Genomic DNA, 165,454 nt, shown 5'->3' on the forward strand with positions numbered 1-165,454 from the left:
GTGCCGGGGGCCGCTTCCACGTCCGCCGCCGGGGAGGGGCGCCGATGCGGGAGGGTTTCGCGTGGATGCGGGGCGGGGCGGGGCCTTGCCGGGGCCGGGTGGCTGGCGTGGCGGATGGCTGGCGTGCCGGGCCTCGTGGCGGTCGCCCGGGGCGGGCAGGGCCTGTCGGCGGATGCCGGGGTGAGGGCTCAGTCCAGGCCCCGGACCAGGCGGAACGCCGAGTCGGACCGGTAGAGGCGGCTGTTCTCGAACGGGTCCAGGTGGAGCTGGAAGTCCCGGTGGCGCAGGAAGCGGCCGCGGTAGTTGACCGACTCCAGCACGACCGCGCCGGAGAACGCCGACGGCCGGGGGCAGAACGTGGCGTCCTGCTCGAAGAGCGCGGAGCCGTTGTCGCGGTCCGCGCGCAGCCGGAACTGCGAGTGGCGCAGATAGCGGCCCCCGCCGAGGGAGAACGAGTAGCAGTCGGAGTCGGCGAGGCCGGGGACGAGCGTGAAGGTGGTCTCCCCCCGGTCGCGGGAGTGGTGGTTCCCGGAACCCACCCGGTCGAGCCGGACGCCGTCGCGGCCGAGGCTCCAGAAGCGGTCGGGATAGTTGACCGACTGGACGGACCTGCGCTGCGCGGCGGGCTTCCCGGCGGGGGGCGGGCCGGAGGCGGCGGGCTTCGACGGCCGCGGGTCCGCGCCGCCGCCCGTCCCGGCCGCGGGAGCGGACGATCCGGCCGACGAGGCGTCGCCGGACGTCTCGCCGGCCCCCGAGGGTCCGGGGGCGGCGGCCAGACCGCTCTTGCCGGTGGGCGCGGCGCTCGGAGGCGTACCGGGCACGACCGGCTCGTCCTCGGCCGCCGCCGTGGTGCGCTTGTCGCGGTTGCCCGGCGACGGGTCCGCACTGTCGTCCGGAAGGCCGGCCACCGTCACCGCCGAGGCGAGGACCGCCAGCAGGAGGGCGCCGGCCAGCCAGAGCCTGCGCGTGCCGGGTATGCGGGACTCGTCCAGGGTCTCGCCGGTCTCCCACACCTTCGGCGGCTGGGCGGACTGGGCGGGAGCGGGCCCGGGTCTTCTTTCAGGCATGCGTGATTCCTCCAGCGTCGCCTGGGCGGACGCGGATTGGTCATGTGCGTGGCACAGGAAGAGGCGGAGGCCGCGGACACGCGGGACGGCTGTGGCCGGGGGATCCGCGTGTGCGACGAGGGAATGCTAGTGGAAGTCCCGGCCCGCGAGTAGGCGTTTCTGAGAGCGTTCTCTGACCGAACTCCGGCTGAATAGAGGTCGGTTGGCGGCGATTCTGGAATTCCGCCACCGGGGTGGTGAGTTCACGCTTTAAGAAATCGAGCCCGGGACTCTCCGGGGTGCATTTCCGGAACTCGGGGGGTGCGGGAGTGCGGGGGGTGCGGCTCGGCGGCGTCGTACGGCCGGGCCCGGACGCGGGGGCGCGGTTGCGGGCGTCCGGGGTGGTGAGCGGTGGGTGCCGGGTGACGGGTGGGCGGACGTCCCGCCGTGGGTGGAGGGTGACTGCCGTCCGGGCGTGAGCGGAGGGTGGCGGGCGGGCGGCGCCGGTGGCGGGCGCCCAGTGGCAGGTGTCGGGCGCTCGGGGGAGACTGCGACGCATGGCCCTCTCCTGGTACCAGCTCGTCGTGGACGCCCGGGACCTGCCGTCGCTGGCCCGCTTCTGGTGCCAAGTCCTGGACTGGCAGGTGCTGTTCGAGACCGAGGACGAGATCGTCGTCGGGGCCGCGCCGGACGCCCTGCCCGGAATCTGCTTCGTGCCCGTCGGCGGGCGCAAGACCTCCAAGAACCGGCTGCACATCGACCTCACCCCCGACGACCAGGCGGCCGAGGTCGAACGGCTGCTGGCCCTGGGCGCGCGGCGCGTGGACGTCGGCCAGGGCCAGGACGTCACCTGGGTCGTGCTGGCGGACCCGGAGGGGAACGAGTTCTGCGTGCTGCGGCCGAAGCGGACGCTGCTCGACTGAGGCGGACCGATGGCCGGTGGCCCGGTGGCCCGGTGGCGCGGTGGCGCGGTGGCGCGGTGGTCACAGGTCACAGGTCGCGGATCGCCCGCTGTCGGCCGCCGCTGCGGGCCGCGAGCCCCCGGTCGCGCCGACTCCCCCCGGAGAGCCGGTCGCGCGGTTGTGTACGGGTGTACGTATCGATGCGTACCCTCGTACACATGGGATACGCGCTGCTCGCCGGAGCCATCGCCGCGGAGGTGGCCGCCACGACCGCCATGAAGTACAGCGAGGGGTTCACCAGGCTCTGGCCCTCGCTGGTGACCGCGGTCGGCTACCTCGTGGCCTTCCTGCTGCTCGCGCAGACGCTGAGGACCGTGTCGGTCGGCACGGCGTACGCGATCTGGTCCGGGCTCGGCACGGCCGCCGTCGTGGCGATCGGGGCGGTGTTCCTGGGGGAGGGGCTGACCGTCGCGAAGGTCGCCGGGACCGGGCTCATCATCGGCGGGGTCGTGGTGCTGAACATGGGCGGGGCGCACTGATGCCCCGGGGCGGCGGGCGCTGATGGCCAGGCGCCACGATCCGCAGCGGCGGCAGCGGATCATCGACGCGGCGATCCGGGTCGTGGCCGCCAGGGGGCTCGGAGGGCTCAGCCACCGCACGGTCGCGGCCGAGGCGGACGTGCCGCTCGGCTCGACGACGTACCACTTCGCGACCCTCGACGAGCTGATGGTGGCCGCGCTGCGGCAGGCCGGCGAGGGGTTCGCCAAGGTGCTCGCGTCGCGCGGTGCCGTCGAGGACCCGCGGACCGACCTGGCCGGTGAACTCGCCGCGCTGACCGGCGAATGGCTCGCGGGCGACCGTACGGGGGTGGAGCTGGAGTACGAGCTGTACCTCGCGGCCCTGCGTCGCCCCGCCCTGCGACCCGTCGCCGCCGAGTGGTGCGAGGACCTCGCCGAGCGCATCGGGCGCCGTACGGACCCCGTCACCGCGAGGGCCCTGGTCGCGCTGATCGACGGGATCTGCCTCCAGGTGCTGCTGACGGGGGCGGAGTACGACGAGGGGTACGCCCGGGAGGTCCTGGCACGCGTGATCCCCTGACCGCGCCCCGCTCCCGCCCACGCGTCCGACCGTTCTCCGAGACGCCCCGAGCACGAGTTCGCCCGGACGCCCCCCGGCCGGTTAGGTTGCCGTCATGACCGACACGACTGCTACTCGCACCACCGGCGCCGTCGCCGCCGGGCTCGCCACGTTCGCCGCCGACGGCACTGTTCTCGACACGTGGTTCCCGGCGCCCGAACTCTCCGCCGATCCGGGCCCCTCCGGCACCGAACGGCTGTCCCCCGAGCGTGCCGCCGAACTGCTCGGCGAAGGTGCCGTCAAGGCCGTCGGACCGGACGCCCGGCGCGGCGTCGAGGTGGTCGCGGTGCGCACGGTCGTCGCCTCGCTCGACGAGAAGCCGCTGGACGCGCACGACGCGTACCTGCGCCTGCACCTGCTCTCGCACCGCCTGGTCGCGCCGCACGGCCAGAGCCTGGACGGCGTCTTCGGCCTGCTCGCCAATGTCGCCTGGACCTCGCTCGGCCCGGTCGCCGTGGACGACGTGGAGAAGGTCCGGCTGAACGCCCGCGCCGAGGGCCTCCACCTCGCCGTGACGTCCATCGACAAGTTCCCGCGCATGACGGACTACGTCACGCCGAAGGGCGTCCGCATCGCCGACGCCGACCGCGTACGCCTCGGCGCGCACCTCGCCGCGGGCACCACGGTCATGCACGAGGGCTTCGTGAACTTCAACGCCGGCACGCTCGGCACCTCCATGGTCGAGGGCCGCATCTCCGCGGGTGTCGTCGTCGGCGACGGCTCGGACATCGGCGGCGGCGCCTCCACGATGGGCACCCTCTCCGGCGGCGGCAACGTCCGCATCACCATCGGCGAGCGCTGCCTGGTCGGTGCCGAGGCGGGCGTGGGCATCGCCCTCGGCGACGAGTGCGTGGTCGAGGCGGGCCTGTACGTCACCGCCGGTACGCGCGTCACGCTGCCCGACGGCCAGGTCGTCAAGGCCCGTGAGCTCTCCGGCGCCTCGAACATCCTCTTCCGCCGCAACTCCGTCACGGGCACGGTCGAGGCCCGCCCGAACAACGCCGTGTGGGGCGGGCTGAACGAGGTCCTGCACAGCCACAACTGACCTTCGGCGGCCGCGGTGCGCGGCCGCCTCCGGGGTGCCGCTCCGAACCTCCGCCCGCCCGGCGGCGGTTTGCCGGCGGTGGTCACCCGACGAGCGCCCTTCCACGGCCGGCAGCGGCTGGGGAGGGCGCTCCTGCTTGGGCGCGGCATCAAGGGTTCGGCCGGAGTCGGCCGAGCATCATGGCGTGCCCGGCCGCGGCTGCCGTCCAAGGCTCTGCCGGACCCTCCCATGTGCGTCGCCGTGGATGTCGGCAGGGGTGGTCAGCCCACCGGTTCGGCACCCTGGTCGTCGGCTGCCGTGCGAGGTCGAGCCACGGCCGCAGCGGCGCGCTTGTCGGCCGCGTGCTTCTGCTCCATTGAGGCCCGCAGCTCCCCAGGAGTCGGCCAGGGTGCTCTCCGGTGGATCATGCGGTGGCAGTTGGCGCGGATGAGCGCAAGATCGTTCTTGAAGCCCCCAGGCCGGCCGCCTGCCGGGGCTGCCCAGCCGTTGGGCCGTGCCGGGCAATGGGGGGCCGTGGTGTCGTACGGGTCTTCGCCAGGTGTCTTCGCGCCCGGGCCCGGTGCTTCGCGTCACCGGTCCTGGGCAGCGCGCAGGCGTTCGGCCTGGTCGATGATCGGCTCGGTCGGGAAGGTCGCGACGCGGCCGACTTCGAGGCTGTTGTAGGTCGCGATCGTACTGCCGGTCCGTACGACGATGAACAGCTCGTCCCGCTTGCCCAGTTCGACGGTGGAGTACTCGCGGAACTGCACAGCCTCGTCGCCGGCGTTCGGCGCCTTCTGCGTCTTCATCGTGGAGGTGTAGGCGCCGGTCCGTCCGTCGCCGCGGTAGGTGTTGCACGAGCCTGCGGCGCGCTCGAGTTCCGCGAAGAGCCGCTCGGCCACACCGCCGCGGTAGGAGGCGAGAGTGACCTGGCCGGGGAAGATGCCGTCCTTCCAGGTCATGACCTGGCGGACGACAGTGGGGGCCGCCCTCGCGTAGCGGATGTCGTGCACGGTCTGGCAGTCGGGATCGGAGGCGGGCTTGAACGAGGGGGCGTCCGACGTGTCGCTGCGGTCCTCGAAGGCGATCCGGCCCGGCTCGACCTCGGGCAGGTCCGCCTCCCGGAGGCTCAGTGACCTGAGTTCCGCCTCCGTCAACGGCCGGGCCCGTGTCGTGGGCGACGCGGAGGGGCCCTTGCCTTCGGCAGCCGTCGGTGAGCCGTCCGCTGTCGAGCAACCGGTCAGGGCCGCTGCGGTGAGCAGCGACAAGGCGGCACGTGCCGACAACGGCATTCGGGCAAGCATGAGTCCCCCAAGCCTGGTGAAGAGGCTTGATCATAGAGGGGCGCCGACCGAATCGCCGGGTCATTTCCCGCGCGTAGTAAGGGAGTTCACCTCCCGACCGCGATCGGGAGGCCTGTCCGGGATGCTCTGTACGGCTGCTTCGCACGACGAGCCCGGCGTGACGGCTGTCCTTGCCCTTCCTCACGGCGTGGACGGTCGCCCGGGCCCGGGCGGCTTCCGTGGGTGCCGGAGGGTGTGACGCGGGTCAGTCCCTCACCACGTTGACGGTGGGGTAGAGCCTCGGGGTCAGTTGCGGCATGCCGACCTCCTGGCTGAGCGGGACCATGACGTTCGCGAAGCGGGTCCACGCCTGCTCGGACTCCCAGACGTCCACCACGCACCAGCCGCTCTCCGTGGGCCCGGAGGCGTGCGACACGAGGCCGGGCACGGGCCAGTCCGAGCTCTTGCGGAGTCCCCGCCCGTTGCTCAGCTTGAGGGAGATCTGCTCGTACTGGGCCTGTGTGCCTCCGGGGATGTCCAGCACCATCATGATCGCCACAGCAGCTCCTCCGGTCGTCCTGTCATGCCTGGACCGAGTCGAACAGTGCGAGGGGGCCGTCGCACACCCTGTTCGGCCGAGCGGGTGAAGAGTGGCGGGAGCGCCGGGCGGGCCTGCCGCATCCGTGCACGGGGGCCGCGGCGCGGGCCGCGTACCGCCGTGAACATTTCCGGGGCGGGGGCATAGCGGGGGACCGGCGGAGGCGTCGGTAGGGGTGGCAGAGCGGGGGAGAGCGCCCGCGCGAAAGAGAAGGTGACGATGGATGCCCAAGGGCAGGAGCAGTTCAGGGAGTTCGTGGAGAACCGCACGTCGGCGCTGCTGAGGACGGCCGTGCTGCTCAGCGGGGGCGACCGGCACGCCGCCGAGGACCTCCTGCAGAACGCGCTGATCAAGGCCGCCGGAAAGTGGCAGCGCATCGACGAGCCCGAGGCGTACGTACGCCAGATCCTGTACCGGCAGCAGGTGAGCCGGTGGCGGCTGAAGTGGCGGCGGCGCGAACTGACCGTCGCCGATCCGCCGGAGGGGAGCGGGGGATCGGACCCCTCCGCCGCGGCCGAGCTGCGGATCGTCATGCGCGGGGCGCTGGCGCGGCTCACCGCCCGGCAGCGGACCGTGCTCGTGCTGCGCTACTTCGAGGACCTGCCGGAGGCCGACGTGGCCCGCATCCTCGGCTGCTCGGTCGGGACCGTGCGGTCCACCACCCACCGTTCGCTCGCCCGGCTGCGTGTCCTCGCGCCGGAACTCGCCGCGACGGCCCCCGCGGACGCGGAGCGGACCCCGTCCCGAGACTTCGCCCCCGTGGAGGTACGCCCGTGAACATGGACCAGCTCGTGCGCGACACCCTGATCGAACAGGGCGCGCAGCCCCAGACACCGCCCCCCGACCTCGCGGGCCGGGTGCTCGCCGTCCGGCGCCGCCGCCGCACCCGCCGCATCTCCGGTGTCGCGGTGGCCGCCGTGCTCGCCGTCGCCGCCGCCGTCGCGGTGCCCGTGCTGGACCGCGGCGGTGACGAGCCGCGGCTCGCGAGCGGGATGAACCGGAGCGACATCATCGCCCACCCGGACCAGTCGCCGCCGCGCGACCTGATCGCCGCCGGGGACACGGCGCTCGCCGCGTACTACGTCATGGACATGGTCCGCAAGACGGACGACCGGGCCGTCGCCGTGCGCGACTACCACCTCCTCGACCAGCGGACCGGCAAGTACGTCAGGACCACCGACTGGTCGGTCGTCGACGTCGCTCCGGGGATGCGCACGGCCGCCGTCCTGGAGCGCGAACTGCCTGCCCGGCGGATCGGCCTGCTCGACCTGCTCAGCGGGAAGGTCGAGCACTGGATCCCCGTGGACCGCGGGGTCGCGGGCGTCGCGTTCTCGCCGGACGGCGACAAGCTCGTCGCGACGACGTACGACGAGAACCCCGACCTGCGCCTCAGGGCCGACTACGACAACGACGGCGACGGCCGGAAGAACGACTGGATGCCGCAGTTCGGCGGGAGCAGCCGGACCGGGTTCTACGTACTGGACGTCGACACCGGCGACGGCTCCTGGGCCAGGGTCGCGGGCGGCGACCAGGAACATCTGAACGCCCGGCAGGACTTCGCCTTCAGCGGCGACGGCGGACTCGTCTACAGCGGGCTCACGACAGCACCCCACCAGCGGTACTACGACTTCGAGGGCAAGGAGGCCGACACCCCCGCCAAGGAGCGGCACCTGCACTGGTTCGTCGACGCGAGGCTGTCGCCTGACGGCTCACTCGCGGCGGGCGAGTTCGCGGGCGGCTCCAGGGCGACCGCCTCCGAGATCCTGGACCCCCTGACCGGCAAGCGGCTCCACAAGGTCCCCGGACAGCAGCTGCTCGCCTGGGCGGACGACGACCGCCTGGTCGCCTGGGACATCGAGCCGGGCGCGAACGAGTTCCACAACCGGCTCGTACTCGTCACGATCGGCAGCGACAAGGTCGTGCCGCTGAGCGGGTTCCGCAAGGGGAACGACGGCGCGGGGGGACGCTGGACGCCGCTCTTCGCCCGACGCTGAGCCCGAGCCGCAGGCGTCGTCCGGGAACGGGCCGGAGCCGCAGGCGTCGTCCGGGAGCGGGCCGGAGGCGCGGGGGCCGGGGTGAGGAGCCCGGTCAGCCGCCGGCGTCCCGTGCGACCAGCTCCCCGTACACCGCGAGCAGCCCGTCGGCCGCCTCCCGGCCGGCGGGCCGCAGCGGTGCGCGGACCGGTCCCGAGGGCAGGCCCCGCGCGGTGAGGACCGCCTTCACGGTGACCGCCCCGGGCAGGCCGGAGGCCATCATCGCCTCGATCAGCCCCGTGAGTTCCCGCTGGATCCGGGCGGCCCCCGCGGTGTCCCCGGCGTCGAACGCGTCCAGCATCGAACGGAACCGGCGCGGCACCGCGTTGGCGACCGTGCTGACGCATCCGGCCCCGCCGAGCGCGTACAGCGCGAGTACGTACTCGTCGCAGCCCGCGTAGTACGCGAGATCCGTACGGGCCAGCACTTTCTGCGTGCCCAGCAGGTCGTACGCGCAGTCCTTCACCGCGACGATCCGGGGATGCTCCGCGAGCCGGAGCATCGTCTCCGGCTCGATGCGGGTGCCCGTGCGGCCGGGGATGTCGTACAGCGCGATCGGCAGCCCGCAGGAGTCCGCGACGGTCCGGAAGTGCTCCTCGACGGCGTCCTGCGGGGGCCGGCTGTAGTACGGCGTCACGACCAGCAGGCCGTCCGCGCCCGCCTTCTCGGCGGCGCGGGCGAGTTCCGCCGTGTGGCGGGTGTCGGCGGTGCCGACGCCCGCCACGATCGCGGCACGGCCCCCGACGGCGTCCGCCACCGCCCGTACGAGCGCGGACTTCTCGTCGTCCGTCGTGGTGGGCGACTCGCCGGTCGTCCCGGACAGCACCAGCCCTTCGCAGCCCTCGGCGACCAGATGCTCGGCGAGCCGCTGCGCGCCCTCCAGGTCGAGGAGCCCCTCGTCGGTGAAGGGGGTGACCATGGCGCAGAGGACACGGCCGAAGGGACGGGTGCGGGGCGATGACGTCATGGGACTCAGTGTCGGCATTCCGACAGTGAAGCTCCACTTAAATCTCCTACCCGGTACGCGTCAGTGTTGCTACGAGATCCCGGAGTGCGGTGTGTCGCCTGCGGCCCGCGCCTTCGGGCCGGCTCGGCACGGCGGCCGCGCGGCAGGGGTAGTGGCGGCGCGATCGGGTACCCGGGCGGCCGGGACGAAAGGAGGCGGGGCGCCGTGACCGGGACCGTTGGACGGCCGCAGGACGAGAGTCGCTCGGTGAGTGAACTCGTCGGGCAGGCCACCGAACAGCTCTCCGACCTCGTACGTCAGGAAATGCGCCTGGCCAAGGAGGAGTTGGCGGAGAAGGGGCGGCGCGCGGGACGGGGCGGCGGGCTGCTGGCCGCGGCCGGTGCCGTCGCGTACGTGGGGCTGATGGCCCTCTCCGTGACCGCCGCGGCCGTGCTGGCGCTGGTGCTGCCCTGGTGGGCCGCCGCGCTGGTCGTCACGCTCGCGCTCCTCGCGGCCGCGGGCGTTCTGGCGGCGGCCGGACGTTCCCGACTCGGCCGCGCCACCCCGCCGTTGCCCGAGGAGACGCTCGACAGCGTCAGGGCCGACGTCGACGAGATCAAGGAAAGGGCTCATCGATGATGGACAAGGACACTTCCGTGGGGGCCGACGGCCTCTCCGACAAGCCGGTGGGCGGAGCCGAGAGCCCCGCCGAACTGCGGCGCAGGATCGAGGAGACCCGGGAGCGGCTCGGCGGCACCGTCGAGGAACTGGCCGCGAAGGCCGATGTGAAGGCCCGCGCGCGGGCCCGGGGCGCCGAGCTGAAGGGCAGGGCCGGCGAAGCGGGCCAGGCGGCGCAGGACAAGGCCGCGGAGGCCGGACGCGCGGCTCAGGACAAGGCCGTCAAGGCCGGACGCGCGGCGCAGGAGAAGGCGGCCGAGGCCGGGCACGCGGTGCAGGGCAAGGCCGTCGAGGCCGGGCATGTCGTGCAGGCGAAGGCCGCGGAGGCCGGGCACGCGGTGCAGGAGAAGGCCGTCGAGGCCGGGCACGCGGTGCAGGGCAAGGCCGTTGAGGCCGGGCACGCGGTGCAGGAGAAGGCCGTCGAGGCCGGGCACGTCGTGCAGGGCAAGGCGGTGGAGGCCGGGCACGTCGTGCAGGAGCGCGTTCCCGAGCGGGTTCGCCTCACCGCGCTCTCGGTCGTCCAGGCGGCGAAGCGGCATCCCGGCCCCGTACTCATAGGGGCCGGCGCCGGCGCGGTCGTCGCGGCGGGGCTGCTGCGGCGGCGGAGCAACGCCCGCGGCTGACGCGGAGGTTGTGCGGAACGGCGGGGCCGGTCGACGGCCCCGCCGTTCGTCGTCTCCGGCCGCGCGCGACGAACCGGACGCCGCACGGGATGAACGGCCTCACGCGGAGAACGCCGTACGCCGGGAGGGCCGCTCGGGTGGACTGCCGTACGCCGCGGACGGTCGCACGGGGTGAGCGGCCTCGCGCGGTTACGTCGTAAACCGTGTACGGATCACACGCGGCGAACGCTCGCTCGCCGGGGAGGGCCGCTCGGGGGGAACTGCCGTAGGCCGCGAGCGGCCCCTCGCGATGAACGGCCGAGCGCGAGGGGCCGCCACACGCCGGGAACGGCCTCACGCGGCGAACGCCTCTCGCCCCGGGCGACCGGCCTCGCGAGCCCGGTCCGCCCACCGCCTCCCGTCGCTGTCTCCCGCCGCCGGGTCCGCGCCTCGCGGCCCACCGGCCCACCGACTCACCGACAACTCTGATTGCCTGGACAAAAAAAGTTTTCGGTGAGACCGTGGAGTCATGTTGGACGTGACCGTGATCGAGGACCCGGCGGCGGCAGCCGTCTCGCTGGACCCCATGAGGGGCCGGCTGCTGGCCGAGCTGGCGGCCGGACCCGCGTCCGCCGCGATGCTGGCGGGCAGGGTCGGGCTGCCCCGGCAGAAGGTGAACTACCACCTCAGGGCACTGGAGCGGCACGGCCTGGTGGAGCTCGCGGGAGAGCGCCGCAAGGGCAACGTGACGGAGCGCCTGATGCGGGCGACGGCCGCCTCGTACGTCATCTCGCCGCTCGCGCTCGCCGCCGTGCAGCCCGATCCGGACCGGTTCCGCGACCAGCTCTCGGCCCGCTGGCTGCTGGCGCTCGGGGCCCGGCTGGTGCGGGACGTGGGTTCGCTGATCACCGGCGCCACCAGGGCCCGCAAGCGCCTGGCCACGTTCGCGCTCGACGGCGAGGTGCGCTTCGCGTCCGCCGCCGACCGGGCCGCGTTCGTCCAGGAGCTGACCGCGGGTGTCGGGGCGCTGATCCGCAAGTACGACGCTCCCGGCGCCGACGGCGGCCGCGACCACCGGATCGTCGTCGCCGTCCATCCCACGGTCCGGCCCGGGAGCGACGCCCCCGGGAACGACGGGTCCCCCGACGGCGGGAACCCTTCCGGCGACAACCCCGACAAGAACCCCGACGAGGACCGTGTCGACGGGAAGCGCCGTGGCGAGATCCGGGCCGAGGCGCCCGGGGCCGCCGAAACCACCGACTGACCAGCCCATTCCACGCGCAGGAGCCACCATGTCCAAGGAATTCGAGATCGCCCGCGAGTTCGAGGTCGACGCCACACCCGAGCAGGTCTGGCAGGCCGTGACCGAGGGCACCGGCGGCTGGCTGTGGCCGATGGAGGCCCCCGAGCCGCGCGAGGGCGGCACGGGTCCCTTCGGGTCCACGGTCGCCGCCTGGGACCCGCCGCACCGGTACACCAACCGTCTCGAGAACGTCGACGGGACCTCCCGGCAGACCCTCAACCAGCTCGACTACACCGTGGAGCCGCGTGACGAGGGCCGGCGCGCCTGGGTGCGGTACGTCCACAGCGGCATCTTCGTCGACGACTGGGACAACCAGTACGACGGCGCGAGCAGGCACACCGACTTCTACCTGCACACCCTGCGCCAGTACCTGACGCACTTCGCCGCCCGCCCGGTCGCCTTCACGACGTTCGACGGACCCGGGGCGTCCAGCGCCGCCGGCTCGTTCGAAGCCGTCGCGGCGGCGCTCGGCCTGGCGGACGGCGCCGCAGAGGGCGACCGCGTGCAGGCCCGGGGCCCCGGCGGCCGGGTCGTGGACGCCGTGCTCGACTACCGCAACCCGTACTTCGTGGGGCTGCGCACCGACGACGCGCTGATCCGGATCTTCGGCCGCGACCACTGGGCCGCGCCGGTCGGCGTGAGCGTCCACGACTTCGCGCCGGACGCCGACGCCGCGCGGACCGAACAGGACTGGCGCGGCTGGCTGGACGCCGTCTTCGCCTGACCTGACCGGACGGAGTACGGCACCGGACTCCGGCACGGCGATTCGCACCCGGTGCGGACAGCGGTGGGCCCGGCCCCCTGGCAGGGGGCCGGGCCCACCGGCGTGCGGCGACGGCTACGGGCGGAACCGCAGTACCTGCGGGTCGTGGTCGCTGATCTGGTCGGAGAACTCCGAGTTGATGTGCACGCTGTCGTAGCTGAAGTCGCAGTCCTTGCGGATCGACGGGCTGATCAGGATCTGGTCGAGGACCTGGCTGTTGCCCTGGTAGTCGTAGCTGTAACGCTCGCTGCGCGGGAGGGACTTGACGGCCGACCAGAGGGCGCCGTCGGCCTCGAGGAGCTTGGTCGTGCCGGAGAACTCGAAGTCGTTGATGTCGCCGAGGGTGACGACGTCCGCGTTCTTCTGCACGGCGAGGATGTCCTTGACGAAGGCGTTCACCGCCGTCGCCTGGAGGTGGCGCTGCGTCTCCGAGCTGCGCGCCGGCGGCTGGAACTGCGAGTGCAGCGACTGGTCGCCGCCCTTCGACGCGAAGTGGTTCGCGATCACGAAGACCGTCCTGCCGCGGAACGAGAACTCGCCGGCCAGCGGCTTGCGGCTGTTGTTCCAGGCCGCGTCGGCCGGGGAGACACGGCCCGGGGACACCGTGAGCCGCGCCTTGCCGCGTTCCTTCGTGACCCCGACGGCGGTCGTGGCGTCGCCGCCCGGCCGGTCGACGAACGAGACCCGCGCCGGGTTGTAGAGGAACGCCTGGCGGATGTTGCCGCCCGGCTCCCCGCCGTCCGCGAGGTTCACGGGGTCGACGGAGCGCCACTCGTAGGTCGGGCCGCCCGCCGCGACGATGGCGTCGACCAGCTTCCGCATGGTCACGTCGGCGGCGACCGTACCGTCGTTCGTCGCCCCGTTGTTGTCCTGGATCTCCTCCAGGGACACGATGTCGGGCGCCTGGAGGTGGTCCACGATCGCTGCCGCGTGTGCGTCGAACGTGCTGTCGCCCGGGTCGAGGTTCTCGACGTTGTACGTCGCCACCGCCAGCTCCGACCGGGACTGCTTGCGGGTGGTCTCGCGCTCCAGGCCGCCCGCCTCGACCGTGCCCAGCGTGCGGGCGGTCAGCGTGTAGCCGCCGAACTGGTTGTAGTCGAGGGGGCCTTCGGTGGTGCCCGCGAGGGTGTCGCCGACGTTCGCGGCGGGGAACGGCTGCGTGGCGGTCGGGATCAGCGACTGGATCTGGAGCCGGCCGGTGTTCTGCGAGGTGTAGGCGCCGTAGACCGTGCCGCCGCGCCGGTTCGCGTGCTCGTGCGGCTTGACCGTCACCCAGAGTTCGGAGAACGGGTCGGTCGCGGTGACCACGCGCGACGAGCCGATCGCGACGTTCATGCCCTCCAGTGACTCGTAGCGGTCCAGGGCGTACTTCGTCGGCCGCAGCGTCAGACCGTTGACCGATCCGCCCGCGGCGGTGTCGCCCTCGGGCGCGTAGGCGGCCGGCACGGAACGGCCGTCGATTACCTCGGGCGCCGGAACCGGGTTGCCGCTGGACAGGACCGTCACGGTGGGCCGGGTGATCTCGGTGACCGACTGGTTGCCGGTCGAGGCGCCGCCGGGCACGAACTCGGTGACCGTGCCCGAGACGGTGACCGAGTCGCCGACGGCGACCTTCGGCGTGGAGCTGGTGAAGACGAACACGCCCTCACTGGTGGCCGGGTCGTCGTCCTGGGTCAGGCCCTGGAGCCAGAAGCCGCGGGACGACCCGTAGGTCCGTACTCCCGTCACGACACCGGCCACGTCCGTGACCTGTTGCCCAGCGAGAGGGGAGGTCCGGGTGGAGCCCTGGATGTCGTGGACGGCCGTGGCGTCGGCGTGGGCGGGTGTGGTGAGGACCACCGCGGAGACCGTGGAACAGACGGCGGCGACGGTGAGCGCGGCGATGCGCGCGGAAGACTTGCTCGGCAACGGGATCCCTCCGGGGACATGCGTGGGCGCCGGGACGAAGTGGGACTGCGACGGACGAGGGTGGGACAGCGGGCGGACGAGGGTGGGGCAGTCGCGACCGGCGGGGCGGATGATGACGCGCGTAGAAGCCGCTACGGGCGATTACCCGTGAGTTTCTACGCGCGTCAATCTCGTGTCTGTCCACGGGAGTTGTCAAGGTTTTCCGGGTCGATACTTCTGACAGGTTCATGAACCGGGCGGCATGGGGCCAAATCCGTCTAGGCTGAGGCTGCATCTCCGGGGCGGCCGGCGAGTGTCCTCCCGGGCGGCCCGCGGAACTCCACGGGCGTCACGCGTGCCGTGGGCGTCCCGTACGTCCGGCACGGCCGTCCGGGGCACGCCCCCGGAACCCGTGCCGGACGCCCGGCGGGGCGGCGCCGGAACGCCGGCCCGGATGCATGTCCGAATGCTCGTCCTAGGAGAACCAGCCGATGTCAGACAGTTCGCCCCTGCCGCCGGTGCGCCTGCACTCCGAAGCGGAACTCGCGCGGGACGCGCTCGCCACGCCGCTCCTCTCGCGCGCCGTGCGACTCGCCCGCTGGGCCGGTCCGGACACCCGGGTCGGAGCCGGTGGTGAACTCGTCGACGGGCAACTCCCGGCCGCCGCCGCGGAACTCGGACTCGACGGCGACGACGCCGCGGCCTGCGCGAGCGAGGCGTGGCGGGTCGCCGTGGACACCGGGCTCGTCGAGGTGGCCGACGAGGAGGAGGGCACGGTCGTCGCGGGCGCCGACCTCGCACTCGTGCTGTCCGGGGCGCCGAAGGACGTACTCGGGCTCTGGCGCGGCGCGTTGGAGACGGTGCTCGCCGACGCGAGCGTGCCCGACCTCGACGACCTCGTGGACGCCATGGACGACGGGGGCGACATCGACTTCTCCACCCTGGACTGGGACCCCGAGGCCGAGGCTGACTTCCTCGACGGGGTGCTCGGCAACCTGTACCTGCTGACCGCGGACGAGAGCGCCCCCGGCGACGGGGCGGTGCCGCTGCCCGCGCTCGCCGCGTCCATGATCGTGCCGGACGACATGGGGGAGCCCACCAACGACATCCTGGAGCAGGTGTCGGACGCCATGATGCGCCTCGACGACCAGTTCCGGGTCCTGGAGCCGGTCGGGCTCGTGGACTTCCAGCCCGTCGACGAGGCGCTGATGGCCGAGGCCGACGAGGAGGCCGAGGCCGATGTCGACGACGCCGACGTCTCGCGGTACGGGATGGTGCGCCTCACCCCGCTCGGGACGTACGGCATCCGGGCCAGGCTCCTGGAGGCCGGGTTCACCGCGCCCGCCGTGGGCGACCTCGCGGACAAGGGCGCCGACGTGCTGCTCGACCGCACGGCGGCGTTCCCCCCTGCCGCCGCGCAGGCCGAGACCGAGCTGTGGCTGGCCCGGCGTGAACCCCTCGACGCCGCACGGGAGTTGCTCGCGGCGGCCCGGGGTGCGGACGCGGGGGCCCCGCTGCGGCGGCTGTGCTGCCAGCAGGCCCTCTCGCTGGTCGGGCCGGAGGCCTCGCAGGCCGTCCGGGACGTGCTGGACGACCCCGAGCTGGGCGGGCTCGCACGGGTGTGGCTGACCGAGCGCGGTGCTCCCGACGTGCCCCCGCCGTCCGAGGACATGGTCTTCTGGCTGACCGTCGACACGATCGCGGCCCAGCTCTCCGCGGAGGGGAACTCGGAGGAGTTGCAGGCGCTGGTCGAGGGACTGGCGGCACAGCACGGCAGCTTCTTCGCCGCCGCGTGGCGGGTCGACCACCCCGCGACGCCGGACGTGCTGGAGGCGATGGGGCGGCTGCACCCCGACAAGAGGGTGGCCAAGGAGGCCCGCAAGGCGGCGTTCAAGGCGCGTTCGCAGCAAGGGGGCTGAGTCCGCGGGCGGGGCCCGGCTCAGGCCGTGCCGGTCTCCGGCTCCGGCTCCGACCCGGACCCGGACCCGGGCTCGTCGTCGTCGCCGTCGTCGGCCATCGCGAGAACCCGTACGGACAGGCCCTCGACCTCGGACGGGACCACGTCCTCGGGGCGGAGCCGGTCCAGCGGCACCTTGTGGGTGACGAAGACGACGATCACGTCCTCGCCCGAGTCCTCGTCCCGGCCGGTGCCGACCCCGGTCACATGGGGCAGTGCCATCAGCCGGTCCTCATGGAGGTGGCTTGCTCGATGTGCGTCCACGTCCGCTCGCCTCCCACGGGTCGCCGGGTCGTTGATATGGAGATTATTCCGATCGGCCGCCAGGACGCGAGGACTGCTGAGCCGTACGGGTTGCCTGTGGGCCGCGTGGTCGTCCGGGGGCGCGTGGGACGCCGCGGGCGCGGGTCGGGCGGAGCGTTCCTCACCGGGGTGCCCGGGTGACGGGCCCCGGCGGGCAGCCAGGCACGCAGGACAGAGGGCCGGCGGGCAGCCGGGCACGCAGGACAGGGGGCCGGCGGCCCGGAGGCCGGGCGGGGAGGTGCGCGCCCGCGGCCCGGGGCGGCCGCGGCGGGGAGCGGGTTCACGGAAGCGGGTCCCGGCAGGACGTCCCGTGTTCAGCCGGCGTTCAGCCGCGGGCGGGACCGTGTGGCCGACGGCCGGGCCCGCCACCGCCACCCGCCACGGTCACACTCCACCGTCACAGGAGACACCATGCCGCTCACCCGCAGGGACTTCGCAGGACGCTCCGCGATCACCGTCGCAGGTGTCGCCCTGACCGGCAGCGTCGGCACCCTCGCCACCGCGCCCGGCGCCCTCGCGTCGCAGGAGACCGAGGCCACGGGAGAGGACGCCGGCCGGCACGGCGGAGCCGTCGGCTACGGGCCGCTGCTCCCCGACCCCGCGGGCCTGCTGGCGCTGCCCGCCGGATTCTCGTACCGCGTCATCACCCGCAGCGGCACGACCAGGCTCGACTCGGGTGAGTACACCCCCTCGAACCACGACGGCACGGCCGCCTTCGAGGGCCCGCGCGGCAGCACCCTGCTCGTCAACAACCACGAGCTCAAGGGGCCCCGCGCCAACTGGCCCCACCCGGTGCCGCAGGCCGAGGGGCTCGTCTACGACCCGGCCGCGGCCGGCGGCTGCACGGTCGTCGAGGTGCGCCCGGGCGGCGGGGTCGCCGAATGGGTCGGCATCGCCGGGACCTCCACCAACTGCGCGGGCGGCAGCACCCCTTGGGGCACCTGGCTGACCTGCGAGGAGAACTCCGACCGGGCCGGCGAGAACGGCATGACCAAGGACCACGGGTACGTCTTCGAGGTCGACCCCCGCGACCGCCGGGCCAACCGCGACCCCAAGCCGCTGAAGTTCTTCGGCCGTTACGACCACGAGGCCGTCGTCGTCGACCCGAAGCGCGGCCACGCCTACCTCACCGAGGACGCGGCGGGCCCCAACGGCCTCTTCTTCCGCTGGACCCCGCCCAAGGGCTTCCGGCACGGCCACGGAGCCCTCCGCGCCCTCGCCGACGACGCCGGCGCGCTCCAGGCGCCCACGTGCTACGACTCGGGCGGCGTGTTCGTCGACGACCTCTCCCGCGCCACCAGGATCGGCACGGTCTACGGCGTGGACTGGGTGGACGTCCCCGACCGCGACGCCCGGACCACGCCCGTGCGCAAGCAGTTCGGGGCCGGCCAGGTCACCCGTGCCCGCAAGCTGGAAGGCATGTGGTGGGGCGACGGCGGCGCGTACATCGTCTCCTCCTACGCCCGTACGGAGAGCCCCGGACGGCACGACGGCCAGGTCTGGTTCTACGACCCCGGGCGCCGCACCCTGACGCTGAAGGTCCTGCTCGGGGTCAACCCCGACCCGGCGGTCGACGGCGCGTTCGACGGCCCCGACAACATCACGGTCTCCCCCTACGGCGGTCTCGTCATCGCCGAGGACGGCGAGGGCGTCTCGCACCTCTTCGGCGCGACGGACAGCGGCCGCACGTACCCGATCGCCCGCAACGAACTGAACATCGGCACGGAGGACGAACCGGAGTTCAGCGAGTTCACCGGCGTGACCTTCTCGCCCGACGGGCGCACCCTGTACGCCAACATCCAGGACCCGGGCATCATGCTGGCGGTCAAGGGCCCCTGGAAACGGCAGAATCGCGGCTGAGTTCCCTTTCCCGCGGCGGAGAAGAATTCATTCGCCCGCACCGCGGCACCCCTCCTAGAGTGATGCACGTCCAGGTGCGAAGGCAGGACCTACTTCCACTGATAATGGGGCGGCCGCGGGTTCGAGTCCCGCCACCGGTACCACGTGCCGGTGTAGCTCAGGGGTCAGAGCACCTTCGTCGGTTCCGCCGGCCTCGAACTCTGGACACCACGACTTCCGGCACCTCCCGGTGCGCGGACGGCGCTCCTTCCCTCCGGGGAACGCGGGCCGCCGGTTCGAACCCGGGAGGCGCGGCGGACGGTGTGTGCGCGGTGCGCAGGCAGCGGTTACTTCTGGGAACGACGGGTCGCGGGTTCGAATCCCGTCAACGCCACGGGCGTTGTAGCTCAGCGGTAGAGCAGTGGTTTGTTCCGCAGCCGACTCCCGAACTCGGGCACACTCCATTTGCCGCGCCTCCCGGAAGGAATGCAGTGACGACCGGAGGGTCGTCCTCGAATTCGGGGGAGTTCACCATGGCGCGATTCAACACCAGGGCGGCAAAGGCGCAGGGCACTTCGCGGGTCACCTCGACCGGACGCGTGCTGCGCACCTACGAGGGCGGCCGGGGCCGCGAGCGCGACGCGCGCTCCGAGCTCTTCCTGCTGGCCGTCGCGAACCTCGTCTCCCAGCGGACCCACTACGAGACCGGCGCCGAGCGGGACGACCGGTTCGCCGCGCTCGTGCGCGAGCTGGCGGTCCGCGACCCGTCGTGGACCGCCAGCATGCTCGAATGGCTGCGCGGCGAGGGCGGCATGCGGACCGCGTCGATCGTCGGCGCCGCCGAGTACGTCAAGGCGCGCCTCGACGCGGGTGCCACGGACGGCCCCGCCAACCGCGGCGTCGTGGCCTGCGTGCTGCGGCGCCCGGACGAGCCCGGCGAGCTGCTCGCGTACTGGACCGCGCGGTACGGCCGCAACCTGCCCAAGCCGGTGAAGCGGGGCGTCGCCGACGCCGTGCGCCGGCTGTTCAGCGGCACGTCGCTGCTCAAGTACGACACCGCGTCCAAGGGCTACCGCTTCGGCGACATCCTCAACCTCGTGCACGCGGCGCCCGACCCGGACAAGCCGTGGCAGGGGGAGCTGTTCCAGTACGCCCTCGACCGCCGGCACAACCCGGACACCGCCGTGCCGCCCGCGTCGAACCGGGTGCTCACCGCGCACCGGGAGCTGATGGCGCTCCCGGTGGCGGAGCGACGCGCCGTCGTGACCGCGCCCGACGGCGCCGAGCGGCTCGCCGCGGCCGGGATCACCTGGGAGGCGCTCGCCGGCTGGCTCCAGGGCCCGATGGACAGCGCGGCCTGGGAGGCCGTGATCCCGTCCATGGGCGCCATGGCGCTGGTGCGGAACCTGCGCAACTTCGACCGGGCGGGCGTCTCGGACGCGGTCGCGGAGCGGGTCGCCGCGCGGATCAGCGATCCGGCGGAGGTCGCGCGCTCGCGCCAGTTCCCGTTCCGCTACCTCGCCGCGTACCGGCACGCGCCGTCGCTGCGCTGGTCGTACCCGCTGGAGAGGGCCCTCGGCCACTCCCTCGCCAACGTGCCCGCGCTGCCCGGCCGCACGCTGGTGCTCGTGGACCGCTCGGGCTCGATGTTCTTCTCGCGGCTCTCCGACCGCTCGGAGCTCAACCGGGCCGACGCGGCGGCCGTCTTCGGCACGGCTCTCGCACTGCGGGCGGCGGACGCGGACCTCGTCGAGTTCGGCACCACGAGCAGGCGCGTCGGGTTCAGCCGGGGCGAGTCGGTGCTCAAGGTGCTGGAGCGCTTCGGCGACCTCGGCGGCACCGACACGAGCGAGGCGGTGCGCAAGCACTACAGGAAGCACGACCGCGTCCTGATCGTCACGGACGAGCAGGCCGCGTACAGCCGTCACGGCGGACCGACCGAGCAGGTCCCGGCGCACGTCCCGGTCTACACCTGGAACCTGGCCGGACACCGGGTGGGCCACGGCCCGTCCGGCACGGGGAACCGCCATGTGTTCGGAGGCCTCTCCGACGCGGCCTTCCGGATGGTCCCGCTGCTGGAGGGGGCCAGGGACGCCGACTGGCCCTGGGCGGCCTGAGCCCGAGCGCCCGGCAGGTCCGCACCTTCGTGCGGGCCTGCCGGGCGCTCTTGTGCGCCCCGTCGACCGACTCCAACATTTCAGTCGTGGAGGCGATACGACCCGTCCGCCGGACCCTGCTCAGGGACCGGGCGTACGAAGCGATCAGGGACACCATCGTGTCCGGTGGGATCGAACCGGGCCGCCCCGCGGCCGACGGCGACCCGCACGACGTCCTCGTGCGGGTGAGCGGGAACCGCGCCGCCGCCACCATCGCCCGCTGCACCCCGCTCGTCCGCCGCCTGGAGCGGCGCCGCTTCGGCGGGGGCGGGAACTGCCGCTCCGCAGGTCTGCACGGGCGGCTCATCGAGGCCTGCGCGGACGGTGACGTGGCCGGGATGGTCGACCTGGTGGGGCGCGGGGAGATCGGGCGGGACTCGACCGTGCTCCACGCCCACCTGGGCGGGCAGCCCGCGCTCAACGCCTACAGCGCGCTGTTCTGAGCGTCGCCGCAGCCCGCTCCGGCCCGGGGAGGTCCCGCGGGCCGGAGCGGGCGGGTGCCGCTACAGCGTCTGGGCGGCCGGCTTCACCATGCCGCGGACCGTGCGGGACTTCACGAAGTCGCCGATGGCGGTCATCTCCCACTCGCCGGAGAACTGCCTGATCAGCTTGGCCATCATGACGCCGGTCTGGGCCTCGGCGTTGGTCAGGTCGAAGCGGACCAGCTCCTCGCCGCTGGCCGCGTCGATGAGCCGGCAGTAGGCCTTGGCGACCTCGGTGAACTTCTGGCCGGAGAACGAGTTGACCGTGAAGACCAGGCCGGAGACCTCCTGGGGGAGGCGGCCGAGGTCCACGACGATCACCTCGTCGTCACCGCCGCCCTCACCCGTGAGGTTGTCGCCGGAGTGCTTGATCGCGCCGTTCACGATGGAGAGCTTGCCGAAGTAGCAGCTGTCGATGTGGTTGCGCTGCGGGCCGTAGGCGATGACCGACGCGTCCAGGTCGATGTCCTTGCCGCGGTACGCGGGCTCCCAGCCCAGACCCATCTTCACCTGGGACAGCAGCGGCCGGCCGCCCTTGACCAGGGAGACGGTCTGGTTCTTCTGGAGGCTGACGCGGCCCTTGTCGAGGTTGATCTTCCCGGTGCCCGGGGCGGGCGCGGGAGGGGCCGGGGCGGCCGGCGGCGCGGCCGGCACCGGGGGCATGGCGACGGGCGGGGGCGGGGCCGCCACCGGGGTCTGCGCGGCGGGGGCCGGCGGCGCGGCCGGTTCCTCGACGCTCACGCCGAAGTCCGTGGCGATGCCCGCCAGGCCGTTCGCGTATCCCTGGCCGACCGCGCGGGCCTTCCACGCGCCGTTGCGCAGATAGACCTCCACGATCACCAGGGCCGTCTCCGAGCCGAGCTGCGGGGGCGTGAAGCTGGCGAGGACCGTGCTGTCGTCCGCGTTGCGGATCGTCGCCGTCGGTTCGACGCCCTGGAACGTCCGGCCCGCGGCGTCCGGGCTGGCCGTGACGACGATCTTCTCGATGCCCGGGGGCACGGCGCTCGTGTCGATCGTGATCGCGTCGGGGGCCGTGCGGCCGCCCGAGCGGTACGTCACGCCGGGACCCGAGGGCTGGTTGTAGAAGATGAAGTCGTCGTCGGAGCGCACCTTGCCGTCGGCGGTGAGCAGCAGGCCCGAGACGTCGAGCCGAACCGGGGCGGCGACGTCCACCGTCACCCGGGTGACGGGGAGCGGGATGTTCGAGCCGGGGGTCATAGCGGTCATGCCCGGTTGAACGAGCGGGGCGGCTTTGCCGTTCCCTTACCCTTCGGCCAATCGGGTCGTCCGCTCAGCGGGCGTTGCGCGGGTGGGCGCGGGCCGTGCGCTCGTTGCCCCGCTTGTAGTTCCCCGTCCAGCGTGCCATCACCAGCTGAGGGTCGTCGGAGTCGACCTCGGTGAGGAACCGGGCGGCCCGGGAGCCCCGGAGCGTGGTGGCGTGCCGGGAGCCGTGGGTGATGGTCACGGTGCCGTCGCGCTGCTGCGCGTAGGTGAAGCCCTGTGGTCGTGGCATGGGGGGATGGTAGGCGGCGGGCACCGGGGCGGCCCAGGGGTTTTCGGCCCGGTGCCCGCCGCACGGTCCTCAGGGAACCACGACGATCTTGCGGCCCACGCCCGCCGCGAACTGCTCCAGGGCCTCCGGGTAGCTCGTCAGCGGCAGGCGGTCGCTGATGAAGAGGTCCGGGTCGAGGACACCGGTGGCGAAGAGGTCCGCGGCACGCTCGAAGCTGTGCAGGACGGCCATCGAACCGGTGATGGTGATCTCCTGGTTGTAGATGCGGTAGGGGTCGATGGAGACCCGTGTCGCGTAGTCGGCCACCCCGAACTGGAGGAACGTGCCGGCCTTGGCCACCCGGTCCAGCCCGTCCTGGATGGCCGCCGCGTTGCCCGTCGCGTCGACGACCAGGTCCCAGCCCTGCGGGCGGTCCAGCTCGTCGGCGTTCTCCGCGCACGCCGACACGCCGAGCCGCCGGGCCGAGGCCAGCCGCTGCGGGTTCACGTCCACCACGTCCACACTGGCCGCGCCGGTGCGCTTCGCCAGCTCCAGCATCATCAGGCCCATGGTCCCCGAGCCGTAGATCAGGACGCGGGCACCCAGGCGGGACCGGAGGACGTCGTACCCGCGGACCGCGCAGGACAGCGGCTCGATCAGGGCCGCGTCCTGGGTGCGAACGTGGTCGGGCAGCCTGACGCAGTTGGCGACCGGGGCGACCGCGTACTGTGCCGCGCCGCCCGCCGTGGTCACGCCGATGGCCGCCCAGCGCTCGCACAGGTTGTTGCGGCCGGTACGGCAGTACCTGCACTCGTGGCAGTACAGGGAAGGGTCGACGGCCACCCGGTCCCCGACGGCCAGTTCCGTGACCTCGGAGCCCAGACCGACCACCTCGCCCGCGAACTCGTGCCCCGGGACGATCGGCAGGCTGGGCGCGAACTCGCCCTGGAGGATGTGCAGATCGGTTCCGCAGAGCCCGCACGCGGCGACCTCCACGACGACCTGCCGGGGCCCTGGCGCCGGGTCCGGGACCTCGGCGACGACCGCCCTGCCCACGGACTCGATGACGGCGGCCTTCATTTCACGGCTCCCAGCGACAGGCCCTGGACCAGTTTGTCCTGGGCGGCGAACCCCGCGGCGAGCACCGGCAGGGAGATGACGAGCGACGCGGCGCACACCTTGGCCAGGAACAGGCCCTGGCTGGTGATGAACCCGGTGAGGAAGACGGGCGCGGTCTCCGCGACGACCCCCGTCAGCACCCGGGCGAACAGCAGCTCGTTCCAGCTGAAGATGAAGCAGATGAGGGCGGTGGCGGCGATGCCGGGCAGGGCGATGGGGGCCACCACGCGCGCCAGGATCGTGGGCAGCTTCGCACCGTCGATCTGGGCCGCCTCGATGACGGCGACCGGGACCTCGGAGAGGAAGGACTGCATCATCCAGACCGCGATCGGCAGGTTCATCGAGGTGTAGAGGACGACCAGCAGCCAGATGTTGTCCAGCGTCCCGGTGTTCTTGGCGAACAGGTAGATGGGCAGCAGGCCCGCCACCACGGGCAGCATCTTCGTCGACAGGAAGAAGAACAGGACGTCCGTCCACTTCCTCACCGGTCGGATCGACAGCGCGTACGCGGCCGGCAGGGCCAGCAGCAGCACCAGCAGCGTGGACGCCAGCGACGCCACGGTCGAGTTGGCCAGCGCGGGCCACGGGCTCGCGCCGCCGCCCGTGCCGAAGAACTCCCGGTAGCCGTCGAGGGTGAGCGCGGCGGAGAAGGACGGCGGGTTGGTGGCCGCGTCCTCCTCCGAGTGGAAGGACGTCAGGGCCATCCAGGCGATCGGCAGGAAGAACACGATGCCGGCCAGCCAGGCGACCAGGCCCAGGCCGGCTCCCTTGGCGCGGCGGGGACGTACGGGAAGCGCGGTGCCGCTCATGCGCGGGACACCTCCTCGCGGAACAGGGACGAGACCACGCGCAGCGCGAAGGTCGCGATGATGATCGAGCCGATGACGACGAGGACGCCCGCCGCGGAGGCGAGGCCGTTCTCGTGGGCCTGGTAGAAGCTCTGGTAGACGGTGTACGGCAGGTTCGCGGTGCCCAGGCCGCCCGACGTGATGGTGAAGACGGCGTCGAAGTTCTGGACGATGTAGATCGAGCCGAGCAGGGCGCCGAGTTCCAGGTAGCGGCGCAGGTGCGGCAGCGTGAGGTGGCGGAAGATCTGCCATTCGCTCGCGCCGTCCACCTTGGCCGCCTCGATCTGCTGGTGGTCGCGGCTCTGCAGGCCGGCCAGCAGGATCAGCATCATGAACGGCGTCCACTGCCACACCAGTGAGGCCTCGACCGCCAGCAGCGGGGTGCTGGATATCCAGTCGGGCTGCGGGCCGCCCACGTAGTGCAGGAGGCCGTTCAGGAGCCCGTACTCCGGGTTGTAGAGGACGTGCTTCCAGAGCAGGGCCGCGGCCACCGGCACCACCAGGAACGGGGCGATCAGCAGGGTGCGGACCAGGCCGCGGCCCTTGAACCGCCGGTCGAGCAGGAGCGCCAGCAGCAGCCCGAGGACCAGGCTGGCCAGCACCACGGCCACGGTGAGCAGGATCGTCGTCCACACCGACTTGCGCAGGTCCGCGTCGGTCAGGACCTCCGAGTAGTTGCCGAGGCCCGTGAAGCTGCGGGCGTCCGGATACAGGGAGTTCCAGTCGAAGAACGAGATGACCAGCGTGGCCACGAAGGGGAGTTGGGTCACGGCGACCATGAAGACCAGGGCGGGCAGGAGCGGGGCACGGGTGGCCCAGGAGCGCAGCCGTCCCGAGGGGGGTTTGCGGGTGGGCACGGTCGCCGTGCCGAGCGGGGCTGTCGTGGTCGCGGTCATCGTCCCTCGTACTCCTCGGAGATCTCCTCGGCCAGCTTCTGGGACTTCCTCAGGGCCGACTCGACGGACTGGCGTCCGGCGATGGCCGCGCTGATCTCCTGGGACACCTTGGTGCCGAGATCGGTGAACTCCGGGATGCCGACGAACTGGATGCCGGGCGCGGGCCGCGGCTGCACCCCGGGGTCGGTGGGTCGGGCGCCCTCGATGGCGTCCTTGGTCATGTCCTGGAACGCGGCGGCCTCCTCGCGGTAGGCGGCGTTCGCGTAGGTCGAGGCACGCTTGCCGGCGGGCACGTCGGACCAGCCGACCTCTTCGCCGACCAGTTCCTCGTACCCCTTGCCGGAGGCCCAGGACACGAACTTCCAGGCCTTGTCGGGGTTGCGGGACGCGTCCTGGATGCCCCAGGCCCAGGTGTAGAGCCAGCCGGAGGACTCCGTCTCCTCGACCGGCGCGGGTACGTAGCCGATCCTGCCCTTGACGGGGGAGTTGGCCGATTCCAGGGAGCCGGCCGCGGACGTGGCGTCGTACCACATGGCGACCTTGCCCTGGGTCATGTTGTTGAGGCACTCGGCGAAGCCTGACTGGGCGGCACCGGACTCGCCGTGCTCGCGGACGAGGTCCACGTAGAACCTGGTCGCCCTCTCGAACTCGGGGGAGTCCAGCCGCGCCTTCCAGTCCTTGTCGAACCAGGTGCCGCCGAAGGTGTTCACGACCGTGGTGAGCGGGGCCATGACCTCGCCCCAACCGGGCAGCCCGCGCAGGCAGATGCCCTTCATGCCCGACTCGGCGCCGTCCGCCCGCGCGGCGAGGTCCGCGACCTGGGTCCAGGTCGGGCGGTCGGGCATCGTGAGGCCCTTCTCCTCGAACACGTCCTTGCGGTACATGAGGAAGGACGACTCGCCGTAGAACGGCTGCCCGTAGAGCTTTCCGTCGTCCCCGGTCAGGGACTGGCGCATCGGCTTGAGGATGTCCTGCTCGTCGTAGGCGTCGTCGCCGGCGACGTACGAGTCCATCTCGCGCAGCCAGCCGTTCCTGGCGTAGATCGGTATCTCGTAGTTGCTCAGGGTGGCCACGTCGTACTGGCCCGCCTGGTTGGCGAAGTCCTGGCTGATCTTGTCGCGCACGTCGTTCTCCGGCAGCACGGTGAAGTTCACCTCGATGCCGGTCTCCTTGGTGAAGTGGGCGGCGGTGAGCTTCTGGAGTTCCGTCATCTGCGGGTTGTTGACCATGAGGACGTTGATGGAGTTGCCACCGGAGCCCGTCCCGCCCGCTCCGGTCCAGCAACCGGAGAGCAGCGGGGCGAGCAGCGTCCCCGCGGCGGCCGCGGCGAGCATCGCGCGCGGCCTCCGTCGGCTCTGGGTTCGCATGGATCGCTCCTGGATCTATCGGTGGATAAGGGATGTGTCGCGGCATCGCGGTGCCGTGGTGCGGGTGTTGAGGGTGCTGAGGGCAGGTCCCGTGGTGCGGGGGCGAGGGAGGAGGGGAGAGGGGCGGAGACGGGAGGGGCGGAGACGGGAGGGACGGCGAGGGGAGGGGGAGGGGGAGGGGGTCGCCGGGGCCGGTGTCAGACCCGGATCACCTGGGGGCCCTGCATCGCGTAGCGGTGGGCCTCGGACGTGGGCAGGAGCGTGCTGGTGACGATCGCCTCCAGGACGCCGACCTCGGCGAACCGGCAGAAGCTGACGGCGCCGAACTTGGTGTGCACGCCCGCGAAGACCCTGCGCCGCGCGGCCCGGATCGCCTGGGCCTTCACTTCGCTGACCGCCGGGTCGGGCGTGGTGAGTCCGTGTTCGCGGGAGATGCCGTTGGCACCGATGAACGCCAGGTCGACGACGAAGCCCGCGAGCATCTTCGTCGTCCAGTGGTCGACGGTGGCCAGGGTGCCGGGCCTGACCCGGCCGCCGAGCAGCAGCACCGTGGTGTTGTCGGCCTCGGCGAGCGCGCCCGCGGTCGCCAGGGAGGCGGTGACGACGGTCAGCGGCCGGTCCCGGGGCAGCGACTCGGCGATGAGCTGCGGCGTGAACCCCTCGTCGACGAAGACCGTCTCGGCGTCCCCGAGGAGTTCGGCCGCGGCGGCCGCGATGCGGCGCTTCTCGGGTACGTGGCTGGTGGCGCGGAACGCGAGGGTCGTCTCGAAGCCCGCGCTCTCCACCGGGTAGGCGCCGCCGTGCGTGCGGCGGACGAGCCCGTGGTCCTCCAGGGCGCGCAGGTCGCGGCGCACGGTCTCCTTGGCGACGCCCAGTTCGGCCGCCAGGTCGTTCACGTCGACCGCGCCGGTGCGGCGGGCGGCCTTCACGATCTCCCGCTGGCGTTCTTCCGCGCTCATGGCCGACACCCGCTTCCTGTGCTGCGACTTCGTCGTCCGCCACCGGGCTCGGTGCCCGTTCGGGCCCGGTGCGGCCCATGGGGGAAGTTCTACAGCGGGTGTGCTCGACCGGCCAAGCCTGTCGCGGGCCCGATGGCGCCCGTATGTGCCCGTTTTCCGCGGCGTGCGCCCGGGCCGACCTGGGGCCCGGCGTAATTCGGGCAGAGCGCGTGCCCGAACCGCCGGGCGGACGCGCCCGTTCGGTGCCCGTCCGCCCCACGAGGGCGTCCTCGCGGGGCCGTTGGCCGCTGCCTGCGGCCGACAGGGGGCACCCGCGGTGCCGTCGGGTGCGGTCGGCCGTCGTCGGGCGTCAGTACGGCCAGATCGGCGGGTGGCTCACGAAGTGGCCGCCCAGGCACGCGTGGTCGGGGTTCTCGGGGTCCAACTCCCCCTGCTCGGCGATCAGTTTTCCGGCGTACTGCTCGGAGTCGTCCTGCGGCGTGTAGCCGAGGGCCCGGGCACTCGAAAGGTCCCACCACAGGCGGGTGTTGGCGGACGAGCCGTACACGACGGTGTGCCCGACGTCCTCGGCGGTCAGGGCCGCGTGGAAGAGCCGGGCGCCGTCGCCCGGGCTCATCCAGACCGACAGCATGCGCACGGTCGTCGGCTCCGGGAAGCAGGAGCCGATCCGGACCGAGACGGTCTCCAGGCCGTGCTTGTCCCAGTAGAGCTGCGCCAGGTCCTCGCCGAACGACTTCGACAGGCCGTAGAAGGTGTCGGGCCGGCGCGGGGTGTCGACCGGGATCAGCGTGTCCGGGGCGTGCGGCGCGTCGCCCGCGGGGCGCGGGGTGAAGCCGACGGCGTGGTTGGAGGAGGCGAGGACGACACGTCCCACGCCCTCCTCGCGGGCCGCCTCGTACAGGTTGTACGTGCCCTCGATGTTCGCCTTGAGGATCTTGTCGAAGGTGGACTCCAGGGAGATTCCCGCGAGATGGATGATCGCGTCCACGCCCCGCACGGCCTCGCGCAGGGCCTTCCGGTCGCCCAGGTCCGCCACGACGGCGTCCGGCTCGCCCTCGACGGGGAGCAGGTCGAGGAGGCGCAGTTCGTACCCGTGGGCGGGCAGCAGTCCGCGCATCAGGGTGCCGAGGCCGCCGGCGGCGCCGGTGAGCAGAATGGTGCGGGGAGCGGGCATCCTCGGGTCTCCTTGAATCGGCAGCCGTATGCGTGTACGGCATTCACATCCGTGGACACGCTAGGGAGGGTCGACCGGCTCCGTCAAGTGTTGCGCGGAGTGGCGGGATCCGCTGCGCTTCCGGCCACTTCCCGCTCCCGGAATGCGGGTTTGCCCGCTTGACCGGCGCCGACGGGGCGGCTTAGCGTGGACGCGTTCAGGGATATGGACATGGATCAGAAACGTGCACGGGTGGCGTGTGCGTGCATGCTCTAGGGAGAGCCCGTGACGTCAGCCCCCCTTGCCGCTCGACTCAGTATCCCGAGCGGGCCGCTGTTCTTCCCCGTCACCGCGTACGGCCGCGACGGCGCCGTCGACCTCGGCGCGTACCGCGAGCACGTCCGGCGGGGTGTCGAGGCCGGGGCCGCGGCCGTCTTCGCGTGCTGCGGCACCGGTGAGTTCCACGCGCTCACCCCCGAGGAGTTCCAGGCCTGCGTACGGGCGGCCGTCGAGGAGACGGCGGGCCGCGTCCCGGTCGTCGCGGGGGCCGGGTACGGGACCGCGCTGGCCGTGCGCTACGCCCGGCTCGCCGAGGAGGCGGGCGCGGACGGCCTCCTCGCGATGCCGCCCTACCTCGTCGTCGCCCCGCAGGAGGGCCTCCTGCGGCACTACACGGAGCTGGCCGCCGCCACCTCCCTGGACGTCGTCGTCTACCAGCGGGACAACGCCGTGTTCACGCCCGAGACGGTGGTCGCGCTGGCCCGCGCCGAGGGCGTGATCGGCTTCAAGGACGGCGTCGGGGACCTCGACCTGATGCAGCGCATCGTGAGCGCCGTACGGTCCGAGGTCCCGGGAGACTTCCTGTACTTCAACGGGCTGCCGACCGCCGAACTCACCGGCCTCGCGTACCGGGGCATCGGCATCACGCTGTACTCCTCCGCGGTCTTCTGCTTCGCGCCCGCCGTCGCCCTCGCCTTCCACGGGGCGCTCGCCTCCGGGGACGACCGCACCGTCAACCGGCTGCTCGACGGCTTCTACCGCCCGTTCGTCGACCTGCGCGCCCAGGGCCGCGGATACGCCGTCTCCCTGGTCAAGGCGGGCGTACGCCTGAGCGGGCTCGACGTGGGCGAGGTGCGGCCGCCGCTGCACGAGCCGTCCGAGGAGCACGTCAAGCAGCTCGCCCGGCTCGTCGAGCGTGGCCACGCGCTGATCGGGGAGGGCCTGTGAGGGCCTCCGCCTTCGTCTACCCGTGGGACGTCGTCGGCGACCCCGACGCGGCGGCGCGCCTCGCCGCCCTCGGGGTGCGGCAGGCGACGCTCGCCTCCGCGTACCACTCCACGCGCGCGCTGACCCCCCGGCACCCGCGCCACCGCGTCGTCACCGCCCGGCACGCGGCAGTGCTCTACCCCGTGGACCCGGCGCGGTGGCGGGGCCGCCGCCTGCGGCCGTACGCCGCCGGGGACTGGGCGCCCTCGGACGCGTACGGGGAGGCCGCCCACGCCCTCGCGGGCGCCGGGCTCGACGTGCACACCTGGGTGGTACTCGCCCACAACTCCCGGCTGGGCGAGGAGTTCCCGGACACCTCCGTGACCAACGCCTACGGGGACCGCTACCCGTGGGCCCCCTGCATCGCCCAGCCCGGGACGCGCGAGTACCTGGTCGACCTGGCGGTCGAGGCGGCGGTGCGGCCCGGCGCGGCCGGCACGGAACTGGAGTCCCTCGGCTGGTACGGGTTCGCCCACCTGCACGCCCACGACAAGACGGCGGGTGTGCCCCTGACGGACGCCGGTCAGTACCTCATGTCCCTGTGCTTCTGCCCCTCCTGCCGCGACGGCTACGCGCACCACGGCCTCGACCCGGACGGGGCCGCGGCGGCCGTACGGCGTGCCCTGGAACCCGTATGGCGGGGCGAGGCCCCCACCGGCGGCTGGGAGACCGTCGAGAGGCTGCTGGGCGCCGAACAGGCGGCCGCCACGCGTGCGTGGCGCGACTCCGTCGCCCGCTCGCTCCAGTCCGAGGCCGTGGAGGCCGTGCGCGCGGCGGCTCCCGAGGGGTTCCGTGTCCTGCTGCACGCCGATCCGGTGCCGTACCACGCGGGCGCCAACGCCGGTGTGGACCCCGGGCACGTCCTGGGCGTCGCGGACGGGGTGGTCGTGCCGTGCGCGGCCGGACCCGGACTGCTGGCCCCCTTCGCAGCGCAGGCTTCGGCGACGAGTGTCCTGGCGGCCAACTTCACGGTGGTGCGCGGGATGGGCGGCAGCCCCGCGACCCTCGGCGAGGACATGGCGCGGGCCGCCGGGGCGGGGGCCACCGAAGCGCGGCTCTACCACGCGGGGCTGGCGTCGGACGAGGACCTGTCGCTCGTGACGAAGGCGCTCGCGGGCCGGGGTTGAGCCCCGGCCGGGCCGCGTGGTCCGGGGCGGCCGCCGTGATCCGACCGGGCTGTCGGGTCGCACCGTCCGCCTGTCCGCCCGCACCGGCCGTCCGCCTGTCCGCCCGCACCGGCCGTCCGCCTGTCCGCCCGCACCGGCCGTCCGCCTGTCCGCCCGCACCGGCCGTCCGGATGACGCCGTCCGCACCGGCCGTCCGGATGACGCCGACCAGCCACGCCGTCCTCCCGGATGACGGCGTGGCGCCGGAAGATGCGGACCTCCCGGATGACGCCGTCCGGCCGGAGCGCGGCCGCCGACCCGATCGCGCCGTGGCAGGGGCAGAGGCCGTGCGCGGCCGTCGTACGGAGCCCTTCGTGCCGTACCGGGCACGGGCGCACTGCGGGGGTGCCGTCGCGCGGCCGTGCGCGGACCGGTGGCGGCGGCGGGCGCGCACCGTCCCGCGGTTGGGCGGCCGGGAGGCCGGCATGCCTGGGCGGTCCGGGGCCGTGCGGTCCGGACGGCCGGCTCAGACGGTCAGGACGATCTTGCCGTGCGGGTGCCCCTCCTCCAGGTGGCGGACCGCGGCGGCGGCCTCGGCGAGCGGGTACGCGCGGTCGACGGCCGGGACGACGCTTCCCCGCCCGGCGAGTTCCGCGAGGGCCACCAGATCGGCGCGGCGGGGCAGTGCGACGAGGTTGCGGAGGTGCTGCCCGACGAAGGGCGAGAGCATGACGGCCCTCAACTCCCTTCCCATACCGCCGAAGAGGGCGCCGCCGCCCTCGCCGCCGACGACGACCAGGGTGCCGCGCGGGGCGAGCGCGCGACGCAGGACGGGCAGCGGGCGCAGCCCCGCGTTGTCGACGACGACGTCGAAGCGGTCCGGGCCGTCGGTGATCTCCCCGCGGGTGTGGTCGATGACGTGCGAGGCACCCAGGGACCGGACGAAGTCCAGGCCGGTGGGTCCGCAGACCCCGGTCACCTCGGCGCCGTACAGCACGGCGAGCTGGACGGCGAAGGACCCGACACCGCCGGACGCCCCGATGACGAGGACCTTCTGCCCCTGCCGCGGGCGGGCCCGGCCGCTCAGCGCCTGAAGGGCGGTCACACCGGAGACCGGCAGGGCGGCGGCCTGCTCGAACGAGAGGTTCGCGGGCTTGGGCGCCAGCCGGTCGGCCCGGGCGCGCGTGTACTCGGCGAACGAGCCCTCGCACATGCCGAACACCTCGTCGCCCGGCTCGAACCCGGTCACCGCGGACCCGACCGCCGCGACGCGCCCCGCACCCTCCCAGCCGCGCACGGGGTTCCTCGGCCTGCGCAGGCCGAAGACGGCACGGGCCACGTGCGGCCGTCCCGTCATGAGGTGCCACACGCCCCGGTCGACACCGGCCGCGCGCACCTCGACGAGCACCTCGCGGTCGCGCGGCACGGGGCGCTCGACCTCGCGCAGCCGCAGGACGTCGGCGGATCCGTAGGCGTCCTGGACGATCGCCTTCATGGCAGTGGCTCTCCTCTCGTGGTCCCCGGACCGAGCATCGCGACCGTTGCGGCGGCTGACCAGACCCCCGGGCCGCGTTCGCGGGGGCGGCGGCGATGAGTTTCCCTACGACCGGCGGTCCATACCTGGAGGACTCCGACGGGCCCGAGGGCCGCGGAGGCCGCCCGGGGCCCCGGACTCCCGGAGCCCCACCGACGAGAGGAGCCGCCCGATGGGCGCCGACGACACCGTGCCGACCGCACTCGACCTGGGGCCGCAGGCCCTGGTCGTGGCCCGCCTGGCCGAAGGCGTGCGCGACGACCAGCTGGACGCCCCGACCCCCTGCCCGGAGTACGCCGTGCGCCACCTGCTGGGGCATCTGCTGGGACTGTCCGGCGCCTTCCGGGACGCGGGGCGCAAGGACCTCGGACCCGCGACGGACACCGCCCCCGACGCCCGGCTGCCCGATGTGGCTCCCGACTGGCGCGACCGGCTTCCCGAAGCGCTCGGCGAGCTGGCCGAGACCTGGCGCGACCCGTCCGCCTGGACCGGCGAGACCCGGGCGGGCGGCGTGGACCTGCCCGGCGCCGTGGCGGGCATGGTCGCAGCCGACGAGCTGGTGGTCCACGGCTGGGACCTGGCCCGCGCCACGGGCCTGCCCTACGCCCCCGACGAGGCTGCTCTCCGGGTGGCCCACGGGATGCTCGCGCCGTCCGTCGGCGATCCGTCCCGGGACGCCATCTTCGGGCCCGTCGTGGCCGTCCCCGAGGACGCGCCCCTGCTGGACCGGGTGATCGGGCTGAGCGGACGGAATCCGGGGTGGACCGCCGGGAGCTGAGCGGACGCGACCCCGGGCGCGCTGCCGGGGGCCGGAGGCCATGGGCATGAGTGGGGCCGGGGGCCGGGGTCGGCAGGAGTGGGACCGGAGTGGGACCGGAGGCCGGGAGTGGGCCGGGGCCGGGGTGACGGACTCCGGCCCCGGCGGGCTTGTGCCGAACGGGGGCCGGGAGTGGCGCTCCGGCGACCTCTTTCGACGAAGTCGCCCGGTGAAAGCGCGAGTTGGCGCGCATTCCCGGCCAGGTGCCCGCGGCACGGGGAACGGCGTGCGCGCCCGATGGCGACCCGGTGACGCATGTGCATTACAAGTACCTGGAAGTCAACCCTTGATCGCCGTAGCGGGCCCTGATATCCATGTGCACATCCTCCTCACATGATCTTCACATGTGGGTGGCTTCTCAGGTCGGTCCCCACCCGCGTCGGCAACCCGCCGGCGTGCGCGATTCGAGATGCCGCAAGGCCACGCCTTGAGGCAGCCCTTCGCGTCCGGCCGCCCGGCACACCAGCCGGTCCACTCCTGAGAGAACCCTTGACGACCTGCACTGTCCGCGCGACAACGTTATCGACGGCCGCGCTCCCCGCCCCGCCCGAGGGCGCCGGGCGGGCGTGACGCGCCCGGCACCCGCGGCCGCCGCCTGGGGCGCCACGGTCCGTCCCCGCGTCCCCGGCGCCGCCCGCCGTTGAGCGGCGCCCGCTTTCCCGCACGTCACTCCACGTACGTCCGCGCGTACGTCGATTCCACATGTCACGAGTGCTTCCCGGACGCGCCGAATTCCCCTTTCTCCACCCCCTTCTTCTCCACCCGGCGCCGCTTCGGGCTGCCATTCGGCCTCCGCCTTCCGCCCGTCCGGCGGGAGGTCGTACGCACCTCCTTTCCACCGAGGGAATCCATGCCTGCCTTCTGCGCCCACTGCGGCGGCCGACTGCCCGGCGAGGCGCGCTTCTGCGCCTCGTGCGGCCAGGCCGTCGTCGCCACGCCCCCGGGTCCGCCCCCGGTGGCGCCCCCGCCCCTGCCCGCCTCGCCGCCCGCGGCCACGGGCGCGCCGGAGGCGACGGGGCACGTCCACGCGGCTGCCGGCCTCCCGCCCGTGCCCGCTCAGGGCCCCGCCCCCGGCCCGCCCGCGCCGTTGACGGGCCACCTGGTGCGCGAGGCGCTCGCGCGAACGCTGAGCGGCGACTGGGTCACGCCCGCCCGTGTCGCCGCCCCGCCGACCGCCCTCCTGCTCCTGCTGGCGCTTCTCGTCGCCGGGTCCGCGGAGGGACTGGGCGGCGGTTTCGCCGACAGGTTCACCGCAGGACTCGTCCTCGTCCTGTCCGCGGTCGGCGCGAGTCCGGGTCTCGCGGTCACGGATCAGGACAGCCTGACCCCGATGGTGTCGGCCGAACTCTCCCTGCTGCCGCTCGGGGCGACGCTGCTGTGGGCCGGTGCCCTGTGGTGCGGCGCCCTGCGGGAGCGCGTCCGCCGCGCGGCCGGCGCCGGGCGGGCGTCCGCCGACGGAGCCGTCCCGCTCGCCGTGCGCACGGTCCTGCTGACCGTGCTCGGGGTCGTACTCCTGGCGGCGACGGCCGGCGGGTCCGTCCTCCAGCCGACCGGGGGCCTCTCGCGCCACGTGACGCTGACCCTGACGTGCTCCGTGTGGAGCGCGGCCTGCTGGAGCCTGCTGCTGGCCTCCGGGGTGCTCCTGCCCACGTTGTGCGGTTCGCCCGCCCCCGAGTCCGCGCTCCGTCGGCCGGAAGTGCGCGGCTGGCTCCGGGCGGCCCGGCACGCGGCCGTCTCCCTCGCCGTGCCCGTCGCTCTGGCCGGCGTCGTGGTCGTGGTCCTGCTGGTCTCGCGGAACGGCGCCCAGGCGCTCGTACCGGCGCTGCTCCTCGCCCCCAACCTCGGCGTGACCGCGCTCGGAGTCGGCTGGGGAGCCCCTGCCGAGCTGACCGCCGGGGGTGCCTTCCCCGGGTTCCGGTCGTCGGGCGGCGAGGTTCCCGGCGGCACGGTGGCCCTCTCCCTGTTCGAGCCGCATGGCCTCGGCGCGGGGCTCTGGGCGTCCCTGCTGCTCGGTGTGGCGGCCGTCCTGCTGCTCGGCCTTCGCGTCCTGGGCGAGGGGGGCCGGGCAGCCGCCGTGCGCGCCGCGGTGTGTTTCGTCGCCGGCTTCCTGCTGTCGGTGCTCGCGGCGGGAGCCGCGGCCGAGATGTCCCTCGGCGCCGACGGCGCGGGGTTCCTGTCCTGGGAACTGGACCTCCACGGCCTGCGATCCGACGCCGGTACGGCCGAGGCCGGACTCGCCTTCCCCGCCGCGCTGTTCGCGGCCGCGGTGTGGGCTGCCGTCGGCGCCTTCGGGGTGCCCGCGGCGGCCCGGAGGCTCGGGTGGACGGGCGCCGGCGGACTGCCGGTACGCGCGGCGGTCCTCCGTCGCTTCCTCACGCGGCTCGTGTCCGCACCGGCCGGTCCGGCTTTCGTCCCGGCTGCCGTTCCGGTCGACGCGCGGCCGGCGGGGCCGGGCGTCGACGCCGTGGCCGGCGACGGGTCGCCGGGGGCGCTCACCGTGCCGGACCTGCCGGACCTGCCGGACCTGCCGGTCCATGCGGTGCCCGCGGTCCCTGTGGCTCCTGCGGTCCCTGTGGCTCTTGCGGTCCTGGAGGCTCCTGCGGTCCCGCCGGTCCCGCCGGTCCCGCCGGTCGCGGGAGCCGGGGCCGACGCCCCTGCCGATGCGGTGTTCGGCACCGGTTCGGTGTCCGGGGCCGATTCAGACGTCGATCCCGATGCGGAGCCCGGGTCCCGGTCTGGCGCCGAGGGCGGGTCCGGGTCCGAGCCCGAGCCCGGGTCCGAGCCCGGGTCCGGGGCGGAGGCCGACACGGAGTCCGTGTCCGGTGCAGGGGCTGACGCGGAGTCCGACTCCGGGTCCGGGGCTGACGGTGACGGCGATGCCGAGTCCGGGGCCGGGTCCGTGGCTGTTCCCGAGTCCGGGTCCGTGGCCGTCCCCGGGTCCGAGGTCGGGGCCGAGTCCGGGGCTGACGCCGAGTCCGAGTCCGAGTCGGACTCCGGGTCCGGCGCCGACGGGTCCGCCGTCACCGGGCTTGAGCACGGCGAGTCGTCCGCGCAGGGGACTCCCGCCGCCTCCGAGCCGGCTTCCGCCGCCGAGCCGCGTACGGGTGTCCCCGCGGACCGGACCGCCCCGGTGCCGCCCGCGCCGGGCCCGGCCGGGGCCGTGCGTGCGGCGGGGGCCGACCGGCTCGACACCGTCACGGCCCCGGCCCGCCCGGCCGCCGTGCCGCCGCAGGACGGTCCCGTGCTCCTCGCGGCGCCCCCGACCGAGCCCCGGCCGGGGCGCCGTACCCCCCACTGGGGTGCCGTCATCGCGACCGTCGTGGCCAGCGCGGTCGTCGCCGGAGGCGTCACCGCGGGCGCGATGTGGCTGACCTCCGACCGGTCGGGGTCGAAGCCGCACGCGGCCCGGACGGCGCCCGCCGCCCCCGCGGGCTCCGGAACCCCCGCGCCGGCCCCCTCCGCCCCCTCCGGGAGCCCCGACGTGCCGTCGACCGGTCCGTCCGGCCCCGGGGCGTCGCCCACCGGGACGGGGGTGGCGCCGGAGGACGTTCCCGCCGAGGTGGAGCGCCTGCTGGGGGAGAACAGCCCCATGCGCGGCCGGGTGCAGAAGGCCGTCACCGCGGCCAAGCACTGCTGGAACGGCGTGGGCTCGGTCCGGGACGCCCGTGACGACCTGCTGGTCGTGGCGACCCGCCGCGACGATCTCGTACGGCGTCTCGACCTGCTCGTTCCGCAGGCGGAGAGCGACCTGCTCCCGGCGCTGGAGGCGCTGTCGCGGGCCTGGACGGCCTCGGCGGACGCCGACCGGGACTATGCCGAGTGGGCGTCCCGGATCGTCGACGACATGACGCCCGACCCGCTGAACGGATGCCCGAACCACGGCGCGGTCGGCGAGTCCCAGTACGCGGGTGCGCACGACGAGGCGGCGGGGGAGGCGAAGGAGGAGTTCGCCGGTCTGTGGAACGACCTCGCGCCGCGGTACGGCCTGACACCCGTGGAGGTCGCGAACCTCTGACGCGCCGTACGAAGCGCGCCGTACGAAGCGCGCCGTACGAAGCGCGCCGCGGGCCGACCGTGCTCCTGGGAGGGCGCGGTGGCCCGCGGCCGTCGGCGGCCCCGGCCGGGTCAGGACGGCCGGGGCCGCCCCCTCACCCACCGGCCCCGCCCCTCCCCACCCATCGGGGCCGCTCCCAACCCCTCGGCCCCGCACGCCGCTTGCCGTTCCCGCCCGGGTCCCGCCCGGGGCCGGATCCGCCCCCGTAGGCTCCCCGCATGCCCCTGACCCTCACCACGCTCGGCACGGCCTCCCCGCACCCCCGGCCCGGGCGTCCCTGTTCCGGGTACCTGGTGAGCGGCGGCGGCGCCGAGGTGTGGGTGGACGCGGGGCCCGGCACGTTCGCCGAGTTGCAGCGGCACACGGACCCGGCGCGGCTGACCGCGATCTGGATCTCGCATCTGCACGCCGACCACTGCGCGGACCTCCTGGCCGCCGTGTACGGCCTCGCGTACGGCGGACTCACCCCGGCCGAACCCGTCGCGGTGTACGCGCCCGCCGGCTGCGGGCGGCGGATCGCGGGGTTCCTCGGGCGGTCGGACACCGGATTCCTCGACCCGTTCGTCGAGTTCAGGACCCTGGAGGACGGGCACGAGGCACGGCTCGGCGGGCTCGTGCTGACCAGCCGCGCCGTCGTCCACGACACCGAGGCGTACGGCCTGCGTGCCGAGTGCGGAGGCAAGGTCCTCGCGTACTCGGGGGACACCGGACCGTGCGAGCCGCTCGCCGAACTCGCCCGGGACGCCGACCTGTTCCTCTGCGAGGCGGACATCGACCGGCATCGCGAAGGCGAACAGGTCCATCTGACCCCGGAGGACGCCGGGGCGTACGCCCGCGAGGCCCGGGCAGGGGAACTGCTCGTCACACACGTCGGCCCCACCCTCACGCCCGAGGCGGCCACGGACCGTGCCGCCGCGGCCTTTGGGGGCCGCGCGTCCACGGCGCGCGAGGGCGACGTACGGACCGTCTGAGACGGGTCCGCCGCACGGACGGGTCCGCCGGACGTCGGCCGACTTCTTTTGTGAGAAGCGTTGACGAAACACAGGCGCGCTCCTACCTTCGTCGCGTCGTACTTCGTACGTCATATATGAGACGCGATATGTGAGATCCGAGAGGCGCGCATGACCTCTGTGCCCATCCCGATCCCGTCCCGCACGCAGTTCGTGCTGGAAGGGATCAAGAACCGCATCCTCACCGGGCAGTTGACCCCGGGACAGGCTCTGGTCGAGACCGAACTCGCCGCGCAGTTCGGGGTGTCCAAGACGCCCGTGCGCGAGGCGTTGAAGACCCTGGCCGGCACCGGGCTCGTCGTGATGAACCAGTACAAGGGCGTCACGGTGCGCATGGTGGACGCGGACATGGCGCGCGAGGTGTACGACGTGCGGCTGCTCCTGGAGCCGGAGGCGCTGCGGCGCTCCGTGACCCGCGGCGCCTCCCTCGACACGGCGCGCGTGGCCCTCGAACGGGCGGACGGCGCCACCGACACCGCCCAACGCTCCCTCGCCAACCGGGAGTTCCACCGCTCGCTGTACGTCTCCTGCGGCAACCCGCTGCTGGGCCGGATGCTCGACGAGGTCCGCGACCAGGCGGCCCTGGTCTCCGCCGTCGCCTGGGCCGCCGACCCGTCCTGGGAGCGCGAGGCCACCGAGCACCGGGAGATCCTCCGGCTCGCCCTCGACGGGGACGCGGACGGCGCGGCGCGGGCCCTGCACTCGCACATCGCCTCGTTCGTGCAACGGGCCTTCCCCGAGGCCCAGGGAAAGGGTGAACCGGAATGACCACGACCACGTTCGAGGCCCAGCGGGCCGCCCTCGCCGACGTGGTGGCGATCCCCGTGACCCCGTTCGCCGAGGACGGCACCATCGACCGGGACGTCCACCGCTCGCTGCTGCGCCGGGTGCTCGACGGCGGCGTACGCATCCTCACGCCCAACGGGAACACCGGTGAGTTCTACGCGCTGAGCCCCGAAGAGCGGCGCACGGTCACCGAGTTGACGATCGAGGAGACGGGCGGCCGGGCGACCGTCCTGGTCGGGGTCGGGCACGACGTGCCGACCGCCGTCGCCTCCGCGCGCCACGCCCGCGAGCAGGGCGCGCAGATGGTGATGGTCCACCAGCCCGTCCACCCGTACGTGTCGGAGGGCGGCTGGGTCGACTACCACCGCGCGATCGCCCGGGCGGTGCCCGAACTCGGCGTCGTCCCGTACATCCGCAACCCGTCGCTCGCAGGCGCCCGGCTGGCCGAACTCGCGGACGACTGCCCCAATGTCATCGGTGTGAAGTACGCCGTGCCGGACGCGGCCCGCTTCGCCGCGTTCGCCCGTGACGCGGGGCTCGAACGCTTCGTGTGGGTGGCCGGACTCGCGGAGCCTTACGCGCCCTCGTACTTCTCCGCGGGGGCGACCGGGTTCACCTCGGGCCTGGTGAACGTCGCCCCCGCCGTCTCGCTGAACATGATCGAGGCACTCCGGTCGGGCGACTACGCGGGAGCCATGAAGGTCTGGGAGCAGATCCGCCGCTTCGAGGAACTGCGCGGAGCCAACTCCTCGGCCAACAACGTGACCGTCGTCAAGGAGGCGCTGGCCTCACTCGGCCTGTGCCGTCGCGACGTACGCCCGCCGAGCAGGCAGCTTCCCGAGGCCGAGCGCGCCGAGATCGCCGCGATAGCCGGGGGGTGGTCGACATGACCGGCACCGCACCGGCCGAACAGGGCGGCGCCGCCGGGACACCGGCCGGGCCCCGGCGGCTGCGCAGCCACCAGTGGTACGGCACCGAGGGGCTGCGCTCGTTCAGTCACCGCGCCCGCACCCGGCAGCTCGGCTACCTGCCCGAGGAGCACCTCGGCAAGCCCGTCATCGCCATCCTCAACACCTGGTCCGACATCAACCCCTGCCATGTCCATCTCCGGGACCGCGCGCAGGCAGTGAAGCGGGGCGTGTGGCAGGCCGGCGGCTTCCCGCTGGAGTTCCCCGTCTCCACCCTCAGCGAGACCTTCCAGAAGCCGACCCCCATGCTCTACCGTAACATGCTCGCGATGGAGACCGAGGAACTGCTGAGGTCGTACCCGGTGGACGGGGCCGTGCTGATGGGTGGTTGCGACAAGTCCACGCCCGCGCTGCTCATGGGCGCCGCGTCCGTCGACCTGCCGGCCGTGTTCGTGCCCGCGGGGCCGATGCTGCCGGGCCACTGGCGCAACGAGGTGCTCGGCTCGGGCACCGACATGTGGAAGTACTGGGACGACAAGCGCGCCGGGCTCATCGGGGACTGCGAGATGGCCGAGCTGGAGAGCGGGCTGGCGCGTTCCCCCGGGCACTGCATGACCATGGGCACGGCGTCCACGCTGACCGCGGCGGCCGAGGCGCTGGGCGTCACGGTGCCCGGTGCGTCCAGCATCCCGGCCGTCGACTCGGGGCACGACAGGATGGCCGCCGCCTCCGGCCTGCGGATCGTCGAACTCGTGCGCAGGGACCGGAAGCTGTCCGACATCCTCACGGCGGACGCCTTCGAGGACGCGGTGACGACGGTCCTCGGCCTCGGCGGCTCCACCAACGCGGTGATCCACCTGATCGCCATGGCGGGACGCGCCGGGGTCCGGCTCACCCTCGACGACTTCGACCGTGTCGCCCGCAAGGTGCCGGTCCTCGCGAACGTGCGCCCCGGCGGCCGGAGGTACCTCATGGAGGACTTCCACTTCGCCGGCGGGCTGCCAGGGTTCCTGTCGCGGATCACCGATCTGCTGCACCTGGACCGGCCCACGGTCTCGTACGACACGCTGCGCGAGCAGCTCGACGGGGTGCTCGTGCACGACGACGACGTGATCCGGCCGCGCCACCACCCCGTCGCGGACGAGGGCGGGGTCGCGGTACTGCGGGGCAACCTCTGCCCCGACGGAGCGGTGATCAAGCACATCGCGGCCGAGCCGCACCTGCTCCGGCACACCGGTCCCGCTGTCGTGTTCGACGACTACCGGGTCATGCAGCGCACCATCAACGACCCGGAGCTGGGCATCACCGCGGACACCGTGCTGGTGCTGCGCAACGCCGGCCCCAAGGGCGGACCGGGCATGCCGGAGTACGGGATGCTGCCGATCCCCGACCATCTGCTCAAGCAGGGCGTCCGGGACATGGTGCGGATCTCCGACGCCCGGATGAGCGGCACGAGTTACGGCGCGTGCGTCCTGCACGTCGCCCCCGAGTCGTACGTCGGCGGACCCCTCGCCCTGGTGCGCACCGGCGACACGATCACCCTCGACGTCGAGGCGCGCTCGCTCCGGCTCGATGTGGACGACGCGGAACTGGAGCGGCGCCGGGCGGAGTGGACCGCGCCTCCCGAACGCTACGAACGCGGCTACGGCGCGCTCTACAACGACCAGATCACCCAGGCCGACACCGGCTGCGACTTCGCCTTCCTGGCACGGCCGGGCAAGGTGCAGGACCCCTACGCGGGCTGAGCACGAGCACGTCCGGCGCTCCTGGGCCGGAACCCGAACGGCAAAGCCCACTGGGCCCCGTACGCGCACGAAGCAAGCGCTTCCTGCACCGGGCGCGTTCCGCACGACGGAACGACGGCAGCACGGCACGACGGCACCACGGCGACCCCGCCGAGGGCCCGGAGCCCGGCACGGCAGCACGGCACCGCACCACCGAACGGACCAGCGCACGGCACCACCCGCACCCCGAGAACGGAGAACAGTCATGGCCCAAGCCGCAGCCGTGGCGAAACAGCCCGCGCCACCCCGGCGGCGCCGTGGCTCGGCAACGCCCCGCAGGCTCCCGTATCTGCTGATCGCCCCGGCGGGACTGCTGATGCTGGGCTTCATCGCCTACCCGGTACTCAGCGTCTTCTACTACAGCCTCCAGGACTACAACCCCACCAAGCCGTGGCGGAACGGCTTCGCGGGCTTCGGCAACTTCACCCACGCCTTCACCGAGGACCCGCAGTTCTGGGACACGCTGGTCTTCAGCGGCAAGTGGGTCGTCGTCGAGGTCGGACTCCAGCTGATGTTCGGCCTGGCGCTCGCACTGATCGTCAACCAGACCTTCGTGGGCCGCTCGATCGGCCGCGCCCTGGTCTTCTCGCCCTGGGCCGTGTCCGGCGTGCTGACCTCCGCGATCTGGGTCCTGCTCTACAACTCCCAGACGGGCATCAGCCGTTACCTCGCCGACATGGGCATCGGGGAGTACGGGACGAGCTGGCTCTCCGACACCTCGACCGTCTTCCCGGCGGCCGTGGTCGCCGACCTGTGGCGCGGAGTGCCGTTCTTCGCGATCCTCATCCTCGCCGACCTCCAGTCCGTCTCGAAGGACCTGTACGAGGCCGCCGAGGTCGACGGGGCGAGCCGCTTCCGGCAGTTCGTGCACATCACGCTGCCGCACCTCAAGGACGCGATCATCCTGTCCACCTTGCTGCGCGCCGTGTGGGAGTTCAACAACGTCGACCTGCTCTACACCCTCACCGGCGGCGGACCCGCGGGGGAGACGACGACACTGCCGCTCTACATCGCCAACACCAGCGTCGACGCGCACAACTTCGGCTACGCGTCGGCCCTGACCACCGTGGCGTTCGTGATTCTGCTCTTCTGCTCGATCGTCTATCTGCGGCTGAGCAAGTTCGGAGGTGGGGACAAGTGATCACCAAGGACGTCGAGACCGTCGCTCCGCCGCCGCCCGCGCCGGTGGCCGACGAGCCACCGCAGCGGCCCGGCAGGCGCCGCCGCGCCTGGGACGAGGCCCCGCGCTGGCAGATCTACCTCCCGCTCGGCATCTACCTGCTGTTCACGCTCGTCCCCTTCTACTGGATCCTGCTCTTCGCCCTGCGCAAGCCCGGTTCCACCTCGCTCGTGCCGTGGCCGATGACCTTCGAGCACTTCGAGAAGGTCTGGAACGAGCGGAGCTTCGGCACCTACTTCGAGAACAGCGTCCTCGTCGGACTCGCCACGCTCCTGATGACGACGGTCGTGGCACTCGCCGGCGGCTACGCGCTCGCCCGCTTCGACTTCCGGATCAAGCGCGCCTTCATGCTGGCGCTGCTCTGCTCCCAGTTCGTACCGGGGGCGCTGCTGCTGGTCCCGCTGTTCCAGATCTTCGCCGAACTCCGGATGATCAACTCGCTGGGCAGCGTCATCATCGCCGAGACGGTGTTCCAGCTGCCGCTGTCGATGATCCTGATCAGCGGGTTCATCCGGAACGTCCCGTACTCCCTGGAGGAGGCCGCCTGGGTCGACGGCTGCAACCGGTTCAGCGGCTTCCGCGTCGTGGTGCTGCCCCTGCTGCGGCCCGGCCTGATCGCGGTCGGCTCCTTCGCCTTCGTGCACTCCTGGAACCACTTCCTGTTCGCGCTCATGTTCCTCAGCAACCAGGACAAGCAGACGATCCCCGTCGGCCTCAACAGCCTGATGAGCGCCGACAGCGTCGACCTCGGCGCGCTCGCCGCGGGAGGCATCATCGCGGCCGTTCCCGTCGTGATCGTCTTCGCCTTCATCCAGAAGTGGCTGATCACGGGCTTCAGCGCCGGGGCGGTGAAGGGATGACCCCACGCGCCCCTCTGCCCGTCGTGCTCGCCGGCGCCCGCGGCCACGGCCGCTGGCACCTGGAGAACATCCGCCGGCTCCAGGACGGGGGAGTCGTCCGCCTGGCGGGCGTCTGCGAACTCACCCCGCTCACCGCCCGGGAACTGCACGCCTTTCCGGCGCCCTCCGAACTCCCCGAGCAGTCCGCCGACTTCGCGGCCCTGCTGCGCTCCACCGGAGCGGCGGTCGCCGTGATCTGCACACCGATACCCACCCACACGGACCTGGCGCTGACGGCCGCGGCGCAGGGAGTCCACCTGCTGCTGGAGAAACCGCCCGCGCCGTCGTACGCCGAGTTCCGCCGCATGGCGGACGGCGTCGCCGCGGCCGGGGTGGCCTGCCAGGTCGGCTTCCAGTCGCTGGGCTCCCACGCCGTGCCCGCCATCCGCGAGCTGGTCGCGCGGGGTGCGATCGGCGAGGTGTCCGGGATCGGCGGCGCCGGGGCGTGGGCACGCGCCGAGGAGTACTACCGCCGCGCCCCCTGGGCCGGACGCCGCCGCCTGGACGGGGCCGACGTGGTCGACGGCGCGCTGACCAACCCCCTGGCGCACGCGGTGGCCACGGCCCTCGCGCTCGACGGCGCCACCCGCGCCGAGGACGTGGCCGGCATCGAGACCGAACTGCTGCGCGCCAACGACATCGAGTCCGACGACACCTCCTGCGTCCGCGTCACCACGGCGTCCGGCGGACGCGTCACGGTCGCGGCGACCCTGTGCGCCGAGGACCCCGGCGAGCCGTACGTCCTGGTGCACGGCACCAGCGGCCGGATCACCTTCTGGTACAAGCAGGACCGCGTGCTCGTCCAGCGCTCGGGACACGGCCCCGAGGAGCTGAGCTTCGGCCGGACCGATCTGCTGGAGAACCTGGTCGAGCACCTCGCGGGCCGCGCCGAGCTGCTCGTCACGCCGGACGGGACGGGTGCGTTCATGCGGGTCGTCGAGGCCGTCCGGCAGGCCCCCGACCCGGTGGCCCTGCCCCGGGACGCCTGGTACCGGGTGCCCGGCGAGCACCGCAGGGCCGTGCGCGGTGTCGACGGGCTCGTCGCTGCCGCAGCCGACACCCTCGCCCTCTACTCCGAGCTGGGCGCCGCATGGGCGCTCCCGAAGGAGGTGACCAGCCGGTGAACGCCGAGTCGCTGGTGCTGCGTGTCGCGGGCCGTCCGGTCGGCCGCTACACGGTCCGTCCCGAGCTGGCGCCGAACCTGGCGCCCCGCCCCTACCTCCACCCCGTCACCACCCTGGCCGGCGCGGCCGTCACCGAACTGAGCCCCGCCGACCACCTCCACCACCTCGGCGTCGGTGTCGCCGTTCCCGACGTCGAGGGGCACAACTTCTGGGGCGGCCGCACCTATGTGCGCGACCGGGGCCCGACCGAGCTGGCCAACCACGGTGCCCAGCGGCACGCCGCGTTCCAACTGCGGGACCCCGACGGCTTCGTGGAGGAGCTGCGCTGGGTGGCCGCGGGCCGCGAACTGCTGAGGGAGCGGCGGACCGTGTCCGCGACCGGACTCGGCGACACCGCGTGGGCGCTGGACTTCACCTTCTCGCTCACCAACACCACCCCGGAGGAGCTGTCCATCGGCAGCCCCGCGACGAACGGGCGCCCCGGCGCGGCCTACGGAGGGTTCTTCTGGCGGGCCCGCAAGGAGGCCGGGGCCCCCGAGGTGTTCACCGCCGGCAGCGAGGGCGAGGACGCGGTGCACGGCACGCGCGCCGACTGGGTCGCGCTCGCGGGCGCCGACTGGACGCTGGTGTTCGCCGGGGCCACCGAAGCCACGCGCCGCGACCCGTGGTTCGTGCGCACCGCCGAGTACCCGGGCGTCGGCTCCTCCCTCGCCCACACCGAGCGGCTGCCGATCCCGTCCGGCGGGACCACGGTCCGCCGGGTGGTCACCGTGGTCGCCGACGGCCGTCTCGGCCGTGACGAGGCGGCGGCCCTGGTCCGCAAGGCGGTGAGCCCGTGAGCACGCCCCTGCGCACCGGTCCCGCGGGCTCCCCGGACCGCCTCCCGTTCGGCGCCGACCTCGGCGACGGCACGTACCGCAATCCGGTCCTGAACGCGGACTGGTCCGACCCCGACCTCGTCCGCGTCGGCGACGACTTCTACCTGACCGCGTCCAGTTTCGGCCGTGTCCCCGGCCTGCCCCTGCTGCACTCGCGCGACCTGGTCAACTGGACGCTCGTCGGCCACGCGCTGCAACGCCTGGAGCCCGCCGCCGAGTTCGCGGTCCCCCGGCACGACTGCGGGGTCTGGGCGCCCTCGCTGCGCCGGCACGACGAACGCTTCTGGATCTTCTGGGGCGACCCGGACCACGGCGTCTTCCAGGTCAACGCCCCCGAGATCCGGGGCCCCTGGACCCGCCCGCTCCTCATCAAGGCGGGCAAGGGGCTCATCGACGCCTGTCCGCTGTGGGACGAGGAGACCGGCGAGGCGTACCTCGTGCACGCCTGGGCGCGGTCGCGCTCCGGGGTCAAGAACCGGCTCACCGGCCACCGGATGCGCCCCGACGCCACGGGCCTGCTCGACGAGGGCGAGGTGATCGTCGACGGCGACCGCATCCCGGGCTGGTTCACACTCGAAGGGCCGAAGCTGTACCGGCACGGCGGCTGGTTCTGGATCTTCGCCCCGGCCGGCGGCGTCGCGACCGGCTGGCAGGGCGCCTTCCGCTCGCGCGACTTCTTCGGTCCGTACGAGGAGCGGGTCGTCCTGGAGCAGGGCGACACGGAGGTCAACGGGCCCCACCAGGGCGGCTGGGTGAGCACGCCGTCCGGCGAGCACTGGTTCGCGCACTTCCAGGAGCGGGGCGCGTACGGGCGGGTCGTCCACCTCCAGCCGATGAGCTGGGCCGCGGACGGCTGGCCCGTGCTGGGCGACCGGGGCACGCCCGTCGCCGTGCACGCGAAACCCGAGCTGCCGCGGCAGCCGGCGTCCGTGCCCGCCACCGACGACGACTTCCCCGGCGGACGGTTCGGCCGGCAGTGGCAGTGGACCGCCAACCCCCGTGACGGGTGGGCGACCCAGCACTCCGGCGACGGGCTGCGGCTGGCCTGTGTCCGCAGCGCCGTCGCGCACGACCTGCGCAAGGTGCCGCACGTGCTGACCCAGCGGCTGCCGGGCAGCCCCTGCGTGGTCGAGGTCGAACTGCGGCTGGACGCCGAGGAGCCGGGGGCGCGGGCCGGGCTCGCGGTCCTGGGTGACGCGTTCTGCTGGATCGGACTCGAACGCGGCGCGGACGGGACGGTCCACCTCGTGCACCGGTTCGCCGAGCCCGTGGCGGACCGGGAGCGGGACGCGGCGCATCCGCGGACGGTCCCCGACGGGCGGGTGCGGCTGCGGGTCGAGATCGGGTCCGGGGCGCGCTGCCGCTTCTCGTACGAGGTGCCGGCCGGCCCGCGGGCGCCCGGTTCCGCGGCCGGCAGCGGCCCGCGGCCCTCCGGCCGGGAGTTCACGGCCACCCCGTGGCGCTGGGTCGGTGCTCTGCTCGGCCTCTTCGCCCTCGCGCCGGGCGGCGCGGGCCACGCGGGGTCGGCCACGTTCACGCAGTTCCGCATCACCGAGCCCGGCGACTGAAGCCACCCCACTCGTACGCCTGTTGGGAGCCGCAATGACGCACCTCCGTAGCAAGCGCTTGCCGACCGGTGGCCCGCCGGCGCCGGCACCCGGGCTCCGCACGCCCGCCCCAGACCCCCACAACTCCACAGCGGCACAACCCTCGTTGAATCCAGAAGAAGAGAGCCGACCAATGAAGATCAGCATTCACCGGAGCAGCAGAGGCGGGCGTCGCCCGGCCGCCGTCGTCGCCCTGAGCGCCGTGCTCGCGCTGACCGCCACCGCCTGCGGTGACGACGGCAGCGGAGCAGCGGGTGACAAGGGGGCCGACGGCAGCGGCAAGGGCAAGATCGTCTTCTGGGACAACAACGGCGGTGTCCGCACCGACATCTGGAAGGAGATCATCGCCGACTTCGAGAAGGCCAACCCCGACATCGACGTGCAGTACGTCGGGATCGCCGCCACGGAGTACCAGTCGAAGGTCGACACCGCCCTCCAGGGCGGCGGCCTGCCGGACGTCGGCGGGGTCGGCGCGGCCATGCTCGCCGGGTTCGCCGCGCAGAACGCGCTGGAGCCGCTCGACGACCGCCTCGGCAAGTCCTCGCTGAACGACAGGCTCAACAAGGACATGGTGGCCTCGCTGCGGGCCGCGGGCGGCGGTGACGAGAAGCTCTACTCGATCCCCACCTCGGCCAACAACGGTGTCCTCTACTACCGGACCGACCTGTTCAAGAAGGCCGGCCTGGCCGAGCCGACGACCTGGGACGCGTTCTACAAGGCCGCGGACAAGCTCACCGACAAGGACAAGAACGCGTTCGGGTACACCATCCGCGGCGGAGCCGGCTCCATCGCCCAGGCCCTGGACGCCATGTACGGGCAGTCCGGCATCACCTCCTTCTGGGACGCCTCCGGCGAGCGGACCACGGTCGACGACCCGAAGAACGTGGCGGCCCTGGAGAAGTACGTGGGCCTCTACAAGAAGGTCACCCCGGCAGCCGACCTCAACAACGACTTCACCAAGATGGTCGCCCAGTGGGACTCCGGCACCATCGGCATGCTCAACCACAACCTGGGCTCCTACCAGGACCACGTGAAGGCGTTCGGCACCGACAAGTTCCGCGGCATCCCGCAGCCCGCCGGTCCCGGGGGCAAGCGGGTGCAGGTCTCCAACCCCGTCGACGGCCTGGGCCTGTTCAAGAGCTCCAAGAACAAGGCCGCCGCCTGGAAGTTCATCGAGTTCGCCACCTCCAAGGAGCAGAACTCGAAGTTCAACCGGTCCGCGGGCCAGGTCCCGTCGAACACGGACGCGGCGGGCGACTCCTGGGTGTCCGAGGCCGAGCCGACGAAGCTCGCCGCCCAGGCGCTCACCGACGGCTCCACCACCATCGTGCAGCTGCCGTACTACCTGCCCGACTGGAACACCATCTCCAAGACGGACAACGAGCCCGCGTTCCAGAAGGTCATGAACGGCTCGATGAGCGCGAAGGACTTCCTGGGCACCCTGGCCGAGCAGCTCGACACCGCCCAGAAGGAGTGGAACGAGCAGAAGGGCTGACACCCGGCCGGACGTCCCGTCCGGCGCACCCGGTGCTCCACCCGGTCCGCCCGGCCCTCCGTCGGAGGCGCGGGCGGACCGCGGGGCCGGTCCGGTGACCCCTCACGAGGTCCGCCGCCCCGCGACGCACGGTACGGACTCCGCGGCCCCGTCCGGCACCCGCACGGACGGGCCCGGGGGCACCCCATTCCCCGCACGGAAAGGCACCGCCGTGTCACTCACCCGCAGACAGGCCACCACCGCGGCCCTGGCGGCCGTACCGCTCGCCGTCGCGGCGACGGGGCCCGCGTCGGCCGCGCCGCGCACGCGCCCGCGAAGACGCACCCTGTACATCGCCGGAGACTCCACCGCCGCCCGGAAGTACGCCGACGCCGCACCCGAGACCGGCTGGGGGACGGCCCTGCCGTTCTTCGTCCACGAACGTCTCGACGTCGTCAACCACGCTGTGAACGGCCGGAGTTCGAAGAGCTTCGTGGACGAGGGGCGCCTCGACGCGATCCTCGCCGTGATCCGGCCGGGCGACCTCCTGCTCGTCCAGTTCGGGCACAACGACTCCAAGTCCGCGGACCCCACGCGCCACACCGAACCGTGGACGACGTACCAGGACCACCTCCGCCAGTACGTCGACGGCGCCCGCGGCCACGGTGCGCGGCCCGTGCTCGCGACCCCCGTGGAACGCCGCAGGTTCGACGCCGACGGAGTCGCCGTGGCCACCCACGGCGAGTACCCGGCGGCGATGCGGGCCCTCGCCGCGGAGGAGGGGGTCGCGCTGCTCGACGTCCAGGCGCTGTCGATCGCGCTCTGGCAGCGGCTCGGCGCCGAGGAGACCAAGAAGTACTTCAACTGGACCCCGGCCGAGCAGGACAACACCCACTTCAACCCGCCGGGCGCCGTCGCCGTGGCCCGGCTGGTGGCGCGGGAGTCGCGGCGCCGCCGGGTGCTGGCCCCGCGTGACGTGCGGCGCCTGGACGACCCGGTGCCGGAGTCCTGGATCACCTGGCCGCCCGCGTAGCCGCCCCGGCCCGCGCCCCGGCCGGCCCGCGGCCGCCGGGTCCCGCCGCCGTCCGCGCAGTTCCCCGCGCCCACGAGGGCGCGCCACCCGTCCCGTCCGAAAGGAACCCGCACACCATGCGTACGCATACCTGGCATGCACATGCCCTCACTGCCACGTCCCTGGCCGGCTGCACGGCCCTCGTCCTGTGCTCCGCCGTCACCGCGGCCCAGGCCCACGGCCGCGACCCCGGGCGCCAGACCCTCGCCGCGCACGACGGCTGGGCCTCGCAGGGCACCGGCACCACGGGCGGCGCCGCCGCCGACGCCGCGCACGTCACCACCGTCACCACCTGGGCCGGGTTCAAGGCCGCGCTCCGGGCGGGCGGCGACGCGCCGAAGATCGTCAAGGTCAAGGGCGTCATCGACCCGGTCGCCGAGGGCTGCGCCGCCTTCGCCGCGGACGGCTACGACTTCGGCGCCTACCTGGAGAAGTACGCGCCGGAGAACTGGGGCCTCGACACCGACCTCTCCACCGAGCCCGCCGACAGCCCGGAGGGACTGCGCGCGGCCTCCGCCGCCCGCCAGAACGAGGCCATCAAGGTCGACGTGCCCGCCAACACCACCGTCATCGGTGTCGGCCGCGGCGCCGCGATCAGGGGCGGCAGCCTCCAGATCAAGGGCGTCGACAACGTCATCCTGCGCAACCTCACCATCGAGGCCCCGCTCGACTGCTACCCGCAGTGGGACCCGACGGACGGCGCCACCGGAGCCTGGAACTCCGAGTACGACGCGGTGGTCGTGTACGGCTCGACGCACGTGTGGGTGGACCACAACACCCTGACCGACGGGCGCCACCCGGACAGCACGCTGCCGACGTACTTCGGCGAGAAGTACCAGCAGCACGACGGACTGCTCGACATCGTGCGCGGCGCGGACCACGTCACCGCGTCCTGGAACTCGTTCGAGAACCACGACAAGACGATCCTGATCGGCAACAGCGACAGCGCGGGCGCCACCGACGCGGGCAGGCTCAAGGTGACCCTGCACCACAACCGCTTCGAGAGCGTGGTGGAGCGCGCCCCGCGCGTCCGCTTCGGCCAGGTCGACGCGTACAACAACCACTACGTGGTCACCGAGGGGGAGCCGTACGGCTACTCCTTCGGCGTCGGCGCCTCCTCGCAGCTCCACGCGGAGAAGAACGCCTTCTCCCTGCCGGACACGGTCAGCCCGGCGAAGATCCTCAAGAAGTGGAGCGAGGCACCGCTCACCGCCGAGCACAACTACGTCAACGGCCGGGCGACCGACCTGATCGCCGTCCACAACGCGGAGATCCCGGCCGAGACCCTTCAGCGGGGCGCCGGCTGGACGCCGTCCCTGCGCACCCGGGTCGACCCGCCGCGGGCCGTCCCCGGCATCGTCGCCCGCGGCGCCGGCGCCGGAAAGGTCCGCTGACGATGCCCGCGTCCGCCGGGAGGCGGTCCTTCGTCGTCGCGAGCCTCGGGGCCGCGCTCGCGCTCGGCGACTCCCCGCAGGCCGGCGCCCGCAGCAGGCGCCCCTTCGGCCGGTACGGCTCCCCGTCCGCGCGGCTGACCGGGCGGACCCTGTACGTCCACCCCGGCGGCCTCGGCGACCACACCACCGTCCAGGCCGCCGTGGACGCCGCGAGCGGCAGCGGGAGCACCCTGGTCATCGCCCCGGGCACGTACCGCGAGACGGTCGTGCTCGACGCGTCCCGTACGGAGACGACCTGGCTCGGGGCGTCGGAGGACCCGCACGACGTCGTCATCGTGTACGATAACGCCAACGGCACCCCGAAGCCGGGCGGCGGCACCCACGGCACGTCGGGCTCGGCCACCACGACCCTGCAGGCCGACGGGTTCACCGCCCGGCACCTCACGTTCGCCAACGACTGGCTGCGCGCCGACCACCCCGGGACCACCGGCACCCAGGCCGTCGCCGTCAAGGTGCAGGGCGACCGGTCGGCCTTCCACCACTGCCGGTTCCTCGGGCACCAGGACACGCTGTACGCCGACTCGGCGGCCCTCGGCACCTTCGCCCGGCAGTACTACGCGCACTGCCATGTCGAGGGCGACGTCGACTTCGTGTTCGGCCGGGCCACCGCCGTCTACGAGCACTGCCACTTCCGCACGCTGCCGCGCACGGACCTGGCCGGGGCGCCCTACGGCTTCGTCTTCGCGCCCTCCACGGCCGTCGCCAACCCGCGCGGCTACCTCGTCACCCGCAGCCGCGTGACCAGCGGGGCGCCCGACGCCCACTACAAGCTGGCCCGTCCCTGGGTGCCCGGTTCGGACCCCACCGCCCGCCCGATGCTGACCGTGCGGGAGACCCGCCTCGGTGCCGGCATCGACGCGGTCGCGCCGTACACCGACATGGCCTCCGGCCACCCCTGGCGGGACCAGCGCTTCGCCGAGTACCGCAACACCGGCCCGGGAGCCCTCGTCACGGTCCCGGACAACCGGCCGCAGCTCACCCGCGAGCAGGCGGGCTACCACACCCGGCGGACGTACCTCGGGGACTGGAGGCCCGAGTGCCGGACCTGAGGGGCCGGCCCGGGCGGGCGCCCGCGACGGGAGCGGGGCGCGGCACGCACCACGCTCCGCGCGCCGACGGGGTGCCGTTCGGCGCGCCCTAGGGGGTGAAGTCCCCCGCCACGCCGAGCTGTTCGCCGCCCGCCCGGGCCCCGGCCCAGTACCGGTCGCCCCCGGCGTCACGGCCGCCGCGGTCGTGGTCGTACTGGCCCGCGAACACCCACTCGCCCGGCCGCACCGTGCGGCCCGGCCTGAGGACCCAGGTGTAGACGAGGAAGCCGTCCCGCTCGGCGACGTCGAGCGTGAAGTCCTCCTCGGGCGCCGAGCGCCAGGCGCCCGCCGGGGTCACACCGCCGGTCTGCCCGACCCTGAGCACGACGGTGAGCGCGGTGAGCCGCTCCTCCGTGCGCAGGGTCACCTCGCTCTGCGCCCAGTAGTCGTTGCTGTGCGGATCGACCGAGCCGTCCGACCGCAGCGGGCCGTCCTCGCTGCCCGTGCCGGCCGCGGGGGGAGTGGCGGCGGGCCCCACGGGACCGGTGGCGGCGGAGGAGGGCGGGTTCGAACGCGCCGCCGGGTGGGAGGACTTGGCCGGGTCCGGCGATCCGGGCGCGCCGCCCCGCGCCGTGCCCCGCGCGGGCAGGTCCGGCGCGGGTGGGGCGGCGACCGTCCCGTCCGCGCCGCCGTCGCCCCGCACCGCGGACGCGACCGCGTAGCCGCCCAGCGCGAGCACACCCGCGACCGCGGCCGTCGCCGCGACCACCCGGAACCAGCCGGCGGCCGGCCGCCGCGCGCCGGACCGGCCGACGTCGTGCGGCCCGGCCCTACCGCGTTCGAGGCGGGCCAGTATGCGCGCGCGGTCGGGGTCGTACGAAGCGGCGGCGTCCCGCAGCCGGGCCCGCAGCTCCCCGTGCCCGTCGGTCATCGTCGTGCCCCTCCGTCCCCGCCGGCGGGCAGCGCCGCCGTGCTCATCCGCCGCGGCGCCTCCAGAGGGCCGAGCAGCCGCTGGAGTTCGGCCATCCCCTTCGACGTCTGGCTCTTCACCGTGCCCACCGAGACGCCCAGGGCGAGCGCCGTCTCCTTCTCCGAGAGGTCGAACGCGTGCCGCAGCACCACGCACGCCCGCTTGCGGAACGGCAGCCGCCGCAGGGCCTCCTGGACGTCCACCACACCGGGCACGTCCGGGTTCTCGGCCCGGTCCTCGCGCTGCGACCAGAACAGGGTCGTCCGGCGGCGCTCGCGCACCGCGCTGCGAATCCTGCTGCGGGCCAGATTGGCGACCACGCCCCGGGCGTACGCCACCGGGTGGTCGGCCGCGCGCACCCGGTCCCAGCGGTGCCAGAGCGCGAGCAGGGCGTCCGCCGCCAGATCGTCGGCGGCGTCCGGCTCACCCGTCAGCAGGTGCGCCAGGCGGGCGAGTTCGGCGTGGTGCCGCTCGAAGAACTCGTGGAACTCCGAGGCGTCGTCGTCGTCGACGGCAGTGCCCACGGGCGGCCTCTCCCTGTCGGATTCCTGCGTGGTGCGCCTGACGGTCCGTGCGGTGTGCGCTCCCCCGTGGGTCCGCCCCCGCGATCGGCCCGCGGGGGACCGGAGTTGCCGCGGCGGGACCCGGAGAGTACCAGCCGCCCGTACAGCACCTCGAACATCGTGTGGCGGGCCGAACCCGATTCCGTAACACGGGGAAAACCTGAACCCCGTTCCACGGGGGAACAATCCAGCCAGCATCCGCACACCGAACACGCAGGCAGCGAGGAGCGGCCCCATGCCCGAAACATCAGGTACGCCGGAAACACGAGACGTGGCAGACCGGCGCAACACCGAACCGCCCCCGGCGAACGCCGTCGACCGGTTCTTCAGGATCTCGGACAGGGGCTCCACCTTCGGCCGCGAAGTACGCGGCGGCTTCGCCACGTTCTTCACGATGGCCTACATCCTCGTCCTGAACCCCATCATCCTGGGCAGCGCCAAGGACAAGTTCGGCGAGCAGCTCGACCCCGCCCAACTGGTCACCGCCACCGCCCTGGTGGCGGCCGTCATGACGGTGATCATGGGTATCGGCGGCAATCTGCCGCTCGCCCTCGCCGCCGGACTCGGGCTCAACGCCGTCGTCGCCTTCCAGATCGCCCCGCTGATGAGCTGGGACGACGCGATGGGCCTGATCGTCCTCGAAGGGCTGCTGATCTGCGTCCTCGTGGTGACGGGCCTGCGCGAGGCCGTCATGCACGCGATACCCCAGCCGCTCAAGCAGGCGATCAGCGTCGGCATCGGCCTGTTCATCGCCTTCATCGGCTTCGTCGACGCCGGCTTCGTCACCCGGACACCCGACGCGGCCAACACGACCGTTCCGGTGCAGCTCGGCGGCTCCGGAACGCTGGCCGGCTGGCCCGTGCTCGTGTTCTGCCTCGGCGTCCTGCTGACCGTCGGCCTGCTCGCGCGCAAGGTCAAGGGCGCGATCCTGATCAGCATCGTGACCATGACCGTCGTCGCGATCGCCGTCGACGGGCTCGCGGACGTCAAGAGCTGGGGGCTGACGACGCCGAAGGTGCCCGACGACATCGTGGCCTCGCCGGACTTCGGACTGCTCGGCGGATTCAGCCTGTTCGGCGCGTTCGGCCAGGCCGGTGCCGTCACCGTCGTCCTGCTCGTCTTCACGCTCGTGCTGTCGGACTTCTTCGACACCATGGGCACGGTCGTCGGCATCAGCGCCGAGGCCGGACTGCTCGACGAGGAGGGCAGGGTCCCCAACCTCGGCCGGGTGCTGCTCATCGACGGCGCCGCGGCGGTCGCCGGCGGTGCCGCCTCCGCCTCGTCCTCGACCTCGTACATCGAGTCGGCCGCCGGTGTCGGCGAGGGCGCGCGCACGGGCTTCGCGAACCTGGTGACCGGCGGGCTCTTCGCGCTGGCCCTCTTCCTCACCCCCCTGCTGACCATCGTCCCGCTCCAGGCGGCGGCGCCCGCGCTCGTCGCCGTCGGCTTCCTGATGATGACCCAGGTCAAGAACATCGACTGGGACAAGTACGAGATCGCGATCCCGGCCTTCCTGACGATCGCCGTGATGCCGTTCACCTACTCGATCACCAACGGCATCGGCGCCGGCTTCGTCGCCCACGTCCTGATCAAGACCGTTCTCGGCCGGGCCAAGGAGGTCCACTGGCTGCTCTGGGGCGCGTCGGCCCTGTTCCTCGTCTACTTCGCGATCGACCCGATCGAGCAGATCCTCGGCGTGAAGTGAGCGAAGGGTCCCCGCGCCCGGCCGGGCGCGGGGACCCCCGTCGGCCCTCGGCCGGCCTCAGTCGCGGAGAGCGGCCCGCATCATCGCCTTGGCGACCGGCGCGGCCAGTCCGTTGCCGCTGACCTCGGAGCGCGCCGCGTTCGACTGCTCCACCAGCACGGCGACCGCCACCTCCTTGCCGGTGGAGTCGTCCTTCGCGTACGAGGTGAACCAGGCGTACGGCGTCCTGCTGTTGTTCTTGCCGTGCTGGGCCGTACCGGTCTTGCCGCCCACGGTCGCTCCCGCGATCCGCGCGTTCGTGCCCGTGCCGTCCTCGACGACCGTCTCCATCGCCGACCGGAGCTGCTCCGCCGTGGACGAGCCGATGATCTGCCGGGACTCCGCCCGGTCGTCGTAGTCCTCCAGCACGCTGCCGTCGGCGTCGCTGATCCGGGACACCATGTGCGGCGACACGAGCTTCCCGTCGTTGGCGATGGCGGCGGACACCATGGCCATCTGGAGCGGCGTCGCGGTCACGTCGAACTGGCCGATGCCGGTCAGCGCCGTGGACGACTTCTCCATGCCCGACGGGTACACGCTCGTGTAGGCCCGCACCGGCACGTCCTGGGACCCGTCGTTGAAGCCGAACTTCTCGGCCATCGCCCGCACCTTGTCCTCGCCCAGGTCGACGGCCATCTTCGCGAAGACGTTGTTGCACGAGTACTGGAGCGCGACCCGGATCGAGGCGTCCTCGCAGGGCGCCGAGGCGTTCTCGTTCGCCAGGACCCGGTCCGTGCCCGGCAGCGTGTAGGGGTTCTGGCTCCTCGTCCGCACGTCCACGGAGGAGTACAGCCCGTCCTCCAGCGCGGCGGCCGCGACGACCAGCTTGAACGTGGACCCCGGCGGCAGCGGCTGCCGCAGTGCCCGGTTCGTCAGCGGCTTGTCGGGGTCACCGGTCAGCCTGCTCCAGGCCTTCGCGCCCGACGAGCCGGTGAGCACGGACGGGTCGTACGACGGCGTGGAGACGACCCCGAGGATCCTGCCGGTCCCCGGGTCGATGGCGACGGCCGCGCCCAGCTTGTCGCCGAGCGCCTCGAAGGCGGCCTTCTGCACGGCCGGGTCGATCGTCGTGACCACGTCACCCGGATCGGCGCGCTTGCCCGTCACCGTGTCGAGCGGGCCCTTGAGCCGGGGGTCCGAGCCGTCGAGGAGGTCGGTGTAGATGCCCTCCAGCTGCGTCGGCGCGTAGGTCTGCGAGGCATAGCCCGTGACCGCCGCGTAGAGGCTGCCGTCGGTGTACGTGCGCCGGTACTGGAGGTCGCTGCCCTTCGTCCGTGCGGAGCCGGTGATCGCCTCACCGCCCACGACGATGTTCCCGAGCGGCTGCGCGTACCGCTCCATCACGTTCCGTCGGTTCTTGGTGTCGTCCGCGAGCGCCTGGCCGTCGTAGAACTGCACCCAGGTCGCCCTGACGAGCAGGGCGAGCACGAGCAGCAGGGTGAAGACGGCGGCGTGCCTGATCGTTTTGTTCATCCCGCTGATGAGGACGAGCGGGACGGACCCGATCGTTCCCTCCCGCCCCGTATTCTCATCGGCCCTTCATGAAGCCGGCCCCGTACCGGACGGTCACGCTCCGTGGCCGGGGAGGCGCAGGACGACCTCCTCGATCTCCTCGCCGCGCGCGTGCGCGAAGCCGGTGGCCCGCGCCTCCGCACGGAAGCCGCACTTCTCCAGCACGCGCAGCGACGCCGTGTTGTCCGCCGCCGCACGGGCGTACAGCGGACGCTCGGTGACCGTGTCCAGCAGCGCCCGCAGGGCGGCCGTGGCGATCCCGCGGCCCCAGTGGGGCCGGTCGATCCAGTACGTCACCTCGCGCTCGCCGGGTTCGCCGTACACGGCCGCGCTGCCGACGACGTCACCGTCCGCGAGCACCGTGCGGGTGACGGCGGTCGAGGCGCGGATCCGCTCCCAGTGCGCGTCGAAGGCGTCCCGGTCCGCGGGGTCCTCGGGGGTGAACGCGGCCATCCGGGCGGCCACGGGGTCGTTCAGGTGCCGGAAGAACACCGGCAGGTCGCTGGAGTGGACCTCGCGCAGGGCGATCTCCATGTCAGAGCCTCCGGGTGGCGAGGGTCAGCCGGTCCCGCGCGTCGAACAGCGCGTCCTTCACCATCTGCTCGTGCGCGGGCGTCAGCCGGGCAACCGGGACCGAGCAGCTGATCGCGTCCCGGGCGGGCGTGCGGTAGGGGATCGCCACGCCGAAGCAGCGCAGCCCCAGCGTGTTCTCCTCGCGGTCCACCGCGAAGCCCTGCTCGCGCACCTGGCGCAGCTCCTCGATGAGCCTCTCCCGGTCGGTGATCGTGTGCTCGGTCAGCGCGGGCAGCGTCTCCGGCAGCAGCTTCCGCACCTGCTCGTCGGTGTGCGTCGCGAGCAGGGCCTTGCCGAGCGACGTGGAGTGCGCGGGGAGCCGGCGGCCCACCCGGGTGAAGGGGCGCAGGTAGTGCTGGGACTGCCGGGTCGCGAGGTACACGACGTTCGTGCCGTCCAGCCGGGCCAGGTGGATGGTCTCCGTCGTGTCGTCGGACAGCCGGTCGAGGGTCGGCCGGGCCGCCGCCACCACCTCGTCGCCGTCGATGTACGACGTGCCGACGAGCAGCGCCCGGACGCCGATGCCGTACCGCGTGCCCGTCGCGTCCGTCTCGACCCAGCCGAGTTCCACGAGGGTCCGCAGCAGCATGTAGAGGCTGGACTTGGGATATCCGACGGCCTCCTGCACCGCGGCCAGGGAGTGCATACCGGGACGTCCGGCGAAGTATTCGAGCAATTCAACCGTCCGCACCGCGGACTTCACCTGAGCCCCGCCGCCCGTCTCGCCTGCCGACATCGCCCTTGACCCCCTAGTTCGCCGGGAAATAGTCTCCAGCATATTCATCATCGGAGACGGCGTTCAGCATATCGAACGTCCCCGATGGGTGGCACAGGTACAGCGGCATTACATCTGGAGGGACCCGCGGTGGCAGCAGCACCAGTCTGGAGTGTCGACCCCCGAACCGGGAAGCAGCGCGAGCAGGTTGCGGTCGAAGCCACGGCGCAGGAGGTGGACGCGGCCGTCCGCGCGGCGCACGCCGCACGGGGAGCGCTGGCGGACCGCACGGTCCGCGCGGCCTTCCTGCGGAGCGCGGCCGACGAGCTGGAGGGCGCCCGGGAGCACCTGGTCGAGGTGGCCGACGCGGAGACCGCGCTCGGTCCCGTCCGGCTCAACGGCGAACTCGCCCGCACCTGCTACCAGCTCCGGGCCTTCGCGGACATCGTCGACGAGGGCGCCTTCCTCGACGTGGTGGTCAACCACCCCGACGACACCGCGACCCCGCCGGTGCCCGACCTGCGCCGGTACAAGGTGCCGCTGGGCGTCGTCGCCGTCTACTCGGCCTCGAACTTCCCCTTCGCCTTCTCGGTGCCCGGCGGCGACACCGCGAGCGCGCTCGCCGCGGGCTGCCCGGTCGTCGTCAAGGCGCACCCGGACCACCCGGGCCTGTCCGAGCTGGTCGCCTCGGTCCTGCGCCGGGCCGCGGCCCGCCACGGCATCCCCGACGGCGTCCTCGGCCTCGTCCACGGCTTCCGGGCGGGCGTCGACCTGGTCGAGCACCCGCTGGTCACGGCGGCCGGCTTCACCGGCTCGGTCCGCGGCGGACGGGCCCTCTTCGACGCGGCGGCCGCCCGGCCCGCGCCGATCCCCTTCCACGGCGAGCTGGGCTCGCTGAACCCCGTCGTGATCACCGAGGCCGCGGCCGCCGAGCGCGCCGAGGCGATCGGCGCGGGCCTGGCCGGCTCCATGACGCTGGGCGTCGGCCAGTTCTGCGTGAAGCCCGGCCTGGTCCTCGCCCCCACGGGCGCGGCGGGCGACCGCCTGGTGAAGTCCCTGACGGACGCGGTGAGCGACACCGCCGCGGGTGTGCTCCTCGACCACCGCATGCGCGACAACTTCGTCGCGGGCGTCGCCGAGCGCGCCGCACTCCCGGAGGTGGCCGCACCGGTGACCCCGGGCGCCGGAAGCGAGCACACGGTCAGCCCCGGCTTCCTGACGGTCCCCGCGCAGAGGCTCGCCGCCGAGAGCGAGTACGACCTCCTCCTGGAGGAGTGCTTCGGCCCGGTCACGGTCGTCGCCCGGTACGAGGACGAGGCCGAGGCGACCGCGGTGCTCTCCCGGCTGCCCGGCAACCTCACGGCGACCGTCCACCTCTCCGAGGAGGAGACGGCGGGCGAGGGACGGGGCGCGGAGATCCTCGCCGAGCTGACCCCGCTCGCCGGCCGCGTCCTGGTCAACGGCTGGCCGACCGGCGTCGCCGTCGCACCGGCCCAGCACCACGGCGGCCCGTACCCGGCGACCACCTCCACCTCCACCTCCGTGGGCGGTACGGCCATCGAGCGGTGGCTGCGTCCGGTCGCGTACCAGAACGCGCCCGAGGCACTGCTCCCGCCGGAGCTGCGCGACGACAACCCCCTGGGAGTTCCGCGCCGCTACGACGGCCGCCTGGAGAGGTAGCCCCGCACGTCCGACCGGGCGCGCCCGCGGCCCTCGTACGGCCGCGGGCGCGCGCCGCTCGTCCCGCCGTCCCGCGCACCGGCGGCGGCCGGGGGGTGGGAGACTCCTCCCATGGACCTGGACATCCCCGAACTGCCCTTCTCCCTGCGCACCTACGGCCCCGACGGGCACTGGTCCTACGAGGACGGCATCCTCACCGGCTGGGCCGGCCCGCGCCAGGACCGGTTCGTGCCGCCCACCGACGAGGGCCTGTACCCCGCGTCCGACGCGCCCCGTCTGCTGGGGGCCCCGGAGGGCGACTTCCAGCTCGTCGCCCGTGTCACGGTCGGCTTCGGCGCCGCCTTCGACGCGGGTGTCCTCTACGCGCACGTGGGCGAGCGGGCCTGGGCCAAGCTCTGCCTGGAGTTCTCGCCCGACGTGGCCACCGTCTGCACGGTCGTCACCCGGGGCCACTCGGACGACGCGAACTCCTTCACCGTGGACGGCAGTTCCGTCTGGCTCCGGATCAGCCGCACCGGCCGGGCCTTCGCCTTCCACGCCTCCCGCGACGGCAGGCGCTGGACCTTCGTCCGGCTGTTCACCCTGGGCGCGGAGCAGGAGACGGGCGCCGCCCTGGTCGGCTTCATGACCCAGTCGCCGATGGGCGAGGGCTGTGTCGTCACCTACGACCACATCGAGTACCGCCCGGAGTGGCCGAAGGACCTCCGCGACGGCAGTTGAGCCGCGCGACCGCCACGGAGGCCCCGGGCACGCCGGCCGCGGCGCCCCCGCCGGGCGCCGCCGGTGCGGGGGTGCCCGCGCCTCCCGATTCCGCAATTCGGTTCCGCGCTATTCGGTACAGCTAATTCAAGCTCCTTTTGGCATTTAGTCTCCCATGATCTTCTGCCCGCTTTTGCGGGGCTTAAACGCCAAGATTTCGCGAACACGAAACGTGTAATTCGGTCGTATCCCGTGAGTGCGGTTCTGCTGTGACGCAACACACGCGGCGACCTATTTGTGCCGGTTTTTTTCGGACAAAGCATCGGCTATCGGCGGTCGGATTCAGGGCCCGCCCGCGTGATAACACAACAGGCGCTTTCGCGTAACCCCGTGCGGCGATGCAATTTCAACTTCGGCTGGGTAAATTCGGTTCGCATGACCGCCGCACAAGCAGACCTGCAAGCGGAATTCCTGGAAATGCCGGAAGGGCTGCGGATCGACCGTCCGAACCTGGTGGACGGCGCCGCTCTCTGGCGTATCGCCAAGGACTCCGGAACGCTCGACCTGAACTCCTCCTACAGCTACCTGCTGTGGTGCCGTGACTTCGCCGGCACCTCGGCGGTGGCGCGCGCGGCCGACGGCCGCCCGGTCGCCTTCGTGACCGGCTACCGCCGGCCCGACCGCCCCCGCACCCTCCTCGTGTGGCAGGTGGCCGTCGACGAGGCGCACCGCGGACGCGGTCTCGCCGGCGCGCTCCTCGACGGGCTCACCCGGCGGATCGCCGGTTCGGACGGCCTGACCGCCGTCGAGACCACCATCACCCCGGGCAACACGGCCTCCGAGCGGCTGTTCACCTCGTACGCCGCCCGCCACGGGGCCCGGGTCGAGCGGGACGTCCTGTTCGACGCGGCGCACTTCCCCGACGGTGCCCCGCACGACCCCGAGGTGCTGTACCGCATCGGCCCCCTGTCGCTCTGACCCCCCACGCCCTGAGGAGTACCGCCGTGACCATCACCCAGCCCGACCTGAGCGTCTTCGAGACCCTGGAGTCGGAGGTGCGCAGCTACTGCCGCGCCTGGCCCACCGTCTTCGACCGCGCGCAGGGCAGCCGCATGTTCGACGAGGACGGCCACGAGTACCTCGACTTCTTCGCGGGCGCCGGATCACTCAACTACGGCCACAACAACCCCGTACTCAAACGGGCCCTCATCGACTACCTGGAGCGTGACGGGGTCACCCACGGCCTCGACATGTCGACGACGGCGAAACGCGCCTTCCTCGAATCGTTCCAGAACATGGTGCTGCGCCCGCGCGACCTGCCCTACAAGGTCATGTTCCCCGGCCCGACGGGCACCAACGCCGTCGAGTCAGCGCTGAAACTGGCCCGGAAGGTCAAGGGCAGGGAGGCGATCGTCTCCTTCACCAACGCTTTCCACGGCATGTCGCTGGGCTCGCTCGCCGTGACCGGCAACGCCTTCAAGCGGGCCGGCGCCGGCATACCGCTCGTCCACGGCACGCCGATGCCCTTCGACAACTACTTCGATGGCCAGGTCCCCGACTTCCTCTGGTTCGAGCGGCTCCTGGGGGACCAGGGCTCCGGACTCAACAAGCCCGCCGCCGTGATCGTCGAGACGGTGCAGGGCGAGGGCGGCATCAACGTCGCCCGCCCCGAGTGGCTGCGCGCGCTCGCCGAGCTGTGCGAGCGCCAGGACATGCTGCTCATCGTCGACGACATCCAGATGGGCTGCGGCCGCACGGGCGCCTTCTTCTCCTTCGAGGAGGCGGGGATCGTGCCCGACATCGTGACCGTCTCCAAGTCCATCAGCGGCTACGGACTGCCCATGTCCCTGTGCCTGTTCAAGCCCGAACTGGACGTCTGGGAGCCGGGCGAGCACAACGGCACGTTCCGCGGCAACAACCCGGCCTTCGTGACGGCCGCCGCCGCGCTGGAGACGTACTGGTCCGACGGCTCGGCCATGGAGAAGCAGACCCGCGCCCGGGGCGAGCAGATCGAGCAGGCGCTCATCTCCATCACCGAGGAGAACCTCGCGGACGTCCGCGAGTACCGGGGCCGCGGCCTCGTCTGGGGCCTGGAGTTCCACGAGAAGGAGCGCGCGGGCCGCATCGCCCGGCGCGCCTTCGAACTGGGCCTGCTCATCGAGACGTCGGGCCCGGAGAGCGAGGTCGTGAAGCTCCTCCCCGCCCTCACCGTCACGCCCGAGGAACTGGACGAGGGGCTGCGCACGCTCGCCCGAGCCGTCCGCGAGACCGTCTGAGCCGTACCGGGCCGCGTCCGGGGCCGTCCACGGCGGACGGCCGCACCCCATCAGCCGAAGGAGGCTTCGCACCACCGTGATAGTCCGTTCGTTCAAGGAGCTCGAAGGCACCGACCGACACGTGAAATCGGCGTCGGGCACCTGGGAGAGCAAGCGCATCGTCCTCGCCAAGGAGAGGGTCGGCTTCTCCGTGCACGAGACGATCCTGTACGCGGGCACGGAGACGTCGATGTGGTACGCGAACCACGTCGAGGCCGTCGTCTGCGTCGAGGGCGAGGCCGAACTCACCGACGACGAGACCGGCCTGAAGTACACGATCACGCCGGGAACCATGTACCTCCTCGACGGACACGAGAGGCACACCATGCGGATCAAGGAGGACTTCCGCTGCGTGTGCGTGTTCAACCCGCCCGTGACCGGACGGGAGGACCACGACGAGAACGGCGTCTACCCCCTGCTGACCGAGCCCGAGGAGGCCTGAGCACGATGACCACCATCACCGACCTGTATCCGAGCCGAGGCGCCGTCGAGGTGTCCCTGCCCCGGCAGGACCCGGTCGTGTGGGGCGCGCCCGGCGCGCCGGGCCCGATCCCGGCCGCGGACCTCGGGTCGTACGAGCGCGACGGCTTCCTCGCCGTCGAGCAGCTCATCGACGACGAGGACGTCGCGCTCTACCGCGCCGAGCTGGAGCGCCTGGTGACCGACCCCGCGATCCGCGCCGACGAGCGCTCGATCGTGGAGCCCTCGTCGCAGGAGATCCGCTCGGTCTTCGAGGTGCACAGGATCAGCGAGGTCTTCGCCCGGCTGGTCCACGACGAGCGCCTGGTGGACCGCGCCCGGCAGATCCTCGGCTCGGACGTCTACGTCCACCAGTCGCGGATCAACGTCAAGCCCGGCTTCGGCGCGAGCGGCTTCTACTGGCACTCGGACTTCGAGACCTGGCACGCCGAGGACGGCCTGCCGAACATGCGCACGGTGTCCGTGTCGATCGCGCTGACCGAGAACCACGACACCAACGGCGGCCTCATGATCATGCCGGGGTCGCACCGGACGTTCCTCGGCTGCTCCGGCGCCACGCCCGAGGACAACTACAAGAAGTCGCTCCAGATGCAGGACGCGGGCACGCCCTCGGACGAGGCGCTCACCGCGTTCGCCTCCGAGCACGGCATCAAGCTCTTCACGGGCCGTGCCGGATCGGCGACCTGGTTCGACTGCAACTGCATGCACGGCTCGGGGGACAACATCACCCCGTTCCCGCGCTCGAACGTCTTCATCGTGTTCAACAGCGTCGAGAACACGGCGGTGGAGCCGTTCGCGGCCCCCGTGCGGCGCCCCGAGTTCATCGGCGCGCGCGACTTCACGCCGGTGGGCCGGTAGCCGGCCGGCGGTGCGGTTTCCCGGGGCGCCGACGTGGGACGCGGCGTCCCGGGTCCCCGGCACTCCTACGGGGTGCCGGTCCGGGCCCGGTCTCCCCGTACGGCGGAGCCCGGGCCCGGACGCGTCACAGCGCGGGGTAGTCGGTGTAGCCCTTCGCGTCGCCGCCGAAGAACGTCGACGGGTCGGGCTCGTTGAACGGGCCCCCCGCCCGCAGGCGCGCGGGCAGGTCGGGGTTGGCCAGGAACAGCTGGCCGAACGCGACGAGGTCGGCGACACCGTCCTCGACGAGGGTCAGCTCCCCGGGCCCGGTCGGGCCCTCGGTCCCCGGGTTCAGGATGAACGTGCCGCTGAACGACTTGCGCAGCGCGAGGGTCAGCTCACGGACCTCGCCCACCTCGGTGACGTGCAGATAGGCCAGGCCCAGCGGCTCCAGCTCGGCGACCAGCGCGGTGTACGCCGGACCCGGCTCCGGCTCGTGGATGTCGTTGTACGGGTTCCCGGGCGAGATGCGGATCGCGGTGCGTCCCGCGCCGATCTCGGCGGCGACCGCCTTGACGGCCTCCACGGCGAACCGGATGCGGTTCTCGGCGGGGCCGCCCCACTCGTCGGTGCGGTGGTTGGAGCCGGGGGCGAGGAACTGGTGGATCAGGTAGCCGTTGGCTCCGTGCAGCTCGACCCCGTCGAAGCCGGCCTCGACCGCGTTGCGCGCGGCGGCCGCGAACTCCCCGACGGTGGCCCGGATCTCGGCGTCGGTGAGTTCGCGAGGGGTGACGAAGTCCAGCGGTCCCTCGTGCGTGTAGACCTGCCCCTTCGCAGGGACGGGCGAGGCGCCGACGTTGACGAGGTCGCCGGGCAGCAGGGTCGGGTGCCCGATGCGGCCCGCGTGCATGAGCTGGGCGAAGATCCGGCCGCTCGCCCGGTGCACGGCGTCCGTCACCTCGCGCCACGCCGCCACCTGCTCGGCGCTGTGCAGGCCCGGCGTGTCCGGGTACCCCTGGCCCACGGCGGACGGCTGGATGCCCTCGGTGATGATCAGACCGGCGGAGGCGCGCTGAGCGTAGTACTCGGCGGTGAGGGCGTCGGGGAGTCCGCCGCCCGCCCGGCTTCGGGTCATCGGCGCCATGGCGATGCGGTTGGCGAGCGCGGTGCCGGACAGGTCGATCGGATCGTATGCGGTGGTCACGACAGCTCCTGGGAACGATTTATGTGGTCGGCCAATTAACTGAACAGGGGACCACCGTAAACCATTCCTTGGTCGGCCAAGTTATTCTGGGTGGAAAGCTGGGGGGAAGCACGTCCGCCGAACGGGAGTCGAGATGAGTGCCACCCAGGAGGTCGGGGCCCCGCAGGCCGACCCCGTCTGTACCGACGGGCTGCCCGCCGCCGCGCGCGGCGGTCCGGTCAGCCACGCCATCTCGCGGGTCGCCCGCCTGCACCGCACCGCCGCCGGCAGGCTGCTGCGGGGGGCCGGGCTCTACCCCGGCCAGGAATTCGTGATGATGCAGCTGTGGGACCGGGGCCCGGTGCGCCAGTCCGAGCTGATCAAGGCCGTCGACCTCGATCCGTCCACGGTCACGAAGATGCTCCAGCGACTGGAGCAGGCCGGGCACGTCCGGCGGCGGCCCGACCCGTCGGACGGCCGCGCCGTGCTCGTCGAGGCGACGGAGGAGGCCTGCGGACTGCTCGGGGCCGTCACCGGCGCCTGGGCGGAGCTGGAGGAGCACACCCTCGCCGGACTGGGCCCCGCCGAGCGGTCCCAGCTCGCCGAGCTCCTGGCCCGCGTCGAGGCGAACCTCTGCACGGACGCCGGGGCCTGCGCGCGGCCCACGGAGGCGTAGGCCGGGGCTCCCCGGCGTGGGGGTCGCGGGGTCTACAGCCAGGCCAGCGACGCCGCCCGTTCCAGCACGGCGCGGACGGCCGCCTCGTCGCCCGTCGAGCGCCTCGGCACCTCGTCGGGCGCGCGGCGCCCTCCCACGAGCCGGCAGAAGTCCACCGCGTCCACGGCGAGTTCGCCCCGGACCGGGTCGTCCTCCGAGCCGAGGACCCACCGGGCGTCCTCCCCGCCGACCGTCACCGCGAACAGCACCGGCGGTGCCGACGGCCCGAGGGCCGCACCGAGCACGCGGACGGCCAGCCGCACCAGCCGCCGGAGATGGCCGTCGGGCGGCGGCGGCACCGCGAGGCCCAGCGCCCGGCCGATGTCGTCCGCGTGGATCCACGCCTCGAAGGCGCGGGTCAGGAAGTGGTCGGCGACCGGCAGCCGCGTCCCCATCAACGTCGCGGCGCGCGAGGCGAGTTCGGGGTCCCTCGCCTCCGCCGTGGCGAGCAGGGCCGAGGACTGCGCGGCCCACTCGGCCACCGTCTCCGAGGGCTCGCGCGTGCGCTCGTAGGCGATCACGTCCGCGGTCCGGGTCTCCCAGTCCGCCTCCCACGGAGTCGCCTCCCGGCCCCGGGGCGGCGGCACACGGACCTCCAGGCCGAGGTGCCGCGCCAACTCCTGGTCCGCCGCGATCAGATGGCCGACCGTGTCGCGGACGTCCCAGTCGTGCACGACCGGAGTGCTCCACGACCGCCTGCCACCGAGCTCGCGCAGCAGTGCCCCCAGGCCCGCGACGGCCGCCGCGTACGGCACCGCGTGGTCCGCCACGCGCGGCAGGGCGGGGCGGGCGCGCAGGGCCGGACCCAGCACTCCGTCGATCCCCGTCGCGCCGTTGCCGGAGGGGGCCGACGCGGGATCGCCGCCGTCCAGCAGCCGTACCGTCTCCCTGAGCCGCACCGCCTCCGCGGAACAGGTCTCGCAACCGGCCAGATGCGTCGGCACGGCCCGTCCGCCTCCCGGCGGCAGGGCGCCGAGGGCCCAGGCCGCCAGCAGTTCGGGCACGCCGTCGTGGTCGTCGGTCACCGGACGCCTCCTTCCCCTGTCGCCATCATGCGCCCCTCTCCCACAGCGGATCGGGCGGGTCCGCCGTGTCCGACAGGGCCTGCGCCAGCTTGCGCAGCGCCGACCGCAACCGGGTCTTGGCCGTACCCTCCGGGATGCCCAGCTCCACCGCGGCCTGCCGGTAGGTGCGGCCGGCGAAGTAGGCGAGGTGCACCACCTCCCGCTGCGGCTGCGGGAGTTCGGCGAGGGCCGAGTGCAGCAGGAGCGAGCGCTCGCGGTCGACGACCGCCTCGTCCGGACCGGGCCCCGTGTCCGGGATCGCGTGCAGGGCGGAGTCGTCCGCGGCGGCGTCCTTGCGGTGCCTGGCCTCGCTGCGCACCCAGTCCACGGCCCGCCGGTGGGCGAGCATGGACAGCCAGGTGCGCAGCGATCCGCGGCTCGCGTCGAACGCGTACGGCCGGCTCCACAACTGGGCGAAGACCTCCTGCGCCACGTCCTCGGCGGCGGCCGGGCTGCGCGTCACCCGTACGGCGACCCGCCGCACGAGCCCGGCGTACGCGGTGTACGCCTCGGCCAGCGCCGACTCGTCCCCGTACACCAGTCGTCGGTGCAACTCCGCGTCCAAGGGCGCCCGTTCGGACTTGTGGAGAGTCGGCTCCACCGGCATCACCACCTCGTGGTGCCTTCCTAGCGCCCCGCGGGGTGCTCGCGCCAGTGGGCCGGCCGGACTCGCGGGCCCGGTTCCGGGCGGCGGGCCGGGCCGGGGCCCGGAACCGGCTCATCCGGACAGGACGTCCAGCAGCCGGTCGACGTCGTCGGCGGTGTTGTAGAGGTGGAAGGCGGCCCGCAGATTGCCCGCGCGGTCGGAGACCTCCACACCCGCGCGGCTGAGCGCCGGCTGACGGTGGCCGAGCCCGGGCACCGACACGATCGGCGAGCCGGGGGCGGGCACCGGCGGTGCGCCGAGCGAGGCGAGACCCGCCCGGAACCGCTCGGCCAGCGCCAGGTCGTGGTCGCGCACGGCCTCGATGCCCAACTGCTCCAGGAGTTCGAGGGAGCGCCGGGCGCCCGCGTACGAGAAGAGGCCGGGACTCTCGTCGAACCGCCTCGCGGAGCGGGCGAGTTCCTCGACCGGGCCGTAGCAGGAGTCCCAGGGGTGCTCGCCCGCGACCCAGCCGGCGAACACCGGGGTGAGCCCGCCGAGGTCCTCCGGGACGACGAGGAAGGCCACCCCGCGCGGGCAGACGAGCCACTTGAAGGCGACGGAGACCAGGTAGTCGTACGCGTCCGCGTCCAGCGGGAGCCAGCCGGCCGCCTGGGAGGCGTCGACGTACGTACGCGCGCCGTGCGCGGCAGCGGCCGCGCGGATCGCGGGGAGGTCGGCGACCCGGCCGTCGGCGGACTGCGCGGCGCTCACCGCGACGAGCGCGGTGCCGGGACGCACCGACTCGGCCAGCCGCTCCAGCGGCACGGCCCGCACCTTGAGGTCCGTACGGACGTGGAACGGTGTCACGAGTGAGCTGAACTCGCCCTCCGCCGTGAGGACTTCGGCGCCCTCGGGCAGGGAGGCGGCGATCAGGCCGGTGTACACCGCGACCGAGGCCCCGGCCGCGACACGGCGGTCCGTGACCCCCGTCAGCCGGGCGAAGGAGGCGCGGGCCGCCTCCACGTCGGCGAACATGTCCTGCGGCTTCCCGGCGGCCACGGACTCGACGCCGGCCCGTACGGCCGCCACCGCGCGCGCCGGGAGCAGCCCGGTGCTGGCGGTGTTCAGGTAGGTGCTCCTCGGGGCGAACTCGGCGCGGACCAGGGTCTCGAAGGTCTCCATGGGAACCACTCTGCGGCCCCGGGGGGCCCTCGTCCATCGCGTATTCGTACGCGGATCCCCCAAGCGGTCCTTATGCATGGCCGCTGAGCTGGGGCGACGGCCGGGCGGGCCCGGACGCCGCCCGGCAGGTCAGTTCCGCGGCACCGCGCAGCCGTCCGGTCCGCAGGCCTCGGCGTCGTCCTGCTGGATCAGCTCGATCGGCGAGCGGTTGCCCCACGCCTGCTCCAGCGCCCGGGTGAAGACCTCGGCGGGCTGGGCGCCGGAGACGCCGTACGCGCGGTCGAGGACGAAGAACGGCACGCCGTTCGCGCCCAGCTCGGCGGCCTCGCGCTCGTCGGCGCGGACCTCGTCCGCGTAGGCGTCGGGGTCCGCGAGGACCTCGCGGACCCGCCCCGCGTCCAGGCCCGCCGCGACGGCCAGCTCCACGAGCCGCTCGTCGTCGCCGAACACGGACCGCTCCTCGGCGAAGTTGGCCCGGTACAGGAGCTGGATCAGCTCGTCCTGGCGGCCCCGCTCCTTGGCGAGGTGGAGCAGCCGGTGCATGTCGAAGGTGCTGCCGTGGTCGCGGTCGCGGGTGCGGTACTCCAGTCCCTCGGCCGCCGCCTGCGTGCCCAGGTTGTCCTCGCCGGCCTGCGCCTGCGCCTCGCTCATGCCGTACTTCTTGGTCAGCATCCGCAGGACGGGCTGGATGTCGCCCTTGGCCCGGCCGGGGTCGAGCTCGAAGGAGCGGTGCACGACCTCGACGGCTTCGCGGTGCGGGAAGGCTTCGAGCGCCTTCTCGAAGCGGGCCTTGCCCACGTAGCACCAGGGGCAGGCGATGTCGCTCCAGATCTCGACGCGCATTTCTTGGCTTTCTCCGGCTCGTACGGGCACGAGGACGTTCCCCGCGGGTACGTGAACGTTCAAGCGCCGGTGTTCATTCCCCCGCCACGGCGTACACGAGGGCGAGGTGGTGGTCGCCCGGGGCGGGCGGCTGCTCCGGGTCCGGGACCCAGCCCCGGGCCGCGTAGAAGGCCCGGGCGCGCAGGTTGTCCACGTGCACGCCGAGCGTGGCCGTGCGCTTGCCGTCGACCCGCCACTGCTCGGCGCAGGCCGCGTGCAGGGCGGAGCCGACGCCCGCCCGCCAGTGGTCCGGGTCGACGTGGAACTGGAACAGGTGGACGGAGTCGGCGGGCGCGCCCTCGGCGGTGCGGAAGGAGGCGACGCCGAGGATCCCGCCGTGCTCCACGAGGCACAGCACATGGCTGTCGGGCCGCTCGATGGCCACCCGCCACGAGGCGCTCCAGTCGGCGCCGGGGTCGGGGAGTCCGTCCGGGTAGTACGTCGCCCGCGCGCGGGCGTGCAGCGCGGCGACCGCCTGCGCCTCCGCGGCGAGCACGGTCCTGATCACACGCCGTCCGGTCACCCGGTCCCCGATCATGCCGGTCATGATCCGGAAGACGCGGTTCGGGCGCCGGCGGTTCCGGGCGCCGCCCCGCGGCGAGGGAGCGCCCGCCGGGCGGGCTCAGGCCAGGAGGTCCGCCGCCGCGCGCCGGGCCGCGGCCGCGTCCGCCGGCCGGCCCGACTCCGTCAGGGCCGCGGCCAGGGCGGACAGGCAGGCGAGGACGGTGTCCCCGGTCGCGGCGGGGCCGTAGTGGTTGACCCGGACCATCTCGCCCGCCAGGGCTCCGCCGCCCGCGGCCAGCGGAAGCGCAGGGTCGGCGGCGAGGGCCCGCGCGACCAGTTCCGACGCGTCCAGTCCGGGCGCGGTGCGCAGAGTGGTGGCGACCGGGGCCGCGTCCGCCGCCTCGTACACGTACGGCTCCAGTCCGTCGAGCGCCGAGGCGCCCGCGCGGGTGGCGGCGGCCGCCGCCGCGTGCCGGGACATCACCGTGTCGAGGCCCTCCGCCTCGATACGGGCCACGCACGCCTCCAGCGCGAGCATCTCCAACTGGGCCGGAGCGTGCGGCAGCGCGCGGCGGCCTGCGTCGGTCCAGCGCTCCTTCCAGTCCAGCAGCGAGAGGTAGGAGCGGCGCGGCGCGTGCGGGTTGGCCGCCATCCGGTCCCAGGCGCGGCGGCTCACGGACACCGCGGAGACCCCGGCGGGACCGCCCATCGCCTTCTGCGCCCCGATCACGCACAGGTCCACGCCCCACGCGTCCGGCAGCACCGGCTCGGCGCCGACGGAGGCGACGGCGTCCAGGTAGAGGAGGGCGCCGTGCTCGCGTACGACCTCGCCGATCTCCGCCACCGGGTTCGTGTTGCCGGTGGCGGCCTCCGCGTGCACCAGGGACACGAAGCCGATCTCCGGGTGCTCGGCGAAGGCCGCGCGGACCTGCTCGGCCGTGACCGCCGTGTGGAAGGGCACCGCCAGGTCGTGCACGGTGGCCCCGCAGTCCCGCAGCCAGTCGCCGAAGGTGCGGCCGTAGGGACCGGTGACCACGTTGAGGGCCGTCGTGCCGGGACCGGCGGCGGACCTGATGGCCCCCTCCAGCGGCAGCAGGGCCTCACCCTGTGTGATCACGACGTCCTGCCGGGTGGACAGCAGCCGCGCCACGCGGTCCTCGATCGACGCGAAGTGCGCCGCACTCATCGGGGCGAGGTCCAGGAAAGGGTGCGTCACGGCGGTGCTCTCTTCACTCACGGGGTAAACAGCAACGAGCGTAACCGGCACCCCGTGCGTCGCCCCACCGGCGACATCCGAGGCCGGACGGCGCAACAGCCATGGGATTGGTTTGAGGAACCCAAACCTCTCCTTATAATCGGAACGCATAGTTCCCCCACAGGAGGTCAACCCCGTGAAGATGGTCCCCGGCCGCCGGGCCCGCATGCTCGCCGCCACCACCGCGACGGTCGGCCTGGTGCTCGTCGCCGGCTGCTCCTCGGACGACGACGGCGGCAAGAAGACCACCGCGAACGGGGTCGAGCTGGTGAAGGGCGGCCAGCTCACCACCTGCACGCACCTGCCGTACCCGCCGTTCCAGTCGGAGATCGACGGCAAGGTGCAGGGCTTCGACGTCGCGCTGATCGACCTGGTCGCCGAGGACCTGGGCGTCAAGCAGGTGGTCCTCGACCAGCCGTTCGAGAACTTCAAGACCGGCGGCTCCCTCAACGCCGGCCAGTGCGACCTCGCCGCGGCCGGCATGACGATCACCGACGAGCGCAAGAAGAACGTCGACTTCTCCGACCCGTACTTCGAGGCCACCCAGGCGGTCCTGGCCGACAGGAAGAGCGGCATCACCTCCTTCGCGGACCTCAAGGGCAAGAAGGTCGGCGCCCAGGCCCAGACCACCGGCGAGGAGTACGCGAAGAGCAAGGGCCTCGACCCGGTCTCCTTCGAGTCCTCCGACGCGCTCCTCAACGGCCTGCGCACGGGCCAGGTCCAGGCCGTCGTCATCGACTACCCGGTCGTCCAGGGCTGGCTGAAGGACAAGGCCAACGCGGACGCCTTCAAGGTCGCCGACAACATCAACACCGGTGAGGAGTACGGCTTCACGGTGAAGAAGGGCAACACCGCGCTCGCCGACGCCATCAACAAGGCACTGGCCGACGCCAAGTCGGACGGCACCTACAAGAAGCTGTACGAGAAGTGGATCGGCCCGTACGACGAGAGCGCCTCCGCCTCCCCGTCCGCCGCCTCATGAGTGGGACGGACACCGGGGTCCAGCCCCGCAGGAGCGGTCTGACCAGACGTCAGAAGCGGGCCGTCTCACGCGGTGTCCAGTACGCGGTGTTCGTCGCGGCCGTGATCGCCGTCGGCGTCACGGCCGACTGGGGGCGGCTGCAGAACCAGTTCGCGCAGCCCGACCTGGCCGAGCGGATGTTCCCGGACATCATCACGCTGGCCCTGAAGAACACCGTCCTCTACACGGTCTCCGGGTTCGTCTTCGGCCTCGCCCTCGGCGTGGTCGTCGCGCTGATGCGGCTCTCCTCCGTGGGGCCGTACCGCTGGCTGGCCGGCATCTACATCGAGATCTTCCGCGGCCTGCCCGCCCTGCTGATCTTCATCTTCGTGGGCGTCGCCGTCCCGCTGGCGTTCCCCGGCACGGAGATCCCCGGCGGGACGTACGGGAAGGTCGCCCTCGCCCTCGGCCTGGTCGCCGCCGCGTACATGGCCGAGACGATCCGCGCGGGCATCCAGGCCGTCCCCAAGGGCCAGATGGAGGCGGCCCGTTCACTGGGCTTCTCGCACGCCCGGGCCATGGTCTCGATCGTCATCCCGCAGGCCTTCCGGATCGTGATCCCGCCGCTCACCAACGAGTTGGTGCTCCTGTTCAAGGACTCCTCGCTGGTGCTGTTCCTGGGTGTCACGCTGGAGGAGCGCGAACTCTCCAAGTTCGGCCGCGACCTGGCCAGCGAGACCGCCAACTCGACACCGATCCTGGTGGCGGGCCTCTGCTACCTGCTGGTCACGATCCCGCTCGGGTTCGTCGTACGCCGCCTGGAGCGGAAGGCCGGGGAGGCCACCAAGTGAGCAGCACTCCGCAGAACCCGCCGCCGACCCGGGAGATCGAGGTCCGCGGTCTGCACAAGTCCTTCGGCGACAACGAGGTGCTGCGCGGCATCGACCTGGAGGTCGGCTCCGGCGAGGTCGTCTGCGTCATCGGCCCCTCGGGCTCCGGCAAGTCGACCCTGCTCCGCTGCGTCAACCTCCTGGAGGAGCCCACCCGGGGGCAGGTGTTCGTCGGCGGTACCGAGGTCACCCACCCGGACGTGGACATCGACGCCGTCCGCCGCCGCATCGGCATGGTCTTCCAGCAGTTCAACCTCTTCCCCCACCTGTCGGTGACCGACAACCTGACGCTGCCGCAGCGCCGGGTCCTCGGCCGCGACAAGGCGGCCGCCGCGAAGGCCGCCGCGGAGAACCTCCGCCGCGTGGGGCTCTCCGAGAAGGCGGACGCCTACCCGGCGTCGCTCTCCGGCGGGCAGCAGCAGCGGGTCGCCATCGCCCGGGCACTCGCCATGGGCCCGCAGGTGATGCTCTTCGACGAGCCCACCTCGGCGCTCGACCCGGAACTCGTCGGCGACGTCCTCGCCGTGATGCGCATGCTCGCGGACGAGGGAATGACCATGATGGTCGTCACCCACGAGATGTCGTTCGCGCGCGAGGTGGCCGACCGGGTGGTCTTCATGGACGGCGGGGTCGTCGTGGAGCAGGGCGATCCCGCGCGGGTCATCGGCAATCCGGCCCATGAACGAACCCGCCACTTCCTCTCCCGCCTCCTGGACCCGGCGATGGCGGACGTGGAGAACGTGGAGGACGCGCAGAACGCGGACGACGCTGCACGGAAGTCGCCGTAGGAACGGGGGCCGCATCGACCTGCGGGTCCGGTGGGGGCCCGCGCGGTTCCCCGCGCCCCTCGGGAGGGGCTGCGCCCCATCAGGGGCGCGGGGAACAGCGCGAAGGCCCCCACCGGGGCCGCGGACGACGTGCACCGCCGAAGAACTAGGCTGCCGCCCATGAGCGATCAGCCGCCGGTACTGCACGTGAGGGGCCGTGTACTCGTCGCCCCCGACGACGCCCGGGACGAACTCTGGGTCGTCGACGGCAAGGTCACCTACGACCGTCCCCGGGGCGACGCCGCGAAGGACGTCCGCACGATCGACGGCTGGGTGCTGCCCGGCCTCGTCGACGCGCACTGTCACGTCGGGCTCGGCCCGCACGGCGGGGTTCCGCGGGACGTCGCGGAGAAGCAGGCGCTCACCGACCGCGGGGCCGGCACCCTGCTCGTCCGGGACGCGGGCTCGCCGTCCGACACCCGCTGGGTCGACGACCGCGACGACCTCCCGAAGATCATCAGGGCGGGCCGGCACATCGCCCGCACCCGCCGCTACATCCGGGGCTACGCCCACGAGATCGAGCCCGAGGACCTCGTCGCGTACGTCGCCCGGGAGGCCCGGCGCGGCGACGGCTGGGTGAAGCTCGTGGGCGACTGGATCGACCGGGGGACGGGCGACCTGAGCGCCTGCTGGCCGCGTGACGCCGTCGAGGCCGCCATCGCCGAGGCGCACCGCCTGGGCGCCCGGGTCACCGCGCACTGCTTCGCCGAGGACTCGCTGCGGGACCTGGTAGAGGCGGGCATCGACTGCGTCGAGCACGCCACCGGGCTGACCGAGGACACCGTCCCGCTCTTCGCCGAGCACGGCGTCGCGATCGTGCCGACCCTCGTCAACATCGCGACCTTCCCGGACCTCGCGGCCGGCGGCGAGGCGAAGTTCCCCCGCTGGTCCGCCCACATGCGGCGACTCCACGCGCGCCGGTACGACACCGTGCGCGCCGCGTACGACGCGGGAATCCAGGTGTACGTCGGCACCGACGCGGGCGGCACGCTCGCGCACGGCCTGGTGGCCGACGAGGTCGCCGAGCTGGTGAGCGCCGGGATTCCCCCCGTCGAGGCGCTGTCGGCCACGGCGTGGGGCGCCCGGCGGTGGCTCGGGCGGCCCGGCCTGGACGAGGGCGCGCCGGCCGACCTGGTCGTGTACGAGAAGGACCCCAGGGCGGACGTACGGGTACTGGCGGCGCCGCGGCGGATCGTGCTGAACGGCAGGGTCGTGGGTTAGCGGTCGGCGGGTCGGCGGGTTAGCGGTCGGCGGGTCGGCGGGTCGGCGGGTCGTCGGGGCTGGTGGGGCCGTCGGCCGGTTGTCGGGGCGCCGGTGGCCGGGGCGGTCCGGGGGCGTCGGCGGGGGCGAGCCGGCGGGGCCTGCCGGGGTGCCGGCAGACCGGTGCCTGCCCGGGTGTCCGCGCGGGTGCCGTGCGGAGGGCGCGGGGTTGACCGGGCGTTACGTGTCCCCGGTGCGGCTCGTTGCGCACTCCCGCGCCCGCTCCGGCGCTTCGACCGGCGTGTTCGAGCCGTGTGGCCGATTCGGGTGAGGCGGAGGAACGCGCGTGCCGGGAGATTCGAAGAGGCGCGCGGAAACTCCACGTACGAGTGAACTACCGTCACCTCGCTGACTGTTCACCCTCCGCGCGTAAGTATTTCCCGCATCGACGCCGTCGGCGCTCCCCGCAGGTCCCCGTGGCCGGAGCGTGCGGCGGCGTCGCGTCTCCAGTTCTGTCTCCCGTGGGGGTCCCACCACCTTGAACAGCAACGCTTTCCGCATGCCCGCACGCCGGTTGGCCGTCACCGCGGTGGCCACCGCCCTGGCCGCAGGTCCCACGGTCCTGGCCGGGGCGGGCACGGCCCACGCGACCGGCGACCACGGCCGTGCCGGCGCCGCGGTGCTCCGGACCGGGCTCGACGTCTCACTGCTCGACAAGACCGTGGACGTCCCGCTGACGGTCTCGCTCAACGAGGTCGAGGCGCCGCGGAGCGCCGAGAAGACCGCGCTCACCGTGAAGCTGGACGGGGTCGACGGGGGGAAGCCGTTCACCGTGCTCGGCGCGGAGGTCGCCCGCGCCGACGCGACGGTCTCGGCCTCGAAGTCGGAGGGGTCCGTGCAGCTCGCGCACGCCAAGGTGCACGTCCCGGGGCTGCCGCTGCTGTCGCTCATCGAGATCGAGAAGGTCACCGCGTCGGCGGTCTGCGAGGCGGGTGAGAAGCCCGTGGCCAAGGCGAACCCGGTGGGCGCGGTGACGGTGCTCGGCAAGAGGACCACGCTGACGGCCGGCGGCCCCACCGTGGTGAAGGTGCCCGGGGTGGGCGAGGTCCGCCTCGACCTGTCGTCGACCCGCACCACCTCGCGCACGGCCGCCGCCACCGCGCTGCGGCTCAAGGTGTCGATCAACCCGCTGAAGCTGAACGTCGCCGAGGTCGACGGCACCGTCACCCTGGCGGAAGCCACGTGCGAGGCGCCGGACGTGCCCGCTCAGGAGGCACCGGCCCGGGAACCGGCCGAGGCGGCGCCGGCGGACCCGGTCGAGCCGGCGGCCGGGGAGGCACCGCAGGGCGCTCCCGTCGAGGAGGCCAACCTCGCGGCGACCGGCGGCAGTTCGTCGACGCCGTACGTCGCCGCCGGGGCGGTCGCGCTGCTCCTCGCGGGCGGCGGAGCCGTCGCGCTGGCCCGCCGCCGGAGGAGCTGACCCGGTCCGGTCAGGGCCTGTTGAGGGAGGGGGCTCCCGCAACAGGCCCGGGCGTCCGGACGCGGGCGCGGTGGGTGGTCGTGACGGGTCACCGGGTCACCGGGTCGGCCCTGGGGAGGGGGGCCGGACGGGTGCGTGGGCCCGGTCCGTGGACCCGTGGCGGAGTTCCCCCGCTCGGCCCGAGGGGGTGGGCGCCGGGAGTCCGGCGCGGAGGGGGGCTTCCGCGCCGACCGGGGAGGGCGCGCCCGGCCGACGCGGGTGGGGGCCCGCGTCGGCCGCACGGGAGGGGGCTCCGGCACCGGCTCCCGACGGGGAGGGGCGGGGCGGGGCGAGGTCGGGAGGTCGGGAGGTCGGGCGCGGAGGGGGGCTTCCGCGGCCGACCAGGTCGGAGGGGGGCTTCCGTGCCCGGTCCGGTCGCCTCGGGGAGCGCGTTCGACCCGTGCGGGGGCCTCGCAACGGTTCCTCGGCGACGCACGCGCGGTGGGTGAGGCGCGGAGGGGGCTTCCGCGACTGGCCCGTGCAGGAAGGCGGTGTGCCCGGGCCCGGGTGCGGGAGGGACCCGGGAGGGGCCGCGACAGGCCCGGGCGGGAGGGACCCGTACGGCCTGGGCGGGGAGGAGCGTCCGGGCCGTACCGGCCGGTGCCGCGGGCCCGGGCGGGAGGGACCCGCACGGTCCGGGCGGGGCGGGGTGTTCGTCCCGGGCGGGGCGGGGCGCGCATGGCCCGGTGGGACGGGCCCGGGCAGGGCGGGGGTGCGCGGGGCCCGGGCGGAGAAGGTGCCCGGGCCCCGCGCACGCGCCGGGCCCGGCGGCCGGGGAGGCGGGGCCGGGCGGAGCCCGCCGGGGCCGTGCTCAGCCGGTCCCGGTTCGCGTGCCCCCGGGGTCCAGCGCCCTGTCCAGGGCCCGGAGGAACCGGTCGGCCGTGACGCGGTCGCGCACCGCGAGCCGCAGCCACGTCCCGTCGAGCCCCGGGAACGTGTCCCCGCGCCGCACCGCGAAGCCCAGCCCGCGCAGCCGCATGCGTACGGACGCCGCCTCCGGGAGCCGTACGAGGACGAACGGCCCCTCGGCGGGCTCGACGACCCGGAGGCCCTGACCGGCGAACTCCTTGAGCGTGCCCACGAGATGGGCCCGGTCCGCGGCGACCCGGCCGGCCGCCGCGGCCTGCTCCGCCAGCGCCCGGGGGCTCATGCAGGCCTCCGCCGCGGCGAGCGCCGGCGTGGAGACGGGCCAGAGCGGCTGGGCCCGTTCGAGGTCGGCGATCGTCCCGGGCGCCGCGAGCACGTACCCGATCCGCAGCCCCGCCAGCCCCCACGTCTTGGTGAGGCTGCGCAGCACGACGAGGCCCGGCACGTCGGTCCGTCCCGCGAGGGCCTCCCGTTCGTCCGGCACGGCGTCCATGAACGCCTCGTCCACCACCACCGTGCGGCCGGGCCGGGCCAGTTCGGCGATCAGACCGGACGGGTGGAGCACGGACGTGGGGTTCGTCGGATTGCCGATCACCACCAGGTCGGCCTCCTCGGGAACGGCCGAGACGTCGAGCCGGAAGCCGTCCTCCGCCCGCAGCAGCACCCGCCCCACGGAGTGCCCCGCGTCCAGCAGGGCCGCCTCCGGCTCGGTGAACTGCGGATGCACCACCACGGGCCGGCGTACCTTCAGGGCCCGCGCGAGCAGGACGAACGCCTCGGCCGCGCCCGCCGTGAGCAGCACCCGGTCCACCGGCAGGCCGTGCCGCGCCGCCACCGCGGCCCGGGCGGTCCGCCCGTCCGGGTAGGCGGCCAGTCCGGTCAGCGACTCGGCGACACGGTCGCGCAGCCACGCCGGGGGAGTGCCCGTACGGACGTTCACGGCGAGGTCCACCAGGTCCGCGCCGTCGCCGCGCACCTCGGCGTCGCCGTGGTGCCGCAGATCGTGTGCGGACCCGTGCCCGCCGGCGAGGCCGGCGCCGTCGTCAGCGGACATGGGAGTGCGTGTGGCCGCCGTGGTGGTGGCCGTGCCCGTCGTGGTGGTGGCCGTCGTCGTCCGGATGGAAGTGGGGCTGCTGGGGGAGGCCCACCTTGTCCTCGAAGCCGGGCAGCGCGATGCGGTACACGCAGGAGTCGCAGTTCATCCGCAGATCGCCGGCGACGGCCTCCCGGTAGCGCTCCATCACGAGGTCGAGCAGTTCGGGCTCGGGGCCGATGACGTCGGCGGAGAAGACCTCGACGTCCGGACGGGCCGCGGCCCACCCCTCGGTCTGGTGCCGCACCCGCTCCGGCAGGATCCCGGTGAACAGGAAGTACGGGAGCACGACGATCCGTCGCGCGCCGAGTTTCACGCAGCGGTCCAGGCCCGACGGCACGTCCGGCGCGGCCAGCGACACGAACGCCGTCTCCACGCCCGCGTAGCCGCGCCCCTCCCAGAGCAGCCGCGCCGCCTTCAGCACCTCCGCGTTGGCGTCCGGGTCCGTCGAACCGCGCCCGACGAGCAGCACGGTCACATCGGCCCGGTCCTCGGGCGAGCGCGCGGCACCGCCGAGCGCCTCGTCGAGCCGCCGCTCCAGCACGGCCAGCAGCGCCGGATGCGGTCCGAGGGGACGGCCGTACGTGTACGAGATGCCGGGGTGCCGCTCCTTCTCCCGGGTCAGCGCGGCCGGGATGTCGCCCTTGGCGTGCCCGGCGGACACCAGCATCAGCGGCACCGCGGCGAACCGCCGCACGCCCCGCTCGACGAGTTCGGCCACGGCCTCGCCGAGCGGCGGCGGGGACAGCTCGATGAAGCCGCCCGCGACGGGCAGTCCGGGGTTGCGGCGGCCCAGTTCCCGGACGAAGGAACGGAAGGCCTCGGCACCCGCGTCGTCCCGGGTGCCGTGGCCGGCGATGAGCAGGGCGGGGGCGGGGGTGGTCACGATGTCTCCTCGGACGGGAACGGGGGTACGGGACTGCGGTGCGGTCCGCCGACGGGGGCGGCGGGGAGGACGGCGGCGGGCGCGAGGAGCGTGCCGGGCACGGAAACGGATACGGCCGCGGCGGCGGATGAGGCCGAGGCGACGGAGGTCGCCGAGTCGGGCGCGGTCGTCCTGGGCCGGGGCCGCGGGGGGCCGACGCGGCTCACTCGGGCTCCTCCTGCCAGCGGTAGCCGCGTGGCGTCACCATCCGGCCGGCGATCTCGCGGGTCGCCGTGTTGCCGACGGTCACCACCGTCATCATGTCCACCGTCGCCGGGTCGAGCCCGGCCAGGGTGGTGACCCGGCTGGACTCGTCCGGGCGCGAGGCGTTGCGTACGACCCCGACGGGCGTCGCCGGTTCCCGGTGCTCCGCGAGCAGGGCGAGCGCCTTGGGGAGCTGCCAGTCCCGGCCCCGGCTGCGCGGGTTGTAGAAGGTGACCACCAGATCGGCGCCGGCCGCCGCGCGGACCCGGCGCTCGATGACCTCCCACGGCGTGTGCAGGTCGGAGAGGCTGATCGACACGTGGTCGTGGCCGAGCGGCGCCCCGAGGATCGCCCCGGCGGCGAGGGCGGCGGTCACTCCCGGCACACCGACGACGTCGATGTCGTCGGACGCCTCCGCGAGCGCGGGGGACGCCATCGCGTACACGCCCGCGTCCCCGCTGCCGATCAGCGCGACCGCGTGCCCGAGCCGGGCCTCGGCCACGGCCGTGCGGGCCCGCTCCTCCTCGGCCCCGAGACCCGACTCCAGGACGCGGGTGCCCGGCCGCAGCAGGTCGCGGATCTGGTCCACGTACTGGTCGAGCCCGACGAGCACGGAGGCGCGCCGCAGTTCGTCCCTCGCGCGCGGCGTCAGCAGGTCCCGGGCACCGGGTCCGAGACCCACCACGGCGAGCCGCCCGCGGGCCGGACGGCGCACGACCGCACAGGTGGCCATGGCGGGTCGGACGGCCGACTTCCGCTTGGGGACGAGGAGTTCACCGCCCCGTACCAGCGCGGCGGCCTCCGCCACCGACGGGGTGCCGACGGCGGCGAGCGGCGCGGCCGAGGGGTTCGGCACCTCCACGGCCGCCAGCGCCGAGGCGCTGTGGGCGACCACCGGAACCCCGAGCCGGGCGGCCGCCTCGACGATGCCGGGCTCGTCGCGCTTGGCGTCGACGGTCGCGAACTCGGCGACGGACCGTACCGAGAGGCCGGCCCCGCGCAGGGAGTCCTCCACGAGTGCCAGCACCTCGTCGGCCGGAGCGCCCTTCGACGCGCCGACCCCGACGACCAGGGACGGCGGCCGCAGGAGGACCTCGCGCTCGGCGGGCCGCACGGCCCGGTCGGTGACGCGGACGGTGTGCTCGCCGCCCGACGCGACCACGCGCAGCGGCGGCAGGGGCCAGTTCAGCTCGGCCGCCAGCACGACCGGGGCCCCGTCCAGCATGGCCCGGGACACTCCGGCCACGTCCCCCTCGACCGGGTACCCGAGCGTGTCGAGCCCGGGAAGGCCGACGGAGTCGGTCGCCGTCGTCACGACCGGTTCGGCGCCGAGCAGGTCGCCCACCTCGCGGGCGAGCTCGTTGGCGCCGCCCGCGTGCCCCCCGACCAGGGACACGGCGAACCGCCCGCCCTCGTCGACGCACACCACCCCGGGATCGGACGTCTTGTCGGTCAGCAGGGGGGCCACCAGCCGCACCACGGCCCCCGTGGCCAGGAAGCACACGAGCTGCTCGCACTCCGCGAACGCCCGCCGCACGGCGTCGCCCACGGGCCCCTCGTACACACGGGTACGGCCGGGCCAGGCCGAGGCCACCCGACGGCAGCCGGCCGAGCCGGCGGCCGTCGCGGAAATCAGGCCGATCACTGAGCAGCTCCTTCACTACGTGCCGGAGGCCGGACGCCCCACAGCAGGAAGACGGGGTTGGCCGCGGCGAGCCGGGTGACGTCACCCGGCAGCGGCGCCAGGCGGGACGACTGCAGCAGTACGCCCTCGCAGTCGAGCCCCGCGGCGGTGAGCGCCTCACGTACCGAGGGCACCCGGTCGAGGGCGGCCAGCGCCACGACGACCGAGCGCCGGGCCCGGCGGGCGCAGGCCGCCACGATCGCGGGCAGCTCCCGCCCGCCGCCCCCGACGAACACCGCGTCGGGGTCGGGCAGGTCGCCCAGCACGGTCGGCGCGGCACCGTGCACGACGCGGACGTCGACACCGTGCGCCGCGGCGTTGGCGCGCACGCGCCGCACACCGTCGGGCGTCCTCTCCACGGCGGTCACGGCGGCTCCGAACCGGGCGCACTCCACGGCCACCGAACCCGAGCCCGCGCCGATGTCCCAGACGTGGTCGCCGAGCCCCGGCCCGAGCCGGGCCAGCGCGAGGGCACGTACCTCGAACTTGGTGATCATCGAGTCGCGGTGGGTGAACTCGTCCTCGTCCAGGGCCCAGCGGGCCGGCCCGGGCGGCGGTCCGGCGATCGTGCGGGCCGGGGACAGGACGCGTGACTCGTCCAGGGACAGCACGACGTTGACCTCCGCACCCCAGTCACGGGACGCGGCCTCGGCGGGCGTGACCCGCTCCAGCCGCTCACCCGTGCCCCGGCCGGAACCCGGGGAACCCAGCGCGGTCGCGACGACCAGGACGCGCCCGCTCGACCGGAGCGCCGCGCCCAGCTCGGCCGGCCCGGCGCCGGGGCCGGTCAGCACGGCCACCTTGGGATGCGCGCGGCAGACGTTCGCGGCCGTCCGCGGATCGCGCCCGTGGGCGCTCACCACGACCGCGTCGTCCCAGGCGAGACCGGCCCGGGCGAAGGCGGCCGCGACGGACGACACTCCGGGACGGACCTCGAGCGACCCGGCTCCGAAGCGCTCCGCGAGCGCCCGGACGATCCCGAAGAACCCGGGGTCCCCGGAGGCCAGCACGACCACCGGGCGCGGCTCGGAGGCCCCCTCCCGCTTCGCGAGGTACCGTGCGACCCTGTCGAGCGCGGGCGCCAGCGGACCGAGCACCACCTGCTCCGCCGTGTCGGGCGGCCCCGCGGCGAGCAGATGCCGCCGCGCCCCCACCACGAGCCCGGCCCCGGCCAGCGCGGCCCGGGCGTCCGGGGCGAGGGGTGCCCCCGTGCCCGTACCGACGACGGTGATCACGGTGTCGCGCCCCGGGTGCGCAGCGCCCTGCGGGCCTCGGGGTCCGCCTTGCGGAAGCCGTGGAAGTGCCCGGGGTGGTACAGGTGCGAGCGCGTGCCGTGCGCGTCGAGGGCCGGGCCGACCAGGAACAGCGTGTGCTTCCACAGCTTGTGCTCCTTGACGGTCTCCTCCAGCGTGCCGATCGTGCACTTCACGATCAGCTCCTCGGGCCAGGTCGCCTGGTACGCGACCACCACGGGCGTCGAGGTGGGGTAGCCGCCCTCCAGCAGCTCCCGGACGAGCTGGCCGCTGCGGGCCGCCGACAGGAAGAGCGCCATCGTGGTCCCGTGCCGGGCGAACTCGCGCACCTCCTCGCCCGGCGGCATCGGCGTCTTGCCGCCGCCCAGCCGGGTGAGGATCACGGACTGCGCGACCTCGGGGATGGTCAGCTCGCGTCCGGCGAGCGCGGCGACGGCCGAGAAGGAGGAGACGCCGGGCACGATCTCGGTCTCGATGCCGATCACCGCGCACCGGTCGACCTGCTCCTGCGTACCGCCCCACAGGGCGGGGTCGCCCGAGTGGATGCGGGCCACCCTGAGCCCTTCGGCGGCGGCCCGCTCGTACACCGCGACGACGTCCTCCAGCGACATCGCCGCCGAGTCCAGGATCTCCGCGCCCTCGCCCGCGTGGTCGAGGACGTCCTCCTGCACGAGGCTGGCCGCCCAGATCACGACGTCGGCCTCGGCGATGGCGCGCGCGGCCCGGAACGTCAGCAGGTCGGCGGCGCCGGGTCCGGCCCCGACGAAGGTCACCTTGCCTGCGGGGGCATCGGCCATGGGATGGGTTCCTCTCCTACGAGTTCTGCGTGTACGGCTCTGCCCGGGAGCGGGGGAGCCGGGGGTCCCGGCCGGCGCCGGCGCGGGATTTCCGGAAGCCGTGCGGCCGAGGCCGTGCGGCGGACGTGCGCGAGGACGGGTCGATCGGATAGCAAGGGCGCATGGCGGTGTTCGTCGCGCTCGGCGCGTTCCTCATGACGCTGGTCGGCGGCTGGACGGCGCGACGCGTCACCGACCGCCGCCACCTCGTACTGGGCCTGGCGGGCGGCCTGATGCTCGGCGTCGTCGGCCTGGACCTGCTGCCCGAGGCGATCGAGGCGGCGGGCGGCAAGGTCTTCGGCGTACCGGCCGCGCTGCTGCTGTTCGTGGCCGGCTTCCTGCTGGCCCATCTGGTGGAACGGCTCCTGGCCGTGCGCCAGGCGGCCCACGGGGCCGTGGGACACGAGGGCCGGACGCCCCAGGTGGGCCTGACGGCCGCCGCCGCGATGGTCGGCCACAGCGCCATGGACGGCGTGGCCATCGGCGCGGCCTTCCAGGTGGGCGGCGGAATGGGGGCCGCCGTGGCGCTCGCCGTGATCGCCCACGACTTCGCGGACGGCTTCAACACGTACACGATCACGACCCTGTACGGGAACGACCGCCGCAAGGCCGTCGTGATGCTGTTCGCCGACGCGGCCGCCCCGGTGGTCGGCGCGGCCTCGACGCTGCTGTTCACCATCCCCGAGCCCCTGCTCGGCGGCTATCTCGGCTTCTTCGGCGGCGCGTTGCTCTACCTCGCCGCCGCCGAGATCCTGCCCGAGGCCCACCACGAGCACCCCGCCCGCTCCACCCTGCTGTGCACGGTCGCGGGGGCGGCCTTCATCTGGCTGGTGGTGGGCATCGCCGAGTGAGGCGCGGGCGCGCGCCCCGCCCGGCGTCACAGCTTCCCGCCCCGCCCGCCGTCGCGGCGGGCGGGCGCGATCAGCGTCGACAGGTACGGCAGCGGGGCGTCGTCCAGCTCCGCCGCGGGCCGGATCGACTCCTCGGGGAGCCCGAGCGCGGCTCCCCACACGGCGTCGTCGAGCCGCCCGGTCTCCCGGAGCGCCGCGGCCACCTCCCGGGCGAGCCGCCCGAACTTGTACGCGACGACCGTGCCCGGGCCGTTCAGCGCGTCCTTCAGGACGCCCGCCCCGGCCGTGACGGGCACGAGCGTGAGCGGTTCGGTGCCCTCCGTCAGCACGGCACCCGACCGGGCGGCGAGGTCCTGCATGGCGGTGATGCCCGGCACCGTCTCGACGACGGTGCCGGGCACCAGGCGCCCGACGGTGTGCGCCAGATAGGTGAACGTGGAGTACACGTTCGGGTCACCGATCGTCGCGAACGCCACCGTGCCCCGGGTGCGCAGCAGTTCGGCCACCCGCTCGCCCGCGGCGTCCCAGGCGGTCTCGCGGCGCCCCCGGTCGGAGCGCTCGTTGAGCGCGAACACGACCCGGACGACCTTCTCCCGGCCCACGTAGTGCAGCACGGTGGCCTCGGCGCGCCCCGGCTCCCCGCCGTCCGTGCCGTCGGGCGCGGCCATCACGGGTACGACGACGACGTCGGCCTCCCGCAGGCGGTTGACCCCCTTGACGGTCACGAGCTCGGGATCCCCGGGCCCGACCCCGACCCCGACCAGCCTGCTGTCGCTCATGACCCGACACACCTCTCCACGAACCGGCGGGCGACACCGGGCGCGGATGCCCAGTGCGTGTGCAGATAGCTCGCGTGCACGCCCCGTTGCACGAAGCCCTCGACCCGGCGCACCGGGGAGCGAACCCCCCAGGCGGGATCGGCTCCCGCGCCGGGCTCGATCACCGTCCGGTGGAACTCGTGGCCGCGCATCCGGGTCCCGGCGACGGCCAGCACGCTGTCGGACACCGCGACGGCGTCCCGGTAGCCGAGCGTGAGCCGCTCGTCCATCCGCGCCTTCGCGTCGAGGACCCCGCACATGGGCCGCCCGTCCAGCTCCCGGGCGAGGTAGAGCAGCCCGGCGCATTCGGCGGCGACGGGAGCCCCGCCCTCCGCGAGCGCGGCCACGGCGGCGCGCAGCGGCTCGTTGGCGGACAGTTCCGGCGCGTACACCTCGGGGAACCCGCCGCCGACGACCAGCCCCCGTGTCCCGTCCGGCAGTCGCTCGTCCCGCAGCGGATCGAAGGTGACGACCTCGGCTCCGGCCGCGGCGAGCAGTTCGGCGTGCTCCGCGTAGGAGAACGTGAAGGCCGGGCCACCGGCCACGGCGACGACGGGCCGCCCCGCGGCGGCCGTGACTCCGGAGGCTCCGCCGACCCCTGCGACCCCGGCGAGGGCCGCCGGCTCCGACGCTGCGCCGGCTCCGGCCGCCCGCCGGGTTCCGGCCGCGGCGACCGGCCCGGGTCCCGCCCGTGTTCCGGCGACGGACCCGGTGACCGACCCGGCTCCGGCTCCGCTCGGCGTGACGGCTCCGGCTCCCGTTGCCGTGACGGCTCCGGCGGGGGACCCGGTGACCGCCCCGGCGACCGCCGCGGCCGCGTCCCAGGCGGCGCCCGGCAGCGATCCGGCGCCGCGTGCCAGCGCGAGCAGCGCCTCCAGGTCGCAGCCCGTCCGCACCTGTTCCGCCATCGCCGCGACGGCCGCGACGGCCTCGGACCGGCGCTCGGCGACGGGCACCAGCCCGAGGTGCCGTGACGGCGTGTCCACCTGGGGGGCCCGCCGCAGGACACCGAGCACCGGCACCCCCGACTGGTCCAGCGCCTCGCGCAGCATCGACTCGTGCCGTTCCGAGCCGACCTTGTTGAGGATCACCCCGCCGACGCGCACCGCGGGGTCCCAGGACGCGAACCCGTGCACGAGCGCGGCCACCGACCGGGACTGCGACGAGGCGTCCACGACCAGCACCACCGGCGCCCGCAGCAGCTTCGCCACCTGGGCCGTCGACGCCAGCTCGCCCTCACCGGCCGCCCCGTCGAACAGACCCATGACGCCCTCGACCACGGCCAGGTCGCAGCCGAGCGCCCCGTGCGCGAACAGCGGCCCGACCAGCTCCGACCCGCACAGGTAGGAGTCGAGGTTCCGGCCCACCCGCCCGGTGGCGAGCGCGTGGTACCCGGGATCGATGTAGTCCGGGCCCACCTTGTGCGGGGAGACGGCGAGACCGCGCCCGGCGAACGCGGCCATCAGCCCCGTGGCGACGGTGGTCTTGCCGCTCCCCGAGGAGGGGGCGGCTACCACCAGCCGGGGGACGGCGGACATCACCACTCGATGCCCCTCTGGCCCTTCTGGCCGGCGTCCATCGGATGCTTGACCTTGGACATGTCGGTCACCAGGTCGGCGAAGTCGACCAGCTTCTCGGGGGCGTTGCGGCCGGTGATCACCACGTGCTGGTTCCCGGGCCGCTCCCGCAGCACGGCCACCACCTCGTCGACGTCCACCCAGCCCCAGTGCAGGGGATAGGCGAACTCGTCGAGCACGTACAGCCGGTACGTCTCGGCGGCGAGGTCGCGCTTGACCTGCTCCCAGCCCTCGCGGGCCTTCTCCTCGTTGGTCGAGTTGTCGCCCTGGAGGCCGCGCTGCACCCACGACCAGCCCTCGCCCATCTTGTGCCAGTCGACGGAGCCGCCCTCGCCGCTGGCGCCCAGCACGCGCAGCGCGTTCTCCTCGCCGACCTTCCACTTCGCCGACTTGACGAACTGGAACACCCCGATCGGCCACCCCTGGTTCCAGGCCCTGAGCGCGAGCCCGAACGCGGCGGTCGACTTGCCCTTTCCGATCCCGGTGTGGACCACCACGAGCGGACGGTTGCGCCGCTGGCGCGTCGTCAGTCCGTCGTCCGGCACGACACTCGGCTGCCCCTGAGGCATTACGCGGCCCTCCTGCCGTCACCCTGAACATCCCTGACCAGTCCGGCGATCGAGTCCGCCCGCAGCTCGTCCAGCGTCACCGCCGTACCGCCGAGTTCACCGGCGAGCCGCCCGGCGAGCCCGAGCCTCACCGGCCCCGACTCGCAGTCGACGACCACCGACGCGATCCGACCGGCCGCGAACAGCCGTGCCGCGCGACCGGCCAGCACGACCGGCTCGGGCCCGCCCGTGGCCCGTCCGTCGGTGACCACCACCACCAGGGCCCGCCGCGCGGGATCGCGCAGCCGCTCCACGCGCAGCACCTCGTGCGCCCTCAGCAGTCCGGCCGCCAGGGGCGTGCGCCCGCCGGTCGGCAGCGACTCCAGCCGGACGGCCGCCGCGTCCACGGACGAGGTCGGCGGCAGCGCCACCTCGGCGGCCGACCCGCGGAAGGTCACGAGCCCCACCTTGTCCCGCCGCTGGTAGGCGTCGAGGAGCAGCGACAGCACGGCCCCCTTCACGGCACTCATCCGCTGCCGCGCGGCCATCGATCCCGAGGCGTCCACCACGAAGAGCACGAGGTTGCCCTCGCGCCCCTCCCGGGTCGCCTGCCGCAGGTCGTCCCGGCGGACGACGAGGCCGGGCCCGGACCGTCCGCGCGCCCGCTGGTGGGGCGCGGCGGCCCGCACGGTGGCGGCCAGATGCAGCTTGGTGAGCGCTCCCCGCGGCCGGCGGGACCCGGTGGTGCGCCCGTGCTCGGTCCGCGCGCGCGAACGCCGTCCGGCGGCGCCCTCGCCCAGACCGGGCACGCTCAGCACCTTGGTGCGGAAGGGCTCGGCAGCCCGGGCCGGGGCGCGCTCGCCCGCTCCCGCGCCGGGCGCCCGCCCGCCCTCGGCGGGTTCTCCCTGCGCCGGCACCTCGCCGGAGTCCTGCCCGCCGTCGCCCTCGCCGCTGTCCGGGCTCTCGCCGCCCTCGGGACCCTCGGGGCCGTCGGCGGGGGGCCGACCGCCGCCGGGCCCGTCCGGATCGGGGTCCGTGTCGTCGTCCGGGGTGTCCGGAGCGTCGGGGGTGTCCTGCCCGCCCGAGCCGTCGCCGAACTCCTCCAGGGTCTCGTCGAGCCTGTCCTCGTCGAGCCCCGGCGCGTCGAAGGGATTGCGTCGCCGCCGGTGCGGCAGCGCGAGCAGCGCGGCCTGCCGCACGTCCTCGGCCAGCACCTCCGTACGCCCGGCCCACGCGGCCAGCGCCGTCGCCGTCCGAGCCATCACGATGTCGGCCCGCATCCCGTCGACCTCGAAGGCCGCGCAGGTCGCCGCGATCTGCCGCAGCGGCCCGTCGCCGAGCCGCACGGACGGCAGCAGCTCCCGCGCCGCCGCGATCCGGGCCCGCACGGCGGACTCCTCGCCCGACCAGCGCGCCGCGAACCCGTCCGGGTCGTCGTCGTACGCCAGCCTCCGGCGCACCACCTCCACCCGCTGGTCGGGCTCCCGGGAGGCCGCGACCTCCACCGTCAGCCCGAACCGGTCGAGCAACTGCGGCCGCAGCTCGCCCTCCTCGGGGTTCATCGTCCCGACGAGCAGGAACCGCGCCGCGTGCCGGACGGACACGCCCTCGCGCTCGACGTAGGAGGCGCCCATGGCCGCCGCGTCCAGCAGCAGGTCGACCAGGTGGTCGTGGAGGAGGTTGACCTCGTCGACGTACAGGATTCCTCGGTGCGCGTCGGCCAGCAGGCCCGGCTCGAAGGCCTTCACGCCCTCCGCGAGGGCCCGTTCGATGTCGAGGGCGCCGACCAGGCGGTCCTCCGAGGCCCCGACGGGCAGTTCGACCATCCGCGCGGGCCGCCGCGTGCCGGTACCGGCCTCGTGCGGGCCGTCCGGGCACGCCGGATCGGGCGCGCCCGGGGCGCACGAGAACCGGCAGCCCGCGACGACGTCCACCTCGGGCACGAGGGCCGAAAGGGCGCGTACGGCCGTGGACTTGGCCGTGCCCTTCTCGCCGCGCACCAGGACGCCGCCCACCGCGGGGGACACGGCGTTCAGGAGCAGCGCGAGGCGCAGGTCGTCCTGGCCGACGACGGCCGTGAACGGAAACGGGGTGGTCACTTGTCCTCGCCCTCCAGATCGCCTTCGAGTTCCAGATAGGTGGCGCGCAGCCGCTCCAGGGTCTGCGGGTCGGGTTCGGCCCACAGTCCGCGCTCCGCGGCCTCCAGGAGCCGTTCCGTGATGCCGCGCAGCGCCCAGGGGTTCGACTTCTTCATGAAGTCCCGGTTCTCCGGGTCGAAGACGTACTCGGCGCCGAGCCTCTCGTACATCCAGTCGTCCACGACCCCGGCCGTCGCGTCGTACCCGAAGAGGTAGTCCACGGTCGCCGCCATCTCGAAGGCGCCCTTGTAGCCGTGGCGCCGCATCGCGGCCATCCAGCGGGGGTTGACCACCCTGGCCCGGAAGACGCGGTGCGTCTCCTCGCCGAGCGTGCGGGTCCTCACCTGGTCGGGCACGGCGGAGTCGCCGACGTACGCCTCGGGGCTCGCGCCCGTCAGGTGCCGCACCATGGCGACCATGCCGCCGTGGTACTGGAAGTAGTCGTCCGCGTCCACGAGGTCGTGCTCGCGGGTGTCGACGTTCTTCGCGGCCACCGCGATGCGCCTGAACGCGGTCTCCATGTCGCCGCGCGCCGCACGTCCGTCCAGCCCGCGCCCGTACGCGTAACCGCCCCACACCGCGTACACCTCGGCGAGGTCGGCGTCCGAACGCCAGTTGCGGGCGTCGATCAGCGGCAGCAGTCCGGCCCCGTACGCGCCGGGCTTCGAACCGAAGATCCGGGCCGTCGCGCGCCGCCGGTCGCCGTGCTCGGCGGTGTCCTCGTCGGCGTGCGCCCGGACGTAGTTGACGTCCGCGGGCTCGTCGAGGTCCGCGACCGTCCGGACCGCGTCGTCGATCAGGGCGACCACGTGGGGGAACGCGTCCCGGAAGAAGCCGGAGATCCGGACCGTGACGTCGATGCGGGGACGGCCCAGCTCCGCCGGGTCCACGACCTCGAAGCCGGTCACCCGGCGCGAGGCGTCGTCCCACACCGGGCGGCAGCCGAGCAGCGCCAGGATCTCCGCGATGTCGTCGCCCTGGGTACGCATCGCCGAGGTGCCCCATACCGTCAGCCCGACGGACTTCGGGTACTCCCCGGTGTCCTGGAGGTACCGCTGCACGAGCGAGTCCGCCAGCGACTGGCCGACCTCCCAACTCAGCCTGGACGGGATCGCCTTGGGGTCGACCGAGTAGAAGTTCCGCCCGGTCGGCAGCACATTGACGAGTCCGCGGGTCGGCGAGCCCGACGGTCCCGCCGGAACGTAGCCGCCGTCCAGGGCGTGCAGGATGTGGTCGATCTCGTCCGTCGTCCGGGCGAGGCGCGGCACCACCTCGCGGCAGGCGAACTCCAGCACCGCGACCGCGTCCGGGAGTTCGGCGCCCATGACCTCGCGCACCAGCGCGGGGACGGCGGCGGTGTCCCAGGCCCGCTCCTCCAGCCCCTCCGCGAGCCGGCGGCACAGCTTCTCCAGCAGGTCGATCGCGTCGGAGCCCGTCCGGGCCGGGCCGTCCACCAGGGCGGTCAGCTCGGCCGGGACCTTCACCGGGGCGCCGGGCGCGCCCAGCAACTCCTTCTCGACCAGGCCGACATGCTCGGCCAGGCAGGCCCGCAGGCCCGGCAGCGCGTTCGCCGTGCCGCCCCACACCTGGGACGCCCTCAGCACGGCCAGCACCAGGTTGACGCGCGGCTCGGCCTCCGGGCCGCCGCCCAGGACGTGCAGACCGTCGCGGATCTGCACGTCCTTGATCTCGCACAGGTAGCCGTCGATGTGCATGACGAACTCGTCGAAGGCCTCGTCGTCCGGCTGGTCGTCCACGTGCAGGTCGTGGTGGAGCTCGGCCGCCTTGACGAGGGTCCAGATCTGGGCCCGCACCGCCGGCGCCTTCGTCGGGTCGAGGTCGGACACGAGCGCGTACTCGTCGAGGAGCTGCTCCAGCTTCGCGAGGTCGCCGTAGGTGTCCGCGCGGGCCATCGGCGGCACCAGGTGGTCGACGACCGTGGCGTGGCCCCGCCGCTTGGCCTGGGTGCCCTCGCCCGGGTCGTTGACGATGAACGGGTAGACCAGCGGGAGTTCGCCGAGGACCGCGTCCGGCGCGCAGCCGCCGCTGAGCCCGAGCCCCTTGCCCGGCAGCCACTCCATCGTGCCGTGCTTGCCCATGTGCACGACCGCGTCGGCACCGAAGCCGCCCTCGGACTCCGGGGCCTCCAGCCAGCGGTAGGCGGCCATGTAGTGGTGCGACGGCGGCATGTCCGGGTCGTGGTAGATGGCGATCGGGTTCTCGCCGAAGCCGCGCGGCGGCTGGATCATCACGACGACGTTCCCGAACCGCAGGGAGGCCAGCACGATGTCGTCGCCGTCCACGTACAGCGAGCCCGGCGGCTCGCCCCAGGCCTCCAGCATCCCGTCGCGCAGCCCGGGGTCGAGCCGGTCGAACCACGTCCGGTAGTCGGCGAGCGGCACCCGCGCGGGCGCGGCGGCGAGCTGCTCCTCCGTGAGCCACTCCACGTCGTGGCCGCCGGCGTCGATCAGCCGGTGGATCAGCTCGTCGCCGTTGTCGGGGTGCCCCTCGACGGCGTACCCGGCGTCCCGCAGCGCGTCCAGCACGCGGATCGCCGAGGCCGGCGTGTCGAGTCCGACCGCGTTCCCGACCCGCGAGTGCTTGGTCGGATAGGCGGTGAAGACGAGCGCGAGCCTCTTGTCCGCGTTGGGCCGGTGCCTCAACCGGGCGTGCCGTACGGCGATTCCGGCGACCCGCGCGGCCCGCTCGGGGTCGGCGACGTACACCGGGACGTCGTCGGGCCCCTGCTCCTTGAAGGAGAACGGCACCGTGACGAGCCGCCCGTCGAACTCCGGGATCGCGACCTGCATCGCGGCGTCCATCGGCGAGAGCGCGGCGTCCGAGGCCTCCCAGGCGGCCTGCGAGGAGGTGAGGCAGAGTCCCTGGAGGACAGGGATGTCCAGCTCGGCGAGCGCGCCCACGTCCCACGCGTCCTCGGCACCGCCCGCGGACGCCTCGGAGGCGTGCGCGCCGCCCGCCGCGAGGACGGTGGCGACCAGCGCGTCGGCCGTGCCGAGGAGTTCGTACACGCCCGGGTCGGCGCCGCGCAGCGAACCGCAGTACACCGGCAGGGCGTTGCAGCCCCGCGCCTCGATCGCCTCGCACAGGGTGTCCACGAAGGCCGTGTTGCCCGAGAGCTCGTGCGCCCGGTAGAAGAGCACGCCCACGGTCGGGCGGCCCGCCACGTGCGCCGGGACGCCGTGCACCCCGAACTCCGGCATCCCCCGCGGGGCCTCGAAGCCCTCACCCGTGAGCAGCACGGTGTCGGAGAGGAACCTGGCGAGTTCGGTCAGGTTCTCCGGTCCGCCCTCCACGAGGTACCGCAGCGCCTCCGCCACGACACCCGCGGGTACCGACGACTCGGCCATCAGCTCCGCGTCCGGTACGGACTCCCCGCCGAGCAGCACCGTGGGCACGCCCGACGCGCGGAGCGCGGCGAGTCCGTCCTCCCAGGCGCGCTTCCCGCCGAGGAGCCGTACGACGGCGACGTCGGCGCCGTCGAGGAGCGCGGGCAGCTCCGCGGCGGGGTCCACCCGGGTCGGATTCCCGATCCGGTACCCGGCGCCGGAGGCGCGGGCCGCCAGCAGGTCCGTGTCGGCGGTCGACAACAACAGCACTGTGCTCATGCGGGCGCTCCCGGTGGAATGAAGGGCAGTCCTTGCGGAGCGCCCGACTCGATGAGCCGCCACAGCGCGTCCGTGTCCGCGTGTTCCTCGATCAGATCGCCGAGGAGGTCCAGCTGCTCCTCGCGCAGCGCCTCGAACGACGTGCCGGCGGCGGGTACGAAGCGGCGGCCCGCGGCGGCCGCCACCTCGCGGAGGAAGGCGCGCCGGAAGCCGTCGGACTCCAGCGAGCCGTGCCAGTGGGTGCCCCAGACGGCGCCGACGCGGCAGCCGTCCAGGAAGGCCTCGCCGCCGGTGACCTCGGCGACGCCGTGATGGATCTCGTATCCCGCGACGGTCTCGCCGAGGGCCTCCCCGACGGGCCGGGCGAGCGTCTTCTCGCGCGCGAACCGCACCCGCACGGGCAGCAGTCCGAGCCCGTCCACGTGTCCCGCGCGCGACTCGACGTCGTCCTCGATGTGCTCGCCGAGCACCTGGAAGCCGCCGCAGATGCCCAGAACGGGCCTTCCCCCGGCGGCCCTTCGGGCCAGCGCGTCCGCGAGGCCGCGCTCCCGCAGCCACTGGAGGGCCCGGACCGTCCCGCGGGTGCCGGGCACCACGACGAGGTCCGCGTCCACCAGTTCCTCGGCGCGGTCCACGAACCGCACCACCACGCCCGGTTCGGCCGCCAGCGCGTCCACGTCCGTGAAGTTGGACATCAGCGGGAGCGCGCAGACGGCGACCCTGAGGATGTCCTCGCCGACGGGCGCCGAGACGGCCGACTCGCGGACGGAGCCCCGCAGCGAGACCCGCAGCCCGTCCTCCTCGTCGATGCCGAGGCCGTGCCGGAACGGCAGCACACCGTACGTGGCCCGCCCGGTGAGCTTCCGCAGCATGTCGATGCCCGGCGTCAGCAGGGACTCGTCCCCGCGGAACTTGTTGACCAGGAACCCGGCGACGAGTTCCTGGTCGGCGGCGTCGAGCAGCGCCACGGTCCCGAAGAAGGAGGCGAAGACGCCCCCGCGGTCGATGTCCCCGACGACGAGCACGGGCAGTCGCGCGTTGCGCGCGATCCCCATGTTCACGATGTCGGTCCGCCGCAGATTGATCTCGGCGGGACTGCCCGCCCCCTCACATATCACCGCGTCATACGTGCCCCGCAACTCGGCCAGGCAGTCCAGCACGGTCCCGAGCAGTGCCGCCTGGCGCCCCCCGTGGTAGCCGCGGGCGGTCATCTCGCCCACCGGCTTCCCCATCAGGACGACCTGGCTGCTGCGGTCGCTGCCCGGCTTGAGCAGCACGGGGTTCATCAGCGCGGTCGGCTCGACGCGCGCGGCCTGCGCCTGCATGGCCTGCGCGCGACCGATCTCCGCGCCCTCCCGGGTGACGAACGAGTTGAGCGACATGTTCTGCGCCTTGAACGGCGCGACCTTCACACCCCGACGCACCAGCCACCGGCAGATCCCGGCGGTCACCACACTCTTGCCCGCGTCGGACGTGGTGCCGGCGACGAGCAGCCCCCCGCTCATGACGTACGTCCCTTCGTGAGGAGCCGCGCGGCCACGCTCGCGCCGAGTGCCAGCAGGCCCACCCGTCGCGAGAGCCGTACGGCCCGTTCGATGTCCCCGATCCCGACGGCCCGCCCGGAGCCGTTGAGCACGGGCCGGTGCTCGACCCTGCCCGCGTACGAGAGCGTCCCGCCGAGCCGTACTCCGAGCGCGCCCGCGAACGAGGCCTCCACGGGCCCGGCGTTGGGGCTCGGATGACGTGCGGCGTCGGCGCGCCAGGCGCGCACCGCGCCGCGCGGGTCGTCCCCCGCCACGGCGGCGAGCACGGCGGTCAGTCGGGCGCCCGGCCAGCCCACGACGTCGTCGAGCCGGGCCGAGGCCCACCCGAACCGCCGGTGGCGGGCCGACTTGTGACCCACCATCGCGTCCAGGGTGTTCACGGCCCGGAACCCGACCAGGCCCGGCACTCCGGCGGCGGCGCCCCACACGAGCGCGCCCACGACGGCGTCGGAGGTGTTCTCGGCGACGGACTCGACCACCGCGCGCGCGATCCCGTCGGCGTCCAGCGCCTGCGGGTCGCGCCCGCACAGGTGCGGCAGCCGTTCGCGGGCCGCCCCGACGTCCCCGGCCGCGAGGGCCGCGCCGACGGCCCGGGCCTCGCGGCCCAGTGTCGTACCGCCCACGACGGCCCAGGTGGTGGCGGCGGTCAGGGCGAAGGACGCGGCGGGCCTGCCGCGCACGGCACGGTCCGCGAGCACGGCGAGGGCGACGGCACCGCCGGCGCACACGGCGGTGTGCAGGGCGCCCCGGCCCCGGTCGTCCCGCCACAGTGTCCGCTCCACGGCTTCCGCGGCACGCCCGAACGCGGCGACCGGGTGTCCCCGGCGGGGATCGCCGAGCACGTGGTCACCGAGGAGGCCTGCGGCGGCGCCGTACGCGTAGACGCGATCGGCACGCACGGGTTCAACCGACCGTCAGGTCGGACACATCCGTCGTTCGAAAGGCATTTGGGCAGCCGCGCATGGCGATATGTCCTCACTCAGGGTGTCCGCGCCCTGGTTCGACGAGACCGACGGCGAGAGTTCCTGGCTCCCGGGGGATGGACTCCCCGGTAACAGTGGCGGGACCGCGCCGGATTCGCACCGGCTTCCTCTTCTGCCGTCGTACTTGGCTCCGGCAGTCCACCACGCTCCGAGAACACCCGTCAACTTGCTGTTGACCTGCGGCGGGAGAGTGTGCCGAGGCCCACACGGACACGACGGCGCCCCGCCGACCCTCAGGGTCGGCGGGGCGCCGTCGGACGAAACGAGGTGCGCGGGTGTCAGGCGACGATCAGATAGATCCCGTACGCCACAGCCGCCGCGCAGGCCGCGAAGCAGGCGTAGGCGCCGGTGGCCGCGAGGGTCGCGGAACCGCCCTGCGCGGACGCCGACTCCCGCTTGGAGAGGCCGACGATGCCGAGGGTGAAGAGGCCCACGAGGGCGACGGTGACGATGAGGCTGACTCCGAACACGGAGCCGAGGGCTGCCCAGTCGATCTTCATGCTGTGGGTTCCTTACACCGTGGCCGGACGGGCGGGCTCGGCGTCCGGGCCCGGGATGGTGGTCTTGAGGTCGTCGGCCGCGGCGAGCGGGCCCGCCGGCGGCGGGGCCACCGAGGCCATCGCGGTGGTCACGACACCCGCGGGTTCGGCGGTGGCGCCGTCCACGTCGTTCACGTTGTCGAAGGTGACGGGCTGGCGGCGGGACAGGATCCAGATCACGGCGGAGCCGGCGATCAGCAGCGCGCCGGTGAGGACGATGCCCCAGGTGCCCTGCTTGGTGAGGAACTCGGCACCCGCGCCGACCAGGCCGGCGGCCGGCAGCGTGAGGCCCCAGGCGACGAACATCCGGGTCGCGGTCGACCAGCGGACGACGCCGCCCTTGCGGCCGAGGCCCGAGCCCATGACGGCGCCGGAGCAGGACTGGGTGGTGGAGAGGGAGAAGCCGAGGTGCGAGGAGGCCAGGATGACCGTCGCGGCGCTCGTCTGGGCGGCGAAGCCCTGCGGCGGCGCGAGGTCGGTGAGGCCCTTGCCCATGGTCCGGATGATGCGCCAGCCGCCGAGGTAGGTGCCCAGGGCGATGGCGAAGCCGGCCGAGACGATGACCCACAGCGGGGGGTTCGAACCGGGTGCGATGACGCCGCCGGTCACCAGGGCCAGGGTGATGATGCCCATGGTCTTCTGCGCGTCGTTCGTGCCGTGGGCCAGCGAGACCAGGCCGGCGGAGGTGATCTGGCCGGCGCGGTAGCCCTTGGCGGTGGCCTTGACGTCGACCCGGTTGCTCAGCCTGTAGGTCAGGCGGGTGGCGAGCATCGCGGCGAGTCCGGCCACCAGGGGCGCGGCGACCGCGGGGATCAGGATTTTGGTGATCACGGTCGAACCGTTCACCGACGACCAGCCCGCCGACATCACCGCGGCGCCGATCAGGCCGCCGAACAGTGCGTGGGAGGAGCTGGACGGCAGACCCAGGAGCCAGGTCAGCAGATTCCACAGAATGGCGCCCACCAGCGCCGCGAAGATCACTTCGGTGCGAATGCCCTCTTCGTTGATCAGACCGCCGGAGATCGTCTTGGCGACCTCCACGGAGAGGAACGCACCGACGAGGTTCAGCACGGCGGACATGGCCACCGCCGTCTTGGGCTTCAGAGCGCCGGTCGAGATGGTGGTCGCCATCGCGTTGGCAGTGTCGTGGAAACCGTTCGTGAAATCGAACACGAGAGCGGTAACGATCACGATTCCGAGGAGGAGCGTGATGTGTTCCATTTACCCAGGCTTCTGTTGGACGTCAGTGGCATGGGGAACGTAGGCAACCTGGGTGAACGGAAGGTGAACTGGGGCGGACTGTGGGGTGTCCCGAATGGAGTATTGCCCTTCCGCTTGTGTCGGAGGGGCGACCGGGATCGTCGAACACAGCCGGAATCAGGGGGTCCACTACCCCCTCGCGAACTTTCTGAGCGCGCTCATGGACCCGTTGAAGAGATTCTGGTCACCCGGCAGGTCGCCGCCGTTGTCGTACTGCCAGATCGTCCAGAAGTCCCAGCCCGCCGGCAGCGGTCCCGCCGAGGGGCCGTAGCGGGCCAGCCACAGCGGATGGTCCGCGCCGAAGGCGGCGCTGTCGCCCGTGCACGTCTTCCACCAGTGGTACGTCGTGTAGATCACCGGGCGGCGGCCGGTCCGCCGCCGCACCTCGTCGCTGAACGCGCGGATCCAATCCACCATGGCGGTCCGGTCCAGCCCGTAGCACTTCTTCCTGCCGTACGGGTTGTACTCGATGTCCAGCGCCGGCGGGAGCGTCCAGCCGTCCGCGCTCCAGTCGCCGCCGTTGCGCACGAAGTGGGCCGCCTGGGCCCTGCCCGAGGACAGGTGCGGCACCGCGAAGTGGTACGCCCCGCGGACGATGCCCTCCTCGCGCGCTCCGTCGTACTGCCGGTCGAAGTAGGGATTCCGGTACCTCGTGGCCTCGGTCGCCTTCACGTACACGAACCGGGCGCCCCGGCTCCTCGCCTCCGGCCAGTCGACGTTGCGCTGGTGCGAGGAGACGTCGTGCCCCCGGGGCTGCTCCGCGGCCGTGACGGGGACCTCGGCGAGCGCCGTCGCGCCGAACGCCAGCGCCGCCACGGAAGCCGTGAGGAGTCGGGAGCGGCGGCGGAACCGTCGCTGGTCACGGGCCATGTTTCCCCCGGTATGGCATCGGACAGGAAAAATCTCCCAGAGAGTACTGGAAGATCACCGTGGATCAGGTGGATGTCGGTCATGCGTGTCGGAGCGGCGTTCCCTGCCCGAATGTCCCTGTTCGGACAGGCGGATTCCGGCCTGTCGCCGACTCGGCGGGCCCGCGGAACCGTCCGGCCGCTGCTGGCAGGATCACGGCATGGCTGAGCAGCGACGGCAGACGGGGACCGCGCAGGGCACGGGCGGTGCGGAGTGCGCGGGCAGCGCGGAGGGCACGGACAGCGCGCAGGGCACGGGCGGTGCGGAGTGCGCGGGCAGCGCGGAGGGCACGGACAGCGCGCAGGGCACGGGCGGTGCGGAGGGCGCGCGGGGCGAGGGCGACCGGGGCGGGCGGGGTGGCGACGGGCCGGACGGACAGGGCGCCGTGGGGCGGTGGGCCTCGGGGGAGCCCGGCGGGCTGCCGGCCCCCGAGGAGCTGGAGCGCGCGTGGGGCGAACTCGTGGCCACCGCCCGCCGGACGGTGGCCGACGGGCTGGTCGTCGGCACCTCGGGCAACGTGTCCGTCCGGGTCGGCGACACCGTCCTGGTCACGCCCACCGGGGTCCCCTACGACCGGCTGGCGCCCGCCGACGCCTGCGGGGTCGATCTCGACGGCAGGCAGGTGCTCGGTTCGCTCGTGCCGACCAGCGAACTGCCCATGCACCTCGCCGTCTACCGCGCCACCGGCGCGCGAGCCGTCGTGCACACGCACGCCGTGCACACCACGGCCGTCTCGACCCTCGTCACCGAACTGCCGCTGATCCACTACATGGCCGCCGCGCTGGGCGGCCCCGTCAGAGTGGCCCCCTACGCCACGTACGGCACGGAGGAGTTGGCCGAGAACATGCTGTCGGCCCTGCGCGACCGCACGGCCTGCCTCCTCCAGAACCACGGCACCCTCGCCCACGGCTCCACCCTCGACCAGGCCTACGACCGCACGGCCCAGCTGGAGTGGATGTGCCGCGTCTGGCTGACCGCGTCGGCGCTCCCCGGACGCACCCCCACCCTGCTGACCGAGGAGCAGGTCGCGGAGGTCGGCCGGCGACTCCGGGGCTACGGCCAACCATGACCCCGAGAACGCCCCACCCCCCCGCCTACGCGGGAGCCCGCAGGCAGGCCGCCTCCGCAGGCAGGCCGACCCGCCGGGCCGCCGACCCCGCAGCCGGAGCAGCCGGTTGCCGCTCCCGCAGGCCGACTCGCCCCGTTCCCGACCCCGCAGGCAGGCTGACGCGTCGGGCCTCCGCCCGCCTGGCCGCCCACCCCGCGGATCGACTCGCCCGTTGCCGACCCCGCAGGGAGGGAGGCAGGCCGCCTCCGCCCGCCGGCCGATCCGCAGCCCTCCGCTCCCGCAGGCCGACCCGCCGGGGCCCACCCCGCGGGTCGACTCGCCCGTTCCCGACCCCGCAGGGAGGCAGGCAGGCCGCCTCCGCCCGCCGACCGATCCGCAGCCCTCCGCTCCCGCAGGCCGACCCGCCGGGCCGCCGACCCCGCCACCGTCGCCCGCCCGCCCGCCACGGCCCCGCCGCCGTCGCCCACGTCACCGGTCCGGGCCCGGGGCCCCGAGAGGCCATGGGCCCCGCCCGTCGACGGCGGGGCCCGGCGCGGCGCGAGGTCACACCCCTGCCGCGTTCCGCTGGCCGACCGCGGATTCCCTCCGGAGACTGGATTCGTGCGCACCCCGAATCCGACAGCCGCAGCCGTCACCGCCGCCATAGCGGGCGCCGCCACCGTCGCGGCCACCGTGGCGGCGGGCCGCATCGCCAGCGACGCCGCCCTCAAGGCACCACCGGGCAGGCCGCTGCCCACCGAGCCGTCCCTCACCGTGCACGCCACGGAACCGGGCCGGGTCACCCTGACCCGCGCCCTGGCGTCCCGCCGCCCCGGCGTGTACGGACTGAGCGGCGACGGCAGCCACGCGGTCGTCGGCCGGGTCGTGAGCGCCGGCGAGCAGAGCGCCGACACGGTCGTACGCCACCTGGAACGCGTCACCCACGGCACGCTGGACCCCGGCGACAAGGTCTGGCTGACGCCCGGACTGCACATCGGCGACCCCGGCTCCGCCCTCGGCCTCGACCACGCCGACGTGGACGTCCCGGGCGAACTCGGCGCGCTGCCCGCCTGGTTCGTCCCCGCCGCCCGCGACACCTGGGTGATCACCGTGCACGGTCTCGGCGGCACCCGCGAACACCCCATGAACGTCATGGAGTTCCTGCACCGCCGGCAGTTCCCCGTCCTCGACCTCGCCTACCGCGGGGACCTCGGCGCGCCCCGCCCGCCGGACGGCCTCAGCCACCTCGGCGAGACGGAGTGGCGCGACCTGGACGCCGCCATCCGCTACGCCGTGCGCTACGGCGCCGAACGAGTCGTCCTGCACGGCTGGTCCACCGGCGCCACCATGGCGCTGCGCGCCGCCGAGCGCTCCGCGCTGCGCGACCGGATCTCGGGGCTCGTCCTGGACTCGCCCGTCCTCGACTGGGAGACCACGCTGCGCGCCCTCGCCACCGCCCGCCGTACCCCGGGCGTACTGCTGCCGCTCGCCGTACGCGCCGCCCAGGGGCGTACCGGCCTGGTGCAGGGCTCCGGTGACGGGCGGGCCGTCGACGCCGACGCGGACCGCCTCACCGTGCCCGTCCTCCTCGTGCACGGCCCCGGCGACACGGTCGCCCCCTGGGGCCCCTCGCAACGCCTCGCCCGCCGTCGCCCCGACCTCGTCACGCTGCACACCGTCGACGACGCACCGCACGGCGCCATGTGGAACGCGGACCCCGCGGCCTATGAGGAGGCACTCCGCCGCTTCCTCACCCCCCTGATGTGACCCCCCTCGATCCCGGTCGCCGATCTTCCCTCCGACCCCCTGTGAACTGGCCTTTCACACCATTTGAGGGCCCGCGGTACCCGGCGCTCCGGCCCTCTCCGTAGCCGCCCGTGACATTCCGTTTGGGTTTTCGGACCGTCAACCGGAAGACTGCCCCCGTGACGTCCCGTATCCCGCGCGACTCCAGGCTCCGACTCGTCCGCCCGCGAACCCTGGCCGCCGCCCCCACAGCGATGAACCAGAGGCCAGTGCGCCGACCTGCACCCCGTCCGCCCGAAGGCACACCGGCACCCGCGGAACTCGCCCGCGTGGCGCGCTCCGTGCTCGCCGGCGCGGCCCGTGTCGCCCGCTGGGCCGACGCCGCCCTCAGCCCCGGCCGGGACGACGACGCCTCCTCCGACGGCACGCCCGGGGCCACGGGCACGCTCTCCGACGCGACCGCCCGACGGGCCGCCGCGGACCTCGGCCTGCCCGCGGCGCACGTGAGGGCCGACTGGGACACGGCACGTCTCGCGGGCCTCGTCGAGGTGCACGGCAACACCGCGCGCCCGGGTTGGCGGCTGCGCGCGTGGGACCGTGACGACAGCGCCGTGCTGCGCGGCTGGGTCGCGCTGTTCGACGCGTGGTCCCTCGCCCACCCCGGCCCCGAGGGGCACGAGCCCGCCGCCGTCGCCGAGGTCGTCTCCGCGATGCCGCAGGTCCTCTCCTTCCTCCAGCTCTCGGCCGGGCCCGTCCCCGTGCCGCAACTCCTCGACCTGCTGGAGCAGCGGGTCACGGAACTGCGCACCGAACGCTGCGAGATCCCCTACGGCCCGCAGCCCGAGCCTCCGGAGAGCCCGGCCGAGGACACCCCGCCGGCCCCGCTCCTCGACTGGGCGCTGCACGCCCTCGCCGCCGTGGGAGCGCTCACCTGCGCCGACGGCCAGGCCACGCTCACCCCCCTCGGAAGCTGGGCCGTCTGGGTCAAGCTGGAGCAGATCTGCGTCGCCGCCCAGAGCCCCGCCGGGAACATCGAGCAGGGCGCCGAGGACATGCTCCGCGGCTGTGCCCGGCTGCGGCCCAACGCGGCCCGCGCCGAGTACCGGGCCTGGCTCGCCGCCCGGCCCGTCGGGAGCGCCGTCACCGAACTCCTCGCAGCCGCCCGGGGCGACGACGCGCTGCTGCGCGGACTCGCCTTCGAGGCCCTGCGTGTCGTCGGTGCCCCCGCCGAGCCCGACGTCCGCGCCGTGGCCGACGAGACGCATCTGCGCCCGTACGCCCTGCTCTGGCTCGCCGAGCACGACGGCTACGACCCCGAGGACGCCCACGAGGTGCTCACCAGGGTCGAGGCCACCTGGCTCTGGGTGGACACCGCCGCGGCCGTGGCGGACCACGGCGAGGCCCCGCTCCTCGTGCGGCACCTGGAGTCCGCCGTGCAGCCGACCGTCCCCGCGCTGCTCGACGAGGTGCGCGCGGTCGGCCACCCGCGCACCGTGCAGGTGCTGGTCGCCCTCGCCGCCGCCCACCCGGACCCGGCGCTCGCCAAGGCCGTCCGCCGGGCCGCCTTCCAGGTGCACACCGGCGGCAGCTGAGCGCGCACGGGCCGCGTCCCGGGCGGGAGGGGCTCAGGCTCTCGTCTCGGGGGCGTACGTCCCGAAGCTCCAGATGTTGCCCCCGACGTCACGGGCCATGTAGTCCCGCGAGCCGTAGTCCTGGTCCGTCGGGGGCATCAGGATCTCCGCCCCGTGGTCGACGGCCCGCTGATGGTGGGCGTCGATGTCGTCCACGACGACATACACACCGGTGTGCCCGGAGTCCTTCATCGCCTCGTCGAACCGGCCGCCGGTGCCCCGCGAGCCGAGCATCACCGCGCCGTTGCCCTGCACCAGTTCGGCGTGCAGCACCTTGCCGTCCTCCCCCTCGTACACCGACGCCTCGGTGAAGCCGAAGGCCTCCGTCAGCTGCTTGATCGCGGCCTTCGCGTCCGCGTACAGCAGCGTCGGGTAGATGCTCGGGCGCCCGCCGTCCGTGCCTGCCATGCCGATCACTCCCTCTGATTGCCCGCCGGGAACGTCCCGAATGTGACCTGTTCCACAGTCTCGCACCCGCCACTGACAACGCCCCGGCCCCGCGGCGCCCCCATCACCGGAACGTGTCGTACCGGGCCATGCCACCGGTGCGGTGGCCCCGCTCGAACCACTGCCGCCGCCGCGCCGCCGAACCGTGCGACCAGGACTCCGGCCGTCCCCCGGCCCTGGAAGTGCTCCCGGATCCGGTCGTCCCGGACGACCGCCGCCGCGTCCGGGGAACTGTCCAGCTCGGCGGCGTCGTCGAACTGCGTCCGCGCACCACTCCCTGCGCATCACTCCCTGCGCAGGTCGTCCCCCTGGCGCGGTCCTCGCCCGCCGCCGGCGGGTGCGCGGCGCCGGACGCCGGTCCGAGCGGCGGGCCGTCCGGCGGCATCCGCCGTGACCTGGGCCGACCCGCGCGGCAGGGGAGGGGGAGGGGCCCCGCGCCGGCGATCCGCGGACGGGCGGGGCCCGCCGGTCGCCGCGCCGCGCACCGGCCCGGCTGGCCCGCACCGGCAGCCCGCCGGGCAACGAGCGTCACAGCCCCGAACCCCCGCGCACAGGAAAAGTGGTTGCATCGCCCCGTTAGACTTGGCCCATGGCCATACTCCTCGCGCATTAGACGGCGTGAACGACCTCAGCCGCCCACCCCGTCATCGCCCCGCGAGCCGTCGTTTCCGCTCGGACCGGGGCCGCCCCCATCGCCCAGGAGTCCGTCCGTGATTTCCGCCTCCGGTATCGAGCTGCGCGCCGGCGCCCGTGTCCTCATCGAGTCCGCCACCTTCCGCATCACCAAGGGCGACCGCATCGGCCTGGTCGGCCGCAACGGTGCCGGCAAGACCACGCTGACCAAGGTCCTCGCGGGCGAGGGCGTGCCCGCCGCCGGCACGGTGACCCGCTCCGGAGAGGTCGGCTACCTGCCGCAGGACCCGCGCACGGGCGACCTCGACATGCTCGCCCGCGACCGCGTCCTGTCGGCCCGCGGACTGGACGTGCTGATCCGCAAGATGCGCGAGAACGAACAGCGCATCGCCAACGGCTCGGGCGCCACCCGCGAGAAGGCCATGCGGCAGTACGAGCGCCAGGAGACCGAGTTCCTCACCAAGGGCGGGTACTCCGCGGAGGCCGAGGCAGCCACGATCGCGGCCGCGCTCAACCTCCCGGACCGTGTGCTCGGCCAGCCCCTGCACACCCTCTCCGGTGGTCAGCGCCGCCGTATCGAGCTGGCCCGCATCCTCTTCTCGGACGCGGACACCCTGCTCCTCGACGAGCCCACCAACCACCTGGACGCCGACTCGATCGTCTGGCTGCGCGACTACCTGAAGACCTACCGCGGCGGCTTCATCGTGATCTCCCACGACGTCGACCTCGTGGAGACGGTCGTCAACAAGGTGTTCTACCTGGACGCCAACCGGGCCCAGATCGACGTCTACAACATGGGCTGGAAGCTGTACCAGCAGCAGCGCGAGGCCGACGAGAAGCGCCGCAAGCGCGAGCGGCAGAACGCCGAGAAGAAGGCCGCGGCCCTGCACTCGCAGGCCGACAAGATGCGCGCCAAGGCCACCAAGACGGTCGCCGCCCAGAACATGGCCAAGCGCGCGGACAAGCTCCTCGCCGGTCTGGAGGCCGAGCGGAGGTCCGACAAGGTCGCCAAGCTGCGCTTCCCCGACCCGTCGCCCTGCGGCAAGACCCCGCTGATGGCCGAGGGCCTGTCCAAGTCGTACGGCTCGCTGGAGATCTTCACCGATGTCGACCTCGCCATCGACAAGGGCTCCCGGGTCGTCATCCTCGGTCTGAACGGTGCCGGCAAGACGACGCTGCTCCGTCTGCTCGGCGGCGCCGAGAAGCCCGACACCGGCGAGGTCGTCGAGGGCCACGGACTCAAGCTCGGCTACTACGCCCAGGAGCACGAGACCCTCGACCCCGAGCGCACGGTCCTGGAGAACATGCGCTCGGCCGCGCCCGACCTGGACCTCGTCGAGGTCCGCAAGACCCTCGGCTCGTTCCTGTTCTCCGGCGACGACGTCGACAAGCCCGCCCGGGTGCTCTCCGGCGGCGAGAAGACCCGACTCGCGCTCGCCACCCTCGTGGTGTCGTCCGCGAACGTCCTCCTCCTCGACGAGCCGACGAACAACCTCGACCCCGCCAGCCGCGAGGAGATCCTCGGCGCCCTGCGCACGTACAAGGGTGCCGTCGTCCTCGTGACGCACGACGAGGGCGCCGTGGAGGCGCTCCAGCCGGAGCGGATCATCCTGCTTCCCGACGGCGTCGAGGACCTCTGGGGCGCCGACTACGCGGACCTGGTGGCCCTCGCCTGAGCCGCCGCCCGCACCGGGCGGCGGTCCGCGGCACTTGATCCAATGACTGATCCACTGCGTATGGATCATTCGGCCGATCCGTGATCCACCATCTGTGTGAGATCTCCTCGTACCGAGGTGTGTCCTACACCGATTTTCCGGGCGAGTCCCTGGTTCCCGGGGGCTCGCCCGTCGTGCGTCGCTGACCTGGACCTTCGCCGGCGAACCCGTTCGGGCGTACGGACGGGCACGTACGGAATCTTGGATTCCACTCGTGGTGACGGGACACCGGGGCCCAAAGCTTGTCCTACGGACCTTGCCGAATGGGTGGCCAGGTGGCTCTTGAGGGGTGATCATGGGAAGTCCAGAGCGCACTTCCCATGAGGAGGCACGGGTGGCCGAGACTCTGAAGAAGGGCAGCCGGGTGACCGGCGCCGCGCGCGACAAGCTCGCGGCAGACCTGAAGAAGAAGTACGACTCCGGTGCGAGCATTCGGGCACTGGCCGAGGAGACCGGCCGCTCGTATGGCTTCGTGCACCGGATGCTCAGTGAGTCGGGCGTCACGCTCCGTGGGCGTGGCGGGGCGACGCGGGGCAAGAAGGCCGCGTCGGCCTGACGCCGGGCGGCTCCTCGTTCTCCGATGGTGACCACCCGGTCGGTCGACAGACCGCTCGGGTGGTTACTGTGCAGTCACTTAAGGATGTGCTCCCAGGGCACTCCCGCTGACCGCACTCATCGGAGGCTCCCCATGGCTTCGCTCGACCCGCTGCTCGACAAGGACGGCGTACGGCTCGTCGTGGACGAGGCGATCGCCACGGTGACGCTGACCAACCCGGCCAAGCGCAACGCGCAGAGCCCCGCTCTGTGGCGCGCACTGGCCGAGGCGGGCAAGGCGCTGCCGGGGACCGTACGTGTCGTCGTGCTGCGCGCCGAAGGCAAGTCCTTCTCCGCGGGGCTCGACCGGCAGGCGTTCACGCCGGAGGGGTTCGACGGAGAGCCGTCGTTCATCGATCTCGCGCGCGGTTCCGACGCCGAACTCGACGCGGCCATCGCCGAGTACCAGGAGGGTTTCACCTGGTGGCGGCGGAGCGACATCGTCTCGATCGCGGCCGTGCAGGGACACGCCATCGGTGCCGGCTTCCAGCTCGCGCTCGCGTGCGACCTGAGGGTCGTCGCGGACGACGTGCAGTTCGCCATGCGCGAGACCGGACTGGGCCTCGTGCCCGACCTCACCGGTACCCACCCCCTGGTGGGACTCGTGGGGTACGCCCGCGCGCTGGAGATCTGCGCGACGGGGCGGTTCGTGGCGGCCGAGGAGGCCGAGCGGACCGGGCTCGCGAACCTCGCCGTGCCCGCCGACCAGCTCGACGACGCCGTCCGTGACCTGGCGGCGGCCCTCGTCGGAGCCCCGCGGGACGCCCTCATCGAGACCAAGACCCTGCTCCAGGGCGCCGTCGACCGTACCTACGAGGACCAGCGGGTCGCCGAGCGGGCCGCGCAGGGACGACGGCTGCGGGACCTCGCCGGCCTCGGCGACTGAGCACCGCGCGAGCCGCCCGCCCACGGTCGCGTCGCGCACCGGCACGGCGCGTCCGTGCGGGTCCCGCGCGACCGTGCCGCGGCCCCGCACCCGGGTCCCGACCCGGCGGCGCGTGCCCCCGGGCCCCGTCACCCGTGGCGGCCCCGGCGCACCGCGGCCGGCCCGGGGCACCGGCTCCAGCAGCCCGTGGCTCCCGCAACCCCGCCTTCGGGATCAGCGGCTCACCGCGGTGACCAGCACGGCCACGGACGGGTGACCCGTGAGCGCGCCGGCGACCGCGCCGCGTACCGCCCGGGCCACGTCCACGGCGCGTTCGTCCGCGTGCGCCTCGATCTCGACGCGTACGTGACGGCGTGCCAGGGCCGTGTCGCCCGGCCGCTCCTCGATGTGCACCGTTCGGCCCAGACCGCCCGACGTGCCGCCCAGCCGGACCACGCCCGGCACGGAGCGCGCGGCGGCCGCGGCGCGCGACTCGTCGTCCGAGGGCGCCGTGCCCCGCGCCGACGGCCGCTCCTGAGCGGGGCCCACGCGCGGGCCCTCGCCCGCGGGCTCCCCGGCGGACCCCGCGCGAGGCTCGTCCGGACGCCACCCGTCCGGACGGGTGGCGGACCCCGCCCCGCGCTCGCCGGCCCAGGCAGCCCCGGCAGTCCCGGAGGCATCGGCGGTCGAGGCGGTCGCGGCCTCCCCGGCGGGGGCGGTGGCCGCGGCGGACCCGTCGGTCCGGTCCAGGAGTCCGGTCACCCGCAGGTCCACCTCCGCCACGACCAGGCCGAGCCGGCGCGCCGACGCGGCGTGGAGCGCGGCGCGCAGCCGGGACGCCGTCGTGGGGAGGGGCTCCGTGCCCGGAGCCGCGGGGTCGGCGGAGACCGCGAACTCCGCGGTGATCCGCAGCGGCCCCGGCGGCAGGGCGCTCGGCGGCGGCGGTACGGCCGCGTCGTGCGGCACGGGCGGGTCGGCGAGCGCCAGCCGCAGCCGCCCGAGCCGTACGCCCGGTACCTCGAGGGCCGCCGCGCGCAGGACCGCGTCCGCCGCCCGTTCCGTGATCCACGCTCCGTCGCGCGGGCCGCCGAGGGGCAGCAGTCGGCCGAGGCCGAGCTGGTGCCGTACGGCCTGGGTCCACCGGTCCGCCGTCATTCCTCCACCCTGCCGTATCCCCAGCGCGCGTCCGGGCAACCCCGCTTAATGTGGCAAAGAGGCAACCGAAAGGGATGCACGGCCATGAGCGATTCGACTCAGCGGCAGCGCCCGGAGACCCCCGAGGGCGAGCAGCCGGACCCCCAGCAGTTCAGGAAGAGCGTGACCAGGCGCGGCGGCGGTGATCCGGCGAGCCGCGGGCGCACCACCATCTCCGACGGCGTCGTCGAGAAGATCGCCGGGCTCGCGGCCCGGGACGTACCCGGCGTGCACGCGATGGGCAGCGGCATCTCGCGGACCTTCGGCGCGATGCGCGACCGGGTGCCCGGCACGGCCTCCAAGTCCGTCACCCGCGGGGTGAAGGCCGAGGTCGGCGAGGTGCAGACCGCGCTCGACCTGGAGATCGTCGTCAACTACGGCGTCTCGATCTCGGACGTCGCCCGGGGCGTCCGGGAGAACGTCGTCGCAGCCGTCGAACGCATGACGGGCCTGGAGGTCGTCGAGGTCAACATCGTGGTCAGCGACGTCAAGCTGCCCGACGAGGAGGACGAGGAACCGGAGAGCCGGCTCCAGTGACCCCGCCCCGGTGACCCCGTCCGTGTCGCGGCCGGGCCGTGTTCCGAGCCCCCCGCCGCTCCGCACCCCGGCGGCCCGCACCCCGGCTCGGCCGCGAAACCCGGCCCGCGGTCCGGCCCGGCACCCGATCCGCCGTCCGGCCCGCCCCCGCACCCCCGGCGGCACGCGCCGTACCGCGTCGTTCCGGACCACGCGGGTAGATGCCGTACGGGGGAGATCCCCCGTACGCGACACACCGCACCGCGCGCCGCCCGCAGACCGGGGCCGAGCCGTCGGACCCTGTCCGGGACGTCCGGTCCGGATCGGCCCGGGCCGGCCGCACATCCCTAGTGACCCGCTGAGGAGCGCACCATGAACATGGCCGTGATCGGCATGATCGCCGGAATGGCACTGGCCTTCGCCGGGTATTTCGGCGGGTTCGGCGCCTTCCTCCTGGTGGCCGCGCTGGGCGCCGTCGGCTTCGTCGTGGGCCGGTTCCTGGAAGGGGACCTGGACATCGGTGACATCTTCCGCGCCCGCGACGACCGGCGGCGGTGACCCGAGTGTCCGCTGAGGCCACGGCACCCGGTGGAACCGGCCGCCCCCTCCGCCCCGGCAGCCCGGGCCGGGCGGTCGCGGCGGCCGAGCGCGGCGCGACCCATGTCGCCGACCGCGTCGTCGCGAAGATCGCGACACAGGCGGCGCTGGAGGCACTGCGCGTGCTGCCGCCCGGGGCCTCGCCCCCGCACGCCTCGGTCGTCGTGCACCACCTGATGGCCCGGGTCCGGGTCAGCCTCGAACTCGACTACCCCTCCGACATCGGCGGCCAGTGCGCCGAGGTGCGTCACCACGTCGCCGAGCGGGTACACGCGTTGGCGGGAATGGAAGTGCCCGAGGTGGCCGTCCAGGTGGAGCGGCTGCATTCGGCGCAGACACGCGGCGCGGCACAGGGGAGGACGCAGTGAGCGAGCCCCGCGGATCCGAGACCACCCAGCACCTGCCCGTCATCGAGAAGGAGGCCGGCGGCGAACTCGACCAGTCGGCCTCCGCCGCGGACTGGACACCCCTGCCCACCCTCGACGGCGGCGAGGGCGGCAACGGCCGCTTCTGGTCGGCGCGCCGGGTCCCCGCGGGGATTCTCGCGGTGCTGGTCCTGGCGGGCGCGGGCCTGCTGCTCTACGACGTCGTCGCCGTCCGCGCCGGCCGTACCGCCCTCGGGTGGCGCGACTCCCTGGCCCGCGAGCTGGCCGAACGGCCCCTGGACGACACCTGGGTGCTGGTCGGCGCGGGGATCGCGGCCGCCCTCGGCCTCTGGCTGCTCGTCCTCGCCACGACGCCGGGGCTGCGCGGCCTCCTGCCGATGCGGCGCGCGCACGCCGACGTACGGGCCGGGCTGGACCGGGACGCGGCCGCCATGGTGCTCCGCGACCGGGCCATGGAGGTGTCCGGGGTGCAGGCGGCGCGGGTCCGGATGAAGCGCCGGAAGGTCGACGTCCGCGCGCTGTCGCACTTCCGCGAACTCGACGACGTACGCGCCGACCTGGACCTCGCGCTGGCCGACGGCATCAGGGGGCTCGGGCTCACCCGGCGTCCCTCTCTGTCGGTCCGTGTCGCCCGGCCGGGCAGGAAGGGGTGAACCCGTGCTCAGGATCGTGAACCGGGTCCTGCTGGGCCTCGCGGGTCTCGTACTGGTCGTGATCGGCGGGTCCGTGCTCGCCGTCGGCCTCGGCGCGCGGCCGCCCTCGTGGTGGGTCCACGACGGGCGCCACGACGTGCTGCTGAGCGAGGCGCGGCGGACGCGCTGGCGGGACGAGGGCTGGTGGTGGCCGACGGTCATCGCCGTCCTGGCCGTCGTGGTGCTCCTCTCGCTCTGGTGGCTCGCCGCGGTGCTGCGGCGGCGCCGGCTCGCCGAGGTGCTCGTCAGCACGGGCGACGGCGAGGGCGCGCTGCTGAGGGGCCGCGCGCTGGAGGGCGTACTCACCGCGGACGCCGCCGCGCTGGACGGGGTGGGCCGCGCGCAGGCCTCGCTGACGGGCCGGCGGGACGCCCCCGAGGCGCGGGTCAAGCTGATGCTGGAGCCGCACGCCGATCCGGGGGAGGCCCTGCACCGGCTGACCGCGGAGTCGCTCGCCCACGCGCGGGACTCGGCGGGGCTGGCGTCGCTCCCCGCCCACGTACGCCTGCGGGCCGTCAAGCACCGCGCCGAACGCGTCAATTGAGCGCGCACCGGGCAACGCGCCCCGGCTCGCCCCGCACGGGGGAGGACCGGGGCGCGTTCACGCCGTAGCGCGGTGGGCGGTTCGCGGCGGGCGGTCCGCGGTGGGCCCGCCGCCCGTCGCGTACGGCTCAGAAGCCGTGCCGTGCCCCGCCGTCCACCGGCACCATGATCCCCGTGAGGTACGACGCCGCCGGTGACAGGAGGAAGGCGGCCGTGCGGCCGAACTCCTCCGGCCGGCCGTATCGGCGCAGCGGGATGCGGGCCTCGTTGGCCGCCCGGGTGGCCTCCGGGTCCGGGGAGTAGCCGTCGAGTTCGCGCACGCGGTCCGTGTCGATGCGGGCCGGCAGCACGCCGACGACGCGGATGCCGCGCGGGCCGAGTTCGTCGGACAGCGACTTGGCGAAGCCCGCGAGGCCGGGACGCAGACCGTTCGAGACCGTCAGGCCGGGGATCGGCTCGTGCACCGAACCGGAGAGCACGAAGCCGATGACCCCGCCCTCGCCGAGTTCGGCGGCCGCCGCGCGCGCCAGCCGGACCGCGCCCAGGAACACCGACTCGAACGCGGTCCGCCACTGCTCGTCGCTGTTGTCGGCGACGAAGCCGGGGGCCGGTCCGCCGACGCTGATCAGGATGCCGTCGAAGCGTCCGAAGCGCTCGTGCGCGGCGGCGACGAGCCGCTCGGGCGCCGACGGGTCGGAGTTGTCCACGGCCACGCCGTGCGCGTCGGGGCCGAGCGCCGCCGCGGCCTCGGCGACCGTCCTCTCGTCGCGCCCCGTGACGATCACCTTCGCGCCGTCCGCGACCAGTTCACGCGCGGAGGCGTGGCCCAGGCCGCGGGTTGCCCCGGTGACGACGTAGACGCGGTCCTTCAGTCCAAGATCCATGGCTCCTATCCTGCCTCCTGCGTGTCGGGCACCCCGTCCCGCCCCTCACCGTCGAACAGGGCGAGCGCCGTGCCCACCAGACCGATGTGGCTGAACGCCTGGGGGAAGTTGCCGAGCTGGTGCCCGGCCACCGGGTCGTACTCCTCGGCCAGCAGCCCCACGTCGTTGGCGAGCCCGACCAGGTGCTCGAACAGCTCGTGCGCCTCCGCCGTACGGCCCGTCATGTACAGCGCGTCCGCGAGCCAGAACGAGCAGACGAGGAAGGAGCCCTCGTCGCCGGGCAGCCCGTCGACCGCCTTCGCGTCGGAGTCGTAGCGGCGCACCAGGCCGTCCCGGGTCAGTTCGGCGCGCACCGCGTCCACCGTGCCCACCACGCGCGGGTCGTCCGGCGGCAGGAAGCCGAGGCGGGGGATGAGGAGCAGCGCGGCGTCCAGCTCGCGGGAGCCGTACGACTGCGTGAACGTGTTGCGCCGCGGGTCGTAGCCGCGTTCGCAGACCTCGCGGTGCACCTCGTCGCGCAGCGCGCGCCAGCGGTCCACGTCGCCCCGCAGCTCGGGGTGCTCCTCCATGGTGGTGACCGTGCGGTCGGCCGCCACCCAGGTCATCACCTTGGAGTGCACGAAGTGCCTGCGGGGCCCCCGCACCTCCCACAGCCCCTCGTCCGGCCGGCGCCACGCCGACTCCAGGAACTCCATCAGCGCCTGGTGCAGACGCCATATGTGCGGCTTGGGACGCAGACCCGACCGGTGCGCGAGGGTGAGGGAGTCGATGACCTCGCCGTAGACGTCCAGCTGCAGCTGGCGTACGGCGTCGTTGCCCGTCCTGACGGGCGCCGACCCGCGGAACCCGGGCAGCCACTCCAGCTCGGACTCGGGAATCCGCCGCTCGCCCGCCAGGCCGTACATGATCTGGAGGTCCGCGGGGTCGCCGGCGACCGCGCGCAGCAGCCAGTCGCGCCAGGCCTCCGCCTCCTCCTGGTAGCCGCAGGCGAGCAGCGCGCCCAGCGTGAGGGTGGAGTCGCGCAGCCAGCAGAAGCGGTAGTCCCAGTTGCGCACGCCGCCGATCTCCTCGGGGAGCGAGGTGGTGGGGGCCGCGACGATCCCGCCGGTCGGCGCGTAGGTGAGGGCCTTGAGGGTGATCAGGGAGCGCACGACCGCGTCCCGGTGCGGTCCCCGGTAGCGGCAGCGCGCCGCCCAGGCCCGCCAGTCGGCGACGCTGTGCTCCAGCGCCTCGTAGGGGTCGAGCCGAGCGGGGCGCGGCTCGTGGGAGGGGTGCCAGGTCATCACGAACGCCACCCGTTCGCCCTCGGCCACCGTGAACTCCGAATGCGTGCCGAAGTCCTCGCCCCAGGTGCGCACGGCCGGTTCGCTGCGCAGCCACACCGAGTCGGGGCCCGCGACGGCCACCCGGTGGCCGTCCACCCGGCGCATCCAGGGGACGACCCGGCCGTGGTCGAAGCGCAGCCGCAGTGTGCTGCGCACGGTCACCCGGCCCGAGAGCCCTTCGACGATCCGTACGACGTCCGGGGCACGGTCGCGCTGCGGCATCAGGTCGGTGACGCGCACCGAGCCGTCCTCGGTCTCCCACTCGGTGTCGAGGACCAGCGAGTCGGTCCGGTACGCGCGCCTCGCGCAGGTGCCGGCGCCCTTCGGCGCGATCCGCCAGTGCCCGTTCTCTTCGTCCCCGAGCAGCCTGGCGAAGCAGGCGGCCGAGTCGAAGCGCGGCAGGCAGAGCCAGTCGATCGACCCGTCCCGTCCGACCAGGGCGGCGGTCTGGTGGTCGCCGATGAGGGCGTAGTCCTCGATGTGGGCGGCGGGGGCGGCGGACGGCGCGGTGGCGGGGTCGGGCCCGTGGGATGAGTGCACGTGTCCCGCGTTCCCGCGTCCTCCGGCGATCAACCCGGCCGGTGGCGGCGGGTCGGCGACGGCCGGCCGCCGCGGGTCGGACGGCGGCGGTCAGACGGCGGCGGGTTCCGACTCCGGAGCGGTCGCGGTGGCGGTGGCGGCGGCCTCCGCCCGGTCCCGCAGTTCGCGGCGGACCAGGATCACCCAGCCCACGGGCACCCCCGCGGCGAACAGCCACCACTGGACCGCGTACGCCATGTGGGGACCGATGCCGTTGTGGTCGGGCGCACCGAGGAGTTCGGGGGTGTCGCCCTTCGGCTCGGGCGAGGTCAACTCGACGTAGCCGCCGAGGACCTCCCGGTCGAGCGCCTTGGCCCGCTCCGCGCTGTTGATCAGCATGACCTGGCGGTCGGGGAGGCCGCTCACGTCCTTGATGCCGCTCCCGGCGGTCGTCTCGTCGGCCTTCAGCCGGCCGGTGACGGTGGTCTCGCCCCGGGCGGGGGCCGGAATCCTCGGGAACTCCGTCTGCGCGCCCTCCGCCGGGATCCAGCCGCGGTTGACCATGAGGACACGGCCGTCGTCGAGGACGAACGGGGTCAGGACGTGGAAGCCCACCTCGTCGTCGGAGCTGGTGCGGCGGCGTACGACGACCTCGTGCGCGGTGTCGAAGACGCCCTTCGCGGTCACCCTGCGGTACAGCTCGGCGCGCTCGACCGGGCGGCCGGGCGCGGTGAGCGACTCGGCCGGCACGGGCTTCGCGGCCAGCGACTCGGAGATCACCTTGTTCAGCGCCACCTTGTGCTCGTGGCGGTGCAGCTGCCAGAAACCCAGCTCGATCATCGTCGGGACGAGTGCCAGCGTGATGAGGGTGAGGATCACCCACTGCCGGGACAACAGGAAGCGGTACACCCCACGACCGTACAACTCGGTCATGGGGTGCGGGCGGGAGGGGGGTGCTTGGGACGGACGGCCGGACGACCGGGGCCGCCGGACGGCCGGGCGGGTGGTGCCGCGCGGGCCGGCTCAGACTTTGTCGACGATGCCCACCCGCCCCTCGGCGCGGGCGCAGTGCGCCCCGCAGAACCAGTGGCCCTCGACCTCGACGCCCTGGCCGATGATCTGGACGCGACAGTGCTCGCAGATGGGCGCCATGCGGTGAATGGCGCAGGAGAAGCAGTCGAAGACGTGCACCGCGCCCTGCGCGTGCACCTCGAACGACATGCCGTAGTCGTTTCCGCAGACCTCGCAACGTGCCATGCGCCACAGAGTGGGCCGCCGGGGGCCACGTGGGCGAGCGGCCGCCGGGCGAGTCGCCCGCCAATCACCCGTACGACCGGACGGGCCCGGTCACCCGTGCGACCGCCGGGAGCCCGGGGCCGCGGTGGACCGGTACCGGGAGCGGCGCGACGGCCGACCGGGGCGGCGGGCTCCCCGCTACTTCGGGGACGCCTGCTCCACGTCCCGCAGCAACTGGCCGAACGCCGCCTCGTCGACGACGGGGGTGCCGAACTGGCGGGCCTTGAGCACCTTGGAGGTGCCGGAGTCCGGATCGTTGGTCACGAGGAGGCTGGTGAGCCGGGACAGGCTGGTCGCGATGTGCAGACCGGCCTCGACCGCACGGTCCTCCAGCAGCTCGCGGTCGACCGAGGTGTCCCCCGAGAACGCGATCCGCATGCCCTGTTTGAGCTGCTTGCCCGGTACGTACCGGCCGGGGTTCGGGTACGGGCAGGCGGGCCGCTTGCGCGAGGGCCGCCAACTTCCCGACAGGTGGCCGCCCGAGCCGCCGCTCTGCTGCCGCCCGATCCGCGGCGCCGACCGGTCCGTCCACTCCGTCAGCGGGCGGCACTCCAGCAGCGGCAGCCGCACGCCGTCGCGCGCGGCGGCCCGCAGGCTGGGCCGGAACGCCTCGGCCAGCACCCGCGCGTCGTCCAGGGCGTGGTGCGCGCGCTGCTGCACCACGCCGAAGTGCGCCGCGAGCGACTCCAGCTTGTGGTTGGCCAGGGGCAGGCGCAGCTCCTTGGACAGCGCGATGGTGCACAGCCGCTGACGGACCGGCGCCTCCCGCTCGGCGCGCGCGTACTCCCGGGCGATCATCGACCAGTCGAAGACGGCGTTGTGCGCGACGAGCACCCGGCCGTCGAGCCGGGCCGCGAACTCCTCGGCGATCTCGGTGAAGAGGGGCGCCCCTTCGAGCACGTCGCTCGTCAGGCCGTGGATCCACACCGGGCCGGGGTCCCGCTCCGGGTTGACCAGCGTGTACCAGTGGTCCTCGACCTCGCCGCGCGCGTCCAGCCGGTAGACCGCGGCCGACACTATGCGGTCGTCGCGGGCCAGTCCGGTGGTCTCCACGTCGACGACCGCGTATCCCCGGGGATACGCGGCCGGCCACGGGGCTGCGGACGCTGCGGTCTGACGGTCTTCGAGCATGGTCAATGAGAATAAGGGGCGCGACTGACACCGTTCGCCCCGGACTCCCGCCCCGGGCCCGAGGGGCGGCCCCGGCCCTCCCCCGCGGGCTCCGCCAACAGCCCGGCCACCAGTGCCTTCACGGACAGGGCGAACAGCCGCTCGGGTGCGACGGGACGAGCGAGGGCGCGCGCGAGCGCCGGGTCCTCGCGCGCCGTACGCGCCCCCCACGGCTCCTCCTCGACGGGGTGCCGGGCCGGCGCGCGCTCCCGGTCGCGCTCGACCAGGACGTGGCCGGCGACCTGGAACTGCACGGCCCGGACCACGTCGGCGGCCCGCGTGCCGCGCAGCCCCGCCGCGCGCACCTCGTGGACCAGGGCCCGCCGAGCGGGCAGGAACATCCTTTCCGTCAGGCCGCGTTCGTGCACCATCGCGACGAGGTGCGGATGGTCGAGCAGCCGCCGGCGCAGGGTCACGGCCACCGACACGATGCGCGCCGCGGGAGTGCGGCCGGCCGGGCGGATCGCCCCGAGCTCGGCGACGGTGCGCTCGACGAGCGCGTCCAGCAGTGACTCGCGGTTGCCCACGTGCCAGTAGATCGAGGTGACGGCCGTGCCGAGCTCGGCCGCGAGCCCCCGCATCGTCAGCGACTGGGGGCCGTCGCGCCTCACCAGGTCCGCCGCGGCCGCCAGCACTTCCTCGCGGGTCAGAGCCGCTCTCGCCATGCCACCCCCAAGTCCGCCCGGCGCACGCGTATTTACCCTTCGCGGCGTCTGCTGTAACTCTGTTACAGCTGACGGCCCATCAGAGAAGGGCGGTACGACATGGCACGCGTACGGTACGGGGCGCGGACCGGGGCGGAGATCGCCGCCGCACGCGCCGCGCAGTCCCGGCTCCCCGACATCTGGTCCACCGGCGTGGTGGCCGTCTGGGAGAGCGACCCCGACGCGGTCGCGGCGGTCCTGCCGCCCCCGCTCAAGCCCACCGGGCGGCCCCTGGTGCGGGTGAACATCAGCAGGGTCGAACTGCCCGGATACCCGTTGGGCGCGGGCTCGTTCGCGGTCGCCGCGGCGCACGGCGGCGTCGAGGGCTGGTATCCGCTCGTCATGCCGATGACCCACGAGCGCGCCCTCGTCGGCGGCCGCGAGGTCTTCGGGGAGCCCAAGAAGCTCGGCGAGGTCACGGTGGAGCGCGACGGGCTCGTGGTGCGCGCCTCGCTTGCCCGGCACGGCATCGCGTTCGTGGAGGTGCGCGGGGCCGTGAGCGGCGCGCTGCCCCTGCCCGAGCCCTCGCAGCGGACCGACTTCTACTTCAAGTTCCTTCCCGCGGTGGACGGTTCGGGCTTCGACCTGGATCCCGTCCTGGTGCACTGCGTGCGTGACGAGAGGGTCCGGGGACTGGAGCGGGTCACCGGTGACGTCGTCCTGCGCGAGTCCGTGTACGACCCGGTCGCCGACCTCCCCGTACGCCGACTCGTCTCCCTCACCGTCGGCGAGAAGACCACCGCCCAGCGGGGCAGTGTCGTCGAACGCGTCGACGCGGCGGCCCTGCTGCCCTTCGTCCACCAGCGCTACGACGACCCGCGCCAGATCCTCGACGGGCCGCCCGAGGGGAGCGTGTGATGGAGCTCGGGGAGGGGCAGGTCGCCGTCGTCACCGGCGCGGCGAGCGGCGTCGGGCTGGCCATGGCGCGCAGGTTCGCGGCCGAGGGGCTGACGGTCGTCCTCGCGGACGTCGAGGCCGACGCGCTGGAGAAGGCCGCCGAGGGGCTGCGCGAGGAGGGGGCCGCGGCGCACGCGCACGTGGTCGACGTGGGGGAGCGCGAGCAGGTCCTCGCGCTGGCGGAGGAGACCTACGCGCGGTTCGGCGCCGTCCATGTGCTGTGCAACAACGCGGGCGTGGGGTCGGGGGCCGAGGGCCGGATGTGGGAGCACGACCCCAACGACTGGCGGTGGGCGTTCGCGGTCAACGTGTGGGGCGTCTTCCACGGCGTCCAGGCCTTCGTGCCGCGGATGCTGGCGGGCGGCGAGCCCGGGCACGTCGTCAACACCTCCTCCGGCGACGGCGGCATCGCACCCCTGCCCACCGCCTCCGTGTACGCCGTGACCAAGGCGGCCGTCGTGACGCTCACCGAGTCCCTGTACGCCCATCTGCGGGCGGAGCACGCGCGCGTGGGGGCCTCCGTGCTCTTCCCCGGCCCCCACATGCTGCGTACGGGCCTGTGGGAGTCGCACCGCAACCGGCCGGAGCGCTACGCGAAGAGCACCCCCCGAAGGACCCCGTACCGCAGCCTGGGCCAGTGGGAGGCCGCGATGCGGGAGGCGGGGCGCGAGGTGCGGTTCACCCCCGTGGAGGAGGTGGCCGACCTGGTGGTGGACGGCGTGCGCGCGGGCCGCTTCTGGCTGCTGCCCGAGAGCGAGCGCAGCGACGCGCAGATCAGGGCGAGGTCACGGTCGATGCTCGACCGGGCGGAGCCGTCGTACCTCGAAGACTTCATCCTCGACTGAGGGGGCCGCCGTGACGGCACAGGACCCGTATCTGATCATCTCCTCCGACTGCCACGCCGGTCTGCCCACCGAGGAGTACCGGCCCTACCTGGACGCCCGGTTCCACCGGGACTTCGACGGGTTCCTCGCGGGGCGCGACCGCCGCCGCGAGGAGATGACCCGGCTCGGCGTCCGCAACGAGGCGTTCGCCGACAAGTGGTTCCACGACAACGAGGAGGGGCTGCGCGGCGGTTGGGACCCGGCGCAGCGGCTCAAGGAACTGGACGGCGACGGCGTCGCCGCCGAGGTCGTCTTCCCCGACGCCGACGCGGTGGACAGCCGGACGGCCGCCCCCTTCGGCGTGGGCCTCGGGCTCTCCGGCGACCACGACCCCGACCTGGGCATGGCGGGCGCGCAGGCCCACAACCGGTGGCTCGCGGAGTTCGTCGGCGAACACCCCGAACGGCACTGCGGAGTCGCCCTGCTGCCCGTCACGGCCCCCGTCGAACGGGTCGTCGCCGAGGTGCACCGGGCCCGGGAGTCGGGCCTGCGCGCGCTGATGATCCCCTCCATGTGGGTCGACAAGGAGCCCTACCACGACCGGCGTTACGACCCCGTGTGGGCCGCCGCCGCCGAGTGCGGGATGCCCGTGCTCACCCACTCCGGAGCCGCGCCCCGCCACGAGTACGGCGACCATCTCGGCATCTACGTCAGCGAGGTGACCTGGTGGCCCGCGAGGCCGCTGTGGTTCCTGCTCTGGTCGGGCGTCTTCGAGCGGCACCCGGGGCTCCGGTTCGGGGTCGCGGAGTCGGGGTGCTGGTGGCTGCCGAACCTGCTGTGGTTCATGGACCGGCTCTACCTGGGCGCGCACGGCGGCAAGAAGCTGTCGCCCTTCTCGGAGCTGCGGCGCCCGCCGCACGAGTACCTGGACCGCCAGGTGTTCGTCTGCGCGACCAACACCAAGCGGCGCGAACTCGCCCAGCGGTACGAGATCGGCGTCGACAACATCCTCTGGGGCAGCGACTTCCCGCACCCCGAGGGCACCTGGCCCGACACGCGCGGATGGCTGGCGCGCACCTTCCACGACATCCCGGTCGACGAGACGCGCCGCATGCTCGGCCTCGCGGCGGCGGAGGTGTTCGGCTTCGACACGGCCGCGCTGGCACCGCTGGCCCGCCGCATCGGCCCGACCCCCGCCGAACTCGGCCAGGACGAGGACCAGTCGGCGGTCGAGGCGTCCTGGGCGCGCTCGCGCGAGGTCGGCCGCCACTGGCTGACGGACCACGACTTCCCGGCCCTGGGGGTGACCCCGTGAGCGGCCCCGCGAGCGCCGCCGGGGGTGCCCCGAGGGGTTCCGGGGGCGATCCGGCCGGCGCCGACCGCTACACCGTCGTCTCGGCCGACTGCCACGCGGGCGCCGAACTCCTGGACTACCGGCCCTACCTGGCCGCGGCCCACCACGAGGAGTTCGACGCCTGGGCCGCCTCGTACGTCAATCCGTACGAGGACCTGGTGGCCGACACCGCCGACCGGAACTGGAACTCGGCGCGCCGGCTGGCGGAGCTGGAGCGGGACGGGATCGTCGCCGAGGTGGTCTTCCCGAACACCATCCCGCCGTTCTTCCCGTCCGCCTCGCTGATGGCGCCGGCGCCGTCACCCGGGGAGTTCCGGCGCCGCTGGGCCGGGCTGCGGGCGCACAACCGGTGGCTGGCGGACTTCTGCGCGGCCGCCCCGGGCCGTCGCGCGGGCGTCTTCCAGATCCTCCTCAACGACGTCGAGGAGGCGGTCGGGGAGATCCGGTGGGCGGTCGCTGCCGGCCTCACCGGCGGTGTGCTGCTGCCCGGCACGCCACCGGGCTCGGGACTCCCCGAGCTGCACTCGCCGGTCTACGACCCGATCTGGGCGGCCTGCGCGGACCTCGGCGTCCCGGTCAACCACCACGCGGGCTCGGCCTCGCCGCCGCTGGGCGACGAACCCGCCGCCCGGGCGGTCTTCATGGTGGAGACCACGTGGTTCTCGCACCGGGCGCTCTGGCACCTCGTCTTCGGCGGCGCCTTCCACCGCCATCCCGGGCTGCGGCTGGTACTGACCGAGCAGGGCTCGGGATGGATACCCGGGGTGCTCGACATGCTCGACTACTACCACGGCCGCCTCGTCGCGGCGGCCACGAGGAGCGCCACCGCCGAGGCCAGGTTCGGCGCGGGACTGGCCGACTCGATGGGGGCCCGCCCCTCGCGGGTGTGGCGGGACAACTGCTTCGTCGGGGCGAGCTTCATGCGCCCCCACGAGGTGCCGCTGCGGGAGCGCATCGGCCTGGACAAGATCATGTGGGGCAGCGACTACCCGCACGACGAGGGCACGTACCCGTACTCCCGGGAGGGCCTGCGGATCGCGTACGCGGGGCTGCCCCGCGAGGAGGTCGCGGCCATGGCGGGCGGCAACGCGGCCCGTGTGTACGGCTTCGACCTGGACCTGCTGGACGCGATCGCGGCGAAGGTGGGGCCGACGGTGGAGGAGATCGCCGAACCGCTGGGGACGCCTCCCGCGGACGCGACCAGTCCGGCGTTCGCGCGCGGGGGTTCGGTCCGCGTCTGGTGACGGCGGGGTCCCGGGGGCCGGGGTCCACGGCGGCCCCCGGGACCCCGGACCGCGCGGCGCGGGGCCCCGACACGAGGTGCGGGGCCCCGACGAGGTGCGGTCCGGGGCCGGGACGGGCCGGCGCCTCGGGACGCGGCGCGGGGAGGGGACCCGCGCCCCCCTTGGCGGAGATCACCAAGAAGCAAGCGCGTACCCCCGGTAATACTTGTCGGTAACAACCCCTAGCCGTGGCGTACGCGCCGTCCTACGGTGCATGTCATGCCGAACCTGCCCGATGTCGTGCTGTGGTCGATACCCGCGTTCGTCCTGCTCACCGTGGTCGAGATGGTGAGCGTCCGGATCCATCCGGACGAGGACGCCGCGGGGTACGAGACGAAGGACGCCGCCACGAGTGTCGGCATGGGCCTCGGAAGTCTGGCCTTCGACTTCCTGTGGAAGATCCCCATCCTCGCCGTCTACACCGCGGTCTACGAGCTGACCCCCCTGCGCGTTCCGGTCCTGTGGTGGACCGTGCCGCTGATGCTGCTGGCGCAGGACTTCTTCTACTACTGGTCGCACCGCGGGCACCACGTGATCCGGATCCTCTGGGCCTGCCACGTGGTGCACCACTCCAGCGAGCGGTTCAACCTCACCACCGCTCTCCGGCAGCCGTGGACGACCTGGACGGTCTGGCCGTTCTACGTGCCGCTCATCGCGCTCGGCGTCCACCCGGCGGCCCTCGCGTTCTGCTCGTCGGCGAACCTCGTCTACCAGTTCTGGATCCACACCGAGCGCATCGACAAGCTGCCCCGCGCCTTCGAGTTCGTCTTCAACACGCCCTCGCACCACCGCGTCCACCACGCCTCGCAGGGCGGCTACCTGGACCGCAACTTCGGCGGCATCCTCATCGTCTGGGACAGGCTCTTCGGCTCGTTCGTGCCGGAGACCGAGCGGCCCGTGTTCGGACTGACCAAGAACATCAACACGTACAACCCGCTGCGGGTCGCCACCCACGAGTACGCCGCCATCGCCAGGGACCTGCGGGCGGCCACCAGTTGGCGCGAACGGGCCGGCCGGGTGTTCGGGGGACCGGGCTGGCAGCCCGCGCCCGCCGCCGCGTCCCCCGACGGCCGGGCCGGGTCCGCCGCCCCGGACCGGACGGGCACGGACGCGCCCGTCTCGGAGCCCGCCGCGTGAGCCCACGGCACGCGCGCGTGCTGCTCGTCTGCTTCGGGGCCGCCGCCGCTGCCGACCTCGTCTCGCTGGCCGTCGGCAGCGAGAGCGGCCACACCGTCGCCAAGCCCCTGCTCATGCCCCTGCTCGCCGCGTACGTCCGGGCGAGCGGCGGACCCCGGCTGCTCGTCGCCGCGCTGCTGTTCGGCTGGGGCGGCGACGTCCTGCTCCTGCTGGACGCCGAACCGGCCTTCCTCGCCGGGATGGCCTCCTTCGCGGCGGGCCACGTCTGCTACCTGCTCCTGTTCAGGAGGGGCGCCCCGCGCACCCGGTCCGCCCGGCTCGTGGCCGGCGCGTACGCCCTCGCCCTCGTCGCGACCGTCGCCCTCCTGTGGCCCGGGCTCCCGGCGGACCTCCGCGTGCCGGTCGCCGGGTACAGCCTGCTGCTGACCGCGATGGCGTTCGGCGCCACGCGGCTCGGCCCCGTCGCCGGAGCGGGCGGCGCCCTGTTCATGCTTTCGGACACGCTCATCGCGACCGGAGTGGCCGAGTGGCCGCAGCTTCCGCGCCCGGACCTGTGGATCATGGCGACCTATCTCGCGGCGCAGTACCTGCTGGCCAGAGGGGTGACCGGGGCCCTCGGCGCGCGCCCGGCGCTTCCGGCCACGTACCGTGAGAGCCGCCCCGTCAGCACCTGAGCAGGAAGCAGGATCCAGCCATGCGCGCCACCACCATCCACGCCCCCTTCGACATGCGTGTCGAGGACGTGCCCGACCCGGCGGTGCGCCGGCCGGGCGACGCCGTGGTGCGGGTGCTGCGTTCCTGCATCTGCGGCAGCGACCTGTGGGCCTACCGGGGCGAGGCGGCACGGCAGCCCGGACAGCGCATCGGGCACGAGTTCCTCGGCATCGTCGAGGACATCGGCGCGGACGTCGTCGGTGTCCGGCGCGGCGACCTCGTCGTCGCGCCCTTCATGTGGTCCGACGGCGTGTGCGACTACTGCCGGGAGGGGCTCACCACGTCCTGCGAGCACGGCGGCTTCTGGGGCTCGGTCGGCTCCGACGGCGGTCAGGGCGAGGCCGTGCGGGTGCCGTTCGCCGACGCCACGCTCGTCGGACTGCCCGCCGAGGCGGCCTCCGACGACCGGCTGCTGGCCGCTCTGCTGACCCTCTCCGACGTCATGGGCACCGGTCACCACGCGGCCCTCGGCGCGGGGGCCCGGCCCGGCGCCACGGTCGCCGTGGTGGGCGACGGCGCCGTCGGCCTGTGCGCCGTGCTGGCCGCCAAGCGGCTCGGCGCGGAGCGGATCGTCGCGCTGGGCCGCCACGAGGCGCGGACGGACCTCGCCCGCCGCTTCGGGGCCACCGACGTCGTCGCCGAGCGCGGGGAGGCGGCCGTCGAGGCGGTGCGCGAACTCACCCGCGGGCAGGGCGCGCACGCGGTCGTGGAGGCCGTGGGCACCGAGCAGTCGATGCGGACGGCCGTGAACATCACCCGCGACGGCGGCGCGATCGGATTCGTCGGGGTACCGCACGGCAGCGGAACGGGCCTCGACCTCAGTGTCATGTTCGACCGCAACATCGCCCTGCGCGGCGGGGTCGCGCCGGTCCGCGCCTACATCCCCGAGCTGCTGCCCGACATCCTGGACGGGACCGTCGACCCCTCGCCCGTGTTCGACCTGACCGTCACCCTGGACGGCGTACCGGACGGCTACAGGGCGATGGACGAGCGCACCGCGCTCAAGGTCATGGTCACCGGCTGACGTGCCGCCCGGCGGACGGGCGGGCCCGCCGTCGTACGGGTCGGCCGGCGATCCGGCGGCGTACGGGTCCGGGGGCGCACGGGCAACCGGTACCGGTCACCGGTCACCGGCCGTCCTGCCCCGGCGGCCCCCGTTCACCAGCGGATGGGCACCGGGAGCGCGGTGAGCACGGCCGAGACCGCGACGACCGCGCCCAGGACCACGACCTCGGCGCGCGCGGGGGAGTGCGCGGAGAGCGGGTCGGCCGCCCGGCGCAGCCGCCCGCGGGCCCACAGGGCGAGCGCGGCGACGACGGCGACGAGCAGCACCTTGGCGAGCAGGACGCGTCCGTACGCCGTCGCCGTGAGCTGCTCCAGCACCGTGCCGGGCGGCATCCTGCGCAATGTGCTGCACACCCCCGTCGCCGTGATCACGGCGAGCAGGACCGCCGCCACGCGCGCGTAGAGGCCCAGCAGCGCGACGCCCGCCCCGGGCGCGGCGCTCCGCCACCGGTGCAGGGTGCGCAGGACGTGCAGCAGCCCGCCCGCCCACAGGGCGGCGCACGTCACATGGACGAGTGTGAGACCGGAGCCGACCAGCGGACTCTGCTCGGTCGCGGGATGGGCCCGCAGCGCCTCCGCGACGGCCACCGCGGCGAGCGGCCAGACCTGGGTCGCGGGGCGGCTCGACAGGGCGCACAGGCCCGCCACCACGAAGGCGTTGACCTCCAGCAGAGCGAGCGCCCCGTCCCTGGTCTGGTAGAGGCCGCCGAGGTCCAGGTCGCCCGGGCCGCGCGGCACCAGGTTCCCGTTGGCCACCACGGAGGCGAGGCAGAGCGCGGCGGCGAAACCCGCCGCGGCGGCCGCCGGGGCCCAGCTGCGCGGGGCGTCCCGCAGCGGCGCGTCCGGCACCCGGCGGGCCAGCCGGGCGGCGAACAGTTCGCCCGCCGGGACGCACAGCGCCGCGAACAGGACCGCCCGCAGCAACGCGATCCCGCCCACCCCGGGCGCGGCCGCCTCGCCCGTGCCCCGCAGCGCGACGGACGGGCCGAGCAGGGGGACCAGCGCGGCCAGTGCCACCAGCGCGAGGATCGCGACGGATCGCAGCGCTCCGGGCGCGCCTGCCCCGGGCGCTCCCACTCCGGGCGTGCCCATCCCGCGCGCGCCCGGCTCGGGCGTGCCCGCCTCGCCGCCCGTGTCGGCAGTCGGTCTCATCGAACTCACCCCAAGATCTTCACCAGACGCGCCGGAACGGGGCAAGTCCTGGAAAACAACTGGTGGAACGCCATTCCGCGCGTCCGCCGGGCCCCCGCCCCCGGGCACACCGCCGGACCCCGCGCCCCGCCCCGTCCGCGACCCGCCCCGGTGCATTCCGTACCTTCCCCCGATATTCCGTTCCTGCATACGTGACCGGCGGGGCCCGCGACTCAGGTCCAGCGCGGGGAATCGGCTCCCCACGCTCCCGGCGGCCGTGCCCAGTCCGCCGGTCCGCCCCCGAAGGACACCGGCGACCTGGCGTACCGCAGCCGCCCCTGCCCGCCGTCCGTCTCCGCGAGCCAGGGCCCGGGACCGGCGTACGGGTCCCCGTACGAGACCGTGCCGCGGGCGCGCGGGCCGTCCCGCCCGTCAGGCGCGGCGGAGCCGGTCCGGCCGTCGGAGCCGCCGGAGCCGTTCGAGCCGTTCAAGCCATTCAAGCCGTCCCGGGTGCCGGGGCAGGCGTGCGGGGCCGCCCCGTCCAGCAGCCAGCGCGCGGTCCGCGCCAGGGCCGCCCGCACACACCGTGACCCGCCCGCGTCCAGTTGGTCGGTGACCGCTCGCAGCACCCCGGCGGCGAGCAGGTACCCCGTGCCGTGGTCGAGGGCCTGCGCGGGCAGCGCGCCCGGCTCGCCCCGCCCGTGCCCCGCGCCCTCCAGCGCGGCGATGCCGGTCGCCACCTGCACCAGGCTGTCGAAGCCGCGCCGTCCGCCCCACGGCCCGTACGCCCCCCACGCCGAGAGCTGCCCCACCACGATGCCGGGGCGCCGCTCGGCGAGCGCCGCGGGGGAGAGGCCGAACCGGTCCAGGGTGCCGGGCCGGTAGCCCGTCACGACGACGTCCGCCGAGGCGAGCAGCTCCTCGAACGTCCGCCGGTCGGCGGACAGGTCCAGGCGGGCCGACCGCTTCCCGAACCCCGTGTCCAGGTGCTGGTCGGCGAGTTCGGGCAGCCCCGGCGGGTCGATCCGCAGCACGTCGGCGCCGAGCAGCGCGAGCGTGCGGGTCGCGACGGGTCCGGCGATGACGCGGGTCAGGTCGAGCACCCGCAGTCCGGCGGCGGGCAGCAGCGGGTCGTGGCCCGCCGCCGTGCGCGTCCGGACACCCGCCCGGTCCAGCCGTTCGCGCTCGACGAGGGGCCGGTCCGCCACGGCCGCCCCCTGCGGGTGCCGTGCCCACTCCCGCGGTGTGCGCAGGGCGACGGCGAGGCCCCCGGCGGCCGTCACGGTCTCCTCGACCTCGGCGGCGGACCGCTCGGCGAGCACGGCGGCGAGCGACCCGGTGTCGTCGGGCAGCTCCAGCGCGGCCGACAACCGCGCCCGGTGGTGCGGGTAGTTTGCATGGGTGCGCACCCAGCCGTCCCGTGTCCGCCAGAACCGCGACAGGGGCGCGAAGGAGACCGGCGCCCGCCCCGCGACCCGCAGATGCCGCTCGCTCACGAACGCCGCGGCGACCGCTCCGTCGTCGACCCGCACCCCGGGCACGTCGTCGCCCGGCGCCCCGGCCGCGCCCCCGGCCGGCGCCCGGGGCGGGACCGCCCGCCCGGACCGGCGCGCGCCCAGTTCGGCGGCGGCCAGCGCGCACGCCCCGACGCACGCCCGCGCCATCTCCCGTACGGGCAGCCGGGCTTCGAGCGCCCCGGCCCTTACCACCGTCGAGACCCGTGCGAGCAGCGCGGGGTCGCCGCCGAGCGCCGCCCAGGCGGACTCCGCGTACTCCCTGTCCACAGCGGTCATGGGGACACTGTGCAGCGTGTACCGGATCAACATGCCCACCCGGGAGGCCGGGGTGCGCCGCGGGCACGACGCGAAGGGCCGGGCGGAGATCCGCCCGGCCCTTCGTCTCGGCGCCCCCGGCCGGTCGTGCCGGTCGGGGGACGCCGGTCTCACGCGTGCTACCTGGTGACCGCGTCCAGCGCGTCCGCGGTGCCCCAGCCGTAGAAGCCGTTGTGGTTCTTCGGGCCCTCGCAGACCGCGTCGGCCTTGCCGTCGCCGTCGATGTCGTACGGGTCGGTGCACGGGGTGGCGTCGGCCTGGGCGTACAGCAGTGCCTTGACCAGGGCCGCCGGAGCGTGCGGGTGCCTCGACTTGATGAGCGCGGCGACACCCGCGACGTGCGGCGACGCCATCGACGTTCCGGCCATGTAGCCCCAGTTGCCGCCGGGCAGCGGGCCGAGGATCAGGCCGCTGGTGGCCGGCGGGGCCGGGGTCTGGAAGCGGGTCGAGTCGCCGCCGGGGGCCGCGATGTCGATGACGCCCAGGCCGTGGTTGGAGAACGACGACTTGAGGCCCTTGGCGCCCGTGGCCGCGACCGTGACGACACCCGGCAGCTGGGTCGGGATGTCGAGGCACTCGGACGGGTCGATGACACGCTCGCCCGGAGTCGTGTCGTTGGGCGAGGTCGGGTCGGTGATCTCGTCCGCGGACAGGTCGTAGTTCTCGTTGCCCGCCGCCGCGACGTTGACCGTCCCCTTCTTCTCCGCGTACCGCGACGCCCGGGTGATGGCCTCGACGAGCGCCTTCTGGTCCGGGTCGTTCTTGCAGTTGAAGTACCAGGGGTCGGTGTAATAGCTGTTGTTCGTGACGTCCACGCCGTGCTCGGCCGCCCACATGAAGCCGCACACGACGGCCTCGGTGTAGAAGAAGCCGGCCGTCGTCGAGACCTTGATGCCCGACACCTTCACACCGGGCGCCACGCCCGTGATGCCGACCCCGTTCTTCGCCGCGGCTATCTCGCCCGCGACATGCGTGCCGTGCGGGCTCTCGGCGGCGCTCGGCCGCCAGGCCCCGTCGGTCGTGTCCGGCTTGCCCGAGACGCAGTTGACCGAGGCCTCGCGGTCGAAGTTCGGCGCTATGTCGGGGTGCGTGTCGTCGACGCCGGTGTCGATCACGGCGACCGTGACCTTGCGGCTGCCCAGCGACTTCTCGTGCGCCTTGTCCGCCTTGATGGCGGGCAGGTCCCACTGGAGCGGCTGCAGCGGGTCCTGGCCCGCGGCGGCCTCGACGTCGGCGATCTCCTCCGCGGTGAGCACCTTGGGCGTGCCCACGTCGGTCGTGGACTGGGCGGGCAGCGGCGCGGTGCGCGTCGCGCCGGCCGACTCCACGCCGCGCACCTTGCGCACGGTCTTCGCGAAGTCGGCGTTCGACGAGTGGACGACGACGACGCCTATTCGGTCGTACGAGGTCACGACGGTGCCGCCGGCCCGCGCGATGGCCTTCTTGACCTGGGCCGAAGGCCCGTGTCCGGGGCGGACGTTGACGACGTAGCTGAGCGGGGTGGCCTCCGCCGACACCTGCGCGGCGAGGCCGGCCGGGTCGTCCGCGGGGGCGGCCGACGCGTTGACGTTCGGAAGGAAGGCGAGAGCCGTCGCCATGGCCGTTCCCAGCGGGATGGCGATGTAGCGGCGGGAGCGCGTACGAGGCGCTGTCATGCTGTCTCCAGTTCGTTCGCTTGACGAGCGGTACGGGCCGTGCGGGTCCGAGTCCGTGTGCGGTCGGGGGAGCGGTCCCGGGGACGGCGCGCGTCCGGGGCGGCGGGGTGCCGCACTCCCCGAGTGGCGGACCGTGCCGCCTACTTGACCGCCTTGAGTGCGTTGACGATGCCGAAGCCGTAGAAGCCGTTCACGCGCGGGCCGCCCTCGCAGGTGGCGTCCTGCGTGCCGTCGCCGTTCTGGTCGTACGAGTCCGGGCAGCCGGGGTTGCCCGCCTGCGCCTTCAGCAGCGCCTGGAGCTGGGCCGGAGTGGCCCGCGGGTGCTCCGACTTGAGGAGCGCGGCGACACCGGCGGCGTGCGGCGACGCCATCGAGGTGCCCTGAAGGAAGCCGTACTGGTTGTTCGGCATCGTGGAGAGGATGCGGCCGTTCTTCGACGGGGTGTCCGGGATCTGGTAGAGCCGGTCACCGCCCGGCGCGGCGACGTCGATGACACCCTTGCCGTACGTGGAGTAGTACGACTTGAGGTTCTGCACGCCCGTCGCGCTGACCGTGACGACGCCGGGCAGCTGCGTCGGTACGTCGAAGCACTCGCTCGGGTCGATGGTGCGGGTGACCGGGGTCGAGTCGTCCGGGCTCGACTCGTCGACGATCGCGTCCGAGGCGAGGTCGTGGTTCGAGTTGCCCGCCGACGCGAGGTGCAGGGTGCCCTTCTTCGTGGCGTACCGCTGGGCCCTGTTCACCGCGTCGACGATCGCGCGCTGGTCCGGGTCGTCCATGCAGTTGTAGAGCCACGGGTCCACGTAGTAGCTGTTGTTCGTGATCTCCACGCCGTGGTCGGCGGCGAACACGAAGGCGCAGACGACGCTCTCCGGGTAGAACAGGCCGTTGTCCGGGTCGCTGACCTTGATGCCGGAGACCTTCACGCCGGGCGCGACACCGGCGACGCCGACGCCGTTGCGGGCGGCGGCTATCTCACCGGCGACATGCGTGCCGTGGTAGTCGTCGGCGGTGTACGGACGCCAGGCGCCCTCGCTCGTGTCGGCCACCCCGCCCACGCAGTTGGCGGACTGCGACGCGGAGAAGTTCGGCGCCAGATCGGGGTGGGTGTCGTCGACACCCGTGTCTATCACCCCGACCGTGACCTTCCGGCTGCCCGGGTTGATCGCCGCGGCCTTGTCGGCGCCTATCGCGCGCAGGTCCCACTGGTCGGCCTCGAGGGGCTCGCTCCCGGGGGCCGCGGCGGCCTCGACCTTCGCGGCCTCGGCGGCCGACAGGTAGTCGGCGGCGCCCTCGTCCGTCGTTCCCGCCGCGGTGAGCGGTGTCGTGCGCGTGGCACCGGCGGACTGCACACCGCGCACGGCGCGCATCCGCGGGCCGAAGTCGGGGTCGGCCGAGTGGGCGACGATCACGCCGATCCTGTCGTACGTGACGACGACGGTCCCGCCGGCCCCGGCTATCGCCCTGCGCACCGACGCGAGCGTCCGGTGGTCGGTTCTCGTGTTGACCACGTACGCCAGATCGGGTCCGTCCGCCGCGGTGGCGGCGGGCGCGGACCGCGGGGCGGCGGCCGAGGCGGAGCCCGGCAGGAAGCCCAGCGAGGCGGTCAGGGACAGCACGACCGGCACGGCGAGGGCGAGACGGCGTCCGGAGCGCAGATGAGCCATGGGATCTCCACATCATCCTGAAACGGAACCGGCCCGAACACAGGTGGTGATCGGGCAGGTACATGACGGAGTGGTGCAGGGCGAAGCTATCTCCCGCCCTCCCTGGCCAGCAATGAGTTCAGGGGATGTCGTGCGAAATGCAGGTCGTGATCAGGCGGGTGACTTCGGAAAGAAGCAACGCGTGTTGAACCGCTCCCCGTGCGGCTCCGTGACGTTGAGCAGGGAGCACGAGCACCATCCAGCCCCCTGCGGGACCACGCCCGGGAGGTCCGAGCACGGCCGCCCGGTCCACGTGATCCACATCACCGTGAGGTCAGAAACCAGCCATGTCCGTACCCGGCACGTCCCCCCAGTCCCCCGACCCCCGGACATCCCCGTCCGACTCCGGGTCGCCCCCGTCCGCATCCCAGGCACCCCCGTCCACCGTCGCAACCGCACCCGCAACGCGAGGAGACTCCGTGGCCACCGACGCACCGCCTCCGGCGAAAGCCGAACCTCATCTGCCCACCACCGAGGAGTTCGTCGCGGTGCAGGAGAGCGACGAGTTCGGTGAACTGCGCCGCTCGCACCGCTCGTTCGCCTTCCCGCTGACCGTCGGCTTCATCGTCTGGTACCTGCTGTACGTCCTGCTCTCGAACTACGCGGGCGACTTCATGGGCACCAAGCTGTTCGGCAACATCAACGTCGCCTTCGTGCTGGGAATCGCCCAGTTCGTCACCACGTTCCTCATCGCCTGGTGGTACTCGCGGCACGCCGCCGCGCAGCTCGACCCCAAGGCCGATGCCATCAAGTCCCGGATGGAGGGCGGCGCATGAGCCCCGCGATCACCCAGGTCCAGCTCGCGGCGGGCGAGGCGAGCGAGCACCGGCCGCTGATCGTCTCGCTCTTCGCCGTCTTCGTCGTCGCCACCCTCGTCATCACCGTCTGGGCGGGCCGGCAGACCAAGGACGCCGCGGACTTCTACGCGGGCGGACGCCAGTTCAGCGCCTTCCAGAACGGTCTCGCCGTCTCCGGCGACTACATGTCCGCCGCGTCGTTCCTCGGCATCGCGGGCGCCATCGCCCTCTTCGGGTACGACGGCTTCCTGTACTCCATCGGCTTCCTCGTCGCCTGGCTGGTGGCGCTGCTCCTGGTCGCCGAACCGCTGCGCAACTCCGGCCGGTACACGATGGGCGACGTCCTCGCGTACCGCATGCGCCAGCGCCCCGTGCGCACCGCCGCCGGCACCTCCACGATCGTCGTCTCGATCTTCTACCTGCTGGCGCAGATGGCGGGCGCGGGCGTCCTCGTCTCGCTGCTGCTCGGCATCACCAGTGACGCCGGGAAGATCGGCATCGTCGCCCTGGTCGGCATCCTGATGATCGTCTACGTCACCATCGGCGGGATGAAGGGCACCACCTGGGTGCAGATGGTGAAGGCCGTGCTGCTCATCGGCGGCACCCTGCTCATCACCTTCCTGGTGCTGCTCAAGTTCAACTTCAACATCTCCGACCTGCTCGGCTCGGCCGCCGACAACAGCGGCAAGGGCGCGGCCTTCCTGGAGCCGGGCCTCAAGTACGGCCTCACGACCACGTCGAAGATCGACTTCATCTCGCTGGGCATCGCGCTGGTCCTGGGCACGGCCGGCCTGCCGCACATCCTGATCCGCTTCTACACGGTCCCGAACGCCAAGGCCGCGCGGAAGTCCGTGAACTGGGCCATCGGCATCATCGGCGGCTTCTACCTGATGACGATCGCCCTCGGCTTCGGAGCGGCGGCCCTCATCTCGCAGGACGAGATCGTCGCGTCCAACAAGGCGGGCAACACCGCGGCACCCCTGCTGGCCCTGCATCTGGGCGGCGTGGACTCCGCATGGGGCGCGATCCTCCTCGCCACCATCTCGGCCGTCGCCTTCGCCACGATCCTCGCGGTCGTCGCGGGACTGACGCTCGCCTCGTCCTCGTCGTTCGCGCACGACATCTACGCGAACGTCATCAGGAAGGGCCAGGCGACCGACAAGGAGGAGGTCAACGCGGCCCGCTACGCGACGGTCGCCATCGGCGTCGTCTCGATCGGCCTCGGCGCCCTCGCCCGCGACCTCAACGTGGCCGGCCTGGTCGCCCTCGCCTTCGCGGTCGCCGCGTCCGCGAACCTGCCGACCATCCTCTACAGCCTGTTCTGGAAGCGGTTCACCACCCAGGGCGCGCTGTGGTCGATCTACGGCGGCCTCACCACGGCGGTCGGCCTGGTGCTGTTCTCGCCGGTGGTCTCCGGCAAGGCCACCTCGATGTTCCCGGACGTCGACTTCCACTGGTTCCCGCTGGAGAACCCGGGGATCATCTCGATCCCGGTCGGCTTCCTGCTCGGCTGGCTCGGCACGATCCTGTCGAAGGAGGCGCCCGACACCGGCAAGTACGCCGAGCTGGAGGTCCGCTCCCTCACCGGCACCGGAGCGCACTGACCGTCCCACCGCGCGGCCGCGTCGTAGGGACCTACGACGCGGCCGCGGCGCGTCTCGTCGGATCGGGCAGGTCGCTTTGTCGGTCCCGTCACGTAGGCTCGCAGGTATCGGTCGGACTGATCGCTCCGGACCAGTCCGGACCGTGTCCAGGTCCACAACGAGGGAGGGGGCCCCACGTGCTCATCGACACCTACGGCCGGGTGGCCACCGACCTGCGCGTCTCGCTGACCGACCGGTGCAACCTCCGGTGCACGTACTGCATGCCCGAGGAGGGCCTGCAGTGGCTGGCCAAGCCCGACCTCCTCTCGGACGACGAGATCGTCCGCCTCGTCGGCATCGCCGTGGGCCGCCTCGGAGTCACCGAGGTCCGCTTCACCGGCGGCGAGCCCCTGCTGCGCCCCGGCCTCGTCGGCATCGTGGAGCGGGTGGCCGCGCTGGAGCCGCGCCCCCGGATGTCCCTGACGACGAACGGCATCGGCCTCAGGCGCACCGCGGCCGCGCTGAAGGCCGCCGGCCTCGACCGGGTCAATGTCTCGCTCGACACGCTGCGCCCCGACGTCTTCAGGACGCTCACCCGCCGCGACCGCCACAAGGACGTCGTCGAGGGCCTCGAAGCGGCCCGCGACGCGGGTCTGACCCCCGTCAAGGTCAACACCGTCCTGATGCCGGGCCTCAACGACGACGAGGCCCCCGACCTGCTCGCCTGGGCCGTGGAGAACGACTACGAACTCCGGTTCATCGAGCAGATGCCGCTCGACGCGCAGCACGGCTGGAAGCGCGACGGCATGATCACCGCGGGCGACATCCTGACCTCCCTGCGGACCCGCTTCGAGCTGACCGAGGAGGGTTCCGAGGAGCGGGGCTCGGCCCCCGCCGAGCGGTGGCTCGTGGACGGCGGCCCGCACCGGGTCGGCGTGATCGCCTCAGTGACCCGCCCCTTCTGCTCCGCCTGCGACCGTACGCGCCTGACGGCCGACGGACAGGTGCGGACCTGCCTGTTCGCCCGTGAGGAGACGGACCTGCGGGCCGCGCTGCGCTCGGAGGCGTCCGACGAGGAGATCGCCCGCCTGTGGCGGCTCGCGATGTGGGGGAAGAAGGCGGGCGCGGGCCTGGACGACCCCTCGTTCGTCCAGCCGGACAGGCCCATGTCGGCCATCGGTGGCTGACCGCCGCGCGAGACCCGGCACGGTCCGTCCCGTCGAGCCCTGCGCCGGCGGAAGGCCGTCCCGCACGGCCCCCGGCCCCCGGTCGTACCGGCCGACGGCATCCGGGGCGACCCGTCGGCCCGCCGGTGACGTGACGCGTTGTCGCGCCGCGGGACACGGCCTACGGGGCGTCCGGTGCCTCCCACTCGGAGAGCGGGACCACGTCCTTCAGGAAGCCGCGCACACCGAGGAAGCCGGAGAGGTGCTCGCGGTGTTCCTCGCAGGCCAGCCAGGTCTTGCGCCGTTCCGGGGTGTGCAGCGAGGGGTTGTTCCAGGCGAGCACCCACACCGCGTCCGCACGGCAGCCCTTCGCGGAGCAGATGGGCGAGGACGGCTCGGAACCGGGAACGTTCAGCATCACGTGCCCGACCCTAACGCCCCCGGCGCCGGGTCCTCCCGGCGCCTCCCGCCCTCGGTCCCCGGACCGGGCCCGGTGCCGCCGACGACGGGAGTCGCGCGGACCGCGACGCCCGCGGCACGGCTCGCGCGAGCGCGCACGGGGGCCTGCGGGAGTGCTTCACGGGGAGGTCGGAGCGGCTGAGCGGCTCACGAAAAGGCGACGCCGAGCAGCCACGGGGGGAGCTGCCCGGCGTCGGTCTGTCGCTCCGACGGGGGATGCGGAGCGCGTACGAAGTATGTCACGGGTAACCTGCCGCCCGGCACTGGAACAACATGATTGATCTGAGCTTTTCTTGAGCCGGACAGGGCCCCGCGGACCGCCTCCGGGGCATCGTCCGTGGTCAGGTCCGCTCGACCGGTTCGTCCCGCGGACCGGTGCCGGCGTCGGCGCCGACGTCCTCCGGGACGGGTTCCGCGAAGGGCTCCGGGCGGGGAGCCGCGAGCACCGGACGCGTCGGAGCCGCCACGAAGGTGGAGGGCAGCGAGGTCACGTTCTCCCGGCCCGCGTTCGCGATCACCACGGCCACGTACGGCAGCAGCACGCCGAGGGCCAGGGCGACGACGGCGACGTGCCGTTCGACGTTCCAGAGCGTGGCCGCGAGGACCACCGACAGCGTGCGGACGGACATCGAGATGATGTAGCGGCGCTGTCTGCCCCGCACGTCGTCCGCCAGTCCCTGCCTGGCTCCGGTGATCCGGAAGACCTGGACGTTGCTCTGCTTCCGCATCACGTTCCACCGCCTGCTTGACTCGGACACTGATCGGCCCGTACCGGCCCGTCCCGGTCGCGGGACCGGGCTCGGACAGCAACCACGGTACGCCCTCGGCCGGACGGGCCACGAGACCGGGTCGGGACCCCTCCCGACGACGGTGACCGGGCAGTACCGCGTATGGATGCACCCGACATGCGTCGTACGGCGTACGGGCGGACGATGGCCGCAATGCTCACCGAGAGCCGTACAGGAGGCAGCCATGGGCTGGTTGTGGGCGATCATCGTCGGGTTCGTGCTGGGACTGCTGGCCAAGGCGATCATTCCGGGCAAGCAGCACAGCCCGCTCTGGCTGACCACGATCTTCGGCATCCTCGGCGCGATCGTGGGCAACGCGATCGCCCGCGGGTTCGGCATCGAGGAGACCCGCGGCATCGACTGGGGACGGCACATCCTCCAGCTCGCCGCCGCGATCGTCCTCGTCTACCTGGGCGACCGGATGTACATGGCACTCCGGGGCAACAAGCAGAGAGCCTGACAGCAGGCGGAAGGGGGCGGGGCCGTCGCGGCCCCGCCCCCTTCCGTCGTGCGTGTCCGTACCGCGGGGCGCGTCAGGCGCCGGTGACCTCCACGGCCGCCAGGTTCTTCTTGCCGCGGCGCAGCACCAGCCACCGCCCGTGCAGCAGGTCCTCCACCGCCGGCACGGCGTCCTCGGAGGCGACCTTCACGTTGTTCACGTAGGCGCCGCCCTCCTTGACCGTGCGCCGCGCGGCCGACTTGCTGGGCGCGAGGCCGACCTCGGTGAGCAGGTCCACCACCGGGCCCAGCTCGGCGACCCGGACATGCGGCACCTCGGAGAGCGCGGCGCCCAGCGTCGCCGCGTCCAGCCCGTCCAGCTCGCCCTGACCGAACAGCGCCTTCGACGCGGCGATCACGGCGGCCGTCTGCCCGGCGCCGTGCACCAGCGTCGTCAGCTCCTCGGCCAGCGCGCGCTGGGCGGTGCGGGCCTGCGGACGCTCCTGCGTCAGCCGCTCCATCTCCTCCAGCTCCTCGCGGGACCTGAAGGACAGGATGCGCAGGTACGTCGAGACGTCCCGGTCGTCCACGTTCAGCCAGAACTGGTAGAACGCGTACGGCGTCGTCATCGCGGGGTCCAGCCAGACCGCGCCGCCCTCGGTCTTGCCGAACTTGGTGCCGTCGGCCTTGACCATCAGCGGCGTCGCGATGCAGTGCGCCTGCGCCTCCGGCTCCAGCCGGTGGATCAGGTCCAGGCCCGCCGTCAGGTTGCCCCACTGGTCGCTGCCGCCCTGCTGGAGCGTGCAGCCGTACCTGCGGTACAGCTCCAGGAAGTCCATGCCCTGGAGCAGTTGGTAGCTGAACTCGGTGTAGCTGATGCCCTCCTGGGACTCCAGGCGCCGGGCGACCGAGTCCTTCGTGAGCATCTTGTTGACCCGGAAGTGCTTGCCGATGTCCCGCAGGAACTCGATGGCCGACAGACCGGCCGTCCAGTCCAGGTTGTTGACCATCACCGCGGCGTTCGTGCCCTCGAAGGACAGGAACGGCTCGATCTGGGAACGCAGCCGGCCGACCCAGGCGGCGACCGTCTCCGGGTCGTTCAGCGTGCGCTCCGCCGTCGGGCGCGGGTCGCCGATCTGGCCGGTCGCGCCGCCCACCAGGGCCAGCGGGCGCAGGCCCGCCTGCTGGAGCCGGCGCATCGTGAGCACCTGCACCAGATGCCCGACGTGCAGGCTGGCCGCGGTCGGGTCGAAGCCGCAATAGAACGTGACGGGACCGTCCGCGAGCGCCTTGCGCAAGGCGTCCTCGTCGGTGGACAGGGCGAACAGCCCACGCCACTTCAGCTCGTCGACGATGTCCGTCACGGTTCTCGTATCTCCTCGGATGGTGCTCGCCCGGTGGCGCGCTCGGCCGCCGGGATGCTCGTGGGGCGGTCGGTCGACAGCCGGGTACGAGGTTATACGCCCTGGCTGACAGAACTCATATTGAAATCCGGCACCCGCAGGGCGGGCATCGCGGCCCGGGTGAACCAGTCGCTCCACTCGCGCGGCAGCGTCTTCTCCGTCCGCCCCGCCTCGGTCGCCCGCCCCAGCAGTCCCACCGGCGACTCGTTGAACCGGAAGTTGTTCACCTCGCCGACGACCTCGCCGTCCTCGACCAGGTACACGCCGTCCCGGGTGAGGCCGGTGAGCAGCAGCGTCGCCGGGTCGACCTCGCGGATGTACCAGAGGCAGGTCAGCAGGAGCCCGCGCCCGGTCGCGGCGACCATCTCCTCCAGGGACGTGTCCGTGCCGCCGTCCAGTACGAGGTTCCCGATGCCGGGCGCCACCGGCAGCCCGGTCAGGGCCGCGCTGTGCCGCGTGCTCGTCAGCTGCCGCAGCTCGCCCGCTCGGACCCAGTCCGTGGCCCGCAGCGGCAGCCCGTTGTCGAAGACGGAGGCGTCGTCGCCCGAGGAGTGGGCGAGGACGAACGGCGCGGACTCCAGGCCCGGCTCGTTCGGGTCGCTGCGCAGTGTCAGCGGCAGGTCGGTCAGCTTCTCGCCGACGCGCGTGCCCCCGCCCGGCTTGCTGAACACGGTCCGGCCCTCGGCCGCGTCCCGGGCAGCGGCCGACCACATCTGGTAGATCAGCAGGTCGGCGACGGCCGTCGGCGGCAGCAGCGTCTCGTACCGTCCGGCGGGGAGCTCCACCCGCCGCTCGGCCCAGCCGAGCCGGACGGCCAGTTCCGCGTCGAGCGCGGCGGGGTCCACGTCCTTGAAGTCGCGCGTCGAGCGGCCCGCCCACGCCGAGCGCGTACGGTCCGGCGACTTGGCGTTCAGCTCCAGCGTGCCGTTGGGCTGGTCGTGCCGCAGCCGCAGCCCCGTGGACGTGCCGAGGTAGCTGGTCACCAGCTCGTGGTTGGCGAACCCGTACAGCTCCCGGCCGCCGGCCCGCGCGCGGGCGAAGGCCTCGCCGAGCGCCGGCGCGAAGTCCGCGAAGACCGCCGACGAGGTCTCGGCGGGCGCGTCCGTGAAGTCGGGGGAGGCGGGCACGCCCTCGACGAGGGGCTGCGCGTCCTCGGCCGGGGCCGCGCCGCGCGCCGCGGCCTCGGCGGCCCGCACCAGCGGCTCCAGCTCGTCCGCGGTGACCGCCGAGCGCGAGACGACACCGGACGCGGTGCCCTCCCGGCCGCCGACGGTGGCGATGACGGTCAGCGTGCGCCCGCGTGTGACGCCGTTCGTGGTCAGGGCGTTGCCCGCCCAGCGCAGGTTCGCCGACGAGTGCTCGTCGGCGATCACGACGCAGCCGTCGGCCCGGGACAGCGCGAGGGCGCGCTCGACGACCTCGTACGGCTTGCTCTGCTTGTCGGTGCGGGCGCTCATCGACCGGCCTCCTGCGTGGTGTTCAGAATGTTGACGCCCTTGAAGAGGGCGGAGGGGCAGCCGTGCGAGACCGCGGCGACCTGCCCGGGCTGGGCCTTGCCGCAGTTGAAGGCGCCGCCGAGGACATAGGTCTGGGGGCCGCCGACCGCCGCCATCGAGCCCCAGAAGTCCGTGGTCGTGGCCTGGTAGGCGACGTCCCGCAGCTGACCGGTGATCCGGCCGTTCTCGATCTTGAAGAACCGCTGCCCGGTGAACTGGAAGTTGTAGCGCTGCATGTCGATCGACCAGGAGCGGTCGCCCACCACGTAGATACCGCGGTCGACGCTCCCGATCAGCCCCTCCGTGGACAGCCCGCCCGGGTCCGGCCTGAGCGACACGTTGGCCATCCGCTGCACGGGCACATGGCCGGGGGAGTCGGCGTACGCGCAGCCGTTGGAGCGTTCGAAGCCCGTCAGCCGCGCGATCCGCCGGTCGAGCTGGTACCCGACGAGCGTGCCGTCCTTCACGAGGTCCCAGGACTGCCCGGCGACACCCTCGTCGTCGTACCCGATGGTCGCGAGACCGTGCTCGGCGGTGCGGTCGCCGGTGACGTTCATCAGCTCGGAGCCGTACCGCAGCTTGCCCAACTGGTCGAAGGTGGCGAAGGAGGTCCCCGCGTACGCGGCCTCGTAGCCGAGGGCGCGGTCCAGCTCGGTGGCGTGGCCGATGGACTCGTGGATCGTCAGCCACAGGTTCGACGGGTCGACGACCAGGTCGTACAGACCCGCCTCGACACTGGGCGCCCGCATCTTCTCGGCGAGCAGCTCCGGGATCTGCTCCAGCTCCGACTCCCAGTCCCAGCCGGTGCCGGTCAGGTACTCCCAGCCGCGCCCCACGGGCGGCGCGATCGTGCGCATCGAGTCGAACTCGCCGCTCGACTCGTCCACCGCGACGGCGGTGAACTGCGGGTGCAGCCGCACGCGCTGCTGCGTCGTCACGGTCCCGGCCGTGTCCGCGTAGAACTTGTTCTCGTGCACGGTCATCAGCGAGGCGTCGACATGGCTGACCCCGCGCGCCGACAGCAGCCGCGCGCTCCACTCCGACAGCAGCCCCGACTTCTCCTCGTCGGGCACGGAGAAGGGGTCGATCGCGTACGAGGAGATCCAGGTCCTGTCCTCGTGCACCGGCTCGTCGGCGAGCTCCACGCGTTCGTCCGAGCCCGCCGCCCTGATCACCTGGGCCGACAGCTTGGCCATCGCGACGGCCTGCCCCGCGACCCGCGCGGCGGCGTCCATCGTCAGATCGACCCCGGACGCGAACCCCCACGTCCCACCGTGCACCACCCGCACCGCGTACCCGAGGTCCGTGGTGTCCGAGGACCCCGCGGGCTTCGCGTCGCGCAGCCGCCGGGCCGCGCTGCGCACGCGCTCGAACCGGAAGTCCGCGTGCTCGGCGCCCAGCGCCCGGGCCCGCGCGAGCGCCGCGTCGGCCAAGGCCCTGAGCGGCAGTGCCGTGAAGGCTTCGTCGATGGAATGGGGCACGGAGGTCTCCCTGCTGTCGTTGCCTGTCGGGTCCGATCATGTCGCGCGGGCGCACCCGGGGGCCAGGTCTTTCTGTAGGGATCCGACAGTGAGTCCCGTACGCCACTGTCGGTGCCCGATTCTCCGTACCCGGGACGGTACCGATAGGTTTTCGAGGTACCAGACCGGCTATCGAAAGGGTGATCCGTTGAGCCGCTCGGTTCTCGTCACCGGAGGAAACCGGGGCATCGGCCTCGCCATCGCCCGCGCGTTCGCCGATGCGGGCGACAAGGTCGCGATCACGTACCGCTCGGGCGAGCCCCCGGCCGGCTTCCTCGCGGTCAAGTGCGACATCACCGACAGCGAGCAGGTGGAGCAGGCCTACAAGGAGATCGAGGCCGAGCACGGCCCGGTCGAGGTCCTGGTCGCCAACGCCGGCGTCACCAAGGACCAGCTCCTCATGCGGATGTCCGAGGACGACTTCACGTCCGTCGTGGACACCAACCTGACCGGCGCCTTCCGGGTCGTGAAGCGGGCCAACCGTGGCATGCTGCGCGCCAAGAAGGGCAGGGTCGTGCTGCTCTCCTCGGTCGTCGGGCTGCTCGGCTCGGCGGGCCAGGCGAACTACGCCGCCTCGAAGGCCGGACTGGTCGGCTTCGCGCGCTCGCTCGCCCGTGAGCTGGGCTCGCGCAACATCACCTTCAACGTCGTCGCGCCCGGTTTCGTCGACACCGACATGACCAAGGTGCTCACCGACGAGCAGCGCGCGGGCATCGTGAAGCAGGTCCCGCTGGGCCGCTACGCGCGGCCCGAGGAGATCGCCGCGACGGTGCGGTTCCTCGCCTCGGACGACGCCTCGTACATCACTGGAGCCGTCATCCCGGTTGACGGCGGACTGGGAATGGGTCACTGATCACCATGAGCGGAATTCTCGAGGGCAAGCGCATCCTGATCACGGGTGTGCTGACGGAGTCCTCCATCGCCTTCCACACGGCCAAGCTGGCCCAGGAGCAGGGTGCCGAGATCATCCTGACCGCGTTCCCGCGGCCCACCCTGACCGAGCGCATCGCCAAGAAGCTGCCGAAGCCCGCCAAGGTCATCGAGCTGGACGTCACGAACGAGGAGCACCTCGCGCGCCTGGCCGACATCGTCGGCGAGGAGCTCGGCGGCCTCGACGGCGTCGTGCACTCCATCGGCTTCGCGCCGCAGGACGCCCTCGGCGGCAACTTCCTCAACACGCCGTTCGAGTCGGTCGCCACGGCGATGCACGTCTCGGCGTTCTCCCTGAAGTCCCTGACCATGGCCTGCCTGCCGCTGATGCAGAACGGCGGCTCGGTCGTCGGTCTCACCTTCGACGCCTCGTTCGCCTGGCCGCAGTACGACTGGATGGGCCCGGCCAAGGCCGCCCTGGAGGCCACCAGCCGCTACATGGCGCGCGACCTGGGCAAGCAGAACATCCGCTGCAACCTCGTCTCGGCGGGCCCGCTCGGCTCCATGGCCGCCAAGTCCATCCCGGGCTTCAGCGACCTCGCCGCCGTCTGGGACGAGCGTTCCCCGCTGGAGTGGGACCTCAAGGACCCCGAGCCGGCCGGCCGCGGTGTCGTCGCGCTGCTCAGCGACTGGTTCCCGAAGACCACCGGCGAGATCGTCCACGTGGACGGCGGGCTGCACGCGATCGGCGCGTGAGTCCGCGCGCGAGCGCTCCCGTACGGAATCCGGCGCCCCGTCCCCCGCATCGCGCGGAGGGCGGGGCGTCACCCGTTCGGCCGCACCGGCCGGGCGGTGGGGGCCGGTCGGCGTCCACTCTGGAGGAGGAGTTCCCCTCCCGAGATGCCCTCCCCAGCCCGGCCGAGGAGGTTCCCTTGTGCGCCTGTCCCAGCCCCGCTGCAAGCATCGGCTCCATTGGAGCGGCTTCGCCGCGCCCCCGGTCGTCCTGCTCCTCGCCCTGACCCTGCCGCTCGCGCTGCCGCAGGAGGCGGCCTCGCACACGACGACCGCGCCCCGGGCCGGCGAGCCCGCCCCCAGGCCCTTCGGGGCGGCGTGCCGGACCGCGGTCGACGGTTCGTCGGTGACGGCCTACTGCCACAACCCGTATCCCGAGACCGACCACGTCGCACTGCACGTCGAGTGCGAACGCTGGTGGGACATAGACACGGACGGGCCCAGGGCCGAGGCGGGACCCGCGCAGACCGTACGGCTCACCGGCCGGTGCTGGAAGGAGGTCCGCTCGGCCTGGGTCAGCCACCGGAAGTGACGGGACCCGACCGTCCCCGCCGGTCCGTCCGGCCCGTCCCCGCGGCTCCATACGGCAGGGGCGCCGGGCGCGTCGGTGCAGGCGTCGGCCCCGGCACCGGCGCCTTGCGCACCGGGGCCGGCCGGAGGTGTCAGGGGCGTCCCGGGCGGCACACGAACGGATAGCCGGCCGCCTCGTCGGCGGCGCCCTGCGCGTCGCCCGCGCGGATCGCGTCGACCAGGCGCGTGTGGTCCATGTACGTCTCCGGCGTCAGCTCCGCGCCCACGTCCTCGCGCAGCCAGTCGCGCACGACCTCGCCCAGGTCCGCGTACATCGCGGTCATGACGTCGTTGTGGGAGGCGGCCACCACGGCCAGGTGGAAGGTCGTGTCCGCGGCCACGAACGCTTCGGCGTCCCCCGACTCCCAGGCCTCGTCCCGGCGTACGAGGAGCGCGTCGAGCTGTCGCAGATCGCGCTCGGTGCGGCGCCCGGCGGCCAGGCTCGCGGCGCTCGACTCCAGGGTGGAGCGCAGTTCGGCGACATGGCGCGGATCGGCGTCCGCGAAACGCCGGTGCATCACGCCCGCCAGCTCGCTGGTCGCCACGACATAGGTGCCCGAGCCCTGGCGGATGTCCAGCAGGCCGTTGTGCGCGAGGGCGCGGACCGCCTCCCGGACGGTGTTCCGCGCGACCCCCATCTCCTCGACCAGCTCCGGTTCGGTGGGGATGCGGGAGCCCACCGGCCACTCACCCGAGGTGATCTGGTTCCGCAGCGCGGCGATGACCTGCTCGGACAGGGCCGATCGGCGGGGGTGGCTCAGCGGCATGGGGGTCCTTCGCGCCGGGGGTGCGCCGGGCACCGGAACACGTGTCAGGGGATTGTGCACCAACGGGCCCAGCCCAACGAACTGGACAACCAATCATCCCATGATTCTATGATGGGCTCCATGACTGGCGAGGAGACCCGGACCGCGACGTCCGCACCCGTACGCGGAGCCGCACCCGAGGCGGAGCGCCCGGCGCCCGCACCGCGCGCGTGGCTGACCCGCCTGGTGGTCGTGGGCATCGTGCTCACGGCCCTCAACCTGCGACCCGCCATCACCAGCTTCGGCGCCCTCCTCGAAGAGGTGCGCGACGGGCTCGGCATGAGCGGCAGCCTGGCCGGCGTCCTCACCTCCGTGCCGCCCCTCTGCTTCGCCGTCTTCGGGATCACGGCTCCCCGCCTCGCCCGCCGCTTCGGCCCCGCCGCCGTCGTGTGCGCCGGCATGCTGGCGATCGCCGCGGGCCTGCTGATCAGGCCGTTCGCCGGGAACACGGCCGGGTTCCTGGCCGCCAGCGCCCTCGCGCTGATGGGCATCGCGGTCAGCAACGTCCTCATGCCGGTGATCGTCAAGCGCTGGTTCCCGGACCGGGTCGGCTCCATGACCGGCCTGTACTCGATGGCCCTCGCGCTCGGCACCGCCTCGGCCGCCGCCGTCACCGTGCCCATGACCCGTGCCCTGGGCGGCAGTTGGCAGGCCGGTCTGGCCGTCTGGGCGCTCCTCGCGGCCGTCGCCGTGCTGCCCTGGATCCCCCTGGTCCGCGCCCGGGACACGGCCTTGTCCCCCGAGCGCTCCCGGGTCCCCGCCCCGCGCACGGTCCCCGCACGGGAGGCCCCCGCCCCGGAGGCCCCGGCGCTGCGGATCACCCGGAGCCGTACGGCCTGGGCGCTCGCCGTCTTCTTCGGTCTCCAGGCCACCGCCGCCTACATCACCATGGGCTGGATGGCGCAGATCTTCCGCGACGCCGGTGTGCCGGCGGGCACGGCGGGGCTCCTGCTCGCCGTCACGATGGTGATGGGGGTGCCGCTCGCCTTCGTCATCCCGCGGCTGGCGACCCGGCTGCCCCGGCAGGGGCCGATCGTGATCGCCCTGGGCGCCTGCGGCCTCGCCGGATACGCAGGCCTCCACCTCGCCCCGGCGGGCGGCGCCTGGCTGTGGGCCGTGCTGCTGGGCGTGTCCAACTGCTCGTTCCCGCTGGCCCTCACGATGGTCGGCATGCGGGCCAGGACCGGGGCCGGCGTCGTCCAGCTGTCCGCCTTCGCGCAGAGCACCGGGTACCTCATCTCGATCCCCGGGCCGCTCCTGGTGGGCGTGCTCTACCAGCACAGCGGCGGCTGGGGCCTGCCGATCGCCCTCATGGCGGGCCTCATGGTCCCGCAGATCGTGGTGGGCGTCCTGGCGGGACGGGACCGTACCGTCGAGGACGAGGCCGCCGCCCGCTGATCCCGCGGGCATTCCGGACGCCGGGCCCGCGCCACCGCCGGCCGGCCGCACGGGCGCCACGCGGCTCAACCGCCCGTCGGCCCCGCGCGCACTCGGCCACCCGACGCGGCCCGTGCCACCGCCCGCCGCCCGGGCACCCCGCCCGTCGCCGGCCGCCCCCGCGGACGCCCGCACCCCACCGCCCGCGGGACCGGCGGGGGATGCCAGACTGGGGGCATGCCCGTGCTCGATCCGAATCCCAAGAACGGCCAGAGGACGATGCTGCTCGTCTTCGGCGCCTTCCTCGCCATCTTCGTGGTCATCGGCGTCATCGCGTCGATCGCCTCCCCCTGACCCGGCAGCCCCCGACGCCCCCCGCCACCCCCGTGTGACACGGGGGTGGGGCTACCCCCACCAACCCCTAGGGGGCGAGTGTCAGGGTCAAGTGGGTGGATCACCGGATGGGTTGGGGACAGGCGGGTCCGTAACGTCGAGGTGTGGCCGCGAGTACGCGGCCCACGGACCACTCGGCCCCACGGAGGCGGCATGTCGGCCCCTACGCACACCCCGCCCCGTCCGGCGCACGGGCGCGGCGCCGACACCCGGCTGCCCTGGTGGGCCCTGCTGCTCCCCGCGCTGGCCTTCGCCGCGCTCCTGCTGCTGATCCTCAACCCCGCCGACGCCCACGCGGCGGGCGGCGACCCCGGGATCGACCGCCTCGTCGAGCGGGTCCAGCGGATCGTGCTCCACGACGGCTCCTGAGCCCGCGCGGCCCGGAGCCGGGGCAGAGCCGGGGCGGCGAGTCAACTCCCTGCGCCCCGTGGCGTGTTTCATGCGAAGCTGGGAGTCATGAGCGTCGCAGAACCCCGCAGGATTGTCCTTTTCCGGCATGCGAAAGCCGACTGGCCCGAGGTGAACGACCACGAGCGGCCGCTCGCCGAGCGGGGCCGCAAGGACGCCCCCGAGGCGGGACTCAGGCTGGCCGACACCGGCATCCCCTTCGACCTTGCCCTGTGCTCCACCGCGGCCCGGACCCGCGAGACCTGGAAGCTCGCCGTGCACGAGCTCCCGCACCGGCCGAGGACGGTCTACGAGGAGAGGCTCTACGAGGCCTCGCCGGGCGAGCTGATCGCCGTCCTCAACGAAACCCCGGACGACGTGCGCAGCGCTCTCCTGATCGGCCACAACCCCGGCGTGCAGGGACTCGCCGAGGTGCTGTCCGGCGGCTCCGAGGGCGACGCGCGGCAGCGGATGGGCAGCAGGGGCTTCCCCACCGCGGCCTTCGCCGTGCTCTCGTTCACCGGTTCCTGGAAGAGCCTGGAGCCGGGCGCCGCCACCCTCCTGGACTACTGGGCCCCTTCCGAATAAGGCCCGTACAGCGCTCGCTGCACGGCCCGTACGGTCCCCGCACGGACGAGTACGGTCCCGCACGGTCCCGTGCAGCGCCGCGCGTTCCGCCTGCTCCGGCCCCGCGCGGACGTGGCCGCGTCTGCCGCAGGCCCCGGTGCGGACGGGCCGCACCTGCCCCGGGCCCCGCACCGACGGGGCCGCACGGACGGAGCCGCTCCAACCGACGGGGCCGAACGGACGCCACTGCACGGACGCCACTGCACGGACGGGGCCCGGCACCGAGTGGTGCCGGGCCCCGTCCGTGTCAGGGGCAGCTCCAGGGAGCCCCGCCCCCGGCAGGTCCGCGTTCGCGGGGCCCCGCGATGGGTCGGCGCCCGCCGGAGGCCCCCCGTGGCGCTCAGTCCACGTGCATGTCCGCGGCCTCGACCTCTTCGCGCGTCACACCCAGCAGGTACAGGACCGTGTCGAGGAAGGGGAAGTTCACCGCGGTGTGCGCGGCCTCGCGGACCACCGGCTTGGCGTTGAAGGCCACCCCGAGGCCCGCCGCGTTGAGCATGTCCAGGTCGTTCGCGCCGTCCCCGATCGCCACGGTCTGGGCGAGCGGCACCCCGGCCTCGGCGGCGAACCTGCGCAGCAGCCGTGCCTTGCCCGCGCGGTCGACGATCTCTCCGGTGACCCTGCCCGTCAGCTTCCCGTCGACGATCTCCAGCGTGTTGGCCTGGGCGAAGTCGAGCCCGAGCCGGTCCTTCAGATCGTCCGTGACCTGCGTGAAGCCGCCGGAGACGACGCCCACCTGGAAGCCGAGGCGCTTCAGCGTACGGATCAGGGTGCGCGCCCCGGGCGTCAGCCTGACCTCGGTGCGCACCTTGTCCACCACGGAGGCGTCGAGGCCCGCGAGCAGCGCCACGCGCGCGTGCAGGGACTGCTCGAAGTCCAGTTCCCCCCGCATCGCGGCCGCGGTCACCTCGGCGACCTCGCTCTCGCACCCGGCGTGCGCGGCGAACAGCTCGATGACCTCGTCCTGGATGAGCGTCGAGTCGACGTCCATCACCACGAGGCGCTGGGCGCGCCGGTGCAGTCCGGCGGCGACCACCGCGACATCGACACCGAGGGCCTTCGCCTCGGTCGCCAGGGCGGTCCGCAGCGCACCGGTCTCGGTGCCGGACACCGCGAACTCCACCGCCGTCACCGGGTACTTGGCCAGCCGGAAGATACGGTCGATGTTGCCGCCCGTGCCGGTGATCCGGGCGGCGATGGCCGCGGTCGACTCCGCGGTCAGCGGGTGCCCGAGCACGGTCACGTGCGACCTGCCGTGCCCGCGGGGCCGGTTGTCGCCGCGGCCGGAGATGATCTCCGCCTGGAGCTTCATCGACTCGGCCCAGCTGTGCACCGTGGCGCGCAGATCGCCCTCCGGGCCGGCCGACGGGTGCGTCACGAGCGCGCACAGCACGATCCGGCCACGGGTGACGACCTGCTCGATGTCGACCACGTCGACCGAGTAGGCGGCAAGGGTGTCGAAGAGCCCGGCGGTGATGCCGGGACGGTCCTTGCCGAAGATCTTCACGAGAAGTGTGGGTACGTCGGTGGGGACTTCAGGGGTCTGCGAAGCACTCATGGTCGTCCCACCGTATCCGGCACCCCGTGCCTCCCGCCCCCGAGGTCCGCCTGACGGACAGCGGGCGCGGGGTGCCCGGCCGCGGTGGCGCCACCCCGCTCAGCGGCGCCCGGACCCGGGCTTCCTCGGCGGGGGCGGCGGCTCGTCCGGCGGGGGAGGGGGCCCGTCCTGCCCGCCCCGCGGTCCGCCCCGGCCCCCCGGGGGCGGCGGCGGGGTGAAGGGCCTGGCGACCGTCGGGGCGCCGTACACGTCCCCCGGCGGACGTCCCCCCGGCGGACGTCCCCCTGGCGGCGGCGGTCCCGCCGGCTGCGGACCCGGGGCCCGGGGCGCGGGCGTGCGGGGAGTGCCGGGCGGCTGTGAGCCGGGGGATCGGGACCCGCCGGGCGGCGCACCGCGCGGCCGGGCTCCGGACGGACCGCCCCCGGGCTCCCGCAGCTCCTCGGGCAGCCGCAGGTACGGGTTCGTGTCGGGGTTGGCCGGCCGGAACGGCGCTCCCGGGTTGTACGGCCCGGTGTCGTCCGCCGCCCCGGCGGTGTGCCACGCGGGTGCGCCCGTGTCACCCAGTGCCTGCGGGGCGGCACGCCTGCCGGCGGCTCCGGTCGCGCGGGCGAGCAGCGCGCCCGCCGCCCCGGCGACCGCTCCCCACAGGGCGCCGAGCAGCAGCGCCGTCGCCGGCCTCCCGTGCAGCTCGATGCCCGCGTCGAACGCGTCGATGCCGAGGACGGACAGCGACGCGTCCACCGACACCCCGGTCAGCCCGACGAGCAACGGCAGCGCGAGCGCGGTCACGACCGCGAGCCGCAGCGCGCAGTGCCCCGCGAAAGGGAGGACGCCCGAAGCGTGTGCGTACGGGGTGCGCACCGCGGTCAGGACGCCCGCGCAGAGCATCATCAGCGCCGCCGCGACGCCCAGCAGCCAGACCCGGCCGTCCAGTTCGGCCAGCCGCGCCAGTGTCACGGCCTGGTCGGTGGAGCCGCTCAGCAGATCGTCGAGGGGGTCGGGCAGCACCCCGACCAGCTCGCCGGTGGCCCTTCCGTCCCACGGCACGAGGAGGCCGATCGGGATGCCGAGCCACACGCCGTTGGGCGCCCCCAGCAGGGCCGCACCCGCGATCCGCTTCGGATTGTCGTCGCCGACCGCCGCGTACGCCGCCGCCGCGAACCCCGCGAGGACCGCCACCAGCACCACGGCGACCAGCGCGGACACCGCCGGGCGCACCACCCGGTGCACGACCGTCAGGGCGCGCGGCAGCGGTGTGCGGCGCGAGGCCAGCAGCGCGATCAGCAGGACGCCGAGCACCCAGCCGAGCCCGCCCAGGAGCGTCGGTACGGTGTCGACGGTGAAGCCCACCCGGGCGTTGGCGTCCGCGAGGTCCCCGAGCCGGTCCGGCAGCAAACCGCCGATGTCACCGAGGCCGGGCACCTCCACGTCGTCTGGCAGTCCGCCGCCGGGCAGCCGGTCGAGTCCCAGCGACCCCCCGTCGATCGTGATGACGTCGTGCCCCGCCCAGGCCAGACCGCCCAGCATCGCCACGAAGAGGGCCACCACGGAGCCCGCGCGGGCGAGGAGTTCGGCCGGAGTGACGAAGGCTCCCGCCGCCCGCAGCGAGCGCAGGAAGAACCAGGACAGCAGCAGCGCGCCCACCAGGCTCACCCCGAGGGGCGTGATCTGCAGCGCGGTCTCGGCCTGCGCGCCCTCCAGTCCGAAGGCCGACACATCGCCGGACGGGGTCACCGAACCGCCCGCGCCCAGGGCCACGACGGCCGCGGTCAGCGTGCCGAGCGAGCCCGCCGCGTCCGCCCCGAGCAGATGGAGCCCCAGCGCGGCCACCCCGGCCATGCCCGTCAACGCCCAGCTCACCGAGGCGATCGCGGACAGCAGCACGTCACCCCACGGCACGCGCCCGTCCTGTCCCACGGCCCTGTCGCTCATCGTCAGCCCCCCGACTCCGCGCCGCGACGCATCCGTCGCGGTGTCCCCCTCGCGTGGGATTACCACTCTCCGGGCCGGTTTCAACCCCGTCAACGGAAACGGACAAGACGCCCGTAGGCAGTCTTCACAAGGCCCGACTTTCGGTCGGGGGGCTCCTACTGAAATAGTTCCCCACGATGTTCGACATCCCTAGACTCCCTGCGACAGGGGCAACTCGGGGGACAACTCAGTGGGGCATGGAGTGCCGGAACTCGTACTGGAATTGAATGGACGGACCTGGACGCTCGATGCGGCCAGGCACTACACCCTGGGACGTGATCCGCAGGGAGACATCGTGCTCGACGACGCCAGGGTCTCCTGGCGCCACGCCACGATCAGCTGGAGCGGCCGCAGTTGGGTCATCGAGGACCACGGCAGCACCAACGGCACGTTCCTGCAGGGGCAGCGGATCCACCAGGTGGAGATCGGCCCCGGCTCGGCCGTGCACCTCGGCAACGCGACCGACGGCCCGCGGCTCAGCATGACGGGCAGTGCCGCCGGCGCGCCGCAGGCGCAGCAGCCGTACGCCGCGCAGGGCGCGTCGGCCGGCTGGGCCCAGCAGTCGCCGCAGCAGCACGCGCCGGAGCAGCACGGCCGGCAGCAGCCGCAGCAGGCCGCGCACATCCCGCCGCAGCAGGGATCCGGTGGCTCCGCGGGGGCGCCGCCGGTCTACGGGGACCGCAGCCCGACCACGTTCCACCAGTTCTCCCTCGGCCGCGTCATGCGCATCGGCCGTGCCCTGGAGAACGAGCTGGTCGTCTCCGACCTGCAGGTCTCGCGCCACCACGCGGAGTTCCACGCGACGCCCGACGGCCGCTTCGAGATCCGTGACCTCGGCTCGCACAACGGCACGTACGTCAACGGCCAGCCGATCAGCAAGGGCGGCTCCGCGCTGCTCGGCCCGAACGACATCGTGGGTGTCGGACACTCGACGTTCCGGCTGGTGGGCGACCGCCTGGAGGAGTTCGTCGACACCGGCGAGGTCTCCTTCTCGGCCCGCCACCTGACGGTGACGGTCGACGGCGGCAAGCAGATCCTGAAGGACGTCTCGTTCGGCGTCCCGGAGAAGTCGCTGATCGCGGTGATCGGCCCGTCCGGTTCCGGCAAGTCGACGCTCCTGAAGGCGCTCACGGGGTACCGCCCGGCCGACCAGGGCGACGTGCTCTACGACAACCGCAACCTGTACAAGCAGTTCGCCGAACTGCGTCAGCGCATCGGTCTGGTCCCGCAGGACGACATCCTGCACAAGGAGCTGACCGTCAAGAAGGCCCTCAAGTACGCGGCCAAGCTGCGCTTCCCGGCGGACACCACCGAGTCGGAGCGGTCGGCCCGCATAGACGAGGTGCTGCGCGAGCTGAAGCTGGACATCCACAAGGAGAAGCGGGTCACCTCGCTCTCCGGCGGCCAGCGCAAGCGCGTGTCGGTGGCCCTCGAACTGCTCACCAAGCCGTCGCTGATCTTCCTGGACGAGCCGACCTCCGGCCTCGACCCGGGCATGGACCGCGACGTCATGCAGTTGCTGCGCGGTCTCGCCGACGACGGCCGCACGGTCCTGGTCGTGACGCACTCGGTGGCCGAGCTGGCCATCTGCGACAAGCTCCTGGTCATGGCGCCCGGCGGTGCGGTGGCCTACTTCGGCCCGCCCGAGGAAGCGCTGAACTTCTTCGGCTACGACACCTGGGCCGATGTCTTCTCGGCCTTCGAGAACTACCGCGACTACGACTGGGCGGGCCGCTGGAAGGGCTCTCAGCACTACCAGATGTACGCCGCGGACATCGACGCCGTGGCCGCGCAGTCCGTACACATGCCCCCGCCGCAGGCGATGCGGCCGCCGAAGCCGCAGGGCTGGATGTCCCAGTTCGGCACGCTGGTGCGCCGCTACGTGTCGGTGATCGCCTCGGACAAGGGCTTCCTCGCCCTGTCGGTGATCCTGCCGGTCGTGCTCGGCTCGGTGAGCCTGCTCATCGACTCCGGCAACAGCCTGCTGCCCAACCCGGTCAATCCCAAGACCGGCCGGATCGTCCCGAACGGCACGGCCACCACCGTCCTGCTGATCCTTGCGGTCGGCGCCTGCTTCGCGGGTGCGGCGAACTCGGTCCGTGAGCTGATCAAGGAACGGGTCATCTACGAGCGGGAGCGCGCGACGGGTCTGTCGCGCTCGGCCTACCTGATGTCCAAGGTCGCCGTACTCGGCGTGATCACCCTGCTGCAGGGCGCCCTGGTCGGTGCCATCGGCTTCGGCAGCCGCGAGGTCCCGGCAGAGGGCCTGATCCTCAAGAGCCTGCCCAAGCTGGAGCTGACCCTGCCGATCATGGCTCTCGGCTTCGTGTCGATGATGTTCGGGCTGATCATCTCCTCGCTGGTGAAGACCGCGGAGAGGACCATGCCGTTCCTGGTCATGTTCGCGATCATCCAGGTCGTCTTCACCGGCTGCCTGGTGATCCTGAACGGCACGGTGGGCGTCAACCAGGTCTCGTACCTGATGCCGGCCCGCTGGGCGGTCGCCGCGTCGGGCACCACGCTGGACCTGAACGCGATCTTCCCGAACCAGGACGATCCGACGAGCACGGACCCGCTGTGGGAGCACACGGCCGGGGCCTGGACCATGGACATGATCGCCCTGGTCGCCCTCGGCGTGGTCTGCGGCTTCTTCGTGGCCCGCTTCCTGCGCCGCCACGAGCCCGAGGTCATGCGCAAGTAGGACCTGACCGCACCGCACGCCGAAGGGCGGCACCCCGCCGGGTGCCGCCCTTCGGCGTTACGCGTCCAGAGGTCCGCGCGAAGCCTCAGTACGCGCTGTCGACGTTGTCGATCGAGCCGTACCGGTCGGCGGCGTAGTTGGCCGCGGCCGTGATGTTGGCGACCGGGTTGTACTGGCTGTGCACCGTGCCGGCGACGTGGTACGCGTCGAAGGTCGGCTTGATGACCTGCAGCAGGCCTATCGAGGGGACGCCGTTGATCGCGTTGATGTCCCAGTCGTTGATGGCGTTCGGGTTGCCGGAGGACTCCCGCATGATGTTGCGGTGCAGGCCCTCGTACGAACCCGGGATGTTGTGCTTCTTCATGATGTCGAGGGACTGGCGGATCCAGCCGTCGAGGTTGTTCGTGTAGGTCTTCGCGGCGACCGGCTTGACGGCGGCGCGGGCGGCGGAGCGGCTCGCTGCCTGCTTCGCCTTGCGCGCGGCCTCCGCCTTCTTCGCGACGTCCGCTGCCTTCTTCTTGGCGACGGCGTCGGCGGCTGCCTTCTTCGCGGCGGCCGCGTCGGCGGCCTTCTTCTTCGCGGCGGCGGCCTGGGCGGTGGCGAGCTGCTTGCTGAGGCCGGTCGTCGCGGTCTCGAGCTGGGTGGAGGTGTGGGCGACCGGGGCGACGGCGACCGGAGTGGCGGCCGCGTCGGCGCTCGCCGTGGTGGTCCCACCCGGAACGAGGGTGAACGCGAGGGCCGCGGCACCGAGGGTGGCGACACCGGCGAGGGAGAACTTGTGGGTCTTGGTCAGCGCGGGACTATGACCAGGAGTGATGATCTGCTTGGGCATGGCTGAGGGACCTCTTCGAATAGCGCGGAGGTCGCTCTCGTCCCGGCGGGGACAAAGGTGATTCCGGGACAAACGCCGCGGTCTGTGACCCACGGCGCCGAGCGACGAGAGCCATTCTTAGCGACCGCAAAATGCCCTGGCAAAGGTGTGACCTACGAAGCCGGATAGTGGATGCGGTAGGGGCAAATCGGGGCAGACTGGCACGTCTTCCCCGCTCATGATGCTCCCTTTGTCTCCTAAGTCCGTTCGTACGTGATGTGGGCCCTATGCCCGGGCTCACACGCGCCCCCGCCCCGTCTCACCGGCAGTTGCTGGAGCAATGCTCTGTGTGAGGGTTCTCGGCCGGCAGCAGGAGGTGCACGTCGCCGAACTCGTGCCACAGGTAGCGCCCCCGCAGCGCCGCCTCGTACCCGCGGTCGATCGCGGCCCGCCCGGCGACCGCCTCCAGCATCAGCAGATGGGAGGCCTCCGGCTCGTGCAGCCCCGTGAGCAGCCCGTCGACCACCCGCACCCCCCGCTCCGGGGTGACCACCAGGTCCGTCCAGCCCCGTGCGGCCCGCACCGTGCCGTCGGGCCCGGCCGCCGACTCCACCGCGCGCACGGCCGTCGTCCCGACCGCCACGACCCGCCCGCCCCCGGCCCTCGCCGCGTTGATGAGCCGCGCCGAGGCCCGCGGCACCGCGTAGCGCTCCGGGTACGGGGGCTCGTGGACCTCGGCCGAGGCCACCCCCGTGTGCAGCGTGACCGGCGCGAACTGCACACCGCGGCTCACCAGCCGGGTCACCAGCCCGGAGGTGAAGGGCCGCGACGCGCTCGGCATCTCCGCGCTGCCCGCCCCGTCGCGGGACGGCAGCGAGAACACCGTCTGGTACGCCTCCAGCGGCTGGTCCCGCTCCGTGTAGGAGTAGCGGATCGGCCTCCCGTGCCGCCGCAGCAGCTCCAGGACCTCCCCGTCCGGCACGCGTCCCCACCACAGGCGCGTCCCGCGCGCCGACACCGGCTCGTCGAGGACCAGGCGCACGTTCCCGGGCAGCCGCACCTCCGTCCCCGCGGGCCCGCCCGCCCGCGCGCGCGTGGTGCCGCTGCCGTCGGGGTCCCGCAGCTCCACCGACCACCGCCCGTCGTCGCCCCGGGTGGAGAAGTGCACCACCACGCGCGCGTGCCCCACCCTTCCGTCCACCGCGGCCGCCAGCGTCGCCGAGGTGTTCACGACCAGCAGGTCCCCGGCACGCAGCAGCCCCGGGAGGTCCGCGAACGCGTGGTGCGAGACCCGGGTGCCGCGGGACACGAGCAGCCGCACAGCGTCCCGGCCCAGCCCCGGCCCCCGCTGCTCGGCCGGCACCCGCGCCGACAGCTCCTCGGGCACCCGCACGGCGATCGTCATCGCTGCTCCAGCAGCGCCGGCGCGGCGAGGCGCCCGCTCGGGGGGCGCTCGTCGAGCAGCCGCAGGAATGCGGGCACCACCGAGGCCGGGTCCGGGCGGGCGTCGCCGTCGTCCGGCACCGCCGCCGCGTACAGGTCCGTCCCCATGTCGCCCGGGTCGACCGCCCAGACCCGCAGCCCCGGCTCCTCCACCCCGAGCACCGCGACCAGCCGGTCCAGAGCCGCCTTCGAGGCCCCGTACCCGCCCCATGTCCCGTACGCCTCGACGGCCGCGTCCGAACTGACGCCGATCACCGCGCCCTCCTGCGACGCCCGCAACAGCGGCAGCGCCTCCTGGACCAGCCCCAGAGCCGCGACCACATTGACCTCCAGGGCCCGGCGCAGCCCGTCCAGGGCCAGCGCGTCGAGACGTACGAGCGGTTCGGCGCCCAGCGCGCTCGCGTTGCTCACCAGCAGATCGAGGCCGCCCAGGGCCCGCGCCGCGGCCACCAGGCCCGCGCGGTGCCCCGCGTCCGTGACATCACCGGGAACCGCCTCCACCCGTGTCCCGTGCCGGGACAGCTCCTCCGCCGCCGCCCGCAGGGCGTCCGGCGTCCTGGCGTCGAGCACCAGGTCCCAGCCGCGCTCCGCCAGAGCCCCGGCGAACGCGCCCCCCAGCCCCTTCGAAGCCCCCGTGATGATCGCCACCGGCATGACATCCGTCCCCTCGTCGCAAGACCGCCGCTCCGGACGGATGCCCTCAACCTAGGAAGCCGGCTGACCGCCGCGCCTCGTGCGCCGGCCGCATTGCGCCGGGGCCCTTCGGCCTAGGTCCACCGGCCCGTACCGGGCCCGCCACAAGTCGGATACGCGCTGTCACACCCCGCCGGTACCGTGAGGGAATGAGTCAAGGACCCCGGTCGGGCCTGTCCGCGGTGAGTGCCGCGCTGCTCGCGATGAGCAGGCACCTGGAGGTGCGCGACGTCCTCAAGACGATCGTCGCCTCGGCCCGCGAGCTGCTCGACGCCGAGTACGCGGCCCTCGGGGTCCCCGACGACCACGGCGGCTTCGCCCAGTTCGTCGTCGACGGCGTCGACGACGCCCAGTGGAAGGCCATCGGGCCGCTGCCCCGCCAGCACGGCATCCTCGCCGCGATGCTCAAGGAGGCCCGCCCCGAGCGTCTCGCCGACGTCCGCGCGGACCCGCGTTTCGAGGGCTGGCCGGCGGCTCACCCCGACATGTCCGACTTCCTCGGCCTGCCGATCCGCGACGGTGACGAGGTCATCGGCGCCCTGTTCCTCGCCAACAAGAAGTGCCCGAAGCCGGACGGCGGCTGCGGATTCACCGAGGACGACGAGGAACTGCTGACGATCCTCGCCCAGCACGCGGCCATCGCCCTCACGAACGCCCGCCTGTACGAGCGCAGCCGCGAACTCACGATCGCCGAGGAGCGCTCGCGGCTCGCGCACGAACTGCACGACGCCGTCAGCCAGAAGCTCTTCTCGCTGCGCCTGACCGCCCAGGCCGCCGCCGCCCTGGTCGACCGCGACCCGGACCGTGCGAAGGGCGAGCTCCAGCAGGTGGCCGCCCTGGCGGCCGAGGCGGCCGACGAACTGCGCGCCGCGGTCGTCGAACTGCGGCCCGCGGCCCTCGACGAGGACGGGCTGGTCGCCACCCTGCGCACCCAGATACAGGTTCTCGACCGGGCCCACTCCGCGCGCGTGACCTTCGACGGCCGCGGTGCGCGCGCACTGCCCGCCGCCCAGGAGGAGGCGGTGCTGCGGGTCGCCCAGGAGGCCCTGCACAACGCGCTGCGGCACTCCGGGGCCGCCCGTGTCGACGTCACCCTGGAGCGACGGGGCCCCGGAGCCGTCCTGCGGGTCACCGACGACGGCGGCGGCTTCGAGCCCCGGGCGACCCGCCGGGCCGGACGGCATCTCGGCCTCGTCTCCATGCGGGACCGGACGAGTGGCGTCGGAGGCACACTCACGGTGGAATCGGCGCTTGGAGAGGGCACGACGATCGAGATGGAGGTCCCTGGTGGCTGACGCAATCAAGGTGCTGCTCGTCGACGACCACCAGGTCGTCCGCCGCGGCCTGCGCACGTTCCTGGAGGTGCAGGACGACATCGAGGTCGTGGGGGAGGCCGCCGACGGCGCCGAGGGCGTCGACCGGGCGGAGGAGCTGAAGCCCGACGTCGTGCTCATGGACGTCAAGATGCCCGGCATGGACGGCGTGGAGGCCCTGCGCAGACTGCGCCAGCTGGCCAACCCCGCGCGCGTGCTGATCGTCACGAGCTTCACGGAGCAGCGCACGGTGGTCCCGGCCCTGCGCGCGGGCGCGGCCGGATACGTGTACAAGGACGTGGACCCCGAGGCCCTCGCGGGCGCCATCCGCTCTGTGCACGCGGGGCACATCCTGCTCCAGCCCGAGGTGGCCGGCGCGCTGCTGTCCCAGGAGGAGACGACGTACGGACAGGGCAGGGGCGGATCGCTCACCGAGCGCGAGCGCGAGGTGCTCGGCCTGATCGCGGACGGCCGCTCCAACCGCGAGATCGCCCGCGCCCTCGTCCTCTCCGAGAAGACCGTCAAGACCCACGTCTCGAACATCCTGATGAAGCTCGACCTCTCCGACCGCACCCAGGCCGCGCTGTGGGCGGTGCGGCACGGGGCGGCCGGCTGACCCGGCCGCCGGCCCGGGGCGGCATGCGGACGGTTCCGTTCCGGGATGAGATTCATACCGTCGTGGGAATGTCACCCGGACGGCGCATCCTTCCGGGGGGTCCGGCGTTCTCCAGTGCGAGCTGCGGCGCTCCTGCCGCAGTGGTTCGCGAGGAGAGGGCTCAGAAGTGAAGAACCTGAAGAAGGCCGCAGCCATCACGATGATGGCCGGTGGCCTCGTTGCCGCCGGTGCCGGTTTCGCCTCCGCGACCGACGGTGCGCACGCCTCCGGCCAGGCCGTGGGCTCGCCGGGTGTCGCCTCGGGCAACCTCGTCCAGGTCCCCGTCCACGTCCCGGTGAACGCGGTCGGCAACACGGTGAACGTGATCGGCGCCCTGAACCCGGCCTTCGGCAACCTCGGCCTCAACCGCTGACACCCGCCGGACGGTGACCACCGACCCCCGGGCCCGCCCGGGGGTCGGTCCGGTTGTCGTCCCGTCGGACCATTGATCCGAACGGGCAGAAGGCGCTCGCCCCCCGTGCCGTCCCGAGCCGGGTGGCGTTGCTCAGCGTACGGCCCGCGGCTGGGTCGGACACGCAATCGCAGGAGGAGTACTTCCCATGAACATCGCCAAGAAGGCCGCCCTGGCCGTCACCGTCGCCGGTCTCGCCGCGGGTGCCTCCGCCGGTGCGGCGATCGCCGACTCGTCGGCCGACGGAGCCGCCGTGAAGTCCCCCGGCGTCGGCTCCGGCAACGTGGCCCAGCTCCCGGTCCACGTCCCCGTGAACGTCGTCGGCAACAGCGTGAACATCATCGGCGCCCTGAACCCGGCGTTCGGCAACGTGGGCGTGAACGACTGACACGCCACCCGGCACACAAGGGGCCCCGCGGACCGCACCGGTCCGCGGGGCCCCTTCGTGTCCGTCGCACTCCGGGCGCGCAACGCCGGCCGCACCCGCACCCGCCCGCGGCCCGCGCGCGCGGAGCGCGCCCCGGACGGCGGCGCTCAGCGCGTCCCGCGCTCCCGCTCCTCCACGAACGCGTTGTACGCGGCCACCTGCGCCCGCCGCGCCGTCCGCTCGACCGGACGCAGCGCCTCGGTGCGCGCGGCCATCTCCGACGCGCTCACCGCACCGCCGTGCCCGTTCTCGAACGCGACGGAGATGAGCAGCCCGACCCGCTGGGCGAGCTCCAGCACCCGCACCGCCCGCGGCGGATACCCGGGGGCCAGCAGCTCGCGCCCCCGCTCCGCCCGCGCCCGGTACGCGTCCACGGCCGCCTCGGCCACCGGACCCGAGCCCGCCAGGTCGAGCCGGGACAGCACCGCGGTCGCGTCGCGCAGCGCCTCCGCCAACTCCCGCTCCGCCTCCCCGAGGGAGGGCACGTCGGCCGGCGGCGCCTCACGTACGGCCAGACAGTGCCAGACGACCTCCACGTGCGTGTCGCCCGCCGGCCCTGCCTCGAAGACCTCGGGCACCAGCCCCAGGGCGGCCCCGTGGCAGACCACCGCCTCCTCGGCCTCCAGGGCGCGGGCATTGAACTCGGGCGGGCCGCTCAGCCCGAGCGGATGTCCGGGGGCGGGCAGCGCGACCCGCAGACCGCCGACCCCGAGCGCGCGCAGCCGGCCGAGCGCGAGCGTGAGCCCCACGGGCCCCGACTCGCCCGGCAGCCCCTCGACCCGGTGCACGGCGTCCTCGCCGACGATGGCGACGACCGCGTCGTCCGGTGACGCAAAACCGGCCAAAAGGGCATTTCCCCATGCGGCCAGCTGTCCTGAGCGTGGTTCCGAAAGCATGGCCCCCACCCTAAGGACCGGCCGATGGATTGGACGGGTCGGCCGGTGGCGTAGGTTTTCCCTGGGGGCTGCGTCCACAGACGTCAGCGACGGCCGAGACTGCAATGGGAGACAGCGCGCTCATGAGCGATGTTCTGGAGCTTGAGGACGTATCAGTGGTCCGAGAGGGCCGGGCACTGGTGGACCAGGTCTCCTGGTCGGTCAAGGAGGGCGAGCGCTGGGTCATCCTCGGGCCGAACGGTGCCGGCAAGACGACCCTCCTGAACCTCGCCTCCAGCTACCTCTACCCCAGCCAGGGCACCGCCACGATCCTCGGCGAGACCCTCGGCAAGGTCGACGTCTTCGAGCTGCGCCCGCGCATCGGCGTGGCCGGCATCGCCATGGCCGAGAAGCTCCCCAAGCGGCAGACCGTCCTGCAGACCGTGCTGACCGCGGCCTACGGCATGACGGCCGGCTGGCACGAGGACTACGAGGACGTCGACGAGCAGCGCGCCCGCGCCTTCCTCGACCGCCTCGGCATGACCGACTACGTCGACCGCAGGTTCGGCACCCTCTCCGAGGGGGAGCGCAAGCGCACCCTGATCGCCCGCGCCCTGATGACCGACCCCGAACTGCTTCTCCTCGACGAGCCCGCCGCGGGCCTCGACCTCGGCGGCCGCGAGGACCTCGTACGCCGCCTCGGCCGCCTCGCACGCGACCCGATCGCCCCCTCCATGATCATGGTGACGCACCACGTCGAGGAGATCGCGCCCGGCTTCACCCACGTCCTGATGATCCGGCAGGGCAAGGTGCTCGCCGCCGGCCCGCTGGAACTCGAACTCACCTCCCGCAACCTGTCGTTGTGCTTCGGCCTCCCGCTCGTCGTGGAGCAGGTCGGCGACCGCTGGACCGCCCAGGGACTGCCGCTGTCCTGAAGTCCGGCCCACCTGCCCCAAGTTGATCGGCGCCCTGTCCCCGACCAGGCCCGCGGACCTACCATGACGACGTGGACGACATCGACGCATGGGTGTGGTGGCTGGTCGGCGCGGTCGGGCTCGGTATCCCGCTCGTCGTCACCGCGATGCCGGAGTTGGGAATGCTCGCCGTCGGCGCTGTCGCGGGCGCCGGTACCGCGGGCCTCGGAGGCAACCTCGTCCTCCAGGTCGTGGTCTTCGCCGTCGTCTCGGTGGCACTCATCGCGGTCGTACGCCCCGTCGCCGCCCGGCATCGGACCCAGCGCCCCCAACTCGCCACGGGAATCGAGGCGCTGAAGGGCAGGCAGGCCGTGGTCCTGGAGCGGGTCGACGGCACCGGCGGCCGGATCAAGCTCGCCGGAGAGGTCTGGTCGGCCAGATCCCTCGACACCGGTCGCGCCTACGAGGAGGGCGAGCAGGTCGACGTCGTGGAGATCGAGGGAGCCACCGCGATCGTCATGTGACCTCCCCGCGGCGTCCAGTGAACGGAACGGCCCACGTGGCGAGTTGTGGTCTGACACACTCGTCGAACAAGATCTTCGACAATCAGCAGGATCTTCCGGAACGCCGAGGCGGAGAAGGGTACGGGGAGCCACGATGGGACCGGTCGTCATCGTCCTGATCATTCTGGTGGTGTTGGTCTTCATCGCGCTGATCAAGACCATCCAAGTCATCCCACAGGCCAGCGCGGCCATCGTCGAGCGGTTCGGCCGCTACACGCGGACACTCAACGCGGGCCTCAACATCGTCGTCCCGTTCATAGACTCGATCCGCAACCGCATCGACCTCCGCGAACAGGTCGTCCCGTTCCCGCCCCAGCCGGTGATCACCCAGGACAACCTTGTCGTGAACATCGACACGGTCATCTACTACCAGGTCACCGACGCCCGGGCCGCGACCTACGAGGTCGCCAGCTACATCCAGGCCATCGAGCAGCTGACGGTCACCACGCTCCGCAACATCATCGGCGGCATGGACCTGGAGCGGACCCTGACCTCGCGCGAGGAGATCAACGCGGCCCTGCGCGGCGTCCTCGACGAGGCCACCGGCAAGTGGGGCATCCGCGTCAACCGCGTCGAACTGAAGGCGATCGAGCCGCCCACCTCCATCCAGGACTCGATGGAGAAGCAGATGCGCGCCGACCGCGACAAGCGCGCCGCGATCCTCACCGCGGAAGGCATCCGCCAGTCGCAGATCCTCACCGCGGAGGGCGAGAAGCAGTCCGCGATCCTGCGCGCCGAGGGCGAGGCCAGGGCCGCCGCGCTGCGCGCCGAGGGCGAGGCCCAGGCCGTCCGTACCGTCTTCGAGGCCATCCACGCGGGAGACCCGGACCAGAAGCTCCTCTCGTACCAGTACCTCCAGATGCTCCCGAAGATCGCCGAGGGCGACGCCAACAAGCTCTGGATCGTCCCCAGCGAGATCGGCGACGCGCTCAAGGGCCTCTCCGGCGCCTTCGGGAACTTCGGAGGCATCGGCGGCGGACAGCAGCCCGGCCCGCCGGCCGGCGCCGAACGCCGCGAGAAGCCGTCGATCACCGACTGACACAGGGGTGAGGGGCGGAACTCCCGCGGGAGTTCCGCCCCTCACCCCTGTGTCACGGGAAGCCGCGCACCGCTCACGCGGCGGGCTGCGCGAGCCACTCGGGCAGCGCGTCGAGGTCGTCCTGCCCCAGGGCCAGCAGCATCGCGTCGGCCGGCGTCGGCTCGAACGGCTGCCGCAGCAGCGGCATCTGCGCCTGCTCGGGCGTACGGGCCGCCTTGCGGTGGTTGTCCTCCGCGCACGACGCCACGGTGTTCAGCCACGAGTCCCGGCCGCCCTGCGCCCTCGGCACCACGTGGTCCACGGTCGTCGCCCGCCGCCCGCAGTACGCGCACCTGTGCCGGTCACGGACCAGGACACCACGCCTCGACCACGGAGCTTGTCTTCGGAACGGCACCCTCACGTACCTGCAGAGCCTGATCACCCGGGGCGCCGGTATGTCGAGAGCCGCTCCGCGCATGCGCAGTTCGGGGTGGGCCTGCTCGACAACGGCCTTGTCCTGCAGCACCAGAACGACGGCCCGGTTCAACGTCACCGTCGACAACGGCTCGAAGCTCGCATTCAGCACCAGCGTGTCACGCATCCCGCCCACCTCCCGTACGCACCGGCCCACCCCCTCGCGGGCGGGCTTGGATCAACTCTGGCCGGGCACGCCGAGATGGACAACGCAATAAAAAAGTGCCCGCCCCTGATCAATTCCAAGACCAGGGGCGGGCAAACGTTCGGTGAACGCTCAGCTGTCCGCGGGAGCGGCGTACTCGGCGACGACCTGGGCCCTCGCCAGCGTGTGGAAACGGAGGTTGAAGCCCACGACGGCCGGCGACGCGTCCGCGTCGGGGCCGAGCTTCTCCTGATCCACCGCGTACACCGTGAACACGTACCGGTGCGCCGGGTCACCGGGAGGCGGCGCCGCACCGCCGAAGTCCCGGGACCCGTAGTCGTTGCGCACCTGGACGGCGCCGTCGGGCAGACCCTCGAACTTCCCCGTGCCCGCGCCCGTCGGCAGCGCGGTCACCGACGCCGGGAGGTCGAACAGGACCCAGTGCCAGAACCCGCTCCCCGTGGGGGCGTCAGGGTCGAAGCACGTCACGGCGAAGCTCTTCGTCCCCGGCGGGAAACCCTCCCAGCTGAGCTGCGGAGAGGTGTTCCCCGCCGCGTGGACCTGAGCGTCCTTCAGCGTCCCGCCCGCCTCGACGTCCTCACTCGTGACCGCGAACGACGGCACGGCGGGGTGGAAGTCGTGGGGAAGCGGCGGCCTCTTGGGCTCGGTCACCTCGGCACCTCCTGATCGGTTCCTACTGACGGGAGACTCTCGTCCCCGAGCCTAGAACCAGTTGCGCCGGCTGCCGACCTCGGACAGCCACTGGTTGAGGTACGCCGCCCAGTCGGTCCCGTGGAAGTCGTTCAGCCCCACCTTGAAGGAGCGGAACGAGTCGCTGCCCTCGCCGAACAGACCCGGCTTCTTGTCCATCTCCAGGACGACGTCCATCTCACGGTCGTCCGCGACGAAGCTGAGCTCGACCTGGTTGAGACCGCGGTACTGCTGCGGCGGGAAGAACTCGATCTCCTGGTAGAACGGCAGCTTCTGCCGAGTGCCCCGGATGTGCCCCCGCTCCAGGTCCGCGTTCTTGAAGCGGAAGCCGAGCTGGATGAACGCGTCCAGCAGCGCCTGCTGCGCCGGCAGCGGGTGCACGCTGATCGGGTCCAGGTCGCCGGAGTCCAGGGCGCGCGCGATCTCCAGCTCGGTGGTCACACCGATGTTCATCCCGCGCAGGGGCTGGCCGTCGATCGTCGTGATCGGCGTCTCCCACGGGATCTCCAGCCCGAAGGGCACCGCGTGCACCGCGTTCGCCTCCAGCTCGAAGGCCCCGCCGAGCCGCAGCTTGGTGAACGAGACGTCCTGCTTGTACTCCTGGTCCTGGCCCTCGACCTCGACCCGGGCCTGCAGACCCACCGACAGGCCCTCGATGGCCTGGTTGACGGACCCGCCCTGGATCCGCACCTCACCCTGGACGACGCCTCCGGGAACGACATTGACCTCGGTCAGTACCGTCTCGACCGAAGCCCCACCGGCCCCCAGGCTCGCAAGCAGCCGCTTGAACCCCATGTCTTTTCCTCCTCGGGCATCGCCCGTTGTTCCGTCCGGATCCTTGATCCATACAACGCAATCCGGCCGTGACCGGTTCCACGCCGCCCTCACCCTGGCAAGGAGAGGGCCCCGTGACCACCCCGCCGACAGTCGTACCTCTGCACTACGCTCGGACGGCATGATCGCGGCCACCGACCGTACGCCCCTCACCCGGGCGTTCTTCGACCGACCCGTACTGGAGGTCGCCCCCGACCTCCTGGGGCGGACCCTCGTACGCGCCACGCCCGACGGTCCGATCGAACTGCGCCTCACGGAGGTCGAGGCGTACGACGGCCCGAACGATCCCGGCTCCCACGCCTATCGCGGTCGCACGGCCCGCAACGGCGTGATGTTCGGTCCGCCCGGACATGTGTACGTCTACTTCACCTACGGCATGTGGCACTGCATGAACCTGGTGTGCGGTCCGGGCGGCAGACCGAGCGGAGTCCTGCTCCGCGCGGGCGAGGTCACCGTGGGCACCGAGCTGGCCCGCAAACGTCGACTTTCGGCCCGCCATGACCGAGAACTCGCCAAAGGCCCGGCGCGCCTGGCGACGGCGCTGGACGTCGACCGCTCCCTCGACGGCACGGACGCCTGCGGTCCCGAGGGGAGCCCGATCACCGTCCTCGGCGGCACCCCCGTCCCCTCCGGGCAGGTCAGCACCGGTCCGCGCACCGGCGTGGCCGGCGACGGGGCAGCGCACCCGTGGCGCTTCTGGATCTCGAACGACCCGACTGTCAGCCCGTATCGGGCCCACACCCCCCGCAGGCGCTCAACTTGACTCGCCCCTGGGCGATCCGTAATGTGGCCCGAGCCGCTGAACCGGGTACGACGTTCAGTCAGCAGTCGGAAGCGGCCAACCCACTACCTACGACTTCCTCTCAGCGAGGGTGAATTCGACGTGCCCGCACGTCCGCATTCAAAGTCGCGCAGCTCGATTATGAGTTGCCAGGGGAATCGGCTAGCGTAGTGAATGTCGAAAGGCCGCAAGGCCAATAGGCAAATCCCAACCGACTGGGAATCAGGCCCGAAAGGATCTGGTAGAGTCCGAACCGCCGGAAAGGGAAACGCGAAAGCGGAAACCTGGAAAGCACCGAGGAAATCGGAACCGGAA

General features: G+C 73.4%; 152 protein-coding genes, 2 pseudogenes and 1 riboswitch. Of the genes and pseudogenes, 83 read left to right on the forward strand and 71 right to left on the reverse strand.

What is annotated here, in order from left to right; translation table 11 throughout:
- Positions 1–188: 188 nt before the first annotated feature.
- Positions 189–1,067, reverse strand: a complete 879-nt coding sequence (locus IE265_RS23380) for an AbfB domain-containing protein (RefSeq protein ID WP_190037616.1) — start codon at positions 1,065–1,067, stop codon at positions 189–191.
- Between the two features lie 536 nt (positions 1,068–1,603).
- Here IE265_RS23380 and IE265_RS23385 point away from each other — a divergent pair.
- The 4 genes from IE265_RS23385 (at position 1,604) to dapD (ending at position 4,130) form a co-directional block, all read left to right on the forward strand.
- Positions 1,604–1,969 carry a VOC family protein gene (locus IE265_RS23385; protein WP_190037617.1) on the forward strand — a complete coding sequence of 122 codons (366 nt, stop codon included), beginning with the start codon at positions 1,604–1,606 and terminating at the stop codon, positions 1,967–1,969.
- A gap of 197 nt (positions 1,970–2,166) precedes the next feature.
- Complete coding sequence (locus IE265_RS23390; protein ID WP_190037618.1) at positions 2,167–2,487, forward strand: DMT family transporter; 321 nt, start codon at positions 2,167–2,169, stop codon at positions 2,485–2,487.
- 22 nt (positions 2,488–2,509) lie between these two features.
- On the forward strand, positions 2,510–3,046 hold the full coding sequence (locus tag IE265_RS23395) for a TetR/AcrR family transcriptional regulator (RefSeq protein WP_190037619.1): 537 nt from the start codon (positions 2,510–2,512) through the stop codon (positions 3,044–3,046).
- A gap of 94 nt (positions 3,047–3,140) precedes the next feature.
- A complete protein-coding gene (gene dapD / locus IE265_RS23400) occupies positions 3,141–4,130 on the forward strand; it encodes a 2,3,4,5-tetrahydropyridine-2,6-dicarboxylate N-succinyltransferase (protein WP_190037620.1) in 990 nt (329 codons plus the stop codon).
- 260 nt (positions 4,131–4,390) lie between these two features.
- Here the strand turns inward: dapD and IE265_RS38525 are convergent.
- The 3 genes and pseudogenes from IE265_RS38525 to IE265_RS23410 all read right to left on the reverse strand — a co-directional run.
- Positions 4,391–4,573: pseudogene (locus IE265_RS38525) on the reverse strand (HNH endonuclease); the annotation flags it as partial.
- Positions 4,574–4,699: 126 nt separating this feature from the next.
- Entirely contained in the window at positions 4,700–5,401 is a 702-nt protein-coding gene (locus IE265_RS23405) for a hypothetical protein (protein ID WP_190037621.1), read from the reverse strand.
- Between the two features lie 256 nt (positions 5,402–5,657).
- Entirely contained in the window at positions 5,658–5,942 is a 285-nt protein-coding gene (locus IE265_RS23410) for a hypothetical protein (RefSeq protein ID WP_229916438.1), read from the reverse strand.
- Between the two features lie 267 nt (positions 5,943–6,209).
- On the opposite strand from IE265_RS23410, the gene IE265_RS23415 reads away from it, so the two are divergent.
- The gene (locus tag IE265_RS23415; RefSeq protein ID WP_190037623.1) at positions 6,210–6,767 is read left to right on the forward strand and encodes a SigE family RNA polymerase sigma factor; all 558 of its coding nucleotides are present in this window, start codon (positions 6,210–6,212) and stop codon (positions 6,765–6,767) included.
- Complete coding sequence (locus tag IE265_RS23420; RefSeq protein WP_190037624.1) at positions 6,764–7,984, forward strand: WD40 repeat domain-containing protein; 1,221 nt, start codon at positions 6,764–6,766, stop codon at positions 7,982–7,984. The genes IE265_RS23415 and IE265_RS23420 overlap by 4 nt, the downstream gene beginning before the upstream one ends.
- A 94-nt stretch (positions 7,985–8,078) precedes the next feature.
- Here the strand turns inward: IE265_RS23420 and dapA are convergent, their stop codons facing one another.
- On the reverse strand, positions 8,079–8,990 hold the full coding sequence (gene dapA / locus IE265_RS23425; RefSeq protein WP_190037625.1) for a 4-hydroxy-tetrahydrodipicolinate synthase: 912 nt from the start codon (positions 8,988–8,990) through the stop codon (positions 8,079–8,081).
- 204 nt (positions 8,991–9,194) lie between these two features.
- Between dapA and IE265_RS23430 the strand changes: the two genes are divergently transcribed.
- The 4 genes from IE265_RS23430 (at position 9,195) to IE265_RS23445 (ending at position 12,276) form a co-directional block, all read left to right on the forward strand.
- Positions 9,195–9,608, forward strand: a complete 414-nt coding sequence (locus IE265_RS23430) for a phage holin family protein (RefSeq protein ID WP_190037626.1) — start codon at positions 9,195–9,197, stop codon at positions 9,606–9,608.
- Entirely contained in the window at positions 9,605–10,270 is a 666-nt protein-coding gene (locus IE265_RS23435; protein ID WP_190037627.1) for a DUF3618 domain-containing protein, read from the forward strand. Before IE265_RS23430 ends, IE265_RS23435 begins: the two co-directional genes overlap by 4 nt.
- 508 nt (positions 10,271–10,778) lie before the next feature.
- Positions 10,779–11,513 carry an ArsR/SmtB family transcription factor gene (locus IE265_RS23440; protein WP_229916430.1) on the forward strand — a complete coding sequence of 245 codons (735 nt, stop codon included), beginning with the start codon at positions 10,779–10,781 and terminating at the stop codon, positions 11,511–11,513.
- A 28-nt stretch (positions 11,514–11,541) separates the two neighbouring features.
- Positions 11,542–12,276, forward strand: coding sequence for an SRPBCC family protein (locus IE265_RS23445; RefSeq protein ID WP_190037628.1), 735 nt, complete (start codon positions 11,542–11,544; stop codon positions 12,274–12,276).
- 114 nt (positions 12,277–12,390) lie between these two features.
- Here the strand turns inward: IE265_RS23445 and IE265_RS23450 are convergent, their stop codons facing one another.
- Entirely contained in the window at positions 12,391–14,223 is a 1,833-nt protein-coding gene (locus tag IE265_RS23450) for a DUF8508 domain-containing protein (protein ID WP_190037629.1), read from the reverse strand.
- A 470-nt stretch (positions 14,224–14,693) separates the two neighbouring features.
- Between IE265_RS23450 and IE265_RS23455 the strand changes: the two genes are divergently transcribed.
- On the forward strand, positions 14,694–16,121 hold the full coding sequence (locus tag IE265_RS23455) for a hypothetical protein (protein ID WP_190037630.1): 1,428 nt from the start codon (positions 14,694–14,696) through the stop codon (positions 16,119–16,121).
- Between the two features lie 20 nt (positions 16,122–16,141).
- Here the strand turns inward: IE265_RS23455 and IE265_RS23460 are convergent, their stop codons facing one another.
- A complete protein-coding gene (locus IE265_RS23460; RefSeq protein WP_190037631.1) occupies positions 16,142–16,381 on the reverse strand; it encodes a hypothetical protein in 240 nt (79 codons plus the stop codon).
- Positions 16,382–16,873: 492 nt separating this feature from the next.
- Here IE265_RS23460 and IE265_RS23465 point away from each other — a divergent pair, with 492 nt between their 5' ends.
- The 3 genes from IE265_RS23465 to IE265_RS23475 all read left to right on the forward strand — a co-directional run bounded on the left by IE265_RS23465 (position 16,874) and on the right by IE265_RS23475 (position 20,900).
- Positions 16,874–18,322: an alkaline phosphatase PhoX gene (locus tag IE265_RS23465; protein ID WP_190037632.1), complete on the forward strand. Its 1,449-nt coding sequence runs from the start codon at positions 16,874–16,876 to the stop codon at positions 18,320–18,322.
- A gap of 512 nt (positions 18,323–18,834) precedes the next feature.
- Positions 18,835–20,418, forward strand: a complete 1,584-nt coding sequence (locus IE265_RS23470) for a TROVE domain-containing protein (RefSeq protein WP_190037633.1) — start codon at positions 18,835–18,837, stop codon at positions 20,416–20,418.
- Positions 20,419–20,504: 86 nt separating this feature from the next.
- On the forward strand, positions 20,505–20,900 hold the full coding sequence (locus tag IE265_RS23475; RefSeq protein ID WP_229916431.1) for a hypothetical protein: 396 nt from the start codon (positions 20,505–20,507) through the stop codon (positions 20,898–20,900).
- Between the two features lie 60 nt (positions 20,901–20,960).
- Here the strand turns inward: IE265_RS23475 and IE265_RS23480 are convergent, their stop codons facing one another.
- The 8 genes from IE265_RS23480 to IE265_RS23515 form a co-directional block, all read right to left on the reverse strand.
- On the reverse strand, positions 20,961–22,157 hold the full coding sequence (locus tag IE265_RS23480) for a TerD family protein (RefSeq protein WP_190037751.1): 1,197 nt from the start codon (positions 22,155–22,157) through the stop codon (positions 20,961–20,963).
- Positions 22,158–22,230: 73 nt separating this feature from the next.
- Complete coding sequence (locus IE265_RS23485) at positions 22,231–22,452, reverse strand: hypothetical protein (protein ID WP_190037634.1); 222 nt, start codon at positions 22,450–22,452, stop codon at positions 22,231–22,233.
- Positions 22,453–22,521: 69 nt separating this feature from the next.
- A complete protein-coding gene (locus IE265_RS23490) occupies positions 22,522–23,511 on the reverse strand; it encodes a zinc-dependent alcohol dehydrogenase family protein (RefSeq protein WP_190037635.1) in 990 nt (329 codons plus the stop codon).
- Complete coding sequence (locus tag IE265_RS23495) at positions 23,508–24,359, reverse strand: carbohydrate ABC transporter permease (RefSeq protein ID WP_190037636.1); 852 nt, start codon at positions 24,357–24,359, stop codon at positions 23,508–23,510. Before IE265_RS23495 ends, IE265_RS23490 begins: the two co-directional genes overlap by 4 nt.
- Positions 24,356–25,294 (reverse strand): carbohydrate ABC transporter permease, encoded by a 939-nt coding sequence (locus tag IE265_RS23500; protein ID WP_190037637.1) that lies wholly within the window; start codon positions 25,292–25,294, stop codon positions 24,356–24,358. Before IE265_RS23500 ends, IE265_RS23495 begins: the two co-directional genes overlap by 4 nt.
- A complete protein-coding gene (locus IE265_RS23505; protein WP_190037638.1) occupies positions 25,291–26,661 on the reverse strand; it encodes an ABC transporter substrate-binding protein in 1,371 nt (456 codons plus the stop codon). Before IE265_RS23505 ends, IE265_RS23500 begins: the two co-directional genes overlap by 4 nt.
- 197 nt (positions 26,662–26,858) lie before the next feature.
- Entirely contained in the window at positions 26,859–27,629 is a 771-nt protein-coding gene (locus IE265_RS23510; protein WP_190037639.1) for a DeoR/GlpR family DNA-binding transcription regulator, read from the reverse strand.
- Between the two features lie 340 nt (positions 27,630–27,969).
- Complete coding sequence (locus IE265_RS23515) at positions 27,970–28,794, reverse strand: NAD-dependent epimerase/dehydratase family protein (RefSeq protein ID WP_190037640.1); 825 nt, start codon at positions 28,792–28,794, stop codon at positions 27,970–27,972.
- Positions 28,795–29,058: 264 nt separating this feature from the next.
- Between IE265_RS23515 and IE265_RS23520 the strand changes: the two genes are divergently transcribed.
- The gene (locus IE265_RS23520) at positions 29,059–30,000 is read left to right on the forward strand and encodes a 5-dehydro-4-deoxyglucarate dehydratase (protein ID WP_190037641.1); all 942 of its coding nucleotides are present in this window, start codon (positions 29,059–29,061) and stop codon (positions 29,998–30,000) included.
- A complete protein-coding gene (locus IE265_RS23525) occupies positions 29,997–31,166 on the forward strand; it encodes a hypothetical protein (protein ID WP_190037642.1) in 1,170 nt (389 codons plus the stop codon). The genes IE265_RS23520 and IE265_RS23525 overlap by 4 nt, the downstream gene beginning before the upstream one ends.
- A gap of 505 nt (positions 31,167–31,671) precedes the next feature.
- On the opposite strand, the gene IE265_RS23530 is transcribed toward IE265_RS23525, so the two are convergent.
- A complete protein-coding gene (locus tag IE265_RS23530; RefSeq protein WP_190037643.1) occupies positions 31,672–32,640 on the reverse strand; it encodes an NAD(P)-dependent alcohol dehydrogenase in 969 nt (322 codons plus the stop codon).
- A 211-nt stretch (positions 32,641–32,851) separates the two neighbouring features.
- Between IE265_RS23530 and IE265_RS23535 the strand changes: the two genes are divergently transcribed.
- From IE265_RS23535 to IE265_RS23605, 15 genes are all read left to right on the forward strand, one after another.
- A complete protein-coding gene (locus tag IE265_RS23535) occupies positions 32,852–33,457 on the forward strand; it encodes a TIGR03086 family metal-binding protein (RefSeq protein ID WP_190037644.1) in 606 nt (201 codons plus the stop codon).
- Between the two features lie 889 nt (positions 33,458–34,346).
- Positions 34,347–37,511 carry a hypothetical protein gene (locus IE265_RS23540; protein ID WP_190037645.1) on the forward strand — a complete coding sequence of 1,055 codons (3,165 nt, stop codon included), beginning with the start codon at positions 34,347–34,349 and terminating at the stop codon, positions 37,509–37,511.
- Positions 37,512–37,768: 257 nt separating this feature from the next.
- Positions 37,769–38,521, forward strand: coding sequence for an MBL fold metallo-hydrolase (locus tag IE265_RS23545; protein ID WP_190037646.1), 753 nt, complete (start codon positions 37,769–37,771; stop codon positions 38,519–38,521).
- A gap of 150 nt (positions 38,522–38,671) precedes the next feature.
- Positions 38,672–39,328: a GntR family transcriptional regulator gene (locus IE265_RS23550; protein ID WP_190037647.1), complete on the forward strand. Its 657-nt coding sequence runs from the start codon at positions 38,672–38,674 to the stop codon at positions 39,326–39,328.
- A complete protein-coding gene (locus IE265_RS23555; RefSeq protein ID WP_190037648.1) occupies positions 39,325–40,236 on the forward strand; it encodes a dihydrodipicolinate synthase family protein in 912 nt (303 codons plus the stop codon). The genes IE265_RS23550 and IE265_RS23555 overlap by 4 nt, the downstream gene beginning before the upstream one ends.
- The gene (araD, locus tag IE265_RS23560; RefSeq protein WP_229916433.1) at positions 40,233–41,999 is read left to right on the forward strand and encodes an L-arabinonate dehydratase; all 1,767 of its coding nucleotides are present in this window, start codon (positions 40,233–40,235) and stop codon (positions 41,997–41,999) included. The genes IE265_RS23555 and araD overlap by 4 nt, the downstream gene beginning before the upstream one ends.
- 244 nt (positions 42,000–42,243) lie before the next feature.
- Entirely contained in the window at positions 42,244–43,179 is a 936-nt protein-coding gene (locus IE265_RS23565) for a carbohydrate ABC transporter permease (RefSeq protein ID WP_190037649.1), read from the forward strand.
- Positions 43,176–44,078 (forward strand): carbohydrate ABC transporter permease, encoded by a 903-nt coding sequence (locus IE265_RS23570; RefSeq protein ID WP_190037650.1) that lies wholly within the window; start codon positions 43,176–43,178, stop codon positions 44,076–44,078. Before IE265_RS23565 ends, IE265_RS23570 begins: the two co-directional genes overlap by 4 nt.
- Positions 44,075–45,241, forward strand: a complete 1,167-nt coding sequence (locus IE265_RS23575) for a Gfo/Idh/MocA family protein (RefSeq protein WP_190037651.1) — start codon at positions 44,075–44,077, stop codon at positions 45,239–45,241. Before IE265_RS23570 ends, IE265_RS23575 begins: the two co-directional genes overlap by 4 nt.
- Positions 45,238–46,080, forward strand: coding sequence for a DUF6807 domain-containing protein (locus IE265_RS23580; protein ID WP_373303001.1), 843 nt, complete (start codon positions 45,238–45,240; stop codon positions 46,078–46,080). The genes IE265_RS23575 and IE265_RS23580 overlap by 4 nt, the downstream gene beginning before the upstream one ends.
- Before the next feature lie 8 nt (positions 46,081–46,088).
- Complete coding sequence (locus IE265_RS23585; protein WP_190037753.1) at positions 46,089–47,687, forward strand: glycoside hydrolase family 43 protein; 1,599 nt, start codon at positions 46,089–46,091, stop codon at positions 47,685–47,687.
- A 172-nt stretch (positions 47,688–47,859) separates the two neighbouring features.
- A complete protein-coding gene (locus IE265_RS23590) occupies positions 47,860–49,221 on the forward strand; it encodes an ABC transporter substrate-binding protein (RefSeq protein WP_190037653.1) in 1,362 nt (453 codons plus the stop codon).
- A 211-nt stretch (positions 49,222–49,432) separates the two neighbouring features.
- Positions 49,433–50,233 carry a rhamnogalacturonan acetylesterase gene (locus IE265_RS23595; protein ID WP_190037654.1) on the forward strand — a complete coding sequence of 267 codons (801 nt, stop codon included), beginning with the start codon at positions 49,433–49,435 and terminating at the stop codon, positions 50,231–50,233.
- A gap of 116 nt (positions 50,234–50,349) precedes the next feature.
- The gene (locus IE265_RS23600; protein ID WP_190037655.1) at positions 50,350–51,666 is read left to right on the forward strand and encodes a pectate lyase family protein; all 1,317 of its coding nucleotides are present in this window, start codon (positions 50,350–50,352) and stop codon (positions 51,664–51,666) included.
- A 2-nt stretch (positions 51,667–51,668) separates the two neighbouring features.
- Entirely contained in the window at positions 51,669–52,775 is a 1,107-nt protein-coding gene (locus IE265_RS23605; protein ID WP_190037656.1) for a pectinesterase family protein, read from the forward strand.
- An 88-nt stretch (positions 52,776–52,863) separates the two neighbouring features.
- On the opposite strand, the gene IE265_RS23610 is transcribed toward IE265_RS23605, so the two are convergent.
- The gene (locus IE265_RS23610; protein WP_190037657.1) at positions 52,864–53,685 is read right to left on the reverse strand and encodes a hypothetical protein; all 822 of its coding nucleotides are present in this window, start codon (positions 53,683–53,685) and stop codon (positions 52,864–52,866) included.
- Positions 53,682–54,248: a SigE family RNA polymerase sigma factor gene (locus IE265_RS23615; RefSeq protein WP_190037658.1), complete on the reverse strand. Its 567-nt coding sequence runs from the start codon at positions 54,246–54,248 to the stop codon at positions 53,682–53,684. Before IE265_RS23615 ends, IE265_RS23610 begins: the two co-directional genes overlap by 4 nt.
- A 274-nt stretch (positions 54,249–54,522) precedes the next feature.
- Between IE265_RS23615 and IE265_RS23620 the strand changes: the two genes are divergently transcribed.
- A complete protein-coding gene (locus tag IE265_RS23620) occupies positions 54,523–55,992 on the forward strand; it encodes an NCS2 family permease (RefSeq protein ID WP_190037659.1) in 1,470 nt (489 codons plus the stop codon).
- Between the two features lie 57 nt (positions 55,993–56,049).
- Here IE265_RS23620 and IE265_RS23625 read toward each other — a convergent pair whose 3' ends face one another.
- The 3 genes from IE265_RS23625 to IE265_RS23635 form a co-directional block, all read right to left on the reverse strand.
- Entirely contained in the window at positions 56,050–57,504 is a 1,455-nt protein-coding gene (locus IE265_RS23625; protein ID WP_190037660.1) for a peptidoglycan D,D-transpeptidase FtsI family protein, read from the reverse strand.
- 93 nt (positions 57,505–57,597) lie between these two features.
- A complete protein-coding gene (locus IE265_RS23630; protein ID WP_190037661.1) occupies positions 57,598–58,077 on the reverse strand; it encodes a GNAT family N-acetyltransferase in 480 nt (159 codons plus the stop codon).
- Position 58,078: 1 nt separating this feature from the next.
- Positions 58,079–58,852 carry an IclR family transcriptional regulator gene (locus IE265_RS23635; protein WP_190037662.1) on the reverse strand — a complete coding sequence of 258 codons (774 nt, stop codon included), beginning with the start codon at positions 58,850–58,852 and terminating at the stop codon, positions 58,079–58,081.
- 129 nt (positions 58,853–58,981) lie between these two features.
- Here IE265_RS23635 and IE265_RS23640 point away from each other — a divergent pair, with 129 nt between their 5' ends.
- The 6 genes from IE265_RS23640 to thpD all read left to right on the forward strand — a co-directional run bounded on the left by IE265_RS23640 (position 58,982) and on the right by thpD (position 64,863).
- Positions 58,982–60,511 (forward strand): aldehyde dehydrogenase (NADP(+)), encoded by a 1,530-nt coding sequence (locus tag IE265_RS23640; RefSeq protein WP_190037663.1) that lies wholly within the window; start codon positions 58,982–58,984, stop codon positions 60,509–60,511.
- Positions 60,512–60,622: 111 nt separating this feature from the next.
- The gene (locus IE265_RS23645; RefSeq protein WP_190037664.1) at positions 60,623–61,231 is read left to right on the forward strand and encodes a DUF1349 domain-containing protein; all 609 of its coding nucleotides are present in this window, start codon (positions 60,623–60,625) and stop codon (positions 61,229–61,231) included.
- Positions 61,232–61,645: 414 nt separating this feature from the next.
- Positions 61,646–62,188, forward strand: a complete 543-nt coding sequence (gene ectA, locus IE265_RS23650) for a diaminobutyrate acetyltransferase (protein ID WP_190037665.1) — start codon at positions 61,646–61,648, stop codon at positions 62,186–62,188.
- Positions 62,189–62,214: 26 nt separating this feature from the next.
- The gene (gene ectB / locus IE265_RS23655; RefSeq protein WP_190037666.1) at positions 62,215–63,486 is read left to right on the forward strand and encodes a diaminobutyrate--2-oxoglutarate transaminase; all 1,272 of its coding nucleotides are present in this window, start codon (positions 62,215–62,217) and stop codon (positions 63,484–63,486) included.
- 76 nt (positions 63,487–63,562) lie between these two features.
- Positions 63,563–63,967, forward strand: coding sequence for an ectoine synthase (locus tag IE265_RS23660; protein ID WP_190037667.1), 405 nt, complete (start codon positions 63,563–63,565; stop codon positions 63,965–63,967).
- Between the two features lie 5 nt (positions 63,968–63,972).
- Positions 63,973–64,863: an ectoine hydroxylase gene (gene thpD, locus IE265_RS23665; protein WP_190037668.1), complete on the forward strand. Its 891-nt coding sequence runs from the start codon at positions 63,973–63,975 to the stop codon at positions 64,861–64,863.
- 124 nt (positions 64,864–64,987) lie between these two features.
- Here the strand turns inward: thpD and IE265_RS23670 are convergent, their stop codons facing one another.
- Entirely contained in the window at positions 64,988–66,046 is a 1,059-nt protein-coding gene (locus tag IE265_RS23670; protein ID WP_190037669.1) for an alkene reductase, read from the reverse strand.
- Positions 66,047–66,179: 133 nt separating this feature from the next.
- On the opposite strand from IE265_RS23670, the gene IE265_RS23675 reads away from it, so the two are divergent.
- Positions 66,180–66,701, forward strand: coding sequence for a MarR family winged helix-turn-helix transcriptional regulator (locus tag IE265_RS23675; protein WP_190037670.1), 522 nt, complete (start codon positions 66,180–66,182; stop codon positions 66,699–66,701).
- Positions 66,702–66,733: 32 nt separating this feature from the next.
- Here IE265_RS23675 and IE265_RS23680 read toward each other — a convergent pair whose 3' ends face one another.
- From IE265_RS23680 to IE265_RS23705, 6 genes are all read right to left on the reverse strand, one after another.
- On the reverse strand, positions 66,734–67,765 hold the full coding sequence (locus tag IE265_RS23680) for a maleylpyruvate isomerase family mycothiol-dependent enzyme (RefSeq protein ID WP_190037671.1): 1,032 nt from the start codon (positions 67,763–67,765) through the stop codon (positions 66,734–66,736).
- A gap of 25 nt (positions 67,766–67,790) precedes the next feature.
- Complete coding sequence (locus IE265_RS23685; protein ID WP_190037754.1) at positions 67,791–68,411, reverse strand: RNA polymerase sigma factor; 621 nt, start codon at positions 68,409–68,411, stop codon at positions 67,791–67,793.
- Positions 68,412–68,522: 111 nt separating this feature from the next.
- Positions 68,523–69,572: an aminotransferase class V-fold PLP-dependent enzyme gene (locus IE265_RS23690; protein ID WP_190037672.1), complete on the reverse strand. Its 1,050-nt coding sequence runs from the start codon at positions 69,570–69,572 to the stop codon at positions 68,523–68,525.
- A gap of 129 nt (positions 69,573–69,701) precedes the next feature.
- On the reverse strand, positions 69,702–70,415 hold the full coding sequence (locus IE265_RS23695) for a DsbA family oxidoreductase (RefSeq protein ID WP_190037673.1): 714 nt from the start codon (positions 70,413–70,415) through the stop codon (positions 69,702–69,704).
- 73 nt (positions 70,416–70,488) lie between these two features.
- Positions 70,489–70,992 (reverse strand): GNAT family N-acetyltransferase, encoded by a 504-nt coding sequence (locus tag IE265_RS23700; RefSeq protein WP_190037755.1) that lies wholly within the window; start codon positions 70,990–70,992, stop codon positions 70,489–70,491.
- Positions 70,993–71,076: 84 nt separating this feature from the next.
- Complete coding sequence (locus IE265_RS23705) at positions 71,077–72,174, reverse strand: pyridoxal-phosphate-dependent aminotransferase family protein (RefSeq protein WP_190037756.1); 1,098 nt, start codon at positions 72,172–72,174, stop codon at positions 71,077–71,079.
- 175 nt (positions 72,175–72,349) lie between these two features.
- Here IE265_RS23705 and IE265_RS23710 point away from each other — a divergent pair, with 175 nt between their 5' ends.
- The 5 genes from IE265_RS23710 (at position 72,350) to IE265_RS23730 (ending at position 77,571) form a co-directional block, all read left to right on the forward strand.
- Entirely contained in the window at positions 72,350–73,195 is an 846-nt protein-coding gene (locus IE265_RS23710) for a transporter substrate-binding domain-containing protein (RefSeq protein WP_190037674.1), read from the forward strand.
- Complete coding sequence (locus tag IE265_RS23715; RefSeq protein ID WP_190037675.1) at positions 73,192–74,025, forward strand: amino acid ABC transporter permease; 834 nt, start codon at positions 73,192–73,194, stop codon at positions 74,023–74,025. Before IE265_RS23710 ends, IE265_RS23715 begins: the two co-directional genes overlap by 4 nt.
- Positions 74,022–74,852: an amino acid ABC transporter ATP-binding protein gene (locus tag IE265_RS23720; protein WP_308434801.1), complete on the forward strand. Its 831-nt coding sequence runs from the start codon at positions 74,022–74,024 to the stop codon at positions 74,850–74,852. The genes IE265_RS23715 and IE265_RS23720 overlap by 4 nt, the downstream gene beginning before the upstream one ends.
- Before the next feature lie 159 nt (positions 74,853–75,011).
- The gene (locus tag IE265_RS23725) at positions 75,012–76,112 is read left to right on the forward strand and encodes an amidohydrolase family protein (RefSeq protein ID WP_190037676.1); all 1,101 of its coding nucleotides are present in this window, start codon (positions 75,012–75,014) and stop codon (positions 76,110–76,112) included.
- A 517-nt stretch (positions 76,113–76,629) separates the two neighbouring features.
- Positions 76,630–77,571 carry an SCO1860 family LAETG-anchored protein gene (locus tag IE265_RS23730; protein WP_229916435.1) on the forward strand — a complete coding sequence of 314 codons (942 nt, stop codon included), beginning with the start codon at positions 76,630–76,632 and terminating at the stop codon, positions 77,569–77,571.
- 850 nt (positions 77,572–78,421) lie between these two features.
- On the opposite strand, the gene cobC is transcribed toward IE265_RS23730, so the two are convergent.
- The 5 genes from cobC to cobM all read right to left on the reverse strand — a co-directional run bounded on the left by cobC (position 78,422) and on the right by cobM (position 84,433).
- The gene (cobC, locus tag IE265_RS23735) at positions 78,422–79,531 is read right to left on the reverse strand and encodes an Rv2231c family histidinol phosphate aminotransferase CobC (protein ID WP_190037678.1); all 1,110 of its coding nucleotides are present in this window, start codon (positions 79,529–79,531) and stop codon (positions 78,422–78,424) included.
- Positions 79,521–80,456 (reverse strand): sirohydrochlorin chelatase, encoded by a 936-nt coding sequence (locus tag IE265_RS23740; protein ID WP_190037679.1) that lies wholly within the window; start codon positions 80,454–80,456, stop codon positions 79,521–79,523. The genes cobC and IE265_RS23740 overlap by 11 nt, the downstream gene beginning before the upstream one ends.
- A gap of 202 nt (positions 80,457–80,658) precedes the next feature.
- Positions 80,659–82,344, reverse strand: coding sequence for a precorrin-3B C(17)-methyltransferase (cobJ, locus tag IE265_RS23745; protein ID WP_190037680.1), 1,686 nt, complete (start codon positions 82,342–82,344; stop codon positions 80,659–80,661).
- Entirely contained in the window at positions 82,341–83,618 is a 1,278-nt protein-coding gene (gene cbiE / locus IE265_RS23750; RefSeq protein ID WP_190037681.1) for a precorrin-6y C5,15-methyltransferase (decarboxylating) subunit CbiE, read from the reverse strand. Before cbiE ends, cobJ begins: the two co-directional genes overlap by 4 nt.
- Complete coding sequence (gene cobM / locus IE265_RS23755; RefSeq protein ID WP_190037682.1) at positions 83,615–84,433, reverse strand: precorrin-4 C(11)-methyltransferase; 819 nt, start codon at positions 84,431–84,433, stop codon at positions 83,615–83,617. The genes cbiE and cobM overlap by 4 nt, the downstream gene beginning before the upstream one ends.
- A 161-nt stretch (positions 84,434–84,594) precedes the next feature.
- Between cobM and IE265_RS23760 the strand changes: the two genes are divergently transcribed.
- Positions 84,595–85,323 (forward strand): ZIP family metal transporter, encoded by a 729-nt coding sequence (locus IE265_RS23760; protein ID WP_190037683.1) that lies wholly within the window; start codon positions 84,595–84,597, stop codon positions 85,321–85,323.
- Between the two features lie 26 nt (positions 85,324–85,349).
- On the opposite strand, the gene cobI is transcribed toward IE265_RS23760, so the two are convergent.
- From cobI to IE265_RS23810, 10 genes are all read right to left on the reverse strand, one after another.
- Positions 85,350–86,102: a precorrin-2 C(20)-methyltransferase gene (gene cobI, locus IE265_RS23765; protein WP_190037684.1), complete on the reverse strand. Its 753-nt coding sequence runs from the start codon at positions 86,100–86,102 to the stop codon at positions 85,350–85,352.
- Positions 86,099–87,679, reverse strand: a complete 1,581-nt coding sequence (locus IE265_RS23770; RefSeq protein ID WP_190037685.1) for a cobyrinic acid a,c-diamide synthase CobB — start codon at positions 87,677–87,679, stop codon at positions 86,099–86,101. Before IE265_RS23770 ends, cobI begins: the two co-directional genes overlap by 4 nt.
- A complete protein-coding gene (cobO, locus tag IE265_RS23775; protein ID WP_190037686.1) occupies positions 87,679–88,287 on the reverse strand; it encodes a cob(I)yrinic acid a,c-diamide adenosyltransferase in 609 nt (202 codons plus the stop codon). Before cobO ends, IE265_RS23770 begins: the two co-directional genes overlap by 1 nt.
- Positions 88,287–90,365 carry a putative cobaltochelatase gene (locus IE265_RS23780; protein ID WP_190037687.1) on the reverse strand — a complete coding sequence of 693 codons (2,079 nt, stop codon included), beginning with the start codon at positions 90,363–90,365 and terminating at the stop codon, positions 88,287–88,289. Before IE265_RS23780 ends, cobO begins: the two co-directional genes overlap by 1 nt.
- Positions 90,362–94,030: a cobaltochelatase subunit CobN gene (cobN, locus tag IE265_RS23785; protein WP_190037688.1), complete on the reverse strand. Its 3,669-nt coding sequence runs from the start codon at positions 94,028–94,030 to the stop codon at positions 90,362–90,364. Before cobN ends, IE265_RS23780 begins: the two co-directional genes overlap by 4 nt.
- Positions 94,027–95,535, reverse strand: a complete 1,509-nt coding sequence (locus IE265_RS23790) for a cobyric acid synthase (protein ID WP_190037689.1) — start codon at positions 95,533–95,535, stop codon at positions 94,027–94,029. The genes cobN and IE265_RS23790 overlap by 4 nt, the downstream gene beginning before the upstream one ends.
- Positions 95,532–96,473, reverse strand: a complete 942-nt coding sequence (locus tag IE265_RS23795) for a cobalamin biosynthesis protein (RefSeq protein ID WP_190037690.1) — start codon at positions 96,471–96,473, stop codon at positions 95,532–95,534. The genes IE265_RS23790 and IE265_RS23795 overlap by 4 nt, the downstream gene beginning before the upstream one ends.
- Before the next feature lie 98 nt (positions 96,474–96,571).
- Positions 96,572–96,715: riboswitch (cobalamin riboswitch) on the reverse strand.
- Between the two features lie 120 nt (positions 96,716–96,835).
- A complete protein-coding gene (locus tag IE265_RS23800) occupies positions 96,836–97,057 on the reverse strand; it encodes a hypothetical protein (protein ID WP_190037691.1) in 222 nt (73 codons plus the stop codon).
- A gap of 12 nt (positions 97,058–97,069) precedes the next feature.
- Complete coding sequence (locus IE265_RS23805) at positions 97,070–98,317, reverse strand: inorganic phosphate transporter (RefSeq protein WP_190037692.1); 1,248 nt, start codon at positions 98,315–98,317, stop codon at positions 97,070–97,072.
- A gap of 168 nt (positions 98,318–98,485) precedes the next feature.
- The gene (locus IE265_RS23810) at positions 98,486–99,226 is read right to left on the reverse strand and encodes a lysozyme (protein ID WP_190037693.1); all 741 of its coding nucleotides are present in this window, start codon (positions 99,224–99,226) and stop codon (positions 98,486–98,488) included.
- A 424-nt stretch (positions 99,227–99,650) separates the two neighbouring features.
- Between IE265_RS23810 and IE265_RS23815 the strand changes: the two genes are divergently transcribed.
- From IE265_RS23815 to IE265_RS23825, 3 genes are all read left to right on the forward strand, one after another.
- Positions 99,651–100,334 carry a class II aldolase/adducin family protein gene (locus tag IE265_RS23815; protein WP_190037758.1) on the forward strand — a complete coding sequence of 228 codons (684 nt, stop codon included), beginning with the start codon at positions 99,651–99,653 and terminating at the stop codon, positions 100,332–100,334.
- Between the two features lie 600 nt (positions 100,335–100,934).
- Positions 100,935–102,080, forward strand: a complete 1,146-nt coding sequence (locus IE265_RS23820) for an alpha/beta hydrolase (protein WP_190037694.1) — start codon at positions 100,935–100,937, stop codon at positions 102,078–102,080.
- Positions 102,081–102,313: 233 nt separating this feature from the next.
- Positions 102,314–103,651 carry a hypothetical protein gene (locus IE265_RS23825; protein ID WP_229916443.1) on the forward strand — a complete coding sequence of 446 codons (1,338 nt, stop codon included), beginning with the start codon at positions 102,314–102,316 and terminating at the stop codon, positions 103,649–103,651.
- Positions 103,652–103,684: 33 nt separating this feature from the next.
- On the opposite strand, the gene IE265_RS23830 is transcribed toward IE265_RS23825, so the two are convergent.
- Positions 103,685–104,098, reverse strand: coding sequence for a VOC family protein (locus IE265_RS23830; protein ID WP_190037696.1), 414 nt, complete (start codon positions 104,096–104,098; stop codon positions 103,685–103,687).
- 103 nt (positions 104,099–104,201) lie between these two features.
- Positions 104,202–104,364, reverse strand: a pseudogene (locus tag IE265_RS39500) (neutral zinc metallopeptidase); the annotation flags it as partial.
- A gap of 483 nt (positions 104,365–104,847) precedes the next feature.
- Here IE265_RS39500 and IE265_RS23835 point away from each other — a divergent pair.
- The 3 genes from IE265_RS23835 to IE265_RS23845 all read left to right on the forward strand — a co-directional run bounded on the left by IE265_RS23835 (position 104,848) and on the right by IE265_RS23845 (position 107,965).
- On the forward strand, positions 104,848–106,446 hold the full coding sequence (locus tag IE265_RS23835) for an ABC-F family ATP-binding cassette domain-containing protein (protein WP_190037697.1): 1,599 nt from the start codon (positions 104,848–104,850) through the stop codon (positions 106,444–106,446).
- Positions 106,447–106,819: 373 nt separating this feature from the next.
- Positions 106,820–107,041 carry a helix-turn-helix domain-containing protein gene (locus IE265_RS23840; RefSeq protein ID WP_006123601.1) on the forward strand — a complete coding sequence of 74 codons (222 nt, stop codon included), beginning with the start codon at positions 106,820–106,822 and terminating at the stop codon, positions 107,039–107,041.
- A 132-nt stretch (positions 107,042–107,173) separates the two neighbouring features.
- Positions 107,174–107,965, forward strand: a complete 792-nt coding sequence (locus IE265_RS23845; RefSeq protein ID WP_190037698.1) for an enoyl-CoA hydratase/isomerase family protein — start codon at positions 107,174–107,176, stop codon at positions 107,963–107,965.
- Between the two features lie 213 nt (positions 107,966–108,178).
- On the opposite strand, the gene IE265_RS23850 is transcribed toward IE265_RS23845, so the two are convergent.
- Complete coding sequence (locus IE265_RS23850; protein ID WP_190037699.1) at positions 108,179–109,099, reverse strand: nucleopolyhedrovirus P10 family protein; 921 nt, start codon at positions 109,097–109,099, stop codon at positions 108,179–108,181.
- A gap of 84 nt (positions 109,100–109,183) precedes the next feature.
- Between IE265_RS23850 and IE265_RS23855 the strand changes: the two genes are divergently transcribed.
- The 5 genes from IE265_RS23855 to amaP all read left to right on the forward strand — a co-directional run bounded on the left by IE265_RS23855 (position 109,184) and on the right by amaP (position 111,873).
- A complete protein-coding gene (locus IE265_RS23855) occupies positions 109,184–109,675 on the forward strand; it encodes an Asp23/Gls24 family envelope stress response protein (protein ID WP_190037700.1) in 492 nt (163 codons plus the stop codon).
- 351 nt (positions 109,676–110,026) lie between these two features.
- Positions 110,027–110,212: a hypothetical protein gene (locus IE265_RS23860; RefSeq protein WP_190037701.1), complete on the forward strand. Its 186-nt coding sequence runs from the start codon at positions 110,027–110,029 to the stop codon at positions 110,210–110,212.
- The gene (locus IE265_RS23865; protein ID WP_190037702.1) at positions 110,209–110,619 is read left to right on the forward strand and encodes an Asp23/Gls24 family envelope stress response protein; all 411 of its coding nucleotides are present in this window, start codon (positions 110,209–110,211) and stop codon (positions 110,617–110,619) included. Before IE265_RS23860 ends, IE265_RS23865 begins: the two co-directional genes overlap by 4 nt.
- A complete protein-coding gene (locus IE265_RS23870) occupies positions 110,616–111,290 on the forward strand; it encodes a DUF6286 domain-containing protein (protein WP_190037703.1) in 675 nt (224 codons plus the stop codon). Before IE265_RS23865 ends, IE265_RS23870 begins: the two co-directional genes overlap by 4 nt.
- Positions 111,291–111,294: 4 nt before the next feature.
- Positions 111,295–111,873, forward strand: coding sequence for an alkaline shock response membrane anchor protein AmaP (gene amaP, locus IE265_RS23875; RefSeq protein ID WP_190037704.1), 579 nt, complete (start codon positions 111,295–111,297; stop codon positions 111,871–111,873).
- Positions 111,874–112,000: 127 nt separating this feature from the next.
- On the opposite strand, the gene IE265_RS23880 is transcribed toward amaP, so the two are convergent.
- The 6 genes from IE265_RS23880 to IE265_RS23905 all read right to left on the reverse strand — a co-directional run bounded on the left by IE265_RS23880 (position 112,001) and on the right by IE265_RS23905 (position 117,731).
- Positions 112,001–112,756: an SDR family oxidoreductase gene (locus tag IE265_RS23880; protein WP_190037705.1), complete on the reverse strand. Its 756-nt coding sequence runs from the start codon at positions 112,754–112,756 to the stop codon at positions 112,001–112,003.
- Positions 112,757–112,761: 5 nt separating this feature from the next.
- Positions 112,762–114,621 (reverse strand): glycoside hydrolase family 15 protein, encoded by a 1,860-nt coding sequence (locus tag IE265_RS23885; protein WP_229916437.1) that lies wholly within the window; start codon positions 114,619–114,621, stop codon positions 112,762–112,764.
- Between the two features lie 90 nt (positions 114,622–114,711).
- On the reverse strand, positions 114,712–115,509 hold the full coding sequence (locus IE265_RS23890) for an SURF1 family cytochrome oxidase biogenesis protein (protein WP_190037706.1): 798 nt from the start codon (positions 115,507–115,509) through the stop codon (positions 114,712–114,714).
- Between the two features lie 114 nt (positions 115,510–115,623).
- On the reverse strand, positions 115,624–115,857 hold the full coding sequence (locus IE265_RS23895; protein WP_190037707.1) for a metallothionein: 234 nt from the start codon (positions 115,855–115,857) through the stop codon (positions 115,624–115,626).
- Positions 115,858–116,034: 177 nt separating this feature from the next.
- Entirely contained in the window at positions 116,035–117,027 is a 993-nt protein-coding gene (locus IE265_RS23900) for a DEDDh family exonuclease (RefSeq protein WP_190037708.1), read from the reverse strand.
- Positions 117,028–117,029: 2 nt separating this feature from the next.
- On the reverse strand, positions 117,030–117,731 hold the full coding sequence (locus IE265_RS23905; protein ID WP_190037709.1) for a TetR/AcrR family transcriptional regulator: 702 nt from the start codon (positions 117,729–117,731) through the stop codon (positions 117,030–117,032).
- A 99-nt stretch (positions 117,732–117,830) separates the two neighbouring features.
- Between IE265_RS23905 and IE265_RS23910 the strand changes: the two genes are divergently transcribed.
- The 7 genes from IE265_RS23910 (at position 117,831) to IE265_RS23940 (ending at position 125,003) form a co-directional block, all read left to right on the forward strand.
- Positions 117,831–118,628: an acetoacetate decarboxylase family protein gene (locus IE265_RS23910; protein ID WP_190037710.1), complete on the forward strand. Its 798-nt coding sequence runs from the start codon at positions 117,831–117,833 to the stop codon at positions 118,626–118,628.
- Positions 118,628–119,512: an SDR family NAD(P)-dependent oxidoreductase gene (locus IE265_RS23915; protein WP_190037711.1), complete on the forward strand. Its 885-nt coding sequence runs from the start codon at positions 118,628–118,630 to the stop codon at positions 119,510–119,512. Before IE265_RS23910 ends, IE265_RS23915 begins: the two co-directional genes overlap by 1 nt.
- A gap of 10 nt (positions 119,513–119,522) precedes the next feature.
- Positions 119,523–120,806, forward strand: coding sequence for an amidohydrolase family protein (locus IE265_RS23920; protein WP_190037712.1), 1,284 nt, complete (start codon positions 119,523–119,525; stop codon positions 120,804–120,806).
- Positions 120,803–122,089: an amidohydrolase family protein gene (locus IE265_RS23925; RefSeq protein WP_190037713.1), complete on the forward strand. Its 1,287-nt coding sequence runs from the start codon at positions 120,803–120,805 to the stop codon at positions 122,087–122,089. The genes IE265_RS23920 and IE265_RS23925 overlap by 4 nt, the downstream gene beginning before the upstream one ends.
- 258 nt (positions 122,090–122,347) lie before the next feature.
- Positions 122,348–123,265, forward strand: a complete 918-nt coding sequence (locus tag IE265_RS23930; protein ID WP_190037714.1) for a sterol desaturase family protein — start codon at positions 122,348–122,350, stop codon at positions 123,263–123,265.
- Positions 123,262–123,939: a lysoplasmalogenase gene (locus tag IE265_RS23935; protein ID WP_190037715.1), complete on the forward strand. Its 678-nt coding sequence runs from the start codon at positions 123,262–123,264 to the stop codon at positions 123,937–123,939. The genes IE265_RS23930 and IE265_RS23935 overlap by 4 nt, the downstream gene beginning before the upstream one ends.
- A gap of 20 nt (positions 123,940–123,959) precedes the next feature.
- Entirely contained in the window at positions 123,960–125,003 is a 1,044-nt protein-coding gene (locus IE265_RS23940; protein ID WP_190037716.1) for a zinc-dependent alcohol dehydrogenase family protein, read from the forward strand.
- A 134-nt stretch (positions 125,004–125,137) separates the two neighbouring features.
- Here the strand turns inward: IE265_RS23940 and IE265_RS23945 are convergent, their stop codons facing one another.
- The 4 genes from IE265_RS23945 to IE265_RS23960 all read right to left on the reverse strand — a co-directional run bounded on the left by IE265_RS23945 (position 125,138) and on the right by IE265_RS23960 (position 131,329).
- Positions 125,138–126,205, reverse strand: coding sequence for a CopD family protein (locus tag IE265_RS23945; protein ID WP_373303002.1), 1,068 nt, complete (start codon positions 126,203–126,205; stop codon positions 125,138–125,140).
- Between the two features lie 203 nt (positions 126,206–126,408).
- Positions 126,409–127,968 carry a CoA transferase gene (locus IE265_RS23950; protein ID WP_190037717.1) on the reverse strand — a complete coding sequence of 520 codons (1,560 nt, stop codon included), beginning with the start codon at positions 127,966–127,968 and terminating at the stop codon, positions 126,409–126,411.
- Between the two features lie 158 nt (positions 127,969–128,126).
- Positions 128,127–129,662, reverse strand: coding sequence for a S8 family peptidase (locus tag IE265_RS23955; protein ID WP_190037718.1), 1,536 nt, complete (start codon positions 129,660–129,662; stop codon positions 128,127–128,129).
- A gap of 140 nt (positions 129,663–129,802) precedes the next feature.
- Entirely contained in the window at positions 129,803–131,329 is a 1,527-nt protein-coding gene (locus IE265_RS23960; RefSeq protein ID WP_190037719.1) for a S8 family peptidase, read from the reverse strand.
- A gap of 458 nt (positions 131,330–131,787) precedes the next feature.
- Here IE265_RS23960 and IE265_RS23965 point away from each other — a divergent pair, with 458 nt between their 5' ends.
- From IE265_RS23965 to moaA, 3 genes are all read left to right on the forward strand, one after another.
- A complete protein-coding gene (locus IE265_RS23965; RefSeq protein ID WP_190037720.1) occupies positions 131,788–132,144 on the forward strand; it encodes a DUF485 domain-containing protein in 357 nt (118 codons plus the stop codon).
- On the forward strand, positions 132,141–133,769 hold the full coding sequence (locus tag IE265_RS23970; protein WP_190037721.1) for a monocarboxylic acid transporter: 1,629 nt from the start codon (positions 132,141–132,143) through the stop codon (positions 133,767–133,769). The genes IE265_RS23965 and IE265_RS23970 overlap by 4 nt, the downstream gene beginning before the upstream one ends.
- Positions 133,770–133,945: 176 nt before the next feature.
- Complete coding sequence (gene moaA, locus IE265_RS23975; RefSeq protein WP_190037722.1) at positions 133,946–134,935, forward strand: GTP 3',8-cyclase MoaA; 990 nt, start codon at positions 133,946–133,948, stop codon at positions 134,933–134,935.
- Between the two features lie 160 nt (positions 134,936–135,095).
- On the opposite strand, the gene IE265_RS23980 is transcribed toward moaA, so the two are convergent.
- Entirely contained in the window at positions 135,096–135,332 is a 237-nt protein-coding gene (locus tag IE265_RS23980) for a hypothetical protein (protein WP_190037761.1), read from the reverse strand.
- Positions 135,333–135,714: 382 nt separating this feature from the next.
- Positions 135,715–136,101 (reverse strand): DUF3099 domain-containing protein, encoded by a 387-nt coding sequence (locus IE265_RS23985; protein ID WP_190037723.1) that lies wholly within the window; start codon positions 136,099–136,101, stop codon positions 135,715–135,717.
- A gap of 244 nt (positions 136,102–136,345) precedes the next feature.
- Here IE265_RS23985 and IE265_RS23990 point away from each other — a divergent pair, with 244 nt between their 5' ends.
- A complete protein-coding gene (locus IE265_RS23990; RefSeq protein ID WP_190037724.1) occupies positions 136,346–136,621 on the forward strand; it encodes a GlsB/YeaQ/YmgE family stress response membrane protein in 276 nt (91 codons plus the stop codon).
- Between the two features lie 73 nt (positions 136,622–136,694).
- Here the strand turns inward: IE265_RS23990 and tyrS are convergent, their stop codons facing one another.
- The 3 genes from tyrS to IE265_RS24005 all read right to left on the reverse strand — a co-directional run bounded on the left by tyrS (position 136,695) and on the right by IE265_RS24005 (position 140,979).
- The gene (tyrS, locus tag IE265_RS23995; RefSeq protein ID WP_190037725.1) at positions 136,695–137,963 is read right to left on the reverse strand and encodes a tyrosine--tRNA ligase; all 1,269 of its coding nucleotides are present in this window, start codon (positions 137,961–137,963) and stop codon (positions 136,695–136,697) included.
- 92 nt (positions 137,964–138,055) lie between these two features.
- A complete protein-coding gene (locus IE265_RS24000) occupies positions 138,056–139,459 on the reverse strand; it encodes a metallopeptidase TldD-related protein (RefSeq protein ID WP_190037726.1) in 1,404 nt (467 codons plus the stop codon).
- Positions 139,456–140,979, reverse strand: a complete 1,524-nt coding sequence (locus IE265_RS24005; protein WP_190037727.1) for a TldD/PmbA family protein — start codon at positions 140,977–140,979, stop codon at positions 139,456–139,458. The genes IE265_RS24000 and IE265_RS24005 overlap by 4 nt, the downstream gene beginning before the upstream one ends.
- Positions 140,980–141,166: 187 nt before the next feature.
- On the opposite strand from IE265_RS24005, the gene fabG reads away from it, so the two are divergent.
- From fabG to IE265_RS24020, 3 genes are all read left to right on the forward strand, one after another.
- Positions 141,167–141,871, forward strand: a complete 705-nt coding sequence (gene fabG / locus IE265_RS24010) for a 3-oxoacyl-[acyl-carrier-protein] reductase (protein ID WP_190037728.1) — start codon at positions 141,167–141,169, stop codon at positions 141,869–141,871.
- 5 nt (positions 141,872–141,876) lie between these two features.
- A complete protein-coding gene (gene fabI, locus IE265_RS24015; RefSeq protein ID WP_190037729.1) occupies positions 141,877–142,644 on the forward strand; it encodes an enoyl-ACP reductase FabI in 768 nt (255 codons plus the stop codon).
- Between the two features lie 247 nt (positions 142,645–142,891).
- Positions 142,892–143,212, forward strand: a complete 321-nt coding sequence (locus tag IE265_RS24020) for a hypothetical protein (RefSeq protein WP_190037762.1) — start codon at positions 142,892–142,894, stop codon at positions 143,210–143,212.
- Positions 143,213–143,342: 130 nt separating this feature from the next.
- Here the strand turns inward: IE265_RS24020 and IE265_RS24025 are convergent, their stop codons facing one another.
- Complete coding sequence (locus IE265_RS24025) at positions 143,343–144,017, reverse strand: FadR/GntR family transcriptional regulator (RefSeq protein WP_190037730.1); 675 nt, start codon at positions 144,015–144,017, stop codon at positions 143,343–143,345.
- A 120-nt stretch (positions 144,018–144,137) separates the two neighbouring features.
- Between IE265_RS24025 and IE265_RS24030 the strand changes: the two genes are divergently transcribed.
- The 4 genes from IE265_RS24030 to IE265_RS24040 all read left to right on the forward strand — a co-directional run bounded on the left by IE265_RS24030 (position 144,138) and on the right by IE265_RS24040 (position 146,801).
- Positions 144,138–145,454, forward strand: coding sequence for a CynX/NimT family MFS transporter (locus IE265_RS24030; RefSeq protein WP_373303004.1), 1,317 nt, complete (start codon positions 144,138–144,140; stop codon positions 145,452–145,454).
- A gap of 216 nt (positions 145,455–145,670) precedes the next feature.
- Complete coding sequence (locus IE265_RS38995) at positions 145,671–145,787, forward strand: SGM_5486 family transporter-associated protein (RefSeq protein WP_268255839.1); 117 nt, start codon at positions 145,671–145,673, stop codon at positions 145,785–145,787.
- A gap of 192 nt (positions 145,788–145,979) precedes the next feature.
- A complete protein-coding gene (locus IE265_RS24035) occupies positions 145,980–146,195 on the forward strand; it encodes a hypothetical protein (RefSeq protein WP_190037732.1) in 216 nt (71 codons plus the stop codon).
- Between the two features lie 87 nt (positions 146,196–146,282).
- Positions 146,283–146,801, forward strand: coding sequence for a SixA phosphatase family protein (locus IE265_RS24040; RefSeq protein WP_190037733.1), 519 nt, complete (start codon positions 146,283–146,285; stop codon positions 146,799–146,801).
- A 379-nt stretch (positions 146,802–147,180) separates the two neighbouring features.
- Here the strand turns inward: IE265_RS24040 and serB are convergent, their stop codons facing one another.
- Together serB and IE265_RS24050 are read right to left on the reverse strand one after the other, a co-directional pair.
- Positions 147,181–148,398, reverse strand: a complete 1,218-nt coding sequence (serB, locus tag IE265_RS24045; RefSeq protein WP_190037734.1) for a phosphoserine phosphatase SerB — start codon at positions 148,396–148,398, stop codon at positions 147,181–147,183.
- A gap of 99 nt (positions 148,399–148,497) precedes the next feature.
- Positions 148,498–150,330, reverse strand: a complete 1,833-nt coding sequence (locus IE265_RS24050) for a streptophobe family protein (RefSeq protein ID WP_190037735.1) — start codon at positions 150,328–150,330, stop codon at positions 148,498–148,500.
- Positions 150,331–150,571: 241 nt separating this feature from the next.
- Here IE265_RS24050 and IE265_RS24055 point away from each other — a divergent pair, with 241 nt between their 5' ends.
- Entirely contained in the window at positions 150,572–153,070 is a 2,499-nt protein-coding gene (locus tag IE265_RS24055; protein ID WP_190037763.1) for an ABC transporter ATP-binding protein/permease, read from the forward strand.
- A gap of 85 nt (positions 153,071–153,155) precedes the next feature.
- On the opposite strand, the gene IE265_RS24060 is transcribed toward IE265_RS24055, so the two are convergent.
- The 3 genes from IE265_RS24060 to IE265_RS24070 form a co-directional block, all read right to left on the reverse strand.
- Positions 153,156–153,902 (reverse strand): transglycosylase SLT domain-containing protein, encoded by a 747-nt coding sequence (locus IE265_RS24060; RefSeq protein WP_190037736.1) that lies wholly within the window; start codon positions 153,900–153,902, stop codon positions 153,156–153,158.
- Positions 153,903–154,200: 298 nt separating this feature from the next.
- The gene (locus IE265_RS24065) at positions 154,201–155,286 is read right to left on the reverse strand and encodes an S-adenosylmethionine:tRNA ribosyltransferase-isomerase (protein ID WP_190037737.1); all 1,086 of its coding nucleotides are present in this window, start codon (positions 155,284–155,286) and stop codon (positions 154,201–154,203) included.
- On the reverse strand, positions 155,283–155,978 hold the full coding sequence (locus tag IE265_RS24070) for an SDR family NAD(P)-dependent oxidoreductase (RefSeq protein WP_190037738.1): 696 nt from the start codon (positions 155,976–155,978) through the stop codon (positions 155,283–155,285). Before IE265_RS24070 ends, IE265_RS24065 begins: the two co-directional genes overlap by 4 nt.
- 188 nt (positions 155,979–156,166) lie before the next feature.
- On the opposite strand from IE265_RS24070, the gene IE265_RS24075 reads away from it, so the two are divergent.
- From IE265_RS24075 to IE265_RS24090, 4 genes are all read left to right on the forward strand, one after another.
- A complete protein-coding gene (locus IE265_RS24075; protein WP_190037739.1) occupies positions 156,167–157,312 on the forward strand; it encodes a GAF domain-containing sensor histidine kinase in 1,146 nt (381 codons plus the stop codon).
- Complete coding sequence (locus IE265_RS24080; RefSeq protein ID WP_190037740.1) at positions 157,305–157,946, forward strand: response regulator; 642 nt, start codon at positions 157,305–157,307, stop codon at positions 157,944–157,946. The genes IE265_RS24075 and IE265_RS24080 overlap by 8 nt, the downstream gene beginning before the upstream one ends.
- Positions 157,947–158,112: 166 nt before the next feature.
- The gene (locus IE265_RS24085; RefSeq protein WP_190037741.1) at positions 158,113–158,358 is read left to right on the forward strand and encodes a chaplin; all 246 of its coding nucleotides are present in this window, start codon (positions 158,113–158,115) and stop codon (positions 158,356–158,358) included.
- A gap of 187 nt (positions 158,359–158,545) precedes the next feature.
- Positions 158,546–158,785 (forward strand): chaplin, encoded by a 240-nt coding sequence (locus IE265_RS24090; RefSeq protein ID WP_190037742.1) that lies wholly within the window; start codon positions 158,546–158,548, stop codon positions 158,783–158,785.
- A 146-nt stretch (positions 158,786–158,931) separates the two neighbouring features.
- On the opposite strand, the gene IE265_RS24095 is transcribed toward IE265_RS24090, so the two are convergent.
- Positions 158,932–159,720: an Rv1486c family protein gene (locus IE265_RS24095; protein ID WP_190037743.1), complete on the reverse strand. Its 789-nt coding sequence runs from the start codon at positions 159,718–159,720 to the stop codon at positions 158,932–158,934.
- A 122-nt stretch (positions 159,721–159,842) separates the two neighbouring features.
- On the opposite strand from IE265_RS24095, the gene IE265_RS24100 reads away from it, so the two are divergent.
- The 3 genes from IE265_RS24100 to IE265_RS24110 all read left to right on the forward strand — a co-directional run bounded on the left by IE265_RS24100 (position 159,843) and on the right by IE265_RS24110 (position 162,215).
- Positions 159,843–160,634: an ABC transporter ATP-binding protein gene (locus IE265_RS24100; RefSeq protein ID WP_190037744.1), complete on the forward strand. Its 792-nt coding sequence runs from the start codon at positions 159,843–159,845 to the stop codon at positions 160,632–160,634.
- A 71-nt stretch (positions 160,635–160,705) separates the two neighbouring features.
- The gene (locus tag IE265_RS24105) at positions 160,706–161,137 is read left to right on the forward strand and encodes an NfeD family protein (RefSeq protein WP_190037745.1); all 432 of its coding nucleotides are present in this window, start codon (positions 160,706–160,708) and stop codon (positions 161,135–161,137) included.
- 133 nt (positions 161,138–161,270) lie between these two features.
- A complete protein-coding gene (locus IE265_RS24110; protein ID WP_190037746.1) occupies positions 161,271–162,215 on the forward strand; it encodes an SPFH domain-containing protein in 945 nt (314 codons plus the stop codon).
- A gap of 73 nt (positions 162,216–162,288) precedes the next feature.
- On the opposite strand, the gene IE265_RS24115 is transcribed toward IE265_RS24110, so the two are convergent.
- The 3 genes from IE265_RS24115 to IE265_RS24125 form a co-directional block, all read right to left on the reverse strand.
- Positions 162,289–162,795, reverse strand: a complete 507-nt coding sequence (locus IE265_RS24115; RefSeq protein ID WP_190037747.1) for an HNH endonuclease — start codon at positions 162,793–162,795, stop codon at positions 162,289–162,291.
- Positions 162,796–162,945: 150 nt separating this feature from the next.
- Positions 162,946–163,485, reverse strand: a complete 540-nt coding sequence (locus IE265_RS24120) for a YbhB/YbcL family Raf kinase inhibitor-like protein (protein WP_190037748.1) — start codon at positions 163,483–163,485, stop codon at positions 162,946–162,948.
- 51 nt (positions 163,486–163,536) lie between these two features.
- Positions 163,537–164,319 carry a sporulation protein gene (locus IE265_RS24125; protein WP_190037749.1) on the reverse strand — a complete coding sequence of 261 codons (783 nt, stop codon included), beginning with the start codon at positions 164,317–164,319 and terminating at the stop codon, positions 163,537–163,539.
- Between the two features lie 160 nt (positions 164,320–164,479).
- Here IE265_RS24125 and IE265_RS24130 point away from each other — a divergent pair, with 160 nt between their 5' ends.
- Entirely contained in the window at positions 164,480–165,121 is a 642-nt protein-coding gene (locus IE265_RS24130) for a DNA-3-methyladenine glycosylase (RefSeq protein ID WP_190037750.1), read from the forward strand.
- The last annotated feature ends 333 nt before the right edge of the window (positions 165,122–165,454 follow it).

The sequence above is a fragment of the Streptomyces fructofermentans genome (assembly GCF_014651055.1).
Lineage (GTDB): Bacteria > Actinomycetota > Actinomycetes > Streptomycetales > Streptomycetaceae > Streptomyces > Streptomyces fructofermentans.

Excerpts from the sequence above, each read along its gene's own strand:
- IE265_RS24115 (WP_190037747.1), bottom strand. The coding sequence starts at position 162,795 with ATGCGTGACACGCTGGTGCTGAATGCGAGCTTCGAGCCGTTGTCGACG.
- IE265_RS24040 (WP_190037733.1), top strand. The coding sequence starts at position 146,283 with ATGAGCGTCGCAGAACCCCGCAGGATTGTCCTTTTCCGGCATGCGAAA.
- IE265_RS23465 (WP_190037632.1), top strand. The coding sequence starts at position 16,874 with ATGCCGCTCACCCGCAGGGACTTCGCAGGACGCTCCGCGATCACCGTC.
- IE265_RS23540 (WP_190037645.1), top strand. The coding sequence starts at position 34,347 with ATGCCTGCCTTCTGCGCCCACTGCGGCGGCCGACTGCCCGGCGAGGCG.
- IE265_RS23910 (WP_190037710.1), top strand. The coding sequence starts at position 117,831 with ATGGCACGCGTACGGTACGGGGCGCGGACCGGGGCGGAGATCGCCGCC.
- IE265_RS23455 (WP_190037630.1), top strand. The coding sequence starts at position 14,694 with ATGTCAGACAGTTCGCCCCTGCCGCCGGTGCGCCTGCACTCCGAAGCG.
- IE265_RS24110 (WP_190037746.1), top strand. The coding sequence starts at position 161,271 with ATGGGACCGGTCGTCATCGTCCTGATCATTCTGGTGGTGTTGGTCTTC.
- IE265_RS23460 (WP_190037631.1), bottom strand. The coding sequence starts at position 16,381 with ATGGCACTGCCCCATGTGACCGGGGTCGGCACCGGCCGGGACGAGGAC.
- IE265_RS23800 (WP_190037691.1), bottom strand. The coding sequence starts at position 97,057 with ATGAAGATCGACTGGGCAGCCCTCGGCTCCGTGTTCGGAGTCAGCCTC.
- IE265_RS23415 (WP_190037623.1), top strand. The coding sequence starts at position 6,210 with ATGGATGCCCAAGGGCAGGAGCAGTTCAGGGAGTTCGTGGAGAACCGC.
- IE265_RS23565 (WP_190037649.1), top strand. The coding sequence starts at position 42,244 with ATGGCCCAAGCCGCAGCCGTGGCGAAACAGCCCGCGCCACCCCGGCGG.
- IE265_RS38995 (WP_268255839.1), top strand. The coding sequence starts at position 145,671 with ATGCCCGTGCTCGATCCGAATCCCAAGAACGGCCAGAGGACGATGCTG.
- IE265_RS23630 (WP_190037661.1), bottom strand. The coding sequence starts at position 58,077 with ATGGAGATCGCCCTGCGCGAGGTCCACTCCAGCGACCTGCCGGTGTTC.
- IE265_RS23930 (WP_190037714.1), top strand. The coding sequence starts at position 122,348 with ATGCCGAACCTGCCCGATGTCGTGCTGTGGTCGATACCCGCGTTCGTC.
- IE265_RS24125 (WP_190037749.1), bottom strand. The coding sequence starts at position 164,319 with ATGGGGTTCAAGCGGCTGCTTGCGAGCCTGGGGGCCGGTGGGGCTTCG.
- IE265_RS24075 (WP_190037739.1), top strand. The coding sequence starts at position 156,167 with ATGAGTCAAGGACCCCGGTCGGGCCTGTCCGCGGTGAGTGCCGCGCTG.
- IE265_RS23390 (WP_190037618.1), top strand. The coding sequence starts at position 2,167 with ATGGGATACGCGCTGCTCGCCGGAGCCATCGCCGCGGAGGTGGCCGCC.
- IE265_RS23915 (WP_190037711.1), top strand. The coding sequence starts at position 118,628 with ATGGAGCTCGGGGAGGGGCAGGTCGCCGTCGTCACCGGCGCGGCGAGC.
- IE265_RS23960 (WP_190037719.1), bottom strand. The coding sequence starts at position 131,329 with ATGGCTCATCTGCGCTCCGGACGCCGTCTCGCCCTCGCCGTGCCGGTC.
- serB (WP_190037734.1), bottom strand. The coding sequence starts at position 148,398 with ATGAGTGCTTCGCAGACCCCTGAAGTCCCCACCGACGTACCCACACTT.
- IE265_RS23790 (WP_190037689.1), bottom strand. The coding sequence starts at position 95,535 with ATGAGCGGGGGGCTGCTCGTCGCCGGCACCACGTCCGACGCGGGCAAG.
- IE265_RS23725 (WP_190037676.1), top strand. The coding sequence starts at position 75,012 with ATGAGCGATCAGCCGCCGGTACTGCACGTGAGGGGCCGTGTACTCGTC.
- IE265_RS24035 (WP_190037732.1), top strand. The coding sequence starts at position 145,980 with ATGTCGGCCCCTACGCACACCCCGCCCCGTCCGGCGCACGGGCGCGGC.
- IE265_RS23575 (WP_190037651.1), top strand. The coding sequence starts at position 44,075 with ATGACCCCACGCGCCCCTCTGCCCGTCGTGCTCGCCGGCGCCCGCGGC.
- dapD (WP_190037620.1), top strand. The coding sequence starts at position 3,141 with ATGACCGACACGACTGCTACTCGCACCACCGGCGCCGTCGCCGCCGGG.
- IE265_RS23715 (WP_190037675.1), top strand. The coding sequence starts at position 73,192 with ATGAGTGGGACGGACACCGGGGTCCAGCCCCGCAGGAGCGGTCTGACC.
- IE265_RS24130 (WP_190037750.1), top strand. The coding sequence starts at position 164,480 with ATGATCGCGGCCACCGACCGTACGCCCCTCACCCGGGCGTTCTTCGAC.
- dapA (WP_190037625.1), bottom strand. The coding sequence starts at position 8,990 with ATGACGTCATCGCCCCGCACCCGTCCCTTCGGCCGTGTCCTCTGCGCC.
- IE265_RS23895 (WP_190037707.1), bottom strand. The coding sequence starts at position 115,857 with ATGGCACGTTGCGAGGTCTGCGGAAACGACTACGGCATGTCGTTCGAG.
- IE265_RS23770 (WP_190037685.1), bottom strand. The coding sequence starts at position 87,679 with ATGTCCGCCGTCCCCCGGCTGGTGGTAGCCGCCCCCTCCTCGGGGAGC.
- IE265_RS23805 (WP_190037692.1), bottom strand. The coding sequence starts at position 98,317 with ATGGAACACATCACGCTCCTCCTCGGAATCGTGATCGTTACCGCTCTC.
- IE265_RS23610 (WP_190037657.1), bottom strand. The coding sequence starts at position 53,685 with ATGACCGACGGGCACGGGGAGCTGCGGGCCCGGCTGCGGGACGCCGCC.
- IE265_RS23445 (WP_190037628.1), top strand. The coding sequence starts at position 11,542 with ATGTCCAAGGAATTCGAGATCGCCCGCGAGTTCGAGGTCGACGCCACA.
- IE265_RS23810 (WP_190037693.1), bottom strand. The coding sequence starts at position 99,226 with ATGGCCCGTGACCAGCGACGGTTCCGCCGCCGCTCCCGACTCCTCACG.
- IE265_RS24095 (WP_190037743.1), bottom strand. The coding sequence starts at position 159,720 with ATGCTTTCGGAACCACGCTCAGGACAGCTGGCCGCATGGGGAAATGCC.
- IE265_RS23690 (WP_190037672.1), bottom strand. The coding sequence starts at position 69,572 with ATGGAGACCTTCGAGACCCTGGTCCGCGCCGAGTTCGCCCCGAGGAGC.
- fabI (WP_190037729.1), top strand. The coding sequence starts at position 141,877 with ATGAGCGGAATTCTCGAGGGCAAGCGCATCCTGATCACGGGTGTGCTG.
- IE265_RS23850 (WP_190037699.1), bottom strand. The coding sequence starts at position 109,099 with ATGACGGCGGACCGGTGGACCCAGGCCGTACGGCACCAGCTCGGCCTC.
- IE265_RS23990 (WP_190037724.1), top strand. The coding sequence starts at position 136,346 with ATGGGCTGGTTGTGGGCGATCATCGTCGGGTTCGTGCTGGGACTGCTG.
- ectA (WP_190037665.1), top strand. The coding sequence starts at position 61,646 with ATGACCGCCGCACAAGCAGACCTGCAAGCGGAATTCCTGGAAATGCCG.
- IE265_RS23385 (WP_190037617.1), top strand. The coding sequence starts at position 1,604 with ATGGCCCTCTCCTGGTACCAGCTCGTCGTGGACGCCCGGGACCTGCCG.
- cobC (WP_190037678.1), bottom strand. The coding sequence starts at position 79,531 with ATGTCCGCTGACGACGGCGCCGGCCTCGCCGGCGGGCACGGGTCCGCA.
- IE265_RS23905 (WP_190037709.1), bottom strand. The coding sequence starts at position 117,731 with ATGGCGAGAGCGGCTCTGACCCGCGAGGAAGTGCTGGCGGCCGCGGCG.
- IE265_RS23440 (WP_229916430.1), top strand. The coding sequence starts at position 10,779 with ATGTTGGACGTGACCGTGATCGAGGACCCGGCGGCGGCAGCCGTCTCG.
- IE265_RS24050 (WP_190037735.1), bottom strand. The coding sequence starts at position 150,330 with ATGAGCGACAGGGCCGTGGGACAGGACGGGCGCGTGCCGTGGGGTGAC.
- IE265_RS23405 (WP_190037621.1), bottom strand. The coding sequence starts at position 5,401 with ATGCCGTTGTCGGCACGTGCCGCCTTGTCGCTGCTCACCGCAGCGGCC.
- IE265_RS23410 (WP_229916438.1), bottom strand. The coding sequence starts at position 5,942 with ATGATGGTGCTGGACATCCCCGGAGGCACACAGGCCCAGTACGAGCAG.
- IE265_RS23380 (WP_190037616.1), bottom strand. The coding sequence starts at position 1,067 with ATGCCTGAAAGAAGACCCGGGCCCGCTCCCGCCCAGTCCGCCCAGCCG.
- IE265_RS23860 (WP_190037701.1), top strand. The coding sequence starts at position 110,027 with ATGAACATGGCCGTGATCGGCATGATCGCCGGAATGGCACTGGCCTTC.
- IE265_RS23470 (WP_190037633.1), top strand. The coding sequence starts at position 18,835 with ATGGCGCGATTCAACACCAGGGCGGCAAAGGCGCAGGGCACTTCGCGG.
- IE265_RS23950 (WP_190037717.1), bottom strand. The coding sequence starts at position 127,968 with ATGACCGCTGTGGACAGGGAGTACGCGGAGTCCGCCTGGGCGGCGCTC.
- IE265_RS23685 (WP_190037754.1), bottom strand. The coding sequence starts at position 68,411 with ATGCCGGTGGAGCCGACTCTCCACAAGTCCGAACGGGCGCCCTTGGAC.
- IE265_RS23480 (WP_190037751.1), bottom strand. The coding sequence starts at position 22,157 with ATGACCCCCGGCTCGAACATCCCGCTCCCCGTCACCCGGGTGACGGTG.
- IE265_RS24025 (WP_190037730.1), bottom strand. The coding sequence starts at position 144,017 with ATGCCGCTGAGCCACCCCCGCCGATCGGCCCTGTCCGAGCAGGTCATC.
- IE265_RS23555 (WP_190037648.1), top strand. The coding sequence starts at position 39,325 with ATGACCACGACCACGTTCGAGGCCCAGCGGGCCGCCCTCGCCGACGTG.
- IE265_RS23970 (WP_190037721.1), top strand. The coding sequence starts at position 132,141 with ATGAGCCCCGCGATCACCCAGGTCCAGCTCGCGGCGGGCGAGGCGAGC.
- IE265_RS23545 (WP_190037646.1), top strand. The coding sequence starts at position 37,769 with ATGCCCCTGACCCTCACCACGCTCGGCACGGCCTCCCCGCACCCCCGG.
- IE265_RS23695 (WP_190037673.1), bottom strand. The coding sequence starts at position 70,415 with ATGCGCGTCGAGATCTGGAGCGACATCGCCTGCCCCTGGTGCTACGTG.
- IE265_RS23880 (WP_190037705.1), bottom strand. The coding sequence starts at position 112,756 with ATGGATCTTGGACTGAAGGACCGCGTCTACGTCGTCACCGGGGCAACC.
- IE265_RS24000 (WP_190037726.1), bottom strand. The coding sequence starts at position 139,459 with ATGAGCGCCCGCACCGACAAGCAGAGCAAGCCGTACGAGGTCGTCGAG.
- IE265_RS23940 (WP_190037716.1), top strand. The coding sequence starts at position 123,960 with ATGCGCGCCACCACCATCCACGCCCCCTTCGACATGCGTGTCGAGGAC.
- IE265_RS23985 (WP_190037723.1), bottom strand. The coding sequence starts at position 136,101 with ATGCGGAAGCAGAGCAACGTCCAGGTCTTCCGGATCACCGGAGCCAGG.
- IE265_RS23495 (WP_190037636.1), bottom strand. The coding sequence starts at position 24,359 with ATGAGCGGCACCGCGCTTCCCGTACGTCCCCGCCGCGCCAAGGGAGCC.
- IE265_RS23980 (WP_190037761.1), bottom strand. The coding sequence starts at position 135,332 with ATGCTGAACGTTCCCGGTTCCGAGCCGTCCTCGCCCATCTGCTCCGCG.
- IE265_RS23500 (WP_190037637.1), bottom strand. The coding sequence starts at position 25,294 with ATGACCGCGACCACGACAGCCCCGCTCGGCACGGCGACCGTGCCCACC.
- IE265_RS23675 (WP_190037670.1), top strand. The coding sequence starts at position 66,180 with ATGAGTGCCACCCAGGAGGTCGGGGCCCCGCAGGCCGACCCCGTCTGT.
- IE265_RS23830 (WP_190037696.1), bottom strand. The coding sequence starts at position 104,098 with ATGGCAGGCACGGACGGCGGGCGCCCGAGCATCTACCCGACGCTGCTG.
- IE265_RS23955 (WP_190037718.1), bottom strand. The coding sequence starts at position 129,662 with ATGACAGCGCCTCGTACGCGCTCCCGCCGCTACATCGCCATCCCGCTG.
- IE265_RS23485 (WP_190037634.1), bottom strand. The coding sequence starts at position 22,452 with ATGCCACGACCACAGGGCTTCACCTACGCGCAGCAGCGCGACGGCACC.
- IE265_RS23535 (WP_190037644.1), top strand. The coding sequence starts at position 32,852 with ATGGGCGCCGACGACACCGTGCCGACCGCACTCGACCTGGGGCCGCAG.
- IE265_RS23590 (WP_190037653.1), top strand. The coding sequence starts at position 47,860 with ATGAAGATCAGCATTCACCGGAGCAGCAGAGGCGGGCGTCGCCCGGCC.
- thpD (WP_190037668.1), top strand. The coding sequence starts at position 63,973 with ATGACCACCATCACCGACCTGTATCCGAGCCGAGGCGCCGTCGAGGTG.
- IE265_RS24070 (WP_190037738.1), bottom strand. The coding sequence starts at position 155,978 with ATGCCGGTGGCGATCATCACGGGGGCTTCGAAGGGGCTGGGGGGCGCG.
- IE265_RS23845 (WP_190037698.1), top strand. The coding sequence starts at position 107,174 with ATGGCTTCGCTCGACCCGCTGCTCGACAAGGACGGCGTACGGCTCGTC.
- IE265_RS23550 (WP_190037647.1), top strand. The coding sequence starts at position 38,672 with ATGACCTCTGTGCCCATCCCGATCCCGTCCCGCACGCAGTTCGTGCTG.
- IE265_RS23395 (WP_190037619.1), top strand. The coding sequence starts at position 2,510 with ATGGCCAGGCGCCACGATCCGCAGCGGCGGCAGCGGATCATCGACGCG.
- IE265_RS23600 (WP_190037655.1), top strand. The coding sequence starts at position 50,350 with ATGCGTACGCATACCTGGCATGCACATGCCCTCACTGCCACGTCCCTG.
- IE265_RS23435 (WP_190037627.1), top strand. The coding sequence starts at position 9,605 with ATGATGGACAAGGACACTTCCGTGGGGGCCGACGGCCTCTCCGACAAG.
- cobO (WP_190037686.1), bottom strand. The coding sequence starts at position 88,287 with ATGCCTCAGGGGCAGCCGAGTGTCGTGCCGGACGACGGACTGACGACG.
- araD (WP_229916433.1), top strand. The coding sequence starts at position 40,233 with ATGACCGGCACCGCACCGGCCGAACAGGGCGGCGCCGCCGGGACACCG.
- IE265_RS23490 (WP_190037635.1), bottom strand. The coding sequence starts at position 23,511 with ATGAAGGCCGCCGTCATCGAGTCCGTGGGCAGGGCGGTCGTCGCCGAG.
- cobM (WP_190037682.1), bottom strand. The coding sequence starts at position 84,433 with ATGGCCGATGCCCCCGCAGGCAAGGTGACCTTCGTCGGGGCCGGACCC.
- IE265_RS23635 (WP_190037662.1), bottom strand. The coding sequence starts at position 58,852 with ATGTCGGCAGGCGAGACGGGCGGCGGGGCTCAGGTGAAGTCCGCGGTG.
- IE265_RS23625 (WP_190037660.1), bottom strand. The coding sequence starts at position 57,504 with ATGAACAAAACGATCAGGCACGCCGCCGTCTTCACCCTGCTGCTCGTG.
- IE265_RS24090 (WP_190037742.1), top strand. The coding sequence starts at position 158,546 with ATGAACATCGCCAAGAAGGCCGCCCTGGCCGTCACCGTCGCCGGTCTC.
- IE265_RS23900 (WP_190037708.1), bottom strand. The coding sequence starts at position 117,027 with ATGCTCGAAGACCGTCAGACCGCAGCGTCCGCAGCCCCGTGGCCGGCC.
- IE265_RS23530 (WP_190037643.1), bottom strand. The coding sequence starts at position 32,640 with ATGAAGGCGATCGTCCAGGACGCCTACGGATCCGCCGACGTCCTGCGG.
- IE265_RS23855 (WP_190037700.1), top strand. The coding sequence starts at position 109,184 with ATGAGCGATTCGACTCAGCGGCAGCGCCCGGAGACCCCCGAGGGCGAG.
- IE265_RS24030 (WP_373303004.1), top strand. The coding sequence starts at position 144,138 with ATGACTGGCGAGGAGACCCGGACCGCGACGTCCGCACCCGTACGCGGA.
- IE265_RS24065 (WP_190037737.1), bottom strand. The coding sequence starts at position 155,286 with ATGACGATCGCCGTGCGGGTGCCCGAGGAGCTGTCGGCGCGGGTGCCG.
- cobI (WP_190037684.1), bottom strand. The coding sequence starts at position 86,102 with ATGAGCGACAGCAGGCTGGTCGGGGTCGGGGTCGGGCCCGGGGATCCC.
- IE265_RS23700 (WP_190037755.1), bottom strand. The coding sequence starts at position 70,992 with ATGATCGGGGACCGGGTGACCGGACGGCGTGTGATCAGGACCGTGCTC.
- IE265_RS23760 (WP_190037683.1), top strand. The coding sequence starts at position 84,595 with ATGGCGGTGTTCGTCGCGCTCGGCGCGTTCCTCATGACGCTGGTCGGC.
- IE265_RS23605 (WP_190037656.1), top strand. The coding sequence starts at position 51,669 with ATGCCCGCGTCCGCCGGGAGGCGGTCCTTCGTCGTCGCGAGCCTCGGG.
- IE265_RS23505 (WP_190037638.1), bottom strand. The coding sequence starts at position 26,661 with ATGCGAACCCAGAGCCGACGGAGGCCGCGCGCGATGCTCGCCGCGGCC.
- IE265_RS23515 (WP_190037640.1), bottom strand. The coding sequence starts at position 28,794 with ATGCCCGCTCCCCGCACCATTCTGCTCACCGGCGCCGCCGGCGGCCTC.
- IE265_RS23825 (WP_229916443.1), top strand. The coding sequence starts at position 102,314 with ATGAACCAGAGGCCAGTGCGCCGACCTGCACCCCGTCCGCCCGAAGGC.
- IE265_RS24060 (WP_190037736.1), bottom strand. The coding sequence starts at position 153,902 with ATGCCCAAGCAGATCATCACTCCTGGTCATAGTCCCGCGCTGACCAAG.
- IE265_RS23645 (WP_190037664.1), top strand. The coding sequence starts at position 60,623 with ATGGACCTGGACATCCCCGAACTGCCCTTCTCCCTGCGCACCTACGGC.
- cobN (WP_190037688.1), bottom strand. The coding sequence starts at position 94,030 with ATGAGCACAGTGCTGTTGTTGTCGACCGCCGACACGGACCTGCTGGCG.
- IE265_RS23620 (WP_190037659.1), top strand. The coding sequence starts at position 54,523 with ATGCCCGAAACATCAGGTACGCCGGAAACACGAGACGTGGCAGACCGG.
- IE265_RS24100 (WP_190037744.1), top strand. The coding sequence starts at position 159,843 with ATGAGCGATGTTCTGGAGCTTGAGGACGTATCAGTGGTCCGAGAGGGC.